Annotated in this window: 134 protein-coding genes, 1 tRNA gene, 6 pseudogenes and 1 riboswitch (2 of these 142 cut by a window edge); of the genes and pseudogenes, 77 read left to right on the forward strand and 64 right to left on the reverse strand. The window is 70.5% G+C overall.

Features of this window, described 5'->3' with window-relative positions; genetic code table 11:
* Nucleotides 1-440, forward strand: the 3' portion of a protein-coding gene (galK, locus tag AC1P0E_RS20280) for a galactokinase (RefSeq protein WP_482743564.1). The gene continues 736 nt to the left of window position 1, outside the view; only the last 440 of its 1,176 coding nucleotides appear in the window; its start codon lies beyond the left edge, outside the window; its stop codon occupies nucleotides 438-440.
* A 3-nt stretch (nucleotides 441-443) separates the two neighbouring features.
* Here the strand turns inward: galK and AC1P0E_RS20285 are convergent, their stop codons facing one another.
* Nucleotides 444-1,214, reverse strand: a complete 771-nt coding sequence (locus AC1P0E_RS20285) for a bestrophin-like domain (protein ID WP_482743565.1) — start codon at nucleotides 1,212-1,214, stop codon at nucleotides 444-446.
* 36 nt (nucleotides 1,215-1,250) lie between these two features.
* Nucleotides 1,251-2,813 carry a hypothetical protein gene (locus AC1P0E_RS20290; protein ID WP_482743566.1) on the reverse strand — a complete coding sequence of 521 codons (1,563 nt, stop codon included), beginning with the start codon at nucleotides 2,811-2,813 and terminating at the stop codon, nucleotides 1,251-1,253.
* Nucleotides 2,814-3,322: 509 nt separating this feature from the next.
* Between AC1P0E_RS20290 and AC1P0E_RS20295 the strand changes: the two genes are divergently transcribed.
* Nucleotides 3,323-4,096, forward strand: coding sequence for a response regulator transcription factor (locus AC1P0E_RS20295; RefSeq protein ID WP_482745830.1), 774 nt, complete (start codon nucleotides 3,323-3,325; stop codon nucleotides 4,094-4,096).
* Here the strand turns inward: AC1P0E_RS20295 and tamR are convergent.
* Nucleotides 4,055-4,552 carry a MarR family transcriptional regulator TamR gene (gene tamR, locus AC1P0E_RS20300; RefSeq protein ID WP_093800490.1) on the reverse strand — a complete coding sequence of 166 codons (498 nt, stop codon included), beginning with the start codon at nucleotides 4,550-4,552 and terminating at the stop codon, nucleotides 4,055-4,057. The genes AC1P0E_RS20295 and tamR overlap by 42 nt on opposite strands.
* An 89-nt stretch (nucleotides 4,553-4,641) precedes the next feature.
* Here tamR and AC1P0E_RS20305 point away from each other — a divergent pair, with 89 nt between their 5' ends.
* From AC1P0E_RS20305 to AC1P0E_RS20330, 6 genes are all read left to right on the forward strand, one after another.
* A complete protein-coding gene (locus AC1P0E_RS20305; RefSeq protein WP_482743567.1) occupies nucleotides 4,642-5,439 on the forward strand; it encodes a trans-aconitate 2-methyltransferase in 798 nt (265 codons plus the stop codon).
* Between the two features lie 178 nt (nucleotides 5,440-5,617).
* Nucleotides 5,618-5,809, forward strand: a complete 192-nt coding sequence (locus tag AC1P0E_RS20310) for a hypothetical protein (protein WP_482743568.1) — start codon at nucleotides 5,618-5,620, stop codon at nucleotides 5,807-5,809.
* A gap of 55 nt (nucleotides 5,810-5,864) precedes the next feature.
* Nucleotides 5,865-6,527 carry a hypothetical protein gene (locus AC1P0E_RS20315; protein WP_482745831.1) on the forward strand — a complete coding sequence of 221 codons (663 nt, stop codon included), beginning with the start codon at nucleotides 5,865-5,867 and terminating at the stop codon, nucleotides 6,525-6,527.
* Complete coding sequence (locus AC1P0E_RS20320) at nucleotides 6,524-7,483, forward strand: DUF6895 family protein (RefSeq protein ID WP_482743569.1); 960 nt, start codon at nucleotides 6,524-6,526, stop codon at nucleotides 7,481-7,483. Before AC1P0E_RS20315 ends, AC1P0E_RS20320 begins: the two co-directional genes overlap by 4 nt.
* On the forward strand, nucleotides 7,480-8,412 hold the full coding sequence (locus tag AC1P0E_RS20325; protein WP_482743570.1) for a DUF6895 family protein: 933 nt from the start codon (nucleotides 7,480-7,482) through the stop codon (nucleotides 8,410-8,412). The genes AC1P0E_RS20320 and AC1P0E_RS20325 overlap by 4 nt, the downstream gene beginning before the upstream one ends.
* Nucleotides 8,413-8,423: 11 nt before the next feature.
* Nucleotides 8,424-9,485, forward strand: a complete 1,062-nt coding sequence (locus AC1P0E_RS20330; RefSeq protein WP_482743571.1) for a serine hydrolase domain-containing protein — start codon at nucleotides 8,424-8,426, stop codon at nucleotides 9,483-9,485.
* 20 nt (nucleotides 9,486-9,505) lie between these two features.
* On the opposite strand, the gene AC1P0E_RS20335 is transcribed toward AC1P0E_RS20330, so the two are convergent.
* Both AC1P0E_RS20335 and AC1P0E_RS20340 read right to left on the reverse strand, forming a co-directional pair.
* Nucleotides 9,506-10,195, reverse strand: coding sequence for a TetR/AcrR family transcriptional regulator (locus AC1P0E_RS20335; RefSeq protein WP_215134119.1), 690 nt, complete (start codon nucleotides 10,193-10,195; stop codon nucleotides 9,506-9,508).
* Entirely contained in the window at nucleotides 10,192-11,190 is a 999-nt protein-coding gene (locus AC1P0E_RS20340) for an acyl-CoA desaturase (protein WP_482743572.1), read from the reverse strand. The genes AC1P0E_RS20335 and AC1P0E_RS20340 overlap by 4 nt, the downstream gene beginning before the upstream one ends.
* A 224-nt stretch (nucleotides 11,191-11,414) precedes the next feature.
* Here AC1P0E_RS20340 and ppc point away from each other — a divergent pair, with 224 nt between their 5' ends.
* On the forward strand, nucleotides 11,415-14,141 hold the full coding sequence (gene ppc, locus AC1P0E_RS20345) for a phosphoenolpyruvate carboxylase (protein ID WP_482743573.1): 2,727 nt from the start codon (nucleotides 11,415-11,417) through the stop codon (nucleotides 14,139-14,141).
* Nucleotides 14,142-14,205: 64 nt separating this feature from the next.
* Here the strand turns inward: ppc and AC1P0E_RS20350 are convergent, their stop codons facing one another.
* The 7 genes from AC1P0E_RS20350 to AC1P0E_RS20380 all read right to left on the reverse strand — a co-directional run bounded on the left by AC1P0E_RS20350 (nucleotide 14,206) and on the right by AC1P0E_RS20380 (nucleotide 20,791).
* The gene (locus AC1P0E_RS20350; protein ID WP_482743574.1) at nucleotides 14,206-14,955 is read right to left on the reverse strand and encodes an LPXTG cell wall anchor domain-containing protein; all 750 of its coding nucleotides are present in this window, start codon (nucleotides 14,953-14,955) and stop codon (nucleotides 14,206-14,208) included.
* A 193-nt stretch (nucleotides 14,956-15,148) separates the two neighbouring features.
* A complete protein-coding gene (locus tag AC1P0E_RS20355) occupies nucleotides 15,149-15,616 on the reverse strand; it encodes a hypothetical protein (protein WP_482743575.1) in 468 nt (155 codons plus the stop codon).
* Nucleotides 15,617-15,681: 65 nt separating this feature from the next.
* Nucleotides 15,682-16,272, reverse strand: a complete 591-nt coding sequence (pth, locus tag AC1P0E_RS20360) for an aminoacyl-tRNA hydrolase (RefSeq protein WP_482743576.1) — start codon at nucleotides 16,270-16,272, stop codon at nucleotides 15,682-15,684.
* A gap of 127 nt (nucleotides 16,273-16,399) precedes the next feature.
* Entirely contained in the window at nucleotides 16,400-16,984 is a 585-nt protein-coding gene (locus AC1P0E_RS20365; protein ID WP_482743577.1) for a 50S ribosomal protein L25/general stress protein Ctc, read from the reverse strand.
* 192 nt (nucleotides 16,985-17,176) lie between these two features.
* Nucleotides 17,177-18,154 carry a ribose-phosphate diphosphokinase gene (locus tag AC1P0E_RS20370; protein ID WP_215134135.1) on the reverse strand — a complete coding sequence of 326 codons (978 nt, stop codon included), beginning with the start codon at nucleotides 18,152-18,154 and terminating at the stop codon, nucleotides 17,177-17,179.
* Nucleotides 18,155-18,275: 121 nt separating this feature from the next.
* Nucleotides 18,276-19,727: a bifunctional UDP-N-acetylglucosamine diphosphorylase/glucosamine-1-phosphate N-acetyltransferase GlmU gene (gene glmU / locus AC1P0E_RS20375; RefSeq protein ID WP_482743578.1), complete on the reverse strand. Its 1,452-nt coding sequence runs from the start codon at nucleotides 19,725-19,727 to the stop codon at nucleotides 18,276-18,278.
* A 191-nt stretch (nucleotides 19,728-19,918) separates the two neighbouring features.
* Nucleotides 19,919-20,791, reverse strand: coding sequence for a hypothetical protein (locus AC1P0E_RS20380; RefSeq protein ID WP_482743579.1), 873 nt, complete (start codon nucleotides 20,789-20,791; stop codon nucleotides 19,919-19,921).
* Between the two features lie 154 nt (nucleotides 20,792-20,945).
* Here AC1P0E_RS20380 and AC1P0E_RS20385 point away from each other — a divergent pair, with 154 nt between their 5' ends.
* Complete coding sequence (locus AC1P0E_RS20385) at nucleotides 20,946-22,268, forward strand: sensor histidine kinase (RefSeq protein WP_482743580.1); 1,323 nt, start codon at nucleotides 20,946-20,948, stop codon at nucleotides 22,266-22,268.
* Nucleotides 22,269-22,850: 582 nt separating this feature from the next.
* Here the strand turns inward: AC1P0E_RS20385 and AC1P0E_RS20390 are convergent.
* Nucleotides 22,851-23,366: an SUKH-3 domain-containing protein gene (locus AC1P0E_RS20390; RefSeq protein WP_482743581.1), complete on the reverse strand. Its 516-nt coding sequence runs from the start codon at nucleotides 23,364-23,366 to the stop codon at nucleotides 22,851-22,853.
* Nucleotides 23,367-23,376: 10 nt separating this feature from the next.
* Complete coding sequence (locus tag AC1P0E_RS20395; protein WP_482745832.1) at nucleotides 23,377-23,907, reverse strand: YwqJ-related putative deaminase; 531 nt, start codon at nucleotides 23,905-23,907, stop codon at nucleotides 23,377-23,379.
* A 327-nt stretch (nucleotides 23,908-24,234) separates the two neighbouring features.
* Between AC1P0E_RS20395 and AC1P0E_RS20400 the strand changes: the two genes are divergently transcribed.
* The 3 genes and pseudogenes from AC1P0E_RS20400 (at nucleotide 24,235) to AC1P0E_RS20410 (ending at nucleotide 29,438) form a co-directional block, all read left to right on the forward strand.
* The gene (locus AC1P0E_RS20400) at nucleotides 24,235-25,218 is read left to right on the forward strand and encodes an SMI1/KNR4 family protein (protein ID WP_482743582.1); all 984 of its coding nucleotides are present in this window, start codon (nucleotides 24,235-24,237) and stop codon (nucleotides 25,216-25,218) included.
* Nucleotides 25,219-25,225: 7 nt separating this feature from the next.
* Nucleotides 25,226-28,246, forward strand: a complete 3,021-nt coding sequence (locus AC1P0E_RS20405; protein ID WP_482743583.1) for an SUKH-4 family immunity protein — start codon at nucleotides 25,226-25,228, stop codon at nucleotides 28,244-28,246.
* Between the two features lie 300 nt (nucleotides 28,247-28,546).
* Nucleotides 28,547-29,438: pseudogene (locus AC1P0E_RS20410) on the forward strand (cellulose-binding protein).
* A 63-nt stretch (nucleotides 29,439-29,501) separates the two neighbouring features.
* Here the strand turns inward: AC1P0E_RS20410 and AC1P0E_RS20415 are convergent.
* The 8 genes and pseudogenes from AC1P0E_RS20415 to AC1P0E_RS20450 all read right to left on the reverse strand — a co-directional run.
* Nucleotides 29,502-29,879: pseudogene (locus AC1P0E_RS20415) on the reverse strand (thiol-disulfide oxidoreductase DCC family protein); the annotation flags it as partial.
* A 32-nt stretch (nucleotides 29,880-29,911) separates the two neighbouring features.
* The gene (locus AC1P0E_RS20420) at nucleotides 29,912-30,364 is read right to left on the reverse strand and encodes a hypothetical protein (protein WP_482743584.1); all 453 of its coding nucleotides are present in this window, start codon (nucleotides 30,362-30,364) and stop codon (nucleotides 29,912-29,914) included.
* Between the two features lie 20 nt (nucleotides 30,365-30,384).
* Complete coding sequence (locus tag AC1P0E_RS20425) at nucleotides 30,385-31,380, reverse strand: hypothetical protein (protein WP_482743585.1); 996 nt, start codon at nucleotides 31,378-31,380, stop codon at nucleotides 30,385-30,387.
* Between the two features lie 83 nt (nucleotides 31,381-31,463).
* Nucleotides 31,464-31,880, reverse strand: a complete 417-nt coding sequence (locus AC1P0E_RS20430) for a DUF397 domain-containing protein (RefSeq protein WP_482745833.1) — start codon at nucleotides 31,878-31,880, stop codon at nucleotides 31,464-31,466.
* Between the two features lie 37 nt (nucleotides 31,881-31,917).
* Nucleotides 31,918-33,237 carry an LPXTG cell wall anchor domain-containing protein gene (locus AC1P0E_RS20435; RefSeq protein WP_482743586.1) on the reverse strand — a complete coding sequence of 440 codons (1,320 nt, stop codon included), beginning with the start codon at nucleotides 33,235-33,237 and terminating at the stop codon, nucleotides 31,918-31,920.
* Between the two features lie 251 nt (nucleotides 33,238-33,488).
* Nucleotides 33,489-35,105, reverse strand: coding sequence for a sodium/solute symporter (locus AC1P0E_RS20440; protein WP_482743587.1), 1,617 nt, complete (start codon nucleotides 35,103-35,105; stop codon nucleotides 33,489-33,491).
* Nucleotides 35,102-35,506: a DUF485 domain-containing protein gene (locus AC1P0E_RS20445; protein ID WP_482743588.1), complete on the reverse strand. Its 405-nt coding sequence runs from the start codon at nucleotides 35,504-35,506 to the stop codon at nucleotides 35,102-35,104. The genes AC1P0E_RS20440 and AC1P0E_RS20445 overlap by 4 nt, the downstream gene beginning before the upstream one ends.
* Before the next feature lie 224 nt (nucleotides 35,507-35,730).
* The gene (locus AC1P0E_RS20450) at nucleotides 35,731-37,347 is read right to left on the reverse strand and encodes an MDR family MFS transporter (protein WP_482743589.1); all 1,617 of its coding nucleotides are present in this window, start codon (nucleotides 37,345-37,347) and stop codon (nucleotides 35,731-35,733) included.
* A 332-nt stretch (nucleotides 37,348-37,679) separates the two neighbouring features.
* Here AC1P0E_RS20450 and AC1P0E_RS20455 point away from each other — a divergent pair, with 332 nt between their 5' ends.
* Entirely contained in the window at nucleotides 37,680-38,468 is a 789-nt protein-coding gene (locus tag AC1P0E_RS20455) for an ABC transporter ATP-binding protein (RefSeq protein WP_482743590.1), read from the forward strand.
* Nucleotides 38,465-41,034: pseudogene (locus AC1P0E_RS20460) on the forward strand (ABC transporter permease); the annotation flags it as partial. The gene AC1P0E_RS20455 and the pseudogene AC1P0E_RS20460, both read left to right, overlap by 4 nt.
* A 44-nt stretch (nucleotides 41,035-41,078) precedes the next feature.
* On the opposite strand, the gene AC1P0E_RS20465 reads toward AC1P0E_RS20460, so the two are convergent.
* Nucleotides 41,079-41,453, reverse strand: coding sequence for a type II toxin-antitoxin system VapC family toxin (locus AC1P0E_RS20465; RefSeq protein WP_482745834.1), 375 nt, complete (start codon nucleotides 41,451-41,453; stop codon nucleotides 41,079-41,081).
* The gene (locus tag AC1P0E_RS20470; protein ID WP_482743591.1) at nucleotides 41,450-41,695 is read right to left on the reverse strand and encodes a type II toxin-antitoxin system Phd/YefM family antitoxin; all 246 of its coding nucleotides are present in this window, start codon (nucleotides 41,693-41,695) and stop codon (nucleotides 41,450-41,452) included. Before AC1P0E_RS20470 ends, AC1P0E_RS20465 begins: the two co-directional genes overlap by 4 nt.
* Before the next feature lie 202 nt (nucleotides 41,696-41,897).
* Here AC1P0E_RS20470 and mfd point away from each other — a divergent pair, with 202 nt between their 5' ends.
* The 3 genes from mfd (at nucleotide 41,898) to AC1P0E_RS20485 (ending at nucleotide 47,845) form a co-directional block, all read left to right on the forward strand.
* A complete protein-coding gene (gene mfd, locus AC1P0E_RS20475; RefSeq protein ID WP_482743592.1) occupies nucleotides 41,898-45,428 on the forward strand; it encodes a transcription-repair coupling factor in 3,531 nt (1,176 codons plus the stop codon).
* A 453-nt stretch (nucleotides 45,429-45,881) separates the two neighbouring features.
* Nucleotides 45,882-46,652, forward strand: a complete 771-nt coding sequence (locus AC1P0E_RS20480) for an HNH endonuclease family protein (protein WP_482743593.1) — start codon at nucleotides 45,882-45,884, stop codon at nucleotides 46,650-46,652.
* Nucleotides 46,653-46,717: 65 nt separating this feature from the next.
* Nucleotides 46,718-47,845 carry a DUF6183 family protein gene (locus AC1P0E_RS20485; protein ID WP_482743594.1) on the forward strand — a complete coding sequence of 376 codons (1,128 nt, stop codon included), beginning with the start codon at nucleotides 46,718-46,720 and terminating at the stop codon, nucleotides 47,843-47,845.
* A gap of 115 nt (nucleotides 47,846-47,960) precedes the next feature.
* Here the strand turns inward: AC1P0E_RS20485 and AC1P0E_RS20490 are convergent, their stop codons facing one another.
* The 3 genes from AC1P0E_RS20490 to AC1P0E_RS20500 form a co-directional block, all read right to left on the reverse strand.
* Nucleotides 47,961-48,560 (reverse strand): DUF6262 family protein, encoded by a 600-nt coding sequence (locus AC1P0E_RS20490; protein WP_482743595.1) that lies wholly within the window; start codon nucleotides 48,558-48,560, stop codon nucleotides 47,961-47,963.
* Nucleotides 48,557-50,431 carry a tyrosine-type recombinase/integrase gene (locus AC1P0E_RS20495; RefSeq protein ID WP_482743596.1) on the reverse strand — a complete coding sequence of 625 codons (1,875 nt, stop codon included), beginning with the start codon at nucleotides 50,429-50,431 and terminating at the stop codon, nucleotides 48,557-48,559. Before AC1P0E_RS20495 ends, AC1P0E_RS20490 begins: the two co-directional genes overlap by 4 nt.
* A 326-nt stretch (nucleotides 50,432-50,757) precedes the next feature.
* The gene (locus AC1P0E_RS20500) at nucleotides 50,758-51,888 is read right to left on the reverse strand and encodes a tyrosine-type recombinase/integrase (RefSeq protein ID WP_482743597.1); all 1,131 of its coding nucleotides are present in this window, start codon (nucleotides 51,886-51,888) and stop codon (nucleotides 50,758-50,760) included.
* A gap of 122 nt (nucleotides 51,889-52,010) precedes the next feature.
* Between AC1P0E_RS20500 and AC1P0E_RS20505 the strand changes: the two are divergent.
* Nucleotides 52,011-52,504: pseudogene (locus AC1P0E_RS20505) on the forward strand (HNH endonuclease family protein); the annotation flags it as partial.
* A gap of 121 nt (nucleotides 52,505-52,625) precedes the next feature.
* On the opposite strand, the gene AC1P0E_RS20510 reads toward AC1P0E_RS20505, so the two are convergent.
* Entirely contained in the window at nucleotides 52,626-53,477 is an 852-nt protein-coding gene (locus AC1P0E_RS20510; RefSeq protein WP_482743598.1) for a DUF4190 domain-containing protein, read from the reverse strand.
* 199 nt (nucleotides 53,478-53,676) lie between these two features.
* Here AC1P0E_RS20510 and AC1P0E_RS20515 point away from each other — a divergent pair, with 199 nt between their 5' ends.
* From AC1P0E_RS20515 to AC1P0E_RS20525, 3 genes are all read left to right on the forward strand, one after another.
* Nucleotides 53,677-55,758, forward strand: coding sequence for an N-6 DNA methylase (locus AC1P0E_RS20515; RefSeq protein WP_482743599.1), 2,082 nt, complete (start codon nucleotides 53,677-53,679; stop codon nucleotides 55,756-55,758).
* Nucleotides 55,759-55,907: 149 nt separating this feature from the next.
* Nucleotides 55,908-56,546 carry a hypothetical protein gene (locus tag AC1P0E_RS20520; RefSeq protein ID WP_482743600.1) on the forward strand — a complete coding sequence of 213 codons (639 nt, stop codon included), beginning with the start codon at nucleotides 55,908-55,910 and terminating at the stop codon, nucleotides 56,544-56,546.
* Nucleotides 56,543-58,075: a serine/threonine-protein kinase gene (locus tag AC1P0E_RS20525; protein ID WP_482743601.1), complete on the forward strand. Its 1,533-nt coding sequence runs from the start codon at nucleotides 56,543-56,545 to the stop codon at nucleotides 58,073-58,075. Before AC1P0E_RS20520 ends, AC1P0E_RS20525 begins: the two co-directional genes overlap by 4 nt.
* A gap of 18 nt (nucleotides 58,076-58,093) precedes the next feature.
* Here the strand turns inward: AC1P0E_RS20525 and AC1P0E_RS20530 are convergent, their stop codons facing one another.
* Both AC1P0E_RS20530 and AC1P0E_RS20535 read right to left on the reverse strand, forming a co-directional pair.
* Nucleotides 58,094-59,005 (reverse strand): class I SAM-dependent methyltransferase, encoded by a 912-nt coding sequence (locus AC1P0E_RS20530; RefSeq protein ID WP_482743602.1) that lies wholly within the window; start codon nucleotides 59,003-59,005, stop codon nucleotides 58,094-58,096.
* A 63-nt stretch (nucleotides 59,006-59,068) separates the two neighbouring features.
* Complete coding sequence (locus tag AC1P0E_RS20535) at nucleotides 59,069-61,714, reverse strand: YfhO family protein (RefSeq protein WP_482743603.1); 2,646 nt, start codon at nucleotides 61,712-61,714, stop codon at nucleotides 59,069-59,071.
* A 200-nt stretch (nucleotides 61,715-61,914) separates the two neighbouring features.
* Here AC1P0E_RS20535 and AC1P0E_RS20540 point away from each other — a divergent pair, with 200 nt between their 5' ends.
* The 4 genes from AC1P0E_RS20540 to AC1P0E_RS20555 all read left to right on the forward strand — a co-directional run bounded on the left by AC1P0E_RS20540 (nucleotide 61,915) and on the right by AC1P0E_RS20555 (nucleotide 65,119).
* A complete protein-coding gene (locus AC1P0E_RS20540) occupies nucleotides 61,915-62,886 on the forward strand; it encodes a glycosyltransferase family 2 protein (RefSeq protein ID WP_482743604.1) in 972 nt (323 codons plus the stop codon).
* Nucleotides 62,883-63,323, forward strand: coding sequence for a GtrA family protein (locus AC1P0E_RS20545; protein WP_482743605.1), 441 nt, complete (start codon nucleotides 62,883-62,885; stop codon nucleotides 63,321-63,323). The genes AC1P0E_RS20540 and AC1P0E_RS20545 overlap by 4 nt, the downstream gene beginning before the upstream one ends.
* Nucleotides 63,324-63,394: 71 nt before the next feature.
* Entirely contained in the window at nucleotides 63,395-64,051 is a 657-nt protein-coding gene (locus tag AC1P0E_RS20550; protein ID WP_482743606.1) for a SurA N-terminal domain-containing protein, read from the forward strand.
* A 72-nt stretch (nucleotides 64,052-64,123) separates the two neighbouring features.
* Nucleotides 64,124-65,119, forward strand: a complete 996-nt coding sequence (locus tag AC1P0E_RS20555) for a nucleoside triphosphate pyrophosphohydrolase (protein ID WP_482743607.1) — start codon at nucleotides 64,124-64,126, stop codon at nucleotides 65,117-65,119.
* Between the two features lie 31 nt (nucleotides 65,120-65,150).
* Here the strand turns inward: AC1P0E_RS20555 and AC1P0E_RS20560 are convergent, their stop codons facing one another.
* Nucleotides 65,151-65,807: a hypothetical protein gene (locus AC1P0E_RS20560; protein ID WP_482743608.1), complete on the reverse strand. Its 657-nt coding sequence runs from the start codon at nucleotides 65,805-65,807 to the stop codon at nucleotides 65,151-65,153.
* 127 nt (nucleotides 65,808-65,934) lie between these two features.
* Here AC1P0E_RS20560 and AC1P0E_RS20565 point away from each other — a divergent pair, with 127 nt between their 5' ends.
* The 10 genes from AC1P0E_RS20565 to AC1P0E_RS20610 all read left to right on the forward strand — a co-directional run bounded on the left by AC1P0E_RS20565 (nucleotide 65,935) and on the right by AC1P0E_RS20610 (nucleotide 77,869).
* Nucleotides 65,935-67,161, forward strand: coding sequence for a cytochrome P450 family protein (locus AC1P0E_RS20565; RefSeq protein WP_482745835.1), 1,227 nt, complete (start codon nucleotides 65,935-65,937; stop codon nucleotides 67,159-67,161).
* A 112-nt stretch (nucleotides 67,162-67,273) separates the two neighbouring features.
* A complete protein-coding gene (locus AC1P0E_RS20570; RefSeq protein ID WP_482743609.1) occupies nucleotides 67,274-68,257 on the forward strand; it encodes a transglycosylase family protein in 984 nt (327 codons plus the stop codon).
* A 268-nt stretch (nucleotides 68,258-68,525) separates the two neighbouring features.
* A riboswitch (cyclic di-AMP (ydaO/yuaA leader) is annotated at nucleotides 68,526-68,703 on the forward strand.
* Between the two features lie 3 nt (nucleotides 68,704-68,706).
* Nucleotides 68,707-69,408, forward strand: coding sequence for a transglycosylase family protein (locus AC1P0E_RS20575; RefSeq protein WP_482743610.1), 702 nt, complete (start codon nucleotides 68,707-68,709; stop codon nucleotides 69,406-69,408).
* A 282-nt stretch (nucleotides 69,409-69,690) separates the two neighbouring features.
* Nucleotides 69,691-70,983 carry a phosphopyruvate hydratase gene (eno, locus tag AC1P0E_RS20580; RefSeq protein WP_482743611.1) on the forward strand — a complete coding sequence of 431 codons (1,293 nt, stop codon included), beginning with the start codon at nucleotides 69,691-69,693 and terminating at the stop codon, nucleotides 70,981-70,983.
* A 183-nt stretch (nucleotides 70,984-71,166) separates the two neighbouring features.
* A complete protein-coding gene (locus tag AC1P0E_RS20585; protein WP_482743612.1) occupies nucleotides 71,167-71,646 on the forward strand; it encodes an FtsB family cell division protein in 480 nt (159 codons plus the stop codon).
* Nucleotides 71,647-71,685: 39 nt separating this feature from the next.
* Nucleotides 71,686-72,219, forward strand: a complete 534-nt coding sequence (locus AC1P0E_RS20590) for a DUF501 domain-containing protein (RefSeq protein WP_482743613.1) — start codon at nucleotides 71,686-71,688, stop codon at nucleotides 72,217-72,219.
* Nucleotides 72,220-72,245: 26 nt separating this feature from the next.
* Nucleotides 72,246-73,196 carry a Ppx/GppA phosphatase family protein gene (locus AC1P0E_RS20595; protein ID WP_482743614.1) on the forward strand — a complete coding sequence of 317 codons (951 nt, stop codon included), beginning with the start codon at nucleotides 72,246-72,248 and terminating at the stop codon, nucleotides 73,194-73,196.
* Between the two features lie 369 nt (nucleotides 73,197-73,565).
* Nucleotides 73,566-74,960: an NAD(P)/FAD-dependent oxidoreductase gene (locus tag AC1P0E_RS20600; RefSeq protein WP_482743615.1), complete on the forward strand. Its 1,395-nt coding sequence runs from the start codon at nucleotides 73,566-73,568 to the stop codon at nucleotides 74,958-74,960.
* A gap of 210 nt (nucleotides 74,961-75,170) precedes the next feature.
* The gene (locus AC1P0E_RS20605) at nucleotides 75,171-76,481 is read left to right on the forward strand and encodes a class I SAM-dependent methyltransferase (RefSeq protein WP_482743616.1); all 1,311 of its coding nucleotides are present in this window, start codon (nucleotides 75,171-75,173) and stop codon (nucleotides 76,479-76,481) included.
* A 161-nt stretch (nucleotides 76,482-76,642) separates the two neighbouring features.
* Nucleotides 76,643-77,869 (forward strand): phospholipase D-like domain-containing protein, encoded by a 1,227-nt coding sequence (locus AC1P0E_RS20610; protein ID WP_482743617.1) that lies wholly within the window; start codon nucleotides 76,643-76,645, stop codon nucleotides 77,867-77,869.
* Nucleotides 77,870-77,947: 78 nt separating this feature from the next.
* Here AC1P0E_RS20610 and AC1P0E_RS20615 read toward each other — a convergent pair whose 3' ends face one another.
* On the reverse strand, nucleotides 77,948-80,485 hold the full coding sequence (locus AC1P0E_RS20615) for an ABC transporter permease (protein WP_482743618.1): 2,538 nt from the start codon (nucleotides 80,483-80,485) through the stop codon (nucleotides 77,948-77,950).
* A gap of 54 nt (nucleotides 80,486-80,539) precedes the next feature.
* On the reverse strand, nucleotides 80,540-81,316 hold the full coding sequence (locus AC1P0E_RS20620) for an ABC transporter ATP-binding protein (RefSeq protein ID WP_482743619.1): 777 nt from the start codon (nucleotides 81,314-81,316) through the stop codon (nucleotides 80,540-80,542).
* Between the two features lie 390 nt (nucleotides 81,317-81,706).
* On the opposite strand from AC1P0E_RS20620, the gene AC1P0E_RS20625 reads away from it, so the two are divergent.
* Both AC1P0E_RS20625 and AC1P0E_RS20630 read left to right on the forward strand, forming a co-directional pair.
* A tRNA-Leu gene (locus AC1P0E_RS20625) sits at nucleotides 81,707-81,788 on the forward strand.
* A 102-nt stretch (nucleotides 81,789-81,890) separates the two neighbouring features.
* Entirely contained in the window at nucleotides 81,891-82,778 is an 888-nt protein-coding gene (locus AC1P0E_RS20630; RefSeq protein WP_482743620.1) for a Bax inhibitor-1/YccA family protein, read from the forward strand.
* Nucleotides 82,779-82,888: 110 nt separating this feature from the next.
* Here AC1P0E_RS20630 and AC1P0E_RS20635 read toward each other — a convergent pair whose 3' ends face one another.
* On the reverse strand, nucleotides 82,889-83,119 hold the full coding sequence (locus tag AC1P0E_RS20635) for a DUF4287 domain-containing protein (protein WP_138899329.1): 231 nt from the start codon (nucleotides 83,117-83,119) through the stop codon (nucleotides 82,889-82,891).
* 100 nt (nucleotides 83,120-83,219) lie between these two features.
* Here AC1P0E_RS20635 and AC1P0E_RS20640 point away from each other — a divergent pair, with 100 nt between their 5' ends.
* Nucleotides 83,220-83,639: a hypothetical protein gene (locus tag AC1P0E_RS20640; RefSeq protein ID WP_482743621.1), complete on the forward strand. Its 420-nt coding sequence runs from the start codon at nucleotides 83,220-83,222 to the stop codon at nucleotides 83,637-83,639.
* Between the two features lie 11 nt (nucleotides 83,640-83,650).
* Here the strand turns inward: AC1P0E_RS20640 and AC1P0E_RS20645 are convergent, their stop codons facing one another.
* The 3 genes from AC1P0E_RS20645 to AC1P0E_RS20655 all read right to left on the reverse strand — a co-directional run bounded on the left by AC1P0E_RS20645 (nucleotide 83,651) and on the right by AC1P0E_RS20655 (nucleotide 87,421).
* A complete protein-coding gene (locus tag AC1P0E_RS20645; RefSeq protein ID WP_482745836.1) occupies nucleotides 83,651-84,532 on the reverse strand; it encodes a hypothetical protein in 882 nt (293 codons plus the stop codon).
* A gap of 286 nt (nucleotides 84,533-84,818) precedes the next feature.
* Nucleotides 84,819-86,039 carry an acetyl-CoA C-acetyltransferase gene (locus tag AC1P0E_RS20650; RefSeq protein ID WP_482743622.1) on the reverse strand — a complete coding sequence of 407 codons (1,221 nt, stop codon included), beginning with the start codon at nucleotides 86,037-86,039 and terminating at the stop codon, nucleotides 84,819-84,821.
* 383 nt (nucleotides 86,040-86,422) lie between these two features.
* Nucleotides 86,423-87,421, reverse strand: a complete 999-nt coding sequence (locus AC1P0E_RS20655) for an SGNH/GDSL hydrolase family protein (protein ID WP_482745837.1) — start codon at nucleotides 87,419-87,421, stop codon at nucleotides 86,423-86,425.
* Between the two features lie 166 nt (nucleotides 87,422-87,587).
* On the opposite strand from AC1P0E_RS20655, the gene AC1P0E_RS20660 reads away from it, so the two are divergent.
* Nucleotides 87,588-88,982, forward strand: a complete 1,395-nt coding sequence (locus tag AC1P0E_RS20660; RefSeq protein WP_482743623.1) for a cystathionine beta-synthase — start codon at nucleotides 87,588-87,590, stop codon at nucleotides 88,980-88,982.
* 349 nt (nucleotides 88,983-89,331) lie between these two features.
* Here AC1P0E_RS20660 and AC1P0E_RS20665 read toward each other — a convergent pair whose 3' ends face one another.
* Nucleotides 89,332-89,757 carry a hypothetical protein gene (locus AC1P0E_RS20665; RefSeq protein WP_482743624.1) on the reverse strand — a complete coding sequence of 142 codons (426 nt, stop codon included), beginning with the start codon at nucleotides 89,755-89,757 and terminating at the stop codon, nucleotides 89,332-89,334.
* Between the two features lie 1,077 nt (nucleotides 89,758-90,834).
* On the opposite strand from AC1P0E_RS20665, the gene AC1P0E_RS20670 reads away from it, so the two are divergent.
* The 3 genes and pseudogenes from AC1P0E_RS20670 to AC1P0E_RS20680 all read left to right on the forward strand — a co-directional run bounded on the left by AC1P0E_RS20670 (nucleotide 90,835) and on the right by AC1P0E_RS20680 (nucleotide 93,930).
* A complete protein-coding gene (locus tag AC1P0E_RS20670; RefSeq protein ID WP_482743625.1) occupies nucleotides 90,835-92,313 on the forward strand; it encodes an aromatic amino acid ammonia-lyase in 1,479 nt (492 codons plus the stop codon).
* Nucleotides 92,314-92,350: 37 nt separating this feature from the next.
* Entirely contained in the window at nucleotides 92,351-93,187 is an 837-nt protein-coding gene (locus AC1P0E_RS20675; RefSeq protein WP_482743626.1) for a MurR/RpiR family transcriptional regulator, read from the forward strand.
* Between the two features lie 163 nt (nucleotides 93,188-93,350).
* Nucleotides 93,351-93,930: pseudogene (locus tag AC1P0E_RS20680) on the forward strand (hypothetical protein).
* On the opposite strand, the gene AC1P0E_RS20685 reads toward AC1P0E_RS20680, so the two are convergent.
* From AC1P0E_RS20685 to AC1P0E_RS20715, 7 genes and pseudogenes are all read right to left on the reverse strand, one after another.
* Complete coding sequence (locus AC1P0E_RS20685; protein WP_482743627.1) at nucleotides 93,899-94,273, reverse strand: hypothetical protein; 375 nt, start codon at nucleotides 94,271-94,273, stop codon at nucleotides 93,899-93,901. The pseudogene AC1P0E_RS20680 and the gene AC1P0E_RS20685 overlap by 32 nt on opposite strands.
* 62 nt (nucleotides 94,274-94,335) lie before the next feature.
* Nucleotides 94,336-94,761, reverse strand: coding sequence for a roadblock/LC7 domain-containing protein (locus AC1P0E_RS20690; protein WP_482743628.1), 426 nt, complete (start codon nucleotides 94,759-94,761; stop codon nucleotides 94,336-94,338).
* 37 nt (nucleotides 94,762-94,798) lie between these two features.
* Nucleotides 94,799-95,560, reverse strand: a complete 762-nt coding sequence (locus tag AC1P0E_RS20695) for a transcriptional regulator (RefSeq protein ID WP_482743629.1) — start codon at nucleotides 95,558-95,560, stop codon at nucleotides 94,799-94,801.
* Nucleotides 95,557-95,931 carry a hypothetical protein gene (locus tag AC1P0E_RS20700; RefSeq protein WP_482743630.1) on the reverse strand — a complete coding sequence of 125 codons (375 nt, stop codon included), beginning with the start codon at nucleotides 95,929-95,931 and terminating at the stop codon, nucleotides 95,557-95,559. The genes AC1P0E_RS20695 and AC1P0E_RS20700 overlap by 4 nt, the downstream gene beginning before the upstream one ends.
* A gap of 132 nt (nucleotides 95,932-96,063) precedes the next feature.
* Nucleotides 96,064-96,264 (reverse strand): annotated as a pseudogene (locus tag AC1P0E_RS20705) (amino acid permease); the annotation flags it as partial.
* A 98-nt stretch (nucleotides 96,265-96,362) separates the two neighbouring features.
* Nucleotides 96,363-96,836 (reverse strand): SRPBCC family protein, encoded by a 474-nt coding sequence (locus AC1P0E_RS20710; RefSeq protein WP_482743631.1) that lies wholly within the window; start codon nucleotides 96,834-96,836, stop codon nucleotides 96,363-96,365.
* Nucleotides 96,837-96,887: 51 nt separating this feature from the next.
* Nucleotides 96,888-98,222, reverse strand: coding sequence for a type III PLP-dependent enzyme domain-containing protein (locus AC1P0E_RS20715; protein WP_482743632.1), 1,335 nt, complete (start codon nucleotides 98,220-98,222; stop codon nucleotides 96,888-96,890).
* A gap of 142 nt (nucleotides 98,223-98,364) precedes the next feature.
* Between AC1P0E_RS20715 and hutU the strand changes: the two genes are divergently transcribed.
* The 4 genes from hutU to hutI all read left to right on the forward strand — a co-directional run bounded on the left by hutU (nucleotide 98,365) and on the right by hutI (nucleotide 104,193).
* A complete protein-coding gene (hutU, locus tag AC1P0E_RS20720; RefSeq protein WP_482743633.1) occupies nucleotides 98,365-100,029 on the forward strand; it encodes a urocanate hydratase in 1,665 nt (554 codons plus the stop codon).
* A 155-nt stretch (nucleotides 100,030-100,184) separates the two neighbouring features.
* Nucleotides 100,185-101,384 (forward strand): allantoate amidohydrolase, encoded by a 1,200-nt coding sequence (locus AC1P0E_RS20725; protein WP_482743634.1) that lies wholly within the window; start codon nucleotides 100,185-100,187, stop codon nucleotides 101,382-101,384.
* Complete coding sequence (locus AC1P0E_RS20730; protein WP_482743635.1) at nucleotides 101,375-102,709, forward strand: formimidoylglutamate deiminase; 1,335 nt, start codon at nucleotides 101,375-101,377, stop codon at nucleotides 102,707-102,709. Before AC1P0E_RS20725 ends, AC1P0E_RS20730 begins: the two co-directional genes overlap by 10 nt.
* 296 nt (nucleotides 102,710-103,005) lie before the next feature.
* Nucleotides 103,006-104,193: an imidazolonepropionase gene (hutI, locus tag AC1P0E_RS20735; RefSeq protein ID WP_482743636.1), complete on the forward strand. Its 1,188-nt coding sequence runs from the start codon at nucleotides 103,006-103,008 to the stop codon at nucleotides 104,191-104,193.
* Between the two features lie 85 nt (nucleotides 104,194-104,278).
* Here the strand turns inward: hutI and AC1P0E_RS20740 are convergent, their stop codons facing one another.
* Nucleotides 104,279-105,199, reverse strand: coding sequence for an RNA polymerase sigma factor SigF (locus AC1P0E_RS20740; protein ID WP_482743637.1), 921 nt, complete (start codon nucleotides 105,197-105,199; stop codon nucleotides 104,279-104,281).
* 251 nt (nucleotides 105,200-105,450) lie between these two features.
* On the opposite strand from AC1P0E_RS20740, the gene AC1P0E_RS20745 reads away from it, so the two are divergent.
* From AC1P0E_RS20745 to AC1P0E_RS20770, 6 genes are all read left to right on the forward strand, one after another.
* Nucleotides 105,451-105,819 carry an STAS domain-containing protein gene (locus AC1P0E_RS20745; RefSeq protein WP_482745838.1) on the forward strand — a complete coding sequence of 123 codons (369 nt, stop codon included), beginning with the start codon at nucleotides 105,451-105,453 and terminating at the stop codon, nucleotides 105,817-105,819.
* Between the two features lie 195 nt (nucleotides 105,820-106,014).
* Nucleotides 106,015-106,506 carry an ATP-binding protein gene (locus AC1P0E_RS20750; RefSeq protein WP_482743638.1) on the forward strand — a complete coding sequence of 164 codons (492 nt, stop codon included), beginning with the start codon at nucleotides 106,015-106,017 and terminating at the stop codon, nucleotides 106,504-106,506.
* Nucleotides 106,507-106,701: 195 nt separating this feature from the next.
* Entirely contained in the window at nucleotides 106,702-107,418 is a 717-nt protein-coding gene (locus tag AC1P0E_RS20755; RefSeq protein WP_482745839.1) for a peptidase, read from the forward strand.
* Nucleotides 107,419-107,426: 8 nt separating this feature from the next.
* Nucleotides 107,427-108,326, forward strand: coding sequence for a COG1470 family protein (locus AC1P0E_RS20760; protein ID WP_482743639.1), 900 nt, complete (start codon nucleotides 107,427-107,429; stop codon nucleotides 108,324-108,326).
* Nucleotides 108,323-109,447, forward strand: a complete 1,125-nt coding sequence (locus AC1P0E_RS20765; RefSeq protein WP_482743640.1) for a hypothetical protein — start codon at nucleotides 108,323-108,325, stop codon at nucleotides 109,445-109,447. Before AC1P0E_RS20760 ends, AC1P0E_RS20765 begins: the two co-directional genes overlap by 4 nt.
* A 14-nt stretch (nucleotides 109,448-109,461) precedes the next feature.
* On the forward strand, nucleotides 109,462-110,868 hold the full coding sequence (locus AC1P0E_RS20770; RefSeq protein WP_482745840.1) for a hypothetical protein: 1,407 nt from the start codon (nucleotides 109,462-109,464) through the stop codon (nucleotides 110,866-110,868).
* Nucleotides 110,869-110,962: 94 nt separating this feature from the next.
* Here AC1P0E_RS20770 and AC1P0E_RS20775 read toward each other — a convergent pair whose 3' ends face one another.
* Complete coding sequence (locus AC1P0E_RS20775) at nucleotides 110,963-112,468, reverse strand: peptide MFS transporter (RefSeq protein ID WP_482743641.1); 1,506 nt, start codon at nucleotides 112,466-112,468, stop codon at nucleotides 110,963-110,965.
* A 378-nt stretch (nucleotides 112,469-112,846) separates the two neighbouring features.
* On the opposite strand from AC1P0E_RS20775, the gene AC1P0E_RS20780 reads away from it, so the two are divergent.
* Nucleotides 112,847-113,524: a response regulator transcription factor gene (locus AC1P0E_RS20780; protein WP_482743642.1), complete on the forward strand. Its 678-nt coding sequence runs from the start codon at nucleotides 112,847-112,849 to the stop codon at nucleotides 113,522-113,524.
* A 15-nt stretch (nucleotides 113,525-113,539) separates the two neighbouring features.
* Nucleotides 113,540-114,814, forward strand: a complete 1,275-nt coding sequence (locus tag AC1P0E_RS20785; protein WP_482743643.1) for an ATP-binding protein — start codon at nucleotides 113,540-113,542, stop codon at nucleotides 114,812-114,814.
* On the opposite strand, the gene AC1P0E_RS20790 is transcribed toward AC1P0E_RS20785, so the two are convergent.
* Complete coding sequence (locus AC1P0E_RS20790) at nucleotides 114,807-115,328, reverse strand: GtrA family protein (protein ID WP_482743644.1); 522 nt, start codon at nucleotides 115,326-115,328, stop codon at nucleotides 114,807-114,809. The two genes, AC1P0E_RS20785 and AC1P0E_RS20790, sit on opposite strands and share 8 nt — an antisense overlap.
* Before the next feature lie 107 nt (nucleotides 115,329-115,435).
* On the opposite strand from AC1P0E_RS20790, the gene AC1P0E_RS20795 reads away from it, so the two are divergent.
* The 4 genes from AC1P0E_RS20795 to AC1P0E_RS20810 all read left to right on the forward strand — a co-directional run bounded on the left by AC1P0E_RS20795 (nucleotide 115,436) and on the right by AC1P0E_RS20810 (nucleotide 120,307).
* Complete coding sequence (locus tag AC1P0E_RS20795; protein ID WP_482745841.1) at nucleotides 115,436-116,689, forward strand: 5-(carboxyamino)imidazole ribonucleotide synthase; 1,254 nt, start codon at nucleotides 115,436-115,438, stop codon at nucleotides 116,687-116,689.
* Complete coding sequence (purE, locus tag AC1P0E_RS20800; RefSeq protein WP_482743645.1) at nucleotides 116,686-117,225, forward strand: 5-(carboxyamino)imidazole ribonucleotide mutase; 540 nt, start codon at nucleotides 116,686-116,688, stop codon at nucleotides 117,223-117,225. Before AC1P0E_RS20795 ends, purE begins: the two co-directional genes overlap by 4 nt.
* On the forward strand, nucleotides 117,222-118,409 hold the full coding sequence (locus AC1P0E_RS20805) for a dipeptidase (RefSeq protein WP_482743646.1): 1,188 nt from the start codon (nucleotides 117,222-117,224) through the stop codon (nucleotides 118,407-118,409). Before purE ends, AC1P0E_RS20805 begins: the two co-directional genes overlap by 4 nt.
* A 629-nt stretch (nucleotides 118,410-119,038) precedes the next feature.
* The gene (locus tag AC1P0E_RS20810) at nucleotides 119,039-120,307 is read left to right on the forward strand and encodes a dipeptidase (protein ID WP_482743647.1); all 1,269 of its coding nucleotides are present in this window, start codon (nucleotides 119,039-119,041) and stop codon (nucleotides 120,305-120,307) included.
* Nucleotides 120,308-120,465: 158 nt separating this feature from the next.
* On the opposite strand, the gene AC1P0E_RS20815 is transcribed toward AC1P0E_RS20810, so the two are convergent.
* Nucleotides 120,466-121,812, reverse strand: coding sequence for a UDP-glucose dehydrogenase family protein (locus AC1P0E_RS20815; protein WP_482745842.1), 1,347 nt, complete (start codon nucleotides 121,810-121,812; stop codon nucleotides 120,466-120,468).
* A gap of 176 nt (nucleotides 121,813-121,988) precedes the next feature.
* On the opposite strand from AC1P0E_RS20815, the gene AC1P0E_RS20820 reads away from it, so the two are divergent.
* Entirely contained in the window at nucleotides 121,989-123,146 is a 1,158-nt protein-coding gene (locus AC1P0E_RS20820) for an acyl-CoA dehydrogenase (protein ID WP_482743648.1), read from the forward strand.
* Nucleotides 123,147-123,221: 75 nt separating this feature from the next.
* Here AC1P0E_RS20820 and AC1P0E_RS20825 read toward each other — a convergent pair whose 3' ends face one another.
* The 3 genes from AC1P0E_RS20825 to AC1P0E_RS20835 form a co-directional block, all read right to left on the reverse strand.
* On the reverse strand, nucleotides 123,222-123,527 hold the full coding sequence (locus AC1P0E_RS20825; protein ID WP_482743649.1) for a helix-turn-helix domain-containing protein: 306 nt from the start codon (nucleotides 123,525-123,527) through the stop codon (nucleotides 123,222-123,224).
* Nucleotides 123,524-123,913 (reverse strand): type II toxin-antitoxin system RelE/ParE family toxin, encoded by a 390-nt coding sequence (locus AC1P0E_RS20830; protein ID WP_482743650.1) that lies wholly within the window; start codon nucleotides 123,911-123,913, stop codon nucleotides 123,524-123,526. Before AC1P0E_RS20830 ends, AC1P0E_RS20825 begins: the two co-directional genes overlap by 4 nt.
* 109 nt (nucleotides 123,914-124,022) lie before the next feature.
* Complete coding sequence (locus AC1P0E_RS20835; RefSeq protein ID WP_482743651.1) at nucleotides 124,023-125,285, reverse strand: LCP family protein; 1,263 nt, start codon at nucleotides 125,283-125,285, stop codon at nucleotides 124,023-124,025.
* Nucleotides 125,286-125,393: 108 nt separating this feature from the next.
* On the opposite strand from AC1P0E_RS20835, the gene AC1P0E_RS20840 reads away from it, so the two are divergent.
* A complete protein-coding gene (locus tag AC1P0E_RS20840) occupies nucleotides 125,394-125,948 on the forward strand; it encodes an acyl-CoA thioesterase (protein ID WP_454379045.1) in 555 nt (184 codons plus the stop codon).
* Between the two features lie 9 nt (nucleotides 125,949-125,957).
* Here AC1P0E_RS20840 and AC1P0E_RS20845 read toward each other — a convergent pair whose 3' ends face one another.
* Nucleotides 125,958-127,385, reverse strand: coding sequence for an LCP family protein (locus tag AC1P0E_RS20845; protein WP_482743652.1), 1,428 nt, complete (start codon nucleotides 127,383-127,385; stop codon nucleotides 125,958-125,960).
* A gap of 124 nt (nucleotides 127,386-127,509) precedes the next feature.
* Here AC1P0E_RS20845 and AC1P0E_RS20850 point away from each other — a divergent pair, with 124 nt between their 5' ends.
* Nucleotides 127,510-128,544 carry a glycosyltransferase family 2 protein gene (locus AC1P0E_RS20850; protein ID WP_482743653.1) on the forward strand — a complete coding sequence of 345 codons (1,035 nt, stop codon included), beginning with the start codon at nucleotides 127,510-127,512 and terminating at the stop codon, nucleotides 128,542-128,544.
* A gap of 73 nt (nucleotides 128,545-128,617) precedes the next feature.
* Here AC1P0E_RS20850 and AC1P0E_RS20855 read toward each other — a convergent pair whose 3' ends face one another.
* The 4 genes from AC1P0E_RS20855 to AC1P0E_RS20870 all read right to left on the reverse strand — a co-directional run bounded on the left by AC1P0E_RS20855 (nucleotide 128,618) and on the right by AC1P0E_RS20870 (nucleotide 134,516).
* Nucleotides 128,618-130,300 (reverse strand): LCP family protein, encoded by a 1,683-nt coding sequence (locus tag AC1P0E_RS20855; protein WP_482743654.1) that lies wholly within the window; start codon nucleotides 130,298-130,300, stop codon nucleotides 128,618-128,620.
* 50 nt (nucleotides 130,301-130,350) lie between these two features.
* Entirely contained in the window at nucleotides 130,351-132,075 is a 1,725-nt protein-coding gene (locus AC1P0E_RS20860) for an LCP family protein (protein ID WP_482743655.1), read from the reverse strand.
* Between the two features lie 218 nt (nucleotides 132,076-132,293).
* Nucleotides 132,294-133,598 (reverse strand): LCP family protein, encoded by a 1,305-nt coding sequence (locus AC1P0E_RS20865; protein WP_482743656.1) that lies wholly within the window; start codon nucleotides 133,596-133,598, stop codon nucleotides 132,294-132,296.
* A gap of 153 nt (nucleotides 133,599-133,751) precedes the next feature.
* Entirely contained in the window at nucleotides 133,752-134,516 is a 765-nt protein-coding gene (locus AC1P0E_RS20870) for a TIGR03089 family protein (protein WP_482743657.1), read from the reverse strand.
* A gap of 138 nt (nucleotides 134,517-134,654) precedes the next feature.
* Here AC1P0E_RS20870 and AC1P0E_RS20875 point away from each other — a divergent pair, with 138 nt between their 5' ends.
* The 3 genes from AC1P0E_RS20875 to AC1P0E_RS20885 all read left to right on the forward strand — a co-directional run bounded on the left by AC1P0E_RS20875 (nucleotide 134,655) and on the right by AC1P0E_RS20885 (nucleotide 138,284).
* On the forward strand, nucleotides 134,655-136,043 hold the full coding sequence (locus AC1P0E_RS20875; RefSeq protein WP_482743658.1) for a peptidoglycan recognition protein family protein: 1,389 nt from the start codon (nucleotides 134,655-134,657) through the stop codon (nucleotides 136,041-136,043).
* Between the two features lie 85 nt (nucleotides 136,044-136,128).
* On the forward strand, nucleotides 136,129-137,211 hold the full coding sequence (gene manB / locus AC1P0E_RS20880) for a mannose-1-phosphate guanylyltransferase (protein ID WP_482743659.1): 1,083 nt from the start codon (nucleotides 136,129-136,131) through the stop codon (nucleotides 137,209-137,211).
* Nucleotides 137,212-137,273: 62 nt separating this feature from the next.
* The gene (locus AC1P0E_RS20885) at nucleotides 137,274-138,284 is read left to right on the forward strand and encodes a DNA-3-methyladenine glycosylase family protein (RefSeq protein ID WP_482743660.1); all 1,011 of its coding nucleotides are present in this window, start codon (nucleotides 137,274-137,276) and stop codon (nucleotides 138,282-138,284) included.
* Between the two features lie 242 nt (nucleotides 138,285-138,526).
* Here AC1P0E_RS20885 and AC1P0E_RS20890 read toward each other — a convergent pair whose 3' ends face one another.
* From AC1P0E_RS20890 to AC1P0E_RS20900, 3 genes are all read right to left on the reverse strand, one after another.
* Nucleotides 138,527-139,792 (reverse strand): coenzyme F420-0:L-glutamate ligase, encoded by a 1,266-nt coding sequence (locus AC1P0E_RS20890; RefSeq protein WP_482745843.1) that lies wholly within the window; start codon nucleotides 139,790-139,792, stop codon nucleotides 138,527-138,529.
* A gap of 176 nt (nucleotides 139,793-139,968) precedes the next feature.
* Complete coding sequence (gene cofD / locus AC1P0E_RS20895) at nucleotides 139,969-140,925, reverse strand: 2-phospho-L-lactate transferase (protein ID WP_482743661.1); 957 nt, start codon at nucleotides 140,923-140,925, stop codon at nucleotides 139,969-139,971.
* 13 nt (nucleotides 140,926-140,938) lie between these two features.
* Nucleotides 140,939-141,448 carry a cysteine dioxygenase gene (locus AC1P0E_RS20900; RefSeq protein WP_482743662.1) on the reverse strand — a complete coding sequence of 170 codons (510 nt, stop codon included), beginning with the start codon at nucleotides 141,446-141,448 and terminating at the stop codon, nucleotides 140,939-140,941.
* Between the two features lie 696 nt (nucleotides 141,449-142,144).
* On the opposite strand from AC1P0E_RS20900, the gene AC1P0E_RS20905 reads away from it, so the two are divergent.
* The 3 genes from AC1P0E_RS20905 to AC1P0E_RS20915 all read left to right on the forward strand — a co-directional run bounded on the left by AC1P0E_RS20905 (nucleotide 142,145) and on the right by AC1P0E_RS20915 (nucleotide 147,946).
* Nucleotides 142,145-142,408, forward strand: a complete 264-nt coding sequence (locus AC1P0E_RS20905; RefSeq protein WP_028810740.1) for a WhiB family transcriptional regulator — start codon at nucleotides 142,145-142,147, stop codon at nucleotides 142,406-142,408.
* Between the two features lie 244 nt (nucleotides 142,409-142,652).
* Nucleotides 142,653-146,420, forward strand: coding sequence for a glycosyltransferase family 2 protein (locus AC1P0E_RS20910; protein ID WP_482743663.1), 3,768 nt, complete (start codon nucleotides 142,653-142,655; stop codon nucleotides 146,418-146,420).
* Nucleotides 146,417-147,946 carry a DUF5719 family protein gene (locus AC1P0E_RS20915; RefSeq protein WP_482743664.1) on the forward strand — a complete coding sequence of 510 codons (1,530 nt, stop codon included), beginning with the start codon at nucleotides 146,417-146,419 and terminating at the stop codon, nucleotides 147,944-147,946. The genes AC1P0E_RS20910 and AC1P0E_RS20915 overlap by 4 nt, the downstream gene beginning before the upstream one ends.
* Before the next feature lie 23 nt (nucleotides 147,947-147,969).
* Here the strand turns inward: AC1P0E_RS20915 and AC1P0E_RS20920 are convergent, their stop codons facing one another.
* A complete protein-coding gene (locus AC1P0E_RS20920) occupies nucleotides 147,970-148,434 on the reverse strand; it encodes a metallopeptidase family protein (protein ID WP_482743665.1) in 465 nt (154 codons plus the stop codon).
* Between the two features lie 320 nt (nucleotides 148,435-148,754).
* On the opposite strand from AC1P0E_RS20920, the gene AC1P0E_RS20925 reads away from it, so the two are divergent.
* The 6 genes from AC1P0E_RS20925 (at nucleotide 148,755) to AC1P0E_RS20950 (ending at nucleotide 154,811) form a co-directional block, all read left to right on the forward strand.
* Nucleotides 148,755-149,129 carry a DUF3499 domain-containing protein gene (locus tag AC1P0E_RS20925; protein ID WP_482743666.1) on the forward strand — a complete coding sequence of 125 codons (375 nt, stop codon included), beginning with the start codon at nucleotides 148,755-148,757 and terminating at the stop codon, nucleotides 149,127-149,129.
* Nucleotides 149,130-149,202: 73 nt separating this feature from the next.
* On the forward strand, nucleotides 149,203-150,576 hold the full coding sequence (locus AC1P0E_RS20930; RefSeq protein ID WP_482743667.1) for a phosphomannomutase/phosphoglucomutase: 1,374 nt from the start codon (nucleotides 149,203-149,205) through the stop codon (nucleotides 150,574-150,576).
* 499 nt (nucleotides 150,577-151,075) lie between these two features.
* Nucleotides 151,076-151,258 carry a Trm112 family protein gene (locus AC1P0E_RS20935; RefSeq protein WP_482745844.1) on the forward strand — a complete coding sequence of 61 codons (183 nt, stop codon included), beginning with the start codon at nucleotides 151,076-151,078 and terminating at the stop codon, nucleotides 151,256-151,258.
* Nucleotides 151,259-151,362: 104 nt separating this feature from the next.
* Entirely contained in the window at nucleotides 151,363-152,496 is a 1,134-nt protein-coding gene (locus tag AC1P0E_RS20940; protein WP_482743668.1) for an SIS domain-containing protein, read from the forward strand.
* 76 nt (nucleotides 152,497-152,572) lie between these two features.
* Nucleotides 152,573-153,745, forward strand: coding sequence for a mannose-6-phosphate isomerase, class I (gene manA / locus AC1P0E_RS20945; protein WP_482743669.1), 1,173 nt, complete (start codon nucleotides 152,573-152,575; stop codon nucleotides 153,743-153,745).
* Nucleotides 153,746-153,842: 97 nt separating this feature from the next.
* Nucleotides 153,843-154,811, forward strand: coding sequence for a cation diffusion facilitator family transporter (locus tag AC1P0E_RS20950; RefSeq protein WP_482743670.1), 969 nt, complete (start codon nucleotides 153,843-153,845; stop codon nucleotides 154,809-154,811).
* A gap of 97 nt (nucleotides 154,812-154,908) precedes the next feature.
* Here the strand turns inward: AC1P0E_RS20950 and lepB are convergent, their stop codons facing one another.
* Both lepB and AC1P0E_RS20960 read right to left on the reverse strand, forming a co-directional pair.
* Nucleotides 154,909-155,610 (reverse strand): signal peptidase I, encoded by a 702-nt coding sequence (lepB, locus tag AC1P0E_RS20955; RefSeq protein ID WP_482743671.1) that lies wholly within the window; start codon nucleotides 155,608-155,610, stop codon nucleotides 154,909-154,911.
* Nucleotides 155,611-155,726: 116 nt separating this feature from the next.
* Nucleotides 155,727-157,808: a fructose-specific PTS transporter subunit EIIC gene (locus AC1P0E_RS20960; protein WP_482745845.1), complete on the reverse strand. Its 2,082-nt coding sequence runs from the start codon at nucleotides 157,806-157,808 to the stop codon at nucleotides 155,727-155,729.
* A gap of 348 nt (nucleotides 157,809-158,156) precedes the next feature.
* On the opposite strand from AC1P0E_RS20960, the gene ahcY reads away from it, so the two are divergent.
* Together ahcY and AC1P0E_RS20970 are read left to right on the forward strand one after the other, a co-directional pair.
* Nucleotides 158,157-159,614 (forward strand): adenosylhomocysteinase, encoded by a 1,458-nt coding sequence (gene ahcY, locus AC1P0E_RS20965; protein WP_482743672.1) that lies wholly within the window; start codon nucleotides 158,157-158,159, stop codon nucleotides 159,612-159,614.
* A gap of 107 nt (nucleotides 159,615-159,721) precedes the next feature.
* The gene (locus tag AC1P0E_RS20970; protein WP_482743673.1) at nucleotides 159,722-160,336 is read left to right on the forward strand and encodes a hypothetical protein; all 615 of its coding nucleotides are present in this window, start codon (nucleotides 159,722-159,724) and stop codon (nucleotides 160,334-160,336) included.
* 649 nt (nucleotides 160,337-160,985) lie between these two features.
* Here AC1P0E_RS20970 and AC1P0E_RS20975 read toward each other — a convergent pair.
* Nucleotides 160,986-161,954: an RDD family protein gene (locus tag AC1P0E_RS20975; protein ID WP_482743674.1), complete on the reverse strand. Its 969-nt coding sequence runs from the start codon at nucleotides 161,952-161,954 to the stop codon at nucleotides 160,986-160,988.
* Nucleotides 161,955-162,088: 134 nt separating this feature from the next.
* On the opposite strand from AC1P0E_RS20975, the gene AC1P0E_RS20980 reads away from it, so the two are divergent.
* Nucleotides 162,089-162,781 carry the 5' portion of a stage II sporulation protein M gene (locus AC1P0E_RS20980; RefSeq protein WP_482745846.1) on the forward strand. 315 nt of this gene lie beyond the right edge of the window, so only the first 693 of its 1,008 coding nucleotides appear in the window; it begins with the start codon at nucleotides 162,089-162,091; its stop codon lies off the right edge, out of view.

Genomic DNA, 162,781 nt, shown 5'->3' on the forward strand with positions numbered 1-162,781 from the left:
TGGGCGTGGCGGTGCTGAGGGATGTCCCGTACGCCGGACTGGGCGCGGCGCTGGTGTCGCTCGGCGACGAGCGGATACGCCGCTACGTACGCCACGTGGTGACGGAGAACCACCGCGTGGACCAGGTGATCGCGCACTTGGACGCCGGTGCCCCGCGAGCGGTGGGCCCCCTGCTGACCGAGGGGCACGCTTCGCTCCGCGACGACCTGCGGGTCTCGTGCGCCGAGCTGGACCTGGTGGTCGAGTCCGCCAACGCGGCGGGGGCGCTGGGGGCACGGATGACGGGGGGCGGGTTCGGTGGCTCGGCGATCGTCCTGGCGGAGTCGTCGGCGACGGACACGATCGTGAAGTCGATCGGGGCGGCATTCGAAACGACCGGCCTCACACCCCCGCGCGTCTTCCCGGCGCTCCCGTCCGGGGGCGCTCACCGCGTCGCCTGACAGCTATCCGGCCCCGGCCGACTTGGGGAAGTAGCGGGTGAACGTGTCGGGGGTTACGCCCATCACCTCTCCGAAAGGCGAGGCCAGATGGTGGATGAGGAGCCCGAGGAAGACGGTCAGCCCGACCATGCCCATGGCCATCACCAGTTGGCTGGGTCTGCGCCCGATCTTGAAGAAGAAGAGGATGCAGATCGAGAGGAACGCTCCGATCACGATCCCGGACCACAGCGCCGGTGACAGTGTTTCCTGTGCGTCCGACTCGCGGCCCCGGCGAGCGTCGTCGAGTGCGCCGAGCTGGGCGAGCAGCTCCAGCGCCGTCACCTCTTGGGCGGGGGTGGCTTCGGGTGGGGCCGCGGATGCCGCGCGCAGTTGCCGCAGTGGGGTCCAGCCGCTCTCCCCGAGGCCATTGCGGTCCGCCAGTCGTGGCCATTCCTCCTGGACGACATGTGCGGCGTAACGCTCGGCCAGGGCGTCGATCCGCTCGCGCTGCTCGGGCGGCATGCCCTCGGCGAGGACCGTCATCTGGTGCAGGGCGCCCGCCTCGGCGGAGGCGTGCGCCTCGGAGCTGGCCCGCAGATCCCAGACGCTGACCAGGGCCAGGCCGAGCAGCAGCGCGTACAGCAGGGCGATCATCATCGACATGTACTCGGCCACCTCCTCGCCGGACTCCTCCTCGTCCGCCACCGGATGGAACCGGCGCCAGGCGAGGACCGCGCCGGCTGTGAGCAGTGCGCCGAGTCCCCCGACGGCGAGCATCTCGATGACGTGTTCCATGACGCTCCCTCGGTCGATGAGCAGGCAGTCGCAAGGTCACGGACGGCGGGACGCCACCACGGCCACGACGGCCGCCGGAATGAGGAGCAGGAGCAGGACCGCGACCACGGGGAGCGGATCGTCCCGCCGTGGCACGCCTCCCGCTCTCCGTGCGGTCACGGACTGGCTCGTGGGTGCGCGGGGCGTGGTCGGCGGCGTGGCGCGCACCCCGGGGGGCGGGGGGCCGATGCTCGCGGCCGCCGGGGGCGGTGGTGCGATGCCTGCGGCTGCGGGGGGCGGTGCGATGCCTGCGGCTTCGGCGGCACCCAGGCCGGGCGTGCCGGGGCCGGGGACTCCGAGGCCTGGGGCTCCCAGGCCGGGGACTCCGAGGCCGGGGGCTCCCAGGCCGGAAGCTCCGAGGCCGGGGGCTCCGAGGCCGGGCGCTCCCAGGGCGGGCACGCCCAGGAAGCCCCCCGGCACCGCGGGGCTTCCTGGGGCGCCAGGCGCCGGCACCGCGGGGGTTTCTGGCGTGCCGGGCGTGCCTGGCGCCGGTACTGCGAGGTCCGCCGGGCCGCCGCGCGCATCCGGCGCGGGCGCCCCGGGGGCTCCGGGCGTGCCCGGGACGCCAGGGAGTGCCGGCGGCGCTTGCGGCCCCGCCCCAGTCCCCGCCCCCGCCGGTGCGGCCCGGTCCAGCGGCGGAGCCTGGCCCGGTAGTGCGGCCCGGTCCGGCGGCGCGGCCCGGTCCGGCGGGGCCTCAGACCTCGCCGGCGGGGGCGGCGCCGGGGACGGCTGGGCCCGTACCGTGAACTGGGTTGCCGCACGGGCCACCAGCGGCGGAGGGGCGACAAGTTCGCCCTCCGTGCCAAGAGTGAAGAGCCCGTCGCTTCCCCGCACTTCGGGCGCGCTGTGGTACGTACCGGGCCGCAGGCCGTCCAGTTCCGCGACGCAGAGCACGGTGGCCCCTGGGGTCACGGTCTGAGGGGAAGCAGCGCGGCCCCCGCAGACGATCAGGGGCGGGTTCAGTGCCGTATCGGTGAGCCGCGCGTCGTAGACGGTGCGGTTGCCCGGATTGCCGATGGAGTACTGCACCACCGCACGCGGCCCCTCCACTTCGCGGACGGCGACAGTGAGTTCAAGGGCCCCGGCGACGCCCTGGTATCCGGCTTCGGCGGAGGCACTCGGGCGCAGCCCCAGGGAGGGGATCTCCGCGTGCGCGCCGACGGTGGCGGTGTGCCTGCCGGGAGCGGCGCTGACCAGCGACGTACAGGTGACGGAGGTCAGCCCGCGCATCCACAAGTCCCGGCCGCCGGGGCAGTCCACCGCCGCGCCGGGCACGCCGGGGTCGGTGAGGCGGACCCGGTGGAGGTCGGCACCCGAGCGGTTGGTGAGCCGATAGTGCTTGACGACGGGATGGCCGACGCGGATGCCGGTGTGTTCCGCCTCCCGTCCGGGCCGCGTGTTGACGGTCACCGACAGGTCAAGGGCATGGGCCCCGGCCCCGTCGGCCGCGGCCTGTGGGGCGTGGGCGGTCAACGGCCAGCCGACCGCATGCGCTGCCAGGAGCAGCGCTCCGGCGGTGAGCAGAAGCGTTCTGGTGCGGGTACTGGGCCTGACCCCCATGCAGGGCTTCCCTTCCCGGGTCCTCAGGTGTGCCGGACCGTGCCGGACTCCGGTCAGCGTCAGCCGACGGCCCTGGTGGAGACAGCCGGGAGGCCGGTCATTGCGCTGCCCGTGTGGTGAATACACCGTGATGGCGGACTCGCGGCCCACCTCAGGCCATGTCGTTGGAGCCGATGGATTCGTTCACCGGACACGGAACGTCGTTCTTTGTCGACTTCTGTCTCCATGCGAAACATGAGGCACACCTTGAACACCTCGGCGAATCAGTTCTGTGAATTGTCTTCCCCTCCCCGCCCCCGCCCGTACGCTGAAGCAGAGCGCCGGTGGGGGCCGGTGCTCGATCAGGGGGCGAGACAGTCGGGTACGTCGTCCGGGGTGGGCAGTGGTCGGTGCGCGGCGGCGGTCGCGCGTCCGAAGTGCCCTTTTCTCCGGGCGTCGTACCCGCACACGGTCCGCCTCTCCGGGGGTCCAGGGGGGACACCTCGGAACAACGCGGCATGGGGGTGTCTGTGGTTCGTATCCGGGTACTGGTGGTGGACGATCACCGCATATTCGCCGAGTCGCTCGCCGCGGCCCTCGCAGCCGAGCCCGACGTCGACGTGTCCGCGGCCGGCAGCGGCCCGGCCGCGCTGCGCTCCCTGGAGCGGGCGGCGGCGGAAGGCCGCAGATTCGACGTCATGCTCGTCGACGCGGACCTCGGCGCCGCGACGGTGCCGGCCGCCCGCGCCGTGCACGTCCCGGAGCCGGGCGAGGACAGCCCGGTGGACGGCATCTCCCTGGTGACAGGAGTCCGGTCGGGACAGCTCGCCGTCCGTTCGGTCGTACTGGCCGAGAAGGACGACCCGCGCCGCGCCGCCCTCGCCCTCCAGGCCGGGGCCGCGGGCTGGGTCGCCAAGGACTGCTCACTGCAACGCCTGGTGTCCGTCATCCGCGGCGTACTGCGCGACGAGACTCACCTGCCGCCCGCCCTTCTCACGGGCGTACTGCGCGAGTTGACCGCCGCCCGCAAGCACCGCACCGAGAGCGAGCGGCTCGTCGAGTCGCTGACTCCGCGCGAGCGCGAGGTGCTGCGGTGCATGGTGGCGGGGCTGGGCCGCAAGGCCGTCGCGGAGCGGCTCTTCCTCTCCCCGCACACCGTCCGTACGCACATGCAGAACGTACTGGGGAAGCTCGGCGTGCACTCCACCCTCGCCGCCGTCGCGCTCGCACGGCGCGCCGGGGTCGGTCCGGTGGACCTGGAACTAGCCCGGGATGTTGTCGAACGGGGCGGTCAACTGGCGTAGCAGCCCCGCCAGTTCCCCGCGCTGCGCGCGCGAGAGCTCGCCGAGGATGGCCCGCTCCTGCGCGAGCAGCCCGGCGAGCGCCTGGTCGGCCCGGTCCCGGCCCTCGGCGGTGAGCCGCACGAGGACGCCGCGCCGGTCACTCGGATCGGGCAGCCGCTCGACGAGGCCCTTCTTGGCGAGCCTGTCGATGCGGTTGGTCATGGTGCCCGAGGTGACCAGGGTCTGGGTCAGCAGCTGGCCCGGCGAGAGCTGGTACGGGTCGCCCGCGCGTCGCAGCGACGTCAGTACGTCGAATTCCCACGGCTCCAGCTGGTGCTCGGAGAAGGCTATGCGGCGGGCACGGTCGAGGTGGCGGGCCAGCCTGGAGACGCGGCTGAGGACCTCGAGTGGTTCCACGTCGAGGTCGGGGCGCTCGCGGCGCCATGCAGCGACCAGTCGGTCGACCTCGTCCTCCATGACGATCAGTGTAGTTGGTCTGTCGACATGAAGTCTCTTGGCGTCAAGTGTCTTGACGTCGAGAGAGTTGCTTGGCCAAGCTGCTGCTCATGACCGTACGACCGATCTGGGACCCACGGCAGTACCTCCGGCACGCGGACCACCGCACCAGGCCCTTCCTCGACCTCCTCGCCCGCGTCGACGCCACCGCCCCTGCCCGCATCGCCGACCTCGGCTGCGGCGCCGGCAACGTCACCGCGCTGCTCGCCGAGCGCTGGCCCGCCGCGCGCATCACGGGGTACGACAACTCCCCGCAGATGCTGGAGCAGGCCCGGCGGTACGCCGGGCCGCTCCTCGACTTCGCGCACGCCGACGCCGCGACCTGGGATCCCGGAGAGGCGACGTACGACCTGATCGTCTCGAACGCCCTGCTCCAGTGGGTCCCGGACCACGCCGACCGCTTCACGGCCTGGCTGGACGCCCTCACCCCCGGCGGCACCTTCGCCTTCCAGGTGCCCGGCAACTTCTCCGCTCCCAGCCACACCCTGCTGGCCGCCCTGCGCGACTCCCCGCGCTGGCGGGCCCGCCTGGGCGGTGCGCGAGGCCGGGCGGCGGCGGTGCTGGAACCCGGGGAGTATCTGACCCGCCTCACCGCGCCGGGCTGCGACGCCGACGTGTGGGAGACGACGTATCTCCAGATCCTGCACGGGGAGGATCCGGTCCTGGACTGGATGAAGGGCACGGCCCTGCGGCCGGTCCTGACCGCCCTCGCGGACGATCCGCAGGCGAGTGAGGACTTTGTCGCGGAGTACGCCGAGGCGCTGCGCGGCGCCTATCCGGCGGGTCCGCACGGCACGGTCTTTCCGTTCCGGCGCGTCTTCGCCGTCGCCCGGAAGGCGACCGCTTGAGGCCGACGGCTTGAGCTGACCGCCGGTCAGCTCACGAGCTGTTGCGTCCTCAACGAAAGGGAGTCCGGAGCCCCAGTGCCGACCTCAGCGCGCCGACCTCGCTCTTTTCTTACCGTTTGCACCCAAATGGCGCCCATGCAACGCTGGTTATTCAGCCGCAATAAGAGGAGATGGTCCCATGATCATGGACCGCACTTCCCCGGTCGAGACCGCAGCGCTGAACACCGAAGTGGAGGGGCTGCTGGACTCCGCCGAGCCGGAGGGCGTTTTCCGCGACACCCGAGAGTGCAAGGGCGGGTTCCTGCTCGCACTTCTGCTCATCGGCTCACCGCCCACGCCCCGCCCCAAGACGGACCCGAAGGCCCGTTGAGGAGGACGCGTTGGCTGAACAGTCGCAAGCAGCGGGCTCCGTCCCGCTGAGCGCTGTGGTCGCCGATGCCGCAACCGGAGTCGTCCTCGCCCTGCGGGGTGAGGGCGACCCATATGCGCTCTCCCGCCTCCTGCGGCAAGGAGACGCGCTGGCATCAGCGGCGATCCGGGTGCTGGGCGCGGACGCGCTCGCCCCGTACGCGCTGGACCACCGGGCAGCACCCGGTGGAGAGAACGACGAAGCGGTCGTCCGGGAGGCGCTGGCCGCCTTCCCGCCGGGCCCTGACGCCTCGGAGGTGTCGGTGTGGAGCTACCGGGGCCTGGTCGAGGCCTCGCACACCTTCCTGCCCGGTGGCGTGGGCCGCTGGCCGCGGCCACCGCGGGCCGCAGCGGCCTGGGTGACCGATGATCCTTGGCCAAAACTTTCCCATCGGGCGTCCCAACTGGCCGCGCTCGCGCTTCCCGGCCTCGCGCAGGACCTGGCCGACCGGCTGGCAACGCGCACCGACGACCTGTCCCGTGGCTTCGTCCGGGCGGTACGCCGCAGGGACTGGCTCCAGGCCGCCGGAATCGGGCGCTGGCTGGCCCGGCTGCCCGACGTGCCGCCGACGCTGGGCCTCGACACCGGGCTGGCCTTCGTGCGGCAGATGAGCGACGGCGACCCGAGGGTGGCGCTCCACGTCGTGGCCGCGCGGCAGTTCTACGGACGGGGTGGGTGAGCGGCGACCCGGCCGCCCCGGCGTCGCTGCTCGACCGCATGGTCGGCGACGGCCTGGGGTGGCTGCAGGGGGCGCGCGGCCATTTCCGGCTGCCCCCGAACGTCACGACCGACGCCGACCCCAACCTCACCCTCAAGCCGTTGGGCGAACTGGCCGAACTGACCCACCTCATCAGGACCGAACACCCCCGCGACGACCTCCGCCCGGTGGCGGACGAGCTGTTCGCCTTCGCCTGGGACGAGACGCGCGACGGCCAACTGTTCGCCGAGCTGATACGTGGTGAGCCGCACGCCACGTATCCGGTGGAGATCTACGGAGTCTTCGCCCGGGCCGGCCTGCGCAACACCGCCGTGGAACAACTGCTGGCGGCGACGACCGGGCTGCGCGGCTGGCGGGTGGCGCGCGAGGACCACACCCGTACGCTCGGTGTGCTCAACGCGGAGCGCCGCATCGGCCTGGCGCGGCACGCCGACTTCGAGGCCGTGCTGGCGCTGACCAATCTCGGCCTCATGCCGGAGCCGTGGGCGCTGGACCGCAAAGCGGCGTACGGCCTGACCCACGACGTCTTCCACCTCACCGACTGGGGCCGCGCCCGCAGCCGGCTGCCCCGCGCGCAAGCCGACTACCTGCGGCTGTGGCTCCCCGCCTGGCTGGAGAACTGGCTGGACGAGGAACTGTGGGACTTGGCGGGCGAGTTGCTCGCGGTGACGGCCTGTCTGCCCGCCGCTCCGTACGATCCGGTGGCCTGGCAGCGGCTGGCCGGCGCGCAGGCGGCCGACGGCCGGGTGCCCGAACTGGGAGCGGGGCCGCACCCCGCGGACCGCGCCGAAACCTTCACGTCCTGCTACCACTCCACCCTGGTGACCGCCTTCGCCGGCACCCTCGCCCGCATCGCCCTGGACGCGGCCGAGGGTGAGGAGAGGGTGCCGGTCCACGAAAGCGAGGTGGCCCCATGACAGCCGCAGCGACGCCCGCAGCCGCTCCTCCCGCGCTGCTGCACAGTGTCGGAGACCGGGCCCTGACCTGGCTCGACGAGCACCGCGAACACTTCCGGCTGACCGGACAGGACCGCGCCACCGGCAGAGGCGTCATCGAACGGCTCAAGCCCATCGGGGAGTTGGCGCTCAACATGCGGGTGCTCTTCCGGGAGGGCGTGGCAGGCTCGCGCCAGCACGCCCGCGCCGGGCAGCTGCTGGACTTCGCCTGGCGGGAGCTGCTGGACGGCGGCAATGTACTGGCCGCGCTTCAGCACGACGAACCGTTCTCGCCCGTACCCCTGGAGATCTACGCGACCTTCCACGAACTCGGATTCCGCCACCCCGAGCTGGAGTCGGCCGTGGAGGTGTGCCGCCGCACCCTCACCTGGCCGGCGCTGGACATGGTGCCCAACCGGCGGCTGAGCGTACTGGGAGCCGAACGCAGGATCGGCCTGCCCCCCAGCGGCGACTTCGACGAGGCCGTGAACAGGACCTGGCTCAGCCGGCTCCCCGAACCGTGGACAGTGCAGTACCACATCGCGTACGACATCACGCACACCGTCTTCCACCTCACCAACTGGGGCGAGGAGCCCGGCCGCATCCCCCCGCGGACCGCCGACTACCTCGCGCTGTACCTGCCGGCCTGGACCGAGGACTGGGCCGGCCTCGAACACTGGGACCTGCTCGGCGAACTCCTCGTCGTCGACGCGTGCCTGCCCCGGCCCGCCCTCGACGCGCGGGTGTGGGAGAGATACGCCGCCGCGCAGTCCGACACCGGCGCGATGCCCATGCAGCACGGGATGCCGGACGGCGACGCGGCGGAGGTCTTCGACGTCCTCCACCACCCCACCCTGGTCGCCGCGTTCGCCTCCGCGATGGCCACGTCCCGCGCGATGTCCAGCAGATGACAAGCCGGCACATGACGAGTCACCTCGCGCCGGCCGCCACGACACACGCCGACGCCTCGCTCGCGCTGCGCCTCGCGGACGCCGTGACCGCGATCGACGCCCCGGACGTCGTGCTCACCGTCACCCGCCACGGCCGGCGCACCACCGTCACCGGCGGCACCGCGCCCGCCCCGGCCGTGCCGCGCCACGGGCTGCGCTACGAACTGGGCTCGGTCAGCAAGACCTTCACCGTCCTGCTCCTCGCCCGGCTGGCCCGTACCGGAGTGCTGTCGCTCGACGACCCGCTCGCCGCCCACCTGCCGGACCTGCCTCTGCGCCACCCCGCCTCACGCCGCATCACCCTGCGCCACCTGGCCACCCACACCGCGGGACTGCCCCGCATCCCCGGCGACCTGATCCCCGGCGCCCTGCTGCATCCGTACGCCGACGCCTATGCCACGTACGACACCGAACGCCTCCTGCGCACCTTCGCCCGCACCCGGCCCCACCACCGTCCCGGCACCCGCTGGCGCTACTCCAACCTCGGAGTGGCGCTGCTCGGCCCCGCCATGGCCCGGGCCACCGGCACCGACTGCCCCACGCTGCTCACCCGCCACGTACTGCGCCCCCTGGGTCTCACCGGCACCACCCTCGGCCCCGGCGACCCCGCGACCACCGCCGTCGGGCACCGCAGGGACGGCAGCACACCGGTACCCGGCATCGGCATGGGCCCCTTCGTCACCGCCGGGGCCGTGCGCTCCACCCCCGGCGACCTGCTCACGTACCTCGAAGCACACCTCGACCCCGAGCCCACGCCCCTGCGCCTGCCGCTGCGCGACGTCCAGATCCCGCAACTGCGCCGGGGCCTGCGCCGCCGCGACACCCACACACTGACCTGGTTCCACCACCCGGCCCCCGGCGGACCCCTGCTCTTCCACGCCGGAGGCACCTTCGGCCAACAGGCCTTCCTCGGCTTCCACCCCGCCTCCGGGACAGGCATCGCCGCGCTGGCGACCCGCCGGGGGGACAGGCTGCGCCTGGTGGAATCGGCGTACGAACTGCTGTACGGACTCGCCGCCGACCCGGCGACCTGAACGCGTGCCTTGCGGGGAGGTCAGTTCTTGCGGTGGCCTATGAGGCGGGGTTTCGCCTCCAGGTTCTCCAGGCCGTGCCAGCACAGGTTGACCAGGTGCGCCGCGACCTCCGCCTTCTTCGGCTTGCGGACGTCCAGCCACCACTGGCCGGTGAGGGCGACCATGCCGACCAGGGCCTGGGCGTACAGCGGGGCCAGCTTCGGGTCGAAGCCGCGGGCCTTGAACTCCAGGCCCAGGATGTCCTCCACCTGGGTGGCGATGTCGCTGATCAGGGAGGCGAACGAGCCCGTGGACTGGGCCACCGGCGAATCCCTCACCAGGATGCGGAAGCCGTCCGTGTACGTCTCGATGTAGTCCAGGAGGGCGAACGCGGCCTGCTCGAGGAGCTCGCGGGGGTGGCCCGCCGTGAGGGCGCCCGTGACCATGTCCAGCAGGCGGCGCATCTCGCGGTCGACCACCACCGCGTACAGGCCCTCCTTGCCGCCGAAGTGTTCGTAGACGACTGGCTTGGAGACGCCGGCCTTCGCTGCGATCTCCTCCACCGACGTGCCTTCGAAACCCTTCTCGGCGAAGAGGGTGCGGCCGATGTCCAGCAGCTGTTCGCGGCGTTCCTTGCCGGTCATGCGGACGCGGCGGGCACGCCGGCTCGGAGTGGGCCTGCTCTTCTCGCTGTTGGTACTGCTGCCGTCGATCGCCACGTCACCAATCATGCCGCTTCGGAGGACTCGCTCTTGCTTCGGGAGTCGATACGTCGGGAGTCGATACGGTCCGCGCTCGGCCAGCGGACGTCGTACGCCCAGCCGGCCTGCTCGAACCAGCGGATCAGACGGGCGCTCGAATCGATCTGGCCCCTCATCACGCCGTGCCGCGCCGACGTCGGGTCGGCGTGGTGCAGGTTGTGCCACGACTCACCGCAGGACAGGACCGCGAGCCACCAGACGTTGCCGGACTTGTCACGCGACTTGAACGGGCGCTTGCCCACCGCGTGGCAGATGGAGTTGATCGACCACGTGACGTGGTGCAGCAGCGCGACGCGGACCAGCGAGCCCCAGAAGAACGCCGTGAACGCGCCCCACCACGACATCGTGACCAGGCCACCGACCAGCGGCGGGATGGCCAGCGACAGGATCGTCCAGTACACGAAGTCGCGGGAGATGCGGCGGATCGCCGGGTCCTTGATCAGGTCCGGCGCGTACTTCTCCTGCGACGTCTGCTCCTCGTCGAACATCCAACCGATGTGCGCCCACCACAGGCCCTTCATGAGGGCCGGCAGGGTCTCGCCGAACCGCCAGGGCGAGTGGGGGTCACCCTCGGCGTCCGAGAACTTGTGGTGCTTGCGGTGGTCGGCCACCCATCGGACGAGGGGCCCCTCCACCGCCATCGAGCCCATGACCGCCAGGGCGATGCGCAGCGGGCGCTTGGCCTTGAAGGAACCGTGGGTGAAGTAGCGGTGGAAGCCGATCGTGATGCCGTGGCAACCGAGGTAGTACATGAAGACCATCAGGCCCAGGTCGAGCCAGCTCACACCCCACCCCCAGGCCAGCGGCACAGCCGCCAGCAACGCGAGGAAGGGGACGATGATGAAGAGGAGAAGCGCGAGCTGCTCGACGGAGCGCTTGGACTCCCCGCCGCGCGTGGCGGAGGGGGCCGAGGTGTCGTTACCCGCCTCACGGGCGTCTTCGAGCACGTCGGGACGAGTGGTCATGGGGTCCCCTGTGGGGTGAGGGAGGTGGTGGAGGCTCTGGCCGTGAAAGCTTTGACTACGGCTACGGATGCGTAACCTACGGCGTCGTAAGTATGGCAGCGCTTTGCCCGGCGGCAAGAGGCCGCGGGGAACCGGTTCGGCCGCGCCGCATATCCTGGGTCGCGTCGGACAGCGTGGTCCACATAACCTCCAGACGTGCTCAAACACTGCAAGGAGCCGCACCTGTGAGCAGTGCCGACCAGAACTCCAACACCAGCGCGGAGCTGCGTGCCGACATCCGCCGCCTCGGCGACCTGCTGGGCGAGACGCTCGTACGGCAGGAAGGCCACGAGCTCCTCGAGCTGGTGGAGCGGGTGCGCGCCCTGACGCGCACCGACGGCGAGGCCGCCGCCGAACTGCTCGGCGACACCGACCTGGAAACCGCAGCCAGGCTGGTGCGCGCCTTCTCGACGTACTTCCATCTTGCCAACGTCACCGAGCAGGTGCACCGCGGTCGCGAGATGCGCGCCAAGCGCGCCGAAGAGGGCGGACTCCTCGCCCGTACGGCGGACAAGCTCAAGGACGCCGATCCCGAGCACCTGCGCCACACCGTGAAGAACCTCAACGTCAGGCCCGTCTTCACGGCCCATCCGACCGAGGCCGCGCGCCGGTCCGTACTGAACAAGCTCCGGCGCATCGCCGAGCTCCTCGAAACCCCCGTCATTGCCTCCGACCGGCGACGCCACGACCTCCGTCTGGCCGAATCGATCGACCTCATCTGGCAGACGGACGAGCTGCGAGTCGTACGTCCGGAGCCTGCTGATGAGGCGCGCAACGCCATCTACTACCTGGACGAGCTGCACGCCGGCGCGGTGGGTGACGTCCTGGAGGACCTCGCCGCCGAGCTGGAGCGCGTGGGCGTCGAGCTGCCCGCCGGCACCCGGCCGCTCACCTTCGGCACCTGGATCGGCGGCGACCGCGACGGCAACCCGAACGTGACGCCTGCGGTGACGTGGGAAGTGCTGATCCTTCAGCACGAGCACGGCATCACCGACGCCCTGGAGCTCGTCGACCAGCTGCGCGGGCAGCTGTCGAACTCCATCCGCTACACCGGCGCCACCGAGGAACTGCTGGCCTCGCTCCAGGAAGACCTGGAGCGGCTGCCCATCAGCCCCCGCTACAAGCGCCTGAACGCCGAGGAGCCGTACCGGCTCAAGGCCACCTGCATCCGGCAGAAGCTCGTCAACACGCGCGAGCGCCTCGCCAACGGCACCGCGCACCGCCCCGGCATCGACTACCTCGGCACCGGCGAGCTCATCGCCGACCTCGCCATCGTCCAGACGTCGCTGCGCGAGCACCGCGGCGGCCTCTTCGCCGACGGCCGCATGGACCGTACGATCCGCACCCTCGCGGCGTTCGGACTCCAGCTCGCCACCATGGACGTACGCGAGCACGCCGACGCGCACCACCACGCCCTCGGTCAGCTCTTCGACCGGCTGGGTGAGGAGTCCTGGCGGTACGCCGACATGCCGCGCGACTACCGCCAGAAGCTCCTCGCCAAGGAACTGCGGTCCAGGCGGCCGCTCGCTCCGACACCCGCGCCACTGGACGCCGCCGGGGAGAAGACGCTCGGCGTGTTCACCACCATCAGGGAGGCGCTGGAGCGCTTCGGGCCCGAGGTCATCGAGTCGTACATCATCTCGATGTGCCAGGGCGCGGACGACGTCTTCGCCGCCGCCGTACTGGCCCGGGAAGCGGGTCTGATCGACCTGCACACCGGGTGGGCGAAGATCGGCATCGTGCCGCTGCTGGAGACCACGGACGAGCTGCGCGCGGCCGATGTCATCCTCGACGAGATGCTCGCCGACCCGTCGTACCGGCGGCTCGTCTCCCTGCGCGGCGACGTGCAGGAAGTCATGCTCGGCTACTCCGACTCGTCGAAGTTCGGCGGCATCACGACCTCGCAGTGGGAGATCCACCGCGCCCAGCGCCGCCTGCGTGACGTCGCGCACCGGTACGGCGTACGCCTGCGGCTCTTCCACGGCCGCGGCGGCACCGTCGGCCGCGGCGGCGGCCCCTCGCACGACGCGATCCTCGCGCAGCCGTGGGGCACGCTGGAGGGCGAGATCAAGGTGACCGAGCAGGGCGAGGTCATCTCCGACAAGTACCTCGTGCCGTCCCTGGCCAGGGAGAACCTGGAGCTGACGGTCGCCGCCACCCTCCAGGCGTCCGCGCTGCACACCTCGCCCCGCCAGTCCGACGAGTCGCTCGCGCGCTGGGACGCCGCGATGGACACGGTCTCCGAGGCCGCGCACACGGCGTACCGCAAGCTCGTCGAGGACCCGGACCTGCCGGCGTACTTCTTCGCCGCGACGCCCGTCGACCAGCTCGCCGACCTGCACCTCGGATCGCGCCCCTCGCGCCGCCCCGACAGCGGCGCCGGGCTCGACGGCCTGCGCGCCATCCCGTGGGTCTTCGGCTGGACGCAGTCACGGCAGATCGTGCCGGGCTGGTACGGCGTCGGGTCCGGCCTGAAGGCGCTCCGCGAGGCGGGCCGGGACACGGTCCTGGACGAGATGCAGGAGAAGTGGCACTTCTTCCGCAACTTCCTCTCCAACGTGGAGATGACGCTCGCCAAGACCGACCTGCGCATCGCACAGCATTACGTCGACACACTCGTCCCGGACGACCTCAAGCACGTCTTCGAGACGATCCGCGCCGAGCACGAGCTCACGGTGGCAGAGGTACTGCGGATCACGGGCGGCGAGCAGCTGCTGGCCTCCAGCCCGGTGCTCCAGCAGACGTTCGCGATCCGCGACGCCTACCTGGACCCGATCTCCTACCTCCAGGTCTCGCTGCTGGCCCGCCAGCGCGCGGCGGCCGAACGGGGCGAAGAGGCGGACCCGCTGCTGGCCAGGGCGCTGCTGCTCACGGTCAACGGTGTGGCGGCCGGCCTGCGCAACACGGGCTGACCGGGCGCGACTGACACGGAACGGCGGTGGCCCGAAAGGGACCACCGCCGTTCTGCGTCGCGGGTCAGGTGCGGCGGGCCGTCCGGCGACGCGCCACCAGGTAGCCGCCGCCTGCGACCAGAGCGGCCGCGATCGCCGCGAGCATGCCGACAGGCGCACCGCTGCCGGTCTCGGCGAGGTCGCCGTCACTGTCGCCGTTCGCGGACGGGGCCGCAGCGGAGGCGGCCGGCGACACCGAGGCCGGCTCGGCGGCGGGCGCCTCGGAGGACTCGCCGGCGGGCGTGTCCTCGGACTCCTGCGCCGGCTTCTCGACAGGCTTCTCGCCCGGCTGATCAGCCGGCTGATCAGCCGGCTTCTCGGCAGGCTTCTCACCCGGCTTCTCGTCCGGCTTCGCGTCGTCGTCGCCACCCGGGCACTCGGACCAGAAGACCTTGTGCTTGGCCTTGCCGTGCTCGCCGTCGAAGTTCCAGAACAGCTTGTAGTGGCCGTCGGGGAGCGTGATGTCCTCGGTGCGCTCGTGGCCTTCGCCGTCGAGCGTCAGCGATCCGGACTTCACCTGCTCGCCCTTCACGCCGGCGGTCGGGGCCCAGGCCTCGATGCGCCAGTCGACCTGCTGACCGGCGTCAAAGCCGAAAGCGTCGAGGTAGAAGGAACAGACGTGGGGCTCGTTCTTGCGGAGATCTTCACCGGTCTTGGCGTCGTGGATTTTCACGGTGCCGTTGTCGCCGGACGGGGTGGCGAAGGCGGTGGGAGCGGCGGACAGCGAGAGTGCCGCTGCCGTCACCACAGCACCGATGGAAGGAGATACGCGCATGGGCAGTCCATCGTGAGAGGGGAGGATGCCGTGGGGGGCGGCTCAGCTTCCTGTTAACGCGCCGAGCCCGTCAAGGTGCGTTGTGACGCTTCCGTACCCAGAACGTCCACTCGTCCGGGTAGTCCTCGGTAACGATCGGGTGAATGCGGTACTCCGCTTAAGGCCGCCGGTGCCAGGAGCTCACGGCCCGGACTCAGAGCGCGATGAACGCCGCCCCCAGCAGCGCGCCGCCCGTCAGCGCGGACGCCCACGCCAGCCGGGTCATCCGCAGGCCGCCCGCGATCACCAGCGCCGCCAGCAGCAGCGCGCCGCCCAGTGGCGCCCAGGCGTGGAGGATGCCGGGGGCCCCGGCGCGTACCGCTTCCGTCGTGCCCGGCTTGAGGACGACCGGGAGCTTCGTGTCCTTCTTCGCCGCGATCGACTTGCCGATCGTCACGCGCGGATGGTCGGGCGTACTGCCGTCGGGGGTGTACGGACCGGTACACGTCTTTGCGCCGCACGCGCCCACGGTCAGCGTGCCGTGCTCCCGTCCCTTGGCGAGCATGACGTGCTGGGCCGTCTCCCAGGAGGAGCGGACGCCGGCGACGAGCAGCAGCAGGGCGATGCCGGCCATCGCCGCCCGACGGGCGTACAGGAGGGCTTGGGTCCGCTTCGAGGCCATGGACCGCGATCCTTGGCCATACGACCGCGCTCGGTCAACCCATGGCCAAGGCGGCGGTCGAATTGTCAGGAGTTGTACGCGGTCTGCGCCCGCTCGAGCCCCTCGGTCACCAGACACTCCACCGCGTCCGCCGCCCGGTCCACGAAGTAACCCAGCTCCTTGCGCTCCGTCGAGGAGAAGTCCTTCAGCACGAAGTCGGCGACCTGCATACGCCCCGGGGGACGCCCGATCCCGAAACGCACCCGGTGGTAATCGGGCCCCATCGACTTGGTCATCGACTTCAGGCCGTTGTGGCCGTTGTCCCCGCCGCCCAGCTTCACGCGCAGCGTGCCGTAATCGATGTCCAGCTCGTCGTGGATCGCCACGATGTTGGCCGTCGGCACCTTGTAGAAGTCACGCAGCGCCGTGACCGGCCCGCCGGACAGATTCATGTACGACAGGGGCTTGGCCAGCACCACACGCCGGTTGGCCGGGCCCGGCGCACCCATGCGGCCCTCGACCACCTGGGCACGGGCCTTGTGCGCCTTGAACTTCGCCCGCATGCGCTCCGCGAGCAGATCGGCGACCATGAAGCCGACATTGTGCCGGTTGGCCGCGTAATCAGGACCCGGATTGCCCAGACCCACGATCAGCCAGGGCTCGGCTGCGTCCGTCATCTGCATGTCTCCATGTCTCAAGGTCTCCTGCATGCGACTTCACACGCCTTCATACGCCAGCCGCCGTCCCGCGCACAGAAGCGCGGAACGGCGGCTGGACGAAGAACAGCGAGGCGAGCGGCGAGGCTCAGGCCTCGGCGCCCTCGGACTCGCCCTCGGCCGGGGCCTCCTCGGCCTGCGGGGCCAGAACCTGGATGACGATGGCGTCCGGGTCGGTGACCAGGGTCGTGCCCTCGGGCAGCGGAACGTCCTTGGCGTGGATCGAGGCACCGGCCTCGAGGCCCGCGATGGAGACCGTGACGGACTCGGGGATGTGCGTGGCCTCGGTCTCGACCGACAGCGTGTTCAGCACGTTCTCGAGCAGGTTGCCACCCGGGGCCAGCTCGCCCTCGGTGTGGACGGCGACCTCGACCGTGACCTTCTCGCCCAGCTTGACCGCGAGCAGGTCGACGTGGGTGATGGTGCGCCTGATGGCGTCACGCTGGATGGCCTTCGGGATGACGAGCTCGGTCTTGCCGTTGACGTCGAGGCTGAGCAGCGCGTTGCTGGTCTTGAGCGCCATCATGAGGTCGTGACCCGGAAGGGAGACGTGTACGGGCTCGGCGCCGTGGCCGTAGATGACACCGGGAACCTTGTTGGCGCGGCGGGTCTGACGGGCAGCGCCCTTGCCGAACTCGGTACGGACTTCAGCGGCGATCTTGATCTCAGCCATGGCTGCACTCCTCGCAGGTGACGAAAAACGGATGGGTCACCCGGCCACGAAACGGCCTGCTACGAAGAGCGCGTCGATAACGGATGCGCCGTACTGAAATGAGTACGGCCTCCCTCGCCGAGCAACTCAGGGAGTCTACCCGGCGGGAAGGCCGTACCAGAAATCGATCAACGGATCAGACCGTTACGACGGTTACGACTGCTCCTCGAAGAGGCTCGTGACCGAACCGTCCTCGAACACCTCACGCACCGCACGCGCGATCGTCGGCGCGATCGAAAGCACGGTGATCTTGTCGAGCTCCAGTTCGCCCGGGGTGGGCAGCGTGTCCGTGAAGACGAACTCGCTCACCTTGGAGTTCTTCAGGCGGTCGGCCGCAGGCCCGGAAAGGATGCCGTGCGTCGCCGTCACGATGACGTCCTCCGCACCGTTCTCGAACAGCGCGTCGGCGGCGGCACAGATCGTGCCACCCGTGTCGATCATGTCGTCGACCAGGACGCAGATACGGCCCTTCACGTCACCCACGACCTCGTGGACGGTCACCTGGTTGGCGACGTCCTTGTCGCGGCGCTTGTGAACGATCGCCAGCGGCGCGTCCAGACGGTCGCACCAGCGGTCGGCGACCCGCACCCGGCCGGCGTCCGGCGACACGATCGTCAGCTTGGAACGGTCGACCTTCGCCCCGACATAGTCCGCGAGGACCGGAAGCGCGAAAAGGTGGTCCACCGGGCCGTCGAAGAAGCCCTGGATCTGGTCGGTGTGCAGATCGACCGTAACGATGCGGTCCGCGCCCGCCGTCTTCATCAGGTCGGCGATCAGACGGGCCGAAATCGGCTCGCGACCACGGTGCTTCTTGTCCTGGCGGGCGTAACCGTAGGACGGGACGACCACAGTGATGCTCCGGGCGGAAGCCCGCTTCAGAGCATCGAGCATGATCAACTGCTCCATGATCCACTTATTGATCGGAGCCGTGTGACTCTGGATCAAGAAACAGTCGGCGCCGCGCGCCGACTGCTGGTAGCGAACGTAAATCTCACCATTGGCGAAGTCGAAAGCCTTCGTCGGCACGAGGTCGACACCCAGCTGGTGCGCGACCTCCTCGGCCAGCTCGGGGTGGGCGCGGCCGGAGAAGAGCATCAGCTTCTTCTCGCTGGTCGTCTTGATCCCGGTCACAGCACTGTCTCCTCGGACGTGAATCATTGCTGCTGCGCCCGCACGCCTTTGAATCGCATACGAGCCAGCCGAATTGTGTGCACCTATCACGGTACGCCGTGAACGACGTACCTGTTTCCGGTCAGCTTTCGCCTTCAGCCACTTCAGCCGCCGACTGAGCCGCCTGCGCGGCAGCACTTCCCGGACGCTTTCGAGCCACCCAACCCTCGATATTCCGCTGCTGCCCACGGGCGACGGCGAGAGAACCGGGCGGCACATCCTTGGTGATGACGGAGCCGGCAGCGGTGTACGCGCCGTCCCCGACCGTGACAGGCGCCACAAACATGTTGTCCGAGCCCGTCCGGCAGTGAGAACCGATCGTCGTGTGGTGCTTCGCCTCACCGTCGTAGTTCACGAAGACGCTCGCGGCGCCGATGTTCGTGTACTCGCCGATGGTCGCGTCGCCGACGTACGACAGATGCGGCACCTTCGTGCCCTCGCCGACGACAGCGTTCTTCATCTCCACATACGCACCGGCCTTGGCCTTCGCGCCGAGCTTCGTACCGGGCCGCAGATAGGTGTACGGGCCCACACTCGCCCCCTCACCGACCTCCGCACGCTCCGCCACCGTGTTGTCCACACGGGCGCGAGCGTGGACGACGGTGTCCGCCAGCCGGGAGTTGGGCCCCACCTCACAGCCCTCACCCAGGTGCGTCGCACCGAGCAACTGCGTACCCGGATGCACGACCGCGTCCTGATCGAACGTCACCGTTACGTCGATGAACGTCGAGACCGGGTCGACGACCGTCACACCCCCGAGCATGGCGCGCTCCAGCAGCCGGGTGTTGAGCAACCTGCGCGCCTCCGCCAGCTGGACGCGGTTGTTGATGCCCAGAATCTCCCGGTGATCGGCCGCAACCGCCGCACCCACCCGGTGACCGGCCTCCCGCAGGATGCCGAGTACATCTGTGAGGTATTCCTCACCCTGACTGTTGTCCGTACGGACCTTGCCGAGCGCGTCGGCGAGCAGCCGCCCGTCGAACGCGAACACCCCGGAGTTGATCTCCTTGACCGCGCGCTGCGCGTCGGTGGCGTCCTTGTGCTCGACGATCGCAGTGACAGCGCCACTGTCCCTGTCCCGCACGATCCGCCCGTACCCCGTCGAATCGGGAACCTCGGCGGTCAGCACGGTGCACGCGTTGCCGTCGGCGGCGTGCGTCTGCGCGAGGCGCGCCAGGGTGTCGCCGGTCAGCAGCGGCGTATCACCGCAGACGACGACCACGGTGCCTTCGACACCACCGCTGCCGAGCTGCTCCAGGCCCATGCGCACAGCGTGCCCGGTGCCCTTCTGCTGCTCCTGTACGGCGGTGCGGACCTCGGCGTCGATCTCGCCGAGGTGCGCGGCGACCTGCTCACGGGCGTGGCCGACGACCACGACGAGGTGCTGGGGGTCCAGCTCACGGGAGGCGGCGACGACGTGGCCGACGAGCGAGCGCCCGCTGATCTCGTGCAGGACCTTCGGGGTGGCCGACTTCATGCGGGTGCCCTCACCCGCTGCGAGGACGACGACGGCGGCCGGGCGATTGGCGCTCACGGTGATGCCCTTCGGCTTCGGGTGGTGGACACCCGCAGGATACCGGGGGGTGTCATGCCCGAAACGCGCGCGGGTCCTGACCGGTGTGGTCAGGACCCGTATAAGTGAGCTCCCCTATCAGGATTTGAACCTGAACAGACGGTACCAAAAACCGTAGTGCTGCCTGATTACACCATAGGGGAACGATCTGGTTAAACCGGACATTCGGCCGGGGTTGCCGGATCGACACCACACACTATGCCGTACCAAGCGCCTTCCATGCGACGGTAGAGGTCGGCGCTTTTCGTGACGTAGATGCTCAGGCAACCCCGGTACGCGTCGCCTGTGTTCTTGCGGACAGTCTTGGGGTTGTGCCGCTTGAGCATTGCCTTGTTGAAGGCGGAGGGTGCCACGCCTGCGATCTCCGCCCAGAACTGTTCGGCTGCAGATACGTCAGCCGATTCGTGAATGCTGACGGAGAGACGCAGGCGCTCCCGGGGCACCTCGAGCAGGTCGAGCCATCGCAGGTAGAGCTTGATCACATTCGGGTCGCTGTTGATGAACTTGAGAGACTCGCGCCGGTCGTACGACTTGTCCTTGCCGCCCTCGGCCCAGTAGAGCGTGACACCGGCGAGGAAGAGTTCGCGGTCCGTCAGCGTGCCGACTGCCTCTGTTGCGGCACGCTTGGTCCTCTCCCGCTCGATTTCACGCCGCTGGTTCGTCACCTCCCAGCCGCGCCGGGCGATAGCGGATGCCTCCTCCCGCGTCCGGGGCGGCGGCTTCGGCAGGTCTCGTACCCACAGCGAGATCGAGCTCTTCGAGCAGCCCAGTTCCAGCTGGATCTGGTCGTACGTGAGGCCCTGGAGCCGGAGTTCTCGCGCCTTCGCCCGCAGGTCGTCCTTCGCGTTCGGGCGCTTCGTCCAGTCGGGGGCGGGTTCGCCATCTAGGAGGCGGTTGAGGATGTCGTTGTTGTCGACCTGGATGCGGTCGCGGATCTGGCGGCGGCTGAGGCCTTCCCGTCGCAGTGCGACGGCCTGCTCGCGGAGGCCTTCGAAGTCGGCGTACTTGCCGAGGATTTCCGTCATGCGAGCAGCCTGTTCGGTATGCGGACCCTTGGGGTCGAAAGCGCGGTCGATTCAACAGTTCGTGTGGACAACAGATGTTTCGCGGGCCAACGGCTGTTTCCGTGGTCACGTGGTCTTCGGATATTGGGTGGCGGCCGCCCGTAGGGTGGATGGCATGACCGTAACGGGGGCAGACCAGGACGCCACGGGCATGACCGCCCGGCGTTACTGGTGGTGGGACAGGCGGCGCAGTGTCGTTCTCGATGTGGGGCTGGCGCTGGTTTCGGCGCTCGAGTGTGCGGTGGAGGGTGTGAGGTTCGCGGGGGACGCGGGGCTGCCGGTTCCGTTGGGGGTGGTGTTCGGGCTGTTCGCGGGGTCCGTGCTGCTGGTGCGGCGGCGGTGGCCGATCGTGGTGGTGCTGGTGTCGATCGCGGTGACGCCGGCCGAGATGGCTTTCCTGATGGGCATCGTGTCGCTGTACACGCTGGCCGCGTCGGAGGTGCCGCGCCGGATCATCACGGTGCTGGCGGCCATGTCGCTGGCCGGGACGCTGATCGTGACGTTCGTACGGACCCAGCAGGACGTGGCGAACGCGGCTGACGGGGACTTCAGGCCCGGTCCTTGGTACGTGCCGCTGGTGTCGCTCTTCCTGTCGCTGGGGCTGACCGGGCCGCCGGTGTTGTACGGGCTCTATATAGGGGCGCGGCGGCGGTTGATGGAGAGCTTGCGGGAGCGCGCGGATTCGTTGGAGCGGGAGCTGTCGCTGCTGGCGGACCGGGCGGAGGAGCGGGCCGAGTGGGCGCGTACGGAGGAGCGGACTCGGATCGCGCGCGACATGCATGACGTGGTGGCGCACCGGGTGAGCCTGATGGTGGTGCACGCGGCGGCGCTCCAGGCGGTGGCGCTGAAGGACCCGGCCAAGGCGGTGAAGAACGCGGCGCTGGTGGGGGACATGGGGCGGCAGGCGCTGACGGAGTTGCGGGAGATGCTCGGGGTGCTGCGTTCGGGGGAGCAGACGAGGCGCAGTGAGTCGGCGGTTCCGCTGGCGGCGGTGGGTGCGGCTGCTGCGGCGGCTGCGGCTGCCGAGTCGGAGGACGGGCCGTGTCTGGCGGATCTTGAGGCGCTGGTGGGGCAGTCGCGGCAGGCGGGGATGGTGGTGGAGTTCTCGGTGGAGGGCGATCCGGTCGCCTGCGGGGCGCTGGTGGAGCAGACGGCGTACCGCGTGGTGCAGGAGGCGCTGACGAACGTGCACAAGCACGCGGCGGGTGCGAAGACGTGGGTGCGGCTCGCGCACCGCGGCTCGGAGGTCGCGATGCAGGTGGAGAACGGGCCGTCGGACGGTGGTACGGCGGACGCGGGGCTGCCGAGCGGGGGGAACGGGCTGGTGGGGATGCGGGAGCGGGTGACGGCGCTGGGTGGTGTCTTTGTGTCCGGCCCGACGGAGACGGGCGGCTTCCGCGTCTCGGCGGTGCTTCCGGCCCGCCCGCGCGGGGGGTAGCGAGCGCCGGCTCGGTGGGCGCGGCGGGGCGATGCGGCTCGGTGTGCCCGGCGCGGGTGCGAGTCCGTCGCGTGGGGGGTTGGCTCGCTGGGGATGCGTCCCTGGCTGGCGGCGAGTTCGGAGTACGGACCGACGACCGGCTGCGGGACCCGGATGCTGCGGCGGGGCTGCGGCCGGGGGCGGCGCTGCGTGGAGCCCCCTCTACGTGCCCCTTCCCCGACGCGTCCCTTCCCGCTGTGACACCTGGGCCCGTGCGCCATGTCGCGGTGCCGGGAGGGAACGTGCCGGGGCGCCCGCCGGGCCCCGCTCTCGCACTCCACGGTGCCGGGAGGGGACGTGCCGCGACGCGCCTCACCCCGCGTCGCACTCCACGGTGGCAGGAGGGGACGTGTCGGGGCGCTCCCCGCAGGGCGTTGAACGCAACCACCCCAACGAATCCCGACGTACCCGAACGTTCGACGCCCGAGGAGACGCCCCGGCGCGGCACCGACCCCGAAGCCACTGCCCCGGCGCCCCCGCAAAAGGCACCGACCCCAACGCCCCCGCAAACCGCGCGGGCCGCCGTACCCCCCGCCGCACGGACTACGCGGGGGCCAGCCGGTTCGGCTGGGTGCCGGTGACCAGGGTGGACAGGGCCTGGTCGACATCGGGGCCCAGGTACCAGTCGCCCGTGTGGTCGAGGCTGTAGACGCGCCCCTCCACGTCGATCGCGAGTACCGCCTGCCCGTCGTCCCCCGCACCGCCGAGTTCCGTGCCCAGCGGGCAGACCTCCGTGCCGAGTGCCCGGCCGAGGTCGGCGAGCGTACGCGCATGGTGCAGCCCGCTCAGCGGGTCGAAACGTACCGGCGTCGGAGCGATCTGCCGCCCGGGGCCGGGGGGTGCGACGAGCAGGCCGCCGAACTCGGCCCAGGCCTCGACCGCCGCCGGGAAGACGCTGTGCCGGTGACCGGCCGGTGAGGTGTGTGCGCGCAGGGTGTCGGCCCAGTGCTCCGCCTGCCGTATGTCCCAGCGCCCCGGCTGCCAGCCGGCTGCGCGCAGGGCGGCGTCCACGGCCACGGGGAAGCGGGTGGTGCTGGTGTTACTGCTGGGGCCCGGCATCGGCTGCGGGTCAGCCCTTCTCGGTAGTGGTCGCGGTCGGGTCTACGGCACGTACGCCGAAATGGGCGAGCATCGGCGTACAGGAACGGCACGGTGGGGCGTAACTGCCGTGCAGCGGGTCCCCGTCCTCGCGGATGCGGCGCGCTGTGAGCTTGGCGTGCTTCAGGGAGCGGCGGGCCTCGCCCGTGGTGAGGGGTTTGCGGGAGGCGCGCTTGGAGCGTGATCCCTCGGTGGCGGTGATGTGCCGCGAGAGGAGGATCGCTTCGGGGCAGCGTCCGGTGAAGCGTTCCCGCTGGCCGCTGGTGAGGGTGTCGAGGAAGTCCTGGACGAGCGGGTGCAGCGGGGGTGGCTGGTCGCCTCTGCCGGCGGTGCATGTGAGTGTGTCGGCGCCGCGTACGGAGAGTGCGGCGGCGACGGTCGGCAGGATGCCGTCGCGGCGGTGGCTGATCGTGGGCACGCGGGTGGGCTCGGTGCTGCTCCAGCTGAGGCGCGGGTCTCCGGCGGCCGCCGTGGGGGCGGTCTCGCTCGCGGTCGCCGCCATCGCGGTCGCAGTCGCCGGGGTTGTAGCTGTCGTGGTCGTGGCCGTACCTGTCGGTGTTGTCGTAGCGGCTGTCTGTGCAGTGTGCATGGTGGTGCTCCCCTCCCGTGCCCGCGGCGGGTAGCCGCTGGTGTGCACGCCCCCGCGTTGCTGGGACAGCCTGCCAAATGTGTCCACTGGTACGGAAGCTGGGTCGGTGAATCGTGTACGTGTGTCGCCAGGTGGTGACCCCGGTGTGACGGTTCGTTACGCAAGGCGAGGGGCGGGACCGCCTGTTGTCCCAACGCATAGGCTGTGCGAACCAGCCAGACGCAGCAGGGGGCATCCGCCATGACGACAGGTCGGCTCGGGCAGCAAGCCGCGCCACCGAATGCGGCCTACGCCGGGCAGCTCGTGCATTTCCCGGACCCGGTCCGGGCCTCCCGCCACCCCCAGGGTGTGCGTGTGGACGAGGGCGGCTTTCCGGTTTTCACGCCGTACGCGCGTGCCGCCGCGGAGATCGCCGAGCCCCCCGAGGGCTTCGGCGTCGACGAACTGCGGCTTACCGACTACGTGTCCGCGAACGCGGCGCTGGCCGCCGCCGGGCACGAACTGTGGGACACCATTCCGGCGGTCGCCACCCCGCACGGCTGGACCTGGCACCACGTGGCGGGCACCCGGCGCATGGAACTCGTACCCGTTGAGGTGAAGGCGCTGCTGCGCCACCATGGCGGGATCACGACGGCCGCCGTCGACCAGGACAAGCGCGGTACGCGACCGCTGCAGGAGACCCGGCCGGCTCACTTCGGTCTGCCGAAGGGTTCCGTAGCGGTGAGTGAGCAGCAGATCCTGGGCGTGGAGGAAGACCTCGGCTACCGCCTTCCGGGTGCGTACCGGTCCTTCCTGAAGGCGGCGGGCGGCTGCGCGCCGGTGGGCGCGGCGCTGGACGCCGAGCTGGGGCTGCTGGTGGACCAGCCGTTCTTCACGGTGCGGGACGAGGCCGCGGTCAATGACCTGGTGTACGTCAACAAGTGCTTGCGCGACCACATGTCCAAGGACTACCTGGGTGTCGCTTTCGTGCAGGGCGGCCTGGTGGCGGTGAAGGTCAGGGGCGAGGGCGTCGGGTCGGTGTGGTTCGTCGCGTACGACGATGCCCGTGACCGTGACGGCTGGACGGTGCACGAGCGCGTGGAGCGGCTGCTGCTGCCCTGCGGTGACGACTTCGACGCCTTTCTGCAGCGGCTGGCGGGCAATCCGCCGGAGCTGGAGACCGTGGCGAACCTGATGGTCGACGGCGGCTTCGCGCGCGCCGTCCCGGTTTCGGACGAGAGGTGACGGTCCGGTGGTGACCTTCGCGCAGGCGCAGGAGCGCGCGGAAGAGTGGGTCAACGGGGACGTGCCCGTGCCGTCGCACCGTGAGGTGCGGGTGCGCGAGTTCGAGCTCGGCTTCGTGGTGTGGGCGGAGGACCGTGCGAACGCTCCGGTCTCGGACGGCGGGCGCCAGCGCCTGGTCATCGCCCGGGACAGCGGAGAGGCCACGCTGTGGCCCGGGCTGCCGGTGGGTGAGGTGATCCGCCGTTACGAGGAGGAGTACGGGACGCCGGACGCGTCACCGGCGGCGGATCCGGGGCCGGCTCCGGCGCAGCGGGTGGATCTGGAGCAGACGTCGTTCCTGCTGACACCGCCGGAGTGGCTTCAGGACGCGGCGGACAAGATGGGCATTCCGGACCGCCGTGCGGCGGGGCCGGTTGCGGGCACGGACACAGATGAGCCGTCGGATGCGCTTCCTGCGGGTGCGGGTGCGGGCGGCGCGGTGGCGAGTTCGCCTTCGGCGGATGGGGACTGGCCTCTCGCCGGCTCCGCCGGTTCCGCCGGCGCGGGCGACAACAGGCCGCAGGCCGGGGTGGGTTCGTCCTCGGGCAGTGGTGACTGGGCCGGTGCCGTGGGCCCGGGGGTCGCTTCGCCTTCGGCGGGTGGTGCCGGTGGCGTCGGTGATGTCGGTGGAAGTGACAACGAGCCTCATGCGGAGGTGGGTTCGCCCTCCGGTGGGATTGAGGGCGCCGGTGCCGGTGGCAGTGCCGGTGACCATGGGCCGCAGGATCGGGTCGGGCCGCCCCCCGCCGGTGGTGGTTGGGGCGGTGCCGGTGGCCAGGGCGCCCCGGATGACGCCAGTTCGGCGACCGGTGGCGGAAGTTGGGGCGGCGTGGGGAGCGAGAACGCTTCGCAGGCCGAACGCGGGTCCGGAGGCACCCCCTGGCCCAGCGCGGGCCAGGGCGGCTACGAGCCCACCGCTTCCGACGGGGTTCCCGCGGCGCCCGCCGGGGCGACCCCCTGGGCCGGGACCGACACCAACCTGGCCACCGGCTCCGACGACGCGTCCGTTCCGCTGCCGGCGACGGTCTTCGCACCGCCGCTCTCCGGGTCGGACGAGGACGACGCCCCGCCGCCCGCTGTGCCGCCGGAGGCCAGGACGGCGCTGATGTCGGGCGGCAGCGGTCTGCCCTCGACCACGGTGGCTCCCGCGGTGCCCGGTGCGGCTCCGCAGCCGCCCGTGGAGCCGGTACGCCCCGACGGGCCACGGCCCGGTGCCATGGACATCGCCGACGCCGCGACCGGCAAGGCCGCCGTGCCGCGCGGTGCGCGCGGGAGCGGTTCGACGCCTCCGCCGCCGCCCGGCGCCCCCGGTACGCCGGGTGCGCGGCCGGGTGCGGTTCCGCCGCCTCCCTCGGGTCCGGGTACGCCCGGTGCCCCGGCGGGTGGGTACGTACCGACGCAGCTCGTTTCGGCGCTGGGGCCCGACGGGCCGCAGCCGCCCGGTCCCCCCGGTCCGCCCAGCCCTCCCGGTCCGCCGTCGCCTCCCGGTGGCGGTGTTCACCACGCGGCGACGATGTTCGCCGACCCGGGCCAGGGCGCGGGCATGCCGGGGGCTCCGCAGCCGCCCGGCCCGCCCGGTGCTCCTGGTCGGCCCACGCCCCCCGGGCCTCCCGGCCCTCCTGGTATGCCGCCGACCCCACCGCCTCCCGGTGGCGGTGTTCACCACGCGGCGACGATGTTCGCCGACCCGGGCCAGGGCGGCGGCATGCCCGGCGCTCCGCAGCCCCCCGGTCCTCCCGGTCCCCCCGGCGCTCCGCAGGCCCCCGGCATGCCCGGTGCCCCCCAGCCCCCCGGCCCGCCCGGCGGCGATGTGCACCACGCGGCGACCATGCTGGCCGGCCCCGGCCCCGGCCAGGTCGGTCCGCCGCCCGGCCCGCCGCAGCCTCCCGGGCCTCCCGGCCCGCCGGGAATGCCGCCCGGCGGCGCCGCGCCGATGCCCATGCCGCAGCCCCCGCAGCAGCAGGGCCAGGCCTATGGCTACCCGCAGCCCCAGCCGACCGGGCTGCCGACCGTCGGCCCCGGCTACCAGGCCGTACTGCGCTACCGCGCCCAGGACGGCAGCGAGCAGCAGCTCATCCGCCGCTCCGCGCCCGGCACTCCGCACCCGGAGTGGCAGATCCTGCACGAGCTGCGCGCCATGAACGTGCCGCCGCAGCAGGTGCTGGAGCTGCACACGGAGCTGGAGTCGTGCGAGCTGCCGGGCGGTTACTGCGCCCGCATGATCCGCGAGACCTGGCCGCAGGTGCGGATCACGAGCGTGGCGCCGTACGGGAAGGACCACGCCAGCCGCCAGCAGGGCATGCGCCATCTCCTCACCCACCAGGGCGAGTTGCATCAGGTCGCGGACGGTCCGGCGCGCCCCGCGCCGGTGCGGGTGCCGCTGCCGCCCCCCGGGCAGCTGATGCAGGCACCGCCGATCCCGCCCGAGGGCATCGCGCACGAGCTGATGGGCGCCTTCGGGCCGCAGGGCATCTTCCGCTTCGACCAGGCGGCGGTGTCGCGTCAGGGCGTACCGGACATCGTGGCGCATACGCTCGTCAGGGCGGGACTGCCCGGCGATTTCGGGCCGTTCTTCTGGGCGCAGGCGGTGCCGGGACAGCCGGTGCCGACGCTCGCCGAGCTCGCGGCGCAACGCGGGGTGCAGCCGGCCTCGGACGCGGGCTCGTACCTCGTCATGGGCAGCGACTTCGGCCGGGCGATCTGTGTGCAGTACGGCACGGCGAACATCGTGGCCGTACCGGTGGAGGCAGGTCCCGGCGGGCAGCCGGTGCCGCCGCAGTTCGTGAACACCGGGCTGCCGGAGTTCGCGCGTTCGCTGGCGCTCCTCGGCCACATGTGGCGGCTGCGTTTCGGCCTCACGCCCGAGCAGGCCGGCCGCTGGACGGTCGACTTCCAGGCGCAGCTGGCCGCGCTGGACCCGGCGGCGCTGTCGTCGCCGGAGAGCTGGTGGTCGGTGCTGCTGGAGCAGATGTGGGACGGCTTGCTCTGACGGCGACGGTTTGATGGCGACGGCCTGACGGCCCGGCAACCGAGGGGCGCCGTATTCCGGGGCGCTCGACCTGTGGGACGGGTCGGGCGCCCCGTTCCCGCTTTTATGACAAGTGTGGCGGCTGAAAACCCTTCGATGTGCTGCGCGACGACATCTCGATTCCGACTTCTGGCAGCAATTGACGCATCCTTGACCGGAGCAGTCGGGCGGAGTGTCGGGTTTTGAGCGCTTGAGCCTTATCCGCCAAGATTGCACGGATTGCGTTGTGTGCGTCGTGTGCGTCGAAGAGGGGCTTCAAGGATGAGTGCATCGGTTTCATCGTCACCTCACGGCTTCGTCGCCGGACGGGGCCGCGGCTACCGTCCGGACCAGGTGGAGCGGTACGCCGCCGGGCTCTCCCAGGACCGCGACGCCGCGTGGGAGCGCGCCGCGCGCCTCACCGTCCTGACCAAGGAGATGGAGGCGCAGGCGGCGCGGATGCGCGAACAGGCCGACGGGCTCGCTCCCCAGACGTACGAGACCCTCGGCAAGCGCGCCCAGCACCTCCTCGCGGTGGTCGAGGAGGAGGCCGCGGAACTGGCGGCCAACCCGCGACCAGGCCCATGCGCTGCGCGACGAGGCCGCGGCGGCGGCCACCGCCGCGCGCGACGCGGCCGGCGTGCACGCGGAGACGGTACTGGCGGACGCCGAGGCGCGCGCCCGGCAGATCCTCCTCGGCGCGCAGCGCAGCGCCGACGAGATCAGGGCCGGGGCGCGCCGGGACGTGAAGGCGTGGCGGGGCGAGGCCGTCGCGGCGCTGAAGGAGATGCGGCAGCGTACCGCCGGCCTGCTCGCCGACCAGGAGAAGGCGCACGCGGAGCGCTGGGAGGCCGCCGAGCGCGAATTCGCCGGGCGGGCGGCGGAGTTGGACGCCCGCCACGCGGAACTCGCCGCGTACGCCGAGGGCGGCCTCGCGGACGCGAAGCGGGCCCTGGCGGAGGCGGAGGAGGCGGCGCGTCACGGCCAGGAGGACGCGGAGGCGCGGGGCGCCGAGCTGCTGTCCCAGGCGCGGGTGCGCGAGGAGCGCGTCGTACGCGAGACGGAGCGCGTCTTGCGGGAGCACGACGACGCGCGCGAGGAAATGCAGGCGCACATGACCCACGTCCGCACCAGCCTGGCCACCCTGACCGGCCGCGCCGCAGCGGAGGGCTGAAGCGGGAGGCGGCGGCGGGCCGGGCCCGGCGGGCGCTGGCGCCGACCGGCGCTCAGGTCGGCCGGCGTGGCCGGCCGGTAGTGCGCAGGCCGGGGTGCCGCCCGGCAAGCGGCTGCGGTTGTTCGCGATGAGCCGGTACGCCCCGTGGGCGACCCAGCGCAAGGGCGGCAGAGTGAGCAGCGCACCCAGCACCGCCCACCCCCGGCCGGCGCTCAGCATCAGCCGCGCGACGGCCTGCGCACCGCCGTGCACCTTCCCGGCAGGAGTGACCCACAGCGCTTCGTACTCGGCCCGCTGCTGGGTGACGCCCAGGGCGCCCAGATCCGCGAACTGCCACGGGGTGGCCTCGCAGCGGGGCCGCAACCACCGCTCGGCGAGGTTCACCGACGTGGTGCAGAAGGCGCAGTCGCCGTCGTACACGAGCACAGGTTCGGTCCACATGCCTCCATGGTGCCTGCGGTGGCCGACGCGTACTACGGGGCGCCGCCGCCGGCTCCGTGGCTGTGACATGGCGAGTCCGCGTCATGGTCCCTCGTCGGCGCGGCCAGTAGTTCGGGGTCGGAGTGGACTTCGGCGGTGTGCTGCCACGCGATGAGCGTCTGAGCGACGGACGCGTTGTTGCCGATGGAGTCGGCGGCCCGCATGGTGTCGACCAGTTCGACGGCGAAGGCGTGGACATCGGGCTGGGGCATGAAACGGACCCACGGAAAGGCGTCCGGCAGTATGTCGAGGAGCAGTTCCAGGCTGCCGGGCTCTCGACGCGCCATCGCCGCGAGCATCCGTGTGGCGGCCGACACCACGCTCTGGTCCTGCTCGGCGCGTGCTGCGGTGGTGAGGACCAGATCCTCCCCGTCTCTGCGGTGCAACAACAACCGTGGCGTTTCCTTGAGCCGGGCAAGTGTCTGCTCGTTCTCGCACCCTGTCATCACCCAGAAGGGGGACCCGGTCAGAAAGGCGATGCCGCTGGTGCGGGCGTGGCCGCCACGTCGCACGGGCCGGCCTGACGCATACGGGCGTAGTGCGCCTCGGTTGCTGCCTCGCGGCGGCACGGGCCGCAGTGGGTTTCGTCGCTCACGGGGCGGAAGACGTGCTCGTTGCCGGGGCCTTGGCAGGTGATGGGCAGGAGGCCCGTGCGCGGTTCGAGCGGCGGTGTCGGCGGGGCGGGCGGAGCCAGGGGGCTTGGGGCGGGGAGTTTCTGGACCAGGCGGTGGCGGAGGAAGCCGACCGCCGAACGTACGCCGTTCAGGGGGAGCTGCGCGGTCAGTGCGCGGCGGAGGTCGTTCGGCGACGCCCCGCGCAGCAGCCACTCCGCCGCCGCCTCGGCAAGGCCGCGTGCCTCGCGTACGCCGAGGTGGAGGTCCCGGTGCGTGTGGCGCAGGGACAGCAGGACCCGCTCGGCTTCGGCGAGCACACCGGACACGGGCAGCGGTTCAGCGTCCGCGTCCGTCTCCGTGCCCGCTTCCGCCTGCGGTTCCGCTTCCGCGCCCGCCTCCGCCTCCGCCTTGGAGGGTGGGTGGGAAGTGTTCTTCTTCCTGTTGTTGTCTTCCGTAGGAAAGCCGCCGACCACCCGTGCGGTCGGTTTACCGACCGTTGGATCCTGCGCACTCGGCGCGGTCCCGTCGCGGACCTCCGCCGCCTCCTCGCGCGTCAGGGTGACGTTCGTGAGCAGCTGGGTGGTGACCCAGCGCCCGCGCTCGTTCTGCGAACGCCACTCGTGCAAGTGACCGCAGGCGACGAGGAGTTCCTTGGCCCGCTGGTACGCCCGCCCCCGGATCCCGAGCTTCGCGGCGTGCTCGCTGAGGGCCTTGTCCGTCTGGCCCTCGGGGAGGCCCTGTACGTACAACAGCAGGATCTTCGCATCGGAGTTCAGCCGCTGATGGCGGACGACGTCGTGCGAAACCTTCAAGAAGCGCCGGACGGGCGCGATAGCATGCCGAAGCATCCCGGTGGACCTCTGATCCATTCGGTGGTGAAGGTCCTCGGCCGGTGTGGCTAGCACTGCCGGGGACCGCTCCACGTATGCACTCATGCGCGGAGCGTGATGACGCGGTTACCGTACACCACGCTCTGTATGTGACGTGCCAACTTCCTTACTCTCCGTGCGACTTGCCGCGCGCCGTTCCGACCCAGATCAGGCTGCCGGTGCTTCCGGGGCGCCGCGAGATCCACTCGGCGTCCCGTTCCGGGGTGCGCAGCGACATGCGCGCTGTGCCGTCGGCGGAGGTGGTGTGTGCGGTGACGTCGTCGTGGGCGCGGCCCCAGGAGGCGACCCGGGCTTCGCGCTCGTGGCCTAGCAGCCCACACCCCGACCGGGAAGAGCAGCACCGGACCGGCAGGACTCTTGCTGTCACGGACCGGGGCGATTTCGTGGACGGCGTGAAGGGTTCCGGGCTCTCCGCGTGCGCCTGACGCGACCGGGGAAGGGCCCGCATCCGGGAGGATGCGGGCCCTTCGGGTCTTCGCCGGGGGTGGCTCTGCCTTACGCGGCGGAGTTCGCCTTGCGGCGGCGTACGACGAACATCGCGGCGGCGCCTGCCGCTACGGTCGCGGCGCCTGCGAGGGCGAGCTGCGGGACGGCGGAGGACGAACCGGTTGCGGCGAGGCTGCCGTTCACCGGCTGGGTGGCGGCGCCGCCCTGCGGCTGCGGGGCCGGGGCAGTGGCCGACGGCGTGGGCTTGGGAGCCGGGGTGTTGCCGGGCTTGGGCTCGGCGTCCGGGACCTTGCCGGGGTTGCTGCCCGCGGCCGCGATGTCGAACTCGTACATCTCGGCGTCCGGAGTCCCGCCGCACGACTCGTCGTCGTTGATGTAGTAACCGGCGACGAACGCGGCACCGTGGCCCGCCGGGGCCTTCGCGTCGACCTTGAGGCGCAGCTTGATGTCGCTGTGTGCGCCGGCCTTCAGCGGGCTGATGGTGCTGAGGGTGCCTGTGTCGTCGACGGTGTTCCACGCCGTGGAGGACGCCGACGAATACTGCAGCTTCAGCAGGTCGCTCGTGTCCTTGAGACCGCTCGTGTCGGTCGCGTGGGTGAAGGCGTACGGGTAGACGTTGTCCATGGTCTCGGCGGATTCGTTGGTCACGCGGAGCCGGAAACTGACCCACTCGCCCGCGACAACCTTGGAGGGCAGGCCGGTCACCACCGTACTGAGGTCGGCCGGGACGCACTCGTCGCCCTCATCGCCTTCGTTGTCCTCGTCCTCGGCCTCTTCCCTGGCCTTGGCGAGGGCCTCGTCGGCGGCCGTCTTGGTTTCGAGGGCTTTCGCCACGGCCTTCTTCAGCAGGCCGTACTGCCGGGAAGCGGCGACCCGCGCGTCGTCCGACGCGGTGACGGCGGTCGTCGCCTTGGCGTCGGCGGCGGTCTTCGTCTCGTCGGCGGTCTTGGCCGTGGCCTCGGCGTCGGTGACGGCCTTCTCGGCGGCCGCCTTCTCTTCCTCGGTGGCGGTCTCCGGGAGTTCGGCGAGCGCGGTCCGGGCGTCGGCGAGCGCCTTGTCGGCAGCGGTCTTCGCGGTGGCGGCTTCGGCGGCCTCCTTCCTCGCGGCGGTGGCCGCCACGGCGAGGGGAGCGGTGTCGGAGAGCGCTGCTTCCAGGACCTTCCTGCCCTCCTTCTCGGCCAGCACGGCCTCGTCGTACGCCTTCTGCGCCTCGGCGGCGGCCTTCTCGAGCTGGGCGAGGGTGGGCTTGCCCGGCTGTTCCTGCGCGGCCGGCTTGGTGTCGGCGAACGCAGGGGTGACGGAAAGCAGCACGACGGGCGTCGTCACGGCGGCGACAGCGGCAGTGGCGAGAATGCGGCGGAATCTCACAGGCGACCTTCTTTGGGTCCGAACGTACAGAAGTGACGGAAGTAGTCGCCGTGGGAGGGCTTCACACTGCGCGACTTCGCGAAGAATAGAACCGGTAATGGAGCAGCGAGAAGTCGAATTCGGCTGGTCCGGTGGGTCGCGCGTACGCGCGAGAGGATCAAAAAGGATATTCGCGGATGGTTGCCCACGCTGTCTGTGATTTCTCTGTGGGGCATGTCATGTCCCGGAATTGGCGGGCGCTGTCCGCAGCGTCACTTCCTGGCCGGCCCGCCGCCGCCCGCGCCCGCCAGGATCCATGCCTCCACCGACTCGTACTGGTGGCGCTGCTGTTCGCCCGAGTCCCGGTGGCTGAGGACCGTACCCAGCCAGCCCATGAAGAAGCCGAAGGGGATCGAGACCAGGCCCGTGGTGGTGAAGGGGTACCAGTTGAAGTCCTGGGCCGGGAAGACCGACTGGGGGGAGCCCGAAACCAGGTTGGTGCCGGTCATCAGGACCATCACGCACAGTGTGCCGCCGATGAGGGTGCACATCAGGCCCGCATGTGTGAAGCGGCGCCAGAAGAGGCTGTAGACCAGGGCCGGGGCGAGTGCGGATGCGCCGATGCAGAAGGACAGGGTGACCAGCGGCTGTACGTTCCAGTGGTGGGCCAGTACCGCGAGGACGATCGCCGGAATGCCGACGCCGATCGCCGCCGCTCTCGCCAGGGCCATCTCCGTGGCGTCGCGGACCCGGGACTTGCGGATGCCGTGGGCGAAGAGGTCGTGGGCGAGCGAGTTCGCGCAGGCCAGGATCATTCCGGCCACCGAGGCGAGGAGGGTGAGGAAGATGGCTGTCGTGACGGAGGTGAAGATCAGGGTTTCCAGCGTGGACGCGTCGCCGCCCATCAGCGCCTGGCTGACCAGCAGGATCGACGTATCGCCCTGCGGGTCGGACGCGGTGATCGTCTCGCGGCCGACGAGCGCCGCCGCGCCGAAGCCGATCACCGCGATCAGCAGGCAGAAGACGACTACCGCCGAGACCGCCCAGGTCATCGAACGCCGTACGGCCGGCGCGCTGCGCGAGCTGTACATGCGCATCGTGATGTGCGGCAGGCAGGCGGCGCCGAGCACGACCGTCAACTCGGAGCTGATCATGTCGAGTCCGCTGTCGCCGAACTGGAGCCCTGATCGCAGGAAGGCGTCGCCCGCGCCACTGCCGGTCTTCGCCGCGGCGAGGAGCTGCGACGTACTCCAGTCGAAGCGGCCCAGGATCAGTACGGCGAGAATCACGCCCGTACCGAGCAGGAAGACGGTCTTGATGATCTGGATGAGGGCGGTGCCCTTCATGCCTCCGATGGCGGCGTAACTGATCATCAGTACGCCGAGGAGGGCGATGCAGCCGGTCCGGAAGCCGGAGCCCTCGAAGCCGAGGATGAAGGAGAGCAGATGACCCGCTCCCGACAGTTGTACGACCATCATCGGGAGCAGCGCGGCGAGGGTGACGACGGCGGCCGTGATGCGTACGGCGCGGCTCGGCGCGCGGCGGGCGAAGGCGTCGCCCATGGTGAACCGGCCCGCGTTGCGCAGGGGTTCGGCGAGCAGGAACATCAGGAGGACGAGGGAGAGCGCCGTGCTCAGGGCCAGTACGACGCCGTCGTAGCCGGTGAGGGAGATGACGCCGATGGTGCCGAGGACGGTGGCGGCCGAGATGTAGTCGCCGGCGATGGCGAGGCCGTTGCGCATGGGGGACAGGGAGCGGTAGCCGGTGTAGAACTCGGCGAGGTCGTCGCGGTCGGGGCCGGTCATGACGCACAGCAGCAGCGTCACCGTGGCCACCGCGATGAAAGCGACCAGGGACATCTCCTGGGCGGAGTCGCTGAATCCGGTCATTGGGTCCACTCCTGCCCGTGCACCCGGCGGCCCTGGCGGCGGAGGTCTTCGGCGAGCGGGTCGACGCGGTGGCGGGCGGACTGCTCGTACACGGCGATGGCCACGAGGGTGACGGGGAGCTGGCACAGGCCCAGCAGGAGACCGGTGTTGAGCCCGCCGGGCAGCTCGCTGCCCATCAGGCCGGGTGCGAAGCCGGAGAGTACGAGGAAGAGGGTGAAGTAGCCGAGGGCCGTGAGCGTGGCCACGCGCCGCAGGCGGCGGTACGCCGAGCGGAGCCTGCGCAGGTCGCTGTGGTGACCGGGGACGACCTGGTGGGCGGACGCGGGGGCGGGCTGCGGGGGGACGGGCGGAGCGGGCGGGGAACTCTGCCACGGGTACAGGTATTCCGGGTAGTGCGACATGTGCGGGCTGCTCCTTGCGCGGCTGGGTCCTGAGCGGACTGCAGGGAGAAGCGCGACCGGGGCCGGAAGGAGCGGCGGCGGGGCGCTGGTGGGGTCGCGTACGTTACCCAGCGGTATGGGCGGCGGGGAGCCTTTCGTGCGAACTCATGCAGGGGACGCGGCATTTACCGCAGGTAATGCGACACGCACGGATCCTTACTGCTGGTAACCGGACCGGGAGGCCTTCAGTCGGCGGCCGGTGTTTCCTCGGTGATGACGGGGAAGCGGCGGGGTGCCACGAAGATGAGTGCGAGCAGGCCGAGGGCGGCGGCTATTGCCGCGCCGATGTAGACGTGGTCGACGGCGGCGTCCACCGCTCGGCGCAGGTAGTCGGCGGCCTCCGCTGTGAGGTGGCCCGGGGCGGCCAGGGCGTGCGAGACGGAGTCGAGGTCGCCGGGGAGGCCGTCCCGTATCGCGTCGGGTGCGGCGGTGAGTCTGGACGCGAGGGTGGCGTTGGCGATCGCGCCGAAGAGGGCCGCGCCGACGGACTGGCCGACCTGGCGGCAGAAGAGTACGGACGCGGTCGTCGTACCGCGCTCCGCGTACCCGACCGTCGACTGGACGCCGACCATCAGAGGGAGTTGGAAGAGCCCGAGCGCCGCGCCGAGCAGCAGCATGATCAGGGCGGGCTGCCAGGCCGCGCCGGGGAACGGGAGGAGCGGGAAGGCGAGCAGGATCAGCGTCGCGCAGCTGATGCCGATGATCGCGGTGAGACGGAAGCCGATGCGGTTGTACGCGTGCTGGCTCAGCGCCGCCGAGAGCGGCCAGCTCAGGGTCATGATCGACAGTACGAAGCCGGCGGCGATCGGGCCGAGGCCGAGAACTGCCTGGGCGTAGGTGGGGAGGAAGACGATCGGCGCGACCATGAGGAGGCCGAGCGCGCCGAGGGCGAGATTGACGGCGGCGATGGTGCGCCTGCGCCACACCCAGCCGGGGATGATCGGGTCGGCGGCGCGGCGTTCGATGACGACCGTCGCTGCGGCGAGGAGCGCGCTCGCGCCGAAGAGGGCGAGCGAGGGCGTGGAGAGCCAGGGCCAGGCGACGCCGCCCTGGACGAGGGCGAAGAGCAGCACGCCGCCGCAGGCGAACACGGCCAGGGCGCCGGCCCAGTCGATGCGGGGGCGGGGCCTCGTCGTCTTCGTACGGGACGGTTCGTGCAGGTGGCGGGCTACGAGCCAGAGGGCCACCGCGCCTATGGGCAGGTTGATGAGGAAGATCCAGCGCCAGTCGGCGTACGTGGCGAGCAACCCGCCGACCGCCGGGCCCGCGACGGCCGACACCGCCCACACGGTCGACAGTTTGGCTTGGATCTTCGGCCGTTCCTTGAGGGGGTAGAGGTCGGCGGCGATCGTCTGGACCGTGCCCTGAATGGCGCCGCCGCCGAGGCCCTGGACGATGCGGAAGGCGATCAGGCTGCCCATGCTCCAGGCGGCGGCGCACAGCAGTGAGCCGATGAGGAAGAGGGCTGTGCCCGCGATCAGGACCGGCTTGCGGCCGAAGGTGTCGGAGAGCTTCCCGTACACGGGGAGGGTGACGGTGACGGCGAGGAGATAGCCGGAGAAGAGCCACGAGAAGAGGGCGAAGCCGCCGAGGTCGCCGACGATGTGGAGGACGGCGGTGGAGACGATCGTGCCGTCGAGCGCGGTGAGGGCCATGCCGAGCATGAGCGCGGCGACCACGGGGGCGCGGTGGGGGTCCGGGGCGGTGGCGGCCGCCTGGCTGGGCGAGCCCCCGCCGCCGGATGTCGCACCGGCGCTGTCCGTGTTCCCGGTACTGCCCGCACTGCTTCCGGCGCCGCTCACCAAGATCCCTTCACTGTGCACGTATCTCGTCTCCGACACCTTCTCACTTGCAGGTCACGCAGGGGGAGGGTGCACGCTGCCCGGAGTCGGGGTCCACCTGTGGGTGGAGAGCCCCTAGGGGGTTCTCCTTACTTCTGGCCAGGGGGTGTTCGTCCCGGTGGAGGACGAGGGGAACGCGTCCGTTCTTTAACTTGGTCTTACGGGCCACCGCACCTCGGGGGGTGCGGTTAACCCCAGGGCGGATACGGATACGCGCACCAGTGTGCGGGGGGTCTCCGGCCGCCAGACTCGACTCGAAGTACTTGATCACTGACTCGGCTGAGGAGACTTACGTGACAACGGCTATGACCATTCCCAGGCACGGGGGTACTGGAGGGCGTACGGCCGTTGCCGCGAGGTCGCGGCAGGTCGTCAAGGCGTACGGGGCGGGGGAGACCCGCGTCGTCGCGCTCGACCACGTCGATGTGGACATCAACCGGGGGCAGTTCACCGCCATCATGGGGCCGTCCGGCTCCGGCAAGTCCACGCTCATGCACTGCCTCGCCGGCCTGGACACCGTGACCTCCGGCGAGATCTACCTCGACGAAACCGAGATCACCAAGCTCAAGGACAAGAAGCTCACGCAGCTGCGCAGGGACCGGATCGGCTTCATCTTCCAGGCCTTCAACCTGCTGCCGACGCTGAACGCCCTGGAGAACATCACGCTGCCGATGGACATCGCGGGCCGCAAGCCGGACGCGGCGTGGCTGAACCGGGTGGTGGAGACCGTCGGCCTCGCGGACCGTCTCAAGCACCGGCCCACACAGCTGTCCGGCGGTCAGCAGCAGCGGGTGGCGGTGGCGCGGGCCCTTGCCGCACGACCCGAGATCATCTTCGGTGACGAGCCGACCGGAAACCTCGATTCGCGGGCCGGGGCCGAGGTGTTGAGCTTCCTGCGCAAGTCCGTCGACGAGCTGGGGCAGACCATCGTGATGGTTACGCACGACCCGGTCGCCGCCTCCTACTCGGACCGGGTGCTGTATCTGGCCGACGGGCGGATCGTCGACGAGATGTTCCGGCCGACCGCCGACGCCGTACTCGACCGGATGAAGGACTTCGACGCGCGCGGGCGGACGTCATGACCGTCGTCAAGACCTCCATGCGCAACTTCCTCGCGCACAAGGGACGGATGGCGCTCTCCGCCGTCGCGGTCCTGCTCTCGGTGGCGTTCGTGTGCGGCACGCTCGTCTTCACCGACACCATGAACACCACCTTCGACAAGCTCTTCGCCGCCACCTCGGCGGACGTCACCGTCACCCCCAAGTCGGCGGACGGCGAGGACAACGGTCCTCGGACCGGCAGGCCCGAGGCGCTCCCCGCGTCCCTCGTCCAGCAGGTGGCGAAGGCGGACGGCGTGAAGTCCGCCGAAGGCGCCGTCGTCAGCATGTCCGTGACCGTCGTCAACAGCGACAACAAGAACATGGGCTCCGACAGCGGCGCCCCGACGATCGCCGGCAACTGGACGCAGAACGACCTCAAGTCGATGGACATCACCTCCGGACACGCCCCGCGCGGGCCCACCGAGGTGATGGTCGACGCCGACACCGCCGACAAGCACGGCCTGAAGCTGGGCGACGAGCTGCGCACGATCGCCGTCACCGGCGACATCAACGCCAAGATCTCCGGCATCGCTTCCTTCAAGATGACCAACCCGGGCGCGACCGTCGTCTACTTCGACACCGCGACCTCGCAGCGGAAGCTGCTGGGCAAGCCGGACGTCTTCACACACGTCGGTGCGACCGCCGAAGCGGGCATCAGCGACACGCAGTTGAAGGCGAACGTGGCGGGTGCGCTCGACGGCCCGTACAAGCTCCAGACCGCGAAGGAAGCGGCGGACTCGGGCCGCGAGGAAGTCGGCTCCTTCCTCGACGTGATGAAGTACGCGATGCTCGGCTTCGCCGGAATCGCCTTCCTCGTCGGCATCTTCCTCATCGTCAACACCTTCTCGATGCTCGTCACCCAGCGCACCCGCGAGATCGGCCTGATGCGGGCCATCGGCTCCAGCCGCAAGCAGGTCAACAGGGGCGTGCTGGTGGAGGCGCTGCTGCTCGGCGTCGTCGGCTCGATCCTCGGCGTGGGCGCCGGTGTCGGCCTCGCCGTCGGCCTGATGAAGCTCATGGGGTCCATGGGCATGGAACTGTCCACCAAGGACCTGACCGTGGCCTGGACGACCCCGGTCGTCGGTCTCGCGCTCGGCATCGTCGTCACCGTCGTCGCCGCCTACATCCCGGCCCGCAGGGCCGGCAAGGTCTCCCCGATGGCCGCGCTGCGCGACGCCGGGACACCGGCGGACGGCAAGGCCGCTGGATACGGGCCGGGCTCGGCCTGGCGCTGACCGGTGCGGGCGGCGCGCTGCTCTTCCTGACGACGCGGGCGGACAAGGCGAGCGAAGGCTCGCTGTTCCTCGGCGGTGGTGTCGTCCTCACCCTCATCGGCTTCATAGTCGTCGGACCGCTGCTCGCGGGCGTCGTGGTCCGGGCGATCAGCGCCGTCGTACTGCGGATGTTCGGCCCGGTCGGCCGGATGGCCGAGCGCAACGCGCTGCGCAACCCGCGGCGTACGGGAGCGACGGGCGCGGCACTGATGATCGGCCTCGCGCTGGTCGCCTGCCTCTCGGTCGTCGGGTCCTCGATGGTCGCCTCGGCGACACAGGAGCTCGACAAATCGGTCGGCGCTGACTTCATCGTCCAGGGCAGCCCCAACGGGCCGCCGATCGTGCCGGCTGCCGAGAAGGCGCTGCGCGCGGCTCCCGACATCGAGCACGTCACCAGCTACAAGATGATCAACGCGAAGCTGACAACCCCCGACGGTAGGACGGAGACCGAGGAACTGGCGGCCGCCGACCCGACGTACGCCGAGGACCTGCGGCGCGAGACCGTCGCGGGTGAGCTGAGCGCGGCGTACGGCAAGAACGCCATGTCGGTCGGCGACGACTACGCCAAGCGGCACGGCGTCAAGGTCGGCGACCGGATGACCGTCGCGTTCACGGGCGGGGAGACGGCGAAGCTGAAGGTCGCGGCGATCACCTCGGACGAGACGAACGTCGACAAGGGCGCGATGTACATCAACGTCACGACCGCCGCGCAGTACCTGCCGGCCGACAAGCTGCCGCCGAACGTGATCATGTTCGCGAAGGCGGTGGACGGCAAGGAGAAGGCGGCGTACGCCGGACTCAAGGACGCCCTGGCCAAGTACCCGCAGCTCACGGTTCAGGACCAGACCGACTTCAAGCAGGGCCTCAAGGACGAGATAGGGCAGCTGCTCAACATCGTCTACGGTCTGCTGGCCCTCGCGATCATCGTCGCGGTGCTGGGTGTGGTGAACACCCTCGCCCTGTCGGTCGTCGAACGGACGAGGGAGATCGGCCTGATGCGGGCCATCGGCCTTTCGCGCCGCCAGCTGCGCCGCATGATCCGCCTGGAGTCGGTGGTCATCGCCCTCTTCGGCGCGCTGCTGGGGCTCGGCCTCGGCATGGGCTGGGGAACCTCGGCCCAGAAGCTGCTGGCGCTGGAAGGGCTCAACGTCCTGGAGATCCCGTGGGCCACGATCATCACGGTCTTCGTGGGGTCGGCCTTCGTGGGACTGTTCGCGGCGCTGGTGCCGGCGTTCCGGGCGGGGCGGATGAACGTACTGAACGCGATCGCCACTAGATGCTTAGTTGCGAACACTCCGGGGCCGGGCCGCTGTCTTTGTCAGGCCGGCATGATCTGCACGTCGTACTGCGGGATCGACTTGTCGCGGGTGACGAGCGTTAGTTCTTCCATCTGCGCCTGGGCGATGAGCACGCGGTCAAAGGGGTCCCGGTGGTGCGATGGCAGCCGGCCGGCGCGCACCCCGTGGGCTGCGGTGACGGGCAGCGGCATGAACTGCAGGTCCCTGGCTCGTTCGGCCAGGTTTTCAGTGCCATCGAGTTTGCCGAGGGAATGCTTGATCGCGATCTCCCACGGCGTTGCCGCGCTGATGTACACGTCAGGTTCGGTGCGCAGCAGGTCTCTGAGGGCCGGGGACAGCTCAGGCGAGGCGTTCAGCCACCAGAGGACGATGTGCGTGTCGAGGAGTAGCTTCATCCGCGCATCCCGAAGGCTTCGGCGATGTCGTCGGGCAGTTCGTCGAAGTCGTCGTGGATGTGGATCTGGCCCTTGAGGGCGCCGTAATCGGTCCGGTCGACCTTGGGGTGCAGCGGCACGACCTTGGCGATGGGCCGGCCGGCCCGGCTGATGACGATCTCTTCACCGGTCTCGACCTGCTGCAGTATCCGCGAGAAGTGGGTCTTCGCCTCGTGGACGTTGTACTGCCGGGCTGCTTCCATGACTGCCTCACAGGGAGCCGGGGGACTAACAGTGGACTAGCTTCAGGTCCAGCGTAGCTCCGATGCGGCCGTCCGAGCCACGGCGTTCCCTCGCGCGGGTGACGCACCGGCGTCGTAGGCTGGGGGCACCCCGGCCCGTGAGACGTGTCGGGCCCTTCGCGTTGTCCATCCCGCCACCTCGTTACCCGGACGGAAGCCCTTCATGAGCCTGCACGGTCTGCTGGATGCCGTAGTACGAGACCCGGCGCTCGCCGAAGCGGTGAAGGCCGCCACCGACGGCAACCGCATGCACATCGACCTGGTCGGCCCGCCCGCCGCGCGCCCCTTCGCCGTGGCCGCGCTGGCCCGCGAGACCGGGCGTACCGTGCTCGCCGTGACCGCGACCGGCCGCGAGGCCGAGGACCTGGCCGCCGCGCTGCGCACGCTGCTGCCGGAGGACGCGATCGTCGACTACCCGGCGTGGGAGACGCTGCCGCACGAGCGCCTGTCGCCCCGCAGCGACACGATGGGCCGGCGCCTCGCCGTCCTGCGCCGCCTCGCGCACCCCCGCGCCGACGACCCGTCGGCCGGTCCGGTGAGTGTGATCGTCGCGCCCGTACGGTCCGTGCTCCAGCCGCAGGTCAAGGGGCTCGGGGACCTGGAGCCGGTGGCCCTGCGGACCGGGCAGAGCGCGGACCTGGGAGACATCACGGCGGCGCTCGCGGCAGCGGCGTACTCGCGCGTCGAACTGGTCGAGAAGCGCGGGGAGTTCGCGGTGCGCGGTGGCATCCTCGACGTCTTCCCGCCGACCGAGGAGCACCCGCTGCGGGTGGAGTTCTGGGGCGACGACGTCGAGGAGATCCGTTACTTCAAGGTCGCGGACCAGCGCTCCCTGGAGGTCGCCGAACACGGCCTGTGGGCGCCGCCCTGCCGCGAGCTGCTGCTCACCGACAGCGTGCGGGAGCGGGCCGCCGCCCTCGCCGAGGCGCACCCCGAGCTGGGCGAACTGCTCGGCAAGCTCGCCGAGGGCATCGCCGTGGAGGGCATGGAATCCCTCGCCCCCGTCCTCGTGGACGACATGGAGCTGCTGCTGGACGTCCTGCCCGAGGGCTCCATGGCGCTGGTCTGCGACCCCGAGCGGGTGCGGACCAGGGCGGCGGACCTGGTGGCCACCTCGCACGAGTTCCTCCAGGCGTCCTGGGCGGCCACGGCGGGCGGCGGCGAGGCCCCGATCGACGTGGGCGCGGCCTCGCTGCGCGGTATCGCGGAGGTACGGGAGCGGGCCCGTGAGCTGGACATGCTGTGGTGGTCCGTGGCGCCGTTCGCCGCCGACGAGGAACTGTCCGACGACACGCTCAAGCTCGGCATGCACGCCCCGGAGGCGTACCGGGGCGACACGGCGAGAGCGCTCGCCGACACCAAGGGCTGGCTGGCCGACGGCTGGCGCACGGTGTTCGTCACCGAGGGCCACGGCCCGGCGGCCCGCACGGTGGAGGTCCTCGGCGGCGAGGGCATCCCGGCCCGCCTGGAGACGGACCTGGACGCGATCGCCCCGTCCGTCGTCCATGTCGCCTGCGGCTCGATCGACTACGGCTTCGTCGACCCCGGCCTTCAGCTGGCCGTACTGACCGAGACCGACCTCACCGGCCAGCGCACCGCCAGCAAGGAACTGGGCCGCATGCCGGCCCGCCGCCGCAAGACCATCGACCCGCTGACGCTCCAGGCCGGCGACTTCATCGTCCACGAGCAGCACGGCGTGGGCCGCTACATCGAGATGGTCCAGCGCACGGTCCAGGGCGCGACCCGCGAGTACCTGCTCGTCGAGTACGCCCCCGCCAAGCGCGGCCAGCCCGGCGACCGCCTCTACATCCCCACCGACCAGCTGGAGCAGGTCACCAAGTACGTCGGCGGCGAGGCCCCGACCCTCCACCGGCTCGGCGGCGCCGACTGGACGAAGACGAAGGCGCGCGCGAAGAAGGCGGTCAAGGAGATCGCCGCCGACCTGATCAAGCTGTACTCGGCGCGCATGGCGGCCCCCGGCCACACCTTCGGCCCGGACACCCCGTGGCAGCGGGAGCTGGAGGACGCCTTCCCGTACGTCGAGACGCCCGACCAGCTGTCCACCATCGCCGAGGTGAAGGAGGACATGGAGAAGTCCGTCCCCATGGACCGCCTGGTCTGCGGCGACGTCGGTTACGGCAAGACGGAGATCGCGGTCCGCGCGGCCTTCAAGGCGGTCCAGGACGGCAAGCAGGTCGCGGTCCTCGTCCCCACGACGCTGCTGGTGCAGCAGCACTTCGGGACGTTCTCCGAGCGGTACGCCCAGTTCCCGGTCGTCGTGAAGGCCCTTTCGCGCTTCCAGTCCGACGCCGAGGCGAAGGCGACCCTCGAGGGCCTCAAGGAGGGCTCGGTCGACATCGTCATCGGCACGCACCGGCTCTTCTCCTCCGAGACGAAGTTCAAGGACCTGGGCCTGGTCATCGTCGACGAGGAGCAGCGCTTCGGCGTCGAGCACAAGGAGCAGCTGAAGAAGCTGCGCGCCAACGTCGACGTACTGACGATGTCCGCCACCCCCATCCCCCGTACGCTCGAAATGGCCGTCACCGGCATCCGCGAGATGTCGACGATCACCACGCCGCCGGAGGAGCGCCACCCGGTGCTGACCTTCGTCGGCCCGTACGAGCAGAAGCAGATCGGCGCCGCGATCCGCCGCGAACTCCTGCGCGAGGGCCAGGTCTTCTACATCCACAACCGCGTCGAGTCGATCGACCGGGCGGCCGCGAAGCTGCGCGAGATCGTTCCGGAGGCGCGGATCGCCACCGCCCACGGGCAGATGGGCGAGAGCGCTCTGGAGCAGGTGGTCGTCGACTTCTGGGAGAAGAAGTTCGACGTACTGGTCTCGACGACGATCGTCGAGTCGGGCATCGACATCTCCAACGCGAACACGCTGATCGTCGAGCGCGGCGACAACTTCGGTCTTTCCCAGCTGCACCAGCTGCGCGGCCGCGTGGGCCGTGGCCGCGACCGTGGGTACGCGTACTTCCTCTACCCGCCGGAGAAGCCGCTGACCGAGACCGCGCACGAGCGGCTCGCGACGATCGCCCAGCACACCGAGATGGGCGCGGGCATGTACGTCGCCATGAAGGACCTCGAAATCCGCGGCGCGGGCAACCTGCTGGGCGGCGAGCAGTCCGGCCACATCGCGGGCGTCGGCTTCGACCTCTACATCCGCATGGTCGGCGAGGCCGTCGCGGACTACCGCGCGGCGGTGGACGGCACGGTCGAGGAGGAGCCGCCGCTGGAGGTCAAGATCGAGCTGCCGGTGGACGCGCACGTTCCGCACGACTACGCGCCGGGCGAGCGGCTGCGTCTCCAGGCGTACCGGTCCATCGCGTCGGCGAACTCCGAGGACGACATCAGGGCCGTACGCGAAGAGCTCACCGACCGCTACGGCAAGCTGCCCGAGCCGGTGGAGAACCTGCTGCTGGTCGCCGGCCTGCGGATGCTCGCGCGCGCCTGCGGCGTCGCGGACATCACCCTGGCCGGGCCCAACATCCGCTTCGGCCCGGTGGAGCTGCGCGAGTCCCAGGAGCTGCGCCTCAAGCGCCTCTACCCCCGTACGGTGCTGAAGCCGGCCACGCACCAGATCCTGGTGCCGCGCCCGACGACGGGCCAGATCGGCGGCAAGCCGGTGGTCGGCCGCGAACTGCTGGCGTGGACGGGCGAGTTCCTGACCACGATCCTGGGGTCGTAAGGGCGCGGGGCTGCTGCCGGCCGAGAACACGCTGGGCATCGGCAAGGGGTAGTACGCCCCATGGGACTCTGGGGGACATGCATACCGACCATCCCCGACGGACCGCCTTGGCACGCGTACGTATATGTACGCTCAGGACCGCCCTCCCCGCAGCCGCCCTGTCCGCCGCTCTCGCCGTCACCGGCTGCACGCCGGAGGCAACGAGCGGCGGCAGCGGCACCGGCGGGGGACAGGCGTCGGGTCCGGCCGGATCGGCTCTCGCCGCCACCGAGGCACTCACCGTCAAGGGCCGTGCCCCGAGGACCGGTTACGAGCGCGAGGCTTTCGGGAGTGCCTGGGCCGACACCGATCAGAACGGGTGCGGGACCCGCGTTATCTCTATGGTTCGCGCTGTAGAGGGGCTGTTCTCGCAGCGTATGCAGGGTGTGATCGGCTGTGCGTAGCGAGAGGCACATGAGTCACGGGCTCCTGCGGACTCGCAAGAAGACAGCCGTGCTTACGGTCGTCGTTGTCGTCGCGTTCGTCGCAGGCTGTGATGGCCTGGAGCCGGGCGGAAGCTCCGCAGGATCCGGACCGGACGCAGCTGCCGGCCAGGCGGTGAGCCCGCTGACGAATCCCGACGGGACGAGGCCGGGGCTCGCCGCGCTCACGTCGGAAGCGGACAAGGCCAACGCACGCAAGCTCATCCAAGGACTCACCACAAAGGGGCGTGGACCGAAGACGGGCTACGAGCGGGATGAGTTCGGCTATGCGTGGATGGATACGGCGGACGGGGTACCGCTGGCGAGGAATGGTTGTGACACGCGGAACGACTTGTTGAAGCTTCATGGGCGGCACGTGCAGTTCCGTTCAGGTTCCGACTGCGTGGTCGTTGCGATGGACCTGTACGACCCGTACACCGGCAAGGACATCGACTGGAAGAAGGCGAAGGCCACCGAGGTGCAGATAGACCACGTGGTCCCGCTGTCCTACAGCTGGCAGATGGGCGCTGCCCGATGGCCGGACAGCAAGCGCAGGCAACTGGCTAACGACGTGCTCAATTTGCTTCCTGTCGAAGGGCGCGCCAACTCGGCGAAGCGGGACTCGGGGCCCGCATCCTGGCTGCCGCCGAACAAGAAGATCCGGTGCGCGTACGCGGTGCGGTTCGCGCAGGTCGCCGACAAGTACGAGCTTCCGGTGACGATGGCGGACAAGGCGATGATGCTGAAGCAGTGCCAAGACTGATCGAGCCCCAGTGACCTGGGAAAACGCCATCGCTTTCGGACTGTGGGAAACATACGCTCCCTACTGTGGCTGACCGCATACAGAAGATCGTGACGAAGCTGCCGGGACTGAAGAGCGTCACCGGCATATGGAAGACGGCTGACCGCAGTCTGGCGCGGGGTGATGCTGCCTTCCTCGCAGATCTCGGCATAGCACTGGCTGGGGCTTACGCCTCCGACGCCGGGCGGATTTGGCAGTACGGGAGCGTCTTCGACTACCTGCTCCGGTTGCTGTCCACCGCGCCCGGTCCCGGGAACGTCGCCGCGGCGCTGCGGCTGGTCTCCTCGACGTCGGCTGCCGACAGGAAGCTGGACCGGTATGCGGCCTCCCTACTGGCCTCCAGCCACCCGGTGGACGAACTCGCCGTAGCGTTCACCGGGAACGCCTCGGAGGAGCTGCGTGCGAGCCTGGTCCATGAAGCGGTGCTCAGGGGCGCCGACGTCACGGAGACTCCGGGGATCGCAGGGTGGGCGACGTCGCCGCACTGGAGACACCACCCGCTGGGATGGCTGCCGTTGGCGCTGTCCGATGTGGAAGGGCAGCCGGATCTGCCGAGCTACAGCGCTCGCGGCGGCAGCCACTCGATGCCGTTCGGCTCGTCGGCGACTCGCGCGATGCGGGCCGATGCCGGGGCGCATGTGCCGTCGGTCGAGGAAACGACGACCGAAGCCGCCACCAAGGGCATCGGTACCGCTGTGGCGAACTGGGTTGAGGAGTCGAACGGCCGGATCGAGGCGCGGGTTTTCGACCTGGCAGCTCCTCTGGTAGCCGAGTCGGTACCGAGCATGTTGCTGGGACTGGGCCTGGAATGCCTGAAGGGTGCAGGGAAGAAGACCACCTTCTCGGTCGCGGCCTGCGCGCCGGACCAGGCATGGAGGGTCCTCTTTGCCGCCGCGTCCACGGGAGGTGCCTATAACTCCGGCGTACGCGGTGCGTACGGACGTCTGGCCGCGTGGCAGTCCCTGGCCGGTCTCTCCGGTACTGCCGAGGGCGCCCCCGTGGAGGAGGTGGAGGCATGTGCACGGGAGTGCGCCTGGTACGACTTCGGCGCCGACACCAAGTGGTTCGAGCGCGTGGCCTGGGACATCGGCCTGACCTCGGTCTCTCCAGGACGCCGACGACTGGCGGTGTTGGCCGCGACGGACACCGATTGAGCATGCCTGGAGCCCGCTGCGGTGAAGTCCTGACCGTGGGGACGACGTGCCTTGTGGCTGTCCGGTTAACGGGGTGAGAGCCGGACAACCACAAAGTGGTGCCATGCAGCACGGGTTACGGGGTCGTTACGGACCGCATGGCACGGCGGAGACTGGCTCGTGCGGCGGTGAGGTCGTCCTCCGCCCCACGCAGTTGGCCCTCCAGGGCGGCGATCTGATCCCTGGCCTCTGACAACGCTTGCTCCAACGCAGTATTCCGCTGCTCGATCTGCTGTACCCGCTCGATCAGCTCATTCCGGTTCACGCCCTCCAACTCGGCGCCGAGAGACAGCCTGACCCGGTTACGGAGCCGATCGCGCTCCTTCTTGAGGTCCTTGATCTCTTCGCGGGCCAGTGCAAGGTCCGTCCGCAACCCAGCCGGAGACACCTGCGACGCCTCAGGAGCGAGGGAGTTCTGGCGCCCCCGCGCTTGCTGGGCGGTGATGCCGTCCTGAACGGCCTGGTGCACCTGAGGCTGGTTGTAGACGAACCACGTGGACACCGAGGCTTCCCGTGCCACTTGGGTGACGGTGATCCGTCGTCCCGAGCGGAGAAGGCCGTCCACGGCGTCGAACGCACGCCTGGTCTTGTCTTCGCTGTCCTTGGCACGGCTGATGCGCAGGCGCTCGATCCGGGCGTTCCGGTCGTTGCCGCCGGAAGCAGCAGGGATTCTCATTCGGAGCTCCGTGTCGTCAGCGCCTGCAGAGGGATGAAGGCCGCTGCCGAACGTGCCTTGCGAAGCTCGCGTGAGGCGGATTCGACGACGGCCCGCTCCTCGGCGGGCAGCGCGTCGAGTTTCCGCCGCATCTCGTCGGCCGACTTCGAGTAGGCGCGGATCTGGTCGTCGAGATTGCGCACGACCCAGTCGGCGGCCTCCATCGCCAGGGCGGCTTCCTTGTCGGCCCGCAGGTCCGCGATCTGCTGTTCCAGGGCGGGGAGGTAGGAGGGATCGGGTCGGTAGAAGTCGCATCCGGCGCACTGGAAGCGGATGCGACAGTGCCCGCCGCCGGCCTTGACGTTGCTCGGCTCGGTGCAGCCGCCGTAGGGAACCCCGACGCTTTCCACCTCGTAGGCGAGCGGATCGCCGAATCCGCGGGCTGCTCCGTGCCGGTCGACGGCGAGTGCCGCGACCGTTCGCACGGCCTCCTGCTTTCGGCTGAGGGACACCTTGTAGTAGCCCATGGTCACGTCCAGTGAACGGTGGTCCATGAGTTCCCGCAGGACGTCGGGGCGAGTGCCCGCGTCCGCATGACGCTGGGCGTACGCGTGGCGGAAGCCGTACGGGACGACCTGGGTCCGGTCGTAGGCGTGAGGGGCGCCGCCCTCGTCGAGCCGGTCGTCCACAAGGTCAGGGATCAGTTCGTCGACCCAGTTTCGGAAGATCCGGTTGCAGAATTGCGAAGTGTTCAGATGCCCGCGGCGTGGACGGTTGCGCTGTCCCGGCGAGGGAAAAAGCCACTGGACGCAGGCTGGTACGGCCGGTAGCGCATCGAGCTCTTTCTGCCAGGTTTCGACCAGCTGGGCGGTGCTCTCCGAGATTGGCAGCCGACGGCCGTGGCGTCGCCGTTTGTGGTTGTCGTAAATTAGCGTCGGTTTGCCGTCGACCCGCTCCAGGCAGTCGCGGTGCAGGCTGGTGACCTCGCCCGGACGTCGGCCGGTGTCCCGGAGGACCGCGTAGACCACCTGGTACATCCGCGCGAAGTCGGCGGCCGTCCAGCCGCCGCTCGCGTACCCCGTCGAGGTGCCCAGCAGACCGAGGTGCACGTCGAGCTGGGCGATGACGTGCTCGGGAATCGCGCGGCCGAGATCGTCCTCGGTCACTTCCACGGCGGCGATGCTGTGGAAGCGGGGGTTGAGCGCGAACCCGCCGGGCACGTGGTCCATCATCCCGGCCTGACGGGCGTATTCCAGGAACGTGCGCCAGTGGCGGAGCAGGGCTCTGCGGTGGCTGGTGGAGTAGTCGTGACCGTCCTCGGGACGCTTGGTGATTCGGAACGTGTCCACTACGGCGTTCATGTCAGCCATGGCGAGGAGCCCCGGCTCATCCCCGTGGGGGCGGCCTGCCAGCGCGGAGGACGCGATGGTCGCCGCGTAGACGGTCTGCCGTAGGTCCATGACGTTGGGGCGTGCCGTGCGGCCGTACTCCTTGACCAGTTCCCGCAGCCAACGCTGACGTACCGGACGGAAGTCGATGTCGCCGTGGACAGCGGCGTACTTGCGACCACGCCCTGCCGTCAGCCCGATGAGGGCGCACTCCCATACGTCGCCCGAGGTCGGATCGGCGCCCTCGAACTCGACGCGTGCGCGTCGGACGTGCAGGAGAACACCGTTCAGGACGCCGGAGGCCGCAGCCGGAAGCCCGGAGGAGAAGGAGGCGTCCAGGTCGAGGAGCGAGCCGAGTCCGGCCGGGAGGCCCGCCACAATGCGGCGCACCCGCTGGGGGACCAGGCTGATCCCGGCGTCGTCGCGCTGTTGGAGCCCGTACAGGAGCTCCTGGCGGACTGCGGGGCTCACCCCGGCGAGCGAGAACTGGGAGACGCCTGGCATCGCCCCGTCCGCGGAGGTGTTGGGCCTGCGGCGTGCCGGATCTGGGGAGTGCGTGGTGTCGAAGTCCGCAGGGTTCCCCAGGAGATACCGGGCTTTCCGGCAGGCGTCGCAACGGGATCCGTTGCTCGCGACATGAGTGGCACAGGCGACCACGGAGCAGACGAACACGCTGGTCGTCGGGTTGCAGGGATCGGCAGTGAACAGTGCCTGAACGGGCTCCCATTCATCTGTGCGCCAGCCCGAGGGGAGTCGTGCCGCGAGCCATGACGGCCACTCCGGAACGCCGGGGACGGAAGAAACGGCAGCGGAGCGGAGGAGCGCAATGGTCATCGCAGTAGCTCCGGCGCGAGATTTTCGACGGCCGCGACGGCTGCGCGGAGATCCTCGTCCTGGGCGTGCAGGTACACGGCCGTGCTCGCCGAGGAGGCGTGCCCCAGAAGGGTCTGCACGACGTCCGGGGCGACCCCGTTGCGGATCCAGCGGGTGGCGGCTGTGTGCCGCATCATGTGCGGCCGGGCGGTCAGACCACAGCGCCTCCCGATCCGTTCAATCACTTGCTTGGTATTGGAGTACGAGAGCGGACGCCCCGCGTGGACGCCGACGAGGTTGAGGAAGACGTAGTCACAGTCGGCGGCGTCGACTACCTGTTCACGCTCGGCGAGATGATCGCGGTATCGGTGCACCACTTCCGGTGTGAGTGGGACCATGCGAGGGCGTCCGGCCTTGGCCCGCGCCCCGTTGACGTTGTCCTGACGGGGCCTGACGTGCAGGTGCGCGCCACCGGTTCGGCAGCCCAAGTGCGTGGAGTCGGGGAGTAGATGCATGTCCTCACGCCGCAGTCCAAGGGCTTCGCCGATGCGAAGGCCCGCTTCCACCAGGACGGTCAGCAGCAGCCGGTCACGCGCAGTGCGAGCGGCGTCGATGATCTGCTCCGTCTGGACGCCAGTGAACGTCTGTGGTGCCCGCTCGATCTCCGGCGCCTTCAGGGCGCGGGCTTTGACCATCAGGTGCTGGCCGCCCTCGCCAGGATCGAAGCCGGCCGGGGCGTGGGCGAGGAAGCGCGGCTCGCTGAGACGCGCGGCGACTTCGTGATCCACGTGCCCCTGGACGGCGCAGAAGCGGAGGAACTCACACACCGCCGTGAGCGTGGCGTTGACGGTCTTGCCGGACGGAGGCCGTCCGTACTGGGTCGGTGTCCGTTCGATGTGGAACTTGAACAGACTCATGTCCCCGAGCCGGACGGTCCTCCAGTCGGTGCCTCGCTCTGCGCACCAATTGAGGAAGCGGCCGATTCTGGGGATGTACGCGCGCTGTGTCTGCGGTGACCGCCCGGCTCCGCGCAGATACAGGGAGAACTCACGGGCTTCGGGGTGAGGTGCGTACGTTTCCTCGTCGACCAGGAGCCAGGTGGTCTCGCCGGTGGTGGGCGAGACGGCCTTCTCTGTGCATAACGTCATGGATCTGCTTCCTGCCTCCGATGTCGCTCATGTGCCTCACGGCATGACCGATAACGGCGAGGGACAGGAATGGGTTACGGCTGTGCCTCATGTGCATCGCATCGATGAAGGAGCTGCAGATAACCCGCGACGACATACTGAAGCGGGATCTGGCAGACGTACGTCTCAAGGGCGGTGGCGGGGGCGAGGGCTGAAGGTTGCCGCCGGGACGCTCATCAAGGATCCGTACACCGGGCAGCGCGTCACGTACGTGCGCGGGCGCAGCAAGGTCGACATCGATCACGTCGTGGCACTCTCCGACGCTTGGCAGAAGGGCGCCCAGAAGTGGCAGCCCCGCAAGCGGGTCGCGTTCGCCAATGACCCGCTGAACCTGCTGGCCGTCGACTCCTCCGCCAACCGCCGCAAGAGCGACGGCGATACGGCGACCTGGCTGCCCAAGAACAAGACGTACCGCTGTGTGTACGTGGCCCGGCAGGTCGCCGTGAAGCAGAAGTACCAGCTGTGGGTGACCGGCGCCGAGCGGGACGCCATGAAGAGTGTGCTGTCGCGGTGTCCGGACGAGCGGCTGCCCTCGGGCGGCGGTCCGACGGAGGCGCCGGCCCGCTTCGGGCGCTGAAGCGTGCTGTGAAAGCGTCCGGCCCACTCGCGCTGGGCGGGAGTGGGCCGGACGGTGTGACGCCCCTTGGGGAGGCCGTCCCCCTCCGACGGCCTCCCCGGTACTGCGGTCCTGCTGTGAATCAGAGCTTCAGGTCCCACTGCGAGGCGTCGTGGGAGAAGTCGGGGGAGATCTCGACCACCAGGTTCTTGGCGTCGGCCGGGGTGTCGAAGGCGTACACAACGGTGGCCTTCTTGCTCGGTGCGACCGTGCCGGTGAAGACCTCGCCGACCTTGTCGTCGAAGATCTGCTCGGCCTTCACGCCCTCTTCGCCGGCGCGGGCATCGGCGGTGACGAGGGCGGCGTCGAACTTCTCCTTGCCCGCGTTGTCGATGACGAGCGTGACCTTGTAGGCCTTGTTGCCCTCGGTGTGGCCGATCGAGTACTCGCCGGGGGAGTACGCCTCGGGGGCGGACATGGTGAGGGTCAGCTTGTCGTCATAGACGGCCGAGTCGCCGGCAGCCAGCGTGTCGGAATCCGCACCCTTGTCGCCGCTCGTACCCGAGCCCTTGCCGCTGCCGTTGTTCTTGTCCTTGCCCTTGTCGCTGCCCTTCGCGGAGCCGTCGCCCGACTCCTTGCTCGCCGAAGAGCCGCTGGTCGCCTTGTTGATGTCGTCCACCGCGTCGTCCACGGCCTTGAACAGGATCACCGCGCCGACCACCGACATGATCAGGGAGATCAGGCCCAGGATGGCGCCGGCCAGGGCGACACCCTTGTTGGTGGCTCCGCCGCGCTTGGCGCGCCCCCGGCCGGCCAGGCCCATGATCAGGGCGATGATGCCGAGGATGCCGGCGAGCCAGAAGAAGAACGGGATCAGGCCCGACAGAGCGCCGATGATGCCGAGGATCAGGGCGGCGGTGCCCAGACCGTTGCGGGCCTGTGCGGCAGGCGTCGGAGCCTGCGGGAACTGAGGCTGCTGCGTGTACTGAGACATGGATGTCCTCCGGACAAGGTGTGTGCGGGACTGCCCTGCCGCCCCGTTCTGCTGCGATGGGTTAATCACAGCAGAGCTTGTGAACCGAGTCAACATGATTCACGCGGAGAGTTGAATTCACGCCGTGAAGGGGTCGCTCTTGCGTGCACCGGTATGCTCGGGTCACAAGCAGGCGCAGGTGTACGAGAGGAGCCGGCCGGTGTCGGACAACGCAGCAGAAGTGACCGCCGCCGGAATCGCCCGGCTCGCCGGGGTCGGCCGCGCCGCCGTGAGCAACTGGCGTCGTAGGCACGCCGACTTCCCCAAACCCGTCGGCGGCACCGAAACGAGCCCCGCCTTCGCCCTCGCCGAGGTCGAACAGTGGCTGCGCGGCCAGGGAAAAATCGCCGAAGTTCCCCTGCGCGAGCGGGTCTGGCAGCAGCTCGCCGGCCACCCCGCAGGCCCCGTCCCGGCCCTGATCCACGCGGGCTGCGTGCTCCTGCTCGTCCGTGACAGACCGACCGCGTGGCTCCAGCTCTCCGCGGTCTCCGACGAGAAGCTCGCGTTCCTTCTGCCGGCCGCCCTGGAGGAGATCCTCGCCCCCCGTTTCGGCCCCCGGCGCGCAGTTCACACCCCGGGTACGCCCGAGCTGGCCGCATCCGTCACCCTGCTGCGCGCGAGCGCCGAGCTCGCCGCCGAGTGCGGCGCCCGCCAGACGTACGAGTTCTTGCTCGGCCGTCACCTCGATGCCAACCCGCGCCAGTACACACTCACCCCGCCGGGCCCGGCCGCCCTGATGGCCGCGCTCGTGGGCAGCCCTCGCACCGTCCTCGACCCGGCCTGCGGCACCGGCACCCTGCTGCGCGCCGCCGCGCAGGCCACCGGGACCAAGGCCGTGGACTCACAGGCCGCCGGCGCCCAGGAGGGGCGGGCCCTCCACGGTCAGGAGACCGACCCGGACCTGGCCGCGCTCGCCGCCCTGCGCCTCGCCCTGCAGACCGAGACCGCCGCCACCGAAGTGCGGGTCGCCGCCGCCGACTCGCTGCGCGCCGACGCGTTCCCGCAGCTCGCGGCCGACGCCGTGCTCTGTCACCCGCCGTTCAACGAGCGCAACTGGGGCCACGACGAGCTGGCGTACGACGCCCGCTGGGAGTACGGCTTCCCGGCCCGTACGGAGTCCGAACTCGCCTGGGTCCAGCACGCCCTCGCACGGCTCCGCGAGGGCGGCACCGCCGTCCTCCTCATGCCTCCCGCCGCCGCCTCCCGCCGCTCCGGCCGTCGCATCCGCGCCGACCTGCTGCGCCGGGGCGCCCTGCGCGCCGTCGTCTCGCTGCCCGCCGGCGCCGCGCCCCCGTACGGCATCCCGCTCCACCTGTGGGTGCTGCGCAAGCCCGCGCCCGGGGGACGGCCCTCCCACGACCTGCTGCTCGTCGACACCGGCGACCTCTCCGCCGCCGGCCGCGACAAGCTCGACTGGCAGGCCCTGCACACCGCCGTCCTCGACACCTGGCAGACCTTCGACCGCCACGGCACCGTCGAGGAACGCCCGGGTGTCAGCCGCTCGGTGTCCGTCATCGAGCTCCTCGACGACGACGTGGACCTCGCCCCCGCCCGCCACCTGCCGCCCCCGGCCGCGGGCGGAGGCGCCGCCGAACTCGCGCGCGTACGGGAGCGGCTGGCCGAGACCCTGCGGCAGACCACCGAACTCACGCCCCCCGCCGGGGAGCCCGCGCAGCCCTCGCGCTGGCCCACCACCACCGTCGGTGAACTCGCCAGGGCCGGGGCCCTCGCGCTGCGCGCGGGCGGCGCCGGAGCCGGTTCCGGGGAACAGGTCCTCACCGAGCAGGACGTGCTCGCCGGGGCCGCTCCTTCGGGCGCCCTCCCCGACGGCCCGGCGGAAGACCCCGTGCTCGTCGAGGCGGGCGACGTGGTGGTGCCCGTGCTCGGCGGCGGCTCGGTCGCCCGCGTCGTCGACGAGGCCACCGCGGGCGCGGCCCTCGGCCGCAGCCTCCAGCTGCTGCGCCCGGATCCGGCCGCCCTCGATCCCTGGTTCCTCGCCGGGTTCCTGCGCGGCACCGCGAACAACCGCCAGGCCAGCAGCTACGCCTCCACGTCGACCCGGCTCGATGTACGCCGCCTCCAGCTGCCCCGGCTGCCGCTCGCCGACCAGCGGCAGTACGGCGAACGCTTCCGCACGCTGGCGGAGTTCGAGGACGCGCTGCGGCGCGCGGGACGGCTCGGCGAACAACTCGTGCAGGGCCTGTACGACGGCCTGACGGACGGCACCGTACGACCGGAGTAGCCGCGGAGTGAGCGCGGAGTGAGCCGCGCCACATCGGATGCGTACAACCCCGGGACCGTTGTCGGTGTCGGTGTATACGCTCAAAGCGCTTTACCGCACCGAGTGTCCGAGTGTCCCCAGTACGTCTCACCAGGTCTTCAGGAGCAGCCATGCACGGCTCCGGCAACACGCCGCCAGTCCGCAGTGACGGCGTCGTCATCACCATGCGTGTGCTGTTCGCCATCTGCTCCGTCTTCAGCTGCGGCATTCTGGCGTGCGTTCCGCTGTTCCGCATCGCGATCCTGCGCGGGCGCTGGTTCGACTGGGTGGCCGCCTGGGTGAGCCTGCCGGTGGTGATCACGGCCCTCGCCGTCGTCGGCTCGCTGCCCGAGGAGAACGTCAGCACAGACATCGCCATGATCTGCATCCTGCTCGTGGGGGCCGGAAGCGCCGCGTACTTCCTGGTCTTCGACATCAGGTACTACGCGCGAATCGCCGCCACGGGCCGGGGCGCCGCCCTTCCGCATGTCCCGTACGGGCCGTACGCCCAGGCCCCACAGGCACCGCAACCCCCGTACGCCCCGCAGGCGGCCCCGCCGCAGTACGGCTACCCGAACCCGTACGCGAGCACCCCGGTGGTCGACCCGGCGCCGACCCCGATGCCGCAGCAGCCCCAACCCCAACCCCAGCAGCAGCCGCAACAGCAGCAGCCCCACCCACACCCCCACCGCATGGACCAGGTCCGCGCCGAGCTCGACGAGCTGAGCGACCTCCTGCGCAAGGACCAGCGGGGTGACCAGGACCGGTGAACGGACGCATCATCGCGGGGCGTTACGAGCTGTCCACCGTCATCGGCCAGGGCGGCATGGGCCAGGTCTGGACGGCGTACGACCAGCGCCTCGACCGCCGCGTCGCCGTGAAGCTGCTGCGCCCCGACCGGATGGCCGCCGCCACCGCCGCCGAAGAGATGCGCCGCCGCTTCGTGCGCGAGTGCCGCGTCACCGCCCAGGTCGATCACCCCGGCCTCGTCACCGTCCACGACGCGGGCAGCGAGGACGACGACCTCTACCTGGTCATGCAGTACGTCAAGGGCGCCGACCTCGCCGACCACCTGGCCGAGCACGACCCGTACCCCTGGCCGTGGGCCGTGGCGGTCGCCGCCCAGCTCTGCGCGGTGCTGTCCGCCGTGCACGCCGTGCCGATCGTCCACCGCGACCTCAAGCCGCGCAACGTCATGGTCAAGCCCGAGGGCACGATCACCGTCCTGGACCTCGGCGTCGCCTCCGTACTCGACACCGACACCACCCGCCTCACCCACACCGGCTCCCCCATCGGCAGCCCCGCCTACATGGCGCCCGAGCAGGCGATGGGTGGCGCGGTCGGCCCGTACACCGACCTCTACGCACTCGGTGTCCTCCTGCACGAACTGCTCAGCGGCAACGTCCCGTTCGCCGGATCGACCGTCCTCGGCGTCCTCCACCGTCACCTGTACGAGCCGCCGCTCCCCGTCCGCCGGCTCCGCCAGGACGTCCCCGAGCCGCTCGAAGCGCTGGTCCTGCGGCTGCTCGCCAAGGACCCGCAGCACCGCCCGTCCTCCGCCCAGGAGGTCTACGAGGCCCTGGACCCGCTGCTGCCGGCGCACGGCGGCGTACCGTCGGGGCCGCTCGACCCCACCCGCCCCTTCCTGCGCCCGCACGCCCCCTGGCCCGACCGCGCCACCACCCCGCCCGTCGCCCAGCCCACCCCCGCGCAGGCCCAGCCGGATGTCGCGAGCGCGGTGGACGAGGTCAAGCAGCTCCTCGGCGAGGGGCGCATCACCCAGGCCGTCGACATCCTCGGCGGAATCCTCCCGGCGGCCGCCGCCCAGCACGGCGAGCGCTCCCCGGTCGTGCGCATCCTGCGCAAGCAGTACGCCGCGACCCTGCTGGACGACGGCCAGTACCGCCGCGCCCTGCCCGAGCTGCGCCGCCTCGCCGACGACCGCGCCGCCGAGTCGGGCCTCGCCGACCCGCAGGCGCTCCAGTTCCGGTTCGACGCGGCGCAGTGCCTGGAGCAGCTCGGCGAACCGGCCGCGGCGCTCGCCGAGTACCGCGCCCTGCTTCCGTACTACGAGAACCAGTACGGCGGCGGCCCGACAGCGACGGACGCCACCGCCCGCGCCTTCGACATCCGCCACCGCACAGCGAACCTGCTGCTGGCCATGGGCGACCACGCGGCCGCGCACGGCCAGTTGCAGAGCCTGCTGTACGACGCCGAGCGCACGTACGGCCCGTACCACCCGCTGCCGGCCGAGGTGCGCCGAGCCCTCGACCGCCACCAGCGGATGCGGGACGCCTGACCGGGCGCCGGGGTGGGGTCAGCGGGCCCGCAGGAAGGCGGACGTGGCGACCCGGCCCACCATCGTGAGCCGGCTGTCGCCGCCCGCCAGGTGCTTGTCCAGCGCGTCCTTGACCCCGGGCCAGCGCCCGTCGCCGTAGTCGTCGAGGACGACGACCGCATCCGGCGCGGCGATCAGCTCCACCCACTCCAGGTCGGCGAGGACGCCCTCGAAGGAGTGGTCGCCGTCGACGACGATCACGCCGTACTTCCGGTCGGAGACCTCCGCCCGCACCTGCGGGTCGCCCGAGAAGCCCTGCCGGATGCGCGCCCCGATGCCGGGACGGCCGCCGCCGAGAGCCAGGTTGGCCCGCACGACGTCCTCGCGGACCGGCGTTCCTGTCGGCTCCTCGTAGTCGGAGGTGCCCGGCTGGAGCTGCGATCCCGCCAGCGGATCGACGATCGTCAGCTTCGCCTCGATGCCCGTGCGGTGCAGCATCCGCATCAGGGCGGCCGCGAACAGCCCGTGCAGCGTGCCGATCTCCAGTACTTCGATGACGTCGCGGTCCTTGCCCTCCGGCCGCGCCAGCAGCGGTACGGTGGCGAGCTTGCCGCACACATTGGACGTACCGCCCGCCATCCGGCCGACGCCCAGCGCCTCCAGAGCCACCACATTGCGGTAGGCGACGGTCACATTGCGGCGGGCGCGCTCGCCGGCGTCCGTCGCGGCGGCGACCTCGCGCACGAGCGTGTCGATCTGGTCGGGAGTCGGCATGCGGTGCTGGCCGCGACCGGTGCGGTCGAGCAGCATGCTGACGCCGTGCTGCTTGCGCCGCAGTTCGGCGACTTCGCGGCGGAGCCCCGCGGTGTGACGTGAGATGCGCTGGTCGACGAGCGCGGCGACGGGGCCGAGGGCCCACTTCGTCAGCCGGTTGCTCAGGAGAGATGGCATGCGGTTTCGCCTTTTGCCTCGGTCCTGTGGGTGGGGGGCAGGCGGCCGACCGTACGCCGCGGCTCATGCCGTGCGGGCCACGATCCGATGGTCCTCGGGTGAAGTCTTCGTGTGGCTCCTGCGACGCCGGGCCAAGGCCCGGGGCAGGACACCCACCGCGACGAGCCCGAGCAGCGACAGCCCGCCCACGAGCCCGCCGATGCGCAGCCCCGGAGGACTGAACTCGCAGGTCACAGTCGATGTGCGGCCGTCCAGGGGTACGGCCGTCAGCCCCAGATACGAGTCGGCCGGGCGGGCCTTCGCGCCGTCCGTGCGGCAGCCCCAGCCGGCTGTGCGCGGTATGGCGAAGACGGCGGTTCCTCTCGCGCCGGGCGGCAGCACGGCCCGTACGCCGCTGTCGGTGACGTGTACGGAGGTCGCGCCACCGGATCTGAGGCCGTCCACCGCATCGGCCAGCCGGTCCCGGTCCAGGCAGCCGACGCTCTCGCGCGGAAGCTTGCCGGCCCCCGTGCCCTTCAGCGCGATCGCGACGCGGCCGTCGCCCGGGGCGGCGCCGAGCGGCTGCATCGCGGCGCGCCGCGCGGGTACGCCACCGCGCAGCTCGGTCTCCGTACCGGCGGGGCCGCCCAGTCGCGCCGTACCGGAGAAGCCGGGGGCCCAGAGGAAGACATCGCTGCGGGCGGGGCAGGTGGCGGTCAGCGTGCCGTCGCGCACGGCGGTGCGCGGAAGGGTGTAGACGCGGGCGCCGAGGAGCTTCTCCTGGTTGCGGAAGGGGGAGGCGACGAAGCGCGGCTCAGGGCCGGGCGGGCGCACCGTGACCAGTTGCGGCACGGCGGCGCGCGTCACCGTCACCTTGCGGTCGTCGGGCCGTGACCAGCGCTGATGCGGATCGCGCGGCATGTGCACGCGGGCGCCGACGGAGAAGATGGCGTCGGTCACCGGGTTGTCGAGGCTCTGGACGGCGCGGCCGTTGGACGTCCAGCCGGCGCCGAGGGCGGCGAGCGTGCGGGTGAGGACGTCGGGGGTGTGGCTGCTGTAGTACGCCGCGCCCTGGCCGCCGACGGTCAACGGGTCGTTGGCGGTGGTCTGTTCCCGGCCCGGCTCGGTCCGGTAGGCGGGCCACCCGTCGGCTTCCGCCACCGCGTCCGCCTGCGCCTGCTGCCGGTCGCCCCAGGGGGCGTAGTCGTCGAGGTTGGCGAGCCGCTGCCGGTCGGCGTGGGCGGTGGTGAGGGCGGCCTGGGCGACCTGCGCTCCGACGAGCAGCAGCGCGGCGGCCACGGCGAGTGCTCCGCGCCGCCGGGTACCGGGCCAGTGCGCGCTGCGGAGCTCGTGCGCCTTGCCGTCCTCCGGTGTCCTGCGGGCCACCTGCGTCTCGCCGGGCCCGGGCATCGCGAGGTCCGGGGACAAGCCCCGGCTGTGCCCGGCCGCACGCCTCGCCAGCACCACCGCCCTCACCGTCGCCGCGACCCCCGCCACCACGAGCGGGTACGTCCACGACGTGATCCGGGAGCTCGTCGCCGCGCCCACGGCCAGCAGCGCGACCACGCCCGTCCCGCCGAGCAGCGCCCGCCGCCCCGGCCAGCCGTACGAGAGCGACACCCAGGCCGCTATCACCAGTACGCCGGCCAGTACGAACGTCTGCCGGTACGGGCTGCCGTTCGGCGTCGCGAAGACATGCCACACCAGATGCGTCGGCCCCCACTGCATCGACACCGCCACCGCGACCGCGAGCAGCGTCCACGCCCGCCTCTCGCGCCGGGGCGCCGCCCGGTTGAACAGCAGGGTGCCGGCGAGCACCAGCCCGCTCGTGCCGAGAAAACCCGCAGGCGTGAAGAAGCTGTACGTCGCGGGAAGCGCCCGCGCGAACACATCCGTCCAGCCCGACGGCGCGAACTCCTGCGTCCAGCCCGGGTACGCGTGCCTCGACCCGAGAAAGACGACGGCCAGCACGGGCGCCGCGAGCCCGATCCCGAGCAGCGTGGTGCGGGCGGCGCGCAGCAGTACGCGCAGCCGCTCCCTTACCGGCGCCGAGCCGTCGTCGGTCACCAGCCGCAGCACCAGAACGAGCCCGGCCCCGAGTGTCGCCATGTACGCCGTGTAGAAGTTCGCGGTCCACGCCAGCGCCACGATCACCGGCCCCAGGACGCGATGACGGCCGCCCGTACGCGCCCACTCGCCCACCAGGCACAGCAGCGGGAACGCGATCAGGCCGTCCATCCACATCGGGTTGTAGACGGCCTCGGTGACCGCCCACCCGCACAGCGCGTACGACGACCCGAGCACCCCGGCGGCCCACCAGGGACCACCGCCCGCGCGCCGCATGGCGAGCAGCAGCACGGTCATCGCGGCCGCGGCCGCCGCCATCTTCAGCAGGGTGATCACGTACACGGCGAGGTCGATCCCGTCGCGCGGGAAGAGCCCGACGAGCAGCGCGAAGGGGCTGCTGACGTACGTACCGATGTCGGGCAGGGAGCTTGTGCCGTACCCGGACTGCCAGTTGACCAGCGCCCCGCCGTCCGCGCGCCCGTGCAGCAGATCCCACAGATGGACGTGGTACGGCACGAACTGGTTGCCGAGGTCATTGACGGCACGCGTGCGCGGCCCGAAGGGAAAGGAGCGGGCGATCGCGTCACCGGCGCACACCGAGACCACCGTGATCAGCGCGGACAGCGCTGCCGCACGGCCTCTGGCCGCTTCCGTATTCGACATGTTGATCCTTCTACTGCGCCCGATACCGAATAAGCCAGCATGTGACGGAAAAAGAGATCTCAATGACACTGCGGTCGCCTAAAAACACACAAAGCGCGCCGAGTTCACGCATTGGTTGCCGACACGTCACGTGGAGAGTCGGACTCCGCCATGTCCGACGGCTGTTCTTCGCTGAGCTGACTGACCACCGGGGGAGAGCCGTGCTCATCTCAATTGTCGTCCCGTGCTTCAACGAAGAGGGGATCGTCCGCCGCTTCCACGAGCACGTGACGGAAGAGCTCAGCGATCTCGGCCACCCGGTGGAACTCGTCTATGTCGACGACGGAAGCAAGGACCGTACGCTCGCGATCCTCCAGGAGATCGCGGAATCCGATCCGCGCACGCGCTATGTCTCCTTCAGTCGGAACTTCGGCAAGGAGGCGGCGATGCTGGCCGGTCTGCGCAACGCCTCGGGCGAAGCCGTCGTCATCATGGACGCCGACCTCCAGCACCCGCCGGAGCTCGTCCGCCGCATGGTGGCGTTGCACGAGCAGGGCTTCGACCAGGTCGTGGCCCGCCGCACCAGGAAGGGCGACAGGGTCACGCGTACGCTTACCGCTCGTGTGTACTACCGGCTCATCAACCGCCTGGTCGACGTCGAACTCGTCGACGGTGTCGGTGACTTCCGCATGCTGTCGCGCCGCAGCGTCGACGCCGTACTCGAACTCACCGAGTACAACCGCTTCTCCAAGGGTCTTTTCGCCTGGGTCGGATTCAGTACCGTCACCTTCGAGTACGAGAATGCTGTACGGGAGGAAGGCCGCTCGAAATGGACCTTCTCAAAGCTGCTCAATTACGGACTTGACGGCCTCATCTCTTTCAACGACAAGCCGCTGCGGGCCGCGCTCTATCTCGGCCTGCTGCTGGTTGCCGTCGCCATGGCGTATTCGACATGGATCGTCGGTGTCGCCCTCGTGAACGGAGTGGAGACCCCCGGCTTTGTGACGCTGCTCGTCGCCGTCACCGCGCTCGCCGGAGTCCAGATGCTGATGATCGGGGTGGTGGGCGAATACGTCGGCCGTATCTATTACGAGGTGAAAAGGCGCCCGCACTTCCTGGTGCAGGCGACGAATGTGGAAAGCGCGCCTGTCGCGCCCCCTCACCGGGAGAGCCGGGAGCTCGTACGCCGATGATCCGTCGCCAGCTGGTCAGGTTCGCCCTGGTGGGAGTGGTGAACACCGGGACGTACTACGCCTGCTACCTGCTGCTTCTGCCCTGGCTGCCGTACGTCGCCGCGCACGTCCTGGCCTTCGCCGTCAGCATGACCGGCTCGTTCTTCCTCAACTGCCGCTTCACCTACAACACGCGCCCCACCTGGCGGAAGTTTCTGCTCTTCCCGCTCACCAACGCGGCCGGCTTCGTGATCACGACAAGCGGCGTCTATCTCCTCGTGGACGTCCTGGGCCTCAACAGCACGTACGCCCCGCTGATCGCCGCGTCCGCCGCCATCCCGGTCACCTTCGTCGTCTCCCGCGTGATCATGCTGGGCGGCCCCTCCCGGGACAGCGCATCCACGAACACGAACGACTCGTTGGGCGAATCAGTGGCCCGGACCACTCCGACTGCCTAACATCGATCACCGCAAGGTCGTTCGTCGCACTTTCGTTGCTATGCCGCACGATCACCGCCGGGAGGCACCCTTTGCACCGCCGCCGTCGCACCGCGCTCTCCGTCTCCGCCGCGCTTCTGGTCGCGGCGCCGTTCCTCGCCGCGTGCGGCAACGAGGCGCATCCAGGAGCCGCGGCCGTCGTGGGCGGTGGCCGTATCGAGGTTGCCGCTCTCCAGGCGCAGGTCAAGGACGTACGCCAGGCTCAGCAGACATCGCCGCAGTCCGCCCAGCTCATCGGCTCGACCGGGCAGCTCGGCCGCGCCAAGCTCTACGACCTCATCGTGGACAGGATCGTGCAGCGGGCCGCGGACGACGCCGACGCGAGCGTGAGCCGCAAGGAGATCCAGAAGGCGCGGGCGGACGCGGTCGAGCAGGCAGGCGGCCAGGAGCAGCTCGCCGCGATGTACCTCCAGCAGCGCGGCGTCGCCCCGGACCAGATCGACGACGCCCTGCGCAGGGACGTCCTGGTCGGCAAGCTCGCCGCGAAGATCGGCGCGACGAACACCCCCGAGGGCCAGCAGAAGGTGAACGAGGCGTTCGTCGCCGCGTCGAAGGCGCTCGACATCGACGTGAACCCGCGTTACGGCACGTGGGACGACGAGAAGATGCAGCTGGGCGACTACAAGACGCCGTGGATCACCCAGGTGACGAAGGAAGCGGCACCGGACGCGCCGGAGGCGGGCGCGTAGGTTCCCACCGGGTTCCGCCGGGCGCCGGGGGCGGGCCCGCGGGTTGTCGTACCGCCGGGGTACGTTCGACAGGTGACCAGCGAAGCATCCGCACCCGCACCGGCCGCCCCCGGGCGCATCGTCCTCCTCACCGCCAGCCACCGCGTCGCGCCGGGGCTCCTGTCCTGGCCCGCCTGGCGGACGCTGCGCGCCGCCGACCGCGTGCTGTGCGCGGACGCGGACCACCCGCAGCTGCCGTATCTGCGCGAGGCGGGCGTCGCCGTCGAACACGCGGCCCCGACCGCCCAGGAGCTGGTCGACGCGTGCGAGGGCGACCGCACGGTGGTCGTCATCCCGACCGGGCCCTCCGGTGAGGGCGACCAGGCCCTGACCGACGGCCTGTCGAGGCTGGCCGGCTCGGGCCGGGTGCAGATGCCCGACCTGGAACTGCTGCCCGGCTCCTACGACCTGCCGGGCGCCCGCCTCCTCGACCTGGTCCAGGTCATGGACCGCATCCGCCTCGAATGCCCGTGGTCCTCGCAGCAGACCCACAAGGGCCTCGCGAAGTACGGCATCGAGGAGGCGTACGAACTGGTCGAGGCCATCGAGGACGGCGACCGCGAGGAACTGCGCGAGGAGCTCGGCGACGTACTGCTCCAGGTTGTCTTCCACGCGCGCATCGCCCAGGAGGACCCGGACGAGCCCTTCTCGATCGACGACGTGGCCGGCACGATCGTCGAGAAGCTCATCCACCGCCACCCGCACGTCTTCGGCGACGACACCGCCGAGACCCCGGAGGACGTCAAGGAGCACTGGCTCCGTACGAAGGCGATCGAGAAGCAGCGCGACTCGGCAACCGACGGCGTACCCCTCGGCCAGCCGGGCCTGGCCCTCGCCGCGAAGCTCGCCTCGCGGGCCCGCACCGCGAACCTCGACGTCCCCCTCCCCACGGGCGAAGGCATCGGCTACGAACTGCTGGCCATGGCGGTACGGGCCGAGGCGTCCGGAGTCGACCCCGAAGCGGCACTACGGGCCGCCGCCCGCACCTACCGAGACGCGATCCGCGGGGCGGAGGGCCACGCCGAATAGGTCCCGCGGGACCCTGTCCGGCCGATCACGGTCACGGTGCGGACAGGGACGAACCGTAGAACCAGACCACGAGGCGGACGTTGTCGCCGCCGTGCCGCTCGGCGAGAGCGCCCATCACCGCCCACACGTGCCCCCATTCCTTGTCCGGCACCGCTTGCCGGCGGGTGAGCCGGTCGATGCGGAAGAGCCGGTCGCCGTCGAGCCATTCAGTGCCTTCGGGCCAGTGCTCGCCCGCCCGGTCGGCGATCGCCCGGTCCACCCCGGCGATCTTGGCCAGGCGCTTCGAAGACGTGTTCAGGCCCTGCCAGACCCACTGGCCGCCGGGGCGGCGACGGTACTCCAGCGCCGAGGAGTGCACCCGCGTCGCGGCCGGTTCGTCCCACTCCGTCGCTGTGACTTCGGCCCAGCTGATCCAGGAGGCGGAGTGGGCGTCGCCGCCCCACAGAGCGAAGTCCTTGGCGACAGCCCGGGACACGTCGTCCGGGAGCCCACGACCGCCGGCGAGGGGATCGAACGTAGCGACCGCGTCCCCGAACAGACAGTGGAAGGCAAGGTAGGACCGGTCGTCGTAGAGGTGGCCCAGCGGGATGGCGCAATGCCATTCCAGGTCCTCGCACCCGTCGTCAGGTGACGTGAAGTCGAGGTATTCGTCCCTGACCTCGACGAACCCGTGTATGTCCGTTCCCATGCCCGGGATTCTGCCGGGGTGCCGACGCGGTGGCGACCAGGATGGCCGACACGCTCAGCCGCCCAGCGGTTCAGGGCGAAGGGATACGGTCGACCGCGTGCCGCACCACCAGAACCCCCGCGACCCCATGCCCGAGCTCTTCACCTGGGAGTTCGCGACCGATCCCTATCCGGCGTACGCCTGGCTGCGTGAGCACTCGCCCGTACACCGGACGTCCCTGCCCAGCGGGGTCGAGGCCTGGCTGGTGACGCGGTACGCCGACGCGCGGCAGGCGCTCGCCGACCAGCGGCTGTCGAAGGACCCGGCCAACCACGCCGGCTCCGCGCACGCCAAGGGCAAGACCGGCATTCCCGGTGAGCGCAAGGCCGACCTCATGACGCATCTGCTGAACATCGACCCGCCGGACCACACGCGGCTGCGGCGTCTGGTGTCGAAGGCGTTCACGCCCCGCACGGTGGCCGAGTTCGCGCCGCGCGTGCAGGAGCTTACGGACCAGCTCATCGATGCCTTCGCGGAGAAGGGGGAGGCGGATCTGATTCACGACTTCGCCTTTCCGCTCCCCATCTACGCGATCTGCGATCTGCTCGGCGTACCGCGCGAGGACCAGGACGACTTCCGCGACTGGGCCGGCATGATGATCCGGCACGGCGGCGGGCCGCGCGGGGGAGTGGCCCGGTCGGTGAAGAAGATGCGCAACTACCTCGCCGAGCTCATCCACCGCAAAAGGGAAGAACCGGGTGACGACCTCATCTCGGGTCTCATTCGCGCCAGCGATCACGGCGAGCACCTCACCGAGAACGAGGCGGCGGCGATGGCGTTCATTCTCCTCTTCGCCGGGTTCGAGACGACCGTCAATCTGATCGGCAACGGCGTGTACGCGCTGCTGCGCAACCCGGAGCAGCGCGAGCGGCTCCAGCGTGCGCTCGCCGAAGGGGATACGGAGCTGCTCGCCACCGGTGTCGAGGAACTCCTGCGGTACGACGGGCCGGTGGAGCTCGCGACCTGGCGGTACGCCACCGAGTCGCTGACCCTCGGCGGCCAGGACGTCGCGGCCGGCGACCCCGTACTTGTCGTACTCGCCGCCGCCGACCGGGACCCCGAGCGCTTCAGCGAGCCGGACACGCTCGACCTCTCGCGCCGCGACAACCAGCACCTCGGCTACGGGCACGGCATCCACTACTGCCTCGGTGCCCCGCTGGCCCGGCTCGAAGGGCAGACGGCGATCGCGACGCTGCTGCGACGTCTCCCCGACTTGCGGCTTGCGGTGGAACCTGACGATTTGCGGTGGCGCGGCGGCCTCATCATGCGCGGATTGCGCACCCTGCCCGTGGAGTTCGACGCGGAAACCAAGTGACGCTGCGTCAATTCGAGACCTTCACGTGATCTGCGCTGCATCGACTTGTGACAAACGTTCGAGTACGGCTACGTTCACCGTCAACCTCAGCCGTCACTCGAAAGGCCACCGCATGCGCTCCGGGAACGGTAAGCACCGCCGCCCCCGTCAGGCTCCAGCTCTCGTCGTCGCGGCAGGAGTCGCAGGATCGGCCATCGCCATCCCGCTGCTCGGCGCGACCGGCGCGTCCGCTGCCGAAGCCACGACCTGGGACCGGGTCGCCGATTGTGAGAGCGGCGGCATGTGGAGCGCCGACCTCGGCAACGGCTACTACGGCGGACTTCAGTTCTCCCCGGAGGTCTGGCAGAAGTTCGGCGGTACGGCGTACGCGCAGCGCGCCGATCTCGCCAGTCGCTCCCAGCAGATCCAGGTGGCCGAGAAGGTGCTCGCCGAGGAAGGGCCGCAGGCCTGGCCGAGCTGCGCGCTCATCTCCGGCCTGACGGAGGGTGACGATGCCGCGCCGGGCGACGGCGCGACCGCAGAGCCGACCGCCGGGTCGACGGTCGAACCCAAGGCCGATTCGTCGGACGCGGTACCGGAGAGTTCGAAGGCTCCGGAGTCTGCCGACGCGACGGCCGAGGCGCCTGCCGGTGAAACGGGTGAGGGCGGGTCCACGACGGCCGCCGAGCCGACGACGCCCCCAGCGTCCGGTTACGGGAAGTCCGAGGAGCAGGCCGGGGAATCGGCCGAGGCGTCGGCCGAGGCGTCCAAGGCCCCCGCGCCGCCCGCCGTCGAGGAGGGCGCCCCCAAGGGCAAGCACCGCGGCGAAGGGGCCCGGGAAAGCGACGCTGCCGCATCCGGCGAATCGGGTATCGAGCGCGAATCGGCTCGTCATGCCTCCCGAGGTGACGGACCGACACGTGAGGCCGCCGAGGCGGAGGGTGCCGACGAGGCGGGTGAGGGCAGCTACACCGTCCGCGCCGGCGACAACCTCTGGGCCATCGCCGACGCGCACGACGTACAGGGCGGCTGGACCGCGCTCTACGCCGCGAACGAGAAGGCCGTAGGGTCCGACCCCGACCACATCGTCCCTGGACAGAGCCTCGATCTGGGCTGATTTCGGGGGGTAGTTCGGGCCACTATGTCCGGATTGAAGCAAGTGAGACAAGGGTCTCTTTGCCTCAACTCGCGCCCCCGGCCCGGACAGTCCCACCCCGCCGCCCCTGACCTGCACGGATGAGGGCGGGATGGAGGCGGAGAAGGGCGATATCTCCCTGATGAGCCTTTTTGAACATCAAGGGCTCATGTGTTTACCGTCGAACCGCTCGCCACCGCGGGCCCCGTCGACCGTCACGCCGAATCCTGCCGGCGGCCGGGGGGAACTGACGCGTAAAGCGCCGTAGGCAGGAGCGGGGGACCCAGGTAGGCCGCCGGGCCCGGACGTCGGAAGACGAACGGAACCGGCTTGGGGTTAAGCCGCGCGACGCAGGTACAGGTCGCGCGCCGGGCACTCACTGAGCCCGAACCCGACAGCTCACCTCGTAGGCGTCGGTGAGGAGATGTCGCATGCTGTTTTCCAGCAACGCCAAGCACCGTCGCCCGTCCAAGGCCACTCGGTTCGCCGCGCTCGCCGGTATCGCCGGCGCCGCTGTCGCCGTCCCGCTGATGGGTGCGACCTCGGCCTCCGCAGCCTCCGTCGAGACCTGGGACGCTGTCGCCCAGTGCGAGTCCGGCGGCAACTGGTCCATCAACACGGGCAACGGCTACTACGGCGGCCTGCAGTTCTCCGCTTCCAGCTGGGCCGCCGCCGGCGGCACGCAGTACGCCCAGACCGCCGACAAGGCCTCCAAGGCGCAGCAGATCGCCACCGCCGAGAAGCTTCTCGACATTCAGGGCCCTGGCGCCTGGGCCTGCGCCGGTGCCGGCGGCCTGACCAACGACGGTGTCGACCCGGGTGTCGACACCTCCGGCTCCTCGGAGAAGAAGCAGGAGCAGGCCGCCCCGCGCGCCGCCGAGCAGCCCGCCTCCCGCAGCGAGGTCCGCTCCGAGCCCAAGGCCCAGCCCAAGGCCGAGACCGCGAAGCCCGCCGCCCCCGTCAAGATCGAGAAGGGCGACGGCGAGTACAAGGTCAAGTCCGGCGACACCCTCGGCAAGATCGCCGACGCGAAGAAGGTCAAGGGCGGCTGGGAGAAGCTCTTCGAGCTGAACAAGGACATCGTCAGCGACGCCGATGTCATCTACCCGGGCCAGCAGCTGCACCTCGGCTGATCCTGCCCGCGACACCCAGAGCACCCCGGTCCGGCGCGATTCCCCCGTACGCGCCGGGCCGGGGTTTTGTCGTCACCGCGTTGCTGGGCTACATGCGTTACTGCCCAGTAATCCCAGTACGTCGCAACTTTCACGAAGACATACGTCCGCTATTGCGGGTATTCGGACCTCTTCTTGTCCCAGGGGGCGGGCGAACGGCCGATCGATGCTCCCGAGCCGGTTAGGCTCTTGGCGCAAGGCCAAAGTGACCCTGCACCCCATAGCGTCACATCCCAGAAGGAGATGCTCGTGCCGTCCATCGACGTCGTCGTAGCCCGGGAAATCCTGGACTCCCGAGGCAATCCCACGGTCGAGGTCGAGGTCGGCCTCGACGACGGCAGCACCGGTCGTGCTGCTGTTCCGTCCGGTGCCTCCACCGGAGCGTTCGAGGCCATCGAGCTTCGCGACGGTGACCCGAACCGCTACCAGGGCAAGGGTGTCGAGAAGGCCGTCCTCGCCGTCATCGAGCAGATCGGCCCGGAGCTCGTCGGTTACGACGCCACCGAGCAGCGCCTGATCGACCAGGCCATGTTCGACCTGGACGCCACCGAGAACAAGGCGTCCCTCGGCGCCAACGCCATCCTCGGTGTCTCCCTCGCCGTCGCGCACGCCGCCTCCGAGGCGTCGGACCTGCCGCTCTTCCGCTACCTCGGCGGCCCGAACGCGCACCTGCTGCCCGTCCCGATGATGAACATCCTCAACGGTGGGTCGCACGCCGACTCCAACGTCGACATCCAGGAGTTCATGATCGCGCCGATCGGCGCCGAGTCGTTCTCCGAGGCCCTGCGCTGGGGCACGGAGGTCTACCACACCCTCAAGTCCGTCCTGAAGTCCAAGGGCCTGTCCACCGGCCTCGGCGACGAGGGCGGCTTCGCCCCGAACCTGGACTCCAACCGCGCCGCGCTCGACCTCATCCTCGAGGCCGTCAAGCAGGCCGGTTACATCCCGGGCGAGCAGATCGCGCTCGCGCTCGACGTCGCCGCGTCCGAGTTCTACAAGGACGGCTCGTACGAGTTCGAGGGCAAGTCCCGCTCGGCCGCCGAGATGACGGAGTACTACGAGGAGCTCGTGGCGGCGTACCCGCTCGTCTCCATCGAGGACCCGCTCTACGAGGACGACTGGGCCGGCTGGAAGGCGCTCACCGACAAGCTGGGCACCAAGGTCCAGATCGTCGGCGACGACCTCTTCGTCACCAACCCGGAGCGTCTGGCGCGCGGCATCGAGGAAGGCGCCGCCAACTCGCTGCTCGTGAAGGTCAACCAGATCGGTTCGCTGACCGAGACCCTGGACGCCGTCGAGCTGGCGCAGCGCAACGGCTTCAAGTGCATGATGTCGCACCGCTCCGGTGAGACCGAGGACGTCACCATCGCCGACCTCGCCGTCGCCACCAACTGCGGCCAGATCAAGACCGGCGCCCCGGCCCGCTCCGAGCGCGTCGCCAAGTACAACCAGCTGCTGCGCATCGAGGAGATCCTCGACGACGCGGCGGTGTACGCGGGCCGTTCCGCCTTCCCGCGGTTTCGCTCTGCGAACTGATTGGGCACAGCGCTCTGCGAACTGATCAGGCACAGCGCTCTGCGAACTGATCAGGCACAGCGCTCTGCGAACTGATAGGCACAGCAAGGCGTAACAGCACAGCCAGTCGTACGTACGTCCCCGGCCGCGGTCCCGTACCGTGTCCGGGGACGTACGTGCGTAACGGCAGGGGAGGCGGGAGACATGGCCGGGAAGGACCGGGACCGGTTCTCCACCACGACCAGGCTGCGGCTGCTCGGCGAACAGACCGCCGCCCGTGTCTACCGCTCGCAGACGCGCCGTCAGGCCCGCCGCTCCCGGCTCACCGGCCGGGCCGCGCTGCTCGTCCTGGTCCTGTGCTCGCTGATCGTGGCCCTCGCCTACCCGATGCGTCAGTACGTGTCGCAGCGCGGCGAGATCGCCGACGAGCAGCGGAAGATGCGGGAGGCCGGCCGGCGCGTCGAGGAGCTGCGCGACGAGAAGGCCCGGCTCAAGGACGACGCGTACATCGAGCGCCTCGCCCGCGAGCACCTTCACCTCGTGCGGCCGGGGGAGACGGGCTTCACCGTCTACGACCCGGGCGCCCGCGACAAGCGCCGCGACGACCAGGGCGGCGCCGACCGTCCCTGGTACAGCAACCTTTGGGACGGCGTCGACAAGGCCGACCGCACGGGCAACCAGTAATCACCAGTCACCACCGAACACGAAGGCACGAACGCACGCATGGACGCCGCACCCCCGACCACCCCGCGCACCGAGCCCACCGAGGCGGACATCGACGCGTTCAAGCAGCAGCTCGGCCGCCCGCCGCGCGGACTGCGCGCGATCGCGCACCGCTGCCCCTGCGGACAGCCGGACGTGGTCGAGACGGCCCCGCGCCTGGAGGACGGCACGCCCTTCCCGACGCTGTACTACCTGACCTGCCCGCGCGCGGCCGGCGCGATCGGCACTCTTGAGGGCTCCGGCCTGATGAAGGAGATGCAGGACCGCCTCGCCGAGGACCCCGAGCTGGCCGCCGCCTACCGCGCCGCCCACGAGGACTACATCCGGCGCCGCGACGCGATCGAGGTGCTCCAGGGCTTCCCGAGCGCGGGCGGCATGCCGGACCGCGTGAAGTGCCTGCACGTCCTGGTCGGGCACTCGCTGGCGGCCGGCCCCGGTGTGAACCCGTTCGGCGACGAGGCGCTCGCGCTGCTGCCCGAGTGGTGGGCGAAGGGCCCGTGCGTGACGCCGTGCGAGGCACCGGCCGAGGCCTGACCCTTCCGACCAGCACAGGAGTACGCATGACTCGCGTCGCCGCCATCGACTGCGGTACCAATTCCATCCGGCTGCTCGTCGCGGACGCCACGGTGTCCGACAGCGCCACCGGCGAGCTGGTCGAGATCGACCGTCGCATGCGGATCGTGCGGCTCGGCCAGGACGTCGACCGCACCGGCCGCCTCGCCCCCGAGGCGCTGGAGCGTACCTTCGCCGCCTGCCGCGAGTACGCCGAGGTCATCAAGGCGCACGGCGCCGAGAAGATCAGGTTCGTCGCCACCTCGGCCTCCCGCGACGCCGAGAACCGGGACGAGTTCGTACGCGGCGTACTCGACATCCTGGGCGTGGAGCCCGAGGTGATCACCGGTGACCAGGAGGCCGAGTTCTCCTTCACCGGCGCCACCAAGGAGCTGGCCGGCCGCGAGGACCTGACCGGGCCCTACCTCGTCGTGGACATCGGCGGCGGCTCCACGGAGTTCGTCGTCGGCGACGACCACGTGCGGGCCGCCCGCTCCGTCGACATCGGCTGTGTACGGATGACCGAACGCCACCTCGTGCGGGACGGCGTGGTCTCCGACCCGCCCACCCTCGACCAGGTCACCGCCATACGGGCCGACATCCGCGCCGCGCTCGACCTCGCCGAGGAGACCGTGCCGCTGCGCGAGGCGCACACCCTCGTCGGGCTCGCGGGATCGGTGACGACCGTGGGCGCGATCGCGCTGGGCCTTCAGGCGTACGACTCGGAGGCGATCCACCACTCCCGCGTCCCGTACGAGCGGGTCAAGGAGATCACCGGCGACCTGCTCGCCGCGGCCCACGACGAGCGGGCCGCGATCCCCGTCATGCACCCCGGCCGGGTGGACGTCATCGGCGCCGGAGCCCTCGTACTGCTGGAGATCATGGAGCGGACAGGGGCCCGGGAAGTGGTCGTCAGCGAGCACGACATCCTCGACGGCATCGCGTGGTCCATCGCCTGACGACCGTCCGATCGTCGTCCCACGGAGGAACTTCGTGAAGTTCTTCACAAGGAATTGGGGCCTCTCGGCCTACGAATGTGGGTCCAGAGGCCCTCTTGAGGCTCAACTAGGGTGTGCCGATCGCATTTCGGACCGTTCCCGGAGGGTTGCGCCGGTGTGAAGCCGGTCCGCGCCGGACCGGTGGTACACCCCCTGAAACTCCCCGTGCGTGCAGCTCACGGGGGGTTTCCAACGTCCGGCCGTACACCGTGGTTCCCCCGCCGCGCCATGACCTGGATCACGTGGGCGGCGGAGTGTAGCAGAGGTGCCCAAGGAGCTTGTGAAGGGGCTCACGAGCCACCCCCCTCCAAGGGGTGGATACTCGATGGCATGAGCACCACGGAGCGTCCCAGGATCCTCGTAGTAGGCGGTGGGTACGTAGGCCTGTACGCAGCACGACGCATTCTCAAGAAGATGCGTTATGCGGAAGCGACCGTCACGGTCGTCGACCCGCGCTCGTACATGACGTACCAGCCCTTCCTCCCCGAAGCTGCCGCCGGCAGCATCTCGCCGAGGCACGTCGTCGTACCCCTGCGACGCGTCCTGCCCAAGGCCGAGGTGCTCACCGGGCGGGTCACGACCATCGATCAGGACCGCAAGGTCGCCACGGTCGCGCCGCTCGTCGGCGAGGCCTACGAGCTGCCCTTCGACTACCTCGTCGTCGCCCTCGGCGCGGTTTCCCGCACCTTCCCGATCCCCGGCCTGGCCGAGCAGGGCATCGGCATGAAGGGCGTGGAGGAGGCCATCGGCCTTCGCAACCACGTCCTGGAGCAGCTCGACAAGGCCGACTCCACGACCGACGAGGACGTCCGCCGCAAGGCGCTGACCTTCGTCTTCGTGGGTGGCGGCTTCGCCGGCGCCGAGACCATCGGCGAGGTGGAGGACATGGCCCGCGACGCGGCCAAGTACTACACCAGCGTCAAGCGCGAGGACATGCGCTTCCTGCTCGTCGACGTGGCCGACAAGATCCTTCCCGAGGTCGGGCCCGAGCTCGGCAAGTGGGGCAAGGAGCACCTCGAGGGCCGCGGCATCGAGGTCTACCTCAAGACCGGCATGGACTCCTGCGTCGACGGCCACGTCGTGCTCAACAACGGGCTGGAAGTCGACTCCAACACCATCGTGTGGACCGCCGGCGTCAAGCCGAACCCGGCGCTGGCCCGCTACGGCCTGCCGCTCGGCCCGCGCGGCCACGTGGACACCCAGACGACCCTCCAGGTGCAGGGCTCGGACTACATCTGGGCCGCGGGCGACAACGCCCAGGTCCCGGATGTCGCCGCCCGCAAGGCCGGCGTCGAGAACGCCTGGTGCCCGCCGAACGCCCAGCACGCGCTGCGCCAGGCCAAGGTCCTCGGCGACAACGTGGTCTCCGGCATGCGGGGCTTCCCGCAGAAGGAGTACAGCCACGCCAACAAGGGTGCGGTCGCCGGTCTGGGCCTGCACAAGGGCGTCGCGATGATCGTCATGGGCAAGATGAAGATCAAGCTCAAGGGCCGTCTCGCCTGGTACATGCACCGTGGCTACCACGGTCTGGCCGTGCCCACCTGGAACCGCAAGATCCGCGTCGTCGCCGACTGGACCCTCGCGATGTTCCTCAAGCGCGAGGTCGTCTCGCTCGGCGCCATGGAGACTCCGCGCGAGGAGTTCTACGAGGCCGCCAGGCCGGCGCCGGCTCCGGCCGCCAAGACGGGCGCGTCCGCCGGCAGCGAGAAGGCCAAGGCGTCCTGACGCGGCAGTACCCCTTACGCGCAGCCCGAAGGGGCCGCCCGCCATCCGTGGTGCGGGCGGCCCCTTCGGCGTATCCGCACCCTGATACCTGTGCGCACCAGGTGCTTTGCTGATCCATTGCCCGCCATCGGGATGCCTCGAGACACCCGTCGGTGTTATCTCTGGTGAACGCTCAGTAATCCGGGCAACACTGTCACGGAGGTGTGCACCATGGCCGACGCCGCCCTGCGGCTGACCACGCTTGCCGAGGAGCTCCTCGGGTCTTCACTGCCTGTCCGTATCCGCGCCTGGGACGGAAGCGAATCCGGCCCTGCCGACGCCCCGGTCCTCGTCGTCCGAAGCCGCCGTGCACTGCGCCGCCTGCTGTGGAAGCCCGGCGAACTCGGCCTGGCCCGCGCCTGGGTGGCCGGTGAGATCGACTTCGAGGGCGATCTGTACGACGCCCTCGACCGCATCGCCGGGCTGCTCTGGGAGCGCGGCGCCGAGACCAAGTCCGCCGTCCACGCCGTGCGCGACCCCCGGCTGCGCGCCGCCGCCCGCGGCCTGATCGCCCTCGCCGGACCCTGGCCGCCGCCGCCCCCGCCCGCCGAAGAGGTCAGACGCCGCACCGGACCGCTGCACACCAAGCGGCGCGACAAGGAAGCGATCAGCCACCACTACGACGTGGGCAACGAGTTCTACGGGCTGGTGCTCGGCCCGTCGATGGTCTACTCGTGTGCGTACTTCGACGATTCCGCGGAGGGGCTGACCCTCGAAGAGGCCCAGCACGCCAAGCTCGACCTCATCAGCCGCAAGCTGGCGCTCGGAGAAGGGACGCGGCTGCTGGACGTGGGCTGCGGCTGGGGCTCGATGGCGATGCACGCGGCGCGCGAGTACGGCGCCCAGGTCACCGGCATCACGCTCTCCAAGGAGCAGGCGGCGTACGCCCGCAAGCGCATCGCCGACGAGGGCCTGACCGACCGCGTCGAGATCCGGGTGCAGGACTACCGGGACGTCAGGGACGGTCCGTACGACGCCATCTCGTCGATCGGGATGGCCGAGCATGTCGGCTCGGTCCAGTACCGGGAGTACGCCGACGATCTGTTCGCCCTGCTCAAGCCCGGCGGGCGGCTGCTCAACCACCAGATCGCCCGGCGCCCGGAGCCGAACGAAGAGGCGTACCACGTGGACGAGTTCATCGACGCGTACGTCTTCCCGGACGGCGAACTCGCGCCGGTCGGCCGGACCGTGGGGACGCTGGAGGAGGCCGGCTTCGAGGTCCGTGACGTCGAGTCGATCCGCGAGCACTACGCCCTGACGCTGCGCCAGTGGGTCGCCAACCTGGAGGCCAACTGGGCGCAGGCGGTACGGGCGACCTCCCGGGGCCGGGCCCGCGTCTGGCAGCTCTACATGGCGGCGTCCGCGCTCTCCTTCGAGCACAACAAGATCGGCGTCAACCAGGTCCTTGCCGTACGGCCGGGGGAGAGCGGTGCGTCGGGGATGCGGCTGCGTGCCCGGACCTGGAATCCAGTGGTCCGATAACGGCCGAATCGCGACTGTCGTACCCCTTCGGTGGCTGGATACGTTCAGCACTTCGGGCTCGGCGAGCGAGGCGGGAGCACAGGGTCTGACCGGCCTTGTGCCCCGCTTTTCTCGTGCGCCCGCAGTGTCATGAATGCGCCATGAAACGAGGGGAACCGACTTTGTTCCGCCCCAGAAAGACGTGGCTGCCCGCTCTGGCAGCCGCTCTCATGACCGTCGCCCTGCTTCCCGTCCCGGCCTCCGCGCAGCCGGAGAGCCGGCCGGCGGCCGTCGCGGCCGTCGCGACGAGCGCCACCTTCAACAACCCCGCCGGAACCACGGCCGAGCAGAGCAAGGTCCGTGACCACATCGTCGGCCTGGTCGACCAGGCCGCGGCGGGCACCTCGGTCACGGTGTCGATGTACACCTTCACCGAGGACACCGTCGCCGACGCGCTGGTCGCCGCCAAGCAGCGCGGCGTTTCGGTCAAGGTGATCCTCGACCACACCTCCGCCACCATGACCGGCGGCGAGTACAACACCCTTGCCGCCGGGCTCGGTACCGACCGTACGAAGTCCTCGTGGGTGCTGGCCTGCCCGGCGAGGCGCGGCTGCCTCGGCACGCGGGTGCTGCCCAGCGACGCGGACGGCCCGATCAACCACAACAAGTTCTTCCTCTTCTCCTCGGTGGGAGGGTCCGACAACGTCGTGGTCCAGGCCTCGGCCAACATGACCAACACCCAGCGCACCGACCTCTTCAACAACGCGGTGACGATCGTCGACGCCGGCCTCTACGGCATCTACCGGACGTACTTCGCCGACCTGCTGAAGTACGGCGCGTCGTCGAGCGGGCTGAGCCACTACTACAAGACCCCGTCGAGCGGCGCGTACAAGACCTACTTCTTGCCACGCCGGGAAGCCTCGGGCACCGAGTACAACAACGACGCCTCGACCGACACCGTCAAGCTGATCCTGGACAACGTCAGCTGCACGGGCGGCACCCAGGTGCGGATGGCGGCGAACCTCTTCACCCGGGACGAGGTCGCCAAGAAGCTCGCGGCACTGGCGACGGCGGGCTGCTCGGTGCGCCTGGCGCACGACGGGGCGCCCGGGTCGATGAGCGCGTCCGTCGAGACGGCCGTCTCCGGCAAGCTCACCGAACGCGTGCAGTGCTACGAGGACCGGGGAGCCGGCCTGCCCAAGGTGGGTCTGCACTCGAAGTACCTGCTGATCGAGGGCACGTACGCGGGTGCGGCGGACCGCAGGCTCGTCTTCACCGGCAGCCACAACTACACCTACCCCGCGCTGCGGGCGAACGACGAGACCCTGCTGAAGATCGACAATGCGACGCTCTTCAGCCAGTACAAGACGAACCACGCCCAGCTGATGAGCTACTGCAAGGGCTCCTGAACACATGATGAAGGGGCCGGCCCCCGGAGGGCCGGCCCCCGGAGGGCCGGCCCCTTCATCATGTACGCGTGCCGCCGCCTACTCGGCCTTGATGGCGTCGAGCATGTTCAGCCGCGCCGCGCTGCGCGCCGGCCACATCGCGGCCAGTACGCCGACGACAGCGGCCAGCAGCAGGAAGATGCCGATCCGGTCCCACGGCAGGACCAGGGCGTAACCCGGGACCGAGTCCTTGACCGTCTGGCCGATGGCCCAGCCCAGGAACGTACCGAGGCCGACACCGATCACCGCGCCGAAGACCGAGATGACCACGGCCTCCAGTCGGATCATCGTCTTGACCTTGCGGCGGTCGAGACCGATCGCCCGCAGCATGCCGATCTCCTGCTGACGCTCGAAGACGGACATCGCCAGGGTGTTGATGACACCGAGCACCGCGATGAGCAGGGCCATGCCGAGCAGCCCGTACATGATGTTCAGCATCGTGTTGATCTGGCCGCCGAACTCATTGCGGATGTCCTGCTGGTCCATCACGCTGATCGCCGGGTTCTGCCCCAGCGCGTCCACGAGCGCCTTCTCGTTCGCCGCGTTGGCGCCGCCGTCCGTCTTCACCCAGATCTCGCGGATGTACGGCTTGGCCTGGTGCTGGGAGACGGTCTTGTGGTCGATGAGGACCGGCGAGAGGAACTCGTTCCCCTTGTACGTCGCCCCGACCGTCAGCTTCCCCTTCTTGCCGTCGGCCCACTTCACGGGCACGCTGTCGCCGACCTTGAAGCCACGGCTCTTCGCCGTCTTGTCGTCGACCGCGATCGCGCCGTCGGCGAGCGAGTCCAGCGAACCGGACACCGGCGTGACGTTGATGACCCGCTCGACGTCGCCCGGCGTGACGCCGGAGGCCGCGGCCCACTCGCCCTTCAGCTCGAAGTCGGCGGCCGTCTGCGGGGAGACCGCGGACACGCCCGGGACCTTCTCCAGCGCGCTGAGCGCCGACTTGTCCAGCGAACCGCCGCCGGCCATCGTGAACATGTAGTCGGCCTTGATGTTGTCCGTGGTCATCTTGTCCACGGCCCGGCCCATCGTGACGCCGAGCACGGACAGCCCGGTGACCAGGGTGAGGCCGATGGCCAGCGCCGACGCGGTGGCTCCGGTGCGCCGCGGATTGCGGACCGCGTTCTGGCCGGCCAGCGTGCCCGACACCCCGAAGAGCTTGCTGATCAGCGGCCGTACGAGCGCGATGACCGGGCGGGACAGCAGCGGGATCAGCACGATGATGCCGATCAGCGCGCAGAAGGCACCGGCCCCGATGAGCATCCGGCCGTCCTTGCCGGCCGCGGCGCCGGCGAGGATGCCCGCCGCTCCCAGCAGCGTGATGAAGCCGCCGATGGAGTTGCGTACGACGAGGGACTTGGTGGTCGCGACGGCGTGCACGCTGCTCATCGCCGCCACCGGCGGGATCTTCGCGGCCCGGCGGGCGGGCAGCCAGGCGGCGAGCATCGTGACCAGCACGCCGACCGCGAAGGCCGCGGCGATCGCGGTGGGCGAGACGATCAGCGGACCGGCAGGCGTCTTCGCGCCGAAGGCCGACATCACGGAGCGCAGCCCGGTCGCGAGCCCCAGACCGAGGGCGAATCCGACGACCGACGCGATCGCGCCGACCACCATGGCCTCGAGCAGCACCGACCGCTTGACCTGGCGGCGGGAGGCGCCGACCGCGCGCATCAGCGCCAGTTCCTTGGTGCGCTGGGCGACCAGCATGGTGAAGGTGTTGGAGATCAGGAAGACGCCGACGAAGAGCGCGATCGCTGCGAAGCCGAGCAGCACCTGGTTGAGCGCGCCCAGGCCCTCCTCGATCATCTTGGCCTGGTCGTCGGCGAGCTCCTTGCCGGTCTGCGCCTCGGCTTCCTTCGGCAGCAGCGGCTTCACCGCGTCGAGCAGCTGCTGCTCGGACGTGCCGGAGGCGGCGGCGATCGTGACGTCCTTGAAGTGGCCGGGTGTCAGGTAGAGCTTCTGGGCGACGGGGGTGTCGAAGAGCACCAGCGAGCCGCCGGCGTTGACCTGGCCGTCCTCGGTGGTGAAGACACCGGAGAGGGTGTACTCCTTCACCGGACCGTTGGTCGCGACGCGCACGGTGTCACCGGTCTTGTACTCGCCCTTGTCGGCGGTGGCCTTGTCGAGGGCGATCTCGCCGGCCTTCGCCGGACCCGAGCCGTCGGTGAAGTCGTACGCGGGGTCCTTGCGGTTCTCGCTGTCCTTGCCCGGCGCGAAGTTCGCGCCGGTGTTGGACCAGCCGTTGCCGATCAGCTTGCCGTCGGGGTCGGCGACACCGGCGAAGCCGGAGACCCGCCCGGTGGCGGAGGCGACGCCGTCCAGGCCCTGGATCTTCTCCAGGGTCCGGGTGTCTATGCCCTGTTCCTTCTTGCTGTTCTCGACGTCGGGGTACGTGGTGACCGCGACGGCGACGTCCTTGTAACTCTTCGCCGACTGGTTGCTGTAGGCGTTGGAGAGGGTGTCGGTGAAGACCAGGGTGCCGGAGACGAAGGCCACGCCGAGCATTACGGCGAGCACGGTCATCAGCAGCCTGGCCTTGTGCGCGAGCACATTGCGCAGGGCGGTTCGGAACATGTTTCTGTCAGTCCTGGGGGTGGGGGCGGCCGGAGGGAAGCGAGCGCTCAGGGGTCAGCTGGTGCGGCCCTTGGAGTCGAACTCCTTCATCCGGTCGAGGACGCCGTCCGCGGTCGGGCTCAGCATCTCGTCGACGATCCGGCCGTCGGCCAGGAAGATCACGCGGTCCGCGTACGAAGCGGCCGACGGGTCGTGCGTCACCATGACGACGGTCTGGCCGAGCTCGCGCACCGAGTTCCGCAGGAAGCCGAGGACCTCGGCACCCGAGCGCGAGTCCAGGTTTCCGGTCGGCTCGTCACCGAACATGATCTCCGGCCGGCTCGCCAGGGCGCGGGCCACGGCGACGCGCTGCTGCTGGCCGCCGGAGAGCTGGGCGGGGCGGTGCTTGAGCCGGTCGGCCAGGCCGACCATGCCGATGACGGTGTCCAGCCACTCCTTGTCGGGCTTGCGGCCCGCGATGTCCATCGGCAGGGTGATGTTCTCGGCGGCGGTGAGCGTCGGCAGCAGGTTGAAGGCCTGGAAGATGAAGCCGATCTTGTCCCGGCGCAACTGCGTGAGCTGCTTGTCCTTCAGGGTCCCCAGCTCGGTCTCGCCGATCCGTACGGAGCCGGAGCTGAAGGAGTCGAGACCCGCGACGCAGTGCATCAGCGTCGACTTGCCGGACCCGGACGGGCCCATGATCGCGGTGAACTCGCCCTGGCGGAAGTCCACCGTGACCCGGTCCAGGGCGACCACCTGCGTCTCGCCCTGCCCGTAAACCTTTGAGAGCTCCGTGGCGCGTGCGGCCACCGCGGTGGTGCGGTGGGCAGTGGCGGTGGGGGTGGTGGTCACGAGAGGACGCTCCTGTCGGGGACGTTTGAAGGGACCCCTTCATCGTCCCGTCCGATCGGCGCCCGCGGATCAGCCCCCGTGCCCGTTCGGGTGGCCCTCTTGAGTCGCATCGCCGGGTACGCCCGTCCTCCTTTGGTATGACGCCGTCCCTGAGGCGCGCCGGGGGCCGCCCCTGAGTCACTGCGAGGGCACGCGCAGTCGAGTTTCCGCCTTTCCCACAGGCGGCCCTTCGCGCCCGTCCACCGCGCCCGGCATGTGCCGACAGCCCATTACGCCCGCTGACACACCCTCAGGCGCCAATAAAATAAGACAACATCGGCCGGGTGTTCCGCTGTTCGGGGGAAGCGTCCAGATAGGCTCTGACCCGCGAATTGCGGAGCCGCGCACCTTGCCCGGATGGTGGAATGCAGACACGGCGAGCTTAAACCTCGCTGCCCCTCGGGGCGTGCCGGTTCGAGTCCGGCTCCGGGCACGTCACGGTCGGAGAAAGATCCTCCCCTGGCACTAGGGTGTTCCTTTTGCTTTCCCATTACTCTTGTCCCAAGGCCACGCAGGGTGGCCATGGAGGAGTGAGATGAGGAGCAGCAACCCGGTCTTCTCGCGACGGGGCTTCAGCCGCGACAACGGCACCGCGGGCTTCAACGCGGCACCGCAGGCCGGGGGCCCCGCCGTCGGTACGGCGCAGGGCAACCCGTACGCCCAGGGCGCCCCCGCGAACCCGTACGCGACGAACCCTTACGCGACGAACCCGTACGCCCAGCAGGACACGCAGTACGGCGCCCCGCAGGCGCCCGTACGCGGCAACGCCATGACGATGGACGACGTCGTCGCGCGGACGGGCATCACGCTCGGCCTCGTGGTCGCCGGCGCCACCGTCGCATGGGTGATGAACCTGGGCATCGGCCTGGCCATCGGCGCCGCTCTGGTGGCGATGGTGCTCGCGCTGGTCCAGTCCTTCAAGCAGAAGCCCGTCCCGGCGCTGATCCTGGCGTACGCGGCCTTCGAAGGCATCTTCCTCGGCGCCCTCAGCAACTTCGTGAACACGATGGTGGCGCCGGGTGCGCCGATGCAGGCGGTACTGGGCACGATGGCGGTCTTCGTCACCATGCTCTTCCTGTACAAGACCCGGATCATCCGGGTCACCCAGCGCTTCACGCGCTACCTGATGATCGCCACGATCAGCTTCATCGTCCTGACCGCCGTGAACCTGCTGTTCATGGTGTTCGCCGGCGGTGACGGCCTCGGCTTCCGCAGCGGGTGGATGGGCGTCATCTTCGGTGTCGTCGGTGTGCTGCTCGGTGCGTTCTTCCTCGCCCTGGACTTCAAGCAGGTCGAGGACGGGGTCGCGTACGGCGCTCCGCGCGAGGAGTCCTGGTTGGCGGCCTTCGGCCTCACCCTGACCCTGGCGTGGATCTACCTGGAGATGCTGCGCCTGGTCTCCATCCTCAGCGGCGACGACTAGTCACCAGCAGTCGCCCCTGGGCACATGCGGAAGGGCCCGTCCGGCATTCGCCGGGCGGGCCCTTCCGCATGTCGACGGCCGGATCGGCCGGCGGGGGTCGGAGCCGGGGGCTAGAGCAATCGCCGGGCGGCGCGCCTCAGGTCGTACTCGTGGATGATCGCTTTCGCGTGGCCGTAGGCGAGATTGTGTTCGCTCCGGAGCCAGCTGACCTTCTCCTCGAAGCGGAAGAGGGCTGGACCGTCATCTACGGCGCGGAGCCAGTCGGAGACTTCACGACCGGTGCAGTGGGGGATTCGGGAGAGCAGGTTCTGATGGGTCTCTTCGGAGAAAACTTGGGACATTCGGCGCCTCCGGACGCATTGCGCGAGTGCTCCTTCATGTCACCGTGCCTGAGTGTTCGCCCGTTGGCAACAGTCCCGGGTGGGCGCGTAGGGTCGCGGCGTGCTCGATACAACGCCCCTGACAGCCGCCGTGGACCGATTCGCCGACCGGCTGCGCGCCGCCCCGCAGAGCCGCCTCCAGCGCGGCGCCGCCGCGGAAGGGCTCGCTCTGGCCAGGGAATTGTCCGTACGGGCGCAGCGGATCGAGGAGCCGGGACGGGAGCCGCGGCTCATGCCGGACGCGGGCGCGTTCGCGGTGGCGGACCAACTGGCGGTGGCCGGTCATGATTTGGCGGTGGCCCTGGAAACGGCGTGTGCGCCGGTACGGGAGCGGGAACGGGAGCGGGAAACGGGAACGGCGTCGTCCGCCGTGACTGAGGCCGGACTGGCCGCCGAACCGACCGAGGCCGAACTGACCAAGGCCGAACTGGACGAGGCCGTGAGTCTGGTGAAGGCGGCGGCGGCGCGGGCCGCGGTCTGAGCGAGGGCCGGCTAGATGGACGCGATGACGCGGTCGGCCAGGATGTAGACGCTTTCCTCGCCGCAGGAGAAGGTCAGGGCGTACGCACCGGAGATGCCGGAGCCGCCGAGCAGGACCGGGGACTCGCCGCCGCGCAGCGACTCGGCGAGGCGCTCGGCGGTCTCACGGTGGCCGGGGGTCATGCAGAGCGTCGTACCGTCGGTGAAGACGTACACGTCGAGGGTGCCGAGCGGCCCCGGGCGTACGTCGGTGAGCGCGGTGCGGGCGGCCGCGAGCTCTTCCAGCCGGGTCACGGTGCGCTCGTGGTCGCCTGCGGCGCCCGGTGCCTGGCCCGGCACGCTGTGTTCGATCCTGTTGGAGGGGTGCGAGGGGTGGCGGCGCCGTGCGGCGGCCAGCTCGGGGGAGTCCTCGGGGAACGAGTCGGCCGGCTCGAGATCGTCGAGGCCGTCCAGGGCGTCCATGGCATCCATGGCGTCGGGGCCGTCGAGGGCTTCGAGCGCCTCGTACGCGTCGAACGACTCGAGGCCCGTGAAGTCCGCCTGGCGCGGCACGAAGAACGGAGGCGTCTCGTCGCCGAGACCGTGCAGACCGCCCAGCAGCGACGGGGCGTCGGCGGCGTCGCGGGCTTCCTGCGCGGCCCAGAAGGCACGCGCCTCGGCCAGCTCGCGCTCACGCTCCTCGGCGAGGGCTTCGGCTACCGCGGCCCGTATCCCTTCCGCGTCCGAGGCGCGGGTCTGCTGGGGGACGGCGGCCCCGGAACGGCCGAGCGCGGCGGACGCCGTCAGCTCGGTACGCAGGGCGGCCACCTGCTTGCGCAGTCCGTGGACTGCGTGCAGGGCAGCGGCGCCCACAGCCGTAGCGGCGGCCGTGGTCAGCAACAGGGCAAGAGGCATGGCGCTCACTGACTTACTCCCGGTTTCATCGATCCCCCGACTTCCTACATCAGCTTGAGGTGAGTGCGCGCCATCTGTCAGTGCATTACGTCACGAAATGGACAGGTCTTTTGCCTCGTGGGTTAGCCCGTAACCGGGGTTGACCTGGGGGTATGCCTCTCCCCCAGGAGATAGATCACATCCTGGGGGAGATTGGGTTACGAACCGGGTGCGGCCGGGGCCCCTGGCCGGTGCAGGCGCCGGTGCCGGCGCCGGCGCCGGCGCCGGGCCAAGGCCGGCGGCAGGGTCAGCTGAGGCGCTCGATGACCATGGCCATGCCCTGGCCGCCGCCGACGCACATCGTCTCCAGACCGAACTGCTTGTCGTGGAACTGGAGGCTGTTGATCAGCGTGCCGGTGATGCGGGCGCCGGTCATGCCGAAGGGGTGGCCGACGGCGATGGCGCCACCGTTGATGTTGACCTTGTCCAGGTCCAGGCCGAGGTCCTGGTAGGACGGGATGACCTGGGCGGCGAAGGCCTCGTTGATCTCGGCGAGGTCGATGTCGCCGATGCTCAGCCCGGCGCGCTTGAGCGCCTGCTTGCTGGCCTCGACCGGGCCGTAACCCATGATCTCGGGGGACAGCCCGGAGACGCCGGTCGAGACGATCCGCGCCAGCGGGGTCAGGCCCAGCTCACGCGCCTTCGTGTCGCTCATGATGACGAGGGCGGCGGCGCCGTCGTTGAGCGGGCAGCAGTTGGCGGCGGTGACGCGGCCGTCGGGGCGGAAGACGGGCTTGAGGCCCTGGACGCCTTCGAGGGTGACGCCGGCGCGCGGGCCGTCGTCCTGCGAGACGACGGTGCCGTCGGGGGTGGTGACGGGGGTGATCTCGCGCGCCCAGAAGCCCTTCTCGATGGCCTGCTCGGCGAGGTTCTGCGACCGTACGCCGAACTCGTCCATCTCGGCGCGGGAGATGCCCTTGAGGCGGGCGAGGTTCTCGGCGGTCTGCCCCATCGCGATGTAGGCATCCGGGACCAGGCCGTCCTCGCGCGGGTCGTGCCAGTCGGAGCCCTCGCTCTGCGCGACGGTGGCGGTACGGGCCTCCGCGTCGGCGAAGAGGGGGTTGTGGGTGTCGGGCATGCCGTCGGAGCTGCCCTTGACGGAACGGGACACCATCTCGACACCGGCGGAGATGAAGACGTCGCCCTCGCCGGCCTTGATGGCGTGCAGCGCCATGCGGGAGGTCTGGAGGGAGGAGGAGCAGTACCGGGTGACGGTGCAGCCCGGGAGGTGGTCCATGCCCATCTGTACGGCGACGATGCGGCCGAGGTTGTGTCCCTGCTCACCACCGGGAAGGCCGCAGCCGAGCATGAGGTCGTCGATGTCGCGGGGATCGAGCTCGGGCACCTTGGCGAGGGCGGCCTGCACGATGGTGGCGGTCAGGTCGTCGGGCCGCAGGTCCTTCAGCGAGCCCTTGAAGGCGCGGCCGATGGGCGAACGGGCGGTGGAAACGATCACGGCTTCGGGCATGACGGCTCCATGAGGGCGAGTGGGCGTTCGGGTGTTCGGGCGATTGGGCACGACTGTGTGGGAAGTTACCCGTACGTACGGCTCGGGTCATCGTGCGGGCGATGTGATGCGGGCCTCTTTTCTAAGCGCCCGCTCAGTCGGTGGTGGGTTTCCTTCCCCCACCCGCCCCTTCCCGAACCTGGGGCGGAGCCCCGCTGCCCTGCTCCCGGCGACTTCAGCCCGTCCGGCGTTTGAGGACCGGGGTCTGGGGCAGCGCCCCAGTTCGGGAAGGGGCGGGTAGGGGAACAGCGCCGCAGGCAACCGGCACCGAGCCCGCGCCCGCCCCACCGCACCGAGCCCGCGCCGCACGGCGCCCGCATCGCACCGCACCCGCGTCCCGCCCCTCACAGCGCCCGGCGCGGCTCCGCCTGGTGGGCCGGTTCCGCCGGGGTCGGCAGGCGCCGCCGGCGGCGGTGCTTCAGCAGAGCCCAAGGCGCCCGCGCGCCCGTAACCTCCGTACCGGCGGCCGACGCCGCCTCCGCCGCCGCCTTGGCGACCGGCAGCATGTCCTCGTCGCGCGAGGCGTCCAGCCGGTCCGACTCCGGCCACAGCCCCAGCGCCGCGCACAGCGTCGGCAGTACGGCCATCGCCGCCGTCGCGTAGCCCTCCGCCGAGGGGTGGTAATTGTCGGGTCCGAACAGCTCGCGAGGATTCGCGAGGAACTCCGGTCCCAGCAGGTCGCCCAGCGACACCGTGCGTCCGCCCTGCTCCACCGTGCCGATCGTCTGCGCCGCCGCGAGCTGCCGCGAGACGCGCCGGGCCAGCCAGCGCAGCGGCTGGTAGACCGGCTCGATCGTGCCCAGGTCGGGGCAGGTGCCGACGACCACCTCCGCCCCCGCCGTGCGGAGGCGACGTACCGCAGAAGCGAGGTGACGGACCGACTGCGTGGGCGGCATCCGGTGCGTGACGTCGTTCGCGCCGATCATGATCACGCAGACGTCCGGCAGCCGCTCCCGGTCCGCCAGCGCGACCGTCACCTGGCGCTCCAGGTCGTCCGACTGCGCCCCGGGCTGCGCCACATTGCGCAGTACGACCGGACGCTCCGCCACCGCCGCGAGACCGGACGCCAGCAGCGCCCCCGGCGTGTGCCCGGCCCGGCGCACGCCCTGCCCCGCCGCCGTCGAGTCGCCGAGCATGGCGAGCCGCAGCGGGGCGTCCATGGGGTACCCGGCCAGGGGCAACCCGTACAGCCCGTCCGCCAGGGGCGGGACCGGCGCCCGGCTGCCGCCCACCGACCGCTTGGCCAGCTGCACCTCGGCAAGGAAGATCCCCACCGCCGCCGCGCCGACCAGGCCGATCCCGCCCCCTCCGTACGCCGCGCCAGCGGCGATCCGCCGTGCCACCCTTGCTCTCGACACAGTCGCAGCCACCTCCTCCAGGCTTCGAAGTCTCGCGCTCAAGTGCTTACTGCCCGGTACCGGGCGCTCTTCAATCGCGCCCGAACGTGAACGCACCGTTGTCGGCCCTTTACGCTGGGCCGCACCATTACGGAGACCCCGGAGCTGCATCGTGCAATTTCACGACTCGATGATCACCCTCGTCGGCAACACCCCGCTTGTGAGGCTGGGCAGCGTGACGGCCGGCATCCAGGCAACAGTCCTGGCCAAGGTCGAGTACTTCAACCCCGGCGGATCCGTGAAAGACCGGATCGCCCTGCGCATGATCGAGGCGGCAGAGGAGAGCGGCGCGCTCAAGCCCGGCGGCACGATCGTCGAACCGACGTCCGGCAACACCGGTGTCGGCCTCGCCATCGTGGCGCAGCAAAAGGGCTACAAGTGCATCTTCGTCTGCCCCGACAAGGTGTCGACGGACAAGATCAATGTGCTGCGCGCGTACGGCGCGGAAGTCGTCGTATGCCCCACGGCTGTCGACCCGGAACACCCCGACTCGTACTACAACGTCTCCGACCGTCTCGTCAGCGAGACGCCGGGGGCCTGGAAGCCCGACCAGTACAGCAACCCGAACAATCCGCGCTCGCACTACGAGACGACCGGTCCCGAGCTGTGGACGCAGACGGACGGGAAGATCACGCACTTCGTGACGGGCGTCGGCACGGGCGGCACGATCAGTGGGACCGGCCGGTACCTGAAGGAAGTCAGCGACGGCAAGGTCAAGATCATCGGCGCGGACCCCGAGGGGTCGGTGTACTCGGGTGGTTCGGGCCGGCCGTACCTCGTCGAGGGTGTCGGTGAGGACTTCTGGCCGTCGGCGTACGACGCGACTGTGACTGATGAGATCGTCGCGGTGTCGGACAAGGACTCGTTCCAGATGACGCGCCGCCTCGCCAAGGAGGAGGGCCTCCTGGTCGGCGGCTCCTGCGGCATGGCGGTCGTCGGCGCGCTGCGGGTGGCGGAGCGGCTCGGCCCGGACGATGTGGTGGTCGTACTGCTGCCGGACAGCGGCCGCGGCTACCTGAGCAAGATCTTCAACGACGAGTGGATGGCGGACTACGGCTTCCTGGAGGAGTCGGGGTCGCACGCGAGCGTCGGTGACGTCCTGCGGCACAAGGAGGGCGACATGCCGAGCCTGGTGCACATGCACCCGGAGGAGACGGTCGGCGAGGCGATCGAGGTACTGCGCGAGTACGGCGTCTCGCAGATGCCGATCGTGAAGCCGGGCGCGGGGCACCCGGACGTCATGGCCGCGGAGGTCATCGGCTCCGTTGTCGAACGTGAGCTGCTGGACGCCCTGTTCGCGCAGCGCGCGCAGCTGGGAGACCGGCTGGAGAAGCACATGAGCGCGCCGCTGCCGCAGGTCGGGTCGGGCGAGCCGGTGGAGGACCTGATGGCTGTGCTGGGCGGCAAGGGGCAGCACGACGCGGCGATGGTGCTGGTCGAGGGGAAGCCGACGGGCGTGGTGAGCAGGCAGGACCTGCTGGCTTTCTTGGCCAAGCCGCAGGCTTAGCGGGTTGGGCCGGGGCCCGGCCGGAGTTCGGCCGGGGTCCGGTCATGAAGGTGGAGAGCCGCAACTTCGCGAAAGTGGTACGAGGGCGACACGTCTGCGCAGCACCGGCTTAACACGCGTCCGGCACATTGGTTGTTGTCGGCGTCAAGGACAACCGGAGCGGCTCCCGGACCTCCATGGACGCCTGGACGCGAGACCGGCCCTGAACCCGGCCGCGTCCCTCGCGGGGACCGCCGTCGTCCCGCCCCTCGGGCAACCGGGGGTGCGGCGGTCCCCGCGATATTTTTGGCTTCGGTCAGCTGGCTACCGGCAGTTGGCGACCGGCGGTTGGCAGCGTTCAGTCGCCTGTTCAGGCTTCCCAGTCGGACTTCTCGCGATTCCGGCGCAGCCAGGGCCAGCCCCGTGCCGCGTGGACGGCGTTGACGCCGACGATGCCGAGCCAGGAGACGACCAGGCCCTTGATGCCCGCGTTGGCGACGCCGATCGCCGACAACGGGATGGCGAGGACCAGCGAGACCGCGCCGAAGCCGAACCGCTCGCCGAAGCTCGACTCGCCAGCCTTGCTGTGCGGCGACGTGCTGCTGCCTCTGGCGACCACCATCTGCTGCTCGGCCAGCTGGCGCCGGACGCGGCGGTCGACCGTACTGTCGAGGCGCTGCTCGACCTTCTCCAGAAACGACTCGACGAGCGCGGACTCGTAGTCGTCCCCGAGCTCCTTGCGCGCATGCAAGGTAGCGTCGAGTTCCTTCTTCAGCTCAGGGTCGCGGGCTTCCATGCTGACAACGCTACGGAGCAGGGCCGGCTGGGGCAGTGGGGGTAACCCCCCTTTTCCCCTGAGGTTCTCCGGGGGATTGGCGGGGTCGGGGGTAAAGACAACCACTGGTTGCGTCTGGGGGTTTCGGGCCGTCCCGAGCGCTCGAGTGTCGGTGGGCCGGGGCGGCGCGTCAAGGGCGCTCCCTGCGGTCGCGTCGCTGCGCGATGGGCCTGCGGCCCACCCTTGACCCGCCGCCCCGTCCCACCGCTAACGCTCAACAGGGGACGGCCCAAGAAAAAACGCCCTGCACGGGGGCTCCGGGGAGGGGCGCGGGTGGGTTTGGTGGCTGTCGGGTTGGTGGGTGGGGCGCGGTCGGTCTAGGGGGCGGTACGGCCCCAGTCTCAGCGGGTGCGGGAACGGCCGTTGGTGCACCATCCCCATTCCGGACGTACACGGCACCCACGCCGGTGGACGGCCGACCGTCCGGGCCGACCTGCGACCTGATGTCTGCGCGGGTGGGGCGCGTCAGTTGAATGGGGCGACTCGGGCTGGCTCGGCGTCCACCCCGTCCGGTGGCCGGCTGAGCGACAAGCACGTGGTCGGGCTTGGTGGGTGGAAGGGCACCCAGGAGCGAGTAGTCCTGCACCACCTGCCACCTCCTTCCCCTCGATGCAACGAACCCGACACGTGACGAGGCACAACGCCCCTCGAATCACACCAGTCCCACCCGTATCGCTTCCGGTCGTCATGGGAGCGTTTCGACCCACGGCGGCCCCACGAACCGCGCGAACCGATCGGATGGTGCGGCTGGCGTGGGTGGGATGGCGGACCTCAAGGCTCCCTGGCGTGCCGGGGTTGGGACCAGGGCCGTGATGCCGCCTTCCGGCATCTCCAGGGTGAGGTTGTCGACTGCTGTCGTGCCGTTCGGGAACCGCTTGTGCACTGCGTCGAATTTGATCATCGGTCATCCCTTGCCGGGGCTGTATATGGTCATGCAGAGTTCTTGGTGTCTGAATAGATGTCCATGCTCTGAGGTGAATCACTGGTGACGGCAGACCGGTGGACGAGACGAGCTGTCCGAAAGGGAGGCGTTTGCGAATGAAGTCGTCCCACATGGTGGTCATTCTGGACGGACAGAACCTCCCCGTCGCCGACGTCGTCCGCCTCGCCGACGGCTCGGCGCGCCCCGTCCCCGGCAACGACGCCATGAAGCGCGTCGAGGAGTCCTGGCACGCCGCCCGCGAACTCGCCGCATCCGGTCGCGTCTACGGCCGCTCCACCGGCGTCGGCGCCAACCGCTCCGAGGCCGTGCCCACCGAAGCAGCCGCCGACCACGGCCTGCGGCTGCTGCGCAGCCATGCCGGTGCGATCGGCGCCACGCTGCCCGCTCGCGAAGCACGCGCCATGCTCGCCGTCCGCGCGAACCAGCTGCTCGCGGGCGGTGCGGGGCTGCGCCCCACCGTCGTGACGGCCCTGTGCGAGGCGCTGGAGTCCGGCGCGTACCCGGTCGTCAACGAATACGGATCCGTCGGTACGGGCGACATCGCCGCCCTCTCGCAGCTCGGGCTCGCCCTGGCCGGCGAGCAGCCCTGGCTCGGCGGTACGCCGCCCGAGGCGCAGCCGCTGGACAACAACGACGCCCTCGCGATGATCAGCAGCAACGCGCTCACCCTGGGGCAGGCCGCCCTCGCCCTCGACGAGCTGCGGCGTCTGATCACCGCCACCCAGGTCGTCGGCGCGCTCTCGCTGCTGGCGGTGGACGGCTCGTACGAGGCGTACGCCGAACCGGTGCACGCGGCCCGCCGGCACCCCGGTTCGTACGCCGTCGCCGCGACCATGCGCAGGCTGCTCGGCGCGCCCGAGCGGCCGACGCCGCCGCTGGGCCGCATCCAGGACCCGTACGGCTTCCGCTGTCTGCCGCAGATACACGGGCCCGCGCAGGACGCGGCGGACCTGCTCGAGCGCACACTGGCCGTGGAGATCAACGCGGCCGCCGAGAACCCGCTGATCTGCCCGGAGGCTGCGTCCAACAGCAGCCCGGCGGCGTACCACCACGGCGGTTTCTACATGGCCCAACTCGCTCTCGCTCTCGACCACGTCAGGCTCGCCGTCGCGCAGACCGCGCGGCTCTCCACCTCCCGGCTCTCCGCGCTCAACGAGCCCGCCTTCACCCGCCTGCGCCCCTTCCTCGCGGACGGCGAGCCGGCCAGTTCGGGCGTGATGATCCTGGAGTACGCCGCCGCAGCCGCCCTCGGTGACCTCAGCGCCCTGTCCGCCCCCGCCTCGCTCGGCCACGCCGTGCTGTCGCGGGGCGTCGAGGAGCAGGCCAGTTTCGCCTCGCTCGCCGCGCGTCAGGCGTTGCGCGCGAGCGACGCGTACCGTCACGTCGTCGGGTGCGAACTCGTCGCCGCCGTACGGACGTTGCGCCAGCGTGACCTGCGTATCGACCCGGAGCTGCCGGTCGGCCGCGCCTTCGTACTCGCGGACACCGCACTCGACTCCGACCACGCGGACCGCCCGCTCACCGATGATGTGACTGCGGCGGCCGCGCTGCTCGACCACTTCACGGACCTGTGATGCAGGGATGATGTACGGAAACTCTGAGGGGGATGGCATGAGCGACAGCCCTGCCGCACGACTGCAGCAGCTCTTCGACGGGCACCGGCTCACGCCGACCCAGCGGCGCATCGCGCACTGCATGGTGCGCAAGGCCGCCGACGTGCCGTTCCTGTCGAGTGTCGAACTCGCCGAGCTGGCCGGGGTCAGCCAGCCGTCCGTGACGCGCTTCGCGGTCGCGCTCGGCTTCGACGGCTACCCGGCCCTGCGCAAGCACCTGCGCGAGGTCGCGCCCACCGAGTCCTCGCGGGGCGAGGACGAGTACAACGAGTACCAGCAGGCGGTCCAGGCCGAGATCGACAACCTCAAGCACCTCTCCGAGCTGCTCGCCGACCCCCGCCCCGTCGAGGAGGCGGGCCGTATCCTCGCCGCCTCCCGCCCGCTGCCGGTGCTCGGGCTGCGGGCCGCGTCCTCGCAGGCACGCGGTTTCGCTTACTTCGCGGCCAAGGTGCACCCGGACGTACGGCTCCTCGACGAGAGCGGCTCGATGCTCGCCGACCGCATCGACGGCGCCCGGCGCGCGGGCGCGAGCGCGCTGCTGTGCTTCGCGCTGCCGCGCTATCCGCGCGAGGTCGTGGACGCGCTGGCGTACGCCCGGGAGCAGGGCCTGACGGTGGTGACGGTCGCCGACTCCGCCTTCGCGCCCGTGGCCGGTCACAGCGACCTGCTGATCCCGGCGGCGGTCGGCATGGGCCTGGCCTTCGACACGGCGTGCGCGCCGATGCTGCTGGGGCGGGTGCTGCTGGAGGCGATGTGCGACGGCCTGCCGGACGCGCAGGCGCGGCTGGAGGAGTTCGACGCGAAGGCGGCGGCGCGGGGCCTGTTCGTCGAGTAACCCGCGCGACTTCAGGCCCCTGCCTGCGGCATTCTCGGCGGTTTTTCACACGCTGCTCAGAATCCGGCGTTACCCTCCCCGACTGGAAACACTGGAATCAGTCGTAGCCGGCAGAGAAGGGGCGGTCGTGGGGCGCGGAGAGCAGGCGCAGTCGTTGGCGCGGGTGGCGGTGGTCGTACGGGCCGGGGCGGTGCCGCTCTGGTGGCTGGGGCTGGCGGCCGCCGGGATCGGAGCACTCGTACCCGGCCTGACCGGGCGCAGGATCGGGCTCCTGGCCGGGGCCGCCCTCTTCGTGGTCGCGGCGGCGGCGACCGCACTCGCCCGCAGAGGCCGTTACGCCGAACTGGCGACGGCGGCGACCCGCGCCGCCCGCCGCGACTTCCTCCAGGACCGGTCCGTGACCGCGCGGGCCTGGCGCCGCAGTCGTCGCTGGTGGCTGGCGGCCGCCTTTCTCGCCGCCGTGGGAAGCGCCTTCGCGCTGCCGGGCGCGGGCGGGCTGCTGATGGCGGGCGCGGGCGCCGGGCTGGTGGCTGAAGGCCGTGTGGCTCGGAGCCCGGGAGCGCAAGGAGGAGACCCTGCTGTGGGTACGTACCGACTGGCTCGGCAGCGGGCCCGCTGGCAAGCGAGTCGCGACGTACCGCAGCACCGGAATCGCGGCGGGCGACGCCGCGCCGGGCGGCGCGCGGCGTCGCCCGGCGGCGGCGGCGGTGGTCACACGTCGAGTTCGGCCTCGATCTTCCTGAGCTGGTGGCGGGCCATCGCGAGGTTGGCCCGCGTCTTGTCCAGCGCCAGGTAGAGGAACAGGCCGTTGGTGCCGCGCCCCTTGAGGAGCCGGATCAGGTGGTACTGGCCGCTCAGGGTGATGAGGATGTCCTCGATCTCGTCCTTGAGGCCCAGGTGTTCCATGGTGCGCACTTTGGCGCGCACCACATCGGTGTTGCCCGCGGCGGCCACTGCCAGGTCGAGGTCCTTGCCGCCGCCGAGGGTGCCCAGCGCCATGCCGCTGGTGTAGTCGACCAGGGCGACACCGAGGGTTCCCTCGATGCCGGTCATCGCTTCCTTGAGCGCGGTTTCGGTGTTGGCCATGAGGGTCGCACTTCCTTTTCGTCGGGTGGTGGTTCTGGCTGTTGCCGTGCGTTTGGCTGTGGTCATGCGTTCTCCCGGGCGCTGTCGACCAGGGCACCGATGCGGACACTGGCCCGGCGGGCCTCCAGATGGAGCCGGCCCACATTGACGCGCGGTTCGGCGAGGAGCGTGAGGACGGCGGACGAGCCCGCCGCGTAGGTGGCCACATAGCCGTCGTCGCCGCGCACGAGCAGTTCGCGGAAGGCGCCCTGCCCTGTCGCGTCCGTCAGCCGCACCGCGACGCCGAGCGCCGCGGCGGTGAGCGCCGCGATTCCCTCCGGTTCCACGGTCGTGGCGTCCTGGGCCAGTACGAGACCGTCGACGCTTGCTGCGAGCGCGCCCGTCAGCTGGGGGATTCGAGCTCTCAACTGCCGCAGTTCGTCGAGGACGTCGGGTTCTGCCGCCATCAGCTTTCTCCTTTCCGCGCGTTGTCTCAGGGCGCGCCTCATGAGGTGGTGGGGAGGGCCGCGCCGACGGTCCGGAACATCACAGGCTTGCCTCCAGGGCATCGCGGAGCCGGCGCAACAGGGCGGTGTCCGGGTCGTCGGCGACCCCCGCGACCCAGGCGGGCACGGGAGGCGGGGGCGCCGGAGTGTCACGGGGGGTGGCGACCGTCCCGGCCGCCGCGAGCCGCCGTACGTCGATGAGCGTGTGGAAGGCCGGCCGCCCCAGGGCCCGGGCGATGTCCCCCGGGGTGCGTTCACCGTCGGCGAGGTCGAGGACGGCGCGCTGCCTGCGGGTGACGGGCTGTCCCGACGGGCTGGTGCGGCGTACGACGGGTGCGGTGTCGGTGTCCGGGTACGGCCAGAGCTCGTCCAGCAGCTGTCTGCGCCGCCGCGACTCCCGCTCGACCAGGGCGGCGGAGACCGGGCGTACGGCGCCCAGCCAGTGGGCCGCGCCGTACCGGAAGCGGGTCGGGCCGCTGCCGGGTGCGAGGGCGAAGAACGCGGCGTCGAACAGTGCGCTCAGGTGGCACAGTTCCAGCTCACCGTCGGCCAGCCGGCCGCTGTCGACGAGGAAGCGCCCGACCCGCCCACGGGTGCCCGCCCGGTCGACGGCCTCCTGCCAGTGCTCGGCGGGCAGCCGCCCGGTCGAGGTCAGCAGTACGTCGATGCCGGGCGCGGCGGGGCTCTCGGCGTGCACGACCTCGCCCTCGACGAGGTACAGGGTGCCGTGGTCCCGCAGCAGGGCGCCGGTGGCGCGCTCGGCGGCCAGCCGGACGAGCATCGGGGACACGGTCGCGCTCATCCCAGGACCAGCCGCTCGGCCAGGCTGCTCAGGCGTAATCGGGCCAGGGCCAGATTGCCTTCCTCGCGGTCGAGCCACAGGTGCAGGAAGACGCTGCTGTCGAAGGCGGTCTCGACGAAACGCAGCAGGTGGTAGCCGCTCGGCGTGGTGATGATGACGTCCTCGACGGGCAGCCCGTTGGGGGTGAACGCCCGCTGCTCGGCGGCCATCCGGGCCAGTTCCGCGGTCTCCGCCGCGGTGGCCTCGTGGTCACCGTTGGGCGACTCCCCTTCCGTACCGAGCGCGAGCCCGCTCGTCCAGTCCACCAGGGAGGCTCCGAGGGCGCCGGGCAGAGCCATCGCCGCGAGCAGACATTCGTCGATTCCGGGCATGCGGAACCCCCCTTCCGGCGTGGCACACGGATGCGGACTGCCGGACACACGTTCTGTGGCAGTGACGAGGAGGTTACGTAAAGAGAGGGGCGCGGGCAGGTGGTTCCGGCATTTTCCACGTGCACATGCCAGCTAGCTTTCGTCTCTTGCCTTCATTACTGCTTTATTGATCGCCCAGGGACCGATTCCGATCAGAAGTAGGACGCCTGTGCGGATGTAGACGTCCGCCGGCCGGTCGGCCGGCGGGCTGGCGAGGACGATCGCGGTGATCGCGCCGAGCACCGGCAGGATCGTCGGCGTACGGAAGTGTGCGGGGCCCCTCCTGTCGCTCCTGCTGCTCCGGAATTGGTGGCCATGGGACCTCCCCCGATGTCGGTGTGGGGAAGTTTCTGCCCGGCGGGGCGCGAGTGATACCCGCGCCGGTGCGCCGGTCAGCCGTCCGACTTCTCCACGGCGGCCGCGACGTCCGCCAGGTCCTTGGCGATCGCCTTGCCCACCGCCCGCGCCCCCAGGCCGCCCAGCACCTTGGCCGGCAACCCGGTCACTCCTCCTGGCGGGACGGCGGAGAACGTCATCCGGACAGTCGTCGCGTCGGGCCCCTCGGCGCGCAGCACGAACTCCGACACGTAGTGCGCGCCGTGCGAGTCGGCCTCCACCACATAGCGCACCGGCGGCTCGCTCGCCGTCACGTGCATCTCCTCGGTGGCTTCTTTGCCCATCATCCGGCGGGTCTCGCGCCAGCGGGTGCCGACCCCGAACGTGCCCGCCGGCGACCGCTCCAGAATCTCCACCTTGTCCACGCCGCTCAGCACCAGCGGCATGCCGTCCAGGTCCGTCAGCGCGCGCCAGACCCGCTCCGGGCCGGCCGCGATCCGCCGCTCGACGACCACGCTCTTGGTTGCCATGGGTCCATGGAAGCAGCCAGGTCTGACAACCGCCCCCGGACGCGCGTCCGGCTACAGGAGCGCGTCCGCGTGCGCCCCGCCCGACTCGGCGACGATCTCGTCGAGGGTCTGCGGCGGCCGTACGACGCTGAAGCGGACCCCGTCGGGGGTGGCCGTGAAGCCGTGGATGCCGGCCCTGGCAAGGCTGTTGTAGGCGTAGTGCGCGGCCATGTAGTACGCGCCGGTGTCCAGCACCGCCGCGTGGTCGCCCTGTTGAAGCAGCGGCAGCAGCCTGTTCTCGGCGAGCAGGTCGCCCGCGAAGCACGCGGGGCCCGCCACGTCCTGCGCGACGGGCGCGCCCGGCTTGGGCAGGCCCTTCGCGTCGTACGCCGCGATGCGCAGCGGCCAGGACTCGGGGGCGTACACCGTCCGCGTCGCGATCTGGACGCCCGCGTGTGTGACGGCGATCGGCCGGGTCCCGGAGGTCTTCGCGTACTCGACGCGGGCGACGACCGTGCCGTGCTTGGCGAGCAGCGAGCGGCCGAACTCGGTGACCAGGCCGTAGCGCCCGTCGAGCAGGCCGGGGACCTGCTGCTTGAGGAGGCGGGCGTACTCGGCGTACGTCGGGGTTTCCGTGTCGGAGGTGAAGTCGACCGGGAGGCCGCCGCCGATGTCGACGGTGTCGATCTGCTGCCGGCCCGCCGCCGCGTTGATCTCCTCGGCGAGTTCGTACGCCGCTGCCACACCCCGGGCCATCAGCTCCAGCGGCAGGCCCTGCGAGCCGGAGTGCGTGTGAAGCCGGGTCATCCACGGCCGGTCGAGGTAGGCGCGTACGACCCATTCACGGGCGCCGGCGTCGAGCAGTGCCACGCCGAACTTCGAGGTGGCGGTGGCGGTGGAGAGCGCGCCGATGGCGCCGCCGCCGATCTGCGGATTGACGCGCAGGCCGATGGGGGACGTGGTCGAGGCGGATCCGACCAGGGCGTCGATGCGCGCCAGCTCCTGCGGGTTGTCGGCGTTCACCGCGATGCCGAGGGCGAGGGCTTCGCGCAGCTCGGCGGGGGTCTTGGCGGGGGAGTCCAGGACGGTGTGCGAGGGAGGCACGCCGGCGGCGCGGGCCAGGGCCAGCTCGCCCGGGCTCGCGACCTCGGCGCCGATGCCCCCGTTCTCGTACAGCAGCCGCAGGACCGGGACCAGTGGTGTCGCCTTGACGGCGAAGGCGTGCAGGACGGGAGTGCCGGGCGGGGTGACCTCGTCGAACGCGGCGCGCAGGGCGGCGGCCGAGGCGCGGATGCCGGTGACGTCGAGGAGGCCGGCGATGGGCAGGCCGGGGCCGACGATTCCCTGCTCTACGGCGGCGCGTACGGCGTGCTCACGACGCTCGGGCGCGCTCATGTCCGCGCTCATGTCCGGCTCATGTCCGAAGGCATGTGTTCCAGCCAACCATCCACTTGTACGGCGCGCAGGCGGCCGGACGTATTGACTAGTTCTATTCATCTGGCCAGGATGTGAATAGACGACAATGCAGTCACTCGCGAGGAGGCACACCATGTCAGGACCCCGACCCGTACGGGCGCCGCGCGGTACGGAGCTGAGCGCCCTGGGATGGCAGCAGGAAGCCGCCCTGCGCATGCTCCAGAACAACCTCGACCCCGAGGTCGCCGAGCACCCGGACAAGCTCGTCGTCTACGGCGGCACGGGCAAGGCGGCCCGGGACTGGCGCTCGTTCGACGCCATGGTGCGCACCCTCAAGACCCTCAAGCAGGACGAGACGATGCTCGTCCAGTCCGGGCGTCCGGTCGGCGTCATGCAGACCCACGAGTGGGCGCCGCGCGTGCTCATCGCCAACTCCAACCTGGTCGGCGACTGGGCCAACTGGGAGGAGTTCCGCCGCCTGGAGGCGCTGGGCCTGACCATGTACGGCCAGATGACCGCCGGGTCGTGGATCTACATCGGCACCCAGGGCATCCTCCAGGGCACGTACGAGACCTTCGCGGCCGTAGCGGCGAAGAAGTTCGACAACACCCTCGCCGGCACCATCACCCTCACCGCCGGCCTCGGCGGCATGGGCGGCGCCCAGCCCCTCGCCGTGACCATGAACGACGGCGTCGCCATCTGCATCGACGTCGACCCGCGCGCCATCGAGCGCCGCATCGAGCACCGCTACCTCGACGTGAAGGCCAACAGCCTGGAGCACGCCCTCCAGCTCGCCGTCGAGGCCCGCGACGCGCGCAAGCCGCTCTCCATCGGCCTCCTCGGCAACGCGGCGGAGGTGCTGCCGCGCATGCTCGCCGAGGGCGCGCCGATCGACATCGTGACCGACCAGACCAGCGCCCACGACCCGCTCGCGTACCTCCCGGTCGGCGTCGACTTCGACGACATGGCGTCGTACGCCGCCGAGAAGCCCGCCGACTTCACCCTGCGCGCCCGCGAGTCCATGGCCAAGCACGTCGAGGCGATGGTCGGCTTCATGGACGCCGGCGCCGAGGTCTTCGACTACGGCAACTCGATCCGCGGCGAGGCCCAGCTGGCCGGCTACACGCGGGCCTTCGACTTCCCCGGCTTCGTACCCGCGTACATCCGCCCGCTCTTCTGCGAGGGCAGGGGCCCGTTCCGCTGGGCGGCGCTGTCCGGCGAGGCGTCGGACATCCACAAGACGGACAAGGCGCTGCTGGACCTGTTCCCGGAGAACGAATCGCTGCACCGCTGGATCAAGATGGCCGGCGAGCGCGTCCACTTCCAGGGCCTGCCGGCCCGGATCTGCTGGCTGGGCCAGGGCGAGCGCGACAAGGCGGGCGCCCTGTTCAACGACATGGTGGGCGACGGCACCCTCGCGGCCCCGCTCGCGATCGGCCGCGACCACCTCGACTGCGGCTCGGTGGCATCGCCGTACCGCGAGACCGAGGCCATGCTCGACGGCTCCGACGCGATCGCCGACTGGCCGCTGCTCAACGCCATGGTCAACGTGGCGTCGGGCGCGTCCTGGGTCTCCATCCACCACGGCGGCGGCGTCGGCATGGGCCGCTCGATCCACGCCGGCCAGGTCTCGGTGGCGGACGGTACGAAGCTCGCGGGCGAGAAGATCCGCCGCGTACTGACGAACGACCCGGGCATGGGCGTCATCCGCCACGTGGACGCGGGCTACGACATCGCGGAGAAGACGGCGGACGAGCAGGGCGTACGTATCCCGATGCGGGAGGGCGACGACGCGTGACCTCCAGCGACCCCGTTGTGGGCAGTCGTTCCGCAGGGCGGAACGGGTGGGCACAACCAGACGACGGCCCACACCTCGCCGGTTCGCGGGCGCACGCCGAGGGCGCCGTGCCCGCGCGGGGCGGGGCAGGGGGCACTTCCCCTTCGTTCCACGAGATGTGGCGGGACCTCGCCCCCATCGGCCGTAACGCGGGCTCCGGCGGCTACCGCCGCTACGCCTGGACGGCGGCCGACCAGGACTGCCGCGCCTGGTTCAAGGCCCAGGCCGAGTCCAGGGGCCTGACGTACGAGCTGGACCGCAACGGCAACCAGTGGGCCTGGCAGGGCGACCCGCTGGCCGGGGACGCGGTCGTCACCGGCTCGCACCTCGACTCCGTCCCGGACGGCGGCGCGTTCGACGGCCCGCTCGGCGTGGTGTCCTCCTTCGCCGCGCTCGACGAACTCCGCCGCAGGGGAGCGGAGTTCACCAAGCCGCTGGCCATCACCAACTTCGGTGACGAGGAGGGCGCCCGCTTCGGCCTGGCCTGCGTGGGCTCCCGGCTGGCGGCCGGGCAGCTCACGGTCGCCAAGGCCCACGAGCTCCGCGACGCGGACGGGATCAGCCTCCCCCGGGCCATGGAAGCGGCGGGCTACGACCCGGCCGCCATCGGCCCGGACCCGGAGCGCCTGGCCCGTATCGGCGCGTTCGTCGAGCTGCACGTGGAACAGGGCCGCGCGCTGGACGTCTCCGGTGACCCCGTCGGCATCGCGTCCGCCATCTGGCCGCACGGCCGCTGGCGGTTCGACTTCCACGGCGAGGCGAACCACGCGGGCACGACCCGCCTGGAGGACCGCCGCGACCCGATGCTGACGTACGCCGAGACGGTCGTCGCCGCCCGCAGAGAAGCGCAGCTCGCCGGCGCCCTCGCGACCTTCGCGAAGGTCGCCGTCGAGCCGAACGGCGTCAACGCGATCCCGTCCCTGGTACGCGGCTGGCTCGACTCGCGCGCCGCTGACCAGGCGACTCTCGACCAGGTCATCGCGGGCATCGAGCAGGCGGCACGCGAGAACGCCACCCGGGCGGGCATCGACCTGCGCATCACGCAGGAGTCCTTCACCCCGGTGGTCGAGTTCGAGCACGCCCTGCGCGACGAGCTGGCGAAGCTCCTCGGTGACGACCGCGGTGACATCCCCGTCCTCGGCACGGGCGCGGGACACGACGCGGGTATTTTGTCCGCTTCGGTCCCGACCGCCATGCTGTTCGTACGGAACCCCACGGGCGTCTCGCACTCCCCGGCCGAACACGCCGCCGAGGACGACTGCGTCGCGGGGGTCATCGCACTCGCCGACGTACTGGAGGGGCTCGCGTGCACGTGACCTACTGGCTGGAGCACGCCTGGCTCGACACCTTCGTCGAGCCGGGTGTGGCTCTGGAGGTGACTGACGGCCGGGTCACGGCGGTCCGCAAGGACGTCCCGGCCCCGCCGCCCGGTGCCACGGTCCTGCGGGGCCTGACCCTGCCGGGCTTCGCCAACGCCCACTCGCACGCCTTCCACCGGGCCCTGCGCTCCACGGTGCAGGTCGGCTCGGGCACGTTCTGGACCTGGCGGGAGGTGATGTACGGCGTCGCCTCCCGCCTGACGCCCGAGACGTACTTCGACCTGGCCAGGGCGGTGTACGCCGAGATGGCGCTGGCGGGGATCAGCGCGGTGGGGGAGTTCCACTACCTGCACCACGCGCCCGGCGGCACGCCCTACGCCGACCCCAACGCGATGGGGGAGGCCCTGATCGAAGCCGCCGCCGAGGCCGGCATCCGCATCACCCTCCTGGACACGGCGTACCTGGCGTCGGGCTTCGGTACGCCGCCCAACCGCCAGCAGCAGCGCTTCTCCGACGGGACGGCGGATGCGTGGGCGGAGCGCGTGTCATCGCTGAAGGACCGCGACCACGCCCGTATCGGCGCGGCGATCCACTCGGTGCGGGCGGTACCGGCGGACCAGCTGGCGACGGTCGCGGCGTGGGCCCAGGCCCGTGTGACGCCGCTGCACGTGCACCTGTCCGAGCAGACCGCCGAGAACGACGCGTGCCTGGCCACGCACGGCTGTACGCCGACCCGCCTGCTCGCGGACCACGGAGTGCTCGGCCCGCGTACGACGGGCGTACACAACACGCACCTGACGGACGAGGACATCGCCCTCCTGGGCAGTACTTCCACCGGCACCTGCATGTGCCCGACGACGGAGCGTGACCTGGCCGACGGAATCGGCCCGGCGACCCGCCTGCAGAAGGCGGGGTCCACCCTCTCGCTGGGCAGCGACAGCCATGCCGTGATCGACCTGCTGGAGGAGGCACGGGCGATGGAACTGAACGAACGCCTGCGCTCACGGACGCGCGGCCACTGGACGGCGGCCTCGCTGCTGCGCGCCGCTTCGGCGGACGGGCACGAGGCGCTGGGCTGGCGCGACGCGGGGAGGATCGAGGCGGGCGCGCCGGCCGACCTCACGACGATCGCCCTGGACTCGGTGAGAACGGCGGGTCCGCTGCCGCGGCTGGGGGGCGAGACGGCGGTCTTCGCGGCGTCGGCGTGCGACGTACGCCACACGATCGTGGCGGGCCGCCACATCGTCCGGGACGGCGCCCACACCATGATCCCGGACGTCCCCCAGGCCCTGGCCAAGGCGATCACCGCCGTCTACAGGTAACCCCCCGGCCTGCCACGCCTGCGGCGGGCTCGTTCCCCACCCCGCCCCTTCCCGAACCGGGGGCAAGCCCCCAGACCCCCGACGCCCTTCGGGCGTGTCCTCAAACGCCGGACGGGCTGGATTTCGCCGAGCTGGACGGCAAGTGCGGCAGCTTCAGCCCAGCAGCCCGCCCCGGCACTTCAGCCCGTCCGGCGTTTGAGGCCGGGGTCTGGGGCGGAGCCCCAGTTACGGGAAGGGGCGGGTTGGGGAAAGCCCTGCCCGCCGCCGCACACCGCACCTCACCCCGAGAGGACCCCGTGAGCACCACCCTCGTCACCAACATCGGCAGCCTCGTCACCAACGACCCCACCCAAGGCACCGCCCCAGACCCCCTCGGCCTCATCCAGGACGCCGCCGTCGTCATCGACGGCACCCGCATCGCCTGGGCCGGCAAAGCCACCGCCGCACCCGCCGCCGACACCGCGTACGACGCGCGCGGCCGCGCCGCCATCCCCGGCTTCGTCGACTCGCACTCCCACCTCGTCTTCGCCGGCGACCGCACCCAGGAGTTCAACGCCCGCATGTCGGGCCGCGCCTACTCCGCCGGCGGTATCCGCACCACCGTCGCCGCCACCCGCGCCGCGACCGACGAGGCGCTCGAAGCGAACCTCACCCACTACCTCAGCGAGGCCCTGCGCCAGGGCACGACCACCTTCGAGACCAAGTCGGGCTACGGCCTGACCACGCACGACGAGGCCCGCGCCCTGCGCATCGCGGCGGCCCACACCGAAGAGGTCACCTACCTCGGCGCCCACATCGTGTCCCCCGACTACGCCGACGACCCGGCCGCGTACGTCGCACTCGTCACCGGCGAAATGCTCGACGCGTGCGCCCCCCACGCCCGCTGGATCGACGTCTTCTGCGAGAAGGGCGCCTTCGACGGCGACCAGGCCCGCGCCATCCTCACCGCCGGCAAGGCGAAGGGCCTGCACCCCCGCATCCACGCCAACCAGCTCAGCTACGGCCCCGGCGTCCAGCTCGCCGCCGAGCTCGACGCGGCCAGCGCCGACCACTGCACGCACCTCACCGACGCCGACGTGGACGCCCTCGCGAACAGCAACACCGTCGCCACGCTCCTTCCCGGCGCCGAGTTCTCCACCCGCGCCGCCTGGCCGGACGCCCGCAGGCTCATCGACGCGGGCGCGACAGTGGCACTCTCCACGGACTGCAACCCAGGGTCCTCCTTCACCAGCTCGATGCCGTTCTGCGTCGCGCTCGCCGTACGCGACATGGGCATGACCCCGGACGAGGCGATCTGGTCGGCCACGGCGGGCGGCGCGGCGGCCCTGCGCCGGACCGACATCGGCCGCATCACCCCCGGCGCCCGCGCCGACCTGGTGCTGCTGGACGCCCCGTCCCACGTACACCTGGCCTACCGCCCCGGTGTCCCCCTCGTGTCCGAGGTCTGGCAAAGGGGTGTGCGTACGACAGCGCACCTTGGGTAGGTGCCAGAACGTAGAGGAGGGCCTGCCCCGGATAGCGCCTGGGGCAGACCCTCACTCACATGTGTTCACATCTCGCGCGGAGCTGTTACTCCTCCACGGTCAGGCCCTTGCGCAGCTTGTTCAGCGTGCGCGACAGCAGCCGTGACACGTGCATCTGGGAGATGCCGAGCTCATCGCCGATCTCCGACTGCGTCATGTTCGCGACGAAGCGCAGCGAGAGGATCTTCCGGTCGCGAGCCGGGAGTTCGGCGATCAGCGGCTTCAGGGATTCGACGTACTCGATGCCTTCGAGGCCGTGGTCCTCGTAACCGATCCGGTCGGCCAGCGCGCCCTCGGAATCGTCCTCCTCGGGCTGGGCGTCCAGCGAGCTCGCGGTGTACGCGTTGCTCGCGGACATGCCCTCGACGACCTCTTCGTTGGTGAGGTCGAGGCGCTTCGCGAGTTCACCCACCGTCGGGGCGCGGTCGAGCTGCTGGGCGAGCTCGTCACCGGCCTTCGCGAGGTCCAAGCGCAGCTCCTGGAGGCGGCGCGGCACGCGCACGGACCAGGACGTGTCACGGAAGAAGCGCTTGATCTCGCCGACGATCGTCGGCATCGCGAAGGTGGGGAACTCGACGCCTCTGCTGAGTTCGAAGCGGTCGATCGCCTTGATCAGGCCGATGGTGCCGACCTGGATGATGTCCTCCATCGGTTCGCTGCGGGAGCGGAACCGGGAAGCGGCGAACTTGACCAGGGCCAGGTTCAGTTCGACGAGCGTGTTGCGTACGTACGCGTACTCGTGCGTGCCCTCTTCGAGGGTTTCGAGGCGCGCGAAGAGCGTCTTCGACAGGGCCCTGGCGTCCAGCGGCCCCACCTCGTCGTACGGGGGGATCTCCGGGAGCCCTTCGAGGCCTTCGAGCAGCCCCTCCGGTCCGGTCTCGGTCTGCTCGGGCAGGGCGGGCGGGGGTGTCGACGGCGCGGTCTGCTGCACAGGGCGCGTTCGCGGTTCGTCGAGCCGGGGTGACATGGTCTCCTCCATCGTTCTCGGCATATGGCTGCCGATGCCGATACGTCTGCGTGCGATGTGCGGCGCCTCCAAAGCCGGTCGTGTTGGTTGTGTCCCTACTAGCCCTACCCGCTCTTGACCAGCAGTTGCAAGTCCCTTATGTCCGAATTGATAGGCATTGAAGGGGTCTTCGGGTACCGATCGGCGCACAGAAGGCGTAGTGTTCTGGGACATCAATGACAGTCACGACTGCGAAGAGGGACGAGACGGACATGGAGCGCGGGACGGTCGGCAGCGCGAACCGGGGTCGACTCCGGGTCGCAGTTCGGACCGAGGGCCAGAGCGAGATTGTCACGCCGGCGGGTGAGCTCGATCACCACACCGCCGAGCTGCTCCGTGAACCCCTGGAGAACGCACTCGAAGCAGGGCGGTCACGGCTGGTCATCGACTGCTCGTCACTCGATTTCTGCGATTCCACCGGGCTGAATGTGTTGCTCGGTGCTCGCCTCAAGGCCGAAGCGGCCGGGGGAGGGGTCCATTTGGCCGCGATGCAGCCGGTGGTGGCGAGGGTCTTCGAGATCACCGGGGCCGAGGCTGTGTTCACCCTCCACGAGTCGCTCGAAGCTGCGATGGAAGAGTGATTTCCGCCTCAGAGGCGTCTCCTGCTGACCGGTTTCGTTACCCGCGTCACTCATCCGTACCGAAAAAGTGGGTGTTCTCACCGTTCGGTCGGGCAGGAGGTCTCTGACCCTGTCGGCCCCAGGGGGCTCAGAATGCTCCCGCTGTCCTTGCAGTGATGAATTGATGAATTGGCGAATCGGTGAGGTGAAGCGCTGATGAGCACCACCCGGCAGCCTCGGTCGGGCGACTCCGGCCGGGAGACGGCGAGCCACGGCTCGGCCTCCGCCGTGTCCGCCGCCGGCCAGGCGCGCTCCCTGGGGCTGAGCAGCGCCAGCGGCATCGTGCCTCTCGCTCGCGACTTCACCCGCCAGGCGCTGTACGACTGGGGCTGGCTCCCCGCTTCGTCGGCCGACCGGCGGGCCGCCGCCGAGGATGTCCTGCTGGTCGTCTCCGAGCTGGTCACCAACGCCTGCCTGCACGCCGAAGGGCCGGAAGAACTGCGCGTCGCGTGCGACGGCAAGGTGCTGCGCCTCGAGGTCGTCGACCGCGGTACGGGCCAGCCCGCCCCGCGCACGCCGCACCGGGCCGGGCGCCCCGGCGGCCACGGCATGTTCATCGTGCAGCGCCTGTGCCTGGACTGGGGGGTCGAGCGGGCCCAGGAGTCCTCCGGCAAGACGGTCTGGGCGGAGCTGGCCGCTCCCGCGTAGTTCGTAGTCGTAGCCGTACTCCTGGCCGTGGTCGGAGGCCCCTGACCGGGCCGGGGTTACCGGCGGTTCGCAGTCGTTCTGGTGCACGCCGATCCGGCGTGCACTTTGTCTTCCCTCGGCAAGACCTCAGGCGTACCTTGACGCCCAATCTGATGTGTCGTCAGTAACTTGCCTACCGGCATGAGGGGACTCGAGGTGTCGTACCAAAAGCGGACAACTCTCGCGCTGGCGGCGGCGGTTGCGGGCTCGGTGGTGCTGCTGGCCGCCCCCGCGGCCCATGCCGACGTCGTGGACGTCAACTACCAGTGCAAGACGCCGATCGGGAACAAGGGAGCCGTCTCCCCGATCGACATCAAGGCCGTCAAGAGCGGCAGCGCGTACAAGCTCACCATGTCCTTTCAGAAGGGCGTCTCCTCCAGCCCCGTGGAGCTGGGCAAGGGAGCGATGAAGCCGAGCGCGGTCATCAAGCTGGGCGGCGCGGAGAGCGGCACCGTGCCGGTGTCCGGCCCGCCGAATCCGGCTGCCATCCCCGCCAACACACCCATCAAAATCACCGACTTGACGGGTACGTACACGCCCGGCAAGAGCGGCAAGGTCACCTTCACGGCGTCCGTCCTGACCATCAAGGCGCTCGGTACGACCACCACCTGCACCCCGTCCAACAACCCCAAGCCGTCGCTCGAACTCGACGTCAAGGGCGCGGGCGGCGGCTCGGGCGGCTCCTCGGGCGGTACGTCGCAGGGCGCGGGCGGCGGTGGCTCGGGTGGCTCCGGCGGCGGCTCGGGCGAGCTGCCGAAGACCGGCCCGCTGGACTCCGCCCTGGCCCTCGGCACGCTCGGCGGCACGGTCCTGCTGACCGGGGCGGCCGGGGCGCTGTGGCTGACCCGGCGCGGCCAGCGGCCCACGGGCTGAAGCCGCCCGTGCAGTCGCCGCGCCGGGTCCGTCACGCCGTAGCCGTGGTACTGCTGTGCGCCGCCGCGGCCGTGCTGACGCCGTCCGCCGCCGTGGCGGACGGCGGGCCGGTCTGGACCGCGGCCCCGAGCGGCCACGGCGACGGTGGTGGCGACAGCAGGCCGTACTTCTATCTGGAGGGCGTGGCCGGCACCGTCTTCGAGGACAGGCTGGCGCTGACCAACCCGGGCGGCAAGGCCCGCACGGTCCGGCTGCGCGGCTCGGGCGCGGACGGCGGGGGATGGATCGCGCTCGCCGCAGCCGAGGTGAAGATCCCGCCGCGCACCCGTGCCGAGGTCCCCTTCACGGTGACCGTCCCGCCCGGTGCGGCGCCCGGCGACCACCCGGGCGCGATCGTCGCCTCGGGCGGTGGCCGGGAGAGGGACGTACGTGTCCATCTGCGCGTCAGCGGCCCGACGCTGGCGGCGCTGACGGTCGAGGACGTGACGGTACGGGAGCAGGGCGACGGCGCGGTCATCGAGTACGCACTGGTCAACCGAGGCAATACGACCCTCGTCCCGCGCCTCGCCGTCCGCGCCGAAGGCCTCCTCGGCGGCGAACTGCTGCGCCGCGCGCCCCGCACGCTCCCGGAGCGGCTGGCCCCCGGCGCACGCGTGGAACGCACCGAGTCCTGGCCCGGCGCCCCCACACTCGAAGTGGTGGACGTCCGCCTGACCGCGACGGCCGCCGGCGGCGCGCGGGGCGAGGCGACGGCGTCCGCGTCGTTCGTGCCCCGGGGCGCGGTGACCGGCACGGCCCTGCTGGCGCTGGGAGCCACGGGAGGAGCGGTATGGCACGTACGCCGCCGGAGAACACCACCGACGCCGCCCGCCGAACAGCACTCGGTGCAGTCAGGAGCGACAACATGACCCCCGCCACCCCTGACCGAGGCCCCGCCTTCGCCGCTGTGCGCGGCGCGGAGTCGCCGCGTGCGGGGGTGCTGTGGGCGGCGGCGCTGCTGGCCGTGCTGGTGCTCCTGCCCGCCGCCAGTGCCGCCGCCGGCGCCGACCGGCCGCCGGAGGTCACACTCAGCAAGCAGGAGGCCGGCAAGGGCGGGGACATCACCGTCAGCGGGAAGGGATGGCGGCCCAAGACCCTCCTCATGATGCTGATCTGCGGTCAGTCCGCACCCGGCAGAGGCGTGATCGGCGGCACCAACTCCTGCGCCAACTCCGACGGCCGCGCCGTGACCACCGACGCCGACGGCGCCTTCCGCAAGAAGATGCCGGTGGCCGAGCCGCCCAGGCCGTGCCCGTGCGTCGTGCACGTCGCGACGGTCACCGGCAACGAACCCGCCGCGGCGGACGCCGAGTTCAAGGTCGCCGGCCACCCCGTCGCCCCGCTCCCTCCACCCGGCCAGGACGGAAAGCTCGCCGTGCTCGCCGCGGCCCGGCTCGACGGGTCCGGCTCCGTACTGACGTGGTTCGGCGCCCCGCAGTCCCGCAGGCTCGTCGTCACCGTCGGCAATCTGGGCTCCGACCCGGTGAAGGACCCCGTCTTCGAGATCGGCACCTCGCACGGCGTCTTCGCCCCGCAGTGGGAGGAACGCCAGTGGCGGGGCACGATCCAGCCCGGCAAGAAGGCCCGGGTCGCCCTCGACGTACAGCTGTCGGCCGGGGCGCACGGTGACTACCTCGTCTCGCTCAAGTACGGGCAGAAGGTACTGGCCGAGCAGCCGTGGGGCGTGGGCCGGCCGTGGGGCGTCACGCTCTTCTGGGTCCTGCTGTGCGTGGTCGTCCCGGCGGCGGTGTTCCGTATCGGCATGGCGGTCGTCGACAAGGTCCGGCCGCGCGCACCCGGCCGCCACCGCCCGGCACCGCGCCTCCCGGCCGGATTCCGTACCCCACGCGAAGAGGCGGCGCCCGCCCCGCCTCCCGCCGGCACCACGGCCCTGCCGTGGTTCACCCCGGACAACGCACCGGGCGCGCACAACCCGATCTCCGCACCGACGCAGCCTCAGAACAGTCCGACGACGAAGGGAAATTCGTGACCACGCAACGGAGGATGAGCGCGGCCGGCGTCGCGCTGATGCTCGGCGGCGCGGGAATCCTGCTCGCGGCGAGTCCCGCGCAAGCAGCCGAAGTCTCGTACAAGACCGAGTGCATACCCCCGGCCATCTCCGGCCTGCCGCCCGTACAGGGCACTACGAAGGTGCAGATCACCGCACCCGCGGAGGCCAAGGTGGGCGACGAGATCGAGGTGGTGTGGAAGACGGTCGAGGCCGCTTCCAAGAACCCCGACGTCCTCGACCTGGACAAGGACACCGTCAAGCCGACCGGCACGGTCAAGGTGGGCGGCGCGGCGACCGTTGACCTGAAGATGGAAGGGCCGCGGCAGAACCCGCCGATCCCCAAGAACAGCCCGATGGTGCTGCCGGACATGAAGGGCAAGCTGAAGCTGGAGAAGGCCGGCGAGATCACGCTGACGCCCGACGCGTACAACATCAACGTCAGCAAGCCGATCTCCACGGACACCAAGTGCACGCCGAAGGAGACGGTCAAGGCCGCCGCGACCGTCAAGGTGACGGAGGGCGGCGGCGGTACGACGGGCGGCACGTCGTCCGGCGGCACGGCATCGGGCGGCGGCGATACGGGCGGAACCACGTCCGGCGGCACGGCGTCCACTGGCGGCACGGCGTCGTCCGGCGGCAGCTCAGCATCCGGCGGCACCACCACCGGTGGCGGCACCGCATCTGGTGGCGGCACCGCGTCCGGTGGTGGCGACGGCGGGCAGAGCGACTTCCCCGGCAAGGAGGTCACCGTCGCCTTCGAGTGCAAGTCGCCGGGCCCGGCGAGCATCAACTCCAAGGTGACGGTCAACGCCAAGAAGAACGGAGGCAGTTACGACCTGATCGTCAAGACCGCCAAGGGCGTCATGGACAGCCCGGCCGCGCTCCCGGCAGGCGCGCTGAAGCCGTCCATGGAGGTCCTGCTGGGCGGCGCCGACAAGGGCGTCGTCCCCGTGACAGGACCTCCCAACAAGGACCCGCTCGAACAGGGCAAGCCGGTGGACCTGCCGGACATGACAGGTACGTACAAGCCCGGCGCCGACGGCAAGTCCACACTCAGCCCCGGCACGCTCACGATCGACGTAACCCTGGGCGGCCAGAAGATCACCATCCCCTGCACGGTCAAGGGCAAGGCGGAGGTCTCCCTGGAGCTCGACATCTCGGCCCAGCCGGGCGGGGCGGCGGGCGGCAGTTCCGCAGGCGGTTCCACCGGCGGCGGTTCGGCCGGCGGCGGCACCGCGACCGGCGCAGGCGGCACCGACTCCGGCGGCGGCCTCGCCGACACCGGCGCGGCCGACAACGGCGGCCTGCGCGCACTCGGCCTGGTCGCCGGCACGGTGATCCTGCTGGGCGGCGCGGTCTTCACGTTCACCCCGTGGAACAGGCTCCGCGGCACGCGCTGACGCGCAGACGCCTGCCAACGGGAGAACGGGTCGGTACGAAGAGCTTTCGTACCGACCCGTTCTTGTCGCTCCCGTTGCCCCGGAAGGGGCGGGGTTACTTCACGTTGCCCATGAGCGCACGGATCTTCTTGCCGGCCGTCATGAAGGCGAGACCGGCCGCGGCGGCGATGATCGCCCACATCGTGTAGTACGCGGCGTCGCCCATCGGCGCGTTGAGCCTGGTGGTCCAGCCGTTCAGGGCGTTGCCGGTCGCGCTGGCGAGGAACCACAGACCCATGATCTGGCCGACGAAGACCTTCGGAGCCAGCTTGGTCGACAGGGACAGGCCGACCGGCGACAGGCACATCTCACCGATCGTCTGGACCAGATAGACGCTCAGCAGCCAGAAGACGGTGACCTTGCCGGTCTCGCTGTTCGCGGCGGCGGCGCCGGCGAGGCCCATGATGCCGAAGGAGCCACCGATGAGGAGCATCGCCAGGGCGAACTTCATGGGGGTGCCGGGCTCACGGTTCCGCGTGGCCAGCTTGACCCAGAGGGCGGCGAAGATCGGGGCCAGGACGATGACCATCATCGGGTTGACCGACTGGTACCAGGAGGCGGGGAACTCCCAGCCGCCGATCATGCGGTCCGTCTTCTCGTCCGCGAAGATCGTCAGCAGTGAGCCGGACTGGTCGTAGATCATCCAGAACAGCACCGCGGTCACGAAGAACCACACGTACGCCTTGATCTTCGGCCGGTCTTCGGCGCTGAGGGCGGGGTTACGGAAGATCGCGATGAAGTACACGATCGGCACGACGACGCCGAGTACGGCCAGGACGTTGACGACGTGCTCGATCTTGTACGTACCCAGCACGAGGTCGATCACCAGCGCGGCGGCGGCGATGCCGGCCCACAGGGCGACCTTGCGCAGGATCGCGCGCTTCTCCTCGGCCGAGGCGGGCTTGGCCGGCTCCTTGCCGATGTCGCCGAGATGGCGGCTGCCCAGGACGTACTGCACGACGGCGAGGGTCATGCCGATACCGGCGACGGCGAAGCCGAGGTGCCAGTTGACGTTCTCGCCGAGGTAGCCGACCAGCAGCGGGGCGACCATGCCACCGATGTTGATGGCCATGTAGAAGAGGGTGAAACCGGCGTCACGGCGAGCGCTGGACTGGCCTTCGTAGAGGCCGCCGACCATCGCGGAGATGTTCGGCTTCAGCAGGCCGGTGCCGGCTGCGATGAGTCCGAGGCCGCAGAAGAAGGCGATGTCGCTGGGAATCGCCAGGGTGAAGTGGCCCAGGGCAATGACGATGCCGCCGACGAGAACGGCCTTGCGCGCGCCCCAGAGGCGGTCGGCGACCCAGCCGCCGGGCATGGCGGCCATGTACACGACGGCGTTGTACACGCCGTAGATCGCGCCCGCGAGGACCTTCCGGTCCTCCAGGGGGCCGTCGAGAACGGCGGCCACCAAGTAGAGCGTGAGGATGGCGCGCATTCCGTACCAGGAGAAGCGCTCCCACATCTCCGTCATGAAGAGCGTGGCCATACCGCGGGGGTGGCCGAAGAAGGTCTTCTCGCCCGAGGGGGCCCCGGGGCTGTCCTTCGTCAGGCTGGACGCCATGGTCGATCCTTGCTTGCTCGGGACGCGTCCGCCTCGTGAGCGGGTACGCGCCCGGTGGGGGGCGGCCGGCGTCGCGCGAGAGGTGGCCCGGCCCGTGGTCAATCACTGTTCGGGTCGGCGATACCAATCCCGCACAGAAAGAGTCCTTTGGCGTGTTTCACTGCCTAAAGGACTCCAAGTCCTGCTACAGACGACTCGCCACGATACGCCACGACACCGGCGTATATGGAAGGACTTGAGAGATGGATCACAGGGTGGTCCGGAACCAACGGCCCTGATTCGAAGGTCGATACCAGGATCGCATCCCATGGCCGCAGGGCGGAACGATCAAGCGACGACCCGCCACGTCCCGCACCTCGCGCCGACTACCATCACCTCATGACCCGTGTACTGCTCGCCGAGGACGACGCATCCATCTCGGAGCCACTGGCCCGCGCCCTGCGTCGGGAGGGTTACGAGGTCGAGGTGCGCGAGGACGGTCCGTCCGCGCTCGACGCCGGACTCCAGGGCGGCATCGACCTCGTCGTGCTCGACCTGGGACTGCCCGGCATGGACGGCCTCGAAGTGGCCCGCCGGCTGCGCGGCGAGGGCCATGCCATCCCGATCCTGGTGCTGACCGCCCGCGCCGACGAGGTGGACACGGTCGTCGGCCTCGACGCCGGCGCCGACGACTACGTCACCAAGCCGTTCCGCCTCGCCGAGCTGCTCGCCCGCGTACGGGCTCTCCTGCGGCGCGGCGCCGGCGACCACGCCCCCGCGCCCTCCATCCACGGCGTACGGATCGATGTCGAGTCGCACCGCGCCTGGATGGGCGAGGAGGAACTCCAGCTGACGGCAAAGGAGTTCGACCTCCTGCGGGTCCTCGTCCGGGACGCCGGCCGCGTCGTCACCCGCGACCAGCTGATGCGCGAGGTCTGGGACACCACCTGGTGGTCGTCGACCAAGACCCTCGACATGCACATCTCCTGGCTCCGCAAGAAGCTCGGCGACGACGCCGCCAACCCGCGTTACATCGCCACCGTGCGGGGCGTCGGCTTCCGCTTCGAGAAGAGCTGACGTACACACACAGCCATGCGCCGCCGTCTGATCAACTCCACGCTCGCCGTGGTGCTCGTCGTCATCGCCGTCTTCGGCGTCTCCCTCGTCATCGTCGAGACGCGCACCATCAGCAACAGCGCCCAGGAGAGCGTCGACTCCGAGGCGCTGCGCCTGATCAGCGTCGTGGAGAGCCGCCTCCTCGGTGAGGAGAGCGTCAACCCGGGTGTGCTGGGCGAGCAGATCGACCCCAAGCGGTACGCCCGCATCGAGCTTCCGGGCCGCGCCCCCATCGAGATCGGCGAACGCCCCGAGGGCAGCCTCATCACGGGCGTCGCGCGAAGCGACTCCGGTGAGACCGTCACCGTCCAGGAGTCCCGCTCCACCGTCACCGACGAAGTCGGCCGAAGTCTCATGATCATCGGGGCGGTGGCGCTGCTCGCCGTGATCGCCGCCGTCCTGCTCGCCGTACGCCAGGCGAACCGGCTCGCCTCACCGCTCACCGATCTCGCCGAGACCGCCGAGCGGCTCGGCTCGGGCGACCCTCGTCCCCGCCACAAGCGGTACGGCGTACCGGAGCTGGACCGGGTCGCCGACGTCCTCGACTCCAGCGCCGAGCGCATCGGCCGGATGCTCACCGCCGAGCGCCGGCTGGCCGCCGACGCCTCGCATCAGCTCCGTACGCCGCTGACCGCCCTGTCCATGCGGCTGGAGGAGATCACCCTCACCGAAGACCTGGACACGGTGAAGGAGGAGGCGACGATCGCGCTGACGCAGGTGGAGCGGCTCACCGACGTCGTACAGCGGCTGCTCACGAACTCCCGCGACCCGCGCACCGGCTCCGCCGTCACCTTCGACCTCGACGAGGTCGTCAAGCAGCAGATCGAGGAGTGGCGCCCGGCCTACCGCAGCGCGGGCCGCGCCATCGTGCACTCGGGCAAGCACGGCATGCGGGCCGTCGGCACGCCGGGCGCGGTGGCCCAGGTGCTGGCCGCGCTCATCGAGAACTCCCTGATGCACGGTGGCGGTACGGTCGCTCTGCGTACCCGCGTCACCGGCAACCAGGCGGTCATCGAGGTGACCGACGAGGGTCCCGGCGTACCCGCCGACCTCGGTGCGCGGATCTTCGAGCGGAGTATCAGCGGCCGCAACTCCACCGGGATCGGCCTCGCCGTCGCCCGCGATCTGGCGGAGGCCGACGGCGGGCGCCTGGAAATGCTCCAGCAGCAGCCGCCGGTGTTCGCGCTCTTCCTGAGCAGGGTGGCGCTGCCCAGGGAGGAGGCGTCGCCGCCCGAGCCGACGGTCAGGTGACGCGGTCGCCTTCGGCTTCGGCTTCGATTGCGACTTCGGCCTCGACGGCCCGTGGGTCGTCCAGGAAGGGCTGCGGCGCCAGCTTCTGGAAGACCCAGGTGCGGTACGACCAGAACCGGAAGACGGTCGCGATGCCGATGCCGAGGAACTTGAACGCGTTGCTCTGGAGCGGGCTGTCCCAGCCGAAGCCGTACGTCGCGGCGTACAGCACACCGTTCTGGATCACCAGGCCGAACACGCTGAACAGCAGGAAGAGCGTCAGCTCCCTGGTCCTGCGGTTCTTGTCGCGCTCGCGGTAGGTGAAGTAGCGGAATCCCAGGTAGTTGAAGCCGATCGCGACGACCGTGGCCGCGATGCTCGCCCGTACCACCGGAATGTCGGTGAGATGGCGCAGCAGATTGAAGACGCCGAGGTCGACGAGGAGCCCCAGGCCGCCGACCGCCCCGAACTTCGCGAACTCGCGCCCGAACCGGGTCAGGCGCCTGCGAAACGGGCCGCCGTCTCGTCCACTCATGGTGTTCGCAAGCCCCGTTTCGTTCGGTGTCGTCGACGTTCGGTCGTGTCGTCAACCCAGCCATGCTAACCAGCGGCCTCCGGAGGTGCTTGGGGACGCCATCGAAGATGCGGCGCTCGTCCGCGCTCGTCTGGGGTGCTCGTCCGCGTTCGTCCGCGTGGCGGCACGTGGCCGAGCGACGCGCGGGCAGGGGCCCTCGGGCCTGCGGATACCCTGGAGGAGTGACGTTCCCCGTAGTCGGCATGGTCGGTGGCGGTCAGCTCGCCCGTATGACCCACGAGGCGGGCATCCCCCTCGGCATCAGATTCAAGCTCCTCAGTGACACCCCCCAGGACTCGGCGGCCCAGGTCGTCAGCGATGTCGTCATCGGCGACTACCGCGATCTGGACACGCTGCGCGCTTTCGCGCGCGGCTGCGACGTGATCACCTTCGATCACGAGCACGTCCCGACCGAGCACCTGCGGGCCCTGGAAGCGGACGGCATCCCCGTCCGGCCGGGGCCCGACGCACTGGTGCACGCCCAGGACAAGGGCGTGATGCGAGCGAAGCTCACGCAGATCGGAGCGCCTTGCCCGCGCCACCGCATCGTGAGCGACCCGGCGGACGCGGCCGCGTTCGCCGCCGAGACCGGCGGCTTCCCGGTGATCCTCAAGACCGTGCGCGGCGGATACGACGGCAAGGGCGTCTGGTTCGTACGCAGCGAGAAGGACGCCGAGGAGCCCTTCAGGGCCGGCGTCCCGGTCCTCGCGGAGGAGAAGGTCGACTTCGTACGGGAACTGGCGGCGAACATTGTCCGCTCCCCGCACGGCCAGGCCGTCGCCTACCCCGTCGTCGAGTCTCAGCAGGTCGACGGCGTGTGCGACACCGTGATCGCCCCGGCGCCCGGTCTCTCGGAGGAGCTCGGCGGCCAGGCGCAGGCGCTGGCCCTGCGCATAGCGAAGGAGCTCGGAGTCGTCGGCCACCTCGCCGTCGAACTCTTCGAGACGACGGACGGCCGCATCCTGATCAACGAGCTGGCGATGCGCCCGCACAACTCCGGGCACTGGACGCAGGACGGCGCGATGACGTCGCAGTTCGCGAACCACGTCCGCGCGATCCTGGATCTGCCGCTGGGCGACCCGCGTCCGCGCGCGAAGTGGACGGTCATGGCGAACGTCCTCGGCGGCGACTACCCGGACATGTACCAGGCGTACCTGCACTGCATGGCGCGTGACCCGCAGCTCAAGATCCACATGTACGGAAAGGACGTGAAGCCCGGCCGCAAGGTCGGCCACGTCAACACCTACGGCGACGACCTCGACGACGCGCTGGAGCGCGCCCGTCATGCCGCCGGCTACCTGCGAGGAACGATCACCGAATGACGACCCCTGCTGCTTCCGCTCCCGTAGTCGGCATCGTGATGGGGTCGGACTCCGACTGGCCCGTCATGGAGGCGGCCGCCAAGGCGCTGGACGAGTTCTCGATTCCGTACGAGGTCGACGTCGTCTCGGCGCACCGGATGCCGCGCGAGATGATCGCGTACGGCGAGGAGGCGGACGGCCGAGGCCTCAAGGTGATCATCGCGGGTGCGGGCGGCGCGGCGCACCTGCCGGGCATGCTGGCGTCGGTGACGCCGCTGCCGGTGATCGGCGTACCGGTGCCGCTGAAGTACCTCGACGGTATGGACTCCCTGCTGTCCATCGTGCAGATGCCGGCAGGCGTACCGGTGGCGACGGTGTCGGTGGCGGGCGCGCGGAACGCGGGCCTCCTGGCGGCGCGCATCCTGGCCGCTCACGACCCGGACCTCCTCTCCCGCATGCGGGAGTTCCAGCAGGAGCTGAACGACCAGGCGACGGAGAAGGGCAAGCGGCTGCGTGCGAAGGCGCAGGGCGCGGACTCGTTCGGCTTCGGCAAGTGACGTCCCCGGACCTGACCAGGGCCCGCGAGCTGCTGGCCGCGCACCCGGTGGTCGACGGCCACAACGACCTGCCGTGGGCGCTGCGCGAGCAGGTCCGCTACGACGTGGACCGCCGCGACATCGCCACCGACCAGTCGGCGCACCTGCACACGGACATCCCGCGCCTGCGCGCGGGCGGCGTGGGCGCGCAGTTCTGGTCGGTGTACGTACGCTCCGACCTGGCCGGGGACGACGCGGTGAGCGCCACGCTGGAGCAGATCGACGTGGTCACCCAGCTCCTGGCCCGTTACCCGGACGACCTGGCGCGAGCCCTTACGGCGGACGACATGGAGTCGGCGCGGGCGGACGGGCGGATCGCCTCCCTGATGGGCGCGGAGGGTGGCCACTCGATCAACAACTCCCTGGCCACGCTGCGGGCGCTGCACACGCTGGGCGTGCGCTACATGACCCTGACGCACAACGACAACATCGCGTGGGCGGACTCGGCGACGGACGAGCCGGGAGTGGGCGGTCTCTCCCCCTTCGGCCATGAGGTGGTCCGCGAGATGAACCGCGTCGGCATGCTGGTGGACCTGTCCCATGTGGCGGCCACGACGATGCGGGCGGCGCTGGCCACGTCGGTGGCGCCGGTGATCTTCTCCCACTCCTCGGCGCGTGCGGTCTGCGACCACCCGCGCAACATCCCGGACGATGTACTGGCGCTGCTGCCCGCGAACGGCGGGGTCGCCATGGTGACGTTCGTGCCGAAGTTCGTGCTGCCGGAGGCGGTGGAGTGGACGCGGCGCGCGGACGAGAACATGCGCGCGTACGGCTTCCACCACCTGGCGATGACGTCGGAGGCGATGAAGGTGCAGCGCGGGTTCGAGGACGCGAACCCGCGTCCGGTCGCGACGGTGGCCACGGTCGCGGACCACCTCGACCACATGCGCGAGGTGGCGGGCATCGACCACGTGGGCATCGGCGGCGACTTCGACGGGACGGCGTTCACGCCGGCGGGCCTGGAGGACGTGGCGGGCTACCCGAACCTGATCGCGGAGTTGCTGAGGCGGGGCTGGTCGGACCCGGACGTGGCGAAGCTGACGTGGCACAACGCGGTACGGGCGCTGCGCGACGCGGAGGCGGTGTCCAGGGCACTCCGACACCGCCCGGTGCCGAACGCGACACTGACCGAACTGGACGGGTAGGCCGGGTACGGCGGCGGTGCCGGTGCCGGTACTGCCTGGGGGCTTCGGGGTCGGTGCCGCGCCGGGGCGTCTCCTCGGGTGCCGAACGTTCGGGCAACGCGCTTCGTTCGGCCTGGTTGCATTCGACACCCTGCGGGGAGCGCCCCGCCACGTCCCCTCCTGCCACCGCGACCGATGGACCGGGATGGGGCGCGCCCCCAACCCCCTCGAAGGCCCACCACCGACCCGCAGGACCCGACGCCGGGCACGGCCGGCCCCACCGGAAGCCTGCGCCTCTCAAGGCTCCTCCGCCTACGGGCGGCCGGTTCTCTGCCGTGTCGGGTGGTCCCGGGGGGTGAATGCGTCAAGGGTCTGCGGGGGCCGGCGGTGGGTGTGGTCCGCTGGAAGCCTGCGCTTTTCATCGCGCTCCTCGTACGGGCGGGCCGGGTAGTGGTTACCGGCAACCGTCACCCCGGGGGTCTGGGGGCGTGCCCCCAGTTCGGGAAGGGGCGGGTAGGGGAAGCCCCGCGCAGCGGCCCCCCGACTCCGCCGCACGCACGGGCCGTACCCCGAACGCACCACTCGCCGCGAACCCTCGCCGCTCCCGTGGCACCGTGGCCGTACTGCGTCCATGAATTCGGAGTCCCGTCATGGCAGATCTGCAGGACGACCCGCACTCTTCGTCCACCACCGCGGTCGGCGAGCTCGACCGAATAACGCCGACGGCCGTCCCGAACCACACGGAACCCGCACGACCGGAGTCCGTGCTTCAGCCCGCGCCGCCGGCAGAGATCACCGAGCTCGAGCCCGAGCCGCCGACAGAGCTCGTCGATCCCGATCTCGTCGAACCCGAGCCCGAGCCCGGGCTCGAGCCCGAGCCCGAGCCCGAGCCCAGCGAGCCCCAGCTCGCGCCCGCCGTCCCCCAGGACAGCCTCAGCCGCGCCCGCGCGCTCCTCGTCGAGCATCCCGTCGCCGACGGGTACAACCACCTCGCCCGGACCCTCGGGGAGCGCCAGTGGCACGATCTCGAACTCGGTGAGAGCACCCTCGACACCGACATCCCCCGCCTGCGCACCGGCGGCGTAGGCGCCCAGTTCTGGTCGCTCCTCGTCCCGGCGGAGTACGCCGGCGACCGGGCCATCAGCGCCACGCTCGAGCAGATCGACCTCGTCAAGAAGGTCGTGGCGGCCTACCCCGAAGGCCTGCGCCTCGCCCTCACCGCCGGCGACATGGCCGACGCCCGCAACTGCGGACGCATCGCCTCCCTCCTCGGCCCCGTCTCCGGCCACGCCCTCGGCGAGTCCCTGGGCACGCTCCGCGCCTACCACGCACTCGGCGTACGCAGCCTCGCGTTCGTCGGCACGCGCTGGGCAGGGGCCAAGGGGGAGGGGCTGACCCCCTTCGGGCAGGAAGTCGTACGGGAGATGAACCGCCTCGGCGTACTCATCGACCTGACCGGCGCCCCGGCCGAAACCGTGCACGGCGTGCTGTCCGTCAGCCGCGCCCCGGTCGTCCTCTCCCACTCGGGCGCCCGCGCGCTGACCGACGCCCCGGCCAACGCCTCCGACGACGTACTGCGCGCCCTCACCCCGTACAAGGGCGTCTGCATGGTCGGCTTCGCCCCCGAACAGACCGTGCGCCGGGTGGCCGATCACCTCGATCACGTGCGCGAGGTGGCGGGCAGGGAGTGTGTGGGACTGAGCGGCATGTACGGGGCGGATGTGGCGGACGTACCGCACGCGAACGACCTCCGGGACGTCTCCTGCTACCCGCATCTCATCGCGGAGCTTCTCGACCGCGGTTGGGACGGGGCCGACATCGCCCTGCTGACGTGGGGCAACGCCGCACGGGTGGTACGGGACACGGAGTTCACCTCCCGCGCCGCCCGTCGGCGCCGCCCCGTGCCCATCGCCCCGTGACGGCGGTCGCCGATCAGGAGGAGCAGAGGCAGAACGGGTGCCGCGCCCGCCGCCCGAGGAGCTGACGAGGCGGCGGGCAGGAAACGCAAAGGCGCCCCCTCGCGCCGGGCCGCCACCGGCCTCGGCTCAAGGGGGCGCCCCGAGAAACCGAACCATCCTTACGCCTTCGGGCGGCCCATCGCCCGGTACGTCCAGCCCGCCCCGCGCCACAGCTCCGGGTCCAGCGCGTTGCGCCCGTCCAGGATCAGCCGCTCCGAAGCCACCTCGCCCAGTGCCTCCGGGTCCAGCTCCCGGAACTCGCGCCACTCCGTCAGGTGCAGCACCACATCCGCGCCGCGCACCGCGTCGACGGCGGTCGGCGCGTAGCCCAGGGTCGGGAAGAGACGCTGCGCGTTCTCCATGCCCTTCGGGTCGTAGACCGTGACCTGGCCGCCCTGGAGGTGGATCTGCCCGGCGACATTGAGCGCGGGCGAGTCCCGTACGTCGTCCGAGTCCGGCTTGAAGGTCGCGCCCAGCACCGCGACCCGCTTGCCCAGGAAGCCGCCGGTGCCGCCCACCGCCTCGCGCGCCAGCTCGACCATGTGACCGCGCCGGCGCATGTTGATCGAGTCGACCTCGCGCAGGAAGGTGAGGGCCTGGTCGGCGCCCAGCTCACCCGCGCGCGCCATGAACGCCCGGATGTCCTTCGGCAGACACCCGCCGCCGAACCCGATGCCCGCCCGCAGGAACTTCTTGCCGATCCGTTCGTCGTACCCGATCGCCTCGGCCAGCTTCACCACGTCGCCGTCGGCCGCCTCGCACACCTCGGCCATGGCGTTGATGAACGAGATCTTCGTCGCCAGGAAGGAGTTCGCGGACGTCTTCACCAGCTCGGCGGTCGGGAAGTCCGTCACGACGAAGGGCGACCCTCCCTCGATCGGACCGGCGTACACCTCGCGCAGCAGCTTCTCCGCGCGCTCGCTCTCCACGCCCGCCACGATCCGGTCCGGGTGCAGCGTGTCCTGTACGGCGAACCCCTCGCGCAGGAACTCCGGGTTCCACGCCAGCTCCGCGTCCGCCCCCACCGGCGCCAGCTCCGCGAGCTTCGCCGCGAGCCGGGCGGCGCTGCCGACCGGGACGGTCGACTTGCCGACGACGAGGGCGGGGCGGGTGAGCTGCGGCGCGAGCGAGGCGAAGGCGGACTCGACGTAACTCATGTCGCACGCGTACTCGCCGTGCTTCTGCGGCGTGTTCACGCACACGAAGTGCACGTCGCCGAACGCGCCGATCTCCTCCCAGGAGGTCGTGAAGCGCAGGCGTCCGCTGGAGCCCTCGATGCCCGCGACGTGCTTGCGCAGCAGCTCCTCGAGCCCCGGTTCGTACATCGGGACCTTCCCGGCCGCCAGCATCTCGATCTTCTCCGGCACCACATCGAGGCCGAGGACTTCGAAGCCCAGCTCAGCCATGGCCGCGGCGTGTGTGGCGCCGAGGTATCCGGTGCCGATCACGGTGATCTTGAGGGCCATGGAGTGCTCCAGAGAGATACGGGCAGACATTCGCCGACCGAGCATAGTCGGGCATGCCCACGGGAACCGGCTCCCGCGTTGCCCCCTGTCGGCAAGCTCACGTATCCCTCGGGGCGGCCTGCCCCCTAAAATTGGGTTACTTAACGGTAGTTAGCATCTTTGGGGAGTGAGAGACCTTGGCAGGCTCGCCTGATTTCGACCTGTACCGCCCGTCCGAAGAGCACGACATGCTCCGTGACGCGGTGCGCTCGCTCGCCGAGGCGAAGATCGCGCCGTACGCCGCAGAGGTCGACGAGGAGGCCCGCTTCCCGCAGGAGGCGCTGGACGCCCTGGTCACCTCCGACCTCCAGGCCATCCACGTCCCCGAGGCCTACGGCGGCGCGGGCGCCGACGCGCTGGCCACCGTCATCGTCATCGAAGAGGTCGCGCGTGTCTGCGCCTCCTCCTCCCTGATCCCGGCGGTCAACAAGCTCGGCTCACTCCCGGTCATCCTCTCCGGCAGCGAGGACCTCAAGAAGAAGTACATGACCCCGCTCGCCAAGGGCGAGGGCATGTTCTCGTACGCCCTGTCCGAGCCGGACGCGGGCTCCGACGCGGCGGGCATGAAGACCAAGGCGGTCCGCGACGGCGACTACTGGGTCCTTAACGGCGTGAAGCGGTGGATCACCAACGCGGGCGTCAGCGAGTACTACACGGTCATGGCCGTCACCGACCCGACCAAGCGTTCCAAGGGCATCAGCGCCTTCGTCGTCGAGAAGTCGGACGAAGGCGTCTCCTTCGGCGCCCCGGAGAAGAAGCTCGGCATCAAGGGCTCGCCGACCTGCGAGGTCTACCTCGACAACGTCCGCATCCCCGCCGACCGCATGATCGGCGAGGAGGGCACCGGCTTCGCCACGGCGATGAAGACCCTGGACCACACCCGCATCACGATCGCGGCCCAGGCGCTCGGCATCGCCCAGGGAGCCCTCGACTACGCCAGGGGTTACGTCCAGGAGCGCAAGCAGTTCGGCAAGCCGATCGGCGACTTCCAGGGCGTCCAGTTCATGCTGGCCGACATGGCCATGAAGCTGGAGGCCGCCCGCCAGCTGACGTACGCGGCCGCTGCCAAGTCCGAGCGGGTCGACGCGGACCTGACCTTCTTCGGCGCCGCGGCCAAGTGCTACGCATCCGACGCGGCCATGGAGATCACCACGGACGCGGTCCAGCTCCTCGGCGGCTACGGCTACACCCGCGACTACCCGGTGGAGCGCATGATGCGCGACGCCAAGATCACGCAGATTTACGAAGGTACGAACCAGGTCCAGCGCATCGTCATGGCCCGCAACCTGCCGTAACCCGAATCCCGGATACAGACCAGTCGGCCCCCGGCATCGTGCCGGGGGCCGCGCCTCTGCACTTGGGGCCGGCCGTCAGAGCCGTACCGATACGTTGCCCACCGTGGCCAGTATTGTCAGCTCCCCGCCGATGGCTTCGAGGTAGGCAGCCATGGTCGACGTATCCAGACGCACACCCCCACGCTCGATCTGGCTGATGCGCCCCTGAGTCACCCCCATGGCCTTCGCCACCTGGACCTGCGTCATCCCCTGAGCTTTCCGGAGCGAGGCCAGTTCATGTCCCCGCTCCGCGTCGACCATCTCTCGCTTGATGGCGTCGATGCGCTCGCGCTTCTCCGGCGTGATGTCTGCCGTGAGGTCGGTCATGCTGCCGAGCTTCATGATTTGTCCTCCTCCTTCAAAGCTTCAAGGTAGGCGATGTACTTGGCGTCGGCCTCTCTGATCGCTTTGGGGTACCAAGCCGTCCACTGTCGCCCGCTCGCCTTGTTCCCCGCAACGAGAAACACTGCCCGTCGTACTGGATCGAAGATGAACAGCATCCGGATGCTGACCGTGCTCCCGCTACGCGGGCGAAGCTCACGCATGTTGCGGAAACGGCTGTCCTCGATGGCGCCCACGGTCGGACGACGTAGTGCCGGCCCCGATTCTTGAAGTCTCTCCAACGCGGCGATGACGTGATCGTGACTATCCGGATCCTCCTTCGCGAGCGCTTGAATCCACTCCAGGACATCGCTGAAGAACCTCAGCTCGTACGGGCGGCCATCCACCCCCAGATATTAGCTCAAGCTAATGTCGGGGGCAATTGTGCGCCGCGGAAGACGGAGGGGCTCGGACGGTGATCCGTCCGAGCCCCTCCGCCGTGCATGCCCGCCGCCCCTAATTACCGGTGACCGTGACCTTCTCGTCGTTCTTGAGCTGCTGCACGAGCTGCGCGACCTTCGCCTTGTCCCAGACCAGGTTGCCGCCGCTGCTGCCCGAGATCGGGATGTTCATCGACGTACCCTCGCCGCCCGTGACGCCCTTCATGGCAAAGAACATCTGGCCCAGGGACCACAGGCTCATGTCCTTGTCGACGATCAGCGTGTCGAGGCCGGCGCCCATGGTCGGGTAGAGCTTGAACGGGTTGAGGATCGTGCCCGGCGTCGCCGTCTGGCTCGCCAGCGCCGCCAGGAACTTCTGCTGGTTCTTCGTACGGTCGAGGTCGCTGCCCGCGAAGGCGTAGCGCGTACGGACGAAGGCCAGGGACTGCTCGCCGTTGAGGGTCTGCTTGCCCGCCTGGAAATCGGCGCCCGACTTCTTGTCCTTGAAGGCCTTCGGGATGTCCATCTCCACGCCGCCGATCGCGTCCACGATGTTGGCGAAGCCGGCGAAGCCGATCTCGACGTAGTGGTCGATGCGGAGGTTGGTGTTGTGCTCGACGGTACGCACCAGCAGCTCGGGGCCGTCCTCGGCGTACGCCGCGTTCAGCTTCACGCGCCGGCCCTGGGCCGGGAACTTCTTACCGGACTCCGAGCCGACGAAGGACGGTATCTCCACGTCGGAGTCGCGCGGCAGCGAGATGAGCGTCGGGCCGTTGGAGCCGTCGTGAAGGATCATCATCGAGTCGGTCCGCTTGCCCTCGGCCGACCCGGTGCGCAGCCTCTGCTTGTCGTCGGCGCTCATGCCCTCGCGGCTGTCGGAGCCCACGATCAGGTAATTGGTGCCGTCGCCGGCCTCCGGCCGGTCGATGACCTTCGCCAGGTCGACCTCGCGCTTGAGCTTGCCGTCGGCCCAGAAGTACGTACCGATGGATAGGGCGAGGAGCACGACGACCAGCGTCAGTGATCCGACCTTGAAGCGGCGTCTCCAGTCCGGCGCCGGGCCGACGCGCGGCGCGCGGGGCGGCCGGCCACCGCCGCCACCGCCGTAGACCTGGCCCGTGTTGTAGCCGTCGCCGTGGGAGCCCTGGCCGTAGCCGTCGTCGTAACCCTGCGGCTGCTGCGGCACCGGGTGGCGCACCGGAGGGACGGGGGCGGCGGGCGGCGGGACCTGGCCGCGCTGGACATGCCTCATCACCCGCGCGCCCTCGGGCTGCGCGCCGCCGCTGCCGCGCCCGTGCGGGTCGTTGCGGTCGTTCCATCCGTCCGGCCAGTCGCTCATGCGGACCAGTGTGCAGGCAGAGGGTGGGCCGCTTACAGGGCGGGTGGGAAATCGGGGCAGGGCTGTTGCAGAGCTGATGCAATGTGCCCCACGCATAAGGTGGAGGGCATGACAGATCAGCCCCAGCACCCGGAAGATGATATTCCGGGCAAGCCCACCGCAGCCTCCCGCACCACGCTCAGCCACATCATGACGGGCAGCGACACCAACCTCCTCGGCACGGTGCACGGCGGCGTGATCATGAAGCTGGTGGACGACGCGGCGGGCGCCGTGGCGGGCCGGCACTCCGGCGGGCCGGCCGTCACCGCCTCCATGGACGAGATGGTCTTCCTGGAGCCGGTCAGGGTCGGGGACCTGGTCCATGTGAAGGCACAGGTCAACTGGACGGGCCGGTCCTCGATGGAGGTCGGCGTACGGGTCCTGGCCGAGCGCTGGAACGAGTCGACCCCGGCCACCCAGGTCGGCAGCGCCTACCTCGTGTTCGCCGCCGTCGACGCCGACGGCAAGCCCCGCCGCGTCCCGCCCGTCGTACCCGAGACGGAGCGCGACCGCCGCCGCTACCAGGAGGCGCAGATCCGGCGCACGCACCGCCTCGCGCGCCGCCGCGCGATCAAGGAACTTCGGGACAAGCGCGCCGCCGAGGGTCTGGACACGGAGATCTGACGCGCTCCGTTACGGGCAGACGACCTGGTCGCCGGTGACCGTGCCGAACTCCCCGTGGTACGGATCGTCCGCCCGTACCGGCCGCACACCCTTGAAGTCCGTACCCGCCAGCACCTTCATCAGCCCGCCCTGCCCCTCCACCGCCCGCAGCTCGCATCCGGGCAGCGCCGCCTGGAGCGACTTCGCCGAGCGGTCCCAGCGCGGGTCGTACGTGACGAGCGTGCGCCGCACATCGTGCCGGTCCGCGTCCTCGGGGGCGCGGGTGGTCCTGAAGCCGGTGGAGCGCAGCGCGTCGTCCACGCGCTTGCCGATGCCCCTGGTCAGCGTCCCGTTGTAGACCTGTACGGCGATCTGCTGCGGCGCCACGTCGACGAGCGTCGCCGTCTTCTTGGGACGCACCGGCGCGAGCGGCTTGTCCTCGCGCAGGGACTGGAAGAGCTTCTTGGACTTCGCCTCGTCCCATTTGACGGTCGAGCCGATGCCCTCCACGGGAGGGCCGGCTCCGGCGACCGGTACGGACGTGAACTCCGACGACGCCGGTGTGAAGCCCCGCATCGCCTGCCCCAGCGCGAGGATCTCCTCCGTACCGAAGCCCTTGTCCGCCCGTACCGAGCCGAGCAGCGTGGATGTCATCTCCCGCAGCTTCACCGGGTTGAGCAGGACGCCGCGCGTGCCGGCCTTCGCGATGAGGGCGGCGAGGAAGCGCTGCTGGCGCTGCATCCGGCCGAAGTCGGAGGCGCCGTCGATGTGCCGGGAACGGACGTACTGGAGGGCCTGGCCGCCGTTCAGCCGGTGGGTGCCGACGGGCAGGTCGAGGCCGGTGTAGTTGTCCTTGAGCGGGCGGACCGTGCAGACCTCGACCCCGCCGATCACGTCCACCGTCTTCATGAAGCTGCTGAAGTCGACCTCCAGATAGTGGTCGATCTTCACCTTCGTCATGTGCTCCACGGTCCGCACTGTGAGCCCCGGACCGCCTTCCGCGTACGCGGCGTTGATCTTCGCCGGGTGCGTGTTGTGGTGCTTGCCGGTCGACTGGTCGGTGTGCTCGGGCACCTCGGCGTAGCTGTCGCGCGGCAGGCTCACGATGCTCGCGCGCTCCTTGTCGGCGGAGATGTGCACCACCATGATCGTGTCGGTGCAGTGGCAGGGTTCGCCGCCCAGCCGGTACTTCTCCTTCTCCTCCGCCGTGATCTTGTCGCGGCCGTCGGTGCCGACGAGCAGGATGTTCGTGCCGTGGCCGGCCGCCGGGCGGTTCTTCATGTCCTTGAACGGGTCGACCCGCTCGATACCGGTCTCCATCCCGGAGACCACGGCGTGACCGATGCCACCCGCGCACAGCACAAGGACCGAGATCGTGGTGAACAGGCGCATCGACCACGGAGGGCGCTCGTCCTGCCTTCGACTGCGGCCCTTCTGCGGACGGGGCGACTTGGGCACGTGGGAAACCTCCGCGAAGGCAAGGGGGGATCACCGGCAACGTAGGCCCATACGATCAACGTCCCGGGCAGCGACGCGGCCGCTGCGCCCCGTGTCCCCCGTTCGCGGTAACGTGACCCCCGATATGAACGCCACACCCGCAGTCTCCGTGATCATGCCGGTCCTCAATGAGGAGCGGCATCTGCGCAACTCGGTCCGCCACATCCTGGAGCAGGAGTACGACGGCGAGATGGAGGTGGTGATCGCGATCGGCCCGTCCTCGGACCGGACCGAGGAGATCGCCGCCGAACTGGTACGGGAGGACGCTCGCGTCCACACCGTCCCGAATCCCACCGGCCGTACCCCGGCAGCGCTGAACGCGGCCATCAGGGCCTCCCGGCACCCCGTCGTGGTGCGGGTCGACGGCCACGGAATGCTCTCGCCGAACTACATCGCGACCGCCGTCCGCCTCCTGGAGGAAACCGGCGCGCAGAACGTCGGCGGCATCATGCACGCCGAGGGCGAGAACGCCTGGGAGGACGCGGTCGCGGCCGCGATGACGTCGAAGATCGGCGTCGGCAACGCGGCGTTCCACACGGGCGGCGAGGCCGCGCCGGCGGAGACCGTGTACCTGGGTGTCTTCCGCCGCGAGGCCCTGGAACAGCAGGGCGGCTACAACGAGGAGTTCATCCGCGCCCAGGACTGGGAGCTGAACTTCCGGATCCGCGAGGCGGGCGGCCTGATCTGGTTCTCGCCCGAGCTCAAGGTCCAGTACCGCCCGAGGCCCTCCGTCAAGGCCCTCGCCAAGCAGTACAAGGACTACGGCCGCTGGCGGCACGTCGTCGCCCGCTACCACGCCGGCTCGATCAACCTGCGCTACCTCGCCCCGCCGACCGCCGTCTGCGCGATCGCCGCGGGCATCGTCGTCGGCGCCGCGCTCACGCCCTGGGGCTTCGTCGTCCCGGCCGGCTACCTGGCGGCGATCGTGGCGGGCTCGGTCCCGGCGGGCAAGGGCCTGTCGCTGAAGGCGCGGGCGCAGATCCCCGTCGCCCTGGCGACCATGCACATGTCGTGGGGCTTCGGCTTCCTGACCAGCCCGCGCGCCCTCGCGAAGAAGGTCATCGCGAGCCGCCGCCCGGCGGTCCGGACGGCCGACGCCGAGGCCCGGACCCAGGCGTAGTACGTACGGAGAAGAAGCCCCGGGCCGCGCGACATTCGCGTGGCCCGGGGCTTCTTCTCCGTATACGCACCGACTACCGGGTGAAGCCCGGCTGCACGTCCATACAGGCGCCGGTGTCCTCGCCGTTCAGCGCGCGGGCGGACTTGAGGGTCTCTGCCTTGTCCTTGGCGTCGTCCTTCGCCGCGGACTTGGGGTACGTACTGCCGGTACGCCAGTCCGCGCCCACGACCAGCGTGACGCCCGAGACGTCGGTGGACTTCTTCGCCGAACTCAGCGGCAGCCCGAGTGACTTGGCGACCGCCTGCGCGTCGCCCTCCAGGTCGACGCTCGGGAAGTAGACCGTCGTCCGCTCCAGCGGGTTGCGCTGGGTGTCGGCCTTCGCCTGCGTGAAGCCCTTTTCCGCCAGTACGCCGGCGACTGCGGAGGCGCGCCCTGCCGCCGCCCCCAGTGCGTCCGTGTAGGTGCCGTTCTGCACCATCACGCCGATCTCCGCGTCCGGAGCGGCCGGGTCCTCGGACGCCTTCGGCTTCTGCTTCTTCGACGCCTTGCCGTCCAGGGGGGTGTCCTCGCGGACCAACTTGAAGAGCAGTTCGGCCTCGCCCGGCTTGGGCACGACCCTGGCACCCGAGGGCACCGACGGCATGGTGGTCATGGTGATGCGCGCCGTCGGGACCTTCTTGAGCTCCTCGGCGAGGTCGTACAACTTCTTGACGGTGTCGAGGTCCTCGTCGACGACGAGCGCCCGGGTGGCGGACTCGGCGAGCTTGCGCAGCTTGATCGGGTCGCTGAGCTTGGTCTCCTTGAGCTCACGGACCATCGAGTTCATGTACATGTGCTGCCCGTGGGCACGGGCGAGGTCGGTGCCGTCCTCGAAGCCGTAACGGGTGCGCAGCCACTGGAGGGCCTGCTCGCCCTTGATGTACGTCGTGCCTTCCTTCAGCTTCAGGCCCGAACCCTTGCCGTCCCTGGTGCGGGATTCGACGTTGTCGCTGACGCAGACCGGGACACCGCCGATGGCGTCCGCCATGGAGACCACACCGGAGAAGTCGATCATCATGAAGTGGTCGATGGTGATGCCGGTCAGCTTGTACCAGGTGGCCACCGTGCAGCCCGGACCGCCGCGTCCGAGACTCTCGTTGGTCATCCGCAGATTCGTGGTCGCCGGATAGACCTCGTCGGTTTCCGGGTCCGTGCACTTGGGCATCTTCAGCAGCGTGTCGCGCGGCATGCTGATCACCGAGATGTTGCTGCGGTCGGCGGAGACGTGCAGCAGCATCTGCACGTCGGCGAGCGGCGGGCCGTCGAAGGTGTCCTTGGCGCCGCCGAGCCGCTTGTTCGCGTCGGAGTTACGCGCGTCCGAGCCGATGAGCAGGATGTTCAGCGGAGTCTGGCCCGCGGCGTTGACCTTGTGATCGGCCATCGGCTTGTCGCCGAGGTTCAGTTCTTCCTTCTTCAGGTTGCTGTTGAGATGGCGGTAGTAGAGGTATCCGGCGCCGGCCGTGCCGAGTATCAGCAGGGACAGTACGGCGGCGACCCAGCGCAGTATCCGCCGCTTGCCCCGTCTGCCGCGCCGACGCCCGCCCCCGCGCCGCCGGGGCGGCCCGGTGCCCTCGGGGGCGGGGCTCCCCGTGACCGGCTTCGTGCCGTCCGTGGCCCCGGCCGCCCCGCCTTCGTACAGGCTGTCGTCCCACCCGCGTTCATCAGCGTCCGGGACGCCTGGTCGCGTCCTCTCCCCACGCACGCTGTTCTTCCCCACCCCTGGCCCCCCAGTTGTTCATGCGCGCCGCACAACCCGGTGACCCGGCTTCACTTGGCGCAGACCTTCTTGTCTGCTTCGACCTTCTCCACCTCGGGCGGCTTCACCGGACCGGTGATGGGCACCCCTTCGCCCTTGAAGTCGGCGCCGAGGGTCAGGACCATCGCCTGCATCTCGTCCGCGTCCTCGGCGCCCTTCTTGAGCGCCGTGGCGGGCAGGCCCATCAGGTCGGCGAGCTTGCGCGCCTGGTCGGCCTGGTTCGGTGCGTACTCAAGAGTAGTCTTGGCGGTCTTCTCCGGGGCATTGCTCTTGTTCGTGGACTTGACCACGCCCTTTTCGACCTGCAGCCAGTTGAGGGTCTTCTGCGCGGCCCCGGCGGTGTCGCTGCCGTTGTAGACGTCGACGCGTACCTCGGAGGCTTCGGCCCTCGGCCCCTTGAGCAGCGCGGCCTGCTTGCTCTTGGCGGCCTTCTCCTTCTTCTTCACCTCGGTGAAGGAGGTGTCGGTCTGCAGCATGCTGAAGACCTGGGGGGCCTTGACCGGGTCCAGTACGACGGTCGCCCTGACCTTCTCATTGGGGTTGTCGACCACGGGGATCGTCGTAAAGGTGATGTTCTTGAGTTCGATCCGGCCCAGTTCCTCGGCGAGACCGGTCAGTTTCGGGATGTCACCGATGGCCTGGTCCACCGTGAGTGCCTTGGTGGCCGCGTCCGCCAGCGCGAGCATCCTCTTGGGGTTGCCGAGGGTCTCTTCCTTCATCTTGCGGATCATCGAGGCGATGAACTGCTGCTGCATCTTGATCCGGTCGAGGTCGCTCTCGTTGCCGAGGCCGTGCCGGTTGCGGAGGAACGCGAGCGCGTCCTCGCCCTCGAGTGTGTGGTCCCCCGCCGCCAGATCGAGCTTGGAGTACTGGTCGTCCTTGATGGGCTCGGTCAGGCAGACGTCCACGCCTTCGATCGCGGTGGTCAGCGTCTTGACCGCGTTGAAGTCGGCCATCATGAAGTGGTCGATCGGGACACCGGTGATCTGCTTGACCGTGCGCATGGTGCAGCCCGGGTCACGGCCTGCCACACCGAAGCTCTCGTTGAACTTCGTGTACGCCTTGCCGGGGATGATCTTTTTCGTGCCGTCCGGCTGATTGGTGGGGCAGTCGGGGATATCGGTCTTCAAGTCACGGGGGATGCTCAGAGCCGTCGCGTTCGTGCGGTCCTCGGACACATGGAAGAGGAACGTCGTGTCCGCGTGGCCCGTGGTGTTCTCCCGGTCCCCGTAGCCTTCGTTGCCCTCGCCGGTGCGCTTGTCCGTGCCGATGATCAGGATGTTGAGCGGCCCGTCCTTCAGGGAGCCGCCGTTGGCGGCGTCACCCACGTCGACCGAGTTGATGTTCCCGTTCAGACGGTCGTAGAGGACGTACCCGCCGACCGAGGCGCCCACGAGCACGAGACCCATGACGCCACCCGTCCACAGCAGCGCCTTCTTCTTGCCCGACTTCTTCGCCTTGCGCTTGCGCCGGCCGGCCTGCGGGTCGGGCCCGCCGGGGCCCTTGCCGTCGGAGCCGTTCGCGGCGCGGCGACTGCGCTGGACGGGAACTTGCCGCCGCGGGGTGGCGGTTGCCGCTCGGGTGGTTCTTCCGGAGCGGGGGCCCGGGGGAGGGGATGCGGGCGACTGCCCTGCGGATTGGTCCAGTCGCAATTCGTAATCACCGGTGGCCGGGTTCAGCACCCACTGGTCTGCGGGGTCGATTTCTTCCGCCCGCCCACGGTTTTGCGCATCCACGGTTGCTTGAGTCCTCCGTCGGGTGCCACACGAGGCGCCTCCCCCAGGCCCTCTGGCGTTCATTCCAGCAGTGCGACCTCAGGGCCGGAAGCACCGGATCGCGTCACACTATCTGCCCAGTTCAGCGCGGGGCGACGTCCGTGACAAATTCCACTCCCCTTACAACTGGGCAATACGCCCAATCTGTGTCTGTTGATTGGCCGACCTTGGCCATGGCTTTACTCGCACTTGTCGGTGGCGGCATTGCTGCCGGTAAAAGTCGGAGTCGGAGCCGGACTCGACGGGCCCACATCGTCCGGCTTCTCATCGGCCGGGGTTTTGTCCTCCCCGTCCGGCTTCTCGGAGTCCGCCGGTACGACCGAGACGGGCGCGTCCTCGCGCAGCTGCTCGAACAGACGGCCCGCGTCCGGCTCGACGAGCTCGTCGCGGTTCGGGTCCTGCGCGTACGGCTGGCGGGGCACCGTCATGAACTGCACCCGCTCGGTGGGGATGTTCCGCATGCCGCGCACCAGGTTGTAGAGGTCCTTGAGCGAGTCGAGCCCGGGATCGGTCGTGAGGGACTTCGTCGCCGCGTCCAGCACCGGGTAGAGCCTGGTCGGATTGAGCAGTACGCCGTTGCTCTGCACCTTGTTCACCAGCGCGCCGAGGAACCGCTGCTGGCGTTCCATGCGTTCGGTGTCGCTGCCGTCGCCGATGGTCTTCCGGGCCCGTACGTAGCCGAGGGCCTGCTCCCCGTTCAGTTTCTGCCGGCCCTTGTCCAGCCGGAGCAGCGCGTCGTCGTCGTCGATCGGCTCCTTGAGGCAGATCTCGACGCCGTTCACCGCGTTGACCATCCCCTTGAAGCCGGCGAAGTCGACGACCATGTGGTGGTCCACCCGGACGCCGGTGAGCCGCTCGACCGTACGGATGGTGCACGCCGTACCGCCGAGCTCGAACGCCGAGTTGAACTGGGCGGACTGCTTCTTCGTACGGGTGCCGTCGGGCTTGCGGCAGCTGGGAATCTCCACCATGAGGTCGCGCGGCAGCGAGACCGCTGTCGCGCTCTTACGGTCCCCGGCCAGGTGCAGCAGGATCGTCGTGTCGGAGCGCTGGGTGCCCTCGTCGGGGCCGTACTTGCTGTTGCCCTTGCCGGAACGGGTGTCGGACCCGATGAGCAGGATGTTCTGGGCGTCCAGCGCGATGGGGGTGGGACGTTCCTTCTCGTACGCCTCCAGCTCGGCGGCGGCGGTGGTGTCCGTGGTGATGTTGCCGTCGAGCTTCCGGTAGAGCCACCAGCCGACGCCGGCCGCGAGGAGGAGTACGAAGGAGGCGCCGAGGGCGGTCCAACGGAGCCAGACCCGCTGCCCGCCGGCGTCGTCGCTTCCCCCCACGTCCGAGCTCTCGCCGTCTCCGTCTCCGGCGTCGCCCTCGTCCGCTCCCTCGTCCGCACCTTCCGTGGCCTGGTCGTCCTTCGCCTCGTCCTCCTCGTCCGGGGCGTCCGGTCCGGAGGGCGTGCCAGCACTGTCGGTCACGTCTGCGTCCATCCTTCACGGAGTCGGCGGCGCGCTGGGCCGCCGGTCGCAGGGGTAGACGGCTGAACCTCGCGCTTGGTTGTGCGGTGCGTACCGTCGATCATCCACCGGACTTCGGCGCTCCGGCCGCAGGGCTCGGCAGCGGGTGGGCCGGACGGGTGGCCCTCAGGGCGCTTGCAGTACCGCCGTGTTGGTGACCCGCTCGCTCTCGATCCGCTTGGTGAGACCGTCTTCGGAGAGCTGACCGAGGTTGCGGCACAGCACCACGGAACCGCCGACGGCGAGCGGCGCGAAGAGTCCCGAGGACAGCCCCTCCCAGGTGTCGTACGCCGGTCCCGACAGCAGCCGCGCCCCCGGACCGAGCCCCAGGGCCTCCGCGTCCGCGCGTGCCCGGTCGACCAGCTCCGCCCCCGTGAACTCCGTACCGCCGACCCGCAGCGCGGGCGCGTCCGCGTCCACCGGGGCGTACGGTGCGAAACGGTCGCCCTGCCCCGGCACCTCGACGGCGTAGTCCGCGAACCCGGCGGGCGGCTGTGGGAAGCGGCCGCCCAGCGGGCGCAGGGCGAGCGCCACGCGCTCCCCGCCGCACGCCCGCGCCTCCTCCAGCGTGTCGGGCCCGCTGACCACCAGATCGGCGTCGGCCGGGTCGCCGCCCACGTCCGCGACCACGCCGACCGACGAACAGGCGAGCAGCCAGACGGCGGTCTGCCAGTGCGCGGGCAGCAGCAGCGAGAGCCGGTCGCCGGGGGCGGCGGCGAGATCGCCCTGGAGCAGATTGGCGGTCTTGGCCACCCAATTGGCGAAGGTGACGACGGACAGTTCCACGCGCTCGCCGGTGGCGTCGTCGTAGAAGGTGACCAGGGGCTGGGCCGGGTCCGCGGCGAGCGCGGATCGCAGCAGGTCGGCGGGGGTGCGATCGGTAGCGTTCACCCGCGCAAGAGTACGCCGCGCCTTCGCGCGGGGGCCGCATCGCCGGGGTGCGGAAGGGCCGGCCGTACACCGGTTCGGCCGACGGCCCGTCAATTCCCCAATGGACATATTTATCCGCTTATGCCCAAGATCTACTGCATGCGTGCATTCCTTGTTTCCGCGATCGGAGTCGCGTGCGCCGCCGCTCTGGTCCTGCCCACCGCCGCCGTCGCCGCCCCGGCCCCCGCCGTCCCCGCGAGTACCGCGCCACCGGGCTCCACCCAGTCCCTGCCACTCGTGCCACTCCTGCCGGACACCCCCGGGAACGACCGGGCCGCGGGCACCGGCCCGCAGGGCCTGACGGAGCGTGACGCCAAGCCGTTCTCGCTGGTCGGGGTCATCTGGGACGACGCCGAGGCCGAACTCCACGGCACGGTCCAGGTCCGTACCCGCGCCACCGCGACCGGCACCTGGTCCGGCTGGCAGCAGATCGAGACCCACAACCACGAGCACGCCCCCGACTCCGGGACGGCGGAACGCGAGACGGGGAAGGTCCGCGGCTCGACCGCGCCCCTGTGGGTCGGCGCGAGTGACGGCGTAGAGGTACGGGTACGGCCCGAGGCCGCCGCCACCGTACGCGGCGCCGCCCCACTCCCGTCCGGCCTGCGCCTGGAACTCGTGGACCCCGGCGACGACCCCCCTGCGGGCACCACGACGACAGCCACCGACGCGGCCGACGCGGGCGAAGCCAACGCCGACGACTCCGCGGCCCAGGCTGCCAACGGCGACGACGCGGACGACCCCCGGACCACCGTCATGACCGCGGAGGACGCGGCGGCCTCGGCGGTCAACGCCGATCTCGTACCGCTCGGTGCCACGGAAGTACCGGCCCTGAGCAAGGCGGAGACGGAGGCCCAGACCTTCGTACTGGGCGGAAAGCCCCTCATCGGGCCACGCCCGCGCATCGTCACGCGCAAGGGATGGGGTGCGAACGAACAGCTCCGCGAGCGCAACTTCGTCTACACGAGCCGCGTCAAGGCGGCCTTCGTGCACCACAGCGCGACCGGGAACAACTACAGCTGTTCGCAGGCCGACTCAGTCCTCCGCAGTATCTACCGCTACCACGTCAAGAGCAGTGGCTGGCGCGACTTCGGCTACAACTTCGCCGTCGACAAGTGCGGAAACATCTACGAAGGCCGGGCAGGGGGTGTGGCAAAGCCGGTCCTGGGGGCGCACACTCTCGGTTTCAACACCAACAGCACGGGCATCGCCGTACTCGGTACGTACAGCAAAAAAAACCCACCCGCCGCCGTCCTGAAATCAGTTGCGCGTCTCACGGCCTGGAAGCTCGGCCTGTACGGCGCCAACCCGCGCGCGAAGACAACACTCAAGTCCGGTGGCGGCAACCGCTACAAGAAGGGCACCGTCGTCAAGCTCAACGTCATTTCCGGGCATCGGGACGGATACGCCACCGATTGTCCGGGAGGCCGCCTCTACAGCAAGCTCGCCGAGACCCGGAAAGCCTCGGCCCGCCTTCAGGGCCGCTGACGGGCCGACCGGGGCATATCGAACAGTCTGCATACACTGGCCTGCCCGTACCCGGCCGGCCCCAGCAGGAAGCAGAGACGACAAGGTGACTGAAGCGATCCTCCTGGTCGGCGGCAAGGGCACCCGGCTGCGCCCGCTCACCGTGCACACGCCGAAGCCGATGGTCCCGGCGGCAGGCGTGCCCTTCCTCACCCACCAGCTGGCCCGCGCGCGGGCGGCCGGAGTCGAACACATCGTCCTCGCGACGTCGTACCTCGCCGAAGTCTTCGAGCCGCACTTCGGCGACGGCTCCGCGCTGGGCCTGCACCTGGAGTACGTCACCGAAGAGGAACCACTCGGCACCGGCGGCGCGATCCGCAACGTGGCCTCACGCCTGCACTCCTCTCCGAACGACCCGGTCCTGATCTTCAACGGCGACATCCTCACGGGTCTGGACATCGGCGCCCTGGTCTCCACGCACACCACATCGGGCGCGGACGTATCCCTCCACCTCACCCGGGTCGAGGACCCCAGAGCCTTCGGCCTGGTCCCCACCGACCCCACGGGCCGCGTAACGGCATTCCTCGAAAAACCGCAGACCCCCGAGGAGATCGTCACCGACCAGATCAACGCGGGTGCGTACGTCTTCCGCCGCTCGGTCATAGACACGATCCCCGCAGGCCGCCCCGTCTCGGTAGAACGCGAAACGTTCCCCGACCTCCTGTCCTCCGGAGCGCACCTCCAGGGCATGGTCGACTCGACGTACTGGCTGGACCTAGGCACCCCGCAGGCCTTCGTCCGCGGATCGGCGGACCTGGTGCTGGGCCGGGCCCCGTCCCCGGCGGTGCCGGGCCGCTGCGGCGACCGCCTGGTCCTGCCGACGGCGTCCGTCGCCACCGACGCGAAGCTCACGGGCGGCACGGTGGTGGGCGAGGGAGCGACCGTGGGCGAGGGCGCCCGCATCGACGGCAGCGCACTTCTCCCCGGCTGCGTGATCGGCGCGGGCGCGGTGATCACCGACTCTCTCATCGGCGCGGGCGCCAGGATCGGCGCTCGTACAGTCGTGTCCGGCGCGGTGATCGGCGACGGCGCGTCGGTGGGCGCGGACAACGAGCTGCGCGAGGGCGTACGGGTGTGGTGCGGCGCATCGCTCCCCGATGCCGCGCTCCGCTTCTCGTCGGACCAGTAACGGGCCGCGAACCCGTAGGCTCAAAGGCGACGACGCCCCTCCCGCACCAAAGGACCCCGCCCGTGTCAGGCCGCTTCGCGCCCCGCCCCGTCACCCGCACCACGGTGCGGGGCGGCGAGACGGCGACGCCGGCGCCCGTCCCACGCCCGACCACGGCCGTACCCTCCGCACGCACCCGGACCTGGACGCCACCGGGCCCGCTCGACCTGGGCCTGGTATTGGGACCACTTCGCCGCGGCCCGGCCGACCCCATGTTCCGTACGACCCCGGACGGCGCCTTCTGGCGGACCTGCCGCACACCGGCGGGCCCGGGCACGCTGCGGGCAGTGGCGCGCAGCGGCGCGGTGGAGGCAACAGCCTGGGGCGAAGGAGCGGACTGGCTGCTGGATCAACTCCCGCCGCTCCTCGGCTCGTTGGACGACCCCTCCGCCTTCGTGCCGCGCCACCGCATCGTCGCCGAGACATGGCGCCGACGCCCGGGCCTGCGCCTCGGCCGCACCGGCCTGGTCCTCGAATCCCTGATCGCCTCCATCCTGGAACAGAAGGTCACCACGGACGAGGCGTACCGCGCCTGGCGCCTGCTGATCCGCAAATACGGCGACCCGGCACCGGGCCCGGTGGAGACCCGCATGCACGTCATGCCCTCCCCACGAACCTGGTCCCTCATCCCCTCCTGGGAGTGGCACCGCGCGGGCGTGGACAGCAAGCGCTCGGCAACGATCCTGCGGGCGGTACGGGTGGCGAGGCGCCTGGAGGAGGCGTCCACGATGCCCCCGGAGGACGCCTCGGCCCGCCTGCAACTGATCCCGGGCATCGGCCCCTGGACGGCGGCGGAAACCCTCCAGCGCAGCAACGGAGCCCCCGACGAGGTATCAGTCGGCGACTACCACCTCCCCAGCACGATCGGCTACGCCCTGGCGGGCAACCGCGAGGCGGACGACGCGGCGATGCTCGAACTCCTGGCCCCGTACGCGGGCCAACGCCACCGAGCGGCCCGCCTGATCCTCCTCTCGGGCCGAACCCCACCCCGCAGAGCCCCCCGAATGACCCCGGGCAACATAGCGACCCTGTAACCGCCCCCCCCACGAGCCCGCGTCGCACTCCACGGTGGAGGGGCCGTGCGGGGCCGAGCCCGCAGGGCCCTGGTATCACGTGCACGGTGCCAGGAGGGGACGTGCAGGGGCGCTCCCCGCAGGGCGTCGAATGCAACCACCCCAACGAAACCCGACGTACCCGAACGTTCGACGCCCGAGGAGACGCCCCGGCGCGGCACCGACCCCAACGCCCCCGCAAAAGACGCCCACCGCGCCCCCGCTCAGCGCACCTCGATGAACGCCGCCGAATCCCTGGGCGGCCGCTCCTTCGGCGGCGCCGCCGCGTGGCCCACCGCCACAGCCCCCATCGGATCCCAGCCCTCCGGCAGCCCCAGCACCTCCCGCACCACATCACGGCAGAACATCGTCGACGAAACCCAAGCCGACCCCAGCCGTTCCCCCGCCAGCGCCACCAGCAGGTTCTGCACACCCGCCCCGGCCGCGACCACGAACATCTCCCGCTCCGCCGCGTCACGACGAGCGTCCCCGTACACATGCGAGCCGTCCATCACCAGACACGGCACCACCAGATACGGAGCCCGTCGCAGCACATCCCCCCGCCGCACCCGCTTCGCGACCGACTCCTCCGACTTCCCGTCGCCCCGCAGATCCGCCACCCACGCGTCCCGCATGGCGTCGAGCAGCGCCACCCGCGCCGTCTCCGACTCGACCAGTACAAACCGCCACGGCGTCGTATGGTGCGGTGCGGGCGCCGTCACAGCCGCCGCGACCGCGCGCCGTACCGCCGCCGGATCCACCGGCTCGTCCGTGAAGTCCCGCACCGTACGCCGCAGCGTCACCGCTTCCCGCACGGCCTCCGACGTCCCGAGCCGGAACATGTCGTCGCCCGCCGCCCGGACCAGGGCCCGCCCGCCGGCGTCCTCCCCACCCACCACATGCGCATGCGAAAGCCCCCGAACCACCGCGACCGGCAGCCCCGACGCCTTCCCCTTCACCAGATCCCCGGCCGCCGCCAGCTCATCCGCGACAGCGACGACCGTCACGTTCAGCGGATTGCCGTACGCATCCGTCCCGCCCCGCAGATCATCGAGAACCCGAACCCCAGCAGCCCCAATTGCCACATCCGTCAGCCCGTTGCGCCAAGGCCGGCCAAAGGTGTCGGTGACAACGACCCCCACCTCCACCCCCAGCGCATCCCGCACCCCGTCCCGGATCATCCGAGCCGAAGCATCGGGATCCTCCGGCAGCAACAGCACGGTCCCGGCGGCAGTGTTGGACGCGTCGACACCGGCAGCGGCCATGATCAGCCCCTGCCGGTTCTCGACGATACGAAGGGCCCCGCGCCGCGCGACCACCCGTACCGTCTCGGCGTCGATGGCCGCCTCGCGGTCGGCCGCCTCCATGACGCGCCCCTCCGCCTTGCTGACGATCTTCGAAGTGACCAGCAGGATGTCCCCGTCGACAAGCCCCGGCTCGGCAGCCGCGATCAGCTTTGCGATGTCGTCCCCGCCCCGCACCTCGGGCATCCCGCCCAACGCCCAAACGCGAAACCCCGGCGCGGCCGGCACGGACGCCGGCCCCGGCACAGGCACCGACGCCGGCCCCGGCACGGCCCCCGCCGTCGGCCCCGGCACAGGCACGGACGCCGGCCCGGGCACGGCCCCCGCCGTCGGCCCCGCGCCCTGGGCCGGAACCAGCGCGCTCACGCCCGGACCTCCTCGGCGAGCACCAGCGCCTCCCGGGCCATCGTGGCCGTCGCCTCGACGTCGGTCATCATCAGCGGAACGGCCCGGCACCGGATCCCCGCGCTCTCCACCTCTTCCACCACACCCGCGTCCACGGTGTCGACGAGCCACCCGTCGAGCAGCCCCGACCCGTAATGCCGCGCGACGGCCGCGGCCGTCGACTCCACACCCACCGCGGCCAGCATCTTGTCCGCCATGCCCCGGACAGGCGCGTCGCCGACAATCGGCGAAAGCCCGACCACCGGCACCCCCGCGTCGGCGATCGCCTCACGAATCCCCGGCACAGCCAGAATGGTTCCGATACTCACCACCGGATTGGACGGCGGAAAGAGAATCACGTCGGCCGCACCAATGGCCTCCAGAACCCCAGGCGCCGGCTTCGCCTGCTCCGCCCCCACCGGCACAACGGCCTGCGCGTCCACCGACGCACGGAGCCTCACCCAGTACTCCTGGAAGTGAACAGCCTTCCGCTCCCCGTCCAGATCCACCGCGACATGCGTCTCGATCCGGTCGTCGGACATCGGCAGCAGCCGAACCCCCGGCTGCCACCGCTCGCACAGCGCTTCCGTCACCGCGCTCAGCGGATAACCCGCGCCGAGCATCTGCGTACGGACGATGTGTGTCGCGAAGTCACGGTCGCCGAGCCCGAACCACTCGGGTCCCACGCCGTACGCCGCCAACTCCTCCTTCACCTGGAAGGTCTCGTCCGCACGCCCCCACCCCTGCTCCTCGTTGATGCCACCGCCGAGCGTGTACATCACGGTGTCGAGGTCGGGGCAGACCTTGAGCCCGAACAGATGAATGTCGTCACCGGTGTTGCCGATGACGGTGATGTCCGCGTCAGGCGCGGCCGACTTGAGGCCGCGGAGGAAGCGAGCGCCACCAATACCGCCTGCCAGAACCACAATGCGCATGCACAGCAGTCTGTCAGGCCGGTACGACATCCTGGGACCGGGCGGCCGGCGAGGAGCACCGCGCCGAGTGCATCGGCATCTCGGTGAGCCCGGGGAAGTACACATGCAGGCTGACCGCGGGCTCCAGCGCGTCGTTGACGACCTCGTGGACGTACCCGGGCGCGAACACCCGCTGCGAGCCGGCCCCGAGCGCACGCTGCACACGCCCCGTCCGCTCGGTCAACTCGCCGTCGAGGACGGTCAGTACGCCGGACGAGGACCCATGATCATGCATACCGCTGCCCTGACCGGGCACCCAGCTGAGCAGCCAGACCTCGTACCCGGGTCCGGTACGCAGCCGGTGGTACCAACGGCTGGTGGCGTCGTACGAAACGAGGTGTTCCCACTGCGCACGATCGGCGGCGATGGAGCGGGCGAGGCCGGCGAACTCGGCGACGGTCGCCGGGTGCTCACGGGCGGGCTGGAGGAGGTGCTGGACGGCGAGGATGTCGCCGGCGATCTGGAGGTCGCTGTCGCTGTTCATGGTGCGGGGGTTCCTCGGCATGAGTGCTGGGGTGTCGCAAGGACAGGTGTCTCAAGGGAAGGTGTCGCGAGACGCAAGGCAGGTGTAGCGGAAGGCTACAGAGAGTCAGCTGGAGCGCGTGGGCTTCAACAGCTGGAACAACAACAAGCGAAACAGCAACAGCCAAAGGCACAGCGACCGCGGGCCGGGACAGCGCAACGGAACCCACGTGCGTGGGTCCGGGTGAGCACTGCGGTCATAGGCATGCGTCCAAGGAGACCCGCTTGCTCACTCCCTGTCAACCGCGTGACCGTTTTGGGGGTAATGTTTCACCTCATCCGGTTAATGGATGCGGAGAAAGGTTTGTGCAGCCGACGGCGCGGAGATGTGGCCCATCAGCCGCGCAAGCAAACGTCGTTGAGGCGTCGCGACCGGACTGTGATCCGGATCGCTTCCGCGGATCAACCGCAACAAGATCGAACCCCGCCGCATCTCACCCTGATGAGGGGGCGTGGAGGAGCCGGTGGCATGTGTCACAGTTTTTGGCGATTTGAACACTTTCCGCATAGCTTTGGTTCCGCAGAGTGAATAACCGGCTCAATAGCAGATCTCGGCTTGACTGCCCCGGATCCGCACACTTGTAATTTCACTCGTGTCGTTCGGCCGAAAACGGCAACGACTGCATCACGGGGAAGCAAAGACAGACGAGGGGCGCACATGACCGAGCTGTTCCAGCAACTGCTGGTCGAGGACGCGGACGAGGAAATCGGCTGGCAGGAGCGCGCCCTGTGCGCCCAGACCGACCCTGAATCCTTCTTTCCCGAGAAGGGCGGTTCCACCCGCGAGGCCAAGAAGGTCTGTCTCGCCTGTGAAGTCCGCTCCGAATGCCTTGAGTACGCACTTTCCAACGATGAACGGTTCGGTATCTGGGGCGGGCTGTCCGAGCGCGAACGCCGACGACTGAAAAAGGCCGCGGTCTGACTGCCGCATCACATCGAGTCACGCCCGAAGCCTTATTGGCCAAATGGCACAAGCGTGCACGTATCAACCGGTCCGTCGCCCGGCCCCAGGCCGCAGGCGGCGGACCGTTGTGCTGCCCAGCCGTTAGTGTGGGGCGCTGTCCGAGACGCAGCAATCGCCCCCAAGGGTTGCGCGCGTCAACGCAGTCAGACAGCAGCCTTCCGGGGGGCGACCCCCGGACCCCGGCCGGAGGGCCCGTACCCCGATGTCCGTGCACAGCCAAACGTCGGCGCCGTACGCGGCGGCCGCTCCCGAGTTCCCCCGGCATGTCGTCACCGCCGTGCTCGTCTCCCACGACGGCGCGCGCTGGCTGCCCGACGCGCTCGCCGGGCTCCTGGGGCAGGAACGCCCCGTACAGAACGTCGTCGCAGCCGACACCGGCAGCGCGGACGACTCCGCCGAACTCGTCACCGAAGCGATCGGCGCCGAGCGCGTGCTGCACCTCGCACGCCGCTCCGGCTTCGGAACCGCCGTCGACGAGGCGGTTCGTACCGCCCAGGTGCTCACGCCGGAGGAGCTGCCTTACCTGAAGCGGCCGAGCGGCTGGGACCCGGTGAGCAGGTCGTGGCGCGACGACACGTACGACCTCCCAGAACTCCCGCACGGCGAACCGGTGCAGTGGCTCTGGCTGCTGCACGACGACTGCGCGCCCGAGCCGGACGCGCTCGCCGAACTGCTGCGCGTCGCCGACTCCGACGAGTACGCCGCGATCATCGGCCCCAAGCTCCGCGGCTGGTACGACAGGAAGCAGCTGCTCGAAGTCGGCGTCTCCATCGCCAACAGCGGACGCCGCTGGACCGGCCTCGACCGCCGCGAACAGGACCAGGGCCAGCACGACCAGGTCCGCTCCGTACTCTCCGTGTCCACCGCCGGCATGCTCATCCGCCGCGACGTATGGGAAGAGCTCGGCGGCTTCGACCGCAGGCTTCCCCTGATGCGCGACGACGTCGACCTGTGCTGGCGCGCCCACGCCGCCGGCCACCGCGTCCTCGTCGCCCCCGACGCCGTACTGAGGCACGCCGAAGCCTCCGCGCGCGAGCGCAGGCCCATCGACTGCGCCGGGCGCTCCGTCGCCAGCCCGCACCGCGTCGACAAGGCGGGTGCCGTCTACGCGATGCTCGTGAACGCGCGCGGCCCCCTCCTCCCGTACGTCATGCTGCGCCTCGTCGTCGGCACTCTGCTCCGCACGCTCGCCTACCTCCTGGGCAAGGTCCCGGGACAGGCGGTCGACGAAGTCACCGGCCTGATGGGCACCTTGCTGCGCCCCGGCAAGATCCTCGCGGCCAGAAAGCGGCGCGGAAAGGGACAAGTCGAAGCGAGCGAACTGCGCCCCCTCTTCCCGCCGACCGGCGCGACCGTCAGAGCGACCTTCGAGCAGGTCGCGGGCAGCTTCGGCAGCGGCTCCGAGCCGGACTCGGCCTCGGGCTCACGCCACGGAGTCGTCGAGTCGGGTCCCGGCGGCGACGACGCCGACTACATGGAGATCGAGCAGTTCGCGCGGCTGAAGCGGATCGCCCGCAAGCCGGGCCCCATGCTCTTCGTGCTGCTCCTCTTCGTCTCGCTCATCGCCTGCCGCGGCCTCCTCGGCGGCGGTTCCCTGGCAGGCGGCGCACTGCTGCCCGCGCCCGCCGACGTGTCCGCCCTCTGGGCGCGGTACGCCGATGTCTGGCACCCGATCGGCACCGGCGGTACCCAGACGGCGCCGCCCTACCTCGCCGTACTCGCCGGCCTGTCGGCCGTCTTCCTGGGCTCCACCGGGCTCGCGCTGACCGTGCTCCTGGTGTGCTCCGTCCCGCTGGCCGGCCTCACCGCCTACTTCGTCTCGCGTCCGCTCGTCGAGTCCCGGCTGCTGCGCGCCTGGGCGGCCGTGGCGTACGCCTTCCTGCCCGCAGCCACCGGAGCCCTCGCGACCGGCCGGCTCGGTACGGCCGTCCTGGCGGTCCTGCTGCCGCTCATCGCACGGTGCGCCGTCTCCGCGAGCGGTGTCCGCGCCGGGGGCGCGCGCTCCAGCTGGCGCGCCGTCTGGGCGTACGCGCTCCTGCTGACGTTCGCCATGGCGTTCACGCCGATCGTGTGGCCGATCGCCCTGGTGCTCGGCATCGGCGTCCTCGCGCTGCGGCGCGGCGACATCATGGCGTACGGACTGCGCTTCCTCGCCGCGCTCGGCACTCCGGTGCTGATGCTGGCCCCCTGGTCCCTCTCCCTCCTCACCAGCCCCTCCGGCTTCTTCCGCGAGGCGGGCCTCGACTTCGGTACGGGCCCGGCCGGCGCACTCGACCTGCTCGGCACGAGCCCCGGCGGCCCCAAGGCGGCGGGCGGCCTGCTGCTCATCGGCATCGTCCTCACGGCGCTGGCGGCACTGCTGCGCAGTGAGCGGACGTTCGCCATCCGCTCCGCCTGGGCGGTGGCGATCGTCTCCCTCCTGTTCGCCGTGTTCGCGAACAGCTCCGAAGGCGGCTGGGCCGGCCCCGCGACCCTCGTCTACGGTCTCGCGCTCATCGGCGCCACCGTCCTCGGCGCGGACGGCGCACGCGAACGCGTCGCCACCCAGAGCTTCGGCTGGCGCCAGCCCGTCGCCGTGCTGATCGCCTTCGCCGCGGCCGCCGGACCGCTGCTCGCCGCCGCCGGATGGATGATCGGCGGCGCGGCGGGACCGCTGGAGCGGCGCGACCCGGTGCAGGTGCCGGCGTTCGTCGCGGAGGAGAGCGGCACGCGCGACCAGGCGCGCACCCTGGTCCTCGGCGGTACGTCGGCCACGAAGGTCTCGTACACGCTCGTACGCGGCTCCGGCGCCCGCCTGGGTGACGGTGAACTCGCCGAGGCGGGCGGCAGCAGCCCGCAGCTCGACAAGATCGTCTCCAACCTGGTCGCGGGCTCCGGCGCCGACCAGACGGACCAGCTCGGCGGATACGCCGTCCGCTACGTCCTCGTACGCGACGGCGCGCCCCGCGCGATGAGCCGCGTCCTGGACTCGACCCCGGGCCTGAGCCGGCTGAGCCAGCTCGACGGCAGCGCGCTGTGGCGCGTCGACCGCCAGGTCGCGCGGGCCACGATCGTCTCCGGCAAGGAGGGCGGCGAGCCGCTGTCCGTCGCGTCGAGCCCGGTCGAGGCACACACCAAGATCCCGGCGGGCGAAGCAGGCCGCGTGCTGCGCATCGCGGACTCGGCGGCCGAGGGCTGGCAGGCCACGCTCGACGGGCGCGTACTGGAGAAGAAGACCGTCGACGGCTGGGCACAGGGCTTCGAACTGCCCGCCGAGGGAGGCAGGCTCGACCTGACCTACGAGGTCCCGGTCACCCACACCGTGTGGATCTGGACGCAGGTCGGGCTCGTCCTGCTCCTGCTGGTGCTCGCACTGCCGGGCCGCCGCCGGGAAGTCGACGACGACCTGCCGGAGGAGGAGATCGACGTACCGGCCCAGCCGGTGGCGGGCGAGGGCCGCAGGGCGCGCAGGTTGCGCGCGGCGGCACAGGCGGAAACGGCGCACGCCCCCCTGGCCGACGCGGAGGAGGCCGGGGACCAGTCCCCCGCCCCGCAGGTGGCGGACCCGTACGGCGGGCAGCCGCAGGGGCAGGACGAGACCGGTGTGTACGCGTCCGTGCCTCAGCAGCAGCAGTACGGGGAGTGGGACGCGCAGTCGTACGCGAGCCCCGAGTACGGACAGCAGCAGCAGTACGGCGGCCAGGAGCAGCAGCAGGGTTACGGCGGCGAGCAGTACCAGGGCGACCCGTACCAGGCGGCGGGCCAGTACGGCGACGGCCAGTACCCGGCGGACCCGTACCAGGCCGGCCCGTACCAGGAGGGCCAGTACCCGGCGGCCGACCAGTATCAGGAAGGCCAGTATCAGGAAGGCCAGTACCAGGAAGGCCAGTACGACCCGTACGGCTACGGACAGCAGCAGCATCCCCAGCCGCAGCCCCACGCCGAAGGCAACGAGCCCGAGCAGCGTCCCGACGGGAGCAACAACCGATGAACCGCACCACCCTCTCCCTCATCGCCGCCGCCACCGCGCTCGCGGCGGTCACCGGGTTCGCCGCGGTCTCCGCGCCGGAGGGCGCCACGCCCGAGGCCGCCGCCGAGGCGACGACGCCGGCGCGGATGCCGGTGGAGCGTTCGAGCCTGTTGTGCCCCGCGCCCAGTACGTCCGACCTCGCCGAGACGACGTACACGTCGTTCACTCCGGCAGGCAAGGGCGACGCGGACGCGAAGGGCGGCTCTGCCGAACTCGTCCCGACGGACACGACTTTGGCGGCCCCGGACGACGGCAAGGACAAAAAGAAGAACAAGGAAAAGGGCGCGAGAAAGCCGGTCCTCTCCCTCAAGGAACCGGGCAAGCCCGCCACCGCCGAGGCGAACACCGCCGAGGCCCCGGCCCTCGTCGGCTCGGCCGACGGCCGCCTGGCCCCCGGCTGGACCGCCCAGCAGACCACCAAGGTCACCGCCGGCCAGGGCCGGGGCGTGCTCGGCGTCAGCTGCACCCCGCCCGACACCAGCTTCTGGTTCCCCGGCGCGAGCACCGCCGACGAGCGGCAGGACTACGTACACCTCACCAACCCGGACGACACCGCCGCCGTCGCCGACATCGAGCTGTACGGCGAGGACGGCGCGCTGAAGTCGGATTCGGGCGAGGGCATCACCGTTCCCGCCAGGTCCAGCGTGCCCGTACTGCTGTCGACGCTGAGCGCCGACAGCGCCGAGGACGTGACCGTCCACGTCACCACCCGTACCGGCCGCGTCGGCGCCGTCGTCCAGGCGGTGGACGAGGAGGGCGGCAGCGACTGGCTGGCCGCGTCCGCCGAGGCGTCCGGAACCGCTGTGCTGCCCGGCATCCCGAAGGACGCGACATCCGTACGCCTGGTGGTGTTCGCGCCCGGCGACGACGACGCCGACCTCAAGGTGCGGCTCGCGGGCGCCACCGGTTCGATCACACCGGCCGGCCACGAGACCCTGCACGTCAAGGCGGGGATGACCACGGCCGTCGACCTCAAGGACGTCACCAAGGGCGAGCCGGGTTCACTGCTGCTTACCCCGGCCGCGCAGGGCCGCCCGACGCCGGTGGTCGCCGCGCTGCGCGTGGTGCGCGGCAAGGGCGCCGCCGAGGAAGTCGCGTACATTCCGGCGACCGGGCAGGTGGGCGAGCGGGCCACGGCGGCGGACAACAGGGCGAAGGGGTCGACGCTCTCGCTGACCGCGCCCGGCGCCGCCGCCGAGGTCAAGGTGACCGCGTCGGCGGGCAGCGAGGGCGGTGAGCCGGTCGTGAAGACGTACAGCATCAAGGCGGGTACGACGCTCGCGGTGAAGCCGCCGGTGCCGTCCGGGCTCAAGGGCTCGTACGCGCTGACGGTCGAACCGCGGTCGGGCGGCCCGGTCCACGCGTCGCGCGCGCTCGAACTGCCCGAGGACGGCATTCCGATGTTCACCGTGCAGACGATGCCGGACGACCGCGGGACGGTCTCGGTGCCGGAGGCGGAACAGGACCTGTCGGTACTGGACGACTGACGGACGCGGCGCCGGTCCGCCCGTCAGCTCTCGCCGTCCCCGTACCGCGGATCGACGGACTCGGGTGACAGCCCGAGCAGTTCCGCCACCTGCTCCACGACGATCTCGTGCACGAACATGGCGCGCTCGTCCCGGCTCTTGGTGCGGATCTCGACGGGACGCCGGTAGATGACGATCCGCGCCGGATGGCTGCTCGTCGCGGCGATCATCCCGCCGAGCGGTACGGACCCGGCGGTCCAGGCGTCGGAATCGTCGCCACCGCCGCCCGCGGGCGGCACGTCGAGCACCAGGAAGTCGACCTCGGCGAGCTGCGGCCACCGCCGTTCCAGGCGCTCCACGGAGTCCTGTACGAGGTCGCCGAAAGCGGCGGCCCGGCTGGTCGAGAGGGGCACCTGGGGCGGGGCCACCGGGCCGCGCATGCCGCGGCCGTGGCGGTCGCGTCGCCGCGGCCCCGGGCCGGCGGGGAGGGGAGGTACGGGACTGTCCATCACTGACGCAGGGTAGCCCTCATCGGTGCGGTTGGATCGCGTCGGAGGGGCGGCGTGCGCCATGTCGCATATTGAGCATTCCAGCCAAGATTGGGCTCGATTTCACGCCCGTACGCGACCGTGGATCTCGCATCGCTTGACGGCATTTGCCCCAAGTGGCGACCGGTCACTGTCCGGTCACCGCCTGTCCCCATGGGACTCCCCGCAGGTCAGAGATGTTGCGCAAGGGGCCACCGGGGCGAGCGAGACCAGCGACACGGTGGAGTGACGTGGGGGAGAGTCGTCGCGGCCCGCTCAAGAGTGCGGTACCGTCCAACGTCGTGAGCCCTGTACGTCGCTGTTCGCGCACCGCGTGCGGCCGCCCTGCCGTCGCGACACTGACGTACGTCTACGCGGACTCGACCGCAGTCCTCGGCCCGCTCGCCACCTATGCCGAGCCCCACTGTTACGACCTGTGCGCCGAGCACTCGGATCGGCTGACCGCGCCGCGCGGCTGGGAGGTCCTGCGGCTCGTCGACGGCTCGGCCCCTTCGCACCCCAGTGGCGACGATCTCGAAGCGCTCGCCAACGCCGTACGTGAGGCCGCGAGGCCGCACGAGCGCGCGGCGGGAGCGGGCGCCGGGGCGCGCACCGCGGACCCGATGGAGGTCGCGCGCCGCGGCCATCTGCGCGTCCTTCGCTCCCCGGACTCCTGAAGCCACTCCTCTGCCCCCTACGGGTAGCTTTAGGGCGACTCAAAAGGACGAAGGACTTCAGGAGGGCGGGGCCGTGGCTGCTGAGCGGGCTGATCTGTCGCAGATCGTCAAGGCGTACGACGTGCGCGGAGTAGTCCCCGATCAGTGGGACGAGTCGCTGGCCGAGCTGTTCGGAGCGGCCTTCGCGCAGGTGACGCGGGCCGATGCGATCGTCACGGGGCACGACATGCGGCCCTCGTCGCCGGGACTCTCGCGGGCGTTCGCGCGCGGGGCGGCGGCGCGCGGGGTGGACGTGACGGAGATCGGCCTGTGCTCGACCGACCAGCTGTACTTCGCCTCCGGGCAGCTCGGCCTGCCGGGCGCGATGTTCACCGCGTCGCACAACCCGGCGCAGTACAACGGCATCAAGATGTGCCGGGCGGGAGCGGCGCCGGTGGGCCAGGACACGGGCCTTGCCCAGATCCGCGCACTGGTGGAGGAGTGGTCGGCGAAGCCGCCCGCACCGACGACAGCCAAGACCGGAACCATCACTGTCCGTGACACGTTGACGGACTACGCGGCTCATCTCCTCTCCCTGGTCGACCTGTCCTCGATACGCCCCCTCAAGGTCGTGGTCGACGCGGGCAACGGCATGGGCGGCCACACGGTGCCCACCGTCTTCGAGTCCCTGCCCCTGACGCTCATCCCCCTCTACTTCGAGCTGGACGGCACGTTCCCGAACCACGAGGCCAACCCGCTCGACCCGAAGAACCTGGTCGACCTCCAGGCGAAGGTCCGCGAGACCGGAGCCGACCTCGGCCTGGCCTTCGACGGCGACGCGGACCGCTGCTTCGTCGTGGACGAACGCGGCGAGGGCATCTCCCCGTCCGCGATCACGGCGCTGGTCGCGGCGCGCGAACTGGCGCGCAACGGGGGCAAGGGGGCGGTCATCCACAACCTGATCACCTCCTGGTCGGTCCCCGAGGTCGTACGGGAAAACGGCGGCACCCCGATCCGCACCCGCGTCGGCCACTCCTTCATCAAGGAGGAGATGGCTCGTACGGGCGCGATCTTCGGCGGCGAGCACTCGGCGCACTACTACTTCCGGGACTTCTGGAACGCGGACACCGGCATGCTGGCCGCCCTCCACGTCCTGGCGGCGCTCGGCGGCCAGAAGGGCACGCTGTCCGCCCTCGTCGCCGAGTACGACCGCTACGCGGGCTCGGGCGAGATCAATTCGACGGTGGACGACCAGGCGGCCCGTATGGCTGCGGTGAAGGCGGCGTACGAGGGCCGCGAGGGAATCACCATCGACGAACTCGACGGCCTGACGGTGACGGCCGCCGACTGGTGGTTCAACCTCCGCCCGTCGAACACGGAGCCCCTGCTGCGCCTGAACGTAGAGGCGAGGGACGAACCCACGATGGCGAAGACAAGGGACGAGGCCCTGGCCCTGATCCGCACCTGACCCGCGACCACGGCGCGAACGGTCCGCGGGCGCCGCACCCCCAGCGGGCTGCCCCGCCTTCCCCACCCCTCCGGGAGCGGGTGGCCGGAGCAGCCCCACACCGGTATCGCACTCCACGGTGCCGGGAGGGGACGTGCCGGAACGCACCCGCCGGCCCGGGTATCGCACTCCACGGTGCCGGGAGGGGACGTGCAGGGGCGCTCCCCGCAGGGCGTTGAACGCAACCACCCCAACGAAACCCGACGTACCCGAACGTTCGACGCCCGAGGAGACGCCCCGGCGCGGCACCGACCCCAACGCCCCCGCACCGCCCGCCCCGCCCCGCCGCGCACCACCCAGCACGCCCCCGCCGCCCACCGACCCGCCCCACCACCCGCGCGAAACCCCGGCGACGGAAACGAACCCCCACGCCCCGTCGGCCCGCGCCGCTCCCCACCCGGCGGTAGGCTGACCTGGCCCGATCCGCACCCGTATCCGCATGCTCGAAGGGACCCACCCCATGCCGCTCGAAGCCGGCCTTCTGGAGATCCTCGCCTGCCCCGCCTGTCACGCGCCCCTCAGTGACGCGTCCACCGCGGAGACCCCCGAGCTGATCTGCGCCAGCAAGGACTGCGGCCTGGCCTACCCGGTACGGGACGGCATCCCGGTGCTCCTCGTCGACGAGGCCCGCCGCCCCGCCTGACGCGCGCGCCCAGTACCGACCCACGCCCCGCCTGACGCCCTAACCACCACCCCGCGCACCCGCCCCACCACAGGCGGCGCGCCCGGCGATCGGAGGCCCGCACCATGCTCGACGAGTCGTTGCTCGACGACCCGGAGTCCCTGGCCCGCGCCGACCGCCGCGGCCTCCTGCGCGGCGCCGCCGAGGCAGGCGCCCGTGTACGGACCGCCGCCCGGCACGCCACAGAGGCCGGCCTCGCCGAGATCAAACCGGAGGGCCGCCCCCGCGCCGTACTCATCGCGGGCCCCGGCACCGCCGCGAACGGCGTCGCGGATCTCCTCGCCACGCTCGCCGGCGCCGCCTGCCCCGTCACCCGACTGCACTCCACCGGAGTCGCCCCCGCCGCCGGCGCCTTGCGCTGGTCACTCCCCGGCTGGGCGGGATCGGTCGACCTGCTCCTCCTTGTCACCCCGGACGGCGCCGAACCCGGCCTCGCGGTCCTCGCCGAGCAGGCGTACCGCCGCGGCTGCACGGTGGTCGCCGTGGCCCCGCAGCGTTCCCCGCTGAGCGAGTCGGTCAACGGCGTACACGGTCTCGTCGTACCGATGGCGACAGCCCCGTACGAGGAGTACGACGAAGGCACCGCCACCGGCCCCGGCGCGCTCTGGGCGCTCCTCACCCCTCTCCTGGTCCTCTTCGACCGCCTCGGCCTGATCACCGCGCCCCCGGACACCCTCCGACTCGTCGCCGACCGCCTGGACCGCACCGCGGAACGCTGCGGCCCCGCCATCGCGATGTACAGCAACCCGGCCAAGACGCTCGCCTCCGAGCTCGCCGACTCGCTCCCGCTCATCTGGACCGAGGGCGCGTACGCCGGCCCCGTCGGCCGCCGCTTCTCCGCCGTACTGGCCGAGCTGGCGGGCCGCCCCGCCCTCTGCGCCGAGCTCCCCGAGGCCCTGCCCGCCCACGGCGTACTGCTCTCGGGAGCCTTCGCCGGCGGCGCCGACCCCGACGACTTCTTCCGCGACCGCGTCAACGAGGCACAGGCGCTGCACGCCCGCGTGGTGCTCCTCCGGGACCGCCCGACCGGCGGCATGACCGCCGCTCCCGCCGCCCGCGAACTCGCGCTGAGCCACGACACGACCATCAGCGAGATCGAACCGGAGGACGGCAGCGAGCTGGAGAACCTCGCCGAGATGCTCGCCATCACGGATTTCGCCGCCGTTTACCTGGCGCTCGCTTCCGCAGGCCGATCATGAACACCAGCACCTGACGGCGACCAGCAGGTCGCACGGGGGGCACCACTCAGAAGCCACCACACCCAGGGGAAGCCCCATGGACCGCCTCTCGAACACCGTGCGCCCCTACGCCTGGGGCTCCACGACAGCCCTCCCGGCCCTCCTCGGCACCGCCCCCACCGGCGAACCCCAGGCGGAGATGTGGATGGGCGCCCACCCCGGAGCCCCCTCCCGCATCAACCGTGGCGGCACGCCCGACGAACAGCCCCTCTCGGCCGTCATCGACGCCGCCCCCGAAGCCGAACTGGGCGAGGCCGCGGTACGCAAGTTCGGCCCCAGCCTCCCCTTCCTCCTCAAGATCCTCGCGGCCGGCGCCCCCCTCTCCCTCCAGGTCCACCCCAACCTCGCCCAGGCGAAGGAGGGTTACGCCGACGAGGAGCGGGCCGGGGTCCCGATCGACGCCCCGCACCGCAACTACAAGGACGCGAACCACAAGCCGGAACTGATCTGCGCCCTCACCCCCTTCGAGGGCCTCTGCGGCTTCCGCGCCCCCGCCGAGTCGGCCGACGTACTCGCCGCACTCGAGGTCGACTCCCTCAAGCCGTACGTCGACCTCCTGCACGCCCACCCCGAAGAGGCCGCCCTCCGCGAGGTCCTCACCGCCGTACTGTCCGCGGACCGCGGCGAGATGGCCGAGACGGTCACATCCGCCGCGGCCGCCGCCGACCGCCTGGGCGGCGCGTACGCCCCGTACGCCGCCATCGCGCACCACTACCCGGGCGACCCGGGCGTGATCGCCTCGATGCTGCTCAATTACGTACAACTTCAGCCCGGTGAGGCCCTCTTCCTCGGCGCCGGCGTCCCGCACGCGTACCTCAGCGGCCTCGGCGTGGAAATCATGGCGAACTCCGACAACGTCCTGCGCTGCGGCCTGACCCCGAAGCACGTGGACGTCCCCGAGCTCCTCCGTATCGTCCGTTTCGAGGCCCGCGACCCCGGCATCCTGCGCCCCGAGGCGTCGTCGACCACCGGCGAGGAGCTGTACGACACCCCGATCGACGAATTCCGCCTCTCGCGCCACGTCCTGGCGCCGGGCACCGCGCCCCGCACGCTGCCCTCCGCCACCCCGCAGATCCTGCTCTGCACGGCGGGCCGGGTCCGCGCCGGCGAACTGACGCTCGCGCCCGGAGAGTCAGCCTTCGTACCGGCAGGCGAGTCGGTCGATTTGTCCGGTACGGGCACACTCTTCCGCGCCACAGTGGTCGCCTGACGTACCGTCCGCACTCGCTGCCCCGGCAAGCTGCAACAATGACCGGCCGTAGGGCGGCGCCAGGGCCGCGGCACCTAGGAAGGGACATCCGGCACCCATGAGTGCGTCAGGCGGAACCAAGGCGATCGTGGCGGCACTCGTCGCCAACCTCGCGATCGCAGTAGCCAAGTTTGTGGCGTTCCTCTTCAGTGGCTCGTCCTCGATGCTCGCGGAGAGCGTGCACTCGCTCGCCGACTCGGGCAACCAGGGCCTGCTGCTGCTCGGCGGCAAGAAGGCCAAGCGCGAGGCGACCCCCCAGCACCCCTTCGGATACGGGCGCGAGCGCTACATCTACGCCTTCCTGGTCTCGATCGTGCTCTTCTCGGTCGGTGGCATGTTCGCCATCTACGAGGGCTACGAGAAGATCAAGCACCCCCACGAGATCGAGGCCTGGTACTGGCCGGTCGGCGTCCTCGTCTTCGCGATCATCGCGGAGTCGTTCTCCTTCCGTACGGCGATCGTCGAGTCCAACCAGACGCGCGGCAACCTGTCCTGGAAGGACTTCATCCGCCGCGCGAAGGCCCCCGAGCTGCCGGTCGTCCTCCTCGAGGACCTCGGCGCGCTGGTCGGCCTGATCCTGGCGCTCGCCGGCGTCAGCCTGGCGATCGTCACGGGCGACGGCGTCTGGGACGGCATCGGCACCCTCTGCATCGGCATCCTGCTGATCGTCATCGCGATCGTCCTGGCGGCCGAGACGAAGTCTCTCCTCCTCGGTGAGGCGGCGGGCACGGAGGACGTGGACAAGATCAAGGCCGCGCTCGTCGACGGCGCCGCGGTCACCCGCATCATCCACATGCGTACGCTCCACCTCGGCCCCGAGGAACTGCTGGTCGCCGCCAAGATCGCGGTCCAGCACGACGACACCGCCACCGAGGTCGCCCGCGCGATCAACGCGGCGGAGGACCGAATCCGCGCGGCAGTACCGATCGCCCGGGTGATCTACCTGGAGCCGGACATCTACAGCGAGTCGGCGGCAGCGGCGGGCGAGAACCCGGCGAGCACGCCGGACGCCCCGTCCGCACACTGACGCCCGTACGGCACAGCACACAGCACTCAGCAGCGAGAAGGCCCCCGCCCCCACCGGCGGGGGCCTTCTCGCTGCCGCCCAATGCCTATGCCTATGCCTATGCCGGAGGCGGCAACGTGGACCAAGGCGGCAGGGCGGGGACGACCGCGGCACGTCGGCGTACCGCCAGGGCAGCCACTCCGAGCCCCACCCCGGTCAGGAACAGCCCGCCACCGGTCACGCCGGCCACGAGGAGCAGGACCGGAACCGTCCAGTCGTCCAGAACCCGGCTCCGCACGGCGCCGACCGCGACAGTGCCTGACTGCTCGGAGAGGAAGTAACGCGAGTCGAGGGAGTTCCAACGGTGGTCCCCGAGCAAGAACATCCTGCCCTCGGGCACCGTGACGTCGAACGGCATCCCGCCGGCCCCCGGATCGCCGTCCTTGACGTACGGCTCGTAAAGCGGCCGGCCGTTCAGCATCAATGCGTCGTCCCCGCGGCTGTAGGCCAGACGGTCACCGCCCACGGCCACGACCCGCTGGACGACCAGCGCGTCGGGGACCCGCTCCGGGGAGGACAAGAGGACCACGTCGCCGCGCCGTACGTCGCCGCCGCCGATCTCCTCGGCGACGACCGTGTCGCCGAGCTGGTACGTCGGGTCCATGCTGTCGCCGGCGATTTTGGACGTCTGGTACCCGCCCCGGCCGACGACGAGACCGACGGCCAAGAGCACCGACCCGATCAGCAGCAGGACGACAGCCGCGATCCCCAGCCCCCTCCCCGGACGCCGTCCGCCAACCACCACTGCTGCCTGCTGCATGGTTCAAGCCTTCCCGCCCCGGCGATGTGCTCGCACATGCTAGAGACCCAGCCGGTACGGACGCCGACGGGCCCCGCGCAAGAGCACGCGAGGCCCGCCTGCGACTGCCCGTACGGCTACTGAACCTCGCCCAGCACCCGCAGAATCGCCGCTTCGTCCGGCGCGCCCGAGAGCTGTTCCCGGAAGCCGGGGTCCATGAGCTTGCGCGAGAGCAGCGCCAGGATGCGCAGGTGCTCATCGCCCGCGGCAGCCTCCGGAACGGAGATCATGAAGACCAGCTTGGCCTTCGTACCGTCCAGCGAACCCCACTCGATGCCTTCCGCGGACCGCGCGAAGCCCACGACGGGCCTGCTGACCGCGTCGGTCTTAGCGTGCGGGATGGCGATTTCCTCGCCGAGCCCGGTGGTGCCCTGCTCCTCGCGTGCGAGTGCGACCCGTACAAGCTCGTCGATGTCTTGTACGTCGCCGGAGGCGGCCAGCAGCTCGGCCATCTCGCGGATCGCGGTGCCCTTGTCGCGCGCGTCGAGGGTGACCTTGACGGTCAGCCCGGTGAGATACCCGGACAGCACGACGGCCTCTTCCGCACCCCCAACGAACCCACGCACACGCCCACCCGCAGCACCAGCATCACCACCACCAACACCAACGCCCGAACTGGCAAGAACCCCAGCGAGCGCAGGCTCAGCCCCCACCGCGCCGGCACCCACCCCAGTACCACCGACGGCGACGCCCCGCTCCTTGATACCGATCAGCGCATTGGTGGTCACAGCGGTGACCACCACCCCGACCGCCACAGCGACAAAGAACATCGGCACGCCACCCACCGCGCCCAGCACGGCAACGATCGGCCCACCGTGCGGCACAGCGTCCGTGACGCCCGCCATACCGGCAATCGCACCGGCGACCGCGCCACCGAGCATGTTCGCCGGAATGACCTGCGCGGGCCGTGCCGCCGCGAACGGGATCGCACCCTCCGAGATCCCGAACATGCCCATGAAGAGCGCGGCCATCCCGGTCTCGCGCTCCTGCTCCGAGTAGAGCCTGCGCCGGATCAGCGTGGCCAGCCCCTGCCCCAGCGGCATCACCGGAATCGCCGCGGCACACATCCCCATGACCGTCTGGTTGCCGGTGGCAATGAGCCCCGCCCCGAAAAGAAAGGCGGTCTTGTTGACCGGCCCACCCATGTCGAACGCGATCATCAGCCCGAGGATCGCGCCCAGCAGAATCGCGCTGGTCCCGGTCATCCCGCTGAGCCAGCCGGTCAGATGCTCGAACGCCCAAGCAATGGGGCTGCCGATCACGTAAACGAAGAAAAGCCCCAGCGCCGTAGTCGCCAAGACCGGAATCACGATGATCGGCATGATCGGCCGGGCGAACTTCGGGACCCGCACCTTCTTGATCCACAGCACCAGATATCCGGCCAGGAACCCGGTCACGATCGCACCGATGAACCCTGCCCCCGCCTCCGAGTCGTACAGCGACCCGTCATTGGCGATCCAGCCACCGATCATGCCCGGCACGAGTGCGGGCCGGTCCCCGATGGCGTACGCGATGTAACCGGAAAGGACCGGCACCATCAGCTTGAAACCGATGACCCCGACGTTGTTGACGTCCATCCAGAAGGAATCCCTCGGGATGACGAGCCCCTCCGGCGTCGCATGCCCGCCCACCGCCAGCGAGATCGCGATCAACAACCCACCGACCACCACGAACGGGATCATGTACGAGACGCCATTCATCAGCGCCTTGTACGCGACACTCCGCTCCCTGCCGCCGCCACCGCCACCGAGCACGTCGGCAGAACGATCAGCGCCCCCGCCCGCACTCGCACCCGCCCCTTGCACGGGCGCGGTCCGCACCTGCTCGATCAGCTGCTCAGGATGACGAATCGCTTCCGCCACCCCCACGGCCAGCACGCGCTTCCCGTCGAACCGGCCCCGATCGACATCCTTGTCAGCCGCGACGATGACGCCGTCCGCCTCTCTGACATCGTTGTCAGAGAAGACGTTTTCAGCCCCGATGGATCCCTGCGTCTCCACCTTCATCCCAACGCCGAGACGCTCGGCCGCCTGCGCCAGCTTCTCCGCCGCCATGTACGTGTGGGCAATCCCGGTAGGGCAGGCGGTGACAGCGAGCACCTTCAGCTTCTTCTCTCCGCTCACGTCTCCACCCCCGGAGGGCTCGGCCGGACCAGTCACGTGAATCTCCTGTCGCGTGTCGCGCATGTGTTCCCGATGCGATGCACAGGCATGGTGCAACACGAGTCGGTCAGATCAAAAGTCCAGAAAGTCCTGTTCCGGGCCGATCCATCACCACGACTTCCGGCCACAGCCTTGACCAGGGCGGCTGGGGACCACTGGGCCGATCGGTGTAGATTCGTGACCTAGCCAGACGTCGCTGCTGATGGCGGTCGGGCGGTCCAGCGGGCCGGCCGAGGGAGAGAGGGCCTCCGACGGACTGCGCTGCGAGCGCCCGGGCACTCGTATGCCCGCCGCCGCAGAGTCAGCCGTACCCACCTCGACCCATCACCACGAGGAGCAGCCCGCATGACGACTGTCGCAACCGGCCAGGACTTCAAGGTCGCCGACCTCTCCCTTGCCGCCTTCGGCCGCAAGGAGATCACTCTCGCCGAGCACGAGATGCCCGGTCTGATGTCGATCCGCAAGGAGTACGCCGCCACCCAGCCGCTCGCCGGCGCCAGGGTCACCGGCTCGCTGCACATGACCGTGCAGACGGCCGTCCTCATCGAGACGCTGGTCGCCCTGGGCGCCGACGTCCGCTGGGCGTCCTGCAACATCTTCTCCACCCAGGACCACGCCGCAGCCGCTATCGCGGTCGGCCCGAACGGCACCCCCGACGCGCCTGCCGGCGTCCCGGTCTTCGCCTGGAAGGGCGAGACCCTGGAGGAGTACTGGTGGTGCACGGAGCAGGCTCTGACCTGGCCGAACACTCCCACCGGCGGCCCGAACATGATCCTCGACGACGGTGGTGACGCCACCCTCCTCGTCCACAAGGGCGTCGAGTTCGAGAAGGCCGGCGCAGCTCCGGACCCGTCCACGGCGGACAGCGAGGAGTACGCCCACATCCTCACGCTCCTCAACCGCACCCTCGGTGAGAGCCCGCAGAAGTGGACGCAGCTCGCCTCCGAGATCCGCGGCGTGACGGAGGAGACCACCACCGGTGTCCACCGCCTCTACGAGATGCACCGCGACGGCACTCTCCTCTTCCCCGCGATCAACGTGAACGACGCCGTCACGAAGTCGAAGTTCGACAACAAGTACGGCTGCCGCCACTCCCTCATCGACGGCATCAACCGCGCCACCGACGTCCTCATCGGCGGCAAGGTCGCCGTCGTCTGCGGCTACGGCGACGTGGGCAAGGGCTGCGCGGAGTCGCTGCGCGGCCAGGGCGCCCGCGTGATCATCACCGAGATCGACCCCATCTGCGCCCTGCAGGCGGCGATGGACGGCTACCAGGTAGCCACGCTCGACGACGTCGTGTCCACGGCCGACATCTTCATCACCACGACCGGCAACAAGGACATCATCATGGCCACGGACATGGTCAAGATGAAGCACCAGGCGATCGTCGGCAACATCGGCCACTTCGACAACGAGATCGACATGGCCGGCCTCGCCGCCGTCCCCGGCATCGTCAAGGACGAGGTCAAGCCGCAGGTCCACACCTGGAAGTTCCCCGACGGCAAGGTCATCATCGTCCTCTCCGAGGGCCGCCTGCTGAACCTGGGCAACGCCACCGGCCACCCCTCGTTCGTGATGTCCAACTCCTTCGCGGACCAGACCCTGGCCCAGATCGAGCTGTTCACCAAGCCCGAGGAGTACCCGACCGACGTCTACGTGCTGCCCAAGCACCTCGACGAGAAGGTCGCCCGCCTCCACCTCGACGCCCTCGGCGTCAAGCTCACGACCCTCCGCCCCGAGCAGGCCGCCTACATCGGCGTCCAGGTCGAGGGCCCGTTCAAGTCCGACCACTACCGCTACTGAGCCCAAGCTCAACCCTCAGCAGCAGTAGCTGTCAGGCAGGCCCCCGCACCCCCGTGCCGGGGGCCTGCCCCATGTCGGACCCGAAGAACGAAGAACCGGACAGACCCATGCCCCGAGGCCGATACTCACTCCACGATCCCCACGACCACACCCCCCTCGGTGAAGAACACTTCCACTGCGCCCCCGGCCCCTCCGGCTGGCGTTACGTCTCGCAGATCACCACCCCCTCCGGCGACCACGCCGGCTCCGTCGACCTGGCCATCGACGAACTCGGCCGCCCCATCCGCCTGGAACTGCATGCCTCCAGCTGGCAGGTCCGAGGCGCAGCCATCGACGGCGTCACCTGGGTACGCACCGACCCGACCGGCACTCACGCCACCGAAGGCAACGTCCCCGCCCACACCTTCACCGGCACATCCCCCGCCTTCCTCATCGCCGCCACCCGTCTCCTGCGCCTAACGCCCGGCGCCCCCGCCACCCGAGTCCGCCTGGTCGCCTTCACGGACCCGGTCCTCGCCCCCCGCACGATCGACCAGTCCTGGGCCTTGCTGAAGAGTGAAGCGCATGCCACTGACAATGGCCCCCTGATGGTGGACGAATACCAGGTCAACGCCCTGGACACGGGCGAGCAGCACCAGATCCACATCGCCGGCGACGTGGTGCTCGCAGCCCCCGGCATAGAACTGGAACACCTGGAAACCCCACCCTCAAGCTTCCCCTGACCAAAGCCCCGCCGTGCCCGCCCGCAGAGACCTACGCAGCCCCACCGACAACTCCAGCCACAACCAAACCCCAACGCGCCCCTGAGCCGGCCCCCGAACCCAGGTCCGTCACCCAAAGCCCAAGCCCGCCCCCGACCTCAGGGCATGAGCGGGGGGCTACCGCCAGGACCGAGGCCGGAAGCGCAGGGCCCGAGCGCTGGGCTCAGGGCCCCACCCCCAGTGCCTGAGCCTTGAGCGCAGGGCCGACGCCCACAGCCCAGGGGCGAGCCGAGACACCGCCCCAGAGCCCAGGGACCCGAGCCCAGACCCCGCCCCAGAGCTCAGGGACCCGAGCGCAGGGCCGGCGCACAGAGCGCTAGGCCCCCCAGAGCCTGAGCGCAGGGCCAGAGCCGAGAGTCGGAGCCCCTACCCAGCGCCAAGCCCCGAGCCCGACGGCCTCAACGCCCGAGCCCGACCACCTCGTCCCGAGCCCCACGACCCCGGCCTGGGCCCGGCGACCCCGGGAGCCCGACCTCAACGCCAGAGGCACTAGCCGGAACCCTTCCACTCCCATCCGAGCCACTTTCAGCCCGTCCGGCGTTTGAGGACCGGGGTCTGGGGCGGAGCCCCAGTTACGGGAAGGGGCGGGGTGGGGTAAATCCCCGCCGCCCTAAGCCGGCGGCGCGAACCCACTCCGGGGAGCCGAGCCCCCCGCCTCCGGCGCAGAACTCTCCCGCGCCCCGCCCTCAGCCGAAGCCGCACTTGGAGCCACGGCCGGAGCAGGAGCCGTACCCGGAGCGGAAGGAGCCGCACCCTGACCCACCGCACCCGCACCCGCACCCGGAGCGGACGGACCCGCACCTAGACCCACCGCACCCGCACCCCCACCCGCCCCCACAAACACCCGCCGCGCATCCCGCGCCTGCCGCTCGTTCACCACGGCAGCCAGATACGCCGCCGGCGGCACCTCCCGCGGCGCAGGCGCCCCCGTACGCACCGCCAGGTCCCCGGCCAGCCGCTCCGCCATGGACCAGCTCACCTGCGGATCCAGCTGCCCCATCCGCGTCAGGTACTGCCGTATCGCAAGCCACAACCCGTCCGGCACCCCGGACAGATCAAGCCCGGCGAACCGCCCCACCAGCCACGGCGGCGGAGGCGGCACCACACCCACCCGCCCCGCGGACACCCGTTCCCGTACGACAAGAGTCCCCGCGAACACATCCCCGACCCGCCGCCCCCGCTCGGACACCAGCGAAGCGATACACGCGACGACCCCGAACGTCATCAAAATCTCCACGACCCCCACGGCCCCACGCACCAGCGCATGCCGGAACCGGATCGGCCCGCCGTCGTCCCGCACCACCCGCAGCCCGCACGCCATCTTCCCCAGCGACCGCCCATGGGTGAGCGTCTCCACCGCGATCGGCCCCCCGACCAGCACGAGCAGAAAAGACGCCACGGATATCGCCATGCCGGCCGCCTCGTCGAGCGAGGCAGTGGCTATCGCCAACCCCACCGACACACTGAGAAAAACCGTCCACACCACTGCCATGTCGATCGCCAGAGCAAGCGCCCGGCTCGGCAGCCTCGCCGGCCGCAACCCCAGTACAACCGCGTCACCCGTAACAAGCTCACTCACCGGAAACCCACCCTCCGCCACCCACGGCCGCCGCCTTTCCCTGCCCCTTGAATCCCCAGTCTGCCAAGCTGGCCCGCAGCGCGCGCCGCGTAGTACGGCCCGTACGGACCCAGTGCCTGGAGCAGCAGCCGATCATGGACCTCGACGTCTTCGTCACCGCCCACCACGCCGAGTGGGACCGACTGGACCACCTCCTGCGCCGCGGCCGCCGCCTCACCGGCGCCGAAGCCGACGAACTGGTCGCCCTCTACCAGCGCACGGCCACCCACCTCTCGCTGATCCAGTCCAGCGCCCCGGACCCCGCACTCACCGCGCGTCTCACCCAGCTCGTGGCCCGCGCCCGCGCGACTGTGACCGGCACCCGCCGCGCGACCTGGCGCGACGCGACCCGCTTCCTGACCGCCGGCTTCCCCGCCGCCATGTACCGCACCCGCCACTGGTGGGTCCCCACAGCGGTGCTCTCCATCGCCGTGGCCGCAGTGATCGGCTGGTGGATCGGCACCCACCCGGAGGTGCAGTCCTCCATCGCGGCCCCGGCGGAACTCCGCGAGATGACCCGCCCCGGCGGCCAGTACGAGACGTACTACTCCAGCCACCCCGCCGCGTCCTTCGCGGCCCAGGTCTGGACGAACAACGCTCAGGCCGCAGCCATGTGCCTGGTCCTGGGCGCCTTCCTCTGCTTCCCGGTGCTCTGGATCCTCTTCCTCAACATGCTGAACCTCGGCGTAGCCATCGGCCTGATGTCCTCGGCCGGCCGCCTGGACGTATTCCTGGGCCTGGTCATACCGCACGGCCTCCTCGAACTGACCGCGGTCTTCGTCGCCGCC

Source organism: Streptomyces sp. TRD_SC_5, assembly GCF_056836825.1.

Bases quoted from the DNA above. Each gene is read 5' to 3' on its own strand.
- AC1P0E_RS20840 (WP_454379045.1), top strand. From the start codon at position 125,394: ATGACAGATCAGCCCCAGCACCCGGAAGATGATATTCCGGGCAAGCCC.
- AC1P0E_RS20325 (WP_482743570.1), top strand. From the start codon at position 7,480: ATGACAGCCGCAGCGACGCCCGCAGCCGCTCCTCCCGCGCTGCTGCAC.
- AC1P0E_RS20770 (WP_482745840.1), top strand. From the start codon at position 109,462: ATGAGCGCGGCCGGCGTCGCGCTGATGCTCGGCGGCGCGGGAATCCTG.
- AC1P0E_RS20825 (WP_482743649.1), bottom strand. From the start codon at position 123,527: ATGAAGCTCGGCAGCATGACCGACCTCACGGCAGACATCACGCCGGAG.
- AC1P0E_RS20725 (WP_482743634.1), top strand. From the start codon at position 100,185: ATGTGGCGGGACCTCGCCCCCATCGGCCGTAACGCGGGCTCCGGCGGC.
- AC1P0E_RS20935 (WP_482745844.1), top strand. From the start codon at position 151,076: ATGCCGCTCGAAGCCGGCCTTCTGGAGATCCTCGCCTGCCCCGCCTGT.
- AC1P0E_RS20785 (WP_482743643.1), top strand. From the start codon at position 113,540: ATGCGCCGCCGTCTGATCAACTCCACGCTCGCCGTGGTGCTCGTCGTC.
- AC1P0E_RS20380 (WP_482743579.1), bottom strand. From the start codon at position 20,791: ATGACGGAAATCCTCGGCAAGTACGCCGACTTCGAAGGCCTCCGCGAG.
- hutU (WP_482743633.1), top strand. From the start codon at position 98,365: ATGTCAGGACCCCGACCCGTACGGGCGCCGCGCGGTACGGAGCTGAGC.
- AC1P0E_RS20690 (WP_482743628.1), bottom strand. From the start codon at position 94,761: ATGAGGCGCGCCCTGAGACAACGCGCGGAAAGGAGAAAGCTGATGGCG.
- AC1P0E_RS20865 (WP_482743656.1), bottom strand. From the start codon at position 133,598: ATGGACGCAGACGTGACCGACAGTGCTGGCACGCCCTCCGGACCGGAC.
- tamR (WP_093800490.1), bottom strand. From the start codon at position 4,552: ATGGAGGACGAGGTCGACCGACTGGTCGCTGCATGGCGCCGCGAGCGC.
- AC1P0E_RS20310 (WP_482743568.1), top strand. From the start codon at position 5,618: ATGATCATGGACCGCACTTCCCCGGTCGAGACCGCAGCGCTGAACACC.
- AC1P0E_RS20900 (WP_482743662.1), bottom strand. From the start codon at position 141,448: ATGAACAGCGACAGCGACCTCCAGATCGCCGGCGACATCCTCGCCGTC.
- AC1P0E_RS20595 (WP_482743614.1), top strand. From the start codon at position 72,246: ATGACTCGCGTCGCCGCCATCGACTGCGGTACCAATTCCATCCGGCTG.
- AC1P0E_RS20850 (WP_482743653.1), top strand. From the start codon at position 127,510: ATGAACGCCACACCCGCAGTCTCCGTGATCATGCCGGTCCTCAATGAG.
- AC1P0E_RS20585 (WP_482743612.1), top strand. From the start codon at position 71,167: ATGGCCGGGAAGGACCGGGACCGGTTCTCCACCACGACCAGGCTGCGG.
- AC1P0E_RS20630 (WP_482743620.1), top strand. From the start codon at position 81,891: ATGAGGAGCAGCAACCCGGTCTTCTCGCGACGGGGCTTCAGCCGCGAC.
- AC1P0E_RS20495 (WP_482743596.1), bottom strand. From the start codon at position 50,431: ATGCCAGGCGTCTCCCAGTTCTCGCTCGCCGGGGTGAGCCCCGCAGTC.
- mfd (WP_482743592.1), top strand. From the start codon at position 41,898: ATGAGCCTGCACGGTCTGCTGGATGCCGTAGTACGAGACCCGGCGCTC.
- AC1P0E_RS20365 (WP_482743577.1), bottom strand. From the start codon at position 16,984: ATGGCTGAGATCAAGATCGCCGCTGAAGTCCGTACCGAGTTCGGCAAG.
- AC1P0E_RS20875 (WP_482743658.1), top strand. From the start codon at position 134,655: ATGCGTGCATTCCTTGTTTCCGCGATCGGAGTCGCGTGCGCCGCCGCT.
- ahcY (WP_482743672.1), top strand. From the start codon at position 158,157: ATGACGACTGTCGCAACCGGCCAGGACTTCAAGGTCGCCGACCTCTCC.
- AC1P0E_RS20920 (WP_482743665.1), bottom strand. From the start codon at position 148,434: ATGGACAGTCCCGTACCTCCCCTCCCCGCCGGCCCGGGGCCGCGGCGA.
- AC1P0E_RS20565 (WP_482745835.1), top strand. From the start codon at position 65,935: ATGCCCGAGCTCTTCACCTGGGAGTTCGCGACCGATCCCTATCCGGCG.
- AC1P0E_RS20775 (WP_482743641.1), bottom strand. From the start codon at position 112,468: ATGGCGTCCAGCCTGACGAAGGACAGCCCCGGGGCCCCCTCGGGCGAG.
- AC1P0E_RS20305 (WP_482743567.1), top strand. From the start codon at position 4,642: ATGACCGTACGACCGATCTGGGACCCACGGCAGTACCTCCGGCACGCG.
- AC1P0E_RS20490 (WP_482743595.1), bottom strand. From the start codon at position 48,560: ATGAGAATCCCTGCTGCTTCCGGCGGCAACGACCGGAACGCCCGGATC.
- AC1P0E_RS20905 (WP_028810740.1), top strand. From the start codon at position 142,145: ATGACCGAGCTGTTCCAGCAACTGCTGGTCGAGGACGCGGACGAGGAA.
- AC1P0E_RS20445 (WP_482743588.1), bottom strand. From the start codon at position 35,506: ATGTCGCACTACCCGGAATACCTGTACCCGTGGCAGAGTTCCCCGCCC.
- AC1P0E_RS20510 (WP_482743598.1), bottom strand. From the start codon at position 53,477: ATGTCTCAGTACACGCAGCAGCCTCAGTTCCCGCAGGCTCCGACGCCT.
- AC1P0E_RS20480 (WP_482743593.1), top strand. From the start codon at position 45,882: ATGAGTCACGGGCTCCTGCGGACTCGCAAGAAGACAGCCGTGCTTACG.
- AC1P0E_RS20530 (WP_482743602.1), bottom strand. From the start codon at position 59,005: ATGCCATCTCTCCTGAGCAACCGGCTGACGAAGTGGGCCCTCGGCCCC.
- AC1P0E_RS20695 (WP_482743629.1), bottom strand. From the start codon at position 95,560: ATGAGCGCGACCGTGTCCCCGATGCTCGTCCGGCTGGCCGCCGAGCGC.
- AC1P0E_RS20390 (WP_482743581.1), bottom strand. From the start codon at position 23,366: ATGCCGGGCCCCAGCAGTAACACCAGCACCACCCGCTTCCCCGTGGCC.
- AC1P0E_RS20545 (WP_482743605.1), top strand. From the start codon at position 62,883: ATGATCCGTCGCCAGCTGGTCAGGTTCGCCCTGGTGGGAGTGGTGAAC.
- AC1P0E_RS20425 (WP_482743585.1), bottom strand. From the start codon at position 31,380: ATGCTTCGGCATGCTATCGCGCCCGTCCGGCGCTTCTTGAAGGTTTCG.
- AC1P0E_RS20590 (WP_482743613.1), top strand. From the start codon at position 71,686: ATGGACGCCGCACCCCCGACCACCCCGCGCACCGAGCCCACCGAGGCG.
- AC1P0E_RS20650 (WP_482743622.1), bottom strand. From the start codon at position 86,039: ATGCCCGAAGCCGTGATCGTTTCCACCGCCCGTTCGCCCATCGGCCGC.
- lepB (WP_482743671.1), bottom strand. From the start codon at position 155,610: ATGCAGCAGGCAGCAGTGGTGGTTGGCGGACGGCGTCCGGGGAGGGGG.
- AC1P0E_RS20710 (WP_482743631.1), bottom strand. From the start codon at position 96,836: ATGGCAACCAAGAGCGTGGTCGTCGAGCGGCGGATCGCGGCCGGCCCG.
- AC1P0E_RS20645 (WP_482745836.1), bottom strand. From the start codon at position 84,532: ATGCCTCTTGCCCTGTTGCTGACCACGGCCGCCGCTACGGCTGTGGGC.
- AC1P0E_RS20335 (WP_215134119.1), bottom strand. From the start codon at position 10,195: ATGATTGGTGACGTGGCGATCGACGGCAGCAGTACCAACAGCGAGAAG.
- AC1P0E_RS20605 (WP_482743616.1), top strand. From the start codon at position 75,171: ATGGCCGACGCCGCCCTGCGGCTGACCACGCTTGCCGAGGAGCTCCTC.
- AC1P0E_RS20615 (WP_482743618.1), bottom strand. From the start codon at position 80,485: ATGTTCCGAACCGCCCTGCGCAATGTGCTCGCGCACAAGGCCAGGCTG.
- AC1P0E_RS20575 (WP_482743610.1), top strand. From the start codon at position 68,707: ATGCTGTTTTCCAGCAACGCCAAGCACCGTCGCCCGTCCAAGGCCACT.
- AC1P0E_RS20890 (WP_482745843.1), bottom strand. From the start codon at position 139,792: ATGCCCGAGGTGCGGGGCGGGGACGACATCGCAAAGCTGATCGCGGCT.
- AC1P0E_RS20570 (WP_482743609.1), top strand. From the start codon at position 67,274: ATGCGCTCCGGGAACGGTAAGCACCGCCGCCCCCGTCAGGCTCCAGCT.
- AC1P0E_RS20470 (WP_482743591.1), bottom strand. From the start codon at position 41,695: ATGGAAGCAGCCCGGCAGTACAACGTCCACGAGGCGAAGACCCACTTC.
- AC1P0E_RS20535 (WP_482743603.1), bottom strand. From the start codon at position 61,714: ATGTCGAATACGGAAGCGGCCAGAGGCCGTGCGGCAGCGCTGTCCGCG.
- AC1P0E_RS20635 (WP_138899329.1), bottom strand. From the start codon at position 83,119: ATGTCCCAAGTTTTCTCCGAAGAGACCCATCAGAACCTGCTCTCCCGA.
- AC1P0E_RS20910 (WP_482743663.1), top strand. From the start codon at position 142,653: ATGTCCGTGCACAGCCAAACGTCGGCGCCGTACGCGGCGGCCGCTCCC.
- AC1P0E_RS20520 (WP_482743600.1), top strand. From the start codon at position 55,908: ATGCACGGCTCCGGCAACACGCCGCCAGTCCGCAGTGACGGCGTCGTC.
- AC1P0E_RS20440 (WP_482743587.1), bottom strand. From the start codon at position 35,105: ATGACCGGATTCAGCGACTCCGCCCAGGAGATGTCCCTGGTCGCTTTC.
- AC1P0E_RS20560 (WP_482743608.1), bottom strand. From the start codon at position 65,807: ATGGGAACGGACATACACGGGTTCGTCGAGGTCAGGGACGAATACCTC.
- manA (WP_482743669.1), top strand. From the start codon at position 152,573: ATGGACCGCCTCTCGAACACCGTGCGCCCCTACGCCTGGGGCTCCACG.
- AC1P0E_RS20745 (WP_482745838.1), top strand. From the start codon at position 105,451: ATGGAGCGCGGGACGGTCGGCAGCGCGAACCGGGGTCGACTCCGGGTC.
- AC1P0E_RS20780 (WP_482743642.1), top strand. From the start codon at position 112,847: ATGACCCGTGTACTGCTCGCCGAGGACGACGCATCCATCTCGGAGCCA.
- AC1P0E_RS20285 (WP_482743565.1), bottom strand. From the start codon at position 1,214: ATGGAACACGTCATCGAGATGCTCGCCGTCGGGGGACTCGGCGCACTG.
- AC1P0E_RS20670 (WP_482743625.1), top strand. From the start codon at position 90,835: ATGAAGTCGTCCCACATGGTGGTCATTCTGGACGGACAGAACCTCCCC.
- AC1P0E_RS20950 (WP_482743670.1), top strand. From the start codon at position 153,843: ATGAGTGCGTCAGGCGGAACCAAGGCGATCGTGGCGGCACTCGTCGCC.
- AC1P0E_RS20330 (WP_482743571.1), top strand. From the start codon at position 8,424: ATGACGAGTCACCTCGCGCCGGCCGCCACGACACACGCCGACGCCTCG.
- AC1P0E_RS20385 (WP_482743580.1), top strand. From the start codon at position 20,946: ATGACCGTAACGGGGGCAGACCAGGACGCCACGGGCATGACCGCCCGG.
- AC1P0E_RS20675 (WP_482743626.1), top strand. From the start codon at position 92,351: ATGAGCGACAGCCCTGCCGCACGACTGCAGCAGCTCTTCGACGGGCAC.
- AC1P0E_RS20685 (WP_482743627.1), bottom strand. From the start codon at position 94,273: ATGGCCAACACCGAAACCGCGCTCAAGGAAGCGATGACCGGCATCGAG.
- AC1P0E_RS20810 (WP_482743647.1), top strand. From the start codon at position 119,039: ATGGCAGATCTGCAGGACGACCCGCACTCTTCGTCCACCACCGCGGTC.
- AC1P0E_RS20970 (WP_482743673.1), top strand. From the start codon at position 159,722: ATGCCCCGAGGCCGATACTCACTCCACGATCCCCACGACCACACCCCC.
- AC1P0E_RS20340 (WP_482743572.1), bottom strand. From the start codon at position 11,190: ATGACCACTCGTCCCGACGTGCTCGAAGACGCCCGTGAGGCGGGTAAC.
- AC1P0E_RS20290 (WP_482743566.1), bottom strand. From the start codon at position 2,813: ATGGGGGTCAGGCCCAGTACCCGCACCAGAACGCTTCTGCTCACCGCC.
- AC1P0E_RS20420 (WP_482743584.1), bottom strand. From the start codon at position 30,364: ATGACAGGGTGCGAGAACGAGCAGACACTTGCCCGGCTCAAGGAAACG.
- AC1P0E_RS20740 (WP_482743637.1), bottom strand. From the start codon at position 105,199: ATGTCACCCCGGCTCGACGAACCGCGAACGCGCCCTGTGCAGCAGACC.
- AC1P0E_RS20465 (WP_482745834.1), bottom strand. From the start codon at position 41,453: ATGAAGCTACTCCTCGACACGCACATCGTCCTCTGGTGGCTGAACGCC.
- eno (WP_482743611.1), top strand. From the start codon at position 69,691: ATGCTCGTGCCGTCCATCGACGTCGTCGTAGCCCGGGAAATCCTGGAC.
- cofD (WP_482743661.1), bottom strand. From the start codon at position 140,925: ATGCGCATTGTGGTTCTGGCAGGCGGTATTGGTGGCGCTCGCTTCCTC.
- AC1P0E_RS20940 (WP_482743668.1), top strand. From the start codon at position 151,363: ATGCTCGACGAGTCGTTGCTCGACGACCCGGAGTCCCTGGCCCGCGCC.
- AC1P0E_RS20395 (WP_482745832.1), bottom strand. From the start codon at position 23,907: ATGGCGGCGACCGCGAGCGAGACCGCCCCCACGGCGGCCGCCGGAGAC.
- AC1P0E_RS20600 (WP_482743615.1), top strand. From the start codon at position 73,566: ATGAGCACCACGGAGCGTCCCAGGATCCTCGTAGTAGGCGGTGGGTAC.
- AC1P0E_RS20915 (WP_482743664.1), top strand. From the start codon at position 146,417: ATGAACCGCACCACCCTCTCCCTCATCGCCGCCGCCACCGCGCTCGCG.
- AC1P0E_RS20500 (WP_482743597.1), bottom strand. From the start codon at position 51,888: ATGACGTTATGCACAGAGAAGGCCGTCTCGCCCACCACCGGCGAGACC.
- AC1P0E_RS20815 (WP_482745842.1), bottom strand. From the start codon at position 121,812: ATGGCCCTCAAGATCACCGTGATCGGCACCGGATACCTCGGCGCCACA.
- AC1P0E_RS20700 (WP_482743630.1), bottom strand. From the start codon at position 95,931: ATGCCCGGAATCGACGAATGTCTGCTCGCGGCGATGGCTCTGCCCGGC.
- AC1P0E_RS20790 (WP_482743644.1), bottom strand. From the start codon at position 115,328: ATGAGTGGACGAGACGGCGGCCCGTTTCGCAGGCGCCTGACCCGGTTC.
- AC1P0E_RS20715 (WP_482743632.1), bottom strand. From the start codon at position 98,222: ATGAGCGCGGACATGAGCGCGCCCGAGCGTCGTGAGCACGCCGTACGC.
- AC1P0E_RS20355 (WP_482743575.1), bottom strand. From the start codon at position 15,616: ATGGCCTCGAAGCGGACCCAAGCCCTCCTGTACGCCCGTCGGGCGGCG.
- pth (WP_482743576.1), bottom strand. From the start codon at position 16,272: ATGACGGACGCAGCCGAGCCCTGGCTGATCGTGGGTCTGGGCAATCCG.
- AC1P0E_RS20835 (WP_482743651.1), bottom strand. From the start codon at position 125,285: ATGAGCGACTGGCCGGACGGATGGAACGACCGCAACGACCCGCACGGG.
- AC1P0E_RS20350 (WP_482743574.1), bottom strand. From the start codon at position 14,955: ATGCGCGTATCTCCTTCCATCGGTGCTGTGGTGACGGCAGCGGCACTC.
- purE (WP_482743645.1), top strand. From the start codon at position 116,686: ATGACGACCCCTGCTGCTTCCGCTCCCGTAGTCGGCATCGTGATGGGG.
- AC1P0E_RS20665 (WP_482743624.1), bottom strand. From the start codon at position 89,757: ATGGAAGCCCGCGACCCTGAGCTGAAGAAGGAACTCGACGCTACCTTG.
- AC1P0E_RS20795 (WP_482745841.1), top strand. From the start codon at position 115,436: ATGCGGCGCTCGTCCGCGCTCGTCTGGGGTGCTCGTCCGCGTTCGTCC.
- AC1P0E_RS20750 (WP_482743638.1), top strand. From the start codon at position 106,015: ATGAGCACCACCCGGCAGCCTCGGTCGGGCGACTCCGGCCGGGAGACG.
- AC1P0E_RS20400 (WP_482743582.1), top strand. From the start codon at position 24,235: ATGACGACAGGTCGGCTCGGGCAGCAAGCCGCGCCACCGAATGCGGCC.
- AC1P0E_RS20765 (WP_482743640.1), top strand. From the start codon at position 108,323: ATGACCCCCGCCACCCCTGACCGAGGCCCCGCCTTCGCCGCTGTGCGC.